At 72.3% G+C, this 212,211-nt stretch carries 200 protein-coding genes, 1 tRNA gene and 1 riboswitch (1 of these 202 cut by a window edge); of the genes, 71 read left to right on the forward strand and 130 right to left on the reverse strand.

What is annotated here, in order from left to right:
* The 3 genes in view from ACFQQI_RS20815 to ACFQQI_RS20825 are tightly spaced (at most 5 nt apart) and all read right to left on the reverse strand, a layout consistent with a single transcriptional unit that may run on beyond the window.
* Positions 1-272, reverse strand: partial view of a TetR family transcriptional regulator gene (locus tag ACFQQI_RS20815; protein WP_378568143.1) — the 5' portion only. 325 nt of this gene lie to the left of the window's left edge; the window shows 272 of its 597 coding nt (coding positions 1-272); it begins with the start codon at positions 270-272; its stop codon lies beyond the left edge, outside the window.
* Entirely contained in the window at positions 269-1,054 is a 786-nt protein-coding gene (locus ACFQQI_RS20820) for a sugar phosphate isomerase/epimerase family protein (RefSeq protein ID WP_378568145.1), read from the reverse strand. The genes ACFQQI_RS20815 and ACFQQI_RS20820 overlap by 4 nt, the downstream gene beginning before the upstream one ends.
* A 5-nt stretch (positions 1,055-1,059) precedes the next feature.
* Complete coding sequence (locus ACFQQI_RS20825; RefSeq protein ID WP_378568147.1) at positions 1,060-1,992, reverse strand: Ppx/GppA family phosphatase; 933 nt, start codon at positions 1,990-1,992, stop codon at positions 1,060-1,062.
* A gap of 48 nt (positions 1,993-2,040) precedes the next feature.
* Here ACFQQI_RS20825 and ACFQQI_RS20830 point away from each other — a divergent pair, with 48 nt between their 5' ends.
* A complete protein-coding gene (locus ACFQQI_RS20830; protein ID WP_378568149.1) occupies positions 2,041-2,820 on the forward strand; it encodes a hypothetical protein in 780 nt (259 codons plus the stop codon).
* 17 nt (positions 2,821-2,837) lie between these two features.
* Here the strand turns inward: ACFQQI_RS20830 and ACFQQI_RS20835 are convergent, their stop codons facing one another.
* Positions 2,838-9,350, reverse strand: coding sequence for a hypothetical protein (locus tag ACFQQI_RS20835; RefSeq protein ID WP_378568151.1), 6,513 nt, complete (start codon positions 9,348-9,350; stop codon positions 2,838-2,840).
* Positions 9,351-9,546: 196 nt separating this feature from the next.
* Between ACFQQI_RS20835 and ACFQQI_RS20840 the strand changes: the two genes are divergently transcribed.
* Together ACFQQI_RS20840 and ACFQQI_RS20845 are read left to right on the forward strand one after the other, a co-directional pair.
* Positions 9,547-10,185, forward strand: coding sequence for a VOC family protein (locus ACFQQI_RS20840; RefSeq protein WP_378568153.1), 639 nt, complete (start codon positions 9,547-9,549; stop codon positions 10,183-10,185).
* Positions 10,186-10,289: 104 nt separating this feature from the next.
* Complete coding sequence (locus tag ACFQQI_RS20845; protein WP_378568155.1) at positions 10,290-10,877, forward strand: class I SAM-dependent methyltransferase; 588 nt, start codon at positions 10,290-10,292, stop codon at positions 10,875-10,877.
* Here the strand turns inward: ACFQQI_RS20845 and ACFQQI_RS20850 are convergent.
* A complete protein-coding gene (locus ACFQQI_RS20850; RefSeq protein ID WP_378568157.1) occupies positions 10,874-11,929 on the reverse strand; it encodes a LacI family DNA-binding transcriptional regulator in 1,056 nt (351 codons plus the stop codon). The genes ACFQQI_RS20845 and ACFQQI_RS20850 overlap by 4 nt on opposite strands.
* Positions 11,930-12,020: 91 nt before the next feature.
* Between ACFQQI_RS20850 and radA the strand changes: the two genes are divergently transcribed.
* Together radA and disA are read left to right on the forward strand one after the other, a co-directional pair.
* A complete protein-coding gene (gene radA / locus ACFQQI_RS20855; protein ID WP_378568159.1) occupies positions 12,021-13,433 on the forward strand; it encodes a DNA repair protein RadA in 1,413 nt (470 codons plus the stop codon).
* A 75-nt stretch (positions 13,434-13,508) separates the two neighbouring features.
* Positions 13,509-14,615 (forward strand): DNA integrity scanning diadenylate cyclase DisA, encoded by a 1,107-nt coding sequence (gene disA / locus ACFQQI_RS20860; RefSeq protein ID WP_378568161.1) that lies wholly within the window; start codon positions 13,509-13,511, stop codon positions 14,613-14,615.
* Positions 14,616-14,715: 100 nt separating this feature from the next.
* Here the strand turns inward: disA and ACFQQI_RS20865 are convergent, their stop codons facing one another.
* Positions 14,716-15,543, reverse strand: a complete 828-nt coding sequence (locus ACFQQI_RS20865; protein ID WP_378568163.1) for a hypothetical protein — start codon at positions 15,541-15,543, stop codon at positions 14,716-14,718.
* Positions 15,544-15,608: 65 nt separating this feature from the next.
* Here ACFQQI_RS20865 and ACFQQI_RS20870 point away from each other — a divergent pair, with 65 nt between their 5' ends.
* Positions 15,609-16,475, forward strand: coding sequence for an A/G-specific adenine glycosylase (locus ACFQQI_RS20870; RefSeq protein WP_378568165.1), 867 nt, complete (start codon positions 15,609-15,611; stop codon positions 16,473-16,475).
* Here the strand turns inward: ACFQQI_RS20870 and ACFQQI_RS20875 are convergent.
* From ACFQQI_RS20875 to ACFQQI_RS20945, 15 genes are all read right to left on the reverse strand, one after another.
* Complete coding sequence (locus ACFQQI_RS20875; RefSeq protein WP_378568167.1) at positions 16,472-19,051, reverse strand: ATP-dependent Clp protease ATP-binding subunit; 2,580 nt, start codon at positions 19,049-19,051, stop codon at positions 16,472-16,474. The two genes, ACFQQI_RS20870 and ACFQQI_RS20875, sit on opposite strands and share 4 nt — an antisense overlap.
* Positions 19,052-19,192: 141 nt before the next feature.
* The gene (locus ACFQQI_RS20880) at positions 19,193-21,196 is read right to left on the reverse strand and encodes a hypothetical protein (RefSeq protein ID WP_378568169.1); all 2,004 of its coding nucleotides are present in this window, start codon (positions 21,194-21,196) and stop codon (positions 19,193-19,195) included.
* On the reverse strand, positions 21,193-21,510 hold the full coding sequence (locus ACFQQI_RS20885) for an Lsr2 family protein (protein WP_378568171.1): 318 nt from the start codon (positions 21,508-21,510) through the stop codon (positions 21,193-21,195). The genes ACFQQI_RS20880 and ACFQQI_RS20885 overlap by 4 nt, the downstream gene beginning before the upstream one ends.
* A 106-nt stretch (positions 21,511-21,616) precedes the next feature.
* Entirely contained in the window at positions 21,617-23,194 is a 1,578-nt protein-coding gene (locus ACFQQI_RS20890) for a DUF2142 domain-containing protein (protein ID WP_378568173.1), read from the reverse strand.
* On the reverse strand, positions 23,191-24,762 hold the full coding sequence (locus ACFQQI_RS20895; RefSeq protein ID WP_378568175.1) for a glycosyltransferase: 1,572 nt from the start codon (positions 24,760-24,762) through the stop codon (positions 23,191-23,193). The genes ACFQQI_RS20890 and ACFQQI_RS20895 overlap by 4 nt, the downstream gene beginning before the upstream one ends.
* 4 nt (positions 24,763-24,766) lie before the next feature.
* A complete protein-coding gene (locus tag ACFQQI_RS20900; RefSeq protein WP_378568177.1) occupies positions 24,767-25,879 on the reverse strand; it encodes a methyltransferase domain-containing protein in 1,113 nt (370 codons plus the stop codon).
* Between the two features lie 81 nt (positions 25,880-25,960).
* Entirely contained in the window at positions 25,961-26,734 is a 774-nt protein-coding gene (locus ACFQQI_RS20905) for a type III pantothenate kinase (protein ID WP_378568179.1), read from the reverse strand.
* A 2-nt stretch (positions 26,735-26,736) separates the two neighbouring features.
* On the reverse strand, positions 26,737-27,612 hold the full coding sequence (gene nadC / locus ACFQQI_RS20910; protein WP_378568181.1) for a carboxylating nicotinate-nucleotide diphosphorylase: 876 nt from the start codon (positions 27,610-27,612) through the stop codon (positions 26,737-26,739).
* The gene (locus ACFQQI_RS20915; protein WP_378568183.1) at positions 27,609-29,273 is read right to left on the reverse strand and encodes an L-aspartate oxidase; all 1,665 of its coding nucleotides are present in this window, start codon (positions 29,271-29,273) and stop codon (positions 27,609-27,611) included. The genes nadC and ACFQQI_RS20915 overlap by 4 nt, the downstream gene beginning before the upstream one ends.
* A 9-nt stretch (positions 29,274-29,282) precedes the next feature.
* A complete protein-coding gene (gene panD / locus ACFQQI_RS20920) occupies positions 29,283-29,702 on the reverse strand; it encodes an aspartate 1-decarboxylase (protein ID WP_378568185.1) in 420 nt (139 codons plus the stop codon).
* On the reverse strand, positions 29,702-30,589 hold the full coding sequence (panC, locus tag ACFQQI_RS20925) for a pantoate--beta-alanine ligase (RefSeq protein ID WP_378568187.1): 888 nt from the start codon (positions 30,587-30,589) through the stop codon (positions 29,702-29,704). The genes panD and panC overlap by 1 nt, the downstream gene beginning before the upstream one ends.
* Entirely contained in the window at positions 30,586-31,527 is a 942-nt protein-coding gene (locus tag ACFQQI_RS20930; RefSeq protein ID WP_378568189.1) for a Rossmann-like and DUF2520 domain-containing protein, read from the reverse strand. The genes panC and ACFQQI_RS20930 overlap by 4 nt, the downstream gene beginning before the upstream one ends.
* Before the next feature lie 171 nt (positions 31,528-31,698).
* On the reverse strand, positions 31,699-33,408 hold the full coding sequence (locus ACFQQI_RS20935) for a methyltransferase domain-containing protein (protein ID WP_378568191.1): 1,710 nt from the start codon (positions 33,406-33,408) through the stop codon (positions 31,699-31,701).
* Positions 33,401-34,498, reverse strand: a complete 1,098-nt coding sequence (locus ACFQQI_RS20940) for a hypothetical protein (RefSeq protein ID WP_378568193.1) — start codon at positions 34,496-34,498, stop codon at positions 33,401-33,403. Before ACFQQI_RS20940 ends, ACFQQI_RS20935 begins: the two co-directional genes overlap by 8 nt.
* Positions 34,491-35,600, reverse strand: a complete 1,110-nt coding sequence (locus ACFQQI_RS20945) for a hypothetical protein (RefSeq protein WP_378568195.1) — start codon at positions 35,598-35,600, stop codon at positions 34,491-34,493. Before ACFQQI_RS20945 ends, ACFQQI_RS20940 begins: the two co-directional genes overlap by 8 nt.
* A 146-nt stretch (positions 35,601-35,746) precedes the next feature.
* Between ACFQQI_RS20945 and ACFQQI_RS20950 the strand changes: the two genes are divergently transcribed.
* Together ACFQQI_RS20950 and ACFQQI_RS20955 are read left to right on the forward strand one after the other, a co-directional pair.
* Positions 35,747-37,153, forward strand: a complete 1,407-nt coding sequence (locus ACFQQI_RS20950; protein ID WP_378568197.1) for an SDR family NAD(P)-dependent oxidoreductase — start codon at positions 35,747-35,749, stop codon at positions 37,151-37,153.
* Positions 37,150-38,070 carry a sulfotransferase domain-containing protein gene (locus tag ACFQQI_RS20955; protein ID WP_378568199.1) on the forward strand — a complete coding sequence of 307 codons (921 nt, stop codon included), beginning with the start codon at positions 37,150-37,152 and terminating at the stop codon, positions 38,068-38,070. The genes ACFQQI_RS20950 and ACFQQI_RS20955 overlap by 4 nt, the downstream gene beginning before the upstream one ends.
* 6 nt (positions 38,071-38,076) lie before the next feature.
* On the opposite strand, the gene ACFQQI_RS20960 is transcribed toward ACFQQI_RS20955, so the two are convergent.
* From ACFQQI_RS20960 to ACFQQI_RS20985, 6 genes are all read right to left on the reverse strand, one after another.
* Positions 38,077-39,129 (reverse strand): sulfotransferase family protein, encoded by a 1,053-nt coding sequence (locus ACFQQI_RS20960; protein WP_378568201.1) that lies wholly within the window; start codon positions 39,127-39,129, stop codon positions 38,077-38,079.
* On the reverse strand, positions 39,126-42,692 hold the full coding sequence (locus ACFQQI_RS20965) for a CDP-glycerol glycerophosphotransferase family protein (RefSeq protein ID WP_378568203.1): 3,567 nt from the start codon (positions 42,690-42,692) through the stop codon (positions 39,126-39,128). Before ACFQQI_RS20965 ends, ACFQQI_RS20960 begins: the two co-directional genes overlap by 4 nt.
* Before the next feature lie 221 nt (positions 42,693-42,913).
* Positions 42,914-45,742, reverse strand: a complete 2,829-nt coding sequence (locus tag ACFQQI_RS20970) for a CDP-glycerol glycerophosphotransferase family protein (RefSeq protein WP_378568205.1) — start codon at positions 45,740-45,742, stop codon at positions 42,914-42,916.
* A gap of 2 nt (positions 45,743-45,744) precedes the next feature.
* Positions 45,745-46,695, reverse strand: coding sequence for a glycine betaine ABC transporter substrate-binding protein (locus ACFQQI_RS20975; protein ID WP_378568207.1), 951 nt, complete (start codon positions 46,693-46,695; stop codon positions 45,745-45,747).
* Positions 46,696-46,776: 81 nt separating this feature from the next.
* A complete protein-coding gene (locus tag ACFQQI_RS20980) occupies positions 46,777-47,541 on the reverse strand; it encodes an ABC transporter permease (RefSeq protein WP_378568209.1) in 765 nt (254 codons plus the stop codon).
* A complete protein-coding gene (locus tag ACFQQI_RS20985; RefSeq protein WP_378568211.1) occupies positions 47,538-48,254 on the reverse strand; it encodes an ABC transporter permease in 717 nt (238 codons plus the stop codon). The genes ACFQQI_RS20980 and ACFQQI_RS20985 overlap by 4 nt, the downstream gene beginning before the upstream one ends.
* Before the next feature lie 4 nt (positions 48,255-48,258).
* Here ACFQQI_RS20985 and ACFQQI_RS20990 point away from each other — a divergent pair, with 4 nt between their 5' ends.
* Positions 48,259-49,263 (forward strand): ABC transporter ATP-binding protein, encoded by a 1,005-nt coding sequence (locus ACFQQI_RS20990; RefSeq protein ID WP_378568213.1) that lies wholly within the window; start codon positions 48,259-48,261, stop codon positions 49,261-49,263.
* Here ACFQQI_RS20990 and ACFQQI_RS20995 read toward each other — a convergent pair whose 3' ends face one another.
* The 12 genes from ACFQQI_RS20995 to dacB form a co-directional block, all read right to left on the reverse strand.
* On the reverse strand, positions 49,264-50,352 hold the full coding sequence (locus ACFQQI_RS20995; protein ID WP_378568215.1) for a GNAT family N-acetyltransferase: 1,089 nt from the start codon (positions 50,350-50,352) through the stop codon (positions 49,264-49,266).
* A 91-nt stretch (positions 50,353-50,443) separates the two neighbouring features.
* Complete coding sequence (locus tag ACFQQI_RS21000; RefSeq protein ID WP_378568217.1) at positions 50,444-51,058, reverse strand: hypothetical protein; 615 nt, start codon at positions 51,056-51,058, stop codon at positions 50,444-50,446.
* Positions 51,059-51,100: 42 nt separating this feature from the next.
* The gene (locus tag ACFQQI_RS21005) at positions 51,101-51,580 is read right to left on the reverse strand and encodes a DUF3180 domain-containing protein (protein ID WP_378568219.1); all 480 of its coding nucleotides are present in this window, start codon (positions 51,578-51,580) and stop codon (positions 51,101-51,103) included.
* Between the two features lie 7 nt (positions 51,581-51,587).
* Positions 51,588-52,157 carry a 2-amino-4-hydroxy-6-hydroxymethyldihydropteridine diphosphokinase gene (gene folK / locus ACFQQI_RS21010; protein WP_378568221.1) on the reverse strand — a complete coding sequence of 190 codons (570 nt, stop codon included), beginning with the start codon at positions 52,155-52,157 and terminating at the stop codon, positions 51,588-51,590.
* A complete protein-coding gene (folB, locus tag ACFQQI_RS21015) occupies positions 52,154-52,519 on the reverse strand; it encodes a dihydroneopterin aldolase (protein WP_378568223.1) in 366 nt (121 codons plus the stop codon). The genes folK and folB overlap by 4 nt, the downstream gene beginning before the upstream one ends.
* Positions 52,516-53,346, reverse strand: coding sequence for a dihydropteroate synthase (gene folP / locus ACFQQI_RS21020; protein WP_378568225.1), 831 nt, complete (start codon positions 53,344-53,346; stop codon positions 52,516-52,518). Before folP ends, folB begins: the two co-directional genes overlap by 4 nt.
* Before the next feature lie 10 nt (positions 53,347-53,356).
* A complete protein-coding gene (gene folE / locus ACFQQI_RS21025; protein WP_378568227.1) occupies positions 53,357-53,971 on the reverse strand; it encodes a GTP cyclohydrolase I FolE in 615 nt (204 codons plus the stop codon).
* Between the two features lie 7 nt (positions 53,972-53,978).
* Entirely contained in the window at positions 53,979-56,030 is a 2,052-nt protein-coding gene (gene ftsH, locus ACFQQI_RS21030) for an ATP-dependent zinc metalloprotease FtsH (protein ID WP_378568229.1), read from the reverse strand.
* 295 nt (positions 56,031-56,325) lie between these two features.
* On the reverse strand, positions 56,326-56,877 hold the full coding sequence (gene hpt, locus ACFQQI_RS21035) for a hypoxanthine phosphoribosyltransferase (protein ID WP_378568231.1): 552 nt from the start codon (positions 56,875-56,877) through the stop codon (positions 56,326-56,328).
* Positions 56,878-56,886: 9 nt separating this feature from the next.
* Positions 56,887-57,849, reverse strand: coding sequence for a tRNA lysidine(34) synthetase TilS (tilS, locus tag ACFQQI_RS21040; RefSeq protein WP_378568233.1), 963 nt, complete (start codon positions 57,847-57,849; stop codon positions 56,887-56,889).
* 13 nt (positions 57,850-57,862) lie between these two features.
* On the reverse strand, positions 57,863-58,900 hold the full coding sequence (locus tag ACFQQI_RS21045; RefSeq protein ID WP_378568235.1) for a zinc-dependent metalloprotease: 1,038 nt from the start codon (positions 58,898-58,900) through the stop codon (positions 57,863-57,865).
* A 46-nt stretch (positions 58,901-58,946) separates the two neighbouring features.
* On the reverse strand, positions 58,947-60,362 hold the full coding sequence (gene dacB / locus ACFQQI_RS21050) for a D-alanyl-D-alanine carboxypeptidase/D-alanyl-D-alanine-endopeptidase (protein ID WP_378568237.1): 1,416 nt from the start codon (positions 60,360-60,362) through the stop codon (positions 58,947-58,949).
* Between the two features lie 86 nt (positions 60,363-60,448).
* On the opposite strand from dacB, the gene ACFQQI_RS21055 reads away from it, so the two are divergent.
* Positions 60,449-60,967 (forward strand): inorganic diphosphatase, encoded by a 519-nt coding sequence (locus tag ACFQQI_RS21055; protein WP_378568239.1) that lies wholly within the window; start codon positions 60,449-60,451, stop codon positions 60,965-60,967.
* 8 nt (positions 60,968-60,975) lie between these two features.
* On the opposite strand, the gene ACFQQI_RS21060 is transcribed toward ACFQQI_RS21055, so the two are convergent.
* The 7 genes from ACFQQI_RS21060 to ACFQQI_RS21090 form a co-directional block, all read right to left on the reverse strand.
* Positions 60,976-62,931, reverse strand: coding sequence for an acyl-CoA dehydrogenase (locus ACFQQI_RS21060; RefSeq protein ID WP_378568241.1), 1,956 nt, complete (start codon positions 62,929-62,931; stop codon positions 60,976-60,978).
* 35 nt (positions 62,932-62,966) lie between these two features.
* Entirely contained in the window at positions 62,967-64,001 is a 1,035-nt protein-coding gene (locus ACFQQI_RS21065; protein ID WP_378568243.1) for a phosphatase PAP2 family protein, read from the reverse strand.
* Positions 64,002-64,047: 46 nt separating this feature from the next.
* Positions 64,048-65,055, reverse strand: coding sequence for an ABC transporter ATP-binding protein (locus ACFQQI_RS21070; protein ID WP_378568245.1), 1,008 nt, complete (start codon positions 65,053-65,055; stop codon positions 64,048-64,050).
* Complete coding sequence (locus tag ACFQQI_RS21075) at positions 65,055-66,689, reverse strand: ABC transporter permease (protein WP_378568247.1); 1,635 nt, start codon at positions 66,687-66,689, stop codon at positions 65,055-65,057. The genes ACFQQI_RS21070 and ACFQQI_RS21075 overlap by 1 nt, the downstream gene beginning before the upstream one ends.
* 10 nt (positions 66,690-66,699) lie before the next feature.
* Positions 66,700-67,743, reverse strand: coding sequence for a thiamine ABC transporter substrate binding subunit (locus ACFQQI_RS21080; protein WP_378568249.1), 1,044 nt, complete (start codon positions 67,741-67,743; stop codon positions 66,700-66,702).
* Between the two features lie 5 nt (positions 67,744-67,748).
* A riboswitch (TPP riboswitch) is annotated at positions 67,749-67,857 on the reverse strand.
* 15 nt (positions 67,858-67,872) lie between these two features.
* A complete protein-coding gene (locus ACFQQI_RS21085) occupies positions 67,873-68,757 on the reverse strand; it encodes an RNA polymerase sigma-70 factor (protein ID WP_378568251.1) in 885 nt (294 codons plus the stop codon).
* Entirely contained in the window at positions 68,754-69,251 is a 498-nt protein-coding gene (locus tag ACFQQI_RS21090) for a carboxymuconolactone decarboxylase family protein (RefSeq protein ID WP_378568253.1), read from the reverse strand. Before ACFQQI_RS21090 ends, ACFQQI_RS21085 begins: the two co-directional genes overlap by 4 nt.
* 173 nt (positions 69,252-69,424) lie before the next feature.
* Here ACFQQI_RS21090 and ACFQQI_RS21095 point away from each other — a divergent pair, with 173 nt between their 5' ends.
* Positions 69,425-70,339, forward strand: a complete 915-nt coding sequence (locus ACFQQI_RS21095) for an alpha/beta hydrolase (protein ID WP_378568254.1) — start codon at positions 69,425-69,427, stop codon at positions 70,337-70,339.
* Positions 70,336-70,767, forward strand: a complete 432-nt coding sequence (locus ACFQQI_RS21100; RefSeq protein ID WP_378568256.1) for a GNAT family N-acetyltransferase — start codon at positions 70,336-70,338, stop codon at positions 70,765-70,767. The genes ACFQQI_RS21095 and ACFQQI_RS21100 overlap by 4 nt, the downstream gene beginning before the upstream one ends.
* A 3-nt stretch (positions 70,768-70,770) precedes the next feature.
* On the opposite strand, the gene ACFQQI_RS21105 is transcribed toward ACFQQI_RS21100, so the two are convergent.
* From ACFQQI_RS21105 to ACFQQI_RS21140, 8 genes are all read right to left on the reverse strand, one after another.
* Positions 70,771-71,262, reverse strand: a complete 492-nt coding sequence (locus ACFQQI_RS21105) for an RDD family protein (RefSeq protein ID WP_378568258.1) — start codon at positions 71,260-71,262, stop codon at positions 70,771-70,773.
* Complete coding sequence (locus tag ACFQQI_RS21110; RefSeq protein WP_378568260.1) at positions 71,259-71,981, reverse strand: hypothetical protein; 723 nt, start codon at positions 71,979-71,981, stop codon at positions 71,259-71,261. Before ACFQQI_RS21110 ends, ACFQQI_RS21105 begins: the two co-directional genes overlap by 4 nt.
* Before the next feature lie 82 nt (positions 71,982-72,063).
* Positions 72,064-73,131 (reverse strand): MBL fold metallo-hydrolase, encoded by a 1,068-nt coding sequence (locus tag ACFQQI_RS21115; protein ID WP_378568262.1) that lies wholly within the window; start codon positions 73,129-73,131, stop codon positions 72,064-72,066.
* 9 nt (positions 73,132-73,140) lie between these two features.
* Positions 73,141-73,944, reverse strand: a complete 804-nt coding sequence (locus ACFQQI_RS21120; RefSeq protein WP_378568264.1) for an SDR family oxidoreductase — start codon at positions 73,942-73,944, stop codon at positions 73,141-73,143.
* A complete protein-coding gene (locus tag ACFQQI_RS21125) occupies positions 73,941-75,032 on the reverse strand; it encodes a diacylglycerol kinase (protein WP_378568266.1) in 1,092 nt (363 codons plus the stop codon). The genes ACFQQI_RS21120 and ACFQQI_RS21125 overlap by 4 nt, the downstream gene beginning before the upstream one ends.
* 114 nt (positions 75,033-75,146) lie before the next feature.
* Positions 75,147-76,334, reverse strand: a complete 1,188-nt coding sequence (locus tag ACFQQI_RS21130; RefSeq protein ID WP_378568268.1) for an NADH:flavin oxidoreductase — start codon at positions 76,332-76,334, stop codon at positions 75,147-75,149.
* A 22-nt stretch (positions 76,335-76,356) separates the two neighbouring features.
* Positions 76,357-76,755, reverse strand: coding sequence for a hypothetical protein (locus tag ACFQQI_RS21135; RefSeq protein ID WP_378568270.1), 399 nt, complete (start codon positions 76,753-76,755; stop codon positions 76,357-76,359).
* Positions 76,752-77,108 carry a hypothetical protein gene (locus tag ACFQQI_RS21140; protein ID WP_378568272.1) on the reverse strand — a complete coding sequence of 119 codons (357 nt, stop codon included), beginning with the start codon at positions 77,106-77,108 and terminating at the stop codon, positions 76,752-76,754. The genes ACFQQI_RS21135 and ACFQQI_RS21140 overlap by 4 nt, the downstream gene beginning before the upstream one ends.
* On the opposite strand from ACFQQI_RS21140, the gene ACFQQI_RS21145 reads away from it, so the two are divergent.
* Both ACFQQI_RS21145 and ACFQQI_RS21150 read left to right on the forward strand, forming a co-directional pair.
* On the forward strand, positions 77,107-77,898 hold the full coding sequence (locus ACFQQI_RS21145) for a putative protein N(5)-glutamine methyltransferase (protein WP_378568274.1): 792 nt from the start codon (positions 77,107-77,109) through the stop codon (positions 77,896-77,898). The two genes, ACFQQI_RS21140 and ACFQQI_RS21145, sit on opposite strands and share 2 nt — an antisense overlap.
* On the forward strand, positions 77,895-78,662 hold the full coding sequence (locus ACFQQI_RS21150; RefSeq protein WP_378568276.1) for an MBL fold metallo-hydrolase: 768 nt from the start codon (positions 77,895-77,897) through the stop codon (positions 78,660-78,662). Before ACFQQI_RS21145 ends, ACFQQI_RS21150 begins: the two co-directional genes overlap by 4 nt.
* Here ACFQQI_RS21150 and ACFQQI_RS21155 read toward each other — a convergent pair.
* Complete coding sequence (locus tag ACFQQI_RS21155) at positions 78,655-79,677, reverse strand: hypothetical protein (protein ID WP_378568278.1); 1,023 nt, start codon at positions 79,675-79,677, stop codon at positions 78,655-78,657. The two genes, ACFQQI_RS21150 and ACFQQI_RS21155, sit on opposite strands and share 8 nt — an antisense overlap.
* A 130-nt stretch (positions 79,678-79,807) precedes the next feature.
* Between ACFQQI_RS21155 and ACFQQI_RS21160 the strand changes: the two genes are divergently transcribed.
* The gene (locus ACFQQI_RS21160) at positions 79,808-80,308 is read left to right on the forward strand and encodes a thioesterase family protein (protein ID WP_378568280.1); all 501 of its coding nucleotides are present in this window, start codon (positions 79,808-79,810) and stop codon (positions 80,306-80,308) included.
* Between the two features lie 19 nt (positions 80,309-80,327).
* Positions 80,328-80,738: a DUF6314 family protein gene (locus ACFQQI_RS21165; protein WP_378568282.1), complete on the forward strand. Its 411-nt coding sequence runs from the start codon at positions 80,328-80,330 to the stop codon at positions 80,736-80,738.
* A 15-nt stretch (positions 80,739-80,753) separates the two neighbouring features.
* Here the strand turns inward: ACFQQI_RS21165 and ACFQQI_RS21170 are convergent, their stop codons facing one another.
* From ACFQQI_RS21170 to ACFQQI_RS21180, 3 genes are all read right to left on the reverse strand, one after another.
* Entirely contained in the window at positions 80,754-81,236 is a 483-nt protein-coding gene (locus tag ACFQQI_RS21170; protein WP_378568284.1) for a response regulator transcription factor, read from the reverse strand.
* A 127-nt stretch (positions 81,237-81,363) separates the two neighbouring features.
* Positions 81,364-81,543: a hypothetical protein gene (locus ACFQQI_RS21175; protein ID WP_378568286.1), complete on the reverse strand. Its 180-nt coding sequence runs from the start codon at positions 81,541-81,543 to the stop codon at positions 81,364-81,366.
* Between the two features lie 122 nt (positions 81,544-81,665).
* On the reverse strand, positions 81,666-82,748 hold the full coding sequence (locus tag ACFQQI_RS21180; protein WP_378568288.1) for a hypothetical protein: 1,083 nt from the start codon (positions 82,746-82,748) through the stop codon (positions 81,666-81,668).
* A gap of 51 nt (positions 82,749-82,799) precedes the next feature.
* Here ACFQQI_RS21180 and ACFQQI_RS21185 point away from each other — a divergent pair, with 51 nt between their 5' ends.
* From ACFQQI_RS21185 to ACFQQI_RS21205, 5 genes are read left to right on the forward strand one after another with little or no spacing between them, the layout of a single operon-like run.
* Positions 82,800-83,645 (forward strand): TIGR03619 family F420-dependent LLM class oxidoreductase, encoded by an 846-nt coding sequence (locus tag ACFQQI_RS21185; protein WP_378568290.1) that lies wholly within the window; start codon positions 82,800-82,802, stop codon positions 83,643-83,645.
* Positions 83,642-84,268, forward strand: coding sequence for a TetR/AcrR family transcriptional regulator (locus ACFQQI_RS21190; protein WP_378568292.1), 627 nt, complete (start codon positions 83,642-83,644; stop codon positions 84,266-84,268). Before ACFQQI_RS21185 ends, ACFQQI_RS21190 begins: the two co-directional genes overlap by 4 nt.
* Complete coding sequence (locus ACFQQI_RS21195) at positions 84,265-86,217, forward strand: FAD-dependent oxidoreductase (RefSeq protein WP_378568294.1); 1,953 nt, start codon at positions 84,265-84,267, stop codon at positions 86,215-86,217. The genes ACFQQI_RS21190 and ACFQQI_RS21195 overlap by 4 nt, the downstream gene beginning before the upstream one ends.
* Entirely contained in the window at positions 86,214-86,849 is a 636-nt protein-coding gene (locus tag ACFQQI_RS21200; RefSeq protein WP_378568296.1) for a PaaI family thioesterase, read from the forward strand. The genes ACFQQI_RS21195 and ACFQQI_RS21200 overlap by 4 nt, the downstream gene beginning before the upstream one ends.
* A 41-nt stretch (positions 86,850-86,890) precedes the next feature.
* Positions 86,891-87,385, forward strand: coding sequence for a nuclear transport factor 2 family protein (locus tag ACFQQI_RS21205; protein ID WP_378568298.1), 495 nt, complete (start codon positions 86,891-86,893; stop codon positions 87,383-87,385).
* Between the two features lie 10 nt (positions 87,386-87,395).
* Here ACFQQI_RS21205 and ACFQQI_RS21210 read toward each other — a convergent pair whose 3' ends face one another.
* Positions 87,396-88,820, reverse strand: coding sequence for an MFS transporter (locus ACFQQI_RS21210; RefSeq protein ID WP_378568300.1), 1,425 nt, complete (start codon positions 88,818-88,820; stop codon positions 87,396-87,398).
* 122 nt (positions 88,821-88,942) lie between these two features.
* Here ACFQQI_RS21210 and ACFQQI_RS21215 point away from each other — a divergent pair, with 122 nt between their 5' ends.
* Both ACFQQI_RS21215 and ACFQQI_RS21220 read left to right on the forward strand, forming a co-directional pair.
* Positions 88,943-89,407 carry a MarR family winged helix-turn-helix transcriptional regulator gene (locus ACFQQI_RS21215; protein ID WP_378568302.1) on the forward strand — a complete coding sequence of 155 codons (465 nt, stop codon included), beginning with the start codon at positions 88,943-88,945 and terminating at the stop codon, positions 89,405-89,407.
* Positions 89,408-89,465: 58 nt separating this feature from the next.
* Positions 89,466-89,933, forward strand: a complete 468-nt coding sequence (locus ACFQQI_RS21220) for a PTS sugar transporter subunit IIA (protein WP_378568304.1) — start codon at positions 89,466-89,468, stop codon at positions 89,931-89,933.
* A 26-nt stretch (positions 89,934-89,959) separates the two neighbouring features.
* Here the strand turns inward: ACFQQI_RS21220 and ACFQQI_RS21225 are convergent, their stop codons facing one another.
* On the reverse strand, positions 89,960-90,442 hold the full coding sequence (locus tag ACFQQI_RS21225) for a DUF4334 domain-containing protein (RefSeq protein ID WP_378568306.1): 483 nt from the start codon (positions 90,440-90,442) through the stop codon (positions 89,960-89,962).
* 25 nt (positions 90,443-90,467) lie between these two features.
* A complete protein-coding gene (locus tag ACFQQI_RS21230) occupies positions 90,468-91,658 on the reverse strand; it encodes an acyl-CoA dehydrogenase family protein (protein WP_378568308.1) in 1,191 nt (396 codons plus the stop codon).
* A gap of 57 nt (positions 91,659-91,715) precedes the next feature.
* Here ACFQQI_RS21230 and ACFQQI_RS21235 point away from each other — a divergent pair, with 57 nt between their 5' ends.
* From ACFQQI_RS21235 to ACFQQI_RS21245, 3 genes are all read left to right on the forward strand, one after another.
* Positions 91,716-92,573 (forward strand): oxygenase MpaB family protein, encoded by an 858-nt coding sequence (locus tag ACFQQI_RS21235; protein ID WP_378568310.1) that lies wholly within the window; start codon positions 91,716-91,718, stop codon positions 92,571-92,573.
* Between the two features lie 97 nt (positions 92,574-92,670).
* Positions 92,671-93,180 (forward strand): hypothetical protein, encoded by a 510-nt coding sequence (locus ACFQQI_RS21240; RefSeq protein WP_378568312.1) that lies wholly within the window; start codon positions 92,671-92,673, stop codon positions 93,178-93,180.
* Between the two features lie 21 nt (positions 93,181-93,201).
* Positions 93,202-94,152 carry an endonuclease/exonuclease/phosphatase family protein gene (locus ACFQQI_RS21245; protein WP_378568314.1) on the forward strand — a complete coding sequence of 317 codons (951 nt, stop codon included), beginning with the start codon at positions 93,202-93,204 and terminating at the stop codon, positions 94,150-94,152.
* A 15-nt stretch (positions 94,153-94,167) separates the two neighbouring features.
* Here ACFQQI_RS21245 and ACFQQI_RS21250 read toward each other — a convergent pair whose 3' ends face one another.
* Positions 94,168-95,028, reverse strand: a complete 861-nt coding sequence (locus ACFQQI_RS21250) for a class I SAM-dependent methyltransferase (RefSeq protein ID WP_378568316.1) — start codon at positions 95,026-95,028, stop codon at positions 94,168-94,170.
* A gap of 135 nt (positions 95,029-95,163) precedes the next feature.
* Here ACFQQI_RS21250 and ACFQQI_RS21255 point away from each other — a divergent pair, with 135 nt between their 5' ends.
* Complete coding sequence (locus tag ACFQQI_RS21255; RefSeq protein WP_378568318.1) at positions 95,164-95,859, forward strand: winged helix-turn-helix transcriptional regulator; 696 nt, start codon at positions 95,164-95,166, stop codon at positions 95,857-95,859.
* Here ACFQQI_RS21255 and ACFQQI_RS21260 read toward each other — a convergent pair.
* The gene (locus ACFQQI_RS21260) at positions 95,850-96,434 is read right to left on the reverse strand and encodes a CGNR zinc finger domain-containing protein (RefSeq protein WP_378568320.1); all 585 of its coding nucleotides are present in this window, start codon (positions 96,432-96,434) and stop codon (positions 95,850-95,852) included. The two genes, ACFQQI_RS21255 and ACFQQI_RS21260, sit on opposite strands and share 10 nt — an antisense overlap.
* Positions 96,435-96,459: 25 nt before the next feature.
* On the opposite strand from ACFQQI_RS21260, the gene ACFQQI_RS21265 reads away from it, so the two are divergent.
* Both ACFQQI_RS21265 and ACFQQI_RS21270 read left to right on the forward strand, forming a co-directional pair.
* Positions 96,460-97,668: an MFS transporter gene (locus ACFQQI_RS21265; protein WP_378568322.1), complete on the forward strand. Its 1,209-nt coding sequence runs from the start codon at positions 96,460-96,462 to the stop codon at positions 97,666-97,668.
* The gene (locus tag ACFQQI_RS21270) at positions 97,665-98,324 is read left to right on the forward strand and encodes a Type 1 glutamine amidotransferase-like domain-containing protein (RefSeq protein WP_378568324.1); all 660 of its coding nucleotides are present in this window, start codon (positions 97,665-97,667) and stop codon (positions 98,322-98,324) included. The genes ACFQQI_RS21265 and ACFQQI_RS21270 overlap by 4 nt, the downstream gene beginning before the upstream one ends.
* Here ACFQQI_RS21270 and ACFQQI_RS21275 read toward each other — a convergent pair.
* The 10 genes from ACFQQI_RS21275 to ACFQQI_RS21320 are packed head-to-tail and all read right to left on the reverse strand — an operon-like array spanning position 98,321 to position 108,741.
* On the reverse strand, positions 98,321-99,922 hold the full coding sequence (locus ACFQQI_RS21275; protein ID WP_378568326.1) for a succinic semialdehyde dehydrogenase: 1,602 nt from the start codon (positions 99,920-99,922) through the stop codon (positions 98,321-98,323). The two genes, ACFQQI_RS21270 and ACFQQI_RS21275, sit on opposite strands and share 4 nt — an antisense overlap.
* A gap of 8 nt (positions 99,923-99,930) precedes the next feature.
* The gene (locus ACFQQI_RS21280; protein ID WP_378568328.1) at positions 99,931-100,800 is read right to left on the reverse strand and encodes an oxygenase MpaB family protein; all 870 of its coding nucleotides are present in this window, start codon (positions 100,798-100,800) and stop codon (positions 99,931-99,933) included.
* Positions 100,801-100,810: 10 nt separating this feature from the next.
* The gene (locus ACFQQI_RS21285; protein WP_378568330.1) at positions 100,811-101,899 is read right to left on the reverse strand and encodes an MlaD family protein; all 1,089 of its coding nucleotides are present in this window, start codon (positions 101,897-101,899) and stop codon (positions 100,811-100,813) included.
* Positions 101,899-102,966, reverse strand: a complete 1,068-nt coding sequence (locus tag ACFQQI_RS21290) for an MCE family protein (RefSeq protein ID WP_378568332.1) — start codon at positions 102,964-102,966, stop codon at positions 101,899-101,901. Before ACFQQI_RS21290 ends, ACFQQI_RS21285 begins: the two co-directional genes overlap by 1 nt.
* Positions 102,963-104,036, reverse strand: a complete 1,074-nt coding sequence (locus ACFQQI_RS21295) for an MCE family protein (protein WP_378568334.1) — start codon at positions 104,034-104,036, stop codon at positions 102,963-102,965. Before ACFQQI_RS21295 ends, ACFQQI_RS21290 begins: the two co-directional genes overlap by 4 nt.
* Complete coding sequence (locus tag ACFQQI_RS21300; protein WP_378568336.1) at positions 104,033-104,986, reverse strand: MCE family protein; 954 nt, start codon at positions 104,984-104,986, stop codon at positions 104,033-104,035. Before ACFQQI_RS21300 ends, ACFQQI_RS21295 begins: the two co-directional genes overlap by 4 nt.
* Positions 104,983-106,002, reverse strand: a complete 1,020-nt coding sequence (locus ACFQQI_RS21305) for an MCE family protein (RefSeq protein WP_378568338.1) — start codon at positions 106,000-106,002, stop codon at positions 104,983-104,985. Before ACFQQI_RS21305 ends, ACFQQI_RS21300 begins: the two co-directional genes overlap by 4 nt.
* Positions 105,999-107,039, reverse strand: coding sequence for an MCE family protein (locus ACFQQI_RS21310; RefSeq protein ID WP_378568340.1), 1,041 nt, complete (start codon positions 107,037-107,039; stop codon positions 105,999-106,001). Before ACFQQI_RS21310 ends, ACFQQI_RS21305 begins: the two co-directional genes overlap by 4 nt.
* A gap of 5 nt (positions 107,040-107,044) precedes the next feature.
* The gene (locus tag ACFQQI_RS21315; RefSeq protein ID WP_378568341.1) at positions 107,045-107,887 is read right to left on the reverse strand and encodes an MlaE family ABC transporter permease; all 843 of its coding nucleotides are present in this window, start codon (positions 107,885-107,887) and stop codon (positions 107,045-107,047) included.
* Entirely contained in the window at positions 107,884-108,741 is an 858-nt protein-coding gene (locus ACFQQI_RS21320) for an MlaE family ABC transporter permease (protein ID WP_378568342.1), read from the reverse strand. Before ACFQQI_RS21320 ends, ACFQQI_RS21315 begins: the two co-directional genes overlap by 4 nt.
* A 133-nt stretch (positions 108,742-108,874) precedes the next feature.
* Here ACFQQI_RS21320 and ACFQQI_RS21325 point away from each other — a divergent pair, with 133 nt between their 5' ends.
* Positions 108,875-109,591, forward strand: a complete 717-nt coding sequence (locus ACFQQI_RS21325; protein WP_378568343.1) for a MerR family transcriptional regulator — start codon at positions 108,875-108,877, stop codon at positions 109,589-109,591.
* Positions 109,592-109,598: 7 nt separating this feature from the next.
* On the opposite strand, the gene ACFQQI_RS21330 is transcribed toward ACFQQI_RS21325, so the two are convergent.
* The gene (locus ACFQQI_RS21330; RefSeq protein WP_378568344.1) at positions 109,599-109,793 is read right to left on the reverse strand and encodes a hypothetical protein; all 195 of its coding nucleotides are present in this window, start codon (positions 109,791-109,793) and stop codon (positions 109,599-109,601) included.
* A 347-nt stretch (positions 109,794-110,140) separates the two neighbouring features.
* Between ACFQQI_RS21330 and ACFQQI_RS21335 the strand changes: the two genes are divergently transcribed.
* On the forward strand, positions 110,141-111,340 hold the full coding sequence (locus tag ACFQQI_RS21335) for a hypothetical protein (RefSeq protein WP_378568345.1): 1,200 nt from the start codon (positions 110,141-110,143) through the stop codon (positions 111,338-111,340).
* A 105-nt stretch (positions 111,341-111,445) separates the two neighbouring features.
* A complete protein-coding gene (locus ACFQQI_RS21340; RefSeq protein WP_378568346.1) occupies positions 111,446-112,831 on the forward strand; it encodes a DUF4082 domain-containing protein in 1,386 nt (461 codons plus the stop codon).
* 137 nt (positions 112,832-112,968) lie between these two features.
* Here ACFQQI_RS21340 and ACFQQI_RS21345 read toward each other — a convergent pair whose 3' ends face one another.
* Both ACFQQI_RS21345 and ACFQQI_RS21350 read right to left on the reverse strand, forming a co-directional pair.
* The gene (locus tag ACFQQI_RS21345; RefSeq protein WP_378568347.1) at positions 112,969-113,397 is read right to left on the reverse strand and encodes a VOC family protein; all 429 of its coding nucleotides are present in this window, start codon (positions 113,395-113,397) and stop codon (positions 112,969-112,971) included.
* A gap of 74 nt (positions 113,398-113,471) precedes the next feature.
* Entirely contained in the window at positions 113,472-113,807 is a 336-nt protein-coding gene (locus ACFQQI_RS21350) for a WhiB family transcriptional regulator (RefSeq protein ID WP_378568348.1), read from the reverse strand.
* Positions 113,808-113,918: 111 nt separating this feature from the next.
* Here ACFQQI_RS21350 and ACFQQI_RS21355 point away from each other — a divergent pair, with 111 nt between their 5' ends.
* Positions 113,919-114,500, forward strand: coding sequence for a TetR/AcrR family transcriptional regulator (locus ACFQQI_RS21355; protein WP_378568349.1), 582 nt, complete (start codon positions 113,919-113,921; stop codon positions 114,498-114,500).
* 12 nt (positions 114,501-114,512) lie between these two features.
* Here ACFQQI_RS21355 and ACFQQI_RS21360 read toward each other — a convergent pair whose 3' ends face one another.
* Entirely contained in the window at positions 114,513-115,292 is a 780-nt protein-coding gene (locus tag ACFQQI_RS21360; RefSeq protein WP_378568351.1) for a helix-turn-helix domain-containing protein, read from the reverse strand.
* Positions 115,293-115,403: 111 nt separating this feature from the next.
* On the opposite strand from ACFQQI_RS21360, the gene ACFQQI_RS21365 reads away from it, so the two are divergent.
* Positions 115,404-115,823, forward strand: coding sequence for a nuclear transport factor 2 family protein (locus ACFQQI_RS21365; RefSeq protein WP_378568353.1), 420 nt, complete (start codon positions 115,404-115,406; stop codon positions 115,821-115,823).
* A 1,093-nt stretch (positions 115,824-116,916) separates the two neighbouring features.
* The gene (locus ACFQQI_RS21370) at positions 116,917-117,594 is read left to right on the forward strand and encodes an arginase family protein (protein WP_378568355.1); all 678 of its coding nucleotides are present in this window, start codon (positions 116,917-116,919) and stop codon (positions 117,592-117,594) included.
* On the opposite strand, the gene ACFQQI_RS21375 is transcribed toward ACFQQI_RS21370, so the two are convergent.
* Positions 117,536-118,150, reverse strand: coding sequence for an NYN domain-containing protein (locus ACFQQI_RS21375; RefSeq protein WP_378568357.1), 615 nt, complete (start codon positions 118,148-118,150; stop codon positions 117,536-117,538). The genes ACFQQI_RS21370 and ACFQQI_RS21375 overlap by 59 nt on opposite strands.
* Before the next feature lie 161 nt (positions 118,151-118,311).
* Complete coding sequence (locus ACFQQI_RS21380; RefSeq protein WP_378568359.1) at positions 118,312-119,118, reverse strand: oxaloacetate decarboxylase; 807 nt, start codon at positions 119,116-119,118, stop codon at positions 118,312-118,314.
* A 173-nt stretch (positions 119,119-119,291) separates the two neighbouring features.
* Between ACFQQI_RS21380 and ACFQQI_RS21385 the strand changes: the two genes are divergently transcribed.
* The 3 genes from ACFQQI_RS21385 to ACFQQI_RS21395 all read left to right on the forward strand — a co-directional run bounded on the left by ACFQQI_RS21385 (position 119,292) and on the right by ACFQQI_RS21395 (position 121,854).
* On the forward strand, positions 119,292-119,672 hold the full coding sequence (locus tag ACFQQI_RS21385) for a RidA family protein (protein WP_378568361.1): 381 nt from the start codon (positions 119,292-119,294) through the stop codon (positions 119,670-119,672).
* Between the two features lie 159 nt (positions 119,673-119,831).
* Positions 119,832-120,680, forward strand: coding sequence for an NYN domain-containing protein (locus tag ACFQQI_RS21390; RefSeq protein WP_378568363.1), 849 nt, complete (start codon positions 119,832-119,834; stop codon positions 120,678-120,680).
* A gap of 175 nt (positions 120,681-120,855) precedes the next feature.
* On the forward strand, positions 120,856-121,854 hold the full coding sequence (locus ACFQQI_RS21395; protein ID WP_378568365.1) for a hypothetical protein: 999 nt from the start codon (positions 120,856-120,858) through the stop codon (positions 121,852-121,854).
* 49 nt (positions 121,855-121,903) lie between these two features.
* Here ACFQQI_RS21395 and ACFQQI_RS21400 read toward each other — a convergent pair whose 3' ends face one another.
* Entirely contained in the window at positions 121,904-122,989 is a 1,086-nt protein-coding gene (locus ACFQQI_RS21400) for an ATP-binding protein (RefSeq protein WP_378568367.1), read from the reverse strand.
* Between the two features lie 325 nt (positions 122,990-123,314).
* On the opposite strand from ACFQQI_RS21400, the gene ACFQQI_RS21405 reads away from it, so the two are divergent.
* Positions 123,315-124,301, forward strand: coding sequence for an AraC family transcriptional regulator (locus ACFQQI_RS21405; RefSeq protein WP_378568369.1), 987 nt, complete (start codon positions 123,315-123,317; stop codon positions 124,299-124,301).
* Positions 124,302-124,517: 216 nt separating this feature from the next.
* Here ACFQQI_RS21405 and ACFQQI_RS21410 read toward each other — a convergent pair whose 3' ends face one another.
* Positions 124,518-124,961, reverse strand: a complete 444-nt coding sequence (locus ACFQQI_RS21410; protein WP_378568371.1) for a MarR family winged helix-turn-helix transcriptional regulator — start codon at positions 124,959-124,961, stop codon at positions 124,518-124,520.
* A gap of 90 nt (positions 124,962-125,051) precedes the next feature.
* On the opposite strand from ACFQQI_RS21410, the gene ACFQQI_RS21415 reads away from it, so the two are divergent.
* Both ACFQQI_RS21415 and ACFQQI_RS21420 read left to right on the forward strand, forming a co-directional pair.
* The gene (locus ACFQQI_RS21415) at positions 125,052-125,711 is read left to right on the forward strand and encodes an FMN-dependent NADH-azoreductase (protein WP_378568373.1); all 660 of its coding nucleotides are present in this window, start codon (positions 125,052-125,054) and stop codon (positions 125,709-125,711) included.
* 834 nt (positions 125,712-126,545) lie between these two features.
* A complete protein-coding gene (locus ACFQQI_RS21420; RefSeq protein ID WP_378568375.1) occupies positions 126,546-127,025 on the forward strand; it encodes a GNAT family N-acetyltransferase in 480 nt (159 codons plus the stop codon).
* A 278-nt stretch (positions 127,026-127,303) separates the two neighbouring features.
* Here the strand turns inward: ACFQQI_RS21420 and ACFQQI_RS21425 are convergent, their stop codons facing one another.
* The 5 genes from ACFQQI_RS21425 to ACFQQI_RS21445 all read right to left on the reverse strand — a co-directional run bounded on the left by ACFQQI_RS21425 (position 127,304) and on the right by ACFQQI_RS21445 (position 133,112).
* Positions 127,304-128,428, reverse strand: a complete 1,125-nt coding sequence (locus ACFQQI_RS21425; RefSeq protein ID WP_378568377.1) for a squalene cyclase — start codon at positions 128,426-128,428, stop codon at positions 127,304-127,306.
* Between the two features lie 252 nt (positions 128,429-128,680).
* Positions 128,681-129,004 carry a glyoxalase superfamily protein gene (locus tag ACFQQI_RS21430; protein ID WP_378568379.1) on the reverse strand — a complete coding sequence of 108 codons (324 nt, stop codon included), beginning with the start codon at positions 129,002-129,004 and terminating at the stop codon, positions 128,681-128,683.
* 137 nt (positions 129,005-129,141) lie between these two features.
* Positions 129,142-130,335 carry an ArsO family NAD(P)H-dependent flavin-containing monooxygenase gene (locus ACFQQI_RS21435; protein WP_378568381.1) on the reverse strand — a complete coding sequence of 398 codons (1,194 nt, stop codon included), beginning with the start codon at positions 130,333-130,335 and terminating at the stop codon, positions 129,142-129,144.
* Positions 130,332-131,642: an MFS transporter gene (locus tag ACFQQI_RS21440; protein WP_378569049.1), complete on the reverse strand. Its 1,311-nt coding sequence runs from the start codon at positions 131,640-131,642 to the stop codon at positions 130,332-130,334. The genes ACFQQI_RS21435 and ACFQQI_RS21440 overlap by 4 nt, the downstream gene beginning before the upstream one ends.
* Positions 131,643-131,654: 12 nt before the next feature.
* Positions 131,655-133,112, reverse strand: coding sequence for an NAD(P)-binding domain-containing protein (locus tag ACFQQI_RS21445; RefSeq protein ID WP_378568383.1), 1,458 nt, complete (start codon positions 133,110-133,112; stop codon positions 131,655-131,657).
* Between the two features lie 136 nt (positions 133,113-133,248).
* On the opposite strand from ACFQQI_RS21445, the gene ACFQQI_RS21450 reads away from it, so the two are divergent.
* Positions 133,249-134,178 (forward strand): metalloregulator ArsR/SmtB family transcription factor, encoded by a 930-nt coding sequence (locus ACFQQI_RS21450; protein ID WP_378568385.1) that lies wholly within the window; start codon positions 133,249-133,251, stop codon positions 134,176-134,178.
* 96 nt (positions 134,179-134,274) lie between these two features.
* Positions 134,275-135,387, forward strand: a complete 1,113-nt coding sequence (locus ACFQQI_RS21455; protein ID WP_378568387.1) for a DMT family transporter — start codon at positions 134,275-134,277, stop codon at positions 135,385-135,387.
* Here the strand turns inward: ACFQQI_RS21455 and ACFQQI_RS21460 are convergent.
* Positions 135,359-135,886, reverse strand: coding sequence for a DinB family protein (locus tag ACFQQI_RS21460; protein WP_378568389.1), 528 nt, complete (start codon positions 135,884-135,886; stop codon positions 135,359-135,361). The genes ACFQQI_RS21455 and ACFQQI_RS21460 overlap by 29 nt on opposite strands.
* A 96-nt stretch (positions 135,887-135,982) precedes the next feature.
* On the opposite strand from ACFQQI_RS21460, the gene ACFQQI_RS21465 reads away from it, so the two are divergent.
* From ACFQQI_RS21465 to ACFQQI_RS21475, 3 genes are all read left to right on the forward strand, one after another.
* Positions 135,983-136,732 carry a helix-turn-helix domain-containing protein gene (locus tag ACFQQI_RS21465; RefSeq protein ID WP_378568391.1) on the forward strand — a complete coding sequence of 250 codons (750 nt, stop codon included), beginning with the start codon at positions 135,983-135,985 and terminating at the stop codon, positions 136,730-136,732.
* A 115-nt stretch (positions 136,733-136,847) separates the two neighbouring features.
* Entirely contained in the window at positions 136,848-137,657 is an 810-nt protein-coding gene (locus tag ACFQQI_RS21470) for an aquaporin (RefSeq protein WP_378568393.1), read from the forward strand.
* On the forward strand, positions 137,654-138,127 hold the full coding sequence (locus ACFQQI_RS21475; RefSeq protein ID WP_378568395.1) for a low molecular weight phosphatase family protein: 474 nt from the start codon (positions 137,654-137,656) through the stop codon (positions 138,125-138,127). Before ACFQQI_RS21470 ends, ACFQQI_RS21475 begins: the two co-directional genes overlap by 4 nt.
* A 249-nt stretch (positions 138,128-138,376) precedes the next feature.
* On the opposite strand, the gene ACFQQI_RS21480 is transcribed toward ACFQQI_RS21475, so the two are convergent.
* A tRNA-Thr gene (locus ACFQQI_RS21480) sits at positions 138,377-138,452 on the reverse strand.
* A 160-nt stretch (positions 138,453-138,612) separates the two neighbouring features.
* Positions 138,613-138,795: a hypothetical protein gene (locus ACFQQI_RS21485; RefSeq protein ID WP_378568397.1), complete on the reverse strand. Its 183-nt coding sequence runs from the start codon at positions 138,793-138,795 to the stop codon at positions 138,613-138,615.
* Between the two features lie 132 nt (positions 138,796-138,927).
* On the opposite strand from ACFQQI_RS21485, the gene ACFQQI_RS21490 reads away from it, so the two are divergent.
* Together ACFQQI_RS21490 and ACFQQI_RS21495 are read left to right on the forward strand one after the other, a co-directional pair.
* Complete coding sequence (locus ACFQQI_RS21490) at positions 138,928-139,845, forward strand: LysR family transcriptional regulator (RefSeq protein ID WP_378568399.1); 918 nt, start codon at positions 138,928-138,930, stop codon at positions 139,843-139,845.
* Positions 139,846-139,930: 85 nt separating this feature from the next.
* On the forward strand, positions 139,931-141,280 hold the full coding sequence (locus ACFQQI_RS21495; RefSeq protein WP_378568401.1) for a flavin monoamine oxidase family protein: 1,350 nt from the start codon (positions 139,931-139,933) through the stop codon (positions 141,278-141,280).
* A 5-nt stretch (positions 141,281-141,285) separates the two neighbouring features.
* Here ACFQQI_RS21495 and ACFQQI_RS21500 read toward each other — a convergent pair whose 3' ends face one another.
* From ACFQQI_RS21500 to ACFQQI_RS21525, 6 genes are read right to left on the reverse strand one after another with little or no spacing between them, the layout of a single operon-like run.
* Positions 141,286-143,616 (reverse strand): arylsulfatase, encoded by a 2,331-nt coding sequence (locus ACFQQI_RS21500; protein ID WP_378568403.1) that lies wholly within the window; start codon positions 143,614-143,616, stop codon positions 141,286-141,288.
* A gap of 8 nt (positions 143,617-143,624) precedes the next feature.
* Complete coding sequence (locus tag ACFQQI_RS21505; RefSeq protein ID WP_378568405.1) at positions 143,625-145,271, reverse strand: ABC transporter ATP-binding protein; 1,647 nt, start codon at positions 145,269-145,271, stop codon at positions 143,625-143,627.
* Positions 145,272-145,284: 13 nt separating this feature from the next.
* Positions 145,285-146,175 (reverse strand): ABC transporter permease, encoded by an 891-nt coding sequence (locus ACFQQI_RS21510; RefSeq protein WP_378568407.1) that lies wholly within the window; start codon positions 146,173-146,175, stop codon positions 145,285-145,287.
* Positions 146,172-147,131 carry an ABC transporter permease gene (locus ACFQQI_RS21515; RefSeq protein WP_378568409.1) on the reverse strand — a complete coding sequence of 320 codons (960 nt, stop codon included), beginning with the start codon at positions 147,129-147,131 and terminating at the stop codon, positions 146,172-146,174. Before ACFQQI_RS21515 ends, ACFQQI_RS21510 begins: the two co-directional genes overlap by 4 nt.
* 13 nt (positions 147,132-147,144) lie before the next feature.
* Positions 147,145-148,707: an ABC transporter substrate-binding protein gene (locus ACFQQI_RS21520; RefSeq protein ID WP_378568411.1), complete on the reverse strand. Its 1,563-nt coding sequence runs from the start codon at positions 148,705-148,707 to the stop codon at positions 147,145-147,147.
* A complete protein-coding gene (locus tag ACFQQI_RS21525) occupies positions 148,700-149,875 on the reverse strand; it encodes an ROK family protein (RefSeq protein ID WP_378568413.1) in 1,176 nt (391 codons plus the stop codon). The genes ACFQQI_RS21520 and ACFQQI_RS21525 overlap by 8 nt, the downstream gene beginning before the upstream one ends.
* Positions 149,876-150,078: 203 nt before the next feature.
* Here ACFQQI_RS21525 and ACFQQI_RS21530 point away from each other — a divergent pair, with 203 nt between their 5' ends.
* Complete coding sequence (locus tag ACFQQI_RS21530; protein ID WP_378568415.1) at positions 150,079-151,032, forward strand: TauD/TfdA dioxygenase family protein; 954 nt, start codon at positions 150,079-150,081, stop codon at positions 151,030-151,032.
* Between the two features lie 58 nt (positions 151,033-151,090).
* Here ACFQQI_RS21530 and ACFQQI_RS21535 read toward each other — a convergent pair whose 3' ends face one another.
* The 4 genes from ACFQQI_RS21535 to topA form a co-directional block, all read right to left on the reverse strand.
* Positions 151,091-152,644, reverse strand: a complete 1,554-nt coding sequence (locus ACFQQI_RS21535; protein ID WP_378568417.1) for an alpha/beta hydrolase — start codon at positions 152,642-152,644, stop codon at positions 151,091-151,093.
* Positions 152,641-153,834: a DNA polymerase III subunit delta' gene (locus ACFQQI_RS21540; protein WP_378568419.1), complete on the reverse strand. Its 1,194-nt coding sequence runs from the start codon at positions 153,832-153,834 to the stop codon at positions 152,641-152,643. The genes ACFQQI_RS21535 and ACFQQI_RS21540 overlap by 4 nt, the downstream gene beginning before the upstream one ends.
* Positions 153,831-154,484 (reverse strand): dTMP kinase, encoded by a 654-nt coding sequence (gene tmk / locus ACFQQI_RS21545; RefSeq protein WP_378568421.1) that lies wholly within the window; start codon positions 154,482-154,484, stop codon positions 153,831-153,833. Before tmk ends, ACFQQI_RS21540 begins: the two co-directional genes overlap by 4 nt.
* 132 nt (positions 154,485-154,616) lie before the next feature.
* Positions 154,617-157,325: a type I DNA topoisomerase gene (topA, locus tag ACFQQI_RS21550; RefSeq protein ID WP_378568423.1), complete on the reverse strand. Its 2,709-nt coding sequence runs from the start codon at positions 157,323-157,325 to the stop codon at positions 154,617-154,619.
* 196 nt (positions 157,326-157,521) lie between these two features.
* On the opposite strand from topA, the gene ACFQQI_RS21555 reads away from it, so the two are divergent.
* The gene (locus ACFQQI_RS21555; RefSeq protein ID WP_378568425.1) at positions 157,522-158,028 is read left to right on the forward strand and encodes a SigE family RNA polymerase sigma factor; all 507 of its coding nucleotides are present in this window, start codon (positions 157,522-157,524) and stop codon (positions 158,026-158,028) included.
* 5 nt (positions 158,029-158,033) lie between these two features.
* Positions 158,034-158,738: a hypothetical protein gene (locus ACFQQI_RS21560; protein ID WP_378568427.1), complete on the forward strand. Its 705-nt coding sequence runs from the start codon at positions 158,034-158,036 to the stop codon at positions 158,736-158,738.
* Between the two features lie 4 nt (positions 158,739-158,742).
* Here the strand turns inward: ACFQQI_RS21560 and ACFQQI_RS21565 are convergent, their stop codons facing one another.
* The 4 genes from ACFQQI_RS21565 to ACFQQI_RS21580 form a co-directional block, all read right to left on the reverse strand.
* Complete coding sequence (locus tag ACFQQI_RS21565; RefSeq protein ID WP_378568429.1) at positions 158,743-160,203, reverse strand: methyltransferase; 1,461 nt, start codon at positions 160,201-160,203, stop codon at positions 158,743-158,745.
* Positions 160,204-160,223: 20 nt separating this feature from the next.
* Positions 160,224-160,595 carry a hypothetical protein gene (locus ACFQQI_RS21570; RefSeq protein WP_378568431.1) on the reverse strand — a complete coding sequence of 124 codons (372 nt, stop codon included), beginning with the start codon at positions 160,593-160,595 and terminating at the stop codon, positions 160,224-160,226.
* 132 nt (positions 160,596-160,727) lie between these two features.
* A complete protein-coding gene (locus ACFQQI_RS21575) occupies positions 160,728-163,112 on the reverse strand; it encodes a sodium-translocating pyrophosphatase (protein WP_378568433.1) in 2,385 nt (794 codons plus the stop codon).
* 210 nt (positions 163,113-163,322) lie between these two features.
* On the reverse strand, positions 163,323-163,661 hold the full coding sequence (locus tag ACFQQI_RS21580; protein WP_378568435.1) for an STAS domain-containing protein: 339 nt from the start codon (positions 163,659-163,661) through the stop codon (positions 163,323-163,325).
* Between the two features lie 220 nt (positions 163,662-163,881).
* On the opposite strand from ACFQQI_RS21580, the gene ACFQQI_RS21585 reads away from it, so the two are divergent.
* Complete coding sequence (locus tag ACFQQI_RS21585) at positions 163,882-166,209, forward strand: DEAD/DEAH box helicase (RefSeq protein WP_378568437.1); 2,328 nt, start codon at positions 163,882-163,884, stop codon at positions 166,207-166,209.
* 11 nt (positions 166,210-166,220) lie between these two features.
* Complete coding sequence (locus ACFQQI_RS21590; RefSeq protein ID WP_378568439.1) at positions 166,221-166,517, forward strand: hypothetical protein; 297 nt, start codon at positions 166,221-166,223, stop codon at positions 166,515-166,517.
* A 12-nt stretch (positions 166,518-166,529) separates the two neighbouring features.
* Here the strand turns inward: ACFQQI_RS21590 and ACFQQI_RS21595 are convergent, their stop codons facing one another.
* From ACFQQI_RS21595 to ssd, 7 genes are all read right to left on the reverse strand, one after another.
* Positions 166,530-166,871, reverse strand: coding sequence for an Rv3654c family TadE-like protein (locus ACFQQI_RS21595; protein WP_378568441.1), 342 nt, complete (start codon positions 166,869-166,871; stop codon positions 166,530-166,532).
* The gene (locus tag ACFQQI_RS21600) at positions 166,868-167,257 is read right to left on the reverse strand and encodes a TadE family type IV pilus minor pilin (protein WP_378568443.1); all 390 of its coding nucleotides are present in this window, start codon (positions 167,255-167,257) and stop codon (positions 166,868-166,870) included. Before ACFQQI_RS21600 ends, ACFQQI_RS21595 begins: the two co-directional genes overlap by 4 nt.
* Positions 167,254-167,457 (reverse strand): DUF4244 domain-containing protein, encoded by a 204-nt coding sequence (locus ACFQQI_RS21605; protein WP_378568445.1) that lies wholly within the window; start codon positions 167,455-167,457, stop codon positions 167,254-167,256. Before ACFQQI_RS21605 ends, ACFQQI_RS21600 begins: the two co-directional genes overlap by 4 nt.
* A gap of 166 nt (positions 167,458-167,623) precedes the next feature.
* Positions 167,624-168,346, reverse strand: a complete 723-nt coding sequence (locus ACFQQI_RS21610) for a type II secretion system F family protein (RefSeq protein WP_378568447.1) — start codon at positions 168,344-168,346, stop codon at positions 167,624-167,626.
* Positions 168,343-169,113, reverse strand: a complete 771-nt coding sequence (locus tag ACFQQI_RS21615) for a type II secretion system F family protein (RefSeq protein WP_378568449.1) — start codon at positions 169,111-169,113, stop codon at positions 168,343-168,345. The genes ACFQQI_RS21610 and ACFQQI_RS21615 overlap by 4 nt, the downstream gene beginning before the upstream one ends.
* A complete protein-coding gene (locus ACFQQI_RS21620; RefSeq protein ID WP_378568451.1) occupies positions 169,110-170,276 on the reverse strand; it encodes a TadA family conjugal transfer-associated ATPase in 1,167 nt (388 codons plus the stop codon). The genes ACFQQI_RS21615 and ACFQQI_RS21620 overlap by 4 nt, the downstream gene beginning before the upstream one ends.
* Positions 170,273-171,322, reverse strand: a complete 1,050-nt coding sequence (ssd, locus tag ACFQQI_RS21625; protein WP_378568453.1) for a septum site-determining protein Ssd — start codon at positions 171,320-171,322, stop codon at positions 170,273-170,275. The genes ACFQQI_RS21620 and ssd overlap by 4 nt, the downstream gene beginning before the upstream one ends.
* A 120-nt stretch (positions 171,323-171,442) precedes the next feature.
* On the opposite strand from ssd, the gene ACFQQI_RS21630 reads away from it, so the two are divergent.
* Positions 171,443-172,237, forward strand: a complete 795-nt coding sequence (locus ACFQQI_RS21630; protein ID WP_378568455.1) for an HAD family hydrolase — start codon at positions 171,443-171,445, stop codon at positions 172,235-172,237.
* A 389-nt stretch (positions 172,238-172,626) separates the two neighbouring features.
* Here the strand turns inward: ACFQQI_RS21630 and ACFQQI_RS21635 are convergent, their stop codons facing one another.
* Positions 172,627-173,352, reverse strand: a complete 726-nt coding sequence (locus ACFQQI_RS21635) for an oxidoreductase (RefSeq protein ID WP_378568457.1) — start codon at positions 173,350-173,352, stop codon at positions 172,627-172,629.
* A 35-nt stretch (positions 173,353-173,387) separates the two neighbouring features.
* On the opposite strand from ACFQQI_RS21635, the gene ACFQQI_RS21640 reads away from it, so the two are divergent.
* The 6 genes from ACFQQI_RS21640 to ACFQQI_RS21665 are packed head-to-tail and all read left to right on the forward strand — an operon-like array spanning position 173,388 to position 178,668.
* Positions 173,388-174,224: a class I SAM-dependent methyltransferase gene (locus tag ACFQQI_RS21640; protein WP_378568459.1), complete on the forward strand. Its 837-nt coding sequence runs from the start codon at positions 173,388-173,390 to the stop codon at positions 174,222-174,224.
* Positions 174,225-174,228: 4 nt separating this feature from the next.
* Complete coding sequence (locus ACFQQI_RS21645; protein ID WP_378568461.1) at positions 174,229-175,347, forward strand: sensor histidine kinase; 1,119 nt, start codon at positions 174,229-174,231, stop codon at positions 175,345-175,347.
* The gene (locus ACFQQI_RS21650) at positions 175,344-176,117 is read left to right on the forward strand and encodes a LytR/AlgR family response regulator transcription factor (RefSeq protein ID WP_378568463.1); all 774 of its coding nucleotides are present in this window, start codon (positions 175,344-175,346) and stop codon (positions 176,115-176,117) included. Before ACFQQI_RS21645 ends, ACFQQI_RS21650 begins: the two co-directional genes overlap by 4 nt.
* Positions 176,114-176,491, forward strand: a complete 378-nt coding sequence (locus ACFQQI_RS21655) for a hypothetical protein (protein WP_378568465.1) — start codon at positions 176,114-176,116, stop codon at positions 176,489-176,491. The genes ACFQQI_RS21650 and ACFQQI_RS21655 overlap by 4 nt, the downstream gene beginning before the upstream one ends.
* Positions 176,488-177,990 (forward strand): cation acetate symporter, encoded by a 1,503-nt coding sequence (locus tag ACFQQI_RS21660; RefSeq protein ID WP_378568467.1) that lies wholly within the window; start codon positions 176,488-176,490, stop codon positions 177,988-177,990. Before ACFQQI_RS21655 ends, ACFQQI_RS21660 begins: the two co-directional genes overlap by 4 nt.
* Before the next feature lie 27 nt (positions 177,991-178,017).
* Positions 178,018-178,668, forward strand: a complete 651-nt coding sequence (locus ACFQQI_RS21665; RefSeq protein ID WP_378568469.1) for a histidine phosphatase family protein — start codon at positions 178,018-178,020, stop codon at positions 178,666-178,668.
* Between the two features lie 148 nt (positions 178,669-178,816).
* Here ACFQQI_RS21665 and ACFQQI_RS21670 read toward each other — a convergent pair whose 3' ends face one another.
* The 7 genes from ACFQQI_RS21670 to ACFQQI_RS21700 form a co-directional block, all read right to left on the reverse strand.
* Positions 178,817-179,947 (reverse strand): uroporphyrinogen-III synthase, encoded by a 1,131-nt coding sequence (locus ACFQQI_RS21670; RefSeq protein ID WP_378568471.1) that lies wholly within the window; start codon positions 179,945-179,947, stop codon positions 178,817-178,819.
* Between the two features lie 3 nt (positions 179,948-179,950).
* The gene (gene nirD, locus ACFQQI_RS21675) at positions 179,951-180,274 is read right to left on the reverse strand and encodes a nitrite reductase small subunit NirD (protein WP_378568473.1); all 324 of its coding nucleotides are present in this window, start codon (positions 180,272-180,274) and stop codon (positions 179,951-179,953) included.
* A complete protein-coding gene (gene nirB, locus ACFQQI_RS21680) occupies positions 180,271-182,781 on the reverse strand; it encodes a nitrite reductase large subunit NirB (protein ID WP_378568475.1) in 2,511 nt (836 codons plus the stop codon). The genes nirD and nirB overlap by 4 nt, the downstream gene beginning before the upstream one ends.
* Positions 182,778-184,139, reverse strand: a complete 1,362-nt coding sequence (locus tag ACFQQI_RS21685) for an FAD-dependent oxidoreductase (RefSeq protein ID WP_378568477.1) — start codon at positions 184,137-184,139, stop codon at positions 182,778-182,780. Before ACFQQI_RS21685 ends, nirB begins: the two co-directional genes overlap by 4 nt.
* On the reverse strand, positions 184,136-186,166 hold the full coding sequence (locus tag ACFQQI_RS21690; protein ID WP_378568479.1) for a molybdopterin oxidoreductase family protein: 2,031 nt from the start codon (positions 186,164-186,166) through the stop codon (positions 184,136-184,138). The genes ACFQQI_RS21685 and ACFQQI_RS21690 overlap by 4 nt, the downstream gene beginning before the upstream one ends.
* 2 nt (positions 186,167-186,168) lie before the next feature.
* Entirely contained in the window at positions 186,169-187,620 is a 1,452-nt protein-coding gene (locus tag ACFQQI_RS21695) for an MFS transporter (RefSeq protein WP_378568481.1), read from the reverse strand.
* A gap of 111 nt (positions 187,621-187,731) precedes the next feature.
* The gene (locus tag ACFQQI_RS21700) at positions 187,732-188,967 is read right to left on the reverse strand and encodes an MFS transporter (protein WP_378568483.1); all 1,236 of its coding nucleotides are present in this window, start codon (positions 188,965-188,967) and stop codon (positions 187,732-187,734) included.
* Positions 188,968-189,177: 210 nt separating this feature from the next.
* Between ACFQQI_RS21700 and ACFQQI_RS21705 the strand changes: the two genes are divergently transcribed.
* From ACFQQI_RS21705 to ACFQQI_RS21725, 5 genes are all read left to right on the forward strand, one after another.
* A complete protein-coding gene (locus ACFQQI_RS21705) occupies positions 189,178-189,540 on the forward strand; it encodes a DUF485 domain-containing protein (protein WP_378568485.1) in 363 nt (120 codons plus the stop codon).
* Positions 189,537-191,144 carry a cation acetate symporter gene (locus ACFQQI_RS21710; RefSeq protein ID WP_378568487.1) on the forward strand — a complete coding sequence of 536 codons (1,608 nt, stop codon included), beginning with the start codon at positions 189,537-189,539 and terminating at the stop codon, positions 191,142-191,144. The genes ACFQQI_RS21705 and ACFQQI_RS21710 overlap by 4 nt, the downstream gene beginning before the upstream one ends.
* Positions 191,145-191,225: 81 nt before the next feature.
* Complete coding sequence (gene acs, locus ACFQQI_RS21715; protein ID WP_378568489.1) at positions 191,226-193,214, forward strand: acetate--CoA ligase; 1,989 nt, start codon at positions 191,226-191,228, stop codon at positions 193,212-193,214.
* Between the two features lie 74 nt (positions 193,215-193,288).
* A complete protein-coding gene (gene nhaA / locus ACFQQI_RS21720) occupies positions 193,289-194,620 on the forward strand; it encodes a Na+/H+ antiporter NhaA (RefSeq protein ID WP_378568491.1) in 1,332 nt (443 codons plus the stop codon).
* A gap of 13 nt (positions 194,621-194,633) precedes the next feature.
* Positions 194,634-195,053 carry a phage holin family protein gene (locus ACFQQI_RS21725; RefSeq protein WP_378568493.1) on the forward strand — a complete coding sequence of 140 codons (420 nt, stop codon included), beginning with the start codon at positions 194,634-194,636 and terminating at the stop codon, positions 195,051-195,053.
* A 104-nt stretch (positions 195,054-195,157) separates the two neighbouring features.
* Here the strand turns inward: ACFQQI_RS21725 and ACFQQI_RS21730 are convergent, their stop codons facing one another.
* The 4 genes from ACFQQI_RS21730 to nth are packed head-to-tail and all read right to left on the reverse strand — an operon-like array spanning position 195,158 to position 198,376.
* Positions 195,158-196,333: a MarP family serine protease gene (locus ACFQQI_RS21730; RefSeq protein WP_378568495.1), complete on the reverse strand. Its 1,176-nt coding sequence runs from the start codon at positions 196,331-196,333 to the stop codon at positions 195,158-195,160.
* Complete coding sequence (locus ACFQQI_RS21735; protein ID WP_378568497.1) at positions 196,330-197,055, reverse strand: NUDIX hydrolase; 726 nt, start codon at positions 197,053-197,055, stop codon at positions 196,330-196,332. Before ACFQQI_RS21735 ends, ACFQQI_RS21730 begins: the two co-directional genes overlap by 4 nt.
* Entirely contained in the window at positions 197,052-197,651 is a 600-nt protein-coding gene (locus ACFQQI_RS21740; protein WP_378568499.1) for a TlpA family protein disulfide reductase, read from the reverse strand. Before ACFQQI_RS21740 ends, ACFQQI_RS21735 begins: the two co-directional genes overlap by 4 nt.
* The gene (gene nth / locus ACFQQI_RS21745; protein ID WP_378568501.1) at positions 197,648-198,376 is read right to left on the reverse strand and encodes an endonuclease III; all 729 of its coding nucleotides are present in this window, start codon (positions 198,374-198,376) and stop codon (positions 197,648-197,650) included. Before nth ends, ACFQQI_RS21740 begins: the two co-directional genes overlap by 4 nt.
* 145 nt (positions 198,377-198,521) lie before the next feature.
* On the opposite strand from nth, the gene ACFQQI_RS21750 reads away from it, so the two are divergent.
* Positions 198,522-199,199, forward strand: a complete 678-nt coding sequence (locus ACFQQI_RS21750; protein WP_275744072.1) for a Crp/Fnr family transcriptional regulator — start codon at positions 198,522-198,524, stop codon at positions 199,197-199,199.
* A gap of 43 nt (positions 199,200-199,242) precedes the next feature.
* Here ACFQQI_RS21750 and ACFQQI_RS21755 read toward each other — a convergent pair whose 3' ends face one another.
* The 5 genes from ACFQQI_RS21755 to ACFQQI_RS21775 form a co-directional block, all read right to left on the reverse strand.
* Positions 199,243-200,136 carry a DUF559 domain-containing protein gene (locus ACFQQI_RS21755; RefSeq protein ID WP_378568503.1) on the reverse strand — a complete coding sequence of 298 codons (894 nt, stop codon included), beginning with the start codon at positions 200,134-200,136 and terminating at the stop codon, positions 199,243-199,245.
* A gap of 117 nt (positions 200,137-200,253) precedes the next feature.
* A complete protein-coding gene (locus ACFQQI_RS21760) occupies positions 200,254-201,063 on the reverse strand; it encodes an MBL fold metallo-hydrolase (RefSeq protein ID WP_378568505.1) in 810 nt (269 codons plus the stop codon).
* Positions 201,060-201,929: an NUDIX hydrolase gene (locus tag ACFQQI_RS21765; protein WP_378568507.1), complete on the reverse strand. Its 870-nt coding sequence runs from the start codon at positions 201,927-201,929 to the stop codon at positions 201,060-201,062. Before ACFQQI_RS21765 ends, ACFQQI_RS21760 begins: the two co-directional genes overlap by 4 nt.
* A complete protein-coding gene (locus ACFQQI_RS21770) occupies positions 201,926-202,402 on the reverse strand; it encodes a RidA family protein (protein ID WP_378568509.1) in 477 nt (158 codons plus the stop codon). The genes ACFQQI_RS21765 and ACFQQI_RS21770 overlap by 4 nt, the downstream gene beginning before the upstream one ends.
* Before the next feature lie 7 nt (positions 202,403-202,409).
* Entirely contained in the window at positions 202,410-202,568 is a 159-nt protein-coding gene (locus ACFQQI_RS21775; protein WP_180935256.1) for a DUF4177 domain-containing protein, read from the reverse strand.
* Positions 202,569-202,649: 81 nt separating this feature from the next.
* Here ACFQQI_RS21775 and ACFQQI_RS21780 point away from each other — a divergent pair, with 81 nt between their 5' ends.
* From ACFQQI_RS21780 to ACFQQI_RS21795, 4 genes are all read left to right on the forward strand, one after another.
* Positions 202,650-203,816, forward strand: a complete 1,167-nt coding sequence (locus ACFQQI_RS21780) for a sensor histidine kinase (RefSeq protein WP_378568511.1) — start codon at positions 202,650-202,652, stop codon at positions 203,814-203,816.
* Entirely contained in the window at positions 203,813-204,475 is a 663-nt protein-coding gene (locus ACFQQI_RS21785) for a response regulator (RefSeq protein ID WP_378568513.1), read from the forward strand. Before ACFQQI_RS21780 ends, ACFQQI_RS21785 begins: the two co-directional genes overlap by 4 nt.
* Positions 204,476-204,540: 65 nt before the next feature.
* Positions 204,541-205,260, forward strand: a complete 720-nt coding sequence (locus ACFQQI_RS21790) for an ABC transporter ATP-binding protein (RefSeq protein ID WP_378568515.1) — start codon at positions 204,541-204,543, stop codon at positions 205,258-205,260.
* Positions 205,257-207,653, forward strand: coding sequence for an ABC transporter permease (locus ACFQQI_RS21795; protein ID WP_378568517.1), 2,397 nt, complete (start codon positions 205,257-205,259; stop codon positions 207,651-207,653). The genes ACFQQI_RS21790 and ACFQQI_RS21795 overlap by 4 nt, the downstream gene beginning before the upstream one ends.
* A gap of 23 nt (positions 207,654-207,676) precedes the next feature.
* On the opposite strand, the gene ACFQQI_RS21800 is transcribed toward ACFQQI_RS21795, so the two are convergent.
* Entirely contained in the window at positions 207,677-208,969 is a 1,293-nt protein-coding gene (locus ACFQQI_RS21800; RefSeq protein WP_378568520.1) for an Nramp family divalent metal transporter, read from the reverse strand.
* Between the two features lie 50 nt (positions 208,970-209,019).
* Entirely contained in the window at positions 209,020-209,871 is an 852-nt protein-coding gene (locus ACFQQI_RS21805) for a sigma-70 family RNA polymerase sigma factor (protein ID WP_378568522.1), read from the reverse strand.
* A gap of 210 nt (positions 209,872-210,081) precedes the next feature.
* Between ACFQQI_RS21805 and ACFQQI_RS21810 the strand changes: the two genes are divergently transcribed.
* Positions 210,082-211,437, forward strand: a complete 1,356-nt coding sequence (locus ACFQQI_RS21810) for an MFS transporter (protein WP_378568524.1) — start codon at positions 210,082-210,084, stop codon at positions 211,435-211,437.
* Between the two features lie 91 nt (positions 211,438-211,528).
* On the opposite strand, the gene ACFQQI_RS21815 is transcribed toward ACFQQI_RS21810, so the two are convergent.
* Positions 211,529-212,161 carry a 3-oxoacid CoA-transferase subunit B gene (locus ACFQQI_RS21815; RefSeq protein WP_378568526.1) on the reverse strand — a complete coding sequence of 211 codons (633 nt, stop codon included), beginning with the start codon at positions 212,159-212,161 and terminating at the stop codon, positions 211,529-211,531.
* Between the last annotated feature and the right edge of the window lie 50 nt (positions 212,162-212,211).

Raw genomic sequence — 212,211 nt, forward strand, 5'->3', positions numbered from 1 at the left:
TCGGCCGCGCCCTTGAGGCCACCGGCCACCGCCGGCAGGATCACGCTGGTCGGGTCGATGGGGAGCTCGAGGGCGGCGACGAAGAGGTCGTGCTTGGTGCCGAAGTAGTGGTGCACGAGGGCCGCGTCGACGCCGGCGTCGGCAGCGACGGCGCGGACCGACGTACGTCCGTAGCCGTGCTCCGCGAAGCGCGCCCGGGCGGCCGCGAGGATCGCCGCCCGGGTGTCGGGTGCGCCCGGCCGGCGACCGCGGCGCGGGGCGGCGGACGTCACGTCGCCTCGACCGCCAGGTGCTGGCGGGCGAACTCCAGCGACTCGCGCAGGTCGCGCTCGCGCTCGGCCCGGTCGGCGCACTTGCGGGTGTTGATCTCCAGCACGACCTCGCCGCGGAACCCGGTCGTCGCGAGGTGCCGCAGGAACACGTCGGCGCCCGTCGTCCCGCGACCGGGGACGAGGTGCTCGTCCTTGGCCGAGCGCGTGCCGTCGGTCAGGTGGATGTGCCGCAGCCGGTCGCCGAGACGCGTCGCCATCGCGACCACGTCGGCGTGCGCGATCGAGGCGTGCGACAGGTCGATCGTGGTGTTGGCGTACGACTCGTCGGAGGGGTCCCAGCCGGGCAGGTACATCTCCATCGAGCGGCCCGACGTGCGCCACGGGTACATGTTCTCGACCGCGAAGGCCAGGCCCGTGGAGGCCTCGAGCGCGGCGATGCCGTCGACGAAGTCGCGGGCGTAGGTCTTCTGCCACCGGAACGGCGGGTGCACGACGACCACCTCGGCGCCGACCGCGTGCGCCATCTCCGCCGAGCGCTCGAGCTTGCCCCACGGCTCGGTGCCCCAGACCCGCTGGGTGAAGAGCAGGCAGGGGGCGTGCACGGCCGAGATCGGCATGTCGTGGTGCTCCGAGAGCTGCCGGATCGCCGCCGTCTGCTGGCTCAGCGCGTCGATGCCGACCATGACCTCGACCGCCTCGTAGCCGAGGGACGCGGCGTACGAGAACGCGTGGGCGGACGACTCGGGGTAGACCGAGACCGTCGAGAGCCCGATGCGCGGCATGGCGCTCACCCCTGGCCGATCTGGTCGAGCCGCTCGAGGATCACTCCCTCGCGCAGCGCCCACGGGCAGATCTCGAGCGCCCCGAGCTCGAGGATGTCCATCACGGCCTCGGCGACGAGCGCCCCGGGCAGGATCTGGTGGGCGCGTCCGGCCGACACGCCCGGCAGCTCGGCGAGCTCGTCGTGCCGCATCGCGGCCAGCTTGGGGATCCACTCCACGACGGCGTCCAACGGCAGCGACCGCGGCACCATCGGCCCCTCGGCCGACGGCGCGGCACCGCAGACGCGGGCCAGCGAGCGGAACGTCTTCGACGTCGCGGCGGCGTGGTCGGGCACGCCGTGCCGCAGGAGCCGACCGGCGTCGCGGGCGATCTCGGTCCGGATCAGCTTGCGCATCGCGCGCAGCGCATCCTCGTCGACGGGCGCGGCCGGGAAGTGCTGGCGCGCGAGCCGGGCGGCACCGAGCGGCAGCGACCACGCCACCTCGGGCTCCTCGTCCGCGCCGCCCGCGACCTCCAGCGACCCGCCGCCGATGTCGAACACCCAGAGCCGCCCCGCCGACCAGCCGAGCCACCGGCGTACGGCGAGGAACGTCAGTCGCGCCTCGTCGTCGCCCGACAGCACCGGGATCGGCAGGCCCGTGCGGTCGGCGATCTCGGCCAGCGCGGCGTCGGAGTTCACCGCGTCCCGCACCGCGGACGTCGCGAACGCGAGCATGTCCTCGCAGCCCTTGTCCTCCGCGACCCGCTGCGCCTGCACCGTGAACGCCGCGAGGGCGTCGATCCCCTGCTGGGACACGGCACCACTGCCGTCGAGGTGCTCGGCGAGCCGCAGCGGCTCCTTGTAGGAGTACGCCGGTAGCGGGGCCGCGCCACGGTGGGCGTCGACCACGAGGAGGTGGCCCGTGTTGGACCCGATGTCGAGGACGCCCAGGCGCATGGATCCCACGCTACTAGGAGACGTCAGGTCGCCACGTAGGGTTGGGGTGTGCCCGAAGTCGACCTGGTCTTCCCCCGCGCCTACGTGGAGTTCGTGAACCCGGCCGACGAGTCGGAGGTGATGCGCTGCGACCTCACCTGGCTGACGTCGAGCTACATGTGCATCTTCGGCCAGGGCTGTCCCGGCATCTACGCCGACGCGCCCGACGTCGGCTGCTGCACGCTCGGCGCGCACTTCGCCGACAAGGCCGACGAGAAGCGCGTCGCGGCGTACGTCGAGATGCTCGACGAGAATCTCTGGCAGCAGAAGCCGCGCGACCGACCGGTCAAGAAGAAGGACTGGATCGAGCTCGACGAGGACGGCGAGCGCAAGACCCGCACCACCGAGGTCGACGGCCAGCAGGCGTGCGTCTTCCACAATCGCAAGGACTTCGCTCCGCCGACGGGAGGGGGCGGCGCCGGCTGCGCGCTGCACGCCCTCGCCTACGTGCTCGGGAAGAACCCGGTCGAGACCAAGCCCGACGTGTGCTGGCAGCTGCCGATCCGGCGGACGTTCCGCACCGTCGAGCGCCAGGACGGCACGACGTACACCGAGGTCTCGATCGGCGAGTACGACCGCCGCGGCTGGGGTCCCGGCGGCCACGACCTCGACTGGTACTGCTCCGGCAACACCGAGGCCCACGTCGCGCCCGAGCCCGTCTACGTCACCCACGAGGCCGAGCTGACCGAGCTGATGGGCAAGCCGGCGTACGACGAGCTGGTGCGGCACTGCGACGCGCACGTGCGGTCGCGCTCGGCGCTCGCGCTGCACCCTGCCGACCCGCGCTGACGCGCTGCCGACCCGCGCTAGGAGCGTCGTCGGCGGCCGACGACCACGAGGCCGAGGCCCAGGACCACGGCCCCGAGCCCGGCGAGCAGGAGCGCCAGCGCCGGCCCGCCCGTGCCGGGCAGTGGACCGTCACCGGGGAGGTTGCCCCCGGACGGCCCGCCCGAGTCGTCATCGGGCCCGTCGCCCGGCTCGTCACTCGGTCCGCCGCCGGGGTCCGGGCCGTCGTCCGCGCTGCGCACCGGAACGGCGTCGCGCGAGGTGTCGTTCGCGGGGTTCGTGTCGGGCTCGGCACTGCTGACGGTGGCCCGCAGCCGGACCTGGCTGCCCGCCGGAGCGGTGACGGTCCCGCTGACCCGCAGCGTCACCCGCTGCCCCGGGGCCAGGGTGCCGACCTCGCAGACCAGCACCCGCGCGGCCCTCGCCTGGCGAGCGGCGACGACCTCGCACCCGGGCGCGGAGACGTTGCGCAGGCCGTCCGGGACGGGCATCCGGACGACGACGTCCGTGGCCGTCCCCGGCCCGTGGTTGCGGACGACCGCGGTGAAGCGCGCGGTGCCGCCCGGACGGACGCGCTGCTGCTGCGCCTGCACCCGGACGCCCACGTCGGTGTCGACCGATCCCGGCTGACCGGGCTCCTCCGGACCCGCCACGACCGGATCGCAGGCCCTCGCCTCGTTGTCGCTGTAGGCGTCGTCCTCCGGGTCGTCGACGGCGATGGGGTCCAGCGAGCCGGAGCCGACCAGTGCGCCGTTGCAGAGCTGGCTGCCGGCAGCCCCGGCGGCGACGTCGAACGTCACGAGGGCGGAGGCCGTCTCCCCGACCCTGAGGCTGCCCATCGGGCACTTGACGATCGTCTCGGTGTCGTGGACCTCGGGCGCGGGGCACGACTCGCCGGCCCCGTTGGTCGCGGAGACGAACCTCATGCCGTCGGGGACGGTGTCGGAGATGACGGTGTTGTTGGCGACGGAGGGCCCGTTGTTGTGGATCGTCAACCGCCAGGTGGCCTGCTGTCCGGCCACCATCGGGTGGGGGCGCACCAGGGTCTTGCGGATGCTGGTGTCGGAGACGCGCTGCACGAAGACCGTCTCCGTCGTCCGGTTGTTCTCGAGGGCGACCTCCGGGGTGCTGGACCGGATCGTCGAGGTGCCGGAGTAGGCGCCCGACGGGGTGTCTCCGGGGACGTGCATGACGACGACGTTCGTAGCTGCGCCGCCGGGCTCCCACGCCGCGCCCGGTGTCTGCGGCTCGCAGTGCAGGGTGTACGCGATGTCGCGCCAGGGTTCGGTCTCCGGATCCTCGGGCGGGTCCGGGCTCCAGGTGCAGTCGTTGAACGGCACCCTGACGCCGTCCGGCACCGGTACGAACCCGCGCGGGAACACCGTGTCGCCGCTGGTGCCGACGGCCGTCGAGGGCCCGTTGTTGACCGCGAAGCCGGTGAAGGTGATCTGCTCCCCGGCCGCCGGGGTGCTCGTGCTCACCGCCGCCGAGATCCCCAGGTCGGTGAGGCGCGCCACCGCGACCTCGGCGGCGACCGTGTTGTTGCCCAGGTCGCCGTCGTTGGCCAGCAGGCCGACCGTGGCCGTGTTGGTCGCGGTGGTCGCACCCATCGTGGCGTCGGTGGTCGCGACGACGTGGACCGATCGCGACTCGCCGGCCGGCACCGCGCCGACCCGGCAGGCGATCCGCTGGCCCGGGCCGTCTGGGACCTGCGGCGCTGCCTGGGTCTCGTCCACGGGCGTGGTCTGCGGAGGCGGACAGTCGCTCCCGTCGGGGTCGTCGAGGGTGAACCCGACCGGCAGCCGGTCGGTGATCACCGCGTGCTCCACCCCGGACGGTCCGGCGTTGACGACGGTCAGCGTGTACCCGATCGAACCCCCCGCGTTGACGGTGCCGGACTCGGGGGTCTTCACGATCTGCAGGTCCGCGATCTCGACGACGTCGACGGCGACGGTGTCGCTGACCTCGGACGCGCCGTCCAGCAGGGGCGTGCCGGTGGTGGCGACGGCGGTGTTCGCGACCTGCTCGGCGAAGCGGTCACCCCCGTTGAGGTTGTTCGCGTCGGGGTGGAGCACGCCGTGGACCGTGACGACGGCCGGCTGCGCCGGCGTGCTGCCTGCGAAGCCCGCGACCGTCCCGAGCGGACACGTGACGACGTACCGACCCGTCGTCGGGTCGGCCGGCTGCGCGATGTCGCACGCGCCTCCCGGGGCGGTCGCCTGCTGGGCGATGAACCCGAGCGGCAGCTCGTCGGTGACCACCACGTCCTCGGCGTCGGCGAGCCCCGTGTTGCCGGCGACGACCTCGCCCGGCGCCTGGTCGGGCACCCGGACCGCGACCTGGTAGGTGAACGGACCGCCGGCGACGAACGACGGGTGCGGGTCCGCCGGCTCGTCGGGGTTCGGCGTGGTGTCGAGCGCCGACTTGGTCACGGTGAGGTCGGTGACCGCCGGGCCGACGGTGAACGACGTCTGGGCGCGGTTGTTGAGCAGGACCGGCGGGGTGTTGTGGCCGGGGACGTCCTGGTCGAACTCCTGGGTGCTGGTGGAGACCTGGACGTAGCCGGGGTAGGCACCCGGATCGGCGTACCCGGTCACGACGAACTCGAACGTGTACGCCTGGCTCTCGCCGAACCCCAGGTCTCCGATCGGGCACACCAGCTCGAGGTTGACGACGTCGCAGCCGTCGGGCAGGTTCCCGAGCGTCGCGGGGCTGACCCAGGCGTCGAGGACGTCGAGCCCGATCCGCAGCTGGGTGTCCCGGGCCGTCGACGGGCCGTTGTTGCCGACGTCGAACGACATCGTCCAGCTCGACCCCGGCCCGGTGTGGTCGGGGTCGAAGGGCTGGATCGCGAGTCCCCCGACGAACGGGTCGGCCAGGGTGAGCACGGCGGTGGACGCCTGCGCGGTGTTGTTGGAGAGGTTGTTGTCGGGGTTGGCCACGGGAGCGCCGGTGTCGACGCTGGCGTTGTTGACCAGGGTCGTGCCGGCCGGGACGTCGTCGCCGATGGCCACCGGGACGGTGAGCGTCACCGTGGCGCCGGCGTCGAGGTTCTCCCCGAGCTGGCAGGTCAGCGTCTGTCCCTCGAGGTCGCAGGCCACCGGGACGCCCTGGTCCCCGATGGCCGCCGTCACGGCTCCGACGCCGCCCCGGAGTCCCACTCCGTCGGGCAGGGTGTCGACGACGACGGGCGCGACCGCGTCGAGGTCGTCGGCCTCGCCGGGCGGGGTGTTGTTCGTGACCGTGAGCGTGTAGCTCGGGTTGAGCGGACTGCCCGGCGGGAAGCTTCCCGCGTACGCCGTCGCCGGCGCGTCCTTGGTGATCGAGAGGTCGGTCGTCGGTGTCCCCTGGAGCGTCCAGGTCGCCTCGTTGTCGGTGGCGTCGGTGTCGCCCGCGGCCGCGATCTCGACCGTCTCGACGATCTCGGTGATGGTCGGGTCGTCGGACAGCGGCTCGTCGGTCGACATCGTCACGGTGATGGTGACCTGCTCCCCCGGCGCGAGCTCGGGGATCTGGCACGTGACGAGCCCCTGGTCCTGGTCGGGAGCGGGCTGCGGGGTGCCGGCCTGCGTCGTGTCGCAGGTGGCCGGGGCGCCGGACGTCGTCACGCCGTCGAGGTCTAGCACGAGCGGCACGAGGTCGCGGACCGCGACGTCCCGTGCGGTCGAGGGACCGTTGTTGACCACGGCGATGACGTAGGGAATGGTCGACGGCTCGCCCGGGATCGTCGAGCGGTTGGCGGTCTTGCTCACGGCGACGTCGTAGGACGAGGTGACCGCGGTCGTCGCGGTCGCGCTGTTGTTGCCCGGCGCGGGGTCGGTGGTGCTCGTCGTCGCCGTGGCCGTGTTGCTCAGCGAGCCCGTCGCGCCGGCGCCGACCGTGCCGACGACGGTCACGCTCACGGAGCCGCCCGCCACGCCGGGCCCGTTGGACAACAGCGTCCCGATGCCGGTGCAGGTCACGACCTGCCCCGCGATGGTGCAGGTCCCGCGCGATGGCTGCGCGCTGACCGGCGTCACGCCGGCGGGTAGCGGGTCGGTGATCACGAGGTCGTCGGCGTCGGAGGGGCCGAAGTTGGTCGCGGTGACCGTGTAGCTGACCTGCGTGCCCGCGACCACGGAGTCGGGACCGGTCTTCGTCACCCGCACGTCGGCCTGCGGGGCCGTGGTGGTCACGGTGGCCGAGTCGGCGTTGTTGCCGGGAGTCGGGTCGGGCGTGTCGGAGGCGACCCGTGCGGCGTTGACCACGTCGGTCCCGGCCGGGAGGTTCGTGGCCAGGACTCCGGTGATGGTCACGGTCGCGGTCGCGCCGGCGGGGAGGGTGGCCAGGGCACAGCGCACGCTGCGGCCGACCGGGTCGGTGCACGACCCGCCCGTGCCGCCGGTGATCGTGGCGTCGGTGATGTTCGCGAGCCCGGCGACGTCGAACGCGTCGTCGATGCGGACGTTGACCGCGTCGGAGGCGGTGCCGTTGCTGACCGTCAGGGTCCAGGTGACCTGCTCGCCGGCGACACCGGTCTGCGTCACGGGCGTCTTGGTGAGGGACAGGTCCGCCTGCCGGTTGAGCGCGATCGAGGCACCGGAGATGTTGTCGGCGGGGTCGGGGTCGAAGGCCGTCGTGACCACGGTCGCGACGTTCGTCAGCGTCGTGGCCGTCGAGCTCGGGCTCGTCGTGCCGGTGAGCGTGATCGTCGCGGTCCCGTTGTCGGGGAGGTTCCCCAGGTCGCAGGTCACCGTGCCGCCGCCCACGGCGCAGGAGCCCTGGGAGGTCGCGGCGGAGACGCCGTTCCAGCCCCCCGGGACGGGGTCGGTGACGACGACGCCCGTCGCGGCGTTCGGGCCGTCGTTGGCCACCTCCAGCGTCGCCGTGACGGTCGACCCCACAGCGGCCGGGCTGGGCGTCATCGTCTTCACGACGGACACGTCGGCCTGCTGGACGACGTCCACGCTCGCCGGGTTGGTGGTGTACGTCGCCGACGTGTCGGTCGTCTCGGTGCGGTAGTCGAGGTTCGCGAGGTTGGTGACGGTCGTGCCGCCGGCGGCGTCGTCGAGGGTCACCTGGAACGTGTAGCTCTGCCGCGAGGTGCCGTTGTCGGCGCAGCCTGTCCCCGAGCAGGCCATCCGGCCGCCGGTCGCGCCGGTCGCGCCGGACCCGAGCCTGACGCGGACCGTGCGGCCGTCGATCTCGCCACGGTCGCCGTCGCCGGCGTCGCTCAACGGAGTCGTGGCGCCGGTCAGCGGGTTGACGAGGGCGAGCGAGCCGGGCACGTAGGTGGTGTTCGGCGGCAGCACGTCGGTCGACACGACGCCGACCGCCGGGTCCTGGCCCGTGTTGGCGTAGTTGAGCGTGTACTGCAGCGTGTCCCCGGGCCGCGACGGACTGTTGCCGTCGACGTTGACGACGCTCTTCGAGGAGGCCGTGAAGTCGGGGGCGTAGAGGTTGATCGCGAGGCCGACGACGCCGGGGTAGTAGACGTCGCCGTTGCTGGAGAAGGTGAACCTCGCGCTGGTGGCGCTGTTGGGGATCGCGCCGGACGCGCCGAGGTTCTTGATGTCGAAGCCGAGCATGTTGCGGTCGGCGGGGGTGCGCGTCGTGACCGACGTGCCGTTGAGCGCGTTGACGCTGTCGAAGAAGTTGGAGCCCGGCGAGGTCGCCGTCGCGAGCTGGGTGTTGTTGAGCCGCGTGAAGTCGCCGGTCTGCGACAGGTCGCCCTCGTAGGCGAGCATGGTGAGCTGCGCGTCGACCGTGCCGGCGGCCGGCGCCAGGAACCCGGAGATGTTGACGGTCTGCGGCTGGCCGGAGCTCACGACGTCGAAGCCGTCGAAGACGCTCAGGTTGCGCAGCGGCAGGCCGGGCGCCGAGTAGGCGATGGTCAGCGCCCAGCCGGCGTACCGGTCCTGCCCGGTCGCGGCCGCGACGTTGGCTCCCCAGTAGGCGCCGTTGCCGGCGGCCTGCACCAGCGAGGTCACGTCGGCGAAGCGCTGGTAGGCGTTGTAGCTGGAGTTGTTGGGCCCGAACTGGTCGTGCGCGGCGGTGCTGGCCACGATCGTCTGGTAGCTGCCTCCCGGGACCTGGAGCAGCATCTGGTCGATGTCGGCCGCGGAGGCTCCCGAGCCGCCGGAGCCGGCCTCGAGCCGTGCGCCCCAGTAGAGGCCGGCCCAGAGCACGGTGGAGCCGGCCGGGAGGTCGAGCTGCGAGGAGGAGGAGTTGAACGTCGACGCGCTGCTGTCCGCGTCGAGCCGTCGCATGTGGTAGCTGTTGTTGTCGATCACGGCGCCGTTGCGGGCGTCCGAGCAGTGGATCCGGTCGGCAGTCGCTTCACCCGGGCAGGTCAACAGGTTGTTGCCGATCGACAGCAGCGCGCCGTTCGCGTTCGCCTGGAACTTCGGGGTGAAGGCCACCGTGTTGGCGGCGTGCGCGATCTCCTGCGGGACGGCGGTGAGGAAGGCGCCGAGGGCGACGAGCGTCGCGACGTACGAGACCAGCCGGCGCACCTTCCGCCGGGCGTCCGGTTCCGCCCTCTCATCACCCATGTGCCCTCGCTCCGAGTCTGGCGATGCGGGTGCCGGTGCCGTCCCCGGGGACGATCCGGGATCGCCAGCGTAACCCCAGTCTCGCCCGTTGGGCAGGGCAGCAAACCGGTCGGCCGGGCCGCCGCGGGACCTCTCGACGTCAAGAAACCCGGACCCCGGTGTGCCGGCTTGTCAAGGGGGAACACACAATCACTGCATGCGCCTGGACCATCTCTCTTTCGCCGCAGGACCGGATGGCCTGGCCAGCACTGCCCGTCGACTCGGGGGACTGCTCGGCCAGGAGTTCGTCGACGGCGGCGTGCACCCCCGCTTCGGCACCCGCAACATGATCCTGCCGCTCGCAGGTGACACCTACCTCGAGATCGTCGAGGCCCTGGACCACCCGGCGTCCGACAAGGCGCCGTTCGGCCAGGCCGTCAAGGCCCGGTCCGCCCTCGGCGGCGGCTGGCTCGGCTGGGTCGTCGCGGTCAAGGACATCTCGATCGTGGAGAAGCGGCTGGGCCGCGAGTCCGCCCACGGCAACCGGCACCGGCCCGACGGCTCCGAGCTGCTGTGGAAGCAGATCGGCGTCAACGGCCTGATCGCCGACCCGCAGCTGCCGTTCTTCATCGAGTGGGAGAGCCCCCGCGAGATGCACCCGAGCACGGGCGCCGACGTCGCGTTCTCCCTGCACTGCCTGGAGATCGCGGGCGACCCGCTGCGCGTCAGTGAGTGGCTCGGCGAGTCGGTCGAGGCGCCGCTGGAGGACGTCAAGGTCGAGTGGGTCGCCCCCAACGGCACCCCGGGCATCCTGGCCGCGCAGGTGCAGACGCCCAACGGGCTCGTCCGGCTCTGACCATCTCCCCCGGGGCTCGCCCGAGCCCCAACATCTGGCACCACACGGCGACGTACGAGACCGAGAACCGCGCGGTCGACCCGGACGGCGCCATCGAGGCCGCGATGCGGTCGGTCGCGACGTGGGACGGGCGCACGGTCCTCGACGTCGGCTGCGGCACCGGGTTCCACCTGCCCCGGTTCGCCGCGACCGCGTCCGCGGTCGTCGGCGTGGAGCCGCACGGCGACCTCGTGTCGCTCGCCCGCCGACGCACCCGCCGGCTCCCGAACGTCGGGGTTCACCAGGGCAGCGCGCAGGAGCTGCCGCTGCCGGATGCGTCCGTCGACGTCGTGCACGCGCGGTGGGCCTACTTCTTCGGGCCCGGCTGCGAGCCCGGCCTCGCCGAGCTCGACCGGGTCGTGCGCCGCGGCGGCACGGCCTACGTCGTCGACAACGACCCGACCCGATCGACCTTCGGCTCGTGGTTCCGCCGCGGCTACCCCGAGGTCGACCCGGTCGCCGTCGAGCGCTTCTGGTCGACGCGCGGCTGGACCCGTATCCCCGTCGACACCCGGTGGTCCTTCGGATCGCGCGCCGACCTCGAGAGCGTCGTGCGCATCGAGTTCACCGCGCCGGTCGCCGAGGCGGTCCTCGCCGAGCACGCCGGCACCGAGGTCGACTACGCCGTCAACGTGTGGTGGAAGGGCTTCTAGGAGGACCCGCGTACGGCGAGCGTCGGGGTGAGCATCACGCCGGGCCCGACGGCCGGCGGGTGGGCGAGCAGGCCCGCGAGCGCCGAGACGACGTGGACGGCGACGTCCTCGAGCGGCTGCCGCACGGACGTCAGCCCGGGCGACACGACCTGGGCGACCTGGGAGTCGTCGAATCCGATGACGGCGACGTGCTCGCCGGCGCGCAGCCCGCGTTCGGCCAGCGTGTGCAGCACGCCCATCGCCAGGGTGTCGCTGGCGCAGACGAAGGCCGACGGCCGGGCGCTGTCGAGCAGGTGGGCGCTCGCCTCGCGTCCGGAGGCCACGGTGTCCTCGACCCGCGACGCGAGGCCGGTCGTGGGGAGCCCCCGGTCGTGCATGGCCCGCGTCCACCCCGACCGGCGGTCCTCGCCGATGCGGGAGTCCTTGCGCCAGCCGATCCACGCGATGCGCTCGTGCCCCTTGTCGAGCAGGTGGGTCGTGGCCCGCTCGGTGCCGGCGGCGCCGTCGACGTCCACCCAGGGGTGCCGGGCCTGCGGGTTCTCCCACGGACGCCCGAACGCGACGAACGGCGCGCGGCGCTCCTCGAGCCAGGCGGCCTGCGGGTTGCCGAGGTAGGTGTCGGTGACGACGAACGCGTCGACGGCGGTCGAGCGGAGCAGGTCGTCGTACCCCTCCACCGGGTCGATGCCGTCACCGGCGAAGAGCAGTACGTGGTAGCCGGCCTCGCGCGAGGTCTCGACGAGCGAGTGCACGAAGCGGTCCATGGTCGCGTTCGCGGTGCCCTCCTGGGCCGGACCGATCCGCATCCCGATCAGCTGGGAGGAGCGGGTGCGCAGGTTGCGGGCGGCCCGGTTGGGCGAGTAGCCGAGCTCGGCGATCGCCCCCTGCACCCGCTGCAGGGTGTCGGGGCGCAGCAGGTCGGGGTTGTTGATCGCGTTGGAGACGGTCTGGCGCGAGACCCCGGCGCGCTCGGCGACGTCGGCCAGGGTCGGTGGGGTCACGGGCATCGCCAGGCCGCGGTAGGGCCGGCGAACGGCGGGCTGGTCGGACACCCCCACCTCCTCAGCGCACGCAGGGTCGCCCTTGATCGATCCAATGACATCACATGAGCCGCTGTCGGCGCCGCCGCCTACCGTGTGCGCCATGCCGAAGACCGCCAGACCCGCCTACCGCTGCTCCGAGTGCGGGTGGGAGACCGCGAAGTGGGTGGGACGCTGCGGCGAGTGCCAGGCCTGGGGATCGGTGGCCGAGGCCGCCGTCGTCCGCACCGGCCGCACCACCGCGAGCCCGGTGACCACGCCGGCGGTCCCGATCGGCCAGGTGTCGGTGGAGGAGTCGGCGTTCCGCACCAGCGGGGTGCCCGAGCTCGACCGCGTGCTCGGCGGCGGCCTGGTCCCGGGCGCCGCGATCCTGCTCGCCGGCGAGCCCGGCGTCGGCAAGAGCACGCTGCTGCTCGAGGTCGCCGCCCAGACGGCGCGCTACCAGCGCCGCACGCTCTACGTCACCGGCGAGGAGTCCGCCGCGCAGGTCCGGCTGCGAGCCGACCGCACCGGCGGCGTCCACGACGAGCTGTTCCTCGCGGCCGAGACCGACCTCGGCGCCGTGCTCACCCACATCGAGCAGGTCCGTCCCACGCTGCTGGTCGTCGACTCGGTCCAGACGATCGGCGCCGCCGGGGTCGAGGGGGTGCCGGGTGGCGTCACCCAGGTCAAGGAGGTCGCGGCCGCGCTGATCCGGGTCGCCAAGACCCGCAACATCACGACGGTGCTCGTCGGCCACGTCACCAAGGACGGCTCGATCGCGGGGCCGCGCGTGCTCGAGCACCTCGTCGACGTGGTGCTGCACTTCGAGGGCGACCGCAACTCCCGGTTCCGCATGGTGCGCGCGATGAAGAACCGCTTCGGGCCGGTCGACGAGGTCGGCTGCTTCGACCTCGGGGCCGACGGCATCAGCGCGGTCACCGACCCGACCGGGCTGTTCGTCGAGAACCACCACACCCAGGTGCCCGGCACCTGCGTGGCGGTCTCGATGGAGGGCCGCCGGCCGATGCTCGCGGAGGTCCAGGCACTGGTGACCCACAGCGCCGCGGAGCGACCACGACGTACGACGTCCGGGCTCGACTCGTCCCGCGTCGCGATGGTGATGGCGGTGCTCCACCAGCACTGCGGCATCCGGCTGCAGACGATGGACGTGTTCGCGTCGACGGTCGGGGGCGCCCGGGTCGTCGAGCCGGCGAGCGACCTCGCGTCCGCCGTCGCACTCGCATCGGCGTTCCGGGGCGTGCCCGCCCCGCGGGGGCTGGTCGCCATGGGCGAGATCGGCCTGGCCGGCGAGCTGCGCCGGGTCCGCGACCTGCCGCAGCGGCTCGGGGAGGCCGCCCGGCTCGGCTTCCAGCTCGCGGTCGTGCCGGCCGAGCCGGGGCGCGGGGGGCCGCGGTCACCGGAGTCGTGGACCGTCGACGGCATGCGGGTCATCGACGTGCCCGACGTCCGCTCCGCGCTGCGCCTCGTCGACCTGGTGTCCGACGCCGGCCCGAGCCGGCCGCACTCTCTGTGAGCGATCTGTGACCTTGCGGACGGCTCCCTCCCCCTAGACTGACCGCGCGGCCGTTCGGAAGAGGGCCGCAGCCTCATGCCAACGGGGAAGGACGTCGAGGTGGTCACCGATCGCTCTGACGAGCAGCTGCGCCTGCGCGCCACGCTGGCGACGATCGCGCCCGGCACCTCGCTGCGCGACGGGCTCGAGCGCATCCTGCGCGGCCGCACCGGCGCCCTCATCGTGCTCGGCCACGACAAGGTCGTCGACTCGATCTCGACCGGCGGCTTCACGCTCGACGTGCCGTTCACGGCCACCGGGATGCGCGAGCTGGCGAAGATGGACGGCGCGATCATCGTCGACAAGGACGTCACCCGGATCCTGCGCGCGGCCGTGCACCTGATGCCCGACCACACGATCCCGTCGGAGGAGACCGGCACCCGCCACCGCACCGCCGACCGCGTGGCGCGCCAGACCGGCTTCCCGGTCATCTCGGTCTCCCAGTCGATGCAGATCATCGCTGCGTACGTCGGCGCGACCCGCCACGTGCTCGAGGACTCCGGCCAGATCCTCTCCCGGGCCAACCAGGCCCTCGCGACGCTCGAGCGTTACAAGCTGCGACTCGACGAGGTGTCGAGCACCCTGTCGGCGCTGGAGATCGAGGACCTCGTGACCGTCCGCGACGTCGCGGTCGTCGCGCAGCGGCTCGAGATGGTCACCCGCATCGCGCGCGAGATCGAGGACTACGTGCTCGAGCTCGGCACCGACGGCCGCCTGCTGTCCCTCCAGCTCGAGGAGCTGGTCACGGGGGTCGACACCGAGCGCGAGCTGGTGATCCGCGACTACCTGCCCGTCGGCCGCCGGTCGCGCACCCCGGAGTCGGTGCTCGCCCGGCTCGAGTCGCTGTCGTCGACCGAGCTGGTCGACCCGGCCGCCGCCGCTCGCGCGCTCGGCCTCGGCACCGGCGAGCACCTCGACGGTGCCGTCGCCCCGCGTGGCTACCGGCTGCTCGCCAAGGTGCCCCGCCTGCCGAGCACCGTCGTCGACCGGCTGGTCGACCACTTCGGCACCCTGCAGAAGCTGCTCTCCGCCGGCATCGACGACCTGCAGGCCGTCGACGGCGTCGGCGAGCTGCGGGCCCGCAGCGTCCGCGAGGGCCTCTCCCGGCTCGCCGAGTCGACGATCCTCGAGCGCTACGTGTAGCGGAGCTACTCGTAGCGCTGATGGTGGTCGAGCAAGCGGCGCGACTGAGCTTGCGAAGTAGGGACCCGCGTGTCGAGACCCGGCGAGCCTGGAAGCAGGCTCAATCCGGCTCCACCGCGCCGGACGGCGACTCGCTCGTCGGCTCGTCGTCCTGGGGGTCGTTCTTCGGCGACGCCGTCACGGTGACCGTCGCCGCGGTCGGGGCCTTCAGCTCGAACTGCACGTCCGACGGCTCGCCGCTCAGCGCCGCGGCGGTGACGTGGTACCAGCCCGGGTAGGCCCACGCGGTCCCGATGATGCAGGTGTCGCCGGAGCGCTTCGCGCCCCGCCAGACGATGCCGACCCGGGTGGTGACGGCCTTGCGCACCACGACGTCGCGACGCGGGATCGCCCGCGGGCACTCGCGACTGCTCCAGATCGCGTCGTTGCCCGACGTGATGTTCACGGCCAGTGCATCGGGAGTGACCCGCCAGGTGCACGCCTCGGCGGAGATCGTGCGCAGCTGCAGCACGATCATCACGTCGCGGCCGCCGATCGCGTTGCCGACCTTCGGCGTGACCGCGATGTCGGAGCCGACGCACTCCCCGGAGGGGTCGGCGAGGACCGGCGCCTCGCTGGTCGGCTTGCCCTTCCCGGGCTTGCCCTTGCCGGTGCCCTTCCCGGTGCTCGTGGTGCCCGTGGTGCCCGTGGTGCCCGTGGTGCCCGTGGTGCTCGGCGTCACCGGGGTGCCGCTGTCGACCACGGTCGGCGCGGACGACGTCGGCGAGCCCGCCGAGAGCTCCGCGGAGTCGTCGCCGCCCTTGCCGTCGCTGCCGCCGCCGAGCAGCCGCGCGATCGCCACGACCAGCAGCACGGCGGTGCCCAGCACCATGGCTCGGCGCACCCAGTAGACCCGGGCCGGCAGCGGACCACGGGTGAAGGGAGGCATGGCGCAAACGCTAGTCAGCGGCCCGGCCGCCGTCGCGGTGCCACACCGGCGACAATGGTCAAGAGATGAGCGCACTCAACGAGCCGGTCCTGAGCTGGTACGACGCCCACGCCCGCGACCTCCCGTGGCGCGGCGCCGCGGCCTCGCCATGGTCGGTGATGGTGTCCGAGTTCATGCTCCAGCAGACGCCCGTCAGCCGGGTGCTGCCGGTGCACGCGGAGTGGCTACGTCGCTGGCCCACACCGGCCGACCTCGCCGCCGAGACGTCCGGCGAGGCGGTCCGCGCCTGGGGCCGCCTCGGCTACCCCCGCCGGGCGCTGCGCCTGCACGCCGCCGCCACCGCGATCGTGGAGCAGCACGGCGGCAAGGTGCCTGCGTCGTACGACGACCTGAAGGCGCTGCCCGGCGTCGGCGACTACACCGCCGCGGCGATCGCCAGCTTCGCGTACGGCCGGCGGCACGTGGTGCTCGACACCAACGTCCGGCGGGTGTTCGCCCGGGTCGTCCAGGGCGTGGAGTTCCCGTCGCCGTCGGTGACGAGGGCCGAGCGGGAGGTCGCGTTGGAGGTGCTGCCCGACGACGACGCCACCGCCGCGACCTGGTCGGTGGCCGTGATGGAGCTCGGCGCACTGGTCTGCACCGCCGCCAACCCGCGCTGCCGCGACTGCCCGGTCGCCGACCTGTGCGCCTGGCGGGCCGCCGGACACCCGGCGTACGACGGGCCGCCCCGCAAGGTCCAGACCTGGGCCGGCACCGACCGCCAGTGCCGCGGGCGGCTGCTCGCGGTGCTGCGCGACAGCGACGGCCCCGTGCACCGCTCCCGGCTCGACGCGGCCTGGTCGGAGGAGGGCCAGCGGATCCGCTGCCTCGCCTCGCTCATCGAGGACGGCCTGGTCGCCCAGGCCGCCCCCGACGCGTACGCGCTGCCCTAGTCGGCCGAGCGGGGCACGTCCGAGCCGCTGTCGGAGTCGTCCGGGCCCTCGGTGGGCGAGTCGGACGAGCTGACCTCGGCGGTCTCGAACGGGGGCAGGTCGGGCAGCTCGCCGACCTTCTGGCCCGCGAACGTGAAGGACGCGGACGGACCCTCGCCCTCGACGTCGACCAGCACGATCTGACCGGGTCCGACCTCGCCGTACAGCATCTTCTCGGCGAGGACGTCCTCGATCTCGCGCTGGACGGTACGACGCAGCGGGCGGGCGCCCAGGACCGGGTCGAAGCCCCGCTCGGCGAGCAGGTTCTTCGCGGCCTGGGTGAGCTCGATCCGCATGTCGCGGTCCTTCAGGCGGACCTCCACGGCACCGATCATGTTGTCGACCATCGAGACGATCTGCTCCTGCGACAGCGGCGGGAACACGATGATCTCGTCGACGCGGTTGAGGAACTCGGGGCGGAAGTGCTGCTTGAGCTCGTCCTGCACCTTGTTCTTCATCCGGTCGTAGTCGCCGGGGCCACCAGCACCGCCGGCGAAGCCGAGGTTGACGCCCTTGGCGATGTCCTTGGTGCCGAGGTTGGTGGTCATGATGATGACGGTGTTCTTGAAGTCGACCACCCGGCCCTGCGAGTCGGTCAGGCGACCCTCCTCGAGGATCTGCAGCAGGCTGTTGAAGATGTCCGGGTGCGCCTTCTCGACCTCGTCGAAGAGCACGACCGAGAACGGCTTGCGACGCACCTTCTCGGTGAGCTGGCCGCCCTCCTCGTAGCCGACGTAGCCCGGAGGCGAGCCGAAGAGCCGCGAGACGGTGTGCTTCTCGCCGAACTCCGACATGTCGAGCTGGATCAGCGCGTCCTCGTCGCCGAAGAGGAACTCCGCGAGCGTCTTGGACAGCCAGGTCTTACCGACACCGGACGGGCCGGCGAAGATGAACGAGCCGCCGGGGCGCTTCGGGTCCTTCAGGCCGGCGCGGGTACGACGGATCGCGCGCGACAGCGCCTTGACCGCCTCGTCCTGGCCGATGACGCGCTTGTGGAGCTCGTCCTCCATCTTGAGCAGCCGGGTCGACTCCTCCTCGGAGAGCTTCACGATCGGGATCCCGGTCGCCACGGCGAGCACCTCGGCGATCAGCTCCTCGTCGACCTCCGCGACCTCGTCCATGTCGCCCGCGCGCCACTGCTTCTCGCGCTCGGACTTCTTCAGGATCAGCTGCTTCTCCTCGTCGCGCAGGCGCGCCGCGGCCTCGAAGTCCTGGCCGTCGATGGCGGCCTCCTTGCGCTGGCGGACGTCGCTGATCTTGTCGTCGTACTCGCGCAGGTCCGCGGGCGCCGTCATCCGGCGGATCCGCAGCCGCGAGCCGGCCTCGTCGATCAGGTCGATCGCCTTGTCGGGCAGGAAGCGGTCGGAGATGTAGCGGTCGGCGAGCGTCGCCGCCGAGACCAGCGCCTCGTCGGTGATCGTCACGCGGTGGTGCGCCTCGTAGCGGTCGCGCAGGCCCTTGAGCATCTCGATCGTGTGGGCGATCGACGGCTCGGCGACCTGGATCGGCTGGAAGCGGCGCTCCAGCGCGGCGTCCTTCTCGAGGTACTTGCGGTACTCGTCGAGGGTGGTGGCGCCGATGGTCTGCAGCTCGCCGCGGGCCAGCATCGGCTTCAGGATGCTCGCCGCGTCGATCGCGCCCTCGGCCGCGCCGGCGCCGACGAGGGTGTGGATCTCGTCGATGAACAGCACGATGTCGCCGCGGGTGCGGATCTCCTTGAGCACCTTCTTCAGGCGCTCCTCGAAGTCACCGCGGTAGCGGCTGCCCGCGACCAGCGCACCGAGGTCGAGGGTGTAGATCTGCTTGTCCTTGAGCGTCTCGGGCACGTTGCCCTTGACGATGTCCTGGGCGAGCCCCTCGACGATGGTCGTCTTGCCGACGCCGGGCTCTCCGATGAGGACCGGGTTGTTCTTGGTACGGCGGGACAGGATCTGCATGACCCGCTCGATCTCCTGCTCGCGACCGATGACCGGGTCGAGCTTGCCCTCGCGGGCGTCCTGGGTGAGGTTGCGGCCGAACTGGTCGAGCACCAGCGAGGACGACGGGGCGTCGCTCTGCGAGCCACCGGTGGTGGCGCCGGCGCCCGCGGCCTCCTTGCCCTGGAAGCCCGAGAGCAGCTGGATGACCTGCTGGCGGACCCGGTTGAGGTCGGCGCCCAGCTTCTGCAGCACCTGGGCGGCGACGCCCTCCCCCTCGCGGATCAGGCCGAGCAGGATGTGCTCGGTGCCGATGTAGGAGTGGCCGAGCTGCAGCGCCTCGCGCAGGGACAGCTCGAGCACCTTCTTGGCACGCGGCGTGAACGGGATGTGGCCGCTCGGCGCCTGCTGGCCCTGACCGATGATCTCCTCGACCTGCGCGCGGACGGCCTCGAGCGAGATGTCCAGGCTCTCGAGCGCCTTCGCTGCGACGCCCTCGCCCTCGTGGATCAGGCCGAGCAGGATGTGCTCGGTGCCGATGTAGTTGTGGGAGAGCATGCGGGCCTCTTCCTGGGCCAGCACGACCACCCGGCGGGCTCGGTCAGTGAACCGCTCGAACATGCGCATCTCTCCTGAAGCTTCTGCGGGGCCCGCCCACCTTGGTGGAGGGCAGGTACCTGTATCAAACCCCGCTGCAAGACTACGCGTTCCCCCGTAGCCGCCAATTCAGTCCGCTGTCAGCGAACAGGGGCCGCCGCGCGGTCACTTGACGACGTCGACGTCGAGCCGGAGGCCCGGGCACGCCTTCTCGAGGGCACGACGCAGGTCCGGATTCCGGGTCAGGACGCGTACGCCGCCGCCCCACGCACGCGACGTCGCGCAGACGCTCTTCGGGTCCTCGGCGACCAGGGAGTACAGGTGGGTGTACGCCTCCGACCTGATCGGGTCCATGCCGGCGTTCTCGCCGCCGGTCGCCGTCGGTGAGTGCAGCTGCAGCAGCCAGTAGTTGGCAAGGCCGTCTCGGTACGGATCGCCGAAGTACTGCGAGAACAACGTCCGGTCGGCCCACCGATCGCCGACCAGCATGGCCCTCACCACGTCGTCCTGGTCGCTCATCCCGTCCGAACCGGCGATCGACAGCACCGGCAGAACGGTGTCGAGGGACCAGTCGGGGGCGGGGTCGAGCGCCGGATGCGCCAGTGACGGTGGACGCAGGTCGGCCGGGGACACGCGGCTGAGCATCAGCGCGGCGAGCACGATCGCGGCGGCCCCCGCCGCACCCGTCCGCAGGCGCCGCCCCGCGCTGCCGCCACCCGCGTCGCGACCGTCGCCACGCGCATCGAGGTCGGCGACCAGTCCGATCGCGATGACGGCCGCGGCCACGCACCACAGCCAGGCGTACTTGGCCGGGTAGTAGCCCCAGTTCGCGAGTCCTGCCGAAAGGCGCTGGTGAACCAGGTAGGCCGCACCACCGAACCCTGCGACGAGCAGGACAGCCACCCCGACGGGCATCCAGCCGCGGCCGGTCGCCGCCACCACGATCAGGGCAGCCAGCGCCAGGCCCGACGCCGCGGCGATGGCGTCGTACATGCTGAACCCGAAGAAGGCGCCGTCGCCGCCCAGTGCCTCCGCGCCGACCAGTCGCAGGCTCGGAAGGAACCGGAAGACGACGTACGCGAGCAGCAGGACGTGGGGAACGAGCCACAGTGCCAACGCTCGACCGCGAAGCGCCAGCAGCTGCCGCCGGGAGCGAGCGGCGATGGCCACCCACATCGCAGCAGGCGCGGCGACCAGTGGCCCCCACGTCGCCAGCAGGGTCAGGCCGGCGAGGGCGACGAGGGCAGATCCGAGAACCGGGCGCTTCGCCGACTCGATCCACGCGATCCACAGGCACAGGAGCAGCAACACGGTGGGAAGCGCGTTCCAGAAGCCGTACCTCACGGCGAATCCGAACGCGGCCCACGTCCAGGGGATCAGCGCCGCCGCGAGGCCGACTGCTGCCCGCAGCACGACGTTGCGCTCCCGGACGGTCCTCAGCACCGTGATCGCGGCGATCACGGAGATGGCAGCGGTCACGAACATCAGGCCGTCGGAGGATCGTGCGAGGTCGTGCCGGAGCATGGCAGCCGGGCCCAGGTCAGCGCGGCCCGGCGCCATGAACCAGGCGATGATCCCGGCCGTCGTGGGGACCGGGTTGTCGTGCAACCCCGGATCGACCCCGTCGTCGGCGAGGATGAACCGAGCGAGGATGAGGTTGAACGGCGCGTCGTTCTGCATCAACCACGAGAGCTTGGGCAGGCCGGACCTGCCGCGTGCGATCTCCAGGATCGCCCACATCGCGGCTGACGGCAGCGTCGAGACCGCGGCGTCGACCCACTGTCCGGCCGACGGCGGCCGGAGGTCACGGCGTCGCCACCACAGGTCCGCCAGGCTCACCGCGCCGACGACGTACAGCACGACCGATGCCGTGACGCGAAAGGGCAGGCCGAGGAGCGGACCCCACCACGTGAGCACGAGGAGGGCGGCGAACGCTCCCATGACGACCAGGGCGGCTGCGGCCGCCCAGCCCAGCCGCGCTGCGAGGCCGGCCGTGCTCGCAGCAGCCACGGTGGCGAGCAGCAGGAACGGACTGGATCCCGTCAGATCCAGGACCACCGCGGCCGCCAGCAGCAGGGTCAGCGCGGCCAGGCCGATCGTCGTCGCGTGGTCAGCGACTCGCAGCCGGGAGCGCTCCGAGCGCGTCCCGGCTGCGTCCGACGTCCTCAATGCGCGGCTTCGAAGGCTGCCCGTACCTCCGCCGAGACTCGGCCTCGGTCGGGCACGTCGAAGCCATGCTCGCGCGCCCAGTCGCGAATCTCCTTGGCGCTGGGGCCGCTGTCGGAGGACTTGCGCGCGCGACGGGCGCCGGAGACCTTGCGACCGTGCCCGACGAATGGCGCCAGTGCATCACGAAGACGTGTCGCGTTCGCCTCGTTGAGGTCGATTTCGTAGGTGGTGCCGTCAATACCGAAGGTCACGGTCTCGACCGCCTCGCCTCCGTCGATATCGTCCTCGAGAATGATCTGGACTTTCTGCGCCATCTACTTCTCCTCGTATCGCACGAATCCCGTTGCCCAAATCAGAGGTTACGCGCATTCGATGCCTGCGCAGTATCCATTCGCTCGAATGTGGAATCCGGCGGGTCGTCTACTTCCCTGAAGCACGTTGGACACCGAACGCGGTGCGCCTCCCGAGCATCCACCACACGAGCCCTGCGAAGGCCACGGAGCCGATCAGCCAGACCCCGTTGGGGGAAAGCAGCCCGCCGACGGGCCACCACCACTCCGTGTCCTTGTTGAGATTGAAGCCCGGAACATCGGTGCCGGTGGTGTAGCGCCGTATCTGGGTAAACAGTGCGAAGCTCTGCGCGATCGACAATGCAACCACGAGTGCCCATCGCTGCCAGGGACCGTGGTGGAGCCAACGTTTGCGACCCAGAAGGCTGAATCCGGTGAATACGATCAAGAGTGGCAGCACGTATCGAGGCTGGAACTGCGTGCCGATCGTCGCACCACTGACGGCGAGCAAATAGAGGGGATATACGGCCATGGCGAGGAGAAGTACTCCCATGGCGGCACCGCGGGCCCGCGAGATCCCACGCCATTGGCCGAACATCACGGCGACCCAGGCGAAGAGGGCGCCGAACCCGACGACCGCGGGGAACCGGGTGTCGAGCCAGCCGATCGTGCCCTGGTCGCCGTAGCCGAGCGCCCCGAACCACACCGTCGGCAGCCCCAAGGCGTTGTGGCGCGTGAGGTCCCACCAGGAGCCGCCGGCCGAGGTCGCGAGTCCTCCCGAGACCGCCGACGACTGGTCGCCGGCGAGGAAGCCCCACGCGGAGATCAACGCGGCCAGTCCGGCTCCCAGGAGCACGACCCCACTGGCTCGGATGCGCTCCCAGCGTTGGCCGGGATCACCGATGAACCACGGGAGCCGCGCCAGGAGCACCACGCCGATCGCCAGCACGGTGAACAGGGCCTGGTCACTCCGCGCGGACGCCCCGAGGACAGCGCCCACCAGACCCAGCGCGACAAGTCCCAGACGCCGTCGACCTTCGACCTGGAGCGCGGCGTGGAACGAGACCCACACCGTCGCCGCGCTGATCAGCGCCCAGCTGCTCGGGTTGCTGGACGCGTAGATCGACAGGCCCAACGGCACCGCCGTGAGCAGGACCGTCATCGCCGGAATGATGCGCAACCGCCGGGGGAGCAGATAGGTCAGCGACGCCAGCATGACCAGGAGCAGCACGGAGTTGGCCAGGCGCATCCTCAGCACCGACGACGCGACGCTGTCCCCGACGAAGACGTGCATCACCCGGTGGAAGCCGGGCGGGTAGAGACCGTTCCAGTTGCCGAAGTCCGTGCCCACGTTCGGGCCCGTGGTCTTCCCGAACGGTGCCTGGCACTGCCCGGAGACGTCCGCCTTGAAGGCGAAGCAAGGCGCCCCGGCAACCTCGTCGGGCACGACGCGTGCTTCGTCGTTGCCCTCGATGGGCAGGCACCGCACATCGTCCGTGCCCGCCGCGCACCAGATCGACGGCAGGTGGAAGTTGTCGTCGGGGGACGACCCGGCCGGCGATGCCAACGACCAGGCCACGAGCGCGGCCAGCGCTGCCAGCCACGGCAGCACCAGGCCTGCCGAGCGGCGCACGCGAGCCGATCGCGGGTTCCCGACCGGTCGACCGTCGTCGGCCTTCGCGACGGTCTCGAGAGCGCGGACGCTCATCTCGGCTGCGGGGTGAAGTCGGGGACGAACTCGTCGGTCCGCGGCATCCACCATCGGCTCCGCAGGATCTCCTTCTCCCAGTCCTGCACCTTGTTGTCCCGGGTCTGCGACTCGAAGTGGAACGCCTCCGCCGTCGCGATCCACAGGACCCGAAGCCCGAGGTGTCGAACCTTGAGCGAGAAGTCGACGTCGTTGAAGTTGACCGGGAGGGCCTCGGTCATGCCGCCGACGCGGTCGTAGGTCTCCCGCCTCAGCGCGACACAGGCGCCCGTGACGCCGCTGACCTCACGGTTGATCCGGTGCAGGCCGTACGCACCAGGATCGTCCTCCAACGCTCCGTAGGAGAGGTGATGCGGCCACTGGCCGTGGAACCCCAGCCCGGCGTGCTGGATGGTGCTGTCCGCGAACAGCAGGCGGGCACCCGTGAGCCCCACTCCCGACTCCACCAGCGGCGCGACCAGGTCGGGGATGAATCCCTCGGACCGCACCTCGATGTCGTCGTTGAGCAGCAGCACGTAGGTGCCCTGGGAGGCGAGCACGCCCACGTTGCACTTCTCGCTGAAGTTGAACGGCCGGTCGTAGGGGACCAGCCGCAGTCGCTCCCCGAGCAGGCGCTGCAGCTCCTCGACGACGTTGTCCGGCGTGTCGAGGTCGTAGACGACGACGAACTCGAGGTTGTCGTGCCCACCACGCTCCAGCACGGACCGGACCGCCTCGAGGACGAGCAGCCGCGGCTCGCCCCAGATCTGCTTGGCCGTCCCTCTCGTCGGGATCACGACGCTCACCAGGGTCTCCGGGTCGAGGGAGCGGCGCAGCCGGACGAAGGTGGTCGTCGGATCGATCTCGGCGGTGGCGTCGATGCCGAGCCGATCGAGCTGCTCCTGCACCGCGCGGCGCCGCGCGTCGTCGGCGTACGACTTCGCGTGGAGATCGGCCGCGGTCGAGCCCGCGCTGGCGCGCCAGTGGTAGAGGACCTGCGGTACGTGCTCAACGTGTCGCGCACGCTCGGTCACCCGGAGGACGAGGTCGTGGTCCTGGGAGCCGTCGAAGCCATCGCGGAACCCGCCGACCTCACGGACCAGTGCGGTGCGGAGGACCGAGAGGTGGCTGGTGTACATCTGGGCGCGGAGCCGCTCCGGCGACCAGGGCGGCTTGCGGAACTCGTCGTAGTGACGACCGTCCTCGCCGACCTTGTCCTCGTCGGAGTACAGGTAGTCGGCGTTGGGGTGGCGCGAGATCACCGCGTGGTTGCGCTCGAGGGCGTCGGGCGTCAGCAGGTCGTCGTGGTCCAGCAGCACGACGAACTCACCGCGCGCCGCGTCGATGCCGTCGTTGGACGACGCGACGATGCCGCCGTTGGCCTCGCGCTCGACCAGGCGGATCCGCTCATCGCGCTCCGCTGCCCGGCGGAGCACCTCCGTGACCCCCTCCTGGTCGGAGTGGTCATCGACCAGGATGAGCTCCCAGTCGGCGAAGGTCTGCCCGACGACCGAGTCGATCGTGGCACTCAGGGCGCCGGGTTCTGGTCGGTAGACCGGTGTGACGACGGAGAAGTACGGGTTGGACACAGCCTCAGCTCCCACGTCGGAAGACGCGCGCGGGGCTCGTGAGCGCCCGCCCGACTCGCCAGGACCGCGACCGGGTCAGCGCTCGTGACTCTTCCTGCAGTCGCTTCGCCTCCTCCCGGAGACGACGCGCCTGTCGCGCGGACCTGGCCTTCTCCTTCTTGAGCCGCTGGACCGACGCCCTGAGCCGCTGCACCCGGCGATTGGCCTCGCGAGCACGCATGCTCGCACTTGCCGCCGTCGCCTCGAGACCGATGATGTGGTCGCGCTGCGTCATGACCGCGTGCCGCAGCTCGGCGTTCTCGGCCTCACGCAGCGTGATGACGTTCTCCCGGTGCTGCATGGTCTGCAGGGCGCCGATGTACCGGTGGGTGTAGTCGTCGGTGAGGCGAACCTCGTCCGGAGGGACGGGGAGCTCGAGGTCCGGCAGCGCGAGGCTGTCGCCGGCCTCCGCGACCCGGGCCGAGGCCACGAACTGGTAGACCAGCGCGTCAGGCTGCTCGCGGACCCACTCGACGACCGCCGGTGGGAGATCCGTCCCGTCCACCCCGACCTCGGTCCGGAGCGGATCCGCGGTCGTGCCCCACAGCACCTCGACGGTCATCCCGACCGATCGGAACAGCTCGCCTACCGCCTGACGGTCGAAGAACCGTACGTGGGTGCTGTCGAGCAGCCCGGTGTCCGTGTAGCGCCAGCGTCCCTCCAACAGAGCCAGGCGCACCGATCCGTGCGTCACGTTCGGGATCGACACGATGACCCGTCCGCCCTCGGCGAGCAGCGAGAGCGAGTCGCGCAGCACGCCCTCGGGGTCGTTCACGTGCTCGAGGACGTCACCGAAGACGACGACGTCGAACGACTCCTTGTCGTAGTGATCGGTCAGCAGGCTGTTCTCGAGGTCGGCGATGACCAGCGACTCGACCGTGTCGCGGGCCGGTTCGGCGAGCTCCTGGTCGTTGTCGAGGCCCCACACCTGGTTGCCGCGGGCGACCAGGGTCCGGGCGAGGTAGCCGGTGGCGCAGCCGACGTCGAGAACCCGCTTCTTCGAGCCGACCAGCTCCACGATCTGCGTATGACTGGTGTTCCGGTTCGTGAGGTCGATTTCCGCGTCGTACCTGGCCACGTCTCTCCATCCGTTCGTGTCGAGGCTCTGAACGATGATGGCCCCCGCCCGATCGCGCGCACTCTACCCGAGGCCGGCCGGTCACCTGTTGCGGGTGAAGACCAGCTCCAGCCCCCGCAACGTCAGCCACGGGTCGTGGTCGGTGAAGCACCGGCACTCGTCGACGACGAGCGGGGCGAGGTAGCCGGTCGCGATCACCGTGACGTCGTCGACGGCGACGCCGAGCTCCTCGATCATCCGGCCGACGATGCCCTCGACCTGGCTGGCGACGCCGAAGACCATGCCCGACTGGAGGGCCTCGACGGTGTTGCGGGCGACCACCGAGCGCGGCCGGGCGAGCTCGACCGTGCGCAGCTGCGCACCGCGGCGGCCGAGGGCCTCGAGGGAGATCTCGATGCCGGGGGCGATCGCGCCGCCGACGTACTGCCCCTGCCCGTTGACGACCTCGAACGTCGTGGCCGTGCCGCCGAAGTCGACCACGATCGCGGGGCCGCCGTACTCCTGCGCGGCGGCGAGGGCGTTCATGATCCGGTCGCTGCCGACCTCGCGCGGGTTGTCCATCAGCACGGGGATCCCGGTGCGCACGCCGGGCTCGACGACGACCGTGGGGACCGTGGCGAAGTGGCGCGCCATCATGTCCCGCCACTCGTGCAGCACAGCCGGCACGGTCGCGCACACCGCGATGCCGTCGACCGCGTCGAGCGCGTCACCCAGCAGGCCGCGCAGCAGCACGGCCCACTCGTCGGAGGTGTGCCGCGCGTCGGTCGCGACCCGCCAGTCGGCACGGACCTGCCCGTCGCTGACCAGTCCCAGCACCGTGTGGCTGTTGCCGATGTCGGCCGCGAGCAGGGGCACGGCTAGCCCTCGCTCAGGTCGAGGCCGAGGTCGAAGACCTGGACGGAGTGGGTGAGCGCCCCGACCGAGATGAAGTCGACGCCGGTCTCGGCGACCTCGCGGGCGCGGTCGATCGTCAGCCCGCCCGAGGCCTCGAGCGTCGCCCGGCCCGCGGTGATGGTCACGGCCTCGGCCATCGTCGCGGTGTCCATGTTGTCGAGCAGGATCTCGGTGCAGCCGGCCTCGAGCAGCGCGCGCAGCTGGTCGAGGTCGGTGACCTCGACCTCGACCCGGAGCTCGGGGTACGCCGCGCGCACCGCGTCGTACGCCGGCACGACGCCGCCGGCCGCGACCACGTGGTTGTCCTTGACCATCGCCCGGTCGCTGAGGCTGAGCCGGTGGTTGACGCCGCCGCCGCACCGCACGGCGTACTTCTGCAGGGCTCGGAAGGTCGGCAGCGTCTTGCGGGTGTCGAGCACCTTGGCGCGGGTGCCGGCCAGCGCGTCGACCCAGTGGGAGGTCGCGGTCGCGACGCCCGAGAGGTGGCTGGCGTAGTTGAGCGCGGTGCGCTCGGCGGTGAGCAGCCCCCGAGTCGGCCCGGACACGCGCATGACGACGTCGCCCGGCTTGACGTGCGTGCCGTCGGGCAGGCGGTCGGTGACCGACACGGTGCCGCCCATGACCTCGTGGAAGACCAGGGCGGCGATGCCCAGCCCCGCGATCACGCCGGCCTCGCGGGCCGCGAAGACGCCGGTCCCGGTGGCCTCGGCCGAGATCGTCGCGGTCGACGTGACGTCGCCCGCCGGGAGGTCCTCGGCGAGGGCGGCGCGGACCTGGGCGAGCACGGCGTCGGGGTCGAGCCCCGCCGCGCGCAGCTCGTCGTCGTACGGCGTGCTCATGCGGTGTCTCCGTCGGTGGCCGGGCTGGAGGCGAAGGCCAGCGTGCTCGCGCCGTCGCTCATCGCGACGTCGAAGTGGCCGGCGAAGTCGGCGTCGTCGCGGTCGGGGAAGTCCTCGCGCCAGTGGGAGCCCCGGGTCTCCTCCCGCAGCGCGGCCGCGTCGGCGAGGGCGAGGCTGATCGTGAGCAGGTTGGTGGTCTCCCAGGACTCCTGGTCGATCGCGTCGGCGGTGGCGCCGGCGATCTTGTCGAGGCGGCCGACCGCGTCGGCGAGCCCGTCGGCGCTGCGCAGCACCCCCGCCTGCGCGGTCATGACCTCCTGGAGGTCGCGGCGGACGTCGCCGGGGACCAGACCGGCGGTGCGGGCGTCGGGCGCCGGCGGGAGCTGGGGCCGCAGCTCACCGGGCAGCACGCTGGCGATGCGGCGGGAGAAGACCAGGCCCTCGAGCAGCGAGTTGGAGGCCAGCCGGTTGGCGCCGTGCACGCCGGAGCAGGCGACCTCGCCGGTCGCGTAGAGGCCCGGGACGTTGCTGCGGCCCCACAGGTCGGTGCGCACGCCGCCGGATGCGTAGTGGCAGGCGGGGGCGACGGGGATCAGCTCGGTGACCGGGTCGACGCCGTGGCGGCGACAGGTGGCGAGGATCGTCGGGAAGCGGCGCTCCCAGAAGTCAGCGCCGAGGTGGCGGGCGTCCAGCCACATGTGCGGCTGGCCGGTCTCGTTCATGCGGCGGGTGATCGCCTTGGCGACCACGTCGCGCGGGGCGAGGTCGGCGAGGTCGTGGACGCCCTGCATGAAGCGGTCACCGTCCCAGTCGACCAGGAACGCGCCCTCGCCGCGGACCGCCTCGGAGATCAGCGGCTGCTGGCCGAGGGAGTCGGGGCCGAGGTACATGACCGTGGGGTGGAACTGCACGAACTCCAGGTCGCGCAGCACCGCGCCGGCGCGCAGCGCGACGGCCATGCCGTCGCCGGTCGAGACCGCCGGGTTGGTGGTCTGCGAGAAGACCTGGCCCAGGCCGCCGCTCGCGAGCACGACGGCGCGGCAGAGGACCGCGCCCACCCCGTCGCGCTGCCCCTCTCCCATCACGTGCAGGGTGAGCCCGGCGATGCCGCCGTCGTCAGCGAGCAGCAGGTCGACGGCGAGAGCGTGCTGGATGACCTCGATCTCGGGGGCCTGCTCGATCGCGGCGATCAGGGCCCGCTGGATTTCGGCGCCGGTGGCATCGCCGCCCGCGTGCGCGATCCGGTCGCGGTGGTGGCCACCCTCGCGGGTGAGCGAGATCTCGCCGTCGGGGTCGTGGTCGAAGTTGGTGCCGAGCGCGATCAGCTCGTGCACGGCCTCCGGGCCCTCGGTCACCAGCACCTCGACCGCGGCGCGGTCGCACGCTCCGGCCCCGGCGACCAGCGTGTCGACGAGGTGCTCCTCGGGGGTGTCCTCCGGGCCGAGTGCGGCGGCGATCCCGCCCTGCGCCCACTGGGTCGACCCCGCGGCGAGCACGTCCTTGGTGACCACCAGGACCTTGCCGACCCGCCCGCGCAGCCGCAGCGCCGCGGTCAGGCCCGCGATGCCGGACCCGACGACGACGACGTCGGCGGTGGTGGTCCAGCCGGGTGCCGGGGCGAGCAGGCGTCCGGGCACGCGCCGGACGGTGGCGGGGGGCATTGGCGCAATCTATCGGTTGGCGAGCCCGTCGCCGCGGACCAGCCCGGACCCCTCGACGGCCTCGGCCGGGTCGAACCCGGTGGCCAGGATCTTGTTGTCGGCGTCGACGAAGACGACGTGGGGCTGGAACTCCTTCGCCTCGGCGGTCTCCATCTGGCCATAGCCGATGAGGATCACGAGGTCGCCGGGGTGCACGAGGCGGGCCGCGGCGCCGTTGATGCCGATGACGCCGGACCCGCGCTCGCCGGCGATCGTGTAGGTCTCCAGGCGCGCGCCGTTGGTGATGTCGACGATGTGCACGAGCTCGCCGGCCAGCAGGTCGGCGGCGTCGAGCAGGTCCTCGTCGACGGTGACCGAGCCGACGTAGTGCAGGTCGGCCTGCGTCACGGTGGCGCGGTGGATCTTGCTCTTCATCATGGTGCGGAGCATCAGGACTCCCCCTCGGGTGCGGCCGCGCGCCCGAGCACGAGCGGCATGTTGTCGATCAGTCGGGTGGTGCCGACGCGTGCCGCCACCAGGATCCGGGCCTCGGTCCCGGGAGGTACGTCGTGGGACAGGTCGCCCAGGTCGGGGTCGGTGACCACGAGGTAGTCGAGGTCCACGAGGTGCTCCCGCAGCTCGGTGCGCGCCTCGTCGACGGCGACCTCCACGCCGTACCCGGCGTTCTCGCGTGCCGCGCGCAGGGCGCGGTTGAGCGCGGTGGCCGCGACCCGCTGCTCGCCGTCGAGGTAGCGGTTGCGGCTGGAGAGCGCCAGCCCGTCGTCCTCGCGGACGGTCGGGGCGCCGACGACCTCGACGCCCATGTTGAGGTCGAGCACCATCCGGCGCACCAGCACCAGCTGCTGGTAGTCCTTCTGGCCGAAGACCGCCACGTCGGGCCGGACCAGGCCGAAGAGCTTGGCGACGACGGTGAGGACGCCGCGGAAGTGGCCGAGCCGGATCCGCCCCTCGAGGACCTTCGCCCCAGGGCCGGGCTCGATCGTGACCTGCGGGTCGCCGCCCGGGTAGACCTCCTCGACGCTCGGCGCGAAGACGACGTCCACGCCCTCGCGGGCGCAGATCTCCAGGTCCGCCTCGAGCGTGCGCGGGTAGCGGTCGAGGTCCTCCCCCGGGCCGAACTGGAGCGGGTTCACGAAGACCGACACGACCACCGGACCGGCGCCGACGCGCTCCCGCGCGGCGCGGATCAGGCTGGCGTGGCCCTCGTGCAGGGCGCCCATCGTCGGCACGAAGCCGACCGGCAGGCCGCCCGCGCGGGCGCCTGCGAGCAGGCCGGCGAGCTCCTCGCGGGTCGAGGAGAGGGCGGGAGCGGTCATCGGCGGGCCGGGGTGTGTGCGGTGCTCTGCTCGGCACCCTGCTCGGCACCCTGCTCGGCGCCGTCGAGCGCGCGGATGATCGCGGCGGCGCGGATCGGCAGCACCCGGCCGTCGGTGACGGCGCGGTCGAGCGTGGCCCGGGCCATGGCGACGTACGACGGCAGCGTGTGGGGTGCGTTGGCGCTGATGTCGGCGAGGTGCGCGCGCACGGTGTTGACGTCGCCACGGACGATCGGGCCGGTCAGCGCGGCGTCGCCCTGCTCGAGCGCGTTGTCGAGCGCGGCGGTCAGCAGCGGGCGGAGGGTGCCGGCCGGGTCGCTGGACCCCGCGGCGGCGAGCATCTCCATCGCCTGGGTCACCAGGGTGACGAGGTGGTTGGCGCCGTGGGCCAGGCCCGCGTGGTAGAGCGTCCGCATCTCCTCGGGCACCCACGTGGGGCGGCCGCCGAGGTCGGCGACGAGCGACTCGACGAGCTCACGCTCGTCGGGGCCCGCGGTGAGGCCGAAGACGCAGCCGGCCAAGCGCTCGAGGTCGAGGGCGGTGCCGGTGAAGGTCATCGCGGGGTGCATCGCGGCGACCCGAGCGCCGACGGCCGCCGCGGGAGCGAGCACGTCGAGGCCGTGCCGGCCGGAGGTGTGCACGACGTACTGTCCGGGCCGGATCGCGCCGGCGTCGCTGAGGGTGGTGACGACGTTGGCGAGCATGTCGTCGGGCACCGTGAGCAGCAGCAGGTCGCAGGCGCGCGCCACGGCCGTGGGCTTGCGCGTCGGGACGCCGGGCAGCAGCGCCGCGATGCGGGCGCGGGAGGCGTCGGACTCGCCGGCGGCGGCCACGACGTGGTGGCCCGCTGCGCCGAGGGCGGCGGCCAGGACGGCGCCGACGCGACCCGCGCCGACCACGCCCACCCGCAGCCCGGTCTCCCGGGTGTGGTGCGTCATGTCGAACCTTTCGTTCCAGTCCCTCCGACCACCCGCGGGACCGAGGTCCGTGCGGGCCGGTGTGGGTACCGGACGTTCGTTCTTGATCCTGGTGGATCCCGACGCTGTGAGGGTACGCCGCGGGCGACCCCGCACAAACGGGGGCGAGCCGTGGGGTGGGTCACACGAGGGTCAGGGTCTGCGGGCGATCACCCGGCAGAGCACGGGGTCCTCCTCGCCCCAGGGCGCGAGGCCGTCGGACTCGACCTCGTAGAGGACCTCCCAGCCGCGCTGGCGGAGGTCGACGAGGAACGCCTCGGCGTTCTGGTAGCGGCGGTAGTGCTTGGGGTGCGCCTTCTGGAGGTGGGCGTCCTTGTCGGTGCGGAACTCCGCGGCGAGCAGGTCGCCGGACCTCGCCTTGGCGCCCAGCACGTCCAGCAGCGTCTCCTGCACGTCCTCGGTGATCGCGTGCAGCACGAAGCGGGTGTAGTGGACGACCGGCCCGCTCTGCCCGTCTCCGGCGACCTTGTCGAGCACGGCGCCGAGTCCGGCGGCGTCGCCGAGGTCGACGACCTCGAAGGTCACCCGGTCACCGAACCCGGCTCCCGTGGCGCGGTCGCGCGCGTGGGCGACGCCGACGTCGGAGCGGTCCAGGCCGACGACCGTGCGGCCGACCGAGCCGAAGTAGAAGGAGTCGCGGCCGTCGCCGCAGCCGATGTCGACGATCGTGCCGGCCGTCTCGGGGCGGTCCTGCACGAACTGCGCGAACGACGACCCCTCGGTGTGGCCGTTGTGCGCGTAGTAGTCGGCCCAGTAGACCGTGGTGCGCTGGGCCGGGGTGAGCTGGCCGTCCACGTCCTCGCCGCGGCGCTCGATCTTCCAGTCGAAGCCGGTCTTGGGCTGGCGCCAGTCGTCGCCGTAGATCGCGGCGAGCAGCTCCTCGGAGCGCACCGGCACGAGCGGGCGCCCGCCGGGGAAGTCGATCTCCCGCATGCCCTCCCACTGCGCGTCGGTGACCGGCGCCGTCCCGGCGTACCCGAACGGGTGCCGCATCACCCCGTCGGCGTCGAGGTAGGTGTGGAAGATGTCGATGCGGTACTTCGACCGGTCCTCGTCGACGACGTGCAGGCACGAGCCCATCGCCTCGACCCGGTAGCCGCGGTCGATCAGGGTCCGCGCGATCGCCACGAGCTCCGCAGCCGCGGCGGGGCCGGACCGCTCCCGGGACACGTAGGCGACGTCGAAGTCGTTGTCGTGGCCGATGTAGTTGCCCTCGCGGATCGCGCCGAGCAGCGTGCCGAAGGTCAGGAACAGGTCGTTGCCGTGCTCCTCGCGCAGGATCGTGCGGACGTCGTCGTAGAGGCCCATGACGGCCTCCTGCCACTGGGTGTTGAGCTGCTTCGACAGCTGCACCATGCCGGTTCGTGCGAGCACCCAGCCGGCGCCGAGCCGCTCCTTGAGGAGGTCGGGGTCGTGCGCGCCGTCCCGCGGAGCCTTGACGAACATCCCGTGGCCGTGGATCGGGAGCGGCCGGCCGTCGACCTCGACGCGCAGCCGCGAGCCCCGAGCCGCGTAGCCCCAGAGGCTGTGGATCTTGAAGGAGAACGTGCGGATCTGCGCCCGGCTGTTGCGCCGGTCGCCGCGCGGCGACCGGATGGAGGGAGTGCGGTCGCGCTTCTTCTTCGCCGACGCCTGCGACATCGCACCGTCGGGGGTGGCGTACGTCGAGCTCACCTTGATGGGCCCGAGGAAGAGGTCCACGCGCGTCGGCGCCGCCTCGGGCCGCACCGACACCCAGCCGAGCACCTGCTCATGGGAGAACTCCTCGACCATCCCGACGACGGCGGGTGCCGGCACGGCCTGGGCGGTGGTCCGGCGTACACGCCGGAGCAGGTCACGCATCTGGGATCTCCTCGTTGCTCGGTCCCGGTCGGGCGCCCACCAGCTCGGGCAGCCGCTCGACGGTCGCCCGGACGAGCGCCTCGACCGCGACGGACACGGCCGCGTGCGGCAGGTCGGGCGGCGCGTCGGCGCGCCCGACGGGCAGCGGCTCGCGGGTCAGCAGGCCGTCGGGGTCTCCGACGACACGGACGGTCGCGTCGCGGGCGGCCTGTGCCTGCGACGCGTTGATCTCACGCACCCGGTCGGCCGCCCACTCGGGGAAGGGCGGGACGACGGGCGTGGCCCGCGGCAGGTCGGCATCGCGCAGGTGCCGCACCAGCCCGCCGGCGGTCCACGGGCGGCGCTTCTCCCGGTCGACGCGGGCCGCTGCGAACGCCTCGTGGGCGGATCGCACCAGCTCGACCTCGGCCCAGGACAGGCTGGGGTTCGACTGCGACGGGTCGGGGTCGAGCAGGCCCTCGGGGAGCCCCAGGAGCCGCTCGAACGTGCGGGGCAGCAGCTCGCGGTCGACGCCGTCGTTGACGATCAGCGTGACGCGCTCCGGGCCGACGACCCCGGTCCAGTCGGCGAGCAGGCGGCGTACGTCGTGGGCGGTCCAGACGTTGATCCACTCGCGGTGGCGCGGCTCGGCGTCGTCGGAGGCGAGGACGATCCGCAGCCACTCCTCCCACGGGATCGTGATGCCGGACTTCACCTTCTCCTGCCACTGCGAGGGCAGGTAGGAGTCGAACCGGCGGACCACGGCGACCACGTGCACGCGCTCACCGCCGAGGCCGTCGACGATCCGCTGACGCTGCTCCTCGGACGCCCGGCCGAAGTCCTCGCTCGAGATGCAGACCCGACGGTCGCCGGCCGCCTCGACCTCGGCGACGAGGCGCTTCCAGTGCTTGATCGGCGGCCGGGCGCGCTGGCCGAGGCCGATCGCCAGCCCCGCGAGCCGGGGGCGGCGCCCGGAGCCGGCGTAGTGGACGCCGTGGGCGGCGAGCTGCTCGCGCGTCTGGTGGAAGGCGACCTGGACAGCGGTGCTGCCGGTCTTGTGCGGGCCGATGTGGACCAGGCGGGTGCCGGGAGGCAGCAGCAGGTCAGGCATCCGCGCCCTCCTCGGCGCCCTTCCTCGGGGTCACGAGGTCGGGCAGCCGCTCCACGGTCGCCTGCACCAGCGCCTGCACGGCGACGGCCATCGCCGCCTGCGGCAGCGCGGGGGGTACGTCGACGGGCCCGACCGGCAGGGGCTCGCGGGTCTCCAGCGCGTCGGGGTCGCCGACCACCCGGACCGCCGACTCGCGGACCGCGCGGGCCCGGTCGGCACCGATCCGGCGCACCTGCTCGGCGGCCCACTCGGGGAAGGGCGGCGTCGTCGGCGTCGAGCGCGGCAGGTCGGCCCCCTGGAGGTGGCGCACCAGCCCGGCGGCCGTCCACGGGTCGCGGTCGCGCCGGTCGACGCCGAGCGCCTCGAACGCCAGGTGGGCGGACCGCACCAGCTCGACCTCGGCCCAGGACAGGCTGGGGTTCGACTGCGACGGGTCCGGGACCAGCAGGCCCTCGGGGAGGCCGAGGAGGCGCTCGAAGGTGCGCGGCAGCAGCGCCCGGTCGGCGCCGTCGTTGACGATCAGCGTGATGCGCTCGGGACCGACCACCTCGGTCCAGTTGCGGAGCAGGCGGTCGACGTCGTGGGCGCGCCAGACGTTCATCCGCTCGTAGTGGCGCTGCTCGGTGTCGCGATCGAGGACGATGCGCAGCCACTCCTCCCACGAGAGCGTGACGCCGGCCTTGACCCGCTCCTGCCACTGCGAGGGCAGGTAGGAGTCGAGGCGGCGCGCGACCGCGACGACGTGCACCCGGTCACCGCCGAGGTCGTCGACGATCCGCTGGCGCTGCTCCTTCGTGGCGCGGCCGAAGTCCTCGTTGGAGATGCAGACCCGCTGGTCGCCGGCCCCGTCGACCTCGGCCACCAGCTCGTCCCAGTGCCGCACGGGCGGGCGCTCCACGCCGTACTTCTTGCCGGCGAGGCCGATCGACCAGCCGGCGAGCCGCGGGCGGCGTCCGGAGCCGGCGTAGTGGACGCCGTGGGCGGCGAGCTGCTCGCGCGCGTCGTGGAAGGCCACCTGCACCGCGGTGCTGCCGGTCTTGTGCGGGCCGATGTGCACGAGACGGGTGCCCGCGGGCAGCAGCAGGTCGGCGTCGTCGCTCACGTGCCACACCTCCCGGGCGTCGTCCGACGGTGCCTCGGCGCCCCGTTCAGTCCGGGTGGAACTGTAACGGAGGCGGGCGCTCCGGCCCGCACGGGCGGCGCCGGGCGGCACCAGCCCGCTGAGGCCCGTCTGCGACACTATCCGGCATGGATTCGAGCTCTCAGCGCCGCGTCGCCGTCCTCCTCGCCGGGGGCGTCGGGGCACGGATCGGGCTCGAGATCCCGAAGCAGCTGCTCAAGGTCGCGGGCCGCACGATCCTCGAGCACTCGCTGATCGCGCTGCACGAGCACCCGCTGGTCGACGAGATCGTGATCATGATGGCCCCGGGGCACCTCGACGCCGTCCGCGCGATCGTCTCGAAGGGGGGCTACGACAAGGTCAGCCAGATCCTCGAGGGCGGCGAGACGCGCAACGACACCACGTGGCGCGCCCTGGAGGCGATCGGCGACGACGAGTGCCACGTCCTCTTCCACGACGCGGTGCGGCCGTTCGTGTCGGCCCGGATCATCGAGGAGTGCTTCGAGGCGCTGCACACCCACCCGGCCGTGGACGTCGCCATCCCGTCCGCCGACACGATCATCGAGGTCGGGCCCGCGAACACGATCCGGGAGATCCCGCCGCGCGCCGCGCTGCGGCGCGGCCAGACCCCGCAGGCGTTCCGCTCCGAGGTGATCCGGGCGGCGTACGTCGAGGCCGGCAAGGACCCGGACTTCGTCGCCACCGACGACTGCACGGTCGTGCTGCGCTACCTCCCCGACCAGCCGATCTGGGTGGTCGCCGGCGACGACCGCAACATGAAGGTCACCGAGCCGATCGACGTCTACCTCGCCGACAAGCTCTTCCAGCTCACCAGCAACGACCTCCCGGCGCCCGGCACCGAGGCCGACTACCGTGACGCGCTCGCCGGGAAGACGATGGTGGTCTTCGGCGGCAGCTACGGCATCGGCGCCGACATCGCCGAGCTCGCCGGCAAGCTGGGCGCCGACGTGTTCACGTTCAGCCGGTCCAGCACCGGCACGCACGTCGAGCGGCGCGCGGACATCGCCGAGGCCGCCAAGCAGGTGTTGGAGAAGACCGGCCGGGTCGACTTCGTCGTCAACACCGCCGGCGTGCTCCCCCGCGGCGAGCTGATCGACACCACCGAGGAGACCATCTACAACGCCACCGAGGTCAACTACCTCGCCCCGGTGTTCATCGCCCAGGTCTTCTTCCCGCTCCTGCGGGAGACGCAGGGCTCGCTGCTGCTCTTCACGTCGAGCTCCTACACCCGCGGCCGCAGCGGCTACAGCCTCTACTCGTCGGCGAAGGCCGCGACCGTGAACCTCACCCAGGCGCTCGCCGACGAGTGGGCCGGCGACGGCGTACGCGTCAACTGCGTCAACCCCGAGCGCACCGCGACCCCGATGCGGACGAAGGCGTTCGGCCAGGAGCCGCCCGGCTCGCTGCTCGACTCCCAGACCGTGGCCCAGACGTCGCTCGACGTGCTGCTCAGCCCCCAGACCGGACACATCTACGACGTCCGCAAGGACGACCCGCACGAGAAGGACCGATGAACGCCCCGCGACTCCACCCCAACGCCGTGCAGAACCGCCGCCTCCGGCGGCTGGCGGCCCTGGAGAAGGCGCCCCTCCGGGTGCCGGTCAACTTCTCGATCGTCGGCGTGCAGAAGGCCGCGACCAGCACGGTCTACATGATGCTGGCGGCCCACAAGAACATCGCGCGCGGACCCGAGAAGGAGATGCGCCTGTTCATGATGGAGCAGGTCGACTGGGCCGACCCGGACTACTCCGACTACGTGCGCCCGGCGCGCAGCGAGCAGCAGACGATGGCCGGCGACGCGACGCCGGAGTACCTCTTCTGGCCGCGCGGGCTCGAGCGGATGCAGCGCTACAACCCCGACCTGCCGCTGATCGCGACCTTCCGCGACCCGATCGAGCGGGCGCTCTCCCAGTGGTCGATGCAGCGCTCGCGGGACACGGACTTCCCCGACGTACCGGAGACCATCGAGCTGTGGGCCGACCCGCGGATCCCCGACGAGATCCCCGACGGCGTCAGCCCCTACGAGCTGCGCCGGCGCTCCCTCTACACGCGCGGCCTCTACGGCCAGCAGCTCGAGCGCGGCCTCGCGCACTTCCCGCGCGAGCAGTGGCTGCTGCTCGACCTCAAGGAGATCGCGACCGACCCCGAGGGGGTGCTCGACCGGGTCACCGACCACCTCTCGCTGCCGCGCTTCGAGAAGTACCCCGAGCGGCTGCACCGCAACCAGACGCCCACCAGCAACGAGGGCGCGGCGCCGAGCGTCGAGCACGTCCAGCGCCTCGTCGACGTCTACGCCCCTGACCTCGCCCGGTTCGCCGAGCTCTCCGGTCTCGACATCAGCGGCTGGTCGACGGTCAAGGTGATCGACGGGAAGATGTCCGTCGCCGAGCTCCGCGACAAGCTGGTCGGGAAGCTCGGCCTGCGGGGCTGACGGGCGTCAGCGCCGGCGCAGCTTGCCGCGCAGCCGGCCACCCACGACCCGGAGCAGGTCCTTGCTGCCGGTGTCGCCGACCCGGCGGTCGGCGACCGTGGCCGGGGCGGGCGGGGCCGACTTCCGGGCCTCGCGGGCCCCGGCGGCGCGGGCGTCGCGGCGTACCTCCTCGATCGCGTCGTGGCTGATCGCGGTGGCGTCGGCGAGCAGGCGGTCGTAGCGAGTGGAGAGGGTGTCGAGGTCGGCCGACACCGTCGCGTCGACGCCGTGGCTGTCGGCGAGCACGTCGAGGTCGTCCCAGATGCGCTGCGCGACGTCCTGCAGGTCGGCGGGCACCTCGAGGTCGTCCCAGGTGACGCGGTGCCGGCGCAGGTCGGGGTCGATGAAGTCGTCGACCGGGGTGGGCGCGTCGGTGGTCACGTCGACGTCGTACCGCAGCCCCAGGTCCTCCCCCAGCCCGGCGAGCACCGGCCGCCAGTCGGTGAGCAGGTCGGTGTACCGGACGAACGCGCGCGGCAGCCCCCGGGTCTCGCGCTCGTTGACGATCGAGTTGTTGATCCAGCGCGCGACGTTGAACGTCTCGTAGCGGCGGCGGGCGGCCTCGTCGTCCGGGTTGGCGTAGTACGTCGAGCGGCTGCCGACCACCTCCGCGGGATGCCGCAGCATCGAGATGCAGCGCAGGTCGAGCCCGACCTCCGCGGCGGCCGAGCGCCACAGCTCCTGGATCCACACCGTGCGCGGGTCCTTCACCACGACCTGGTCGCCCTGCTCGGCCTGCTCGGCGAGGAACGCCACGAGCCGCTTGCGGGTGTCGTCGGTGACCGCGTCCTGCACGCGCCCGAACGCCGTCGGGCGGCTGTCGAACTCGTGGATGCCCGCGGCGTCGGTGATCTCCTTGTGGAAGCGCACCGCCCACTTCGACTCGAAGAACCCCTTGGGGTTGGACTCGTTGGCGCCGAGGTAGGGCCCCGGGACGAACAGCCCGAGGTGGTGCAGCGTGCCCGACATCGTGCTCGTGCCGCTCCGGCCGGTCCCGGTGATGAGGATCAGCTGCTTCATCGGTTCTCCTTCTCGGGATCCGGCGGCGCGTCGCCCCGCGGGACCATGACGGCGTCGACGAAGCGGGCGCCCGCCCGACCGTCCTCGAGGTCGAGGTAGTCCGCGCGGAACTTCTCGTACGCCGACGCGTGCTCGCTGCCCAGCCGGTCGAGGTCGCGCAGGTGGTCGACGACGTCGTCGGTCGTCGACACCAGCGGCCCCGGAGCCGTCGGCTCGAAGTCGAAGAGCCAGCCGCGGGTGTCCTTGTAGCGCTGCAGGTCCGGCACCTGGAACACCATCGGCTTGCCGGTCACGCCGAAGTCGAACCGCAGCGACGAGTAGTCGACGACCGCGGCGTCCGCAGCCAGGTAGAGGTCGGAGATCTCGGGGTAGTCGGTGACGTCGATGCAGCCGCTCAGCGACGCGAGCCGGTGCTCCGTGCGGGCGTTGAACGCGTGGCCGCGGATCAGGATCACGTAGTCGGGGCCGAGCGCCGACGCGGCCCGCTCGAAGTCGAGGAAGTCCGGCCACCACGCGCTGTTGTCGTCGACCGACAGGTAGTCGCGGAACGTCGGTGCGTACAGCACCGCCTTCTGGTGCGGCTCGATGCCCAGTGCGGAGCGGGTCGCCTCGCGGATCGGCCCGGCGAGCGGCGACTGGAGCACGTCGTTGCGGGGGTAGCCGATCTCGAGGACGTTCCCGTCGTACGCGAAGTCGCGCCGCAGCAGCGGCGTCGCGTAGCGGGCCGGCGAGATCAGGTGGTCCCACTGCCGGGCGCGCTCGTCGTAGGAGTCGATGCGGGCCTGCGAGAACTGCACGTTGCGCCAGTGGGTGTGGCCCATCTGCTTGAACGGGTAGCCGTGGAACGTCTGCACCAGCACCTGGCCCTCGGGCTTCTGGTGCCACTCCGGCTGGTACATGTTGTCGACGTAGTAGCTCGCCGACTGCATGAGCTCGTACCACTCCGGGCTGTTCACGACGACCGGGATGCTGCCCTCGGGCACCACGACGGAGTGGTCGTGCACCGCCCAGTAGACCGGTAGGTCGGAGCCGCGGCGCTGGAGCTCGCGCTGGATCGAGAGGCCGTTGTCAGTGGCGAGCTCGCCGAAGTACGAGCGCAGCAGCAGGCCGCGCGTCAGGGTCGTACGCCGTGGCGCCGACCGCAGCCGGTTCTGGCGGTAGTTGCCGCGCCCGTCGCCGATCGGCCGCAGGATCGAGATCCGGACCATCGACTCCGGGCCGCGCACCACGCGGCCCTCGATCCGGCTGGTGTGCACCGGCGCCGGGAGCTGCTCGTTGAGCTTGCGCGACACCTGCATCGGCACCCGCACGACGTCGCCCTTGGCGACGGTCAGGTCCGCCGAGATGTCGTGGTCGCCCAGCGGCAGCGGCCACCTGCCGAAGCGGTAGACCTCGTGCCGCAGCTCCAGCTCGGCGGTGAACCGGCCGTCGGTGACCGGGAAGAACTCCCCGACGGCGAGGCTGCGCTTGCTGCGCGCCCGGATCCGCAGCCGGGTGGCCGGGCGGCCCACGACGCGGCCGACGATGCGGAGCACGCCGTCCTCGCCCACCTCGGCGCTGTCGACGCGGACGGCGGCGCCGAACTCGCGGACGATCAGCGCGAAGTCGCGGCGTACGTCGACCGCCAGGGCGACGCCGGCCGGGTAGGCGTAGGTGTCGTCGGTCGGGACGATGTCGGAGCGACCGCCCGAGGTCCGCTGGGCGAGCAACCGCCACTCGACGGCGTGGCCGGGCTTCGGGGTGGCGACCCGCGGGAGCGTGATCTGGAAGGACCCGTCGCCGCCGACCGGCGCGACCGCACGGTCGCCGCCGTCGTTGAGCACGATCGCCGCGACCCCGGCGGTGTCGACGACGGTGCCGCGCAGCGTCCGGTCCTCGAGGGCGACGTCGCGCACGACGGCGGCGGTCCGGTCGACGGAGAGCCGCAGCACCCGGTTGACCTGCCACTCCGTGAGCAGCCGGCCGCCGCCGCGCAGCAGCACCGCCGGCACCAGGCCGGCCGCGCCGCTGCGGAGCATCCGCTGCATCGGCCGGGTCACGCTCATGTCACCGACCTCGATGCGCAGGTGCACCGTCCACGACGAGCCCTGCCGCGCCGCGGCGGCGAGCCGGCCGATCGGGACCCGCACCCCGAAGAGCCCGGGGTTGTAGTCGCACCAGGCGTCCTCGGTCGGCGGCTCGAACGACGACTCGGGCGTCTCCGTCGACCAGCAGACGTGCTCCTCGCCGGTCTGGTCGTCGCGGAGCACGACGGCGACGCGCTGCTCGTGGGTCGCCAGGTCGACCTTGCCGAGGAAGGCGCGGCCGGTGATCCGGGCGACGACCTCGCCGTCGGGGTCGGTCTCCCAGTGGAAGTTCTCGACGTGGTGCCAGAGCTGGAGCTGGTCCGGGTGGATCACGAAGAGCTCGTCGGGGAGCGCGGGGTCGCCGAGCAGCGGCAGCTCGAGGAGCACGCCGTCCTCGCGCAGCCGGGACGGCCACGGCGGGAGGTTCTGGACCTTGCGGCGGACCAGCTCCTGGAGGTCCTCGCGGCGGTCCTGGATCGCGAGCTGGACCAGCAGGCGCCGGTTGGGGAGGGTCTGCTCCCACACCCAGTCCGGCGCGCCCTCGGCGAGCTCGCGGATGGCGGCGACCAGCTCCGCCCAGTAGTCGTCGTCGACGGTGCCGCCACTGGTCAGGTACCAGTGGAAGTGCACCTGGAAGAGCGTGAGTCGCCACTCGTCGTACAGCTCGGGCGTGAGCTCCTTCGTCAGCACCTCGCGGCTGACGTGCCAAGCGGCGATCCGGTCGCGCAGGTCCTTGATGCTCGCCGTCTGCTGGCTGATCGAGCTCAGGTCGTCACGGGCGCGGTAGCGGTAGACGTGGTCGGGGATGACGTCGATCGCCGCCGCCCGCGCGAAGAGCTGGGTGACGATCGGCTGGTCCTCGTAGGCGACGCCCTCGCGGAACCACAGGTCCTGGGCGTCCCAGAAGTTGCGACGGAAGAGCTTGTTCCACGTGTAGAGGTTGCGCAGCAGGGCCGGGTACTCCGCGATCGTCACCCGCTGGCGCAGGTCGTCGTGGACCTCGGGCACCCAGGTGGGCCACCAGTCCTTCGCGATGTTGAACCGGTCCACGGCCCCCACGACGATGTCCGAACCCGTGCGGACGGCGGTCTCGTGGAGCCGGCGCAGCGCCCACGGCGTGAGGCTGTCGTCGGAGTCGACGAACGTGAGGAACCGGCCGCGAGCCGCGCGTACGCCGGTGTTGCGGGCCGCGCCGAGGCCGCCGTTCTCGCGCGTGACGATGCGGAACCGCGGATCGCGCGCGGCGTACTGCTCGGCGATCGCCCGCGACCCGTCGGGCGATCCGTCGTCGACGAGCAGGACCTCGAAGTCGGTGAAGTCCTGGGCGACGATGCTGTCGAGGCACTCCGCGATGTAGCTCTCGACGTTGTAGAACGGCACGATCACGCTGATGTGCGGTGGCCGGATGCGGCGGCCGATGCCGGTGCGCGCGGCGCGGCGGGCGACCCGGCGGCCGAGGACGGCCGCCTGGTGACGACGAGCGGCAAGACGACTCATGCCCAGGCCTCGCACGCTACGCGGCGCCCGGCATCCACGCTGGCTTCGTTGCCGACGCTCGAAAGGCACCGAGCCTGCCGTCGCGCCGACGCCTTGCCAGCGCGGCGCCGAACGCCGCTCGCTTGCGCGATCCCCGGGCATGACTCGTCGCGTGACACGCCGACCAACCTAACGGCTGGGTGCGTGCGGTCCTGCATCCACCCACGGCCCTGGGAGGCGGATCACGCGTCCTCGATAAGGACCCGTTCCAGGGCGTCGACCACGCGGGCCGCCGCACGGCCGTCCTGCCAGGGGTTCCACCGGGCGTTGAAGTCCGCGATCGGGCCGGCCCAGCGGTCGGCCAGCGCCGGGTCGAGCAGCTGCTCCACGACGCCAGCCGTGTCGACCACGCGCGGACCGGGCGCGGACTCCTCGAAGGGGAAGAGGAAGCGCCGGCTGCCGCTCGCGTAGTCGTCGAGGTCCGGCACCAGGAAGACCATCGGCCGACCGGTGAGCGCGATGTCGAAGCGCATCGACGAGTAGTCGAGCACGCTGGCGTCGGCGGCCAGGATCAGGTCGTTGACCTCGGGGTACGCCGTGACGTCGACGACCCGGGCGCCGGGGGCATCGACCGGGGCCGGCGCGTGGAAGCGGTGGCCGCGCAGCAGCAGCACGAAGCCGTCGCCGAGGGCGGCGGCCGCCGCGGCGAGGTCGAGGTGCTCGGTCATCGCGGCGCCGCGCGGGCGGAAGGCGAGGTGCTCGCGCCAGGTCGGCGCGTAGAGCACGGCCGTCTGGTCGTCGCGGATGCCGAGCAGGCGTCGCGTGGCGGCCCGCCGGTCCCCCGCGTCGGGCGCGACCAGCGCGTCGTCGCGGGGGTAGCCGCGGTCGAGGGCCGGGCCGGCGTAGGAGTACTGCTCGCGGTAGTGGTGGGTCATCTCCGGCGTCGGCGTGAGGATCGTGCTCCACGTGTCGACCCCGCGGGAGCGCAGCTCCCGGATCCACGCGGGCGAGTACTCCTGCGCCTCCCACTGGCTCGCGCCCATCGCCTTGGACGGGTAGCCGTGGAACGTCTGGAGCAGGTGCTGCCCGGGCCGCCGCCGGAACCACGCCTCGGTGTCGGTGTTGAGCACGAGCGCCCGGGCGCGGGCGAGCACGGCGTACCACTCCCGGCTGCGCAGCAGCACCGGCTCCGCGCCCGGCGGCGCGGCCTGGCCGCCGTCGGCGACGCCCCAGACCAGGCGCAGGTCGGGCCGGCGCCGGTGGAGCTCCTCGAAGATCGCCAGCGGGCTGTCGGTGGCGGTGCGACCGGCGTAGCTCTCGAAGTAGACGAGCGCGGGGTCGAGGGGCCGGTCGTCGAGGCGGTACGCCGACTGCAGGCTCTCTTGCGCGTAGCGGCCGGCCTCGTCGTCGGCGAGCGGCGGGCCGAGCTCGAGCACCAGGCCGCCCCGAGGGCCGAGATGCGCCCGCACCCGGTGCCGCGCGGTGCGGCGCTCGATCGGCAGTCGGCCGCGGAGCTCGCCGGTCACGGCGACATTTCCGGCGCCGACCACCACCCGGTAGCTCCCGGGCGGCAGCGCCGTCGCCCGGCCGAACAGGTCGGTCTCGAGGCCGATCCGGAGCCGATCGCCGTCGCGGTGCTGCGGGACCGGGACCGGGACGACACCGCGGCGCAGCACCCGCAGGTCGTCGGTCGGGCCGCTGACCCTCAGCACCAGGTCGTCGCCCTCGACGTCGAGGCCGGTGACGGTGACCGGGCTGCGGGGCGGACCGCTGGGCGGCGGCACGTCGACCTCGGCGGTGCGCACCACCCCGCCCGCGCGCACGACGCCGCGCAGCCGGGCAGGTCCGGCGACGTCGACACGCACCGCGACCGCTCTCTGGAAGCGGCGGTCCCACCACCGGGTCGCCTCCTCGTGGTCGGTCAGGACGGTCGGGAGCTGCGGGCCGTCCCCCTCGCGTACCTCGACCGAGATGTCGGCCCCGTCGAGGTCGACCCCGGGTACGCCGATCCACAGGTCGGTCGTGACCGAGCCGGTGCGCGCCACGTGGACCTCCGCGGCGGTCTCGCCGTCGTCGAGCCGGCGCACGTCGTCGGAGAGGTCGCCGACCGGCCAGACCGCGAGCACGTCGGCGCCACGACGCTCGGTGCGCAGGTCGTCGCCGAGGCCGAGCAGGTCGGCGGCGACGACCTCGAGATCGGCGCGGCGGTCGGCGGCCGCCAGGGCCACGAGGGCCTTGGCGGCGACGCCGACGCCGCGGGTCCAGCCGGGTTCCGCGGTCGCGTGCGCGGCCAGCGCCCGCAGCTCGGACCACTGCGCCTCGTCGGCGCGCTCGGCATCCTGTAGCAGTCGTGGGAGCTCGAAGCCGGCGACGGTACGCCGCCACCGCTCGGCCAGCCGCGCGTCCTCGCCGAGCCGGCCCTCGACCCGCGCCCAGTGCTCGACCAGTGCCGCGAGCCCGGGCAGCGGGCTCGGGGTGGCGCCGTAGGCGCGGGCACCGTGGTCGGGGTACCACGTGACGGCCGGCTCGCCCCACCGCGCGGGCGGGCCGTGCTGGGCGAACAGGCCCGCCAGCGTCGGCGAGCACAGCCAGTCGTCGTGCTCCGACAGAGCTGCCCACGTCGCGCGCCGGATCGCGGTGCCGGCCAGTCTCGGCTCGAGCGCCTCGGACGCGCGCTGCAGGCGGTGCAGCCACGGGTCCGGGTCGCCGGCCTGCTCCAGCCGGCCGAGCCCGACCGCTGGCCCGCTGCGGCCGAGCCGCTCGGCCGCCAGTCGTACGGCGTCAGGCGCGAGGACGTCGCAGCCGCGCAGCAGCAGCACGAGGTCGGCCGTCGAGGACGCGACGGCGGTGTTCGCCGCCTGCTGCCACGAGCCCTCGACGGGTGCGAGCAGCACACCCGGCGCGGCGCCCTCCTGGGTCCTGACCGAGCTCAGTGCCTCGTCGAGACGCGGCCGGTCAGCGGGGTCGACGACCACGACGACGTCGACCGACGGCTGGACCGCGGACCTCAGCGCACGGCGTACCCGCCCCGGGAGCACGCGTCGCGCGGCCGCCCGGGTCCCCTCGCGCAACGTCAGAGCAGGCCCTCCTCGGTGAGGAAGTCCTCGGCGACGTCCTCGGCCTTCTCGCGGTCGATGGCCATCCGCCCGTTGAGCTCGGTGAGCTTCTCGGTGGTCAGCGCCGCCATCAGCGGGTTGAGCACGTCGGCGACGTCCGGGTGCGCGTCGAGGAACTCGGTGCTCACGGCCGGGACGAGGTTCTGCGCCGGCTGGATCTGCTTGTCGTCCTCGAGCACCACGAGACCCAGGGAGTCGAGGGTGCCGTCGGTGGTGCTGGTCTCGCCGAGCTGGGACTCGCCGTCGAGCACCGACTGGTAGGTCTGCTCGCTGGCGTAGCCGAGCGGCAGGACCTTGGTGATGTCGATGCCGTACTGGTCCGACAGCCCGCCCTCGCAGTCGAGGCGGCCCTTGCAGTCGGGCGCGGCGGCGAGCACGACGGACTGACCCTCGAGGTCGGAGAGCGTGGTGACGCCCTCGGCGTCGGAGTACTCCTGTGTCACGAAGAACGCGTTGGTGTCGGTCGCGGGCGAGATGTCCAGCAGCGAGATGCCGGCGTCGTCGAGCAGCGCCTGCCCCTGGTCGGCCAGCTCCGCGCCGTCGCCGGCGGTGAACGGCTCGGCGTCGGCGCCGTTGGCGCGGCCGTTGAGGAAGTTCACGATGCCGCCGACGTACTCCGGCACGACGTCGACGTCACCGGGGAAGGTCGGCATGTAGGCGTCGCGGGCGTCGACCAGGGTGACGTCGGGCTGGTAGCCCGCGTCCTCGAGCAGGAGCTCGTACATCGCCGCGACCAGCTGGGCCTCGGGGAAGTTCTGCCCGGCGATGTTGACCGGGCCCTGGTCCTCCGAGGCCGCCGGGGTGCTCTCGTCGTCGCTGGCCTCGTCGAGGTCGTCGTCGGCACAGGCCGTCGCCAGCAGCAAGGACCCGACGGCGAGGACCGCCGCCAGGGATCGTCGAACGTTCATGTGCTTCACCTTCTGTGTCCCGCGGGGGTTGCCGCGCGTGTCCGGATCGAGCTGGAGGTCTCCGAGAGACGACGGGTGTCGTCACCTGCCGACGGGGTCGGTCTCCTCGGCAACCATAGGGACTCCCGCCGACATTCCACGACGCCGTTTCGGAACCGTTGTACGCGGGACCGGGTCGAGCACCCGCTGGGCGATCGCGCCGATGGCCTCGAGCACCAGCGCGACCAGGGCGATCACGATCGCGCCGGCGATGCCCTTGCCGTAGTTCGTACGGCGGAACCCGTCGATGACGACCTCGCCCAGGCCGGGCCCTGCGACCAGCGCCGCGATGGTCGCGGTCGCCCACACCTGCACGAGCGCGAGCCGGACGCCGGACAGGACCAGCCCGGCGGCGAGAGGGAGCTCGACCCGCCAGAACTTCTGCGCGCCGGTCATGCCCATCCCGTCGGCCGCCTGGCGCACGGAGGGCGAGACCTCGCGCACGGCGATGTTGGCGTTGGTGATGATCGGCGGCAGCGCGAAGAGCGTCAGCGCGATGATCGTGGCGAGGCCGGCCCGGCCGTACGGCCCGAGCTCCCGCGTGCCCGGCCAGTCGGCGACCACCAGCAGGGCGAGCAGGGCGAAGGTCGGGACCGCGCGCCCGACGTTCGAGACGTTGATCGCCAGCAGCGAGCCCCGGCCGAGGTGGCCGAGCCACAGCGCGATCGGCAGGCCGATCACCATGGCGACGAGCAGCGCGGTGACGGTCAGCAGCAGCTGCTGGCCCATCAGCTGGAGCATGCCGCCCTCGCCGGTCCAGCTCGAGGCGGTCGTCAGGTAGTCCCAGGCGTCGGACAGGGTGTTCATGCTCGCGCCACCCCCCGGTGCGTCCAGGGCGTCAGCAGCCACTGCGAGCCGACGATCAGCAGGTCGAGGACGACGGCCAGCACGATGCACAGCACCGAGGCCGTCATCAGCTCGGCGCGGAAGTTGGTGAGCACGCCGTCGCTGATCATGTTGCCGAGGCCGCCGAAGGACACGATCGTGCCGATCGTCGTCAGCGCGACCGTCGACACCGTCGCCACCCGCAGGCCGCCCATCATCACCGGCAGCGCCAGCGGCAGCTCGACCTTGAGCAGGCGCCGGGTCGCGCCGTACCCCAGGCCGGTCGCGGACTCCTTCACCTCGGCCGGCACCGACCGCAGCCCCTCGAGCATGCTGCGCACCAGGACGGTGAGCGCGTAGATCGCGAGGCCGATCACGACCGTCGTCATCGTGAGCCCGGTGAACGGCACCAGCAGCGGCAGCAGCGCCAGCGAGGGGATCGTGTAGAGCGCCGTCGAGACGCCGAGGATCGTGGACTCGAGCCGCGGCAGCCGTCGGGCGAGCAGTGCCAGCGGGAAGGCCGCCAGCACGCCGAGCACGACCGCGGCGATCGTGATCTGGAGGTGCTGGACCGTGGCGTCGACGATCTCGTGCCGGTAGTCCTGGAGGTAGTCACGACAGAACCACTCGTTGGTGAGCCGGCTGTAGCAGCTCGGCTCCTCCGCCGATGACAGCCGGGCCACGAGTAGGGTCACGCGCATGGACGCTACCCCGCCGCCGGGCGCCCACCCCCTGATCCGGCTCTCGGGTGTCGGGAAGACGTACGACGACGGCACCGTCGCCGTGCGCGAGCTCGACCTCGAGGTGGCCCGCGGGGAGCTGGTCTGCCTGGTCGGCCCGTCGGGGTGCGGGAAGTCCACGACGCTGAAGATGATCAACAGGCTGATCGAGCCGAGCACCGGCCGCATCGAGATCGACGGCGAGGACGTCACCCGCAAGGATCCGGTGCAGCTCCGGCGCAGCATCGGCTACGTGATCCAGCAGGTCGGGCTGTTCCCGCACCAGCGGATCCTCGCCAACGTGATGACGGTCCCGCTCCTGTACGGCGAGTCGAAGTCGGTCGCCCGCTCACGCGCTCGCGAGCTGCTGGAGCTGGTCGGGCTCGACCCCGCGACGTACGCCGACCGCTACCCGCACCAGCTCTCCGGCGGCCAGCAGCAGCGCGTCGGGGTCGCCCGGGCGCTCGCCGCGAACCCGCCGGTGCTGCTGATGGACGAGCCGTTCGGCGCCGTCGACCCGGTGGTGCGCACCCGGCTGCAGGACGAGTTCCTCCGGCTGCAGGACGAGCTCGGCGTGACGGTCGTCTTCGTCACCCACGACATCGACGAAGCGGTGCGCCTGGGCGACCGGGTCGCGGTCTTCGCGGCCGGTGGCCGCCTCGCGCAGTTCGACACCCCGACCCGGCTGCTCGGGCGCCCCTCCGACGACTTCGTCGCGGAGTTCGTCGGCTCGACCTCGGGGCTGCGCCGGCTCGCTGTCACCCCGCTCGACCCCGCCCACGTGGAGTCGCTCGACGGGGTCCGCACCGGCGACCTCGGCGCCGCCGTCGGCCTCGACATCTCCCTCGGGGACGCCCTCGCCGTGCTCCTGCGCGACGACCGCGGCATGGTCGGCGTCCGGGACGGCGCCCGCTTCGTCGGCGTCCTCACGCCCAACGGCGTGCACCGGGCCCTCCGGGCCGCGCTGGCGGAGATGGACGCCTGATCAGGCCTCCTCGACCGGCACGTCCTGGTGCCACGACTCGGTGGCGTACTTCGTCGCCCAGCCCATGGACGTGTAGAGGCCGGCGGCACCGGTGGGAGAGTCGGCGTCGACCTCGAGGCCCACGCGGTTGCGGCCGCGCCGGGCGGCGTCGGAGATGATCGTCCGCAGCAGGCGCTTCGCCACGCCCCGGCCGCGCGCGGAGGCGAGCACGCCGAGGTAGGAGACGTAGGAGCCGTCGGGGGCGTCCGGGGCCTCCGAGACGGTGCCGATGAGGGCGCCGACCGGCTCGGGCTCCGGGCCGTCGACGAGCTCGGCGAGCCACCAGTGGTCCCAGCGGTGGCCGGGGTCCTCCCGCAGCCGGTGCAGGAACTCCTCGAAGGTCTCCTCGCTGGAGTTGAAGTGGTCGACGAACGCGCCCTCGAGCACCTCGTGCAGCTCGCGCAGGTCGTCCTCGTCGGGCATGCCGCCGCCGGCCCGCCTGACCAGGCGTACGACGACGCCCTCGTCCTCCCAGCGCTCCGGGTCGGGCACGAGGTCCGTCTCGTCGGCGGCGACCGGCCGGCTCATCTGCCACCAGGTGCGGACCCGCTCGAAGCCCGAGTCGGTCAGCCAGCGCGCCTGCCGCTCGTCGTCCTGGAAGGCGCCGGTGTCGATCTGCTGGACCTCGAGGCCCCGGGCGGCGCCGACCGAGCGCGCCTGCACCTGCGCCCACTCGACGAGCAGCTCGGAGCACCGGTCGGCGACGGCGTCGGGGAGGTCGCGCCCGACGACGTGGACGAAGAGCATCCGGCCGACCGACCGGTCGTGGACGCTGCCCCAGGCGCGGATGTCGCGGTCGGCGTCGCGCACGACGACGTTCTCGCGCATCTTCAGGCCGTGCTCGGAGACCTCGACGAGCACGTCGTCGACCCCCGCGCCCGCCCAGCCGCGGCCCTGTCGCTCGTGGGCCCGCAGCAGGTGCGTGAGCCGAGCGACGTCGAAGCGATCCGAGGCGTCGGGGACCCCGACGGTCCAGCCCGGTGGCAGTCCGGGCACGTCGCCCAGGGCCGTGTCGGGATCGCTTTCGAACCGGTTCTGGTCGGGGATCACGGTCGTCACCATGCCCCACGGGGGCCGAGATGACGCTGACCCGGCAGAAAGAATCTGCCGGGTCAGCGTGATGTCGGACTCAGGGAACGCGTCAGGCGTGGCGGCGCTGGCCGGTCTCGGCCTCGCGCCAGGCGACCGTGACGCTCTCGAGCTCGGCGCGGAGCACGTCGAGCTCCTGCTCCAGCTCGGCGACGCGTACGACGGCCTCGGCCGCGCGCTCCTCGGCCTCGGCGAGGCGGGAGCCGAGGCGCTCGGACTCCTCGCGGCCGTGGCGCTCGACGGCCTCGGCACGGCGCGCCTCGGCGTTGAGCTTGCGGGTGGCGTCCGCGGCCCGCTGCTGGGCGGCGGTGAGCGCGTCCTCCAGCTCGCGGACGGCCTGCTCCCGGCCGCGCAGACGCTCCTCCATCGAGCTGGCGAACGCGGCGTTCTCGGCGGTCCGCTCGTCGGTGAGGCGGCGGTAGGCCTGCGCCTGCTCGGCGCGGTCACGGGCTGCGTCGCGCCGGGTGGCGACCAGCTCCGAGTGGGTGATCCGGGTGGCGCCGGCTCCGAGGAGCACGCCGAGCGCGGCAGCGACCGTGACGAGGAGCCACGAGCCACTCGCGATGGCACCCACCACCACGACGGCGGCGAGCACGAGGAGGGCGACGGCGACGGTCAGCCGGGTACTGCGCTGCCTGCGCCGACTTGAGCGAGCGGCCTCGGGCATGGGCCGTTCCGGTCGAGCCTGGGGGGAAGCCATGTCACCACGTTAGGGCTCTTCGTCGTCGGAACGGACGCGACACGCGCGCTCGAGCAGCAGAGCTGTGACGACGATCGCAACACCGGCGATCCCGGCGACGATCGAGCGCACCACCCGCTGGTCGGCCAGCTCGGTGCCGACGCCGACCCAGCTCACGGCGTACCCGAGGTAGCCGCCGGCCACCAGCGCCCCGACGAGCGCGCACGCCCGCGCGAGCACGAACCGGTTGACGGCCTGGTGCGGCTCGAGCCGCTGGTGGTGGACGTGCACGGTCCGCCAGGTGAGGTACGCCGTGGCGCCGAGGATCGCCGCGACCAGGACGAGCGCGAGCGGCTGGGCCCAGGTCACGATCGGCGGCGTGCCGCCCGCCCGGACCACGAGCGTCCGCAGCAGCCAGCCACCGGCCAGCCCGACGACGCCCCACGCGGTGAGCGTGGCGGCCGAGGTCGGACGGAGTCGACCCGGGCGGTCGTCCGGGTCGTCGCTCACCGCAGGGTCACTGCAGCTCGAGGACCAGGTCGTCGCGCAGCTTGATGCCGCTCTGGTCGGCCCGCTCGAGCAGGTCCGCGACGGCGCCCAGGTCGGGGAACTCGGCACCGGGGTCGACGTCGAGCCACGGCCGCAGCACGAACGCGCGCTCGTGGGCGCGCGGGTGCGGGAGCCGCAGCGACTCGTCGTCGCTGCGCCGGTCGCCGACGACGATGAGGTCGACGTCGAGGGTGCGCGGGGCGTTGCGGACCTCGCTGCGCTCGCGGTCGAAGGCGTCCTCGATCGCGAGCGCGCGGTCCATCAGCCGCGTGGCGGCGAGGGTCGTGTCGATGAGCACGACGGCGTTGAGGTAGGTCTTCGCCTCCACCGGGGAGTCGACCGGCTCCGTCTCGTAGACCGGCGATACGCCGGTGATCCACACGTCGGGGGTGTCCGCGATGGCGTTGACGGCACCCTGGAGGCTCGCCATCCGCTCACCGAGGTTCGACCCGAGCGCCAGCACCGCCCGACGGATCGGACGCATCTCGCCGGTCAGCGTGTCAGCGTCGATGATGTGGGGGTTCGGCGTCTCAGTCACGGGCGGCCCTTCCGGGTGATCGTCAGCGCGACGTCCGAGAACGTCGCGTCGATGGGTGCGTCCGGCTTGTGAACCGTCACCCGCGCCCATTCAACACGGTCGTCCAAGAGGCAGACGTCCGCGATCCGCTGGGCGAGGGTCTCGATCAGGTCGACCGGATCCTTCTCCACGGCGGCTTTCACCGAGGCCACGAGACTTCCGTAGTCGACGGTGTGCCGCAAGTCGTCGCTCGCCGCCGCCGGGGCGGTGTCGAGGCCGAGCACGAGGTCGACGACGAACACCTGTCCCTCGCGCTTCTCGAACTCGAAGACCCCGTGGTGGCCGTAGCACTCGATGCCGAGCACGGCGAGCTCGTCGGTCATCGGTCCCCCTCTCCCGTCATGCGCTCGAGCACGCTCAGGGCGTCCTTCGAGGCTCGTACGTCGTGGACGCGCAGGCCCCACACGCCCTGCTGGGCCAGCAGCACCGTGAGCGCGGTGTTGGCGTGCTCCCGCTCGTCGACCGGGCGCGGGGTCCCGGTGGCGCCGAGGAGCCGGCCGAGGAAGGACTTGCGACTGGCGCCCACGAGCAGCGGGAAGCCGAGCTCGCGCAGCGTCCCGAGGTCTTGGAGCAGCGCCCAGTTGTGCTCGGGACGCTTCGCGAACCCCAGCCCGGGGTCGAGCACGATGCGGTAGGGCTCGATGCCCGCCGCCAGCATCGCCTCGACCCGCTGGGCGAGCTCGTCGCGGACGGCGGCGACCACACCACCCGGTCGGTCGTAGACCGCGAAGTCGCGCATGTGGTCGGCGTGCGCGCGCCAGTGCATCGCGACGTACGACGCACCGGTCGCGGCCACGACCTCGTGCATCCGGGGGTCGGCCAGCCCGCCGGAGACGTCGTTGACCACGGAGGCGCCGGCGGCGACGGCGGCCTCGGCCACCTCGGCGCGCATGGTGTCGACGGAGACGGTCGCCCCGTCGGCGGCGAGCGCCGTGATGACCGGGATGACCCGGCCGAGCTCCTCCTCGACGAGGGGGCGCGTGGCGCCGGGGCGGGTGGACTCGCCGCCGATGTCGAGGATGTCGGCGCCCTCGGCCACGAGCTGCCGACCGTGCGCGATGGCGGCGTCGGGCTCGAGCCAGCGACCGCCGTCGGAGAACGAGTCAGGGGTCACGTTGACCACGCCCATGAGGAGGGGGGTCGTCGGCATGCCCACGAGGTTAGCGGCGGTGGATCAGCGCCATCGCCTCGGCCCGGGTGGTCGCGTTGGAGAGCATCGTGCCGCGCACCGCCGAGGTGATCGTGCGGGCGCCGGCCTTCTTGACACCGCGCATCGTCATGCAGAGGTGCTCGGCCTCGATCACCACGATCACGCCGCGGGCCTCGAGGAGCTCCATGAGCGCGTCGGCGACCTGGGTCGTGAGCCGCTCCTGCACCTGCGGGCGCTTGGCGTAGAGGTCGACCAGCCGGGCCAGCTTGGACAGCCCGGTGATCTTGCCGCTCTCGGCCGGGATGTAGCCGACGTGCGCGACGCCGGTGAACGGCACCAGGTGGTGCTCGCACATCGACCACAGCTCGATGTCGCGCACCAGGACCATCTCGTCGTGGCCGATGTCGAACGTCGTGGTCAGCACGTCCTCCGGGGACATCCGCAGGCCGGCCGTGAGCTCGGCGTACGCCCGCGCCACCCGGGCCGGCGTCTCGCGCAGGCCCTCGCGGTCGGGGTCCTCGCCGATCGCGGTCAGCAGCTCGCGGACCGCGGCCTCGGCACGCGGCTGGTCGAAGGCCGGGATCTCGTCCGGACGGCGCGAATCGGCGCGGATGGAGTCCGTCATCGGCTGGTCAGGCTCCCGGTGCGGGAGGCTCGGGCCGCGGGCGGGCGCCACCCTCGACGGGGTCGCCGTGCACGTCGCCACCCGCGCCGGGCGGGGTCAGCACGGCGCCCGCCTCGGGCTCGTCGCCGGACTGGCCGTTGGCGGCCGCGCGGTCCTTGATCCACTGCGGGATCTCGACCGGCGGCACCGTCGACGGCACCCGCTGGTCGGAGCCGGTCCACGCGGGTCGCGCCGGGCGGCGGCGCAGCGGTTCGAAGATCCGGGCCACCTGCTCCTTGTCGAGCGTCTCCTTGTCGAAGAGCTCGAGCACGAGCGCGTCGAGCACGTCGCGGTTCTCGTCGAGGATCTCGAACGCCTCCTGGTGGGCGGTCGCGAGCAGCTTCTTGGTCTCCTCGTCGACGATCGCGGCGACGTCCTCGGAGTAGTTGCGCGAGTGGCCCAGGTCGCGGCCGAGGAACGGCTCGGAGTTGGACTCGCCCAGCTTGATCGCACCCAGGCGCTCGGTCATGCCGTACTGCGTCACCATCGCCCGGGCCACGTTGGTGGCCTTCTCGATGTCGTTGCCGGCACCGGTCGTCGGGTCGTGGAAGATCAGCTCCTCGGCCGCCCGGCCGCCCAGCATGTAGGCGAGCGAGTCGAGCATCTGGGAGCGGGTCTGGGAGTACTTGTCCTCGTCGGGCAGCACCATCGTGTAGCCGAGCGCGCGGCCGCGCGGCAGGATCGTGATCTTGTGGACCGGGTCGGTGCCCGGCAGCGCCGCCGCGACGAGGGCGTGGCCGCCCTCGTGGTAGGCGGTGATCAGCTTCTCCTTCTCGCTCATCAGGCGGGTCCGCCGCTGCGGGCCGGCGATCACGCGGTCGATCGCCTCGTCCAGCGTCTGCGAGGTGATCAGCTTCTGGTTGCCGCGCGCGGTCAGCAGCGCGGCCTCGTTGAGCACGTTCGCGAGGTCGGCGCCGCTGAAGCCCGGCGTACGCCGCGCGACGGCGCGCAGGTCGACGTCCTGGGAGAGCGGCTTGCCGCGGGCGTGCACCTTGAGGATCTGCTCGCGACCGGCGAGGTCGGGGGCGTCGACCTGGATCTGGCGGTCGAAGCGGCCCGGGCGCAGCAGCGCGGGGTCGAGCACGTCGGGCCGGTTGGTCGCGGCGATCAGGATGACGCCGCCGCGGACGTCGAAGCCGTCCATCTCGACGAGCAGCTGGTTGAGGGTCTGCTCCCGCTCGTCGTGGCCGCCGCCCATGCCGGCTCCGCGGTGGCGGCCGACGGCGTCGATCTCGTCGATGAAGACGATGGCCGGGGCGTTCTCCTTGGCCTGCTCGAACAGGTCGCGGACGCGCGAGGCGCCGACGCCGACGAACATCTCGACGAAGTCCGAGCCGGAGATCGAGTAGAACGGCACGCCGGCCTCGCCCGCGACCGCGCGGGCGAGCAGTGTCTTGCCGGTGCCGGGCGCGCCGTACAGCAGGACGCCCTTCGGGATCTTGGCGCCGACGGCCTGGAACTTGGCGGGCTCCTGGAGGAACTCCTTGATCTCGCCGAGCTCCTCGATGGCCTCGTCGCAGCCGGCGACGTCGGCGAACGTCGTCTTCGGCATGTCCTTGGAGATCAGCTTCGCGCGCGACTTGGCGAACTGCATGACGCCGCGGCCGCCGCCACCCTGGACCTGGTTCATCAGGAAGAGGAACAGCAGGATGATCAGCGCGAAGGGCAGCAGCGTCGCGAGGATCGAGCCGAGCAGGCTGGGCTTGGGGACCTCGACGTTGAACTTCTCGACGGCGCCCTCGTCGGTCTGCGTCTGGATCTCGCTCTTGAGCTCGGCTTGGGTGCCGTCCAGCCAGAACGAGGTGACCTTGTCGCCGTTGTCGAGCGTCGCCTTGATCTGCTGGTCACCGCCGTCGACGAAGGTGATCTCCTTGATCTCGCCGCTCGAGATGTAGGACTCCATCTTCGACGACTCGATCTCGTCGTACCCGCCGTTGGGGGCGAGGTACTGGAGGGCGAGCAGCACGCCCACCACGGCGAGGACGATCCACAGCCACGGACCCTTGAATATGCGCTTCACAGGCTTCTCTCGACACGACCTGGCCGTCCGGCGACCGTGCGGCCGCCTGGACGCTCAACTGAACTGACGACGTTACACACCATCGCCAATCAACATTGTCTCAGGAATCGTCGCGCGCGGTGCATCCGGACCGAGTCGCGACTCCGCCGGTGGTCGAGCCTGTCGAGACCCCGGAACTGTCGAGATCGCCGTCGGCGCGTCCGTCACCGGGTCTCGACACGCCGGTCGCGACCTCGCAAGCTCGGTCGCGCGGCTTGCTCGACCACCATCAGCGGGTCCGCTGACGCGTCCCCGCTCACGAGTAGACGTGCGGGGCGAGCGTGCCGATGTCGCGCAGGTTGCGGTAGCGCTCCTTGTAGTCGAGCCCGTAGCCGACCACGAACTCGTTCGGGATGTCCCAGCCCACGTACTTCACGTCGACGGGCATGGTCAGCGCCTCCGGCTTGCGGAGCAGCGTGCAGATCTCGACGCTCGCGGGGTTGCGGGAGGCGAGGTTGGACGTCAGCCACGACAGCGTCAGGCCGGTGTCGATGATCTCGTCGACGATGACCACGTGGCGGCCGGAGATGTCGGTGTCGAGGTCCTTGAGGATCCGCACCACGCCGCTGGACTTGGTCCCGGAGCCGTACGACGACACCGCCATCCAGTCCATCTCGAGGTGCCGGCCGAAGCTGCGGGCGAGGTCGGCCATGACCATCACCGCGCCGCGCAGGACGCCGACGATCAGCAGGTCCTTGCCCTCGTAGTCGGTCTCGATCTCGTCCGCGAGCTCGCGGAGCCGATCGTGGATCTGCTCCTCGGTGAAGAGAACGTTGACGAGGTCGTCCTGCACGTCGGATGCGTCCATGGCGAGAGACTAAACCGACTCCAGTCGGAGCACGCCGTCGACCCGGGTGCAGCGGACCCGGCCGGGCAGGTCGACCCACTTCTGGCCGCGCCAGTCGGTCAGCAGCGCGTCCATCGCGAGCACGTGCTCGTGGAAGAGCTCGGACGCCGGGGACCCCGCGGCCAGGGCCGCGAGCCTGAGAACCCGGCGCCGGATCGGGGTGGGCTGGCGCAGGAGCCCGTCGACGGGGAGCCCGCGCAGGTCCTCGTACGCCGCCTCGGCGACGTCGTCGAGCAGGTCCATGTCGGCGCGCAGCTGGTCGGCGGTGCGCGCGAGCGTCTCGGCGACGCCGGGCCCGAGGTGCTCCTCGAGCACCGGGAGGACCGTGTGCCGGACCCGGGAGCGGGCGTACGCCGGATCCCGGTTGTGCGGGTCGTCCCAGGTCGCGTGCCCCTCGACCAGGCAGGCGGTGACGGTGTCGTCCCGCCCGACGTCGAGCAGCGGGCGCACGAAGCGGTCGTAGCGGCGGCGCATGCCCGAGAGCGACCGGCCGCCGGAGCCGCGCGCGAGTCCGAGCAGCACCGTCTCGGCCTGGTCGTCCCGGGTGTGGCCGAGGAGCACGGCGGCGGCGTCGAAGCGGTCGCCGACCTGCTCCAGGACGGCGTACCTCGCCCGGCGTGCCGCCGCCTCGGGCCCGAGCCCGCCCCCCTCGACGCGCACCCGCGCGGTGACGGTCTCGTCGGCGCCCATCCGGGCCATCTGCTCGACGACGGCCGCGGCGTGCTCGGCCGACCCCTCCTGGAGGTCGTGGTCGACGGTGACACCGACGACGTGCCAGCCCGCCTTGCGGCCCTCGAAGACGGTGGCGGACAGGAGCGCGACGGAGTCGGGTCCGCCCGAGCACGCGACGACGACCGTGCGTCCAGGCTCGACGTCGACGAGCGAGCGGCGTACGGCGAGGCGGACGGCTGCGACCGCCGGGTGGAGCGTCATCGTCGGTCCCGGCTCAGAGCACTCGGGCGATCCAGGCGGAGGGCTCGCCGATCTCGGCCTTGGACGGGAGGTTCTCCGGGCGCTCGAAGATCGCGTTGAACTCGGCCATGCCGACCTTGTCGACGACCGTGTGCACGAACTTCGCACCGTCGCGGTACTGCGCCATCTTCGCGTCGAGGCCGAGCAGTCGGCGCAGGGTGCGGTCGAGCAGGCCGACGCCCTGGCGGCGCTTGTTGAAGCGCTTGCGGATGTCCTTGACGGTCGGGATCACCTGCGGGCCCACGCCGTCCATCACGACGTCGGCGTGGCCCTCGAGCAGCGACATCACCCCGGTGACGCGGTCGATGATCTCCTTCTGCTCCGGCGTGCTGACCGCCTCGAGCAGGTTGCCGCCCCGCGCGCCGCCCTTGAGCGACTCGACCATCCGCCGGACCCCGTCGTCGAGCAGGCCGGAGGGCTCGAGCGAGTCGGCGAGCGCGTGCATCTGCGCGAGCAGGTGGTCGCCGAGCCACGGCACGGCCGTGAACTGCACGCGGTGGGTCTCCTCGTGCAGGCACACCCAGAGCCGGAAGTCGTGCGGGTCGACGCCGAGCTCCTGCTCGACGTGCACGATGTTCGGCGCGACCAGCAGCAGCCGGCCCGCGGGCGGGTGGAAGGGGTCGAACTGGCCGAGCACCTTGCCGGCCAGGAAGCCGAGCAGGCCGCCGACCTCGGCGCCGGTGACCCGGGAGCCGACCGCGTGGGCCAGCCCGGACGTCTTCGACCGGCCGGCGAGCTTGTCGACGACCGGGGCGAGCACGGTCGCGAAGCCGTCGGCGTTCGCCTGCACCCAGCCGGGGCGGTCGACGACCACGACCGGCGCGGTGCCGTCGGCTGCGTCGAGCCCGGTGAACCCGCGGACCAGCCCGGTCGACCGGGCGGCGTCGGCCCGCAGCTCGGCGACGACCGCCGCCGCGTCCTCGCGGCTCACCACGGGTCCCTGGCCGGCGAGACGGGAGCCGATCGCGACGGCGAGGTCCCAGTCGACCATGCTCGGGCCGGGGTTGCTCATACGGGGACGTTACCCGTGCGCGGCAACGTACGCCGGGCGCAGCCGCTCAGCAGCGGCAGTCGGCCAGCGCGGAGGTGATCTGGTCGAGCGCCGCGCGCGCGTCGAGGGTGTCGACCGGGTCGATCCGGTCGGAGAGGAACGCGAACACCATCGGCGTGCCCCTGTGGTCGACGACCGTGCCGGCCAGCCCGCTCACCCCGGTCAGCGTGCCGGTCTTGGCCCGCACCGCGCCCCGGCCGGGCGCGTCGACGTCCTGGGTGAACCGCTCGGTCAGCGACCCCGTGAAGCCGGCCACCGGGAGCCCGGTGAGCACCGTCCGCAGCACGGGGTGCTCGGGTGCCGCGGCGACCGCGAGCACGCCGGTGAGCGTGTCTGGGTCGAGCCGGTTGTCGCGGGAGAGCCCGCTGCCGTCGTACACCTCGGCGCCGTCGGTGGGCACGCCCAGCGCGGCGACGGTGTCGAGCACGGCGCCCGCGCCGCCGGCGAACGTCGGGGGCGCCCCGGTCGCCAGGGCGGCGTGTCGGGCGAGCACCTCGGCGGCCTCGTTGTCGCTGGTCGAGATGGTGTGCTCGACGACCTGCCAGAGCGGCGGGCTGGTGACCCGGGCGAGCTCGTCGTCGGCCGGGTCGGCCTGCCGGGGCTCGGGGATCCCCACCACCTCGACGCCGGCCTTGGCGAGCGCCGTCGCGAAAGCCGTGGCCGCTGCCTGCGCGGGGTCCTCGACGCGGCCGAACCCGGACTCGGGGCGGCCCTCGTCGACCCACAGCGACTGGATCGGCGCGACCACCCCGTCGGGGATGTAGGAGTCCGGCCAGTGCGGGTTGACGTCGGGCCCGCTGAAGAGCGTCGCGTCGTACCCGACCCGCACCCGCGTGGTGCCACGCTCGAGCAGACGGGCGGCCGTGTCCCTGGCGAGCGTCACCACGTCGGCGACGTCGGGGTAGCCGTCCTTGCCGGGGCGCTTCGCGGCGAGCAGCGGATCGCCGCCGCCGACCAGCACGATCCGCTTCCGGCCCGGCGCGACGACGGTGGTTGCGAACGTGTGCTCCGGGCCCATGGTCTCGAGCGCGGCCGCGGCCGTGAGGAGCTTGAGGGTGGAGGCGGGCACGGCGTCGTCCGTGCCCTTCGAGTACAGCGGGGTCCCGTCGACGCCGGCCACCGTCGCGAGGACGTGCGGCCCGAGGTCCTCGTCGCGCAGCAGGCGGGCGACGGCCCGGCGCACCTTCGCGGGGTCGGCGACCCCGGTGGCGACGGCCGCGACCGGGCTCGGCTCGGCCAGGGCCGGCAGCGCGAGCCCACTGGGGGGCTCGACGCTCGCCGGCTCCTCGTCGGGGTCGGGCTGGCCGTCGACCAGGTACGCCGTACCCGCTCCGCCGAGCAGCCCGACGACCAGCAGGACCGGCAGCCAGAGGGCGACACGGGAGGCCGCGCGCGACGGGTGGTGTGCGTCACGTCTCCCCACCGTTGACCCCTTCCGACTGCGCGTTTGCCGTCATTGTGCGCGAGACTGACCTGGACCCGTGCGACGGGTCACCTGTTCGCAAGACGATGGTCCCGAGATCGGCGGAGGAAGACGTGCTCGAGTTCGACGTGCTGGTGGAGATCCCGAAGGGTCAGCGCAACAAGTACGAGGTCGACCACGAGTCCGGCCGCATCCGCCTGGACCGGACCCTCTTCACGTCGACGCAGTACCCCGCCGACTACGGCTACATCGAGAACACCCTCGGCCTCGACGGCGACCCGCTCGACGCGATGGTGCTGCTCCAGGAGCCCACCTTCCCGGGCTGCCTGATCCGCTGCCGCGCGATCGGCATGTTCCGGATGACCGACGAGGCCGGCGGCGACGACAAGGTCCTCTGCGTCCCCGCGACCGACCCGCGCCTCGAGCACCTGCGCGACATCTCGCACGTCTCGAAGTTCGACCGCCTCGAGATCCAGCACTTCTTCGAGGTCTACAAGGACCTCGAGCCCGGCAAGTCCGTCGAGGGCGCCGAGTGGGTCGGCCGCACCGAGGCCGAGACCGAGGTGCACGCCTCCTTCGAGCGGCTCAAGACCGAGGGTCACTGACCGGTCGGTCACCCGACCAGATCAGGTGACCTGAGCATCTCCGGCGGCACGCCCCAGGCGTCCACGAGCGGTACGGCGATCGGCCGGACCTGCTGGCAGAGCCGGTTCACCTGGCGGGTGATCGCCTTGGACCGCTGCGCCGACAGGCGGGCGTGCTCCATGAACCAGGCCCGGTCGGCCTCGATCGTCGACAGTGCGAACAGGTCGCAGAGGAGGCCCAGCGCGACCCGGTTGGGCGCGTCGTCGGGCAGTGACCGCATCCGGTCGACGAACGCCTCGAGCACGAGGCGCTCGACATGGGCGTTGGCCGCGCCGACCACGTGGTCCTGCACCTGCGAGAAGACCACGCCGGGGTTGAGGTCCTGGTCGATGCCCCGCTTCAGGCGGCGGGCGACGCCGGCCAGCATGTGCTCCTCGCGGTAGCGCAGCATCGCGAGCTGGTAGTCCGAGTCGAGCAGCCCGGCCTCCTGGTCGCCGTCGTCGCTGCTGCCGCCGGGGAGCAGGTCGCGCACCCGCTCGAGCAGGGTGTGCACCGAGGTCTTCTCGATGACGGTCTCGACCGCGAGGCCGGCGACGAAGCGGACCATCCCGAGCTGGTCCATGTCCTCGAACTCGCTGGCGTAGTCGGTCAGCAGGCCCTTCGCCACGAGCTGCAGCAGCACGTGGTTGTCACCCTCGAACGTCGTGAAGATGTCGCTGTCGGCCTTGAGGGCCGCGAACCGGTTCACGGCCAGGTAGCCCGCCCCGCCGCACGCCTCCCGGCACTCCTGGATGGTGCGGGTCGCGTGCCAGGTGCCGAGCGCCTTCGTGCCGGCCGCCCGCGCCTCGAGCTCGCGGCGGTAGTGCTCGTCGGTCTTGATGCCGGAGAACACCTCGTGCAGCTGCGTGCGTACGACGTCCTGCGCGAAGTGCAGCGCGTAGGTGCGGGCGATCAGCGGGAGGAGCCGCCGCTGGTGCAGGCCGTAGTCGAGCAGCAGCTCCTCTTCGGTCTCCGAGGTCGCCTCGAACTGCCGCCGGCGCACGGCGTACGTCGTCGCGATCGCGAGCGCGACCTTGCTGGCGTTGATGGCGGCGCCGCCGACGCTCACGCGGCCCTGGACGAGCGTGCCGAGCATCGTGAAGAAGCGCCGGTTCGGGTTGTCGATCGGGCTCTCGTAGACGCCCTCGGGGGTCACGTCGGCGAACTGGTTGAGCAGGGCCTCCCGCGGCACCCGCACGCCGTCGAACCAGATCCGGCCGTTGTCGACGCCGTTGAGGCCCATCTTGCGGCCGTCGTCCTCGATGCGGACGCCGGGCGCGACCTCGCCGTCGACGCGGATCGGCACGACGAACGCGTGCACCCCCTCCGACACCCGGTCGTCCTCAGGGCCGACCTCGAGCTGCGCGAAGACGACAGCGAGCTCGGCGTGCTTCGCCGCGTTGCCGATGTAGTCCTTGCGCGACTGGTCACCGTGGGTGGTGATCACGAACTCCTGCGTGTCCACGTCGTACGTCGCAACCGTGCCGAGCGCCTGCACGTTGGAGCCGTGGCCGGTCTCGGTCATCGCGAAGCAGCCCATCAGCCGGCCGGTCACGACGTCGCTGAGGTAGGCGTCGTGGTGCCGCTTGGTCCCCAGCTGGAGGATCGCGCCGCCGAAGAGCCCGAACTGCACGCCGACCTTCACCACCACCGACAGGTCACCGAAGGACAGTGTCTCGAACGCCGCGACCGATGCGCCGATGTCGCCGCCGCCGCCGTACTCCTCGGGGAAGCCCATGCCGGTCTGCCCGGTCGCGGCCATCTCGACGACGAGCTCGCGCACCCGTTCGCGGAAGGCGTCCATGTCGAGCTCGTCGGCCTCGTCGAGGACGGAGGCGTACTTGGCGAGGTTGGTGCGCACGAGGTCGCGCACCTCGGCGTACTCGCCGTCGAGGAGTCGCGTCAGCGCCGGGACGTCGACCTCGGGCGCGGCGTCGGTGGTCATGCCCGGAGGATTACCCACGCCGGGGCGCGGTCAAGCTAATGGTCGACGGGGACGTGCGAGGTCGTCGTGGTGGGGTGCGAGGCGAGGCCGTGCCGGTCGAACTTCTGCCCGCTGGCGATGCCGCCGACGTAGAAGGAGATGAAGGCGATCATCACGCCGGCGATGTCGTCGGCGATGTAGTGCCAGCCGAAGTAGAGCGTGGCGACGACGGTCAGGCCGAAGTTGACCCAGAAGATGATGCGGATGGCCCGCGAGCGGACCGTGAACTGCACCATCAGCGCCCACAGCAGCGAGATGGCCGTGTGCAGGCTGGCGAAGCCCGCGACGGTCTGCGCCTCGCCGTCGCCCCAGAGCACGCCCTGGCGCGCGTTGACCAGCGATTCCATCAGGTCGGTCGTGCCGGTGTGGGTGAGGTCGTACAGGTGGGGGTACTCGAGGCCGGGGCCGATCGTCGGCAGCGCGTAGTAGGAGACGGTGCCGAGCGTCCACGCGATGCCCTGGGCGGTGACGAACCACCAGCCGTAGGAGAGGTTGCGCGACCAGACCAGCCAGACCGTCACCATGATCGCGACCATGGGGATGAAGAGCAGGTAGAAGTTGGAGAGCACGTGCGCGACGACCGTCGTGCCGAGGAGGTCGTGGATGATCGGCCCGGGGTGGTGCCCGAAGAACAGGATCTCGTCGAGGGCCTGCAGCTCGCGGTCGTACATCCGGTCGCTGACCAGCGGGAGGAACGACTTGAGGTTCCGGTAGCAGACGTAGATCACGTAGAAGCAGACGATGCCGAGCACCACCAGCAGGAACCGCTCCCGGGACCAGTGCGCGTGCCAGCGCTCGCGGATCAGCTCCGGCATCCGGCGCGGCCGGCCCCGCGAGATCCAGATCGCGCGCGGCACGAGGTCGAGGAAGAGCGCGCCCAGGCAGAGGATCGGCAGGCGCAGCCAGGACGGTCCGAGGAAGCTGCCCTCGGGGTCGATCAGCGGTCGGCCGACCGACCATGCCGTGATGATCGCCCACAGACCCATGACGATGGCGTTGACCACGAGAAGGGTCCAGGCACGGCGATACACGCCCGCAAGTGTAGGGAGGTTTCGAGACGCCTCGTTCCTCGGCTCCTCAACCACCGTGTCTCTCGAGACCCCGAGGTATCGCGGCCAGTCGTGAGGCGTCCACCACGATCGACACGCGGTCGCCCGGCGCCGGGTGCGCGTCCAGGCGCGCGACGGCGTCGACCTCGCCGATGCCGTCGACATCGACCCGCAGCCGGATCTGCACCGGCGTCACGCGGGCGGCGGTGACCGTGCCGGCGAGCGGTCCCGAGTCCGCGACCACGAGCGCGGAGCGGCGTACGGCGACCGCGCGGCCGCCCAGGTCGAGCCCGGCCGCCCGCATCAGCACGTGGGCGGGATCACCCTCCAGCACGTGGGCATACCCGAGGAAGAGCGCCGTCTCGACGTCGACGGGCTGTCGCCAGACCGCGGTGATGTCGCCCTGCTGCACGATCCGGCCGGCGCGCATGACCGCGAGCCGGTCGGCGACGGCGAACGCCTCCTCCTGGTCGTGGGTGACCATCAGCGCGGTCGTGCCGGCCTCGCGCAGGATGTCGCGCAGGTCGGCCGCGAGCCGCTCGCGCAGGCCGGCGTCGAGCGCCGACAGCGGCTCGTCGAGCAGCAGCAGCCGTGGCTGCACCGCGAGCGAGCGGGCGAGCGCCACGCGCTGGCGCTCGCCGCCGGAGAGCGTCGCCGGCAGCCGGTCGCCGTAGCCGTCGAGCCCCACCAGCGCGAGCAGCTCGCGCACCCGGGCCGCCGCGTTCGGCGTACGCCGGAGGCGCAGCGCGTAGCCGACGTTGCGGGCGACCGTGAGGTGGCCGAAGAGCTGGCCGTCCTGGAACATCAACGCGAAGCCGCGCTTGTGCGTCGGCACGCCGGTCAGGTCGGCGTCGTCCCAGCAGACGCGGCCGGCGCCGACCGGCTCGAGGCCGGCGATCGCGCGCAGCAGCGTCGACTTGCCGGATCCGCTCGGTCCGAGCACGGCGAGCACGTGGCCCTCGTCGAGGGACAGCGAGGCGCCGACGACGGCCGGCACGCCGTCGTACGCCACGGAGACGTCGTCGAGGGTGAGCATCAGAGCGCTCCGACCGAGGGGACGCGCAGCCGCTCGACCGCGAGCATCACGACGGCGGTGGTCGCGGCGAGGACGACGGAGGCGGCGAGGGCCATGCCGTAGTTCATCGCACCCGGGTGCCCGATCAGGTGGAAGATCACGATCGGTACGGTCGGGTTCTCCTCACGGGCCAGGAACGACGTGGCCCCGAACTCCCCCAGCGACACCGCGAAGGCGAAGCCGGCCGCGGCCAGCAGCGGCTTCCAGAGCACCGGCAGGTCGACGCTGGCGAACGTGCGCATCGGCCCCGCGCCGAGCGAGGCCGCTGCCTGCCGCTGCCGGTCGTCGACGCCGCCGAGCGCCGGCGCCAGCGTGCGTACGACGAGCGGGAGGGCCACCAGCGCCTGGGCGATCGGCACCAGCAGCGGGGAGTCGCGGAAGTCGAGCGGGGGCTCGTCGAGCGTGATCAGGAAGCCGAAGCCGAGCGTCACCGCGGACACCCCGAGCGGGAGCATGAACAGGCCGTCCAGCAGGCCGCGGACCCGGCGCTCGGCGCGGCTGTGCGAGCGCCGCGTCACGACGACGGCGACCAGCAGGCCCAGCGTCAGCGACATCCAGGTGGCGTCGACCGCGGTGCGCAGCGACGTCACCAGCGCGTGGGTGACCGGCACCAGCAGCGCCTGGCGCGATCCCTCGGTGGTCAGCGCCCGGTAGTTGTCGATGCTCCAGGCGTCGCCGACCCGGAGGGAGCCGACGACGAGCGCCGCGACCGGCAGCCCGACGAGCACCACGACCAGCCCCGTCGACAGCAGGCTCGGCCAGTCGCCGCGCGAGGGGCGCGGCGGGCGGTCGGTCGAGCGGGCGAGCGTCGGGTCGGGCACGGCGCGCAGCCGGCTGGTGATGAGCAGCAGCGCGGTGATCGCCAGCAGCTGCACGATCGAGAGCGCAGCCGCCGCCTGAAGGTCGAGCAGGTTGGTGGTGAGCAGGTAGATCTCGGTCTCCACCGAGGAGTAGCGCAGGCCGCCGAGGGTGAGCACGACGCCGAAGGCAGTGGCGCAGAAGAGGAAGACCACGCTCGCCGCCGACACGATCGCCGGGCGCAGGGACGGCAGCGTGACGGTGCGGAAGACCTGCGCCGGGCTGGCCCCGAGCGCCGCGGCGGCCTGGGCGGGGCGCGGGTCGAGCGACTCCCAGGCCGCGCCCACGGCCCTGATCACGACGGCCACGTTGAAGAAGGCCAGGCCCGCGATGATCGCGACGGCGGAGCCGTCGAACCCCAGGAAGCCCAGCGGCCCGGCCTCGCCGATCAGCTCGCGGAACGCGACGCCGACGACCACCGTCGGCAGCACGAACGGCACCAGCAGCGCGGCCCGCAGGGCGCGGCGGCCTGGGAACACACGACGGTGCAGCAGGTGCGCCGCGGGTACGCCGAGCAGCACCGCGACCGTCGTACCGGCCAGCGCCGACCAGACCGTGAACCAGACGACCCGTACCGTGCGCGGCCGGGTCAGCACCTCCGCCACGGCGCCCGGGTCGAACGTGCCGTCGACGACGAACCCCTCGCCGATCATGCCGCTCACCGGCAGCACGAAGAACACGCCGAGGACGGCCAGCGGCACCGCCGCCAGGCCGACCAGCGTGGCGATGCGCCTCATGCCCGGGGTCTCATCGACTGGTGACGTCGCTCCAGTCGCGCAGCCACTCGTCGCGGTGCTCCGCGATGTCGGCCGGGTCGACCTCGAGGGGCTCGGTGGGCTGCTCCGCGAACGTCGCCCACTCCGCCGGCAGCTCGACGGACGCGTCGACCGGGAAGACGTACATGCTCGTCGGCAGCGCCGCCTGCACCTCCGGCGTCAGCAGGAAGTCGACGAGGGCCTCGGCGCCGTCGGTGTTCGCGGCCCCGTCGAGCACGCCGGCGTACTCGACCTGCCGGAAGCAGGTGTCGAGCAGCGCGCTGGTCGTCGACGAGCCGTCGTCGGCGATCGTGAACGCCGGCGAGGAGTCGTAGGACAGCACGATCGGGCGCTTGCCCTGGCCGCCTCCCTGCGTGAAGTCGACCTGGTAGGCGTCCGACCAGCCGTCGGTGAGCTTCGCGCCGTTGTCCATCAGGCGCTCCCAGTAGTCCGGCCACTCGTCGCCGTACTCCGCGATGGTCGCCAGCAGGAACGCCATGCCAGGCGAGCTGGTGGCGGCGCCGGAGGTGACGAAGAGGTCGCGGTACGCCGGGTCCGCGAGGTCGTCGAGCCCGGTCGGCGGCTCGAGGTCCTGGTCGGCGAACCAGGTGTCGTCGATGTTCACGCAGACGCTGGCATTGTCGACCGGCGTCAGGGCGTGGTCGTCGTCTCCCGGCAGGCGGTACTGGTCGGCGCCCTCGGGCAGCGTCGCGTCGTACGCCGCGAAGACGCCCTCCTCGAGCGCCCGCGAGGCGAAGGTGTTGTCGACGCCGAAGGCCACGTCGCCCAGCGGGTCCTCCTTGGTCAGCACCAGCTTGTTGGTGAGCGCCCCGGCGTCACCGGAGGCGCGGACGACGAGGTCGTAGCCGGACTCCTGCTCGAACTGCCTCTGGAGCTTCTTCGGCAGCACGAACGACTCGTGGGTCACGAGCACGACCCGGTCCGACTGCTGCTCCTCCGACTCGCTGCCGCTGTCGTTGCCGACGGTCGAGCAGGCCGACGCCGCGAGGACGGTGGCCAGGACGGGTGCGACCATGCGCATGTTTCTCAACTCCGACTCCCTTCGCCGGTGCTAACCGGATCAGGTTCATAGGGTCTGCGGCTGGTCCGCACTCTCAGCACGCTCGCGCGTGCTCCCCTGTCTTGTGGAGTCGAGCCTAGTCCCTCAGCGGGTCAGCGCGGTCACGGCGTCCAGGCGGGCGAGCTTCTCCGGGTTGCGTACGACGTAGAGGCCGGTCACGAGGCCGTCCTCGACGACCATGCTGGCGATCGTGTCGATCTCGCCGTCGATGACCACGCGCAGGGCGGGCGCGCCGTTGACGACCACGACGTCGGCCGCGGCGTCGAGGCCCTCGGAGACGGCGGCCAGGAAGCGCACCACCTTCTCCGCGCCGAGGATCGGGCGCAGGGCGGCCTTCTTGAGGCCGCCGCCGTCGGTGACCAGGACGACGTCGGGCGCGAGCACGTCCATCAGGCTCTGGATGTCACCGGTCGACGCGGCGCGCACGAACTGCTCGAGCACCCGGTCGCGCTCGACCTGCGACGCCTCGGCGCGCGGCCGTCGCTCGGCGACGTGGGCCCGGGCGCGGTGGGCGATCTGCCGCACGGCGGCCGGGGTCTTGTCGACCGAGGCCGCGATCTCGTCGTACTCGAAGCCGAAGACCTCGCGCAGCACGAACACCGCCCGCTCGGTCGGCCCGAGCGTCTCGAGCAGGGTGAGCATCGCCAGCGAGACCGAGTCGGCGAGCTCGACGTCCTCGGCGACGTCGGGCGTCGTCAGCAGCGGCTCGGGCAGCCACGGCCCGACGTACGACTCCCGCCGGCGGGCGTTGCTGCGCATCCGGTCGATGGCGAGCCGCGTCGTGACCCGCACCAGGTAGGCGCGCTCGTCGCGCACCTCGTCGAGGTCGACCTTGACCCAGCGCAGCCAGGCCTCCTGGAGCACGTCCTCGGCGTCGGCCGCGGAGCCGAGCATCTCGTAGGCGACCGTGAACAGCAGGTTGCGGTGCTCGACGAAGAGGTCGGTGGCGCGGCTCTTCCCGCCCATCATGCGTGCCTCACAGTCGACGACGGTACGGCGAGCGGCAGCTCGCACACATCCGAATATCCCTGGCTCTGCAGGCCGGCGGCGGAGTTGAACCGCGAGCGCATGTTCTCCACGGCGATCATCTGGGTGAGCTCGACGACGGCCGGGGTCCCGAGCTGGTCGACGAGGCTCGCCACCATCTCGTCGGTGACGGTCATCGGCGTGGTCGACATCGCGTCGGCGTACGCGAGCACCTCGCGCTCGAGCGGGGTGAACACGTCGGACTCCTGCCAGCGCGGCACCTCGCGGACCTTGGCCTCGTCCAGCCCGTCGTTGTGCGCGAGGAAGTAGCCGAAGTCCAGGCACCAGCTGCAGCCGATCGTGGCGGCACTGGCGAGCTGTGCGTAGGACTTCAGGGCCGGGTCGAGCTCGCGCCACTTCGCGACCTTGCCCTCGAACCCGAGCACCGCCTTGAGCACCGGCTTGTGGTGGAAGTAGGTGTGGACGCCGTCGGGCACCTGCCCGTAGGTGCGTCGGCGTACGCCGTCAGGAACTTCCCGTAGAGCCCGGTGATCGGTGCCTTCGGGATGCGGAACGTGCTGGGCATGTCTCCTCCTCGGATCGTGTCGGCCTCGTGTCGGCATGAAGACGCCGGCCGACCCGTCCGTGTGACAGCCCTACGCTGAACCCCATGCCGAGCCGTCGCCACCAGTTCCTCGCCTGGGCGATCCCGCGGATGCGGAAGTCGGGCGAGATCCTTTCTGCCGACGCCGAGAAGGCCCGGCTGGAGGCGTTGCACCGCACGCTCGAGCCCCGGCTGCCGACCCAGGCGGTGCGCGGCTTCGACAAGCGGTTCTCGGTCGTCACCGAGCAGGTGCAGGGCGAGCGCGGCGCGTTCGCGTCGTACGTCGTGACGCCGCGCCACAGCGACCCGGGCACCACGGTGGTCTACCTGCACGGTGGTGGGTACGTCGCCGGCATCGACCCCTTCCACCTGCGCTACCTCGCGCGGCTGGCGGAGGCACTCGACGCGCGGGTCGTGGTGCCGGACTACCCGGTGGCCCCCGAGCACACCTGGCGCGACTCCCATCACGCGCTCGCCGACCTCACCGCCCGGTGGGGGAAGGACTCCGACCGGCTGGTGCTCGCCGGCGACTCCGCGGGTGGCGGCTACGCGCTCGCCCTGGCGCTGACGCTGCGCGACCGCGGCGGGCCGCAGGCCGACCGGCTGCTGCTGATCGCGCCGTGGGTGGACCTGACGACCAGCACGCCCGAGACCCACCAGTTCTCGGCCCGCGACCCGTGGCTCTTCCTCAGCAAGCTCGAGACGTACGCCGGGTGGTGGGCGGGCTCGCCCGACGACCTCGGCCGGCCGGAGGTGTCACCCGCCCTCGGCGACCTGGCCGGGCTGCCGCCGGCGCTGATGTTCTGCGGCACCCGCGACACCCTCGCCCCCGGCTGCCGGCTGCTCGAGCGGCGTGCCGCCGAGGCCGGCTGGGACCTCGCGTACGTCGAGGTCGCCGACCTGGTGCACGTCTACCCGCTGCTGCCGTGGATCCCGGAGGCCCGGGACGCCTGGGCGCGGACGACGGAGTTCCTCCGATGATCACGATCACCGCCGGCCCGTTCACGGCCCTGGACGCGCCCACGGCGTACGCCGTCTGGAAGCTCCGCCAGGACGTCTTCGTCGTCGAGCAGGACTGCCCCTACCCCGACCTGGACGGCCGCGACGACGAGCCGGGCACGCGGCACGTGCTGCTCCGCGACGACGACAGGGTGCTGGGCTACGCCCGGGTGCTCGACGACGGCGACACCTGGCGGATCGGGCGCGTCGCGCTGGCCGGGCCGGCGCGCGGTCGCGGCCTGGCCGACCCGCTCATGCAGACCGCGCTGCAGGTCGCGAAGGGGCGCGACGTCGTGCTCGACGCCCAGTCGCCGCTGGCGGGGTGGTACGCGACGTTCGGCTTCACCCAGGACGGCCCGGAGTTCGTCGAGGACGGGATCCCGCACATCCCGATGCGCAAGCCGGCCTGACGCTCATCCCTCACGCAGCGGCGTGTGCGGCATCCAGTCGTACACGACCGACGTGCGCAGCAGGATGTCCTGCACGCTGTGGGACCGCGGGTTGATGACGCACCAGACGAGCCCGACCGGGAAGAGGACGTAGAACACCGCGCGGGCCAGCGCGACGAGGACCCCGATCCGCCGACCACGCCACCCGACGACCCGCAGCCCCATCACCTGGCACCCGACGGTGCGCGCCACCCACGCCCAGGCGACCCAGAGGTAGAGCACGGACAGCACGAAGCCCGACGTCAGGGACAGCAGCGGGATCGGCTCCCGGAAGTGGAAGGTGCGCGGGTCGAGGAAGAACAGCACCCCGTTGACGCCCAGGTAGGCCGCGCCGAGCGCCGCCGCGACGACGAGGCCGTCGATGACGGCGGCGACCAGGCGGCTGACCAGGCCCGCGGGCTGCCCCTGGAACGGCCGGGCCTCGCGGGGCAGGTGGCTGAGGTCGGGCTCGGTCACGGAGCCTCCGCAGGGCGGCTCGGTCGACGACGGCTGCGGCGCACCCGGACCCGGTCCACGGCCCGCCCGATCGCCTCGTCGGCGGAGATGCCTTGCATGCGGACGCCGCGCACGGTCTCGGAGGCCATCGACCCCGTGGACTCCCGGATGATCTCGGGCAGGTCGACCTCGGCGATCACGCCCTCGGCGAGGCCCACCAGGTCCACCCGGTCGATGACGGCGTCGACGTCGACGCGCGCCACGATCGCGTCCAGGTCGACCGTCGCGACGATCCCGTCGAGGTCGACCCGCTCCCGGACGATGCGGTCGAGGTCGATGCGGGCCACGATCGCGTCCAGGTCGATCCGGGACGCGACCGCGTCGATGTCCACCCTGCCGACGGCGCCGTCGAGGTCGACGGACGCGACCAGCTGGTCGAGATCGACGTACCGCCGCACCAGGTCGGTCAGGTCCATCCGGGCGAGCAGCTCGCGGGCGAGCACGGGGACGAGCTCGTCGAGGAGCCTGACCACCTCGCGGCGCAAGGCTCGACGATGCACCTCGCCGCGGCGTGCGGCCGCGACCAGCGGGGGCCGCAGCACCAGCGTCACCACGGGGGTCACGACGGGTCGGGCGACCGGCGCGGTCACGGCCACGACCCGCCGGCCGGCCCCGGTCGCGAGACCGGCGGCCACCGCTGCCGCGCCGAGGGTCGCGTCGAGCGCCATGACCACACGCATCGGGTCCTCCTGACGACGATCCGTCAGCCCAGAGTGGACCCACGGACCGTCACCGGCCTCACCCGGTACGGACGAGAAGGGGTCAGGCGGGGGACACGGCCGCGAACACCACGCCGTCGGCGGTGTCGTCGCAGGTGGCCTGCCCGCGGGCGACGAGCAGCTCGAGGTGGGCCTTGGTCTCCATCGAGGCCATGCCCTGCGCGAAGGAGTCGAGCTCGTCGTACGGGTGGTCATGGCGGGTCCACGGCAGCTCGAGGGCGACCTCGTGCCCCGTGCGCGGGCCGGCGGCGAGCGCAACGAGGCTCTGGTCGAGCCGCTCCTCGTGGTGGGCGAGCAGCTCGTCGACGCGGGCGTGCGACGACGGGGCGACCGGTCCGTGCGCGGGCAGCACCGTGAGGTCGGGCAGCGAGCGCACCTTGGTCAGCGACGCCATGAAGTCGCCGAGCGGGTCAGCGACCGGCGGCACCGTGAACCCGATCGACGGGGTGATCGTCGGCAGCACGTGGTCGCCCGCGAACAGCAGGCCGGCGGCCTGCTCGGCGTACACGTAGTGACCGGGGGTGTGGCCGGGCGTGTGCACCGCGTCGAGGGTGCGCGCGCCGACGGCGATCTGCTGGTCGCCGGAGAGCCAGGTGTCGGGGTACTGCCACCACGCCGGGTCCGGCAGCTCGCGCGGGCCCTGCGCCCACTCGTCGGCGATCTCGTGAGCGCCGGCGGTGCGGAGCACGGCGAGGAACGGGCTCTGCTCGAACTCCGCGGCGTTGTTGAGCAGGTCCAGCCCGGGCTTCTCGTCGAGGCCGAGCGCCACGTCGGCGCCGTACTCGTGGCCGAGCACGGTCGCGAGCGTGTAGTGGTCGCGGTGGATGTGGGTGACGAGGAACCGCGTGATGTCGCCGAACCCGTAGCCGATGTCGCCCAGGCACCGCTCGAGCAGGTCGCGCGCCACCTCGATCGACCAGCCGCCGTCGATCAGCGTCAGGCCCTCGTCGGTCTCGATCGCGTAGACGTTGACGGCCTTGAGGCCGTCCATCGGCAGCGGCAGCGGGATCCGGTGGATGCCCTCCGCGACCCGCCAGGCGCCCTCCTTCGACCAGTGCTCGCCGGAGTCCGGCGAGACGGCGTGCGCGGTGGACGTCGTGGAGGTGGTCACGTTCGGACCTTACGGTGCGACGTCCGGGAAGCCGAGGTCGAGGGTCGGCTGCTGGATGCCGCCGTCGATCTCGATGAGCTTCCCGGTGACGTACTGCCCCGCCCGCGACGCGAGGTAGAGCACCCCGGCCGCGATGTCCTCCGGCTCGCCGACCCGACCGAGCGGCGTCTTGGTCTCGAGCTGGCTCATGAGCTCCGGCTGGCCCGCGACGTACTCCAGCGCGCTGGTCATGATCGAGCCGACGTAGATGCCGTTGACCCGGATCCTCGGCGCGAGGTCCTGGGCGGCCATCTTCGTCCAGTGCGCCAGTGCGGCCTTCGCCGTGCCGTAGGCGACGAAGCCGCGGTCCGCCGTACGGCCCATCATCGAGCTGATCGTGACGACGCTCTTCTGCTTGTCCTCGTCCTTCAGCATCAGGGGTACGGCGGCCCGGGTCAGCGCGTGTGCGGTCGCCACGTTGAAGCTGAACGCCTCGTTGAGGAACCGGGGGCTCGTCTGGAGGAACTCCTTGGGGAAGGTGCCTCCGACGTTGTTGACGACCGTGTCGAGCCGGCCGAGCTCGTCGTACGCCGCCTGCGCGAGGCCGGCGACGGCGTCGAGGTCGCTGAGGTCGGCGGCCACGACGACGCAGCGCCGCCCGGTCGCGCGGACCCGCTCCGCCACCGCCTCGAGCTGCTCGGCGGTGCGGGCGGAGATGAGCACGTCGGCGCCGGCCTCGGCGAGCGCGACGGCGGTGGCGGCGCCGAGGCCGCGGCCGGCGCCGGTGACGATCGCGACCTGGCCGTCGACGGAGAAGCGGTCGAGGATGCTCACTGCGACACCAGCCCCTTGCCGGTCACGAGCGGGAGGTCGAGCGCGGTGACGAGCCCGCCGTCCGCGGCGACGACCGCGGGCACGCAGTTCACGAGCCGCTGGGCGGTGACGATCATCCCGGAGACGTTGTGGTCGCCGTGCTCGCCGTGGTGGGTGAAGTCGCACTGCATGTGCGGCTCGCCCTCGATCACGACGCGGTAGCAGCCGCCACCGTCCGGCGGGGTCGGCCACTCCGGGACCTGGTCCGGTGCGGTCCGGGTGATGTGCTCGAGCACGACGCGCGGAACGCCGTCGACCGTGCCGATGACCTGGAAGCGGACCGCCCCCATCGTCCCGGCCTTGACGACGCCGGACACGCTCTCGGCGTCGACCTCGGCGGGCCGGCGGTCGACCTCCTCGACGAGCGGCTCGTCCAGGGTGATGCCGAGGCCGGCGGCGATCTGCCGGACGACGCTCCCCCACGCCATGGAGAGGATGCCCGGGGCCCAGAGGAAGCCCGGCTCGTCCATCGGCCTGCCGAATCCGAAGAGGTCGTTCATGACGACCGGCTGGTAGTAGGTCGAGTAGTCGCAGATCTCCATCACGCGCACCTCGTCGATGCGCTGGGAGAGGCTGGTCAGCACCAGCGGCAGGACGTCGTTGGCGAACCCCGGATCGATGCCGTTCACGTGCAGGCTCGCGCCGGTGGTGCGCCCCGCGTAGGCGATCCGCTCCATCAGCTCCGGCGGCAGGATCCGCTCGGGCCACTGCAGCAGCACCGGTCCGCTCGAGACCACGTTGACCCCGGCCTCGAGGAACCCGATCAGGTCGTGGATCGACTCGAAGACCCGGTCGTCGGTCATCGCGGTGTGCACGATGCAGTCGGGCTCCAAGGCCAGCAGCGCGTCCGTGTCGGTGGTCGCGAGGACGCCGAGCTCACGGCCGAGCTCCGCCAGCTCGCCGGCGTCCCTGCCGTCCTTGGCAGGGCTGGACACCCAGACGCCCACCAGCTCGAGGTCCGGGTGGGCGTCGATGCCCTTGATCGCGTGGCGGCCCACGGTGCCCGTGGACCAGACGACGACGCGGTACGGCGTACGTGGCTCTCCCATACCGGGCAATCTAGAACACGTTCTAGTGCGCTGGGAAGGGCGCCGGAGCTGTAACGGGGTGTTGTGGCACCTGAAGGCCGGTCACACCGGGTCAGCAGAGGTCACAACACCCCGTTACAGCTGGCCGGCCGGCTCGACGTCGATCACCGGGCAGCGCGTGCCGGAGTAGATCGTGGGCATGCAGCGGTTGCAGTGGATGCAGATGCCCTCGGTGGCGCGGCCGGCGGCCAGCCGGTCGACCAGGTCGGGCTCGCGGAGCAGCGCGCGGCCCATGGCGACGAAGTCGAAGCCGTCCGACATCGCCTGCTCCATGGTGTCGAGGCGGTTGATGCCTCCGAGCTGCATGAGCGGCATCGACAGGGCCGCGCGGAACTGCAGCTGCTTCTCGCGGAAGTAGGCCTCCTCGAACGGGTAGCGCTTGAGGAAGCCCTTGCCCAGCGGCGTCCTCATCCCGAACCGCACCAGGGGCGGCATGGTCGCCGCGAACTCCGACACCGGCGCCTCGCCGCGGAAGAGGTACATCGGGTTCATCAGCGACGAGCCGCCGCTCAGCTGCAGGGCATCCAGGCACCCGTCGGCCTCCAGCATCGCGGCGTACTCCAGTGACTCCGCGGTCGTCACGCCACCCTTGAAGCCGTCGGAGACTGAGATCTTGGCGGTGACCGCGCAGGAGTCGCCGACCTCGTCGCGTACGGCGCGGGCGACCTGGCGGCCCAGGCGCGCCCGGTTGTCGAGGGAGCCGCCCCACCCGTCCTTGCGGCGGTTGAGCCCGGGGGCGAGGAACGACGAGATGAGGTAGCTGTGCGCCATGTGCAGCTCGAGGACGTCGAAGCCGGCGTCGACCAGCGTGCGCGCGGCGGCGACGTAGTCGCGCGTGATGCGGGTCAGGTCGGCCTCACTGGCGGAACGCACCATCTGCATCGACAGCGGGCTGGGCATCCGGCTGGCCGCGAGGGCGTGCACGCCGTTCGATCGGCCGTTGGCGACCGGGCCCGCGTGGCCGACCTGGCCGGCGATCGCCGCGCCTGTCTCGTGGATCGCGTCGACCAACCGGGCCAGGCCGTCGCGGGCCTCGGGGCCGACCACGATCACCTCGCGGTGGGTGCGGCCCTCGGGCGCGACGGCCAGGTAGGCGACGGTCGTGAGCCCGACCCCGCCCCGCGCAGGCGCCAGGTGGTAGTCGATCAGCGCGTCGGTCACCTGGCCGTCCGGGGTCCGTCCCTCGAAGGTCGCGGCCTTCACCGTCCGGTTGCGGAGCCGGACCGGACCGAGCCGGGCAGGGGCGAAGACATCGGGCGTCACGCCCGCAAATCTAGAACACGTTTCAGGTCGCGGAAAGGGCGCGCTGCCGCCGCAGCCAGAGCAGGCCGGCGACCGGGAGGACCGCCGGGACGAACCCGTAGCCGATGCCGAAGTCGGACCACACCGACGCGTCGGGGAACCACTCGGGGCGGACCAGGCTGAGCGTCCCGACCGTGAGCACGCCCGCCAGCTCGACCCACAGCATCACGCTCGCGAAGCCGGTGTGCCCGACCGATGCGCGGCGGATCGCCACCCAGCCCAGCGCGTAGGTGACGGCGGCGCCGAGCGAGAGCCAGTAGGCGACCGGCGCCTCGTCGTACCGCGTGACCAGCTGCACCAGCGACCGGGCGCCCGCGGCGAGCGCGAAGAGGGCGTAACAGGCCAGCAGCACCTGGTGCGGGCCCGACCGGGCGGAGCTCATGCGGTCATTTCCAGGCGTACGGCGATCACGCCGACGGCCACCGCTGCGACCGCGATCACCGCGGACGACCAGGTCGCGCGGTCGCCCTCGACCGACTTCATCGCGATCGGCATCACGCACACCGACGCGAGCAGGTAGCCGACGTACGTCGAGACCGAGTCGGGCCCGTCGCCGCGGAACGCCGTGAGCCCGGCGAGCGCGCGGACCACCAGCAGCAGCTCGAGCATCCACGCCATCTGGTCCAGCCAGGAGGGGCGCTCGCGGCCCCGCAGCGCGACGACCAGGGCGAGGACGAACACGAGGGCGGCGTACCCGACGACGATCCAGGTGACCTGGGTCGAGACGCTCGGCATGGGAGCATCATCGACCATGGCCCTGCGCTCGCCGGACACGGCCCTCGTCGACGCACTGCGCGCTGCCGGCTGCGTCTTCGCGGAGGACGAGGCCCGCGTGCTGCGCGACGCGGCCTCCGACGAGGGCGAGCTCGAGCGGATGCTCGCCGAGCGGGTCGCGGGCGCGCCGCTGGAGATAGTCGTCGGCCACGCGGACTTCTGCGGGCTGCGGATGGCCGTGGCGCCAGGGGTGTTCGTGCCGCGGCGACGCTCGGAGGTGCTGGTGCGGGTCGCCGCCGTGGGACTGGGCCCGGGCGACGTCGCGGTCGACCTGTGCTGCGGCACCGGGGCGCTCGGCGCCGCACTGCTCGACGCCGTGGGCGGTCTGGAGGTGCACGCCGCCGACGTCGACCCGGCCGCGGTCGCCTGCGCCCGGCGCAACCTGCCCCCCGATCAGGTCCACGAAGGCGACCTGTACGCCGCGCTGCCGGCGGACCTTCGCGGTCGGGTGCGCGTGGTCGTCGCGAATGCGCCGTACGTGCCGACCGACGAGATCGCCCTGATGCCGCCCGAGGCGCGCGACCACGAGCACCGGGTGGCGCTCGACGGCGGCGCCGACGGTCTCGACGTGCAGCGCGGCGTGATCGCCGGGGCGCCGGCCTGGCTGGCCCCGGGCGGCCGGGTGCTGGTGGAGACAAGCCGCGGCCAGGCCGGCCGTACCGTCGCGCTCATGGAGGCTGCCGGGCTCACCGCCGACGTCGTCCGTGACGACGAGGTCGACGGGACCGTCGCGATCGGACGCGCACCGTGAGCGGGCTCGCCGCCACCTGGTGGGGACACGCGTCGGCGACCGTCGAGATCGGCGGCGCCCGGGTCGCGACGGACCCGTTGCTGTCCGACCGGCTGCTCCACCTCCGTCGCCACGCGCGGAGCCCCGACGCGGCGGCGTACGACGCGGACGTCGTGCTGCTCTCGCACCTCCACCTCGACCACCTGCACGTGCCGTCGCTGCGACGGTTCCCCGACGACACCGTGGTGTTGGTCGGGCGCGGCGGTGAGCGCCTGCTGCGGTCGCTCGGCGGCGACCGCGTGCGGCCGGTCGTGCCCGGGGACGTCGTCGAGGTCGCCGGCCTGACGGTGGAGGTGCTGCCCGCTACCCACGACGACCGCCGCGGGCCGCACACCCGGATCACCGCGCCGCCCCTCGGGTTCCGGGTCTCGGCCGGGGACCGGTCGTTCTGGTTCCCTGGAGACACCGAGCTCCGCGACGACATGCGCGGAATCGGCCGGGTCGACCTCGCGCTCGTGCCGATCGGCGGCTGGGGACCCACGCTGGAGGACGGCCACATGGACCCCCACGCCGCGGCCGCGGCCGTCGCGCGGGTCGGCGCGGACGTCGCCGTCCCGGTCCACTGGGGGACGTTCTGGCCCTGGGGGCTGCGCCGGGTCGCCCGCGCCAACCACCGCCGCCTGTTCGTCACGCCGGGCGCGCGCTTCGTCGGGGCACTGCACGATGCGTCCCCGACGACACGGGCCGAGCTGGCAAGCCCGGGCGAGCGGGTGACGGTCAGGTGAGCCGCAGCCGCGCCACGATCGGCCGGTGGTCGCTGTTGAAGTCCGGCAGCACCCAGTGCCGCAGCAGCTCCATCCGCCCCGCCTTCCGGGCGGCCCGGTCGACCCACACGTAGTCGATGCGCCGCTCCCGCTCCGGATAGGTCGGCGGGGTCCCCGCCCCGAGCACGCGGTACGACGAGATCGCGACCCGGCCGAGCATCCGGGTGGGGCCGCCGGCAGGCAACCGGCGGGCGTCGGCGCGGGCGTCGAAGTTGAAGTCGCCGGTGCCGACCACCCAGCGGTTGTCGGTGCGACGCCAGGCCTGGGCGATGCGCGCGAGGTGCCGGCGCCCATGCCGGGCGTTCAGGGTCGCGGCCCAGCGACCCGGGGTCGCGTCGTCCTCGATCATCATCGGCAGGTGGGCGTCGAGCACGGTGAGGCGCCGGCCGCTGGCGCGGTGCTCGAGCGTGACCACGGCGATCCGCCGGCCCGCGAACGGGTAGCGGCCCTGGTCGACGTCGACGCCGGGCACGCCGTACACCAGCTTCGACCGGACCAGCCGGAACTTCTCCGCCCGCCACGACACCGCGAGCTCCGAGATCTCGCCGCGCCGCTCGAAGGTCGCGGTGCGCCAGCCGGGCAGCGCCCGGAGCACCGGTCCGAAGTGCTGCGCCTCCTGCCAGCCGACGACGTCGACGGCCGGGTCGGTGGTCAGCCGGCGCGCGTCGGCGCCCGCCTGCTGCGGGGAGAGCAGGCGGAGCATGTTCATGCTCGCCACGCCGATGTCGAGGGCGGGCTCCAGCGGCGCGACGTCCGCGCGTACGACCTGGGGCTCGATCGAGCGCGGCGTGGCCGCCACGCTCACCGTGCTCACCGTGCTCACCGTGGGGCGGGCGCTCGCGGCCGGGCGCGGGGAGGGCTGCTCCTCGGCGACCGCCGGCGCGACCAGCACGCCCAGGACCGTGGCCAGCAGCAGGAGCGGCGGCGGCCCCGCCCACCTGGCGTGCCGTCGCGCACGAGGAATCCGTCCGACCACGCGGCTTCCCCTCCGGCTCGGTCGTTCGACGACAATCACGCTAGCCCCACGAACACCACCCATCACGGAGGCCACGCCGGTCCGCAGGGCCGCTGTCACCGACCGGAGCAGCGATGGGTACCGTCCCGGTGTGACCACCGGACATCCGACGTACGACGAGCTCGCGGCCCTCCCCGCCTACTCCGCGCAGGCGGTGCCGGCGGCGTTCGAGGACATCAACGGCCACCTCAACATCCGGCACTACGTCGGCATCTCGAGCGAGGGCCTCGACGAGTCGCTGGCCGACGTGGGCATCCCGCAGAACTGGCCGAGCATCGCCGGGCAGGGCGTGTTCAGCGCCGAGCACCACATGACCTACCTGTCCGAGCTCCGCACCGGCGACCGGATCTCCGTGCGGGTCCGCATGGCCGGCCGCTCGGCCCGCGCCGCGCACGCGGTCGTCTACCTGCTCGACGACACCCACCAGCGGGTCAGCTACGTGATGGAGGAGATCTTCCTCCACATCGACATGGAGAGCCGCCGCACCGCGGAGTGGCCCGACGACGTCGCGGCCGCGCTCGACAAGCGCATCGCGGAGCAGTCCGACCTCCCCTGGCAGCCGGCGCTCTCGGGCTCGATGGCCCTGCGCTGACCCGACACAACCCGCCCGGATGGACCCGACCGGCCTCCTCGGCACCTGGTCGCTGACCCGCGTGGTCCACGACCACCGCGCCGGCGAGCGCCGCGACGTCAGCGGCACCGCCACCCTCGTGGCCGAGTCCGCGCAGCGGATCCGGTGGTCGGAGGAGGGCACGATGACGTGGCCGGGCCACGAGGTCCCGGTCGAGCGGACGCTGTACGTCGACCTCGGCCCCGACGGCTGGCTCGTGCGCTTCTCCGACGGCCGACCGTTCCACCCGTGGGCGGTCGGGGCGTGGGTCGACCACCCGTGCGCGCCCGACCACTACCGCGGGCTGGTCGAGGTGACCGGCGAACCGGTGGAGACCTGGACGGTGACCTGGGACGCCTCGGGGCCCGAGAAGGACTACCGGATGGTCACGGTGCACACCCGGCAGCACTGAGCGACCGGGCGGCGATCACCTGGGCGGCAGGACGCCGTTGCGCAGCCCCCAGGCGACGGCCTGGGCGCGACTGCTGACGCCGATCTTGCGGTAGGCCGAGCGGATGTAGGTCTTCACCGAGTTGATGCTGATGTAGACCCGGTCGGCGATCTGCTGGTTGCTGAGCCCCTCCGCGATCAGCGCGAGCACCTGCACCTCGCGCTCGCTCAGCGTCGCGGTGACGGAATCCGGGCCGCCGTTCCCGGCCGCGGCCTCCACCATGATCAGGATCTGGTCGACGCCGTCGCGCAGCGGCACCCAGGCGACCGCGCCCGTGCGCTCCAGCAGCACCTCGATCGCCTCGGCTCCCGGCCGATCGGCGTCGTACAGCAGGACGTCGGCCTGCCCGTCGTCGACGACCACGACTCGGCTCGCTCGCGCCGCGAGCATCGTCCGGAGACCCTCCTCGACGGTCTGGTCGGGGCTGGCCACCGCCAGCCTGAGAGGTCGTCCCGGCATGTTCGAATCCTTGCGACCCGGGCACGTCCGGGGCCAACCGGACTCACCACCCGAAGGGGTGAAAGTGCGACAGCCCCTCCCGGTGTCGGGAGGGGCTGTCAGCGGTCGTTCGGGGCGGTACGCCGGCTCACGCGGCGCGACCCAGCTCGCGCTGCGGGCCCGCGACGGTGACGACGACGTCGGCCGGGGTGCCGCGGAGCTCACGGACGGCGACGACGAGGGCGGCGACCGCGGCGGCGGCCACGAGACCCGCGAAGACGAGGAAGGTGTAGCCGAGGGCCACGATGGTGCTGTCGATCTCGAACATGTCGTTCTCCTGGGGTGGCGGGCCCGGGTGCGGTGGGCCCTGATCGGTGGATGTCGGTGTTCCGACAGCACCCACCGTGCTCCCGCCCTCTTGAGGTCGACTGGAACCTGACTGGGAACGTGCTACCGGTCGATCGTGAACCGGCCCGCGAAGGCCCGTAGCGGGAGGTCGGCGCTCGTGACGATGCCGGGGTCCGCCTCGACCACCGCACCGATCGCGTTCAGCGCCGGCATCCCGGTCACCGTCATGCCGATCGCCGCGAACGCCTCGACCGAGGAGAAGTCGGTGCCCGGCTTCGGGAGGATCAGGTGCTTGCTGTGGATGACCGGGTCGCCCTGGATCCTCGTGATGTAGCAGCCCTGGATGTCCCACCGCGGCTCGGTCTTCGGGGTCATCTGCCACTCGAGGTGCAGCTCGACGCGCGGGACGCCGTCGACCTTGCCGACGTACCGGAAGGCGCTGCCGCCGACCGACCCCTTCGGCAGCCGGAACCAGCCGAGATCGACGTCCTCGGTGCAGGCGCCCAGCTCGTACTCGAAGTCGACGCTGTCGAGCTCGATGCCCAGGCAGTCCGCCATCAGGTGCACGCCGTCGCCGAAGACCCGCGTGCCCATCTCCAGCAGCCGCGGCACCTCGGGGTCGTCGACCGGCATGCCGTAGCCGCAGTTGCGCCAGGTGTCGACCGAGTGGTGGCAGGAGACGTCGACGGACTCGATGCAGGTGACGTTCTCGATGTCGGTGACGTCGGCGGAGTGGACGATCGTGAGGATCTGCGCGAGTCCCGGGTTCATGCCAGTGCCGTAGAACGTCGAGCCGCCGCGCTCGCACGCCGCCGCGATCACGTCGGACTCGGTGCGGCCCGAGGGGTGCGGGTGGTTGGCGTCGCGGTGGTGGCCGGTGACGAAGTCGGCGGTCGTGACGATGTCGATCCCGGCCTCGAGCACGCGCTCGTAGAGGTCGACGTCGGGCCACACTCCGTGGAACGTCAGCACGTCGGGCCGCGCGGCGAGGATCTCCTCGACCGTCCCGGTGGCGACCACCCCGATCGGCCCGATGCCCGCGATCTCGCCGGCGTCGCGGCCGACCTTCTCCGGCGTGTAGCAGTGCAGGCCCACCAGCTCGAGGTCCGGCTGGCGCTGCAGCCGCCTCACCATCTCGATGCCGACGTTGCCGGTGGCCACCTGGAACACCCGGATCCTGTCCATGAACGCTCCTGAGACTTTCGTAGAGGGCTCGATGAAACTAGCATCCCCCGCATGCGCTTCGCAGTGGTCACGGCGTTCCTCCCGGTCGAGGAGATCGCGCCGATCGCCGTGGCGGCGGACGAGCTCGGCTACCACGGCCTGACGATCGCCGACCACGTCGTCGACCTCGAGACGCTCGCGACGCCGTACCCCTACGAGGAGAGCGGCCGCCGCCGCTGGGACCACGACTGCGCCTGGCCGGACCCGTGGGTGCTCGTCGGGTCGCTCGCGCCGGTCACGACGCGCCTGCGCTTCTTCACCTCGATCTACGTCGCCGCGCTGCGCAGCCCGTTCCAGGTCGCGAAGTCGGTCGGCACGGCCGCGTTGCTCGCCGGCGGCCGGGTGGCGCTCGGCGTCGGCGTCGGCTGGTGCCGCGAGGAGTTCGAGCTGCTCGGCCAGGACTTCGGCAACCGCGGCGCCCGCACCGACGAGGCCCTCGAGCTGATCCAGGACCTGTGGCAGCCCGGCTGGACGTCGTACGACGGCGCGCGGATGGTCATGAAGCCGGAGCCGGGCCGGGTGCCGATCCTGGTCGGCGGGCTGTCGGACGTCGCGCTGCGCCGGGCCGCGCGCCACGACGGCTGGGTCGGCGACGTGTGCACGACCGACGAGGCCATCGCGACCGCGCGGCGACTCGAGGACCTGCGCGACGAGGCCGGCGCCGACGGGCCGTTCGAGGTGATCCCGGCCCTGAGCGACGCGCTGCTGCCCGACGACTTCATACGCGCCCGGGACGGCGGCGTCACCGAGGTGATGACCGCGCCGTGGATGTACTACTTCGGCCGGCGCGCGGCGCTGGAGCAGAAGCTCGAGGGACTCCAGCGCTTCCGCGACGACGTCCTGGTGCACGTGTCATGACCGCCGGAGCCGACCAGCACCGTCGCAACCGGCGCGGCGACGCGACCCGCGCGCGGATGCTGGCCGCCGCCCTCGAGTGCCTGGCGACCGGCGACCCCGACGCGGTGTCGGCCAACCACGTGGCCAAGCGCGCGGGGGCGACCTGGGGCGCGGTGAAGTACCAGTTCGGCGATGTCGACGGGCTGTGGGCCGCCGTGCTCGACCACCTCGAGGAGCGCCGCGGCGGGCCGCTCTCCTTCCCCGGCTCGGCCGATCAGGGCGTCGAGGAGCGCGTCGACCAGATCGTCACGACGCTGTGGCGCGGCCTCGACCTGCCCGACGCCCGGGCGGTCGACACTCTGCGGATGGCGCTCCCGCGCGAGCGCGGCGAGCTGGAGCAGAAGCTGCCCCGCACCGCCGCCGCCCTCGCCTCGTGGCAGGCGAGCTGGGTCGAGACCTGTCAGGGGGCGTTCGCCGACCTCGGGCTCGACCCCGACCGGGTGCGCGAGGTCGCGGCGCTCATCCCCGGTGCGATGCGCGGCCTGAAGTCCGAGGCGCACCTCTCGACGTACTCCGACCTCGACCTCGCTCGCCGCGGCCTGACGGCTGCGATCGCCGCGTATCTCGGAGGTGCCCGCCCATGAACGGCACTATCCACCCGCACCTGCTCTCCCCCGGCCGGATCGGCACGATGGAGCTGCGCAACCGCATCGTGATGTCGCCGATGGAGACGATGTACGGCACGCCCGAGGGACTGCCGTCCGACCGCACCATCGCCTACTTCGCGGCCCGCGCCGCCGGCGGCGTCGGCCTGGTCACCGTGGGCGCGACCGGCGTCGACCCGCAACACCCGGAGACGCCCGGCGGCCTGCACCTCGGCACCGACGAGGCGGTGCCCGCGCACCACCGGCTCGTCGAGGCGGTGCACGAGCACGGCGCCCGCATCCAGCCGCAGATCGTGCACGCCGGGCCCGACGGCCTCGGCCCGGAGATGTACGGCGTGGACTCGCTCGGCCCGTCGGTGATCCCGTCGTACCTCACCGGCCGCCCGTCGCTCGAGGCCACGAAGGAGCAGATCTCGGGGGTCATCGACCTGATCCGCGCCGCGGTGGTGCGGGCGCGGGAGGCGGGGTACGACGGCGTCGAGCTGCACGCCGCCCACGGCTACATGTTCCTCGGGTCCTTCCTGGCGCCGCAGCGCAACCGGCGGGGCGACCGCTACCGCGGCACGTCGGTGGAGGGCCGCGTCAGGGTGGTCCTCGAGGCGCTCGCGGCGATCCGGTCGGAGGTCGGCCCGGACTTCCCGGTCACGCTGCGGATCTCCGGCTACGAGCGGGTTGCCGGCGGGCGGCCGTCGTACGAGACCGCCCTGGTCGCGCCGCTGCTCGCCGAGGCCGGCGTCGACGCGTTCCACGTCAGCGGCGGGGTGATCGACCGGCTGGTCACGCAGATGGTCAACGGTGCGGCGTACGGCGACGGGCTCAACGTCGCCGCGGCCCAGGCGGTGCGCGAGGTGGTGGACGTGCCGGTCATCGCCGTCGGGCGGCTGCACGACCCCGACCTCGCCGAGCAGGTGCTCGCGGACGGCCGCGCCGACTTCGTCGCGATGGGGCGCCCGCTGCTCGCCGACCCCGACCTTCCGCGCAAGCTCGCCACCGGCGCGCGGGTACGGCGGTGCATCTCGTGCGAGAACTGCATCGACTCCCTCGAGGAGCGGCTCGCGACCGACTGCGCGATCAACCCGCTGACCGGGCGGGAGCTCGAGCTGCTGCCGGTCCCGCTCGTCGGGACGCGGCGCCACGTCGTCGTGGTCGGGGGCGGCCCGGGCGGCCTGGAGTCGGCCCGGCGGGCCGCCGCGCAGGGTCATCGGGTGACGCTGCTGGAGACGACGGACCGGCTCGGCGGGCGGTTCCGGGCCGCCGCCCTGGTGCATCCGGACAACGCGCTCTTCCTCGACTGGCTGCTGGCCGAGGTCGCCGCCGCCGACGTCGACGTGCGGCTGGACGCGATCGGGAAGCCCGAGACGGTCGCGGCGCTCGAGCCGGACGCGGTCGTCGTCGCCAACGGCGCGATGCGGTTCATGCCCGAGGACGGCATGGACCGACCGCACGTCACGACCGCGGGCGAGGTGCTCATGGGCCGGCACGTCGGCCGTCGGGTCTGCATCGTCGGCGGCTCGCTGCCCGGCGTCGCCGTCGCCGGACACCTCGCCGCGGCCGGACACCTGGTGTCGCTGCTCGAGGCGGGACCCGCCCTCGCGCCGGAGGTCGGGCTCAAGCGCCGCACCGAGGAGCTCGACGCCCTCGACCGGCTCGGGGTCGCCGTCCACGTCGGGGCCGCGGTCGATCGGTACACCGACGACGGCCTGGTCTTCACGCCCCAGGGCGGCCGGCCCCGGGAGCTGCGCGCCGACACGATCGCTGTGACCGGCTGGTTCGAGCCGAACCTGCGCCTGCGCGACGCGATCGCCACCGCGCTGCCCGGCGTCGACCTGTACGCCGTCGGCGACTGCCGCGGCTACGGCCTGGTGCGCCAGGCGACGGAGGATGCCGCACGCGCGACCTTCGCCATCGGAGAGAGGAGCCGGGCGTGAGCATCGGCGGGTTCATCCACGACGACATCCCGACCGCCGAGGTCGACCGGCTCGAGGCGGCGTACGGTCCGCTGGCGGCGGCGGTCCGCGAGCTCGTGGACGCGACGATCCGCACGACGGTGCCGGAGGACGAGGTGCGCGCGGCACAGGCGGAGGTCGAGGCGCTGGTCACCCGGCTGCGCGCGCGGCAGCTGCCCGGACCCGCGGGCGTGCGCTTCAACTCCGAGGCGCGGTCGTGGAGCTGGGGCAACGCGGTGATCGGCCTGCGCAACGCGATCGCCCCGCCGCTGCAGATCGTGCACCCCGGACCCGGCCGGGCGTACGCCGCGGTCACGGTCGGCGCGGCGTACGAAGGTCCGCCGGGCCTCGTGCACGGCGGCGTCGCCGCGATGCTGCTCGACCACATCATGGGCGAGACGGCGAGCTCCGGCTTCAGCCGGGTGACCTTCACCGGCACCCTGACGATGACCTACCGCCGCGGCACGCCGCTCGGCGACCTGCGCCTCGAGTCGCACATCGACCGCGAGGAGGGCCGCAAGGTCTGGGTGGTCGCGTCGATCTCCGACAGCGAGGGGGTCACGGTCGAGGCCGAGGGCGTCTTCATCGTGCCGGCGTGGGCGGCCGGCTCATAGAACCTGTTCCACTTTTGGCCGCGGCGCCCTACAGTCCCGCCATGGCCCAGTACTCCCGCGCGGAGCTCGAGTCCGCGTTCCAGGACTACCAGGACGAGGTCGACCGGATCGCCGGCAGCGGCGACTGGTCCCGCTTCGCCGACCTGTTCACCGAGGACGCGACCTACAAGGAGCACGCGTACGGCGACTTCACCGGGCGGGAGGAGATCCGCAGCTGGATCACCCGGACGATGGCGGACTTCCCGGGCAGCGAGATGCCGCACTTCCCGATCGCCTGGCACGTCGTCGACGAGGAGCGCGGCCGCATCGTCTGCGAGGTCTACAACGCCCTGCACGACCCCGGCGACGGCGCGGACCACGGCGCCAGCAACCTCACGATCCTGACCTACGGCGGCGACGGGCTCTGGTCCTGCGAGGAGGACGTCTACAACCCGGCGACGTTCCTGCGGGCGACCAAGCGGTGGTGCCGGGTCGCCCGCGACCACGGGCGGATGACACCCCAGGCCGAGGCCTGGCTGGGGATGTTCGGCGGCTGAGCGCCTCGGGTCAGGCGCGCTCGGGCTTCGGGATCGTCAGCGCGACGAGGGCGCCGGCCACGGCGGCCGCAGTGGCGACGAGGAAGCACACCTTGAAGGCGTCCTCCGACGGCACCGACGTGCCGCTGATCGTCAGGCCGGTGAGCACGGCCGCCATCACGGCCGAGGCGACGGTGGTGCCGACCGAGCGCATCAGCGCGTTGATGCCGACGGCGGAGGCGGCCTCGTGCATGGGTACGGCGTCCATGATCAGGGTGGGCATCGCGGCGTACCCGATGCCGACGCCCGCCGAGCAGACCAGCGACGCGACGAGCACCTGCCACGGCGCGCTCATCAGGAAGAACGACATCAGGTAGCCCGCGCCGAGCACCAGCGCGCCGGCGGCGAGGGCGTACTTCGCGCCGAAGGTGCGCATGATCCAGCTCGAGACCGGCGCCAGGGCCAGCATCATCAGGCCGCCGGGGGCCATCCAGAGGCCGGCCGCCAGGATCGACTGCTCGAGCCCGTAGCCCGTCGACGCCGGCATCTGCAGCAGCTGCGGGAAGACGATCGCCTGCGTCATCATGCCGAACCCGACGGCGAGGCCGGCGATGTTGGTGAGCAGCACCGGGCGGCGGGCGGTGACGCGCAGGTCGCACAGCGGGTCGCGGCGGCGCAGCTCGTAGCGACCCCAGACGAGCAGCACGACCACGCCGACGGCGATGCACGCGACGGTGCGGCCGGAGCCCCAGCCCCAGTCGTTGCCCTTCGTGACGCCGACCAGCGTCGCGACGAGACCGACCGCGAGACCCACGGCGCCACCGAAGTCGAACCTGCCGTCGTGGGCGTCGTGGACGTGCGGCACCAGGAACCAGCTGCCGAGGCCGACGACGACCGCGAGGCCGGTCGCGACCCAGAAGAGCGCGTGCCAGTCGCCGCTCTCGGCGATCCAGGCGGACAGCGGGAGGCCGATGGCGCCGCCGACACCGAGCGTCGCGCTCATCGCGGCGACCGCCGTGGTCGCCATGGCCGGCGGCACGATCTCGCGCATCAGGCTGATGCCGACCGGGACGAAGCCCATCGCCAGGCCCTGCAGGGTCCGGCCGGCGAGCACCGGGACGAGGCTGGAGGAGAGGGCGCACGCCAGCGAGCCGGCGAGAAGAAGGACGGAGCTGCCGACCAGCACCCGCTGCTTGCCGAAGAGGTCGGCGAGGCGGCCGGCGATCGGCATCGCCACGGCGGCGCCGAGCAGCGTCGCCGTCACCACCCACGAGGCGTTCGACGGCGTGGTGCCGAGGAAGCGGGGCAGCTCGGGCTGGATCGGGATGACCAGCGTCTGCATCAGCGAGACGCTCATGCCGCTGAAGCACAGGAAGATCACCGTCAGCATCGCTGTACGACGTCCCTGGTCGACCAGCGGCTCGACCTCGTCCGCGGTCCTGATCGTGTCGGTCACTCTTCCTCCGTCTCTGGCGGCCCGTGATGAAGGGCCGACGTGCATCATACATATGTACGATGCACACGCAGGGTAGGCTCCGTCACACCCATCGCCGGGGCACCGCGAAGCGAGGAGAGGACATGGCCGGGAAGGTCGGCTCGAAGAGGTCGCAGGCGTCGCTGCTCCACGACCTCGCCGACGAGCTGCTGCGCTTCAGCAAGCGGCGGCACGCCAACGTCGAGGGCACCGAGCTCGACACCTCCGCGTTCAAGCTGCTGTGGGTCCTCTCCGATGAGCGGCCGCGCACCCTGCGCGAGCTCGCCGAGGAGCTCGACCTCGAGCTCTCCACGATCAACCGCCAGGTCAACGCCGCCGTCCGTGCCGGTTTCCTCGAGCGGTTCTCGGTGCCGGACGGCCCCAGCAAGCCCGTGCGCCCGACCGCCGAGGGGCGCCGGCTCTACGAGCACGACTCCGCGGTGCACGCCGACCTGCTCCGGTCGGTGCTCGCCGAGATGGGCGCCGACCCCGCCCGCGAGCTGATCCACGGCCTGCGCGCCTTCAACGACGCCTACGAGCGGCGTACGCCGCGGCGCCGTCGCGACTGATCTCACGCACCCGCCCGGTTGCCGTCGCCCCCGCGCCGCGCCGTAGGCTCGGGGGGCCATGAACTCGACGCCCCCTCCCGTCAGCACTCCGGAGCTCGCCAGCCTCGACCGCGACCTCGGGTCCGACGGCGCCTCGGTCATCCGCTCCCTCGCCGCGCTCCTGCACGACGAGGGCCGCGTCAGCGACGTCGACGTGTTCGTCGACGCGGTGATGGCGCGGGAGGCCCTGGGCTCGACCGTGCTGCCGGGCGGCATCGCGATGCCCCACGCGCGCAGCCACGCCGCGACCTCGCCGTCGATCGCGATCGCGCGGCTGCCCGAGCCCGTGTCGTTCTCGGCGGGCACCGATCCGGTGCGCCTCGTGCTGCTGATCGCGGCGCCCGGCGACGACTCGCAGGGCTACCTCGCACTGCTGCAGAAGATCGCGACCGCGGCCGTGAAGCAGGTCTTCGTCTCCGACCTCGCCGAGGCCCGGACGCCGGAGCAGCTGGCCGACCTCGTCCGCTCGGCGGTCGCGAAGCGCTGAGCCTCCTCCGGGGGCCTCGCCGGGGATCAGCCCTCGCGCTCGAGCACGAAGTAGTAGTGGCGCCCCTCGTGGCGCACGCCCTTGCCGTTCATCACGCCCAGCAGGGTGTCGTCGTCGACGGCCTTGAAGTGATCGATCACCGGCTGCCCGTCGTACACCATCGATGCCGTCACCTCGCCACGGAACTCGATGTCCCACAGCGACGCGAGGCCGCGGCCGAGGTCGGCGTTGGAGAACAGCTCGCCGTCCTCCCCACGGCAGATGAGCGGGTGCGCCTCACGCACCGAGTCGAAGCGCTTGCCGTGCCACCCCGAGGACGCGAGCATCGCGTGCACCGGGTGGTCGGTCTCGAAGTCCGAGCCGCGCCAGGCCCCGAGGACGTCGGCCGCGCGCACGGGCGCGCAGTCGGCCCACAGCGCGTCGAGGTCGGCGGCCGACACCTCGCTCGCGGCCTGGAACGCGGCGAGCCGCTCCCGCAGCCCGCTGGTCGTGCCTGTCCCTGCGGTCATCGTTGCCTCCTGGCTCGTCGGTAGGTCAGTAGCTGCGCGGCAGGCCGAGCATCTGCGTGCCGATGTGGGCGAGGATCAGCTCCTCGGCGACCGGGATGTTCTTGCCGATGCGACTGTCCCGGAAGAGCCGCTCGATCGGGTACTCCTTCGAGTAGGCCATCCCGCCGAAGGTCTGGAACGCGCGGTCCGATGCCTCCCAGGCGACCTGCGCCGCGGTGAGCTTGGCGATGTTGGTCTCGTTGCCGCAGGGCCGGCCGCGATCGAAGAGCCAAGCCGCCTTGTAGGTCATCAGCCGCGCCAGCTCGACCTTCGCCTTGAGCTGGGCGAGCGGGAACTGGATGCCCTGGTTGGCGCCGATCGGGCGGCCGAAGACCTCGCGCTCGGTCGCGTACCCCGCGGCCAGGCCGAGCGCGACCTCCGCGCTCCCGACGCCACCGGCCGCGGCGAGGATGCGCTCGGGGTTGAGGACGTCCCAGAGCACCGGGAAGCCCCGGTCGACCTCGCCGACGACGTACGAGAGCGGCGTGCGGACGTCGTCGAGGAAGACCTGGCTCGAGGTGACGATGTTGCCGCCCAGCTTGGGGATCGGCGCATAGCTGAGGGTGCCGTCGGCGAGCGCCTGCGGCACGTCGACGAGGGCGATGGTGAAGCCGGCGGTGCGGGAGCCCAGTCGCTCCTTGGCCTCCGCGGCGGGCGTGGTGCGTGCGACCACCAGCATCCAGCGGGCGTTCTCGACGCCGGAGATCCAGGTCTTCTGGCCGCGGATCACGAGCTCGTCGCCGTCGATGCGGGCGGGGGTGGCGATCTCGACGGCGTTGGAGCCGGCGTCGGGCTCGGTCAGCGCCATGCAGAACTGGGTGTCGCCGGTCGCGACCCCCGGCAGGATCTGCCGCTGCTGCTCGGCGGTGCCGTGCCGCGCCAGCGTCATCGCGCCGAAGCCCGGCGTCAGGATGTAGAGGAACGTGCCGGCGGTGCCGCCGGACGCCGCGAGGGTCTCGCACGCGATCGCGAGCTCGAGCATGCCCGCGCCGCCCCCGCCGTGCTCCTCGGGCACGCACAGCCCGATCCAGCCGCCGTCGGCGAGGTCGCGCCACGCCTCGGCCGGGAAGCGGTGCTCCTCCTCGCAGCGGGACCAGTAGGCGTGGTCGTACTTCGCCGCGACCGCGGCGACACCGTCGCGGACGGCCAGCGCCGCCTCCGGGAGGTCGAAGTCCATGCCGCGACCCTAGAACCCTTGTTGGCAGATTGCCAACAAGGGTTCTAGGGTGGAGCCATGACGGCCACGATCGACCGCCGACGGCAGGAGCGCGACGTACCCGTGCCGGCGGGCTTCGAGCCCAGGCGCCACCTCTCCGGCCTCGGCGCCCAGCTCGCGGGTCCCGCCAACGTGATCCTCCAGCTGAGCTGGCCGGGAGTCGGGTACGGCGTGATGAACAGCCGGGTGCACGACGGCTCCGCGATGCTCCACCCGTGGAAGCGGGCACGCACGACGTTCACCTACCTCGCGGTGTCGATGCTCGGCACCGACACCGAGCGGGCGACGTACCGCCGCGCGGTGAACGGGCAGCACGCCCAGGTCGTCTCGCGGCCCGAGGAGCCCGTGCAGTACCGCGCGATGGACCCGCGGCTGCAGACCTGGGTCGCGGCCTGCCTCTACTACGGCACCCGCGACATCATCGAGAAGATGCACGGCCCCATGCCCGAAGCCGAGGCCGACGCCCTCTACGCCCACTGCGCGCGGTTCGGAACCACGCTGCAGATGCCGGCCGACGCGTGGCCCGCGACGCGGGCCGAGTTCGACGCCTACTGGGAGGAGTCGCTCGCCGAGGTCCGGATCGACCCGGCCGTCCGCGACTTCCTGCTCCGGCTGACCCTGCTGCAGAACTTCCCGAAGCCGCTGCAGCGGCTGGGCCCGTGGAACCTCTTCGTCACCACCGGCTTCCTGCCGCCGGCGTTCCGCGAGGCGATGGGGCTGCCCTGGAACGACGCCCAGCAGGCCCGCTTCGACAGGCTGATGCGCCGCGCCGGCCGCGTCGAGCGCGCCCTGCCCACGTCCTTGAAGATCTTCCCGTTCAACGCACTCCTCGCCGACCTGCGGTTGCGCATCCGGTACGACCGTCCGCTCGTCTGAGTAGCCCGGTCAGGGGGTATCCGCGCGGCACCTGTTCGCGGATGCTGGACGTGGCGCGACCACTCACGGCCGCGACAACCAGCCCGGGAGGTCCGTCGTGAAGGTCCCACTCCGACCCGCTGCCTGGGTCGCAGGCAGCATCCTGACGCTGATGGTCGGCGCCGCCGCCCCGGCGTCGGCCGAGACCGTCGTCCGCGACGACCCCACCGGCGACGCGCCAGAACGCATCGACGTCACCCGCGCCCGGTACACGCACACGGACGACCAGATCCGGGTCGTCGCCCGCGTGCCGGAGCTCGGCGACGCCGGCACCGCGGCCCTCAGCATCAGCCGGTTCGGGATCTTCGAGGCCGGGTACGTCGTCCAGATCAGGAAGCGCCCCGACGAGCAGCCCCGCGCCCGGCTCCTCTTCTTCAACCACTTCGACTTCGAACCGCGTCGGTGCGCCGACGTCTCGGGCACCTGGGGTCAGCGACGGGTGACGCTGGTGGTCGACCGGTCCTGCCTGACCGGCCACGCACGTCGGCACGTGTTCGCCCAGTTCGGCATCCAGCACGGGCAGCAGGTCGACCGAGCGTCGGCGGTCCGGCGGCTGGCGAGGTCCTGACGGCGACGAAGGGAGTCCGACATGCGAGTCGCCACCTGGAACCTGGAGAACCTCTTCGCGCCCGGGGTCACCGACGCCGCACCGACCACTCTGGACGCCTACCAGGCGAAGCTCGCATCGCTCGCGGAGACCATCGCGGGCATCGACCCGGACGTCGTCGCCGTCCAGGAGGTCGGGCCGCCACCGGTCCTCGACGACCTCGCCGCCGCCGTCAGCGCGCTCATCGGCGGGACCTGGCACCACGAGGTCGCCGCACCGGACGACCGCGGGATCAGGTGCGGCCTCCTCTCCCGCCACGTCCTGGGCGACGTCGACCAGGTCACCGACTTCCCCGCCGGCCTCGGCCCGGTCAAGGTCAACGACTCCGGGCGGACCCTCACGACGCTCGGCCGGCCCGGGCTGCACGCCACCATCGAGGACGACGGCCGCACGGTCCACGTGATCTCGGTGCACCTGAAGTCGAAGCTGCTGACGTTCACTGGCGGCCGGTTCTCCACGAAGGACGAGGACGAGCGCGCCCGGTACGCCGTGTACGCGGTGCACCGGCGGGCTGCGGAGGCGGCCGGCGTCCGCGCGTACGCGACGGAGCTCCTCGACCAGGGCGGCGGCCAGGTGCCCGCCGTCGTGGTCGCCGGGGACCTCAACGACGACGTCCTGGCCGCCACGACCCAGATCCTGCTGGGACCGCCCGGGTCCGAGATCGGCACCGGTGGGTTCGAGCCGCCCGACCAGGGCGACGCGCAGCGCCTGTGGAACCTCGCCCCGCTCATCCCGGTCGACGACCGGTACTCCCGTGTCTACCGAGGCCGCAAGGAGCTCATCGACCACATCCTGGTGTCGCACCCGCTCTCGCGCGCCGTGACGGCCGTTGCCGCCGGGCCGGCGCCGAGCCCGTCCATCACCGACAACCCGAACACGCGACGCGACGAGCCCGGGTCCGACCACCGCCCGGTGTACGCCGACTTCGCCTGAGGACCTCGCCCGACGTCAGGGGCGGGTGCCGGAGACGACGAGCATCTCGCAGGGGCCGACGAAGCCGTCCGCGGTCTCGAACTCGCTCAGCGCCTCCTCGATCTCCGCCCAGGCGGCCTTCCGCTCGTCGGAACCGACCGAGGACAGCATCTGGTGGAGCGCCCCGAAGGACTCCTGCTCGAACCGGACGCACTCCGCCGCACTGGACATCCGGACCGGCGACGGCATCGCGGTGACGGTCACGTCGACCAGGCCGGCCGCGGCGTACGCCTCCTTGGCGACGCCGGGGGCCCCGAGGCTGAACGGCCCGGGCTGCCCCGGCGCCGGCGCCGGCAGGCCGGCCACCCGGCGGATGATGCCGACCGGCACCGAGAAGAACCCGTTGCGGTCGGCGGTCGAGTACACGACCGACGACAGGCGTCCGCCGGGGCGCAGGGTCCGGCAGATCTCCGTCAAGGCCCGGTGCTGGTCCGGGAAGTAGATCAGGCCGACCCGAGAGATGGCGGCGTCGAAGCCGGCGTCCGGCACGCCCGAGAGGTCCTCGCCGTCGGCCTCCAGGGTCGCGACGTTCCCGAGTCCCGCGCGAGCGGCCTCCGCCGCGGCGTACTCCAGGATCGCCGGCGAGATGTCGGTGGCGAGGACGTGCCCTCCGGGCCCGACCCGTCTCGCCGCGGCGAGGGTCTGCCCGCCCGCGCCGGCCGCGACGTCCAGGACCCGGCCACCGGGCCCGATCCGCGCGTCGTCGAGCATCCGCTCGGTGGCGGACCCGAGCCAGTCCTCGATGGCGGACCCCCACCGGTGCCACGCGGACGCGGCGGACTCCCACTGCGCGCGGGTGGTGGTCTTGAAGGCGATCGGGTCGAAGGTCGTGGTCATGGCGTGCTCCTGGGTGTCGGACGTTGGCTGGCCACCCGAGCGTCGTCCGCGGCCGGCAGATCCGGACAGAACGAGAACTGGACCTGCCCGGGACAACTTCTGGACTGCGGCGCGGTCGGAGTCGACACTGACGAGATGAAGGACTACGTCCAGTACTGCCCGGTGGCACTGGCCAGCTCGGTGCTGGCGGAGCGGTGGACGCCGCTGATCGTGCGGGAGCTGGTGCTGGGCGGCCGGAGGTTCAACGAGATCGACCGGGGCCTGCCCGGCATCTCACGCTCGCTGCTGAAGCAGCGCCTCGACCACCTCGAGCGCAAGGGCGTCGTCACCCGGGTCGAGCTGCCTCGCGGCGGCGGCCACGAGTACCGGCTCACGCCCGCCGGTCGCGACCTCGAGCGCGTGATCATGGCGGTGGGCGAATGGGCGGTGCGCTGGATGTTCAGCGAGCCCGAGCCGCGCGAGGTCGACCCGGTGACGCTGACCTGGTGGATGTCGCGGCGGGTGGTCGTCGACGCACTGCCGGACCAGCGCACCGTCATCCAGTTCGAGTACGGCGGCGACGCCCCGATGCGGATCTGGCTCGTCATCGAGAAGCCCGAGACCTCGGTCTGCACGGACCCGCCCGGGTTCGACGTCGACCTCGTCGTGGGCACCGACCCCGTCGACCTGATGCGGGTGTTCTCCGGGATCACGACCTACCACGACGCGGTCGTCGGCGGGACGCTCACGGTCGCCGGCCCGCCACGCCTGGCCCGCGAGCTCCCGCACTGGTTCGCCTGGAGCCCGTTCGCTCCCGCCGTCCGGGAACGGCTGGGCACCGGTCAGCCCTGATCCTGCCTCGCCCGGGCACGGTGGGCCGCGGCCTTCACCCGGCTCTGGCAGCGAGGCGAGCAGAACCGCCGGCCCCCGTTGCGCGAGGAGTCGACGTAGACCCGGTCACAGGGCGAGGCCGAGCACACGCCGATCCGTCCGGCCAGCCCGGAGCCGATCGCCATCGCCAACCCGACGGCGACGCCCGCCCCCCAGCCGACCACCAGGCCGGCGTCACTGCCGTGGAAGTGCAGGGTCCACCCGCCCTCGGCGGCGGGATCCAGACGGGGCCGGGTGCCGAACTCGTCGAGCATCTCGTTGACCACGGCGACCGCCGAGGCGGTGTCGGACCGGTCGGTCGCCTCGAAGACGGACCGCAGCCGCGTCGCCATCACCACGAACTCGTCGCCCTCGCGTCGCGAGACCGCGGGTCGGTAGTCGTCACGGCGCAGCACGGCCCCCACCGCCGCAGCCGGGTCCTCCGGCACCGCGTGCGGATGCCCGCCGTCGTACCCCGGCGTGAGCGCGTTCACCAGCCCGCACGTCACGTCGGTCAGGACCCGGACGTGACTGTCGAAGTGGAGTTGACCAGTCACGGCCACTGGATCTAGGTTGCCATCCATGACTGCCATGGTGCCATTGACCAGTCACGCGCGGTGGCCCCGTGCCGTGGTGGCGCTCGTCGCGGCGCGGGCGGTCAACCAGATCGGCGCGTTCGCGCTGTCGTTCCTCACGATCGCCCTCGTCGAGGTCCACGGCGCCGCCCTCACCACCGCCGGCTGGGTGGTCGCTCTCTTCGGGCTGGCGACCATCCCGTCCCGGCTGCTCGGTGGCTGGCTCACCGCCCGGATCGGCCACCGGCCGACGATCGTGACAGGCCTCGTCGGTTGCGCGCTGGCGCTGGTCGTCATCGCGACCTCACCCGGCCTCGGTGGCGCTGCCGTGGGGGCACTGTTGCTCGGCCTGGCGTTCGAGATCTACGAGCCACCGTCCCAGGCGCTGCTGGCCGATCTCGTGCCACCCGAGCGCCGACCCGAGGCGTTCGGCCTGCTCGGCGCCGCCCTCGCGGCAGCGGCGGTCGCCGCCGGAGCTCTCGCCGCGCTCCTCGGGGGCGTCGACCTCCGCCTGCTCTTCGTCGCCGACGCCGTCAGCTGCGTCGCGGCCGCGATCCTGGTGCTGGTTCTCGTCGAGGAGCCCCACGCGGCGGCGCCCGCGCCCGGCCCGAGATCGGTGTCCGGCCATCGTCCGTGGCGCGATCGGCGGCTCCTCTTGATGCTGGCAGCCGGGACCGGGAACGCGCTCGTCTGGACCTTCGCCACCACGACGCTCCCGGTCACCGTCGTCGCGCGCGGGCACGAGCCCGCGTTCACCGGCTGGCTGCTGGCCCTCTCGGCTCTCGTCACGATCGCCGGCCAGCGGCTGCTGCGCACCGCGGCGTTCGCACCGTTCCGGATGATCGCGCTCGGACTGGTCGCCGTCGCCGTCGGCTTCGCCGCTCTGGCGTACGCCGGCGGCGTGGTCGCGCTCGCCGCCGGAGCGGCGCTCGTCGCGCTCGGCCAGGTCTTCCTGCTCGGGCCGCCCTTCGCGATCGTGGCCGGGCTGGCCGAGCGGAGCTCGCGCGCGGCGTACCTGGCCGCCTTCGGCATCTCGTGGGGCATCGCCCAGACGGCGGGACCGGTGATCTCGACCCATCTGCTCGAGGTCAGCCTCCCCGGAGCCTGGCTGGCCGGCGCCGCGCTCTGCGCCGTGCTGGCGGCCATTCAGCCCCTGGTCGCGCGTGCGGTGGCTACCGATGATTCGGGCGGTGTGGTCCGGTCCGTACGCCCGTGAAGCTCCTGCTGACGTCCGGAGGGGTCACGAACCCCAGCATCCGCGAGGCCCTGGTCGGCCTGCTCGGCAAGCCGATCGCCGAGTCCCGCGCCCTCTGCATCCCGACCGCGTCGTACGGCCACCCGATGTGCACGCCCGAGTCGACCTGGCGGTTCGTCGCCGGCCAGTCGCCGGCCCCGACGTCCGACCTCGGCTGGAGGTCGGTGGGCGTCCTCGAGCTCACCGCGCTCGCCAGCATCGGGACGGAGCGGTGGGTCCCGTGGGTGCGGGAGGCCGACGTCCTGCTGGTCGACGGCGGCGACGCGACGTACCTCTGCCACTGGATGCGCGAGTCCGGGCTGGCCGACCTGCTGCCGTCGCTGGACGACCAGGTCTGGGTGGGCGTCAGCGCCGGGAGCATGGTGATGACGCCCCGGATCGGGGACGACTTCGTCGAGTGGGCGTCGGCTCCGGACGACCGCACGCTCGGCGTCGTGGACTTCTCGATCTTCCCGCACCTCGACGTCTTCCCGGCCAACACCATGGCCGCCGCCGAGCGGTGGGCGGCCGGCATCGGCGTCCCGGCGTACGTCATGGACGACCAGACCGCGGTCGTCGTGACCGACGGTCGGGTCGAGGTCGTCTCCGAGGGCAGCTGGAAGCTGCTGCCTGCCTAGCGGACGCGCAGCCTCCGCAGCAGCCGCAGCTGCTTGTTGCCGAGCTCGACGAACCTCTCCAGCGGCATGCTCGGCGGCGGGCCGAGGGGCAGCACCCGCTGGGTCGCGACGGTCTGGGACTCGGTGTACTTGCGGATGCCCTCGGCGCCGTGGCGACGGCCGAGGCCGGAGTCGCCCATGCCGCCCATGCCCGCCTCGATGGAGCCGGCGGCGGCCGCGGCGCCGTCGTTGATGTTCACCGAGCCGGCGCGGATCCGCTGCGCCATCCGGGCGGCGGTGCCGGTGTCGCGGCTCCAGATGCTGGCCGAGAGGCCGTAGCTGCCCTCGTTGGCGCGCGCGATCGCCTCGGCATCGGAGGCGACGCGGTAGAGCGAGATCACGGGCCCGAAGGTCTCCTCGAGGCACACGGGCATGTCGGGGGTCACTCCGGTGAGCACGGTGGGCTCGTGCACGAGCGGGCCGAGGTCGGGCCGGTGGCGTCCGCCCACCAGCACCGTGGCTCCGGCCGCGACCGCCTCGTCGACGTGACGGCGTACGACGTCGAGCTGGTCCTGGCTCGCGAGCGACCCGACGTCGACCGAGTAGTCGAAGGCCTGGCCGAGGCGCAGCGCCGCGACGCCGGCGACCAGCGCCGAGGCGAAGGCGTCGTGGACGTCGTCGTGCACGAGCACCCGCTCGACGTGGATGCACATCTGGCCGGAGTTGGCGAACGCCGCCGCGATGCAGCCGGCGGCGGCCTTCTCGACGTCGGCGTCGGCGCGGACGACGAGCGGGTTCTTGCCGCCGAGCTCGAGGCTGGCGGCGATCAGCCGCTCCCCCGCGCGGGTTCCGACGCGACGCCCGGTCGCGGTCGACCCGGTGAAGCAGATGTGGTCGACGTGGTCGACCAGGGCGTTGCCGACACGCGAGCCCGGGCCGACCACGACGTGCCACAGGTCGGCCGGCAGCCCCGCCTCCGCCATCCGCTCGCGCGCCCACAGCAGGGTGAGCGCGGTCTGGCTGTCGGCCTTGCTCACCACGCCGTTGCCGGCGAGCAGCGCCGGGAGCACGTCGCCGACCGCGAGGTAGAGCGGGTAGTTCCACGGCGAGATCACGCCGACGACGCCCTTCGGCACCCGCACCTCGCGAACCTTCGTCAGTCCCGGCATCGCGCCGCGCACCTTGTTGTCGGAGAGGTACGACGCGCCGTGCCGCGCGTAGTGCCGCGCGATGTTGGCGACCTGGAGGATCTCCTGCCAGGCGCTGAACCGGTTCTTGCCCATCTCCCACTGGATCAGGTCGAGCACCTCGTCCTGGTGCTCGACGAGCAGGTCGTGGAAGCGCAGCACGACCTCCGCGCGAGCGGCGTACGGCAGCACGGCCCAGGCCCGCTGGGCGATCCGCGCCGACGCGACGGCGGCGGCGACGTCGTCCTCGGTGCTCGCGGGGACCGGGACGATCGGCCGGCCGTCGTACGGCGCGATCGCGACCACCGGCTCGGCGCCGCCGTCGGGGTCGCGGAAGACGTGGCGCAGCAGCCGGTCGAGGACGGCGTCGTCGACCCAGGACGGTCGGACGGACGGGACGACGGGGGTCGGGCGTTCGGCGGTGGCGGTCATCGGGGTCCTCAGGGGTAGGCGACGGGTTCGGGCAGGAGCAGGGGGTCGCGCGTCGAGCGGCGGATCGCGGCGCGGGCCATCAGCGACTGGCGCAGGGAGTCCGGCAGGCGGTTGTTGGCGCGGTGCAGCCGCAGCAGCCGGCCGACCCGCCGCTCGCTGCGCGCCGTCGGCACCGGCAGGCCCCACCGCTCGCGCAGCCCGGAGTCGACGGTGAGGGCCAGCAGCTCGCGCTGGCGGCGGAGAACGGGTGCCGCCGCCATCGCGATCAAGCGCTCCGGGATCGGCAGCCACCGGGGCGCGGCCGGCGGGCAGTGCAGGAGGTCCTGGACGACCCGGTTGTTCTCGAGGCGGGGCAGCATCTCGTCCCACATCCGCCAGAACTCCGCGCGGCTGTCGGGCATCGACGACGGCCGGCATCCGATGAGCAGGCCCATCCGCCGCCACTCCCGGAAGAGCTGCTCGTCCTGCTCGTCGGTCAGGCCCGGGCCCATCTCGGTGAGCAGCAGCCGCCACGTCTCGTACATCGTGGCGTGCACCCACGTGTACGCGTCGGGGTTGAGCGCGTGGTAGCGGCGGCCGCGGTCGTCGACGCCCTTGATCGCGGTGTGCATCCGGACCAGCCGCTGGCCCTCCTCGACGGTACGGCGGCCGCCGTACACCTGCCGCAGCGCCGAGACCGTCGTGCGCCAGAGCCGCCCGTAGGGGTCGGTCTTGTAGACCGAGTGCTCGCCGACGCCCGCGCCGACCATCGGGTGCGCGACCTGGAAGACCAGCGCCCGGACGGCCAGCAGGAAGACGCGCTGGTCCCCGGCGGCGTACCAGATCACGGATCCGGGGCCGAGGGGCCGCGGCTCGGTCGGGTCGATGCGGGTGGACATGGGGCCTCCTTCAGGGGCGGGGCACGTTCTGGGAGCCGCGCTGCTGGACCCCCGGGTCGTCGCTGGTGCAGTGGCGGTCGGTCGCGGGGTCGCGGTGCGAGGTGTCGACGGGATCGCGCTGGTCCTGGGTGTAGATGCAGTTGTCCAGCAGCTTCGGCACGAGCACGACGCGACCGCTGCCGTCGCGGGTGCTGCCGGCCATGCCCTCGAGCTGGGCGGGGATCCAGTCCAGCCAGACGTCGAGGCCGTGCAGGTGGTCCGCCGACATCGTGCTCAGTGGCTCGCTCGTGCTGAGGAGCGACGCGAGCGCCGGACCGAGGTCGTCGAGCATCGCGCTCAACCGCGGCGTGAGCTCGCCGCCCTGGCGCAGCAGCCTGCGGATCTCCGGGGTCGCGTCGCCGAGGGCGCGGGTCACCAGCACGAGGTCACGGGCCGAGCTGCGCAGCGCCGGCGCCTCGTCGCGCACGGTGCGCAGCGGCACCTCTCCCCGCGTCAGCAGCGTGTCGATGTCGGGCTGGAGGTCGCGCAGCAGGCCGACCGTGCGCTCGAGCTCACGGGACGTGGCCCGCAGGTCGACGGACCCGTCGCCGAAGACGGCGTCGGTCTCCCGCGCGATCGTGCGCAGGTCGTCGAGGTCGATGTCGTCGACGAGGCGCTGGGTGCGCCCGACGATCTCGTGCACCGCCAGCGGCGTGGTCGTCTCGCTCGCCGGCACGTGGTCGCCGTCGGCCAGCCACGGGCCGCCGTCGACCCGGGGCCGGATGTCGAGGTACTGCTCGCCGACGGCCGACAGGTTGCGCACCTCGAAGTCGCTGTCGCGCGGCACCCGCACGCCCTCGTCGATCTCGAGCGTCGCGGCCACGCCCTCGTCGGTGAGGTGGACGTCGGACACCGCGCCGATGCGCTGGCCCCGGTAGTTGACGGTCGACCGCTCGTGCAGCCCCGCGGCCTGCCGCAGGTCGACGGTCACCCGCCAGGTGTCGCTGAACGCATGGCCGCCGACGATCGTGTCGGCGACGTACGCCGTGCCGCCGACGACGATCACGAGCAGCAGCACCTCGGCGAGGCGCACCCGTCGTCGGGTTCGCGCGAAGTCCATCAGCGCTCCCGTCCACGCGGGCGGAGCGGGTCGGTGACCGGGCCGAGCAGCGACTCGAGCAGCGCCGCCAGGCCGGCGTCGAGCGGTGGGTCGTCGCCGGGCTGGGGCAGCAGCGACTGGGGATCGAGCTCGAAGCGCAGGTCGAAGTTGGAGTAGTCGCCCGGCGTCGCGGCCCGGGTCTTCTCGCCGAACCTCACGATCCCGCGCAGGATCGGCAGCACCAGGTGGCGGGTGCGGCGCAGGCTCGTCAGCACCGGGTCGAGCCGGTCGAGGGTCGTGAGCAGGTCGGCGCGGGTCCGGCCGACGGCGTCCTTCGCGGTCCGCGAGAACCTGTCGACCTCGTCGAGCAGCCGCACCAGCGGCTCTCGTTGGCGTGCCGCGGCCCGGATGGCCGGGCGGAGGTCCTCGACTGCCTTCATCAGCGCGGGCGTGTCGGCCGCGAGCCGGGCGCTGAACCGGTCCATCTCGCCGAGCGCCCGGTCGAAGAGCGCGGTGCGCGCCACCAGGTCGCGCGAGGCGTCGGCGAGGTCGGCCAGCAGGCCGCGCACCTCGTCGGCGTTGCCGTCGAGCGCGGTGTTGAGCTCGTCGATGATCGTGCCCACGTCGCCGAAGCTGCCGCCGGTCACGAGCACCGACAGCGCGGCGAGCAGGTCGGTCACCTCCGGCGCGTGCGTCGTGTCGGTGAGCCGGTCGCCGGCGTCGAGGCGACGGCCGTCGCCGTTGGCGAGGTCGACGTACGACGTGCCCATCGGCGAGGTCAGCCGGATCTCCGCGGTCGCCCCGCGCCGCAGCCCCGCGCTCTCGAGCACCTCGAGCTCGACGTGCGCGCGGTAGTCGTCGGCGGTGATGTCGCCGACCTGCCCGACGACGACGCCGTCGAGCTTCACCGGCGCCTGCGGGGGCAGGTTGAGCGCGTCGTCGAAGACGGCGTCGATCGAGACGGTCCTGCCGTCGACCAGGGACGGGTAGGGCAGGTCCTCCAGCGCCGGGCCGCCGCAGCCGGTGAGCGCGACGCCGAGCGCCGCCGTCACGACGGCTGCGCACCAGCGCTTGCTCCGCGCGCTCACGGGATGTCCCCGGGCAGGAAGCCGAACAGCTCGGCGAGGACCGGGTCCAGCGCGCCCGTCTCGTCGGTCCTGAAGAGCGCGTCGCACAGCGGGATCGGGAAGTTGTTGCACTGCTCCGCGCGGAAGACCGAGCTGAACGGGCCGCTCTTCAGCGAGAACTGCACGCGCAGCCGCCCGCGCCTGGTGTCGTAGGCCTGCGCGATGTTCTGCGCGAGCGTCGGCATCACGTCGAACGCCTCGGTGAGCTCGGCCTGGCGCTTGCGCACGGTCTCGGCCAGCTCGAGGGAGGCCCGGACGTCGTCGGAGATCGCGGCGCGGTGGCGGGCGGTGAAGCGGTTGACGAGCACGCCCAGCCGGCCGAGCGAGTCGATGGTCTCGACGAGGTCGCCGCGCTGGCGGGCGAGCACGTCGGTGGAGCCGGCGACGCTGCGGGCGAACCGGCGGATCGTCGTGTCGCGGTCGGCGAGCGCGTCGACCAGGTCCGCGAGCCCGGCGGTCACCTGCTTGATCGCCTCGGACTTGCCGTTGACGGTGCGCAGGGCGCGCTCCCCCACCACCAGCGCCCGGCGGGCGCGCTCGCCGTTGCCGCGCAGCGCGTCGGCGCCGACCGTGACCAGGTCGCCGACGTCGCCGCGGCCGGGCCGGTCGAGCGCGCGCACCAGGTCGGACACCGAGCGCCCGACCTCGTCGATGGTCGCCGGGCTGCGGGTGCGCTCGGTCGGGATGACGGCGCCGTCGGGGAGCCGGGCGCCGCCGGCGTACGCCGGGCCGACCTCGATGTGCCGGTCGGTCACGAGCGACGACTGGAGGATCTCCGCCCCGGCGTCCTCGGGCAGCGGGTGCTCACCGCGGATCTCCATCTGCACCCGCATCGTGGTGCCGCGCGGCTCGATGGCGACGATCGTGCCGATCGGCACACCGAGGTACTCGACGTCGTTGCCGACGTAGATGCCGGTGGTGTCCTCGAAGTCCGCGGAGATCCGCTTGGTCTGCTCGCCGTCGCGCAGGACGAGGACGAGGCCGGCCACCACGACGGCCAGGGCCAGGAGCACCGCGAAGCGCCGGGTCATGAGCACTTCTCCGGGGTGAGGACGCAGTAGAACTCGTCGGGCAGCACGAAGTACGGCGAGTTGACGCCCAGCCACGGACCGTCGCCGGTCGCGTTCGTGAAGTAGCGCATGGCGGGGCCGCCGAGCCGGAGCACCTCGTCGAGGTCCTGCTTGTGCTTCGCCAGCGTCGTGAGCAGGGTGCGCGCGTCGTGGATGGCCGGCGCGATCGCCGACCGGTTGTCCTCCATCAGCGCGGTCAGGTCGGTGACCAGCGCCCGCCCGTCGCGCAGCAGCGTCGCGATCGCCTCCCGCCGCTGCCGGATCATCGTCATCACCTGATCGGCGTCGGCGAGCAGTGCGTCGAGCTCGTCCTGCTGGTCGAGCACGGTGTCCGTGACAGAACGCGTCGACCCGAGCAGCCGGTCGAGCTGCTCGTCGCGGCGCTGCACCATCTCCGAGACGCGCGTCATGCCCTCGAGCGACGACCGCACGCCGCCCGACGTACCGGCCAGGCTGCTCCCGAGCGTCTCGATCGCCGCGCTGACGGTGTCGAGGTCGAGCTGGTCGACCTTCGGGGAGGCGTCGAGCCAGAACCGCTCGATCGTGTAGGTGTCGACGGCGTGCTCGGCGCTGATCGTGTCGCCAGTGCTGAGCTCCGCCCCGTCGCCGGGCTCGAGCGCGAGGAAGCGGCGGCCGAGCAGCGACGCGAGCTTCACCTGGGTCGCGGTGTCGTCGGTCAGTCGGGCCGGCTGGTCGAGCCGGAAGTCGACGCGAACCGTGCTCTGCTCCGCGACGACGTCGGTCACCTCGCCCACGTCGATCCCCGCCACGCGCACCGCGTCGCCGGTGCGCAGACCACCCGCGTGGGTCAGGGTGGCGTGGTACGTCGGGTCCGCGGTCAGCACGCGCACCAGCACGACGACGAGCGCCAGCGCCACCACGCCGAGGACCGCCTGCAGCATCCGGGTCATCGGCACCGCTCCGTGTGCTTGTCGGGCAGCGGCAGCTCGATCGCGGGGGTGCCGGGCGCGCCCATCCGCAGCTGGCAGACGTAGACGTTGAGGAAGCTGCCGTAGCCGAGGGTCCGGGCGTAGATGGCCAGCTGCACCGGGATGCCACCGATGCCCTCGGCGATCTCGTCGGCCCGCCCGGACAGGAAGTCGGTGAGCCGTCGGAGGTGCTCGATGTCGCGGGTCAGGTCGGGTGCCGTGTCGCCCACGACGTCCGAGGTGATGGTGGTGAGCTCCTGGAGGTGGTCGATGCCGGCCGCGATCGTGCGCCGGTCCCGCGCCAGGCCGTTGGTGAGGTCGCCGAGGTCGGTGACCAGCCCCTTCAGCTCCTTCCGGTGGGCGTCCGCGGTCTGCATCACCGCGGTGACGTTGTCGATCACCGCGCCGATGATCTCGTCGCGGTCGGCGACGGTGCCGAGCAGGCGCCCGGTCTGCCGGAGCAGGTCGCGAACGGTCGGGCCCTGGCCCTGCAGCACCTGGACGATGTTGCCCGCGAGCTCGTTGACGTCGCCGGGCCGGATCGCCCGGAAGAGCGGGCGGAAGGCGTTGAAGAGTGCGGTCAGGTCGAGCGCCGGGCGGGTGCGGTCGACGGGGATCGTCGCCCCGCGCTCGAGCGCCGCACCGCCCGGCCGGCCGCGCTCCAGCGCGACGTACCGCTGCCCCATGAGGTTGAGGTACTCGATCCGCGCGATCGTGTGGTCGGTGAGCGCCTGACCGTCGGCGACGTCGAGGCTGACCCGGGCCAGGTCGCCGTCGAGGCCGACCGCGGCCACCCGGCCGACGCGGACCCCGGCGACGCGTACGTCGTCGCCCGCCTTGAGTCCGGTGGCGTCGGTGAACACGGCGCCGACCCGCGTCGTCGGCGTCGACGAGCGCTTCGCGAGCGTCTGCGCGACGATGCTGGTCATCAGCCCGGCGACCAGCGCGAAGGCGATGATCCCGGCGACCGCGACGGGGTGGCGGCGCACGACCCTCATCGCGCACCCCCCGGGCAGCCGGGCCCGCTGAGCGGGCCGTAGCGCGGGCAGTCGTCGGGTCCGTAGGCGTCGGGGAAGTCGAGGCCCAGCGCGGCGTTCATCTGGATCTCGTTGCCCTCGACGGCGTTGGCCCCGTTCTCGACGACCGGGAGCACCTTGGACATCAGCAGCTCGAAGCTGTCCTGCCGGTCCGAGAACTTCACGAGCGTCGCAGCGACGCCGCGCAGCGTGCCGACGACCGTGGGCAGGTTGCGGTCGAGCCACTCGCGTCCGGTGACGAGCACGTCGTTGCCGTCGCGGATCAGCCGGACGATCGCCTGCTCGTGGCTGACGACCGTGCGCGCGAGCGGCACCGTGCTGCGCACCGCCGCGACCAGGTCGGGCTCCAGGTCGCCGAGCACGCCGAGGTCGGTGGCGAGCAGGTCCAGGTCGCGCTCCAGCGTCGGCAGCTGGCGCTGCCACTCGTCGACGAGCGCCGCGCCGTCGGCGAAGAAGCGGGACAGGTCGTCGCCACGTCCGTCGAGCGCCGCGGCGACCGCCGACACCGCGGCGTCCAGCCGGCCCGGGTCGACCGCGACCAGCAGCCGCTGCGTGGACTCGAGCGTGTCCATCAGCCGCAGCGTCTTCGCCGAGGTGTCAGCCGGGATCACGTCGAGGTCGCCGACCGTGGCCGAGGCCGCCGCGCCGACCGGCGCGACCAGGTCGACGTACTCGTTGCCGAAGAGCGTGCCGGGCAGCAGCCTCGCCCGCACGCCGGCCGGGATGTCGTCGACGTACTCGTGCGTGATCACGACGGCGGCGGTCGGGTGCTCACCCGGCGTCACGGCGAGGACACGTCCGACCCGCAGGCCCCGGAACTTCACGTCGGAGCCGATTCCGAGCGAGTCGCCGACGGTCACCAACTGCACCTCGGCCCGATGGTCGGAGGTCACGACGCCGAGGTAGTGGGCGGCGATCACGCCGGACCCGCCGACGAACGCCAGTGTCACGCCTGTCCCGAGGAGGAACATGCGCAGGCGGTCGGTCCCGAGACGCACGGCCATCATCCGGAGATCTGCACCTGGGCGTCGGGGCCCCACAGCACGAGCGTCAGCACGATGTCGAGGACCGTGAGCGCGATGATGCTGGAGCGGATCGCGCGCCCGGTCGCCCGGCCGACGCCCTCGGGCCCGCCGCTGGCGGTGAGGCCGTGGTAGCAGTGGATGAGGGTGACGACGCTCGTCAGCACCAGGACCTTCACGCCCGACCAGACGATGTCGATCGGCGCGACGAACGTGCGGAAGTAGTGGTCGTAGGTGCCGGCCGACTGCCCGAAGAAGGTCGTCACCATGAAGTCGGTCGCGAGGTAGGTGCCGACCAGCCCGACGAGGTAGAGCGGCAGGATCACGATCCACGATGCGACCAGCCGGGTGCTGACCAGGTACGGGATCGGGCGGATCGCCATCGCCTCCAGCGCATCGACCTCCTCGCTGACCTTCATCGCGCCGAGCCGCGAGGTGAAGCCGCAGCCGATGCGGGCCGCGAAGCCGAGCGCTGCGACCATCGCCGCGAGCTCGCGGGTGATCACGAAGCCGCTGACGAAGCCGGTCAGCGGCGCCAGGCCGATGACGTCGAGGCCGTTGTAGCCCTCCAGCCCGATCTCGGTGCCGGTCAGGGTCGAGAGCATCAGCACCACGCCGACCACGCCGCCGCCGACCACGAAGATCCCTGAGCCGAGCGTCACCTCGGCCAGCACCCGACCGACCTCGGCGCGGTAGTGGGTGAGGGCCAGCCGGATGCCGAGCAGGGCTCGCCAGGCGAGCACGATCTGCTCGCCCACGCGGACCAGCGGGCCGACGACGACCTCGTCGGCGGCGCGGATGACCGGGTTCGCGACCGTGCTCATCCGATCGGACCTCCGGCCATCGTCGACCAGACCTGGGAGATCGCGAAGTTGGCCGCGAAGAGCAGCACGAAGTTGATCACCACGGCGCTGGTGACCGCGTCCCCGACGCCGGCCGGGCCCCGCGCGGCCGTCATGCCCTTGTACGACGCGACCACGGCGCAGACGACCGCGAAGACCAACGCCTTGCCGAGGCTCAGCCACAGGTCGGAGAGCTGCGCCAGCGTCGAGACCGAGGCCAGGTAGCTCGCCGGCGGCAGCCCCTGGGTCGCCAGGCTGACCAGCAGCGTGGTGATGATGGTGAAGAACATGACGACGCCGTTGAGCAGGATCGCGACGGTGACCGTCGCGGCGACCCGCGGCACCACCAGCCGCTCGATCGTCGAGATGCCCATGACCTCGAGGGCGTCGAGCTCCTCGCGGATCCGGCGCGAGCCGAGGTCGGCGCAGATCGCGGACCCGGCGACGCCGGAGAGCATCAGCGCCGTGATCAGCGGCGAGGCCTGGCGCACCACCGCCAGGGTGTTGCCGGCGCCGGTGAAGGCGACGGCGCCCACCTCCTGGGCGAGCACGCCGACCTGGAGCGACAGGATGATGCCGAACGGCACCGAGACCGCGAGGGCCGGCAGGCTGCAGACGCGCACGGCGTACCAGGTCTGCAGGACGTACTCCTCGACCGGGAAGCGGCGGTGCACGACCGTGCGCCCGGCACCGACCGCCACCCGCTGGGCGAAGCGGGCCAGCTCCCGCGTCTCGCGGACGGGGGCGACGTCGCGCAGCGACCGTCGCGGGTGCGCCGCGCGGTGGGCGCGGATGCCGTCGCGCAGCGTGCCCCCCACCACGGGCTGCATCGTCATCGGCACTCCCCAAGACTGTGACGCGATCACTGTTACAGCATTACTGTCACATTGCGTTCGACCCCGTCAAGAGGCAGAACGAGCGGGAGCGTCCACCGTTATGCGGTTCGACATCAGATGTACTGTCACAGTCATGACCGCCGAACCACGGGTGGACGAGCTGCTCACGATCGACGAGCTCGCGTCGGCAGCGGGGCTCACCGTGCGCACCACGCGCTACTACGCGACCCTCGGCCTGATGCCCCCGCCCATCCGGCGCGGGCGGATCGCCTACTACGACGAGGTGCACCGCGCCAGCCTCAACCTGGTGCGCGCCCTCCAGGCCCACGGGTTCACGCTCCAGGCCATCGAGCGGTTCGTGGCCAGCCTGCCGGCGGACGCCACCGTCGAGGACCTCGCGCTGCAGCGGGCGATGCTGACGTCGTGGAGTCCGGGCCAGCCGCGCACGGTCTCCGAGCGTCAGCTGGAGCGGATGGCGGGGCGACGGCTCACCGCTCGGGACCTGACCCTGCTGGAGACGATGGGCTCACTCGTGCGCGACGGCGACGACCTCGTCGCCCAGCCCAGCCTCCAGGTCGGCATCGAGCTGCTCGACCTCGACATCCCCGACGAGGGCCTGAGCGCGGCCGGCGACGCGATCGCCCGCCACATGGAGTCCCTGGTCGCCGAGCTCTCGGGGATCCTGCGCACGCAGGTGCTCGCGCCGTACCACCAGGGAGCCCACACGCCGGAGGAGGCCCAACGGCTGGAGCAGACCGTGGCGCGACTGCGCCAGCTCACCCTCGAGGCCGTCGTCACCGGGTTCCAGCGCGCCGCAAACGAGTTCATCACCCAGTCGCTGGCGCGCTGACGCCCGATCAGACGACGGCGACCGGCCCGGACACTCCGGCGCTGGCGAACTCGGCGACCACGGCCAGCGCCTGCTGCGCGGTGTCGACCCAGATCCGCTGCGCGCCGTGGGCGAGCAGGGTCTCCTCCGTCTTGGTGAGGAGTTCGTCGAGCATCCGCTCCGGCAGCAGGGGTGAGACTGTCAGGACCTGGACTGTGTGCACCCTGGCGCACCCTCCCGGGGAAGCTCGGAGATGGGGTCGCGACCGGCCGGCCGCGAGACGGCATCCCCGAGACTAGGGGCGCATCGTCAGGATTGGTGAAACCTCAACCAACAAGCCTGCCGACGGGCCCACCTGTATAGACCGCCCGACCTGCACAGACGACTCTTTTCGTCCCTTAAACATGGCGATCCGGGCGGATAACGTCGCTTAAATCGTGGTTCATCCTCGTTGGGCGCCGGGCAGGTAGGGGGGCACGACAGAACGATCGTGCCGTTGGACCCGCATGCGAGCCCGGCCGCGATCACCCCCCGAAATCTGTCTTTTCGCCGTCTCGGAAGTACTCACCCATGCGCAAGAAGCTCGCCGTGCTCGCCCTCGTGCCCGCGGCAACCACCCTGACCCTCGGCATCGGCGCCGCCGCCATCACCACCGGCGACCGCGACCTGCCGTCCTGCACCTCCAAGCCCGCCATGAAGGACGTGCCGCCCGGCGGCAAGTACAGCCTCGTCTGCGTCCTGAACGACCCGGATCGCTCCACGGTGACGTTCGGACCGTTCACGAAGCCTTCGAAGCCCAAGCACACGAGGAAGCCGTCGCCGACCCCGTCGCCCACACCCACCCCGGCGCCCGTCCCCACGGCGACTCCCACTCCGACCCCGACGCCTACCCCGACGCCTACCCCGACGCCCACTCCGACCCCGACACCTACGCCGACGCCGACGCCCACGCCGACGCCCACTCCGACCCCGACGCCTACGCCCACGCCGACCCCGACCCCGACGCCGACCCCGACGCCCACGCCGGCACCGGCGCCGCCCAGCGGCTGCGTGCAGCCCACCTCCGCGAACACCGGCGCCAGCGGCAACCTGGCCACCTACAGCGGCCCGACGACGCTGACCACGCCCGGGCAGGTCCTCGAGAACGTCCGCGTCAACGGCTCACTGCAGATCGCGGCCGACAACGTGACCATCCGCAACGTGGCGGCCACCGGCGGCATCTTCGTCAACCGCGCCAAGAACGCCACCATCAGCCGCTTCACCGGCACCAGCGTCGCCACCTCCTCCGGCCCCGGCATGACCGTGGAGTACAGCAACCTCGGCGGCGTGACCGGCGGCGACAGCCTGACGGTCACCAGCGACAACGGCACCTACATCACCGGCGCCACCATCCGCGGCAACTGGATCCACGACCCCAAGCCGAGCGGCGACCAGCACTACGACGGCATCCAGGTCCGTGGGGCCTCCAACGTCGTCATCGACTGCAACAACTTCGAGCTCGGCACCTACCAGACCCAGTACAACGCGGCCGTCTACTTCGAGCAGGCCAACGGCGGCTACTCGAACGTGTCGGTGACCGACAACTGGCTCACCGGTGGCGCGTTCTCGGTGATGTTCGGCACCGCCAACGATTCCAGGACGGTGCTCTCCGGCAACAGGTTCGGCGGCGACATCCACTGGAACACCTGCTACGCGGAGCAGTCCAACTCGACCCCACCCACGCAGGTCGACAACACCCGCGACGGACGCGCCTTCACGCCCTGCGCGTAGGCACAGGTGGCGCCGCGCCTTGGATGCGCGGCGCCCCTGCCGATGTGTCCCCAGGAAGCGGCTTCGGGGGAGCCGCAACGCAGTCCCACCCTCAGGAGCAAGGAAATGAGCAAGTTCACTCGGGTCCACCGCGCTGCGCTCGCAGCAGTCGTCGCCGCGTCGCTGTGGGCGGCCGGCGGGTCGACCGGAGCAGCGGGCCGGACCACCTCGGACTCCGAGCCCGACCAGTCGGGCGGCCGGGCCGCCTACGGCCTGTGGTCCGGCTCGGCACGCCCTGCCGACCCGGTCGCCAGCGACCGTCGCCGGGTCCGTGTCGGAGTCGAGTTCTCGAGCCGGCGCGCGGGCAAGATCCGGGCCGTCCGCTTCTACCGCGGCACCTCCGACCGGCACGCGTACGGCGTCCAGCTGTCGACCGCGCGGGGGAAGGTCCTGGCCCGGGGTACGGCGCGCGCACGGTCCGGGCCGGGCTGGCGCGTCGCGCGGCTGTCGCACCCGGTGCGGGTCAAGCCCGGCCGGCACTACGTCGCGTCGTACCTCGCCCCGCGCGGTCGCTACGCGACGACACGTGACGTCCTGAGCCCGAGCGACCCCGTGCGCCACCGGGCGCTGACCGCCTGGCGCGGGACCCTCGGCGGGCAGGCCGGCGCCCGCATGCGTCACACCAGCACGCACTACTGGGTCGACGTGCGCTTCCTGCCGCGCCGGCACCGTGGCGGCAACAAGCCGGCTCCGACGCCCGCGCCGGCCCCGACGCCGGTCGCGCCCGGTGTCTGCGTGCAGCCCACCGCCGCGAACACCGGCGCCAGCGGCAACCTGGCCACCTACACGGGTCCGACGACGCTGACCACGCCCGGGCAGATCATCGAGAACGTCCGCGTCAACGGCAGCCTGCAGGTGCTGGCCGACAACGTGACCATCCGCAACGTGGCGGCCACCGGCGGCGTCTTCGTCGACCGCGCGTGGAACACCACCATCAGCCACTTCACCGGAACCGCCATCGCCAGCTCCTCCGGCCCCGGCATGACCGTCGAGTACAGCAACCTCGGCGGCGCCACCGGAGGCGACAGCCTCACCGTCACCAGCGACAACGGCACCTACATCACCGGAGCCACCATCCGTGGCAACTGGATCCACGACCCGAAGCCGACCGGCGACCAGCACTACGACGGCATCCAGGTCCGCGGCGCGTCCAACGTCGTCATCGACTGCAACAACTTCGACCTCGGCGCCTACCAGACCCAGTACAACGCGGCCGTCTACTTCGAGCAGGCCAACGGCGGCTACTCCGCCGCCAGGGTCACCAACAACTGGCTGACCGGCGGCGCGTTCTCGGTGATGTTCGGCGCCGCCAACGACGGCAGCACGGTCCTGAGCGGCAACAAGTTCGGCGGCGACATCCACTGGGACACCTGCTACGCCCAGCAGTCGAACTCCACCCCGCCCACCCAGCTCGACAACACGCGCGACGGACGCCTCTTCACCCCCTGCTGAGCACCGCCGCCTGCCGTCCCGACCGGGACCCAGAACGCACCCCCCGACCGGTTCCGGTCGGGGGGTGTCTCACGCATGGAACCACGGGAAGCGTGCTACCTCCGCAGATCATGAGGCCATCACCGAAGGTGGCATGGTCACAGCGCGGACGTGGTGCCTCCCGCCTCCTCGGCGGCCCAGCGGTCCAGCTCTTCCTGGGTGAACGCCCGCAGGACGCAGAACTCGTTGCCGTCGGGGTCCGCCATGACCACGAAGGTCTGGTCGGGGCGCTGACCGACGTCGACCCGGGTGGCGCCGAGCGCCTCGAGGCGCGCGACCTCCGCGGCCTGGTCCTTCGGCCGCAGGTCGGGGTGCCAGCGGTTCTTGACCGTCTTGCCCTCCGGCACCTTCAGGAACAGCAGGTCGGGCGCGACGCCGTCCTGCGGGCTGCCAGCCGGTGGCTCGAGGACGACCTCGTCTGCGGTGTCATGGGTCCGTCGCCAGCCCAGAGCCTCCTGCCAGAAGGCGGCGGCGCGCTGCGGGTCGGTCGAGTCGAGGTTGAAGCACTGGATCTGGAGGTCCGTCATGGCCGGCAGCGTGTCACCCGGGCGATCCGTCGCGCCATCCGGATTGGATCGACCTCGGGACCGCCGGGGCCAGGTCAGGCCGCAACGGCATCCTTGCGGGGTCGACCGCGAGGCTTCTTCCTCGGCACGACTGCGCCGTGCAGGAACAGGTGCCCACCCCACACCCCCCACGGTTCACGGCGCTCGAGTGCGCCGTTCAAGCACCGGGCCCGGACGGGGCACGGTTGGCAGAGCGCCTTCGCGGCCTCCACCTCGTCCGGGGTGTCGCCGAACCACAGCTCTGGATCGTTCACACGACACGGAAGCCGATCCTCGACCCCGTCGGCCTGACCGTGCAGCCGCGCCAGGCTCGCAGGCGTCCGCACTGCTCCATCACCGGACTTCTCGACCGTCCTCAACCAGTTCTCCATCTGACATTCGTAGTACGAGGCACCGACAGTCACCTCCTGGTCACGAGACGCTCCGGTCCGTCTCAAAAGTATGACACAAGACGAGACGGCTCGGTTCGTTAGAGTGGTTCCATGTCACGCCCGAATCCCCAGCGACGGAATGCCGCGTCGCATCGCGCGATCCTCGAGGCCGCCTGGGCCGAAGTCCTGGAGAAGGGATACGAGGGGCTGACGATCGAGGGCATCGCGGCGCGGGCCGGCGTGGGAAAGCAGACGCTCTACCGCTGGTGGCCCTCGAAGGCCGCCGTCCTGTTGGAGGCGGTCAACGCGCGCACCCAACAGACCTCGACGTTTCCTGACACCGGAGACGTCGTCGCTGATCTCGGCGGTCAGCTCGCGGGCGTGGCCACGTTCCTCGCCGACGAGGGCGGCACGGTCCACCGTGCCCTCCTGGCGGGCGCCCAGTCGGACCCGAGTCTCGCCTCCGAGCTCCGCCGCCAGATCATCGAACCCCGCACTCACGCTTGCGTGGAGCGGTTGGTCGAAGCACAGGCCGCCGGACAGATCCGCGCCGACGTGGACCCTCTCGACATCGTCGAGCTGGTCTACGCCCCCCTCTACTATCGAATGATCCTCGGCACCCGGCCCTTGAGCGCGATCGACGCCCGGCAGCAGTTGCAGCGAATCCTCGACGGGCTCGCCGTCACGTCCTGAGAAGAGCCGTCGTCAGGAGGAGAACCGCTCGGCGGTGGCGGCGTCCGCAGGAACGAAGGTCTCGAGGTGGAGGCCGTCGACCGTGAGGTCGTTGGCCATCTCCAGCCGCGCGGAGACGCTGAAGAGTCGGAGCACGTGATCGCCCTGGTCGACCTCCATCGTGAGGACCGGCCCCGTGCTGGCCGCCCCGGGCCGGACGGCGCCGAGCCACGACTCGGCCTCGATCAGCAGGGCGCCGAGCCGCGGATCCCGTGTCTCCTCCGCGCGATGACGGAGCTGGCCGACCAGATGGCCGCCCCACTCGGCGAGATTGCGGATGCGAGGAGCGAGACCGCCCGGATGCAGGGTGACCCTGATGGCGTTGACGGGCGGCTCCAGGAGCTCGGGTGCACACCCGGCCAGCAGGGCGGCCACCGCCGCGTTGCTGTCGACGACGTCCCAATGGTCGTCGAGCAGCAACGCAGGCCAGGGCAGGTGGGCATCGAGAAGCCGACGCAGCCCGTCCAGCACAGGGGCGAGGTCGCGGCTGTCCAGGTCCCGCTCGTCGTGGGGCGGCGCGAAGCCGGCCGCGAGGAAGAGCTGGTTCTTGACGCGCAACGGGACGTCGAGGTGGTCGGCGAGCGTGGCGACCATGCGGCGCGTCGGTGCGGACCGGCCGTTCTCCACGAAGCTGAGGTGACGGGTGCTGACCGACGCCCGACTCGAGAGCTCCAGCTGACTCATCCGGCGCCGACCGCGCCACTCCCTGAGAAGGTCCCCGACCGTGTGGTCGCGCGTCGTCGTTGCAGGCATGGGCACGCACCCTAGTAGCGGTTCTCCGCTCGATCATGACCTCGGAGGTAATGGTCGCGACGCGCGCGCTCCGTCAGGCTCCACTCGAACGCATCCAGAGGAGAGTGACCCATGACGACCAACGCCCACACCACCGCGACGGGAACCACGACCGACACCGAGACGAGCACCAGCGAGGCCAAGGACGTCGTCCGGGCCTACCTGGCGACGTGGAACGCGACCGGGGAGCCGGAGCAACGGCGACTGCTGGCGCAGCACTGGTCCCCGGAGGTGACCTACGTGGATCCCCTGGCGGCCGTGCGAGGTCACGACGACCTCCGCGCACTCCTGAGCGGCGTGCACGTGCAGTTCCCGGGGTTCGTGTTCTCGCTCGTCGGGAACATCGACGCCCACAACCGCCAGCTCAGGTTCCAGTGGGGACTGGGGCCCGCCGGGGACGAGCCCGCCGTCATCGGCTTCGACGTCCTCGTCCTCGACGAGGACGGCCGCATCCTCGACGTCCGTGGCTTCCTGGACCGGGTTCCCGGCTGACGACACGAACGCGAAAAGGCCCCTGGCCCGCGTCTCCGCGGACCAGGGGCCATTCGGTTGGAGCCGCCTGTCGGAATCGAACCGACGACCTCTTCACTACGAGCGGCGCTCCCTGCCTCGTTTGTCGCGTTGGTGAGCGTGACCCACGCTTGGAGACGTTGCCCGGTGAGCGTCGATCTCGATCTGGGGGGCCGCCGGGGGCCGCACTGTCGTGATGATCCAGTGCAGACCCGCGTCGTATCAGACTCGTGAACCGGTCAGGACGCAATGCAGGGGCCGCCGGCTCCGCGGCATCCCACACGGCAACCCGACGAGATGCCACCCCACCGTCAGCACTACCAGGGGAACCTCGGCACGCTCAGCGGCTGTCATGTGGACACCGACGGCACGCTCGACCAGGACCGATTCCGTTCGAGGACTGCCAGCGTGTTCTTGCAGGTCAGCATCACAGTGTCCTGCCACATTCTCGCCACACCCCAGCACGCGTAGCGCTGTAGCCCTCTTCGCCCAGAAGGACGCGGCGGCTGATCTTAGTAGACCTGCGGACCATTCGACCCGGACGCTGCCGGGCTCGAGCGTGCAGCGGCGCACCGAGGCGCCGATCGGTCCGCAGTTGTACGAGCTCCGCGATCAGGCCGCGGAGCGTCGTGACTCCTGCGCGCCTCGTCCCCGTGTTCCCCACGTCGGCGCGGAGGTCCGTTCGAGACTGCCGACGGGCAGCAGCAACCAGTGCCGACCGGCACAGACCACCTTCGCGATCTCCACGGGCCCGTCGGTGCTCTCGACGACATCGCGCCAGTGCACCTCTGCCAACGCACCGCATTCCGGACACCAGGTCATGTCCATCTCGCACCCCCCGAGGTCTCGTTCACAGGAAGAGCAGGGCACCTCGCTTCAGATACGGAGTCCCCGGTGAGCGAGGATCTCGTCATGGAGAGCATCGAGCTGATCGGGGTGCCCTTCGACGGCTACGGCAGGCCCGGTCATCAGGCAGCGGCGGCCGGGCGCTTGAGAGCGGCGGGCCTGACCACGGCGCTGGGGGAGCTGGAGGTCACCGACCGCGGCGACCTCCAGCTGCCCCCGCCCGACGGAGGTGACTGCACCACCCTGCTGGGCACGATCCCTGCCTTGCGACGCAGAGAGCCGGTGGGGCTGCTCTTCGTCGACGGCCACGAGGACACCATGCCCCTGGACGTCTCTGAGGACGGCGAGGCGGCCAACGCCGAGATCGGGCCTGCTTCTCGGACTCACCGGTCGTCTCCTGCGAGGTCCGCTCGCAGGGCGTCGCGGCCTTCTCCCGAGATCCGAGCTCGCCGTCCTGGGTCCCCGAGACCAGGCGTGGCGGCATCGGCACAACGTCGGTTCCCTGCGCGACCACGGCGTGTGGTTCCAGGACTGCTCACAGACCTCCGCACATCCCGAGGAGAACGCCCACGAGGCGGTGCGGCACCTACGCGCGGCCACGGAACACTGGTGGCTGCACGTGGACCTCGACGTACTCGATCCCGAGGAGTTCCCCGCACAGGGTGTACCCGGCGATCCCGGCACGCCCGGCGGCCTCAGCTGGGAGACGCTGACGAACGTGCTCCGCACCGCCGTCGAACAGGACGGTTGCGCCGGATGGAGCATTGCCATCTACGACCCGGAACTCGATCCGTCAGGAGCAGACGCCACGCGCATCGTCCGGTTGGTCACGGACGTGGCGTCGGTCATCAGGGTGCTGCTCTCCGCCGCATGCTGGAGCCCCGGTGCGGCCCGTCCGCCGAGCTAGAGGACTGCGTTGGATCGAACTCGTCGATCGGGATGATGCGAACACGGGGCAGTTGCTCGTTGAACGCGCGCACGTCGTATTCGAGATCAAAGGTCGCCAGCCCCTGCTCGACGAGCTCGATGAAGGCTTGATTGCGGAATTCGACGAAGCCGACGACGCCGACCCGGCGACCGTCCAGCAGACTACCGACCTGGTCGACGAAGTCGCCGTCGTTGCTGACGAGCAGCACATCCGCGTCGCGATTGCCGATCTCGTCAAGCGTCCGCTGGATGGCGATATCGACCACCTTCTCGCCGACGCTGCCCGACAACGCGACGGGTCGGTATCCGATCGCCAGCAGCGCTTGAACGAACGCCATCGGAAGCTCGTTGTTCGCGGCGAGGAAGAACAGCCCGGTCGCCGGCTGAGCCCAACGCTCCCGAGCGAACTGCAGCAGGCGCTCCCATCGCGGGCGCTCTTCGGGGCGGGGCCGCCGTCCCAGGATCGACGTCCCCAGGGTGGCGTCGATGTTCTCGCCGTCCACGAGGACGTAGGTGATACGCGACGCCGCGTCCATGGGACGAGAGTACGGGGACCGCGGCCCGAAACATGCCAGTCAGCGAAGGAGACGGCCATTGGCACCCGCGGGTCGCCGACTTTCGCCCTGAGCCAGTGGCGGTCAGTGGTAGGTCACTCCGCCGCGCTCCGGTCAGTTCAGCCGGGCGCCTTCGCGACCACCTAGTCTGCGAGCAACGCCTCGACGTCAGGCAGCTGCGCGAACCGCGAGAACGTCCCGGCGTCCGCGATCTCCTGAGCGGCGTTCAGGAATCCGGCCCAGGCAGTGCGTGCAAGGGTTCCGCCGACGCTGACCCGCCGCACCCCGAGGCGCACCGCCTCCGCGACGGTGATGAAGGGAGCATTGATCAAGAGGTTCACCGGCTTCGGCGACACCGCAGCCACGATCGCGGACACATGCTCGAGCCGGTCGATCCGGGGCGCGTACAGGCAGTCCGCACCGGCCTCGGCGTACGCGCGGAGCCGGCGTATCGTCTCGTCGATGTCTGGACGGCCACAGACGAAGCCCTCGGAGCGGCCGGTGAGGACGACCCTCGTGCCGCTCTCATCGATCGCTTGCCGGGCGGCCCCAACTCGTTCAACGGCCAGCTCGAAGTCGTAGAGCGGATGCTCCGGGTCGCCCGAGGAGTCTTCGATCGAGAGCCCCGCGATCCCGGTGTCGACCGCCATCGTCACGTTCGCCGCGACCTGGGCAGGGTCTACCGCGTACCCGTCCTTGAAGTCCGCGTTCACCGGAACCGCCACAGCGCCGGCGACCTGACGGAGGTGCTCGAGCGCCTGATCTCGGGTGACCTGGTCGTCCCCGAGGCCGAGTGTCCACGCCGAGCCGGCGCTGGTCGTGGCCAGCGCCTCGAACCCCATCTGTTCCAGCGCGCGAGCGCTGCCGACGTCCCACGGGTTCGCCATCACGAAACACCCTGAGGCATGCAGCCGACGGAACTCAGCGATCCGATCGTCGTTGCCAGCCATCCCCAACCTCGCCATCGGGCCGGAACCTTCACTGTAGTCCGACCCGAGGTCCACTCATACGAAATCGACCCCGCGTCACTCCGCCGCCGGCCGGGCGCGCACGAGCACCACAGTCCGGGCGAGCGCCTTCCGCGCGGCGTCGGACGATGGGACGATCAGCCAGGAGGTCCGAGATGCCGCGCCAGATCATCACGACACCAGACGCACCGAGCTCCCCGCTCTTCAGCCAGGCGGTCAAAGCCGGCTCCCAGGTGTTCATCTCGGGAACTACCGGTATCGACCCGAGTACAGGTCGCATGGCCGGGGACAGCATCCAGGCTCAGACCCGCCAAGCGCTCACCAACTGCGAGGCCATTCTCCGGGAGGCCGGTGGCACGCTCGATGACGTCGTCGAGGTAGGCGTGCTGCTCACCGACCCGGACGACTTCGCTGGCATGAACGAGGAATACGCGCCCTGGTTCCCGTCCGATCCACCGGCCCGCTACGCGGCCAAGCTGGGAGCCAATGTTCCAGGACTACTCATCTCGATTCGCATGACGGCATACGTTGCCTGACCCGGCGAGTCGATTGCTGACGGTCGCCTTGGTGATGGGCTTCAACACTGCGGCATTCCGCCGCGTTCACCGCGACGGAGTTCCCAGGTTCGTGACGAGGGTTGGCAGTTCGGACCATGGCTTGCGCGAGGATGGTTGCCTGCGACTTAGGAGCCACGGATGCCGGATGACAACCTTCGCCTTGCCGTACTGATCGACGCCGACAACACCTCGGCCAGGTTGGTGAAGGAGATGTTCGAGGAGCTGGCGGGATACGGGACGATCACCGTCAAGCGAGCCTATGGCGATTGGAGCAGCGATGGTCTCAAGGGCTGGCGCAACGTGCTCCTCGGCAACGCGATCTCGCCGCAACAGCAGTTCGCCTACACCACCGGCAAGAACGCCACTGACTCTGCGTTGATCATTGACGCGATGGACCTTTTGTACTCCGGGAACGTCGAAGGTTTCGCTATCGTCTCGAGCGACAGCGACTTCACCCCGTTGGCAATGCGCCTGCGCGAGTCTGGCAAGCGGGTCATCGGCGTCGGGCAGCGCAAGACGCCAAAGGCGTTCGTAGAAGCATGCGAACGTTTCGTCTTCCTCGAGGTGCTCACCGACAGCTCGACTGCGGTCGAGCCGCCTGAGGAGAGCTCGAGCGAGCATGCGGAGGAGAACTCCCCCCGGCCGATCCAGAGTGTCCTGACGAAAGCGCTAAACAAGGTCACCACCGACGACGACTACTGGACATCGCTTAGCGCTCTTGGGAACCACTTGAATCGCACGGACCCATCGTTCGATGCCCGCAACTACGGATTCAGCAAGCTCAGTGACTTGGTCAAGGGCCAGCCATTCGTCGAGACCAAGATCGTGACCGGCCCCTCCGGCCGGGGAAGTCTGTGGGTTCGCATGAAGGGTCGGCGCCCGGTTGACGGACCCTCGACACGCAAGCCCGCGAAGACAGTGACCAAGAAGGCACCCACGAAGAAGACCGCGTCGAAGGCCGCGAGCGCGGCCAAGAGTGCCGACTGAGGCCGTTGGCTCATCGCGCATTCCCATGCCACTTTGACGCGGACATGCGTCACTCCGCCGCGTGCCGGACGCGCCGATCTGCCCACGCGAAACTCTGGGCGCCGGGACTGTGTGGGGCGAGTTGTCCCCGTGGCGCGCGATGTTCGTCTGTGAGGGGCGTGGGTACCTCGGCGGGATGAAGCCGCTACGAGTCGGCCTCGTCGCTGACCCAGCCAAGCCCACTGAGATCGCGTGCCGGTTCGGTGATCTCCAGCCGCCGGACGGCGAGGATCGGCGCGATTGGGACATCGAGGTGGTGAGCGAGCCGTTCACCGTGGCTTGTGAGGACGTGGAGACCGCGCTGTCGCGGTTGTCGGATCGAGCCCAGGAACATGACTGGGACGTGGTCGTCGGGCTCACCGAGCTGCCTCTGCGCGATGGCGACGGTCGTTACCTGCTGATCGAGACGGACCCGCAGCACGAGACGGCGGTGCTGTCCCTGCCTGCGCTCGGCGGCCTTCGCATGCACAGACGCAGTCGCCGCGCCTTGCGCGAAGTCGTCAGCGGTATGGCCGGCCCCGCCTCGGAGAGCGATCGCCGCGTACCGCTGCCGCGTCGTGGTGGCCGCTGGCGGCTGCTCGTGGGCATGGTGCTCGCCAATCGGCCGTGGCTGCTCGTGCCCGGGCTCAAGACGGCACTGGTCGCGGCACTCACGACCGGCGCCATCGCCACGATCAACTCCACCGTGTGGCTGCTGGCAGGGTCGCTGTCGTGGTGGCGCCTGGTCGTCGCATCGGTCGCGTCCATCGCGCTCGTGGTCGGTTGGCTCGTGATCGACGGTGAGCTCTGGGACCGGCCGGACGGCGACACACCTCAAGCCCGGGAGCGGTCTCGTCTGTACAACACCTCGACGCTTCTGACCCTCACCGCCGGGGTGGTCATCTGCTATGTCGCGCTCTATGTCCTGAACCTGGCGTGGGCGCTGTTCGTCCTCGACCCCGCCGTGATGGGCGGCTACCTCGGAATGTCGCTGGGCTACGGCGACCTGGTCGTGCTGGCCTGGTTCGTCGCATCGGCGGCCACAGTCGGCGGCGCGTTGGGCAGCGGGCTGGAGTCGGACGAAGCGATCCGCGCGGCTGCGTACTCCAAGCGCGAGGAGGACCGCCGAACACGGCTCGCTCGCGAACAGAGTTGAGACCGCGGTCGCATCTGCGATCGTGCGAGGGCATCGCGCGGCCCGACTGTCACCGGATCGGGAGCCGCAGCGAGGCGCACAGCCCCTGGGGGCGGTTCGCAGAGAGCTCGAGCGCTCCGCCATGCGCCAGAGCGATCGTGTGCGCGATCGCCAGCCCGAGCCCTCGGCCGGTGACGTCCTGACGCGGGTGATTGCCCCGCTCGAATGGTTCGACGAGGCGGTGTCGTTCGTCATCGTCGATGCCTGGGCCGTTGTCCGAGACGGTCAGGTCGACGGTCGCGTCGTCTCCGAGGCGCGTGTGGAGCCAGACAACTGAGCCAGCCGGGGCATAGCACGCGGCATTCTTCAGCAGCTCGGACACTGCGCGGCGGACCTCGGCGAAGTCCATCACGGCCGGCAGCGTGCTGGGCTGGTCGACGTGCAGCTCGACCCGGTTCTCGTCGAGCAGCGGCATGAACGCGTGCGCCACGTGCTGCACCACATCTGTGAGGTCGCCGTAGGTCTTGGTGAGCTGTGTGTGGCGGTCGAGGTCGAGGAGTGCCGAGACCGTCTCGAGGAGGCTTCCGAGGGCTCCGGCGGCGCGGAGCACGGCATCCACGGCTCGCTGCGCCTCCGGCGTGATGCCCGCGCGCTGGTCGTCGAGCAGCTCTGCGTAGCCGAGCAAGCTGGTCACCGGTGTGCGCAGGTGATGGTTGACGGTCTCCAGGAGCCGCTCGCGGAGTTCGGACTGACGCTCGTGCGCCGCCCGCTCGTCGGTGACGTCCTGGACGAGCACGATGGCCCCGTTGAGGCTCCCGTCAGGGCCGATGAGCGGCGAGGCGTTGCAGCGCAGGTAGAGAAGGCGTCCGGCCGGTGTGCGCGACACGATCAGCGCGTCACGGACGACCTCTCCCCGCCGGGCCCGCACCAGCGGTACGTCCTCGGTCGGCAAGGCGGTGGAGCCGTCATGAGTGAACAGCCGGAAGCGGTCGCTGATCTCGTCCTCGGGTACCGGCTCGAAGGGCAGTTCGAACAGCTCTTGCATGCCCGGGCTGAGCAGCGCGATCTGTCCGGCCGAGTCGCTCGCGGCAACCAGCAGTCCGGTCTGCGCCAGCAGAGTCGACGACGTCAACTGCTCAAGCTCCGAGATCGTCATCTGCCTTTCCGAGAAACTGGCAACCGGCCTCGCATTGTCGCAGGAGGCGCCTTGCGACCTGTCGGGGGCCAGACGCAAGGCGCCACGGATCAATGCTGATACGGCAGGACACGGGACCCGGCCCGATCGTCGGACGTCTGCGCGATTCGGGCACGAGACAGCGCTGATCGGCTACGTGAGCCCCAGTCCGGAGGGTCCTCAGCGTGATCTCGTAGCCTGACCTTGAATGTCCGGGCCAGGCACTCCGATGTAAGCGGCGAGCGCAACGATCGGCAGCGGCGCGACGCGATCCACGTTCGATGCCGGCACAGGAGACCGCAGGGAGATGGAAGAAAGCCGACTGAGCATCACGCCCTGCGTGCGGCACACGACCGACGACCGCGACGAGGCCGAGCAGGTCATCACCGGCCTCTACCTTCCGAACCAGCTCGACCTCACGGATGACTCGGCACCGCTGGGCATGGAGGTGACCGGCATGCGCTTGGGAGCGCTCACCGTCGCCCGCCTGACCTACGGGCGTCCGGTGCGTCTCCGCACGGCCGACGCTGAGAACTTCCACGTGAATGTCCCACTGCACGGCCGGGCGGCATCGCGCAGCGGGTCCGGCGAACCGGTGACCACATCGCCCGGCGAAGGCTTGGTCTTCTCTCCCGGTATGCCGGCCGAGATCTCGTGGTCGAAGGATTGTGAGCAACTGTGCCTCATGATCTCGCGGGCCCGTCTGGAGGGCGAGCTCCAGAGAATGCTCGGCAGGTCCCTCATTGGCCGACTTGTCTTCGACTTCGGCGCCGATCTGCGCAGCGGTGTGACTCAGCGCCTGCGGACCGTGCTGGATCTGCTCGTGGGTGAGCTCGATCAGCCGACCGACGTCAGCCGGGAGCCGCTGGTGGCCAGACACGTCGAGGGTCTTGTGCTCGACGGCCTCCTGCTCTGTCAACCGCACAACCACGCGGACGCGGCAACTCGAGCTGGGCCGGCGGGCCCCCGCACGACCGTCAGGCGTGCGGTCGAGCTGATCGAGGACAGCCCGTCCGAGCCGTGGACGACGGTGCGGCTCGCCGCAGAGGTGCACCTCAGCCCACGGGCGCTTCAGGACGGGTTCCGCCGCGATCTCGCCACCACACCGATGGCCTACCTGCGGGAGGTTCGGCTGCGCCGGGCGCGCGAGGCGTTACGGGCCGCCGACCCCGACACCACCACGGTGCGCGCCGTCGGCGCCAGCGTCGGCCTGTGGCACCAGAGCCGCTTTGCCGTCGCCTATCGAAGAGCATTCGGCGAATCGCCCTCGGAGACGCTCAACCGCACCCGCTGACCGCGGACTCTCGAGTCCCCAGCCATCCTCCAGATACCAAGCACCTGCAGATCCGGAAGTCTCCCGGCTTCAGTATCTCGCCCCGACCCGGGCAAGCCACGACCCCGCGTTACGGAGTGCGTCCATCGGCCGCGATGCGGACGCGCGGATCTGTCGATGAGCGGGCAGCTCGTCCTCCGGACGGCGCGCATCGGTAGTCCCCGAGGGGCTCCGCACTCACGCTCGATGTGCGCCGACGTCGAGCACCTTGCGCAGCGCACCCGCCAGGATCTCGGCCTCGCGCGCTGTCAGGTGGTCGGCGAACTCGCGGCGCACCGCGGCGACGTACGTCGGTGCCGCCTTGCGCAACGCCGCCCGACCTGCCGGGGTCAGGGTCGCGAACGCCGACCGCCCGTCGTCCGGGTTCGACTCCCGCGTCACCAGCCCGGCGCGGGTCAGCTCGTCGACGACCCGACTGACCCGCGTGCGGCTGACGGCGGCGACCGCGCCGAGCTGGCCCATCGTGAGTCGTCGGTCCGGCGCGCTGTTGAGCTCGACGAGCACGTCGTACCACGTCAACGGCAGACCATGTGCGTCCTGGAGCTCACGATCCAGGCGCGGCACCAGGGTGGCGTGGACCTTGAGCAGGGCACCCCATGTCTCAGAGAGGTCGGTCGGCATGGGTCGAGCGTACCAATATCTTGTGCGTGCGCACACACTCTGGTAGAACTATGTGCGTACGCACACACTTCTCACGAACAGGATCCAACCATGACCACCCTCCTGCACATCTCCGCCTCCCCCCGCGGTCAGCGCTCCGAGTCCCTCGCGATCGCGGAAACGTTCCTCGCCGAGCTGCGGGCGACCCACCCCGATGTCACGGTCGAACAATGGGATCTCTGGGATGGAACCCTGCCCGAGTTCGGCCCGCCGGCCGCGGCCGCCAAGATGGCGATCTTCGGCGGCGCTGACCCCGAGGGCGAGGAGGCCACCGCGTGGCGCGCTGCGCGCGACACGTTCGAGCGCTTCGACTCCGCCGACTACTACCTGTTCAGCGTGCCGATGTGGAACGCGTCGGTGCCCTACATCCTCAAGCAGCTCATCGACGTCATCAGCCAGCCCGGCATGATCTTCGGCTTCGACCCCGCCGAGGGCTACACCGGCCTGCTGCAGGACAAGCGGGCCGCCGTCATCTACACCGGAGCCGTCTACGGCCCCGGCCGCGGCCCGGGATTCGGCAACGACTTCCAGCAACCGTACTTCGAGGACTGGCTGCAGTGGGCCGGCATCGACGACATCCGCAGCATCCCGTTCCGTCCCAACCTCGCCACCGTCGACCCCGAGCCCGGACGTCGCGCCGCACACGCCCGGGCCACCGCGGTCGCCCGAGGGTTCCTGTCCGCCGCCGCCCCGGCCTCGCTGGCCGGGTGACTTGAGCCGAGCAAGGGCGCAGGGCGCGGCTGCGCGTGCGAGCATCGTCCAGTGACTCGGGCTGGTGCCGGCATCGCGTTGTCGCGCTCGTACTTCGCGGACCTGATCGCTCCGCTGCTGCAGCAGTCCGTGCCTGACGTGCGGTATGCGGCCGCGCGCGTGGGGGCCGGGTCGGAGGTCTTGGGCCTGGACGATGCGACATCGCGCGACCACGACTGGGGTCTGCGGCTCCAACTGTTCGTGTCGGCGCTCGACACGTACCTGCCCGACGAGTTCCGTGGCTACCCCGTCCGACCTGGTACCCCGACGACATCTGGCGGTACGTCGTTGCGTGTGACTGACAGCGCCTGGACCAGGAGCTGCCCCTCGTGGGACGTGCGAGTGGACGCGGCGACGAGCTCGGGTCGCGTGTCATCGCTGCGCGACTCGTCGACATCGCCGCCACCTGGCGTTCATGCTCTCCCGGACCTGGCCGCCGTACGCCAAATGGCGAGGATCGACCGTCAGACACCTGAGCGGGTGCTCGGGCATCGCAATAGACCTCGGCCGGGCCCTGGCCGCCCGCTATTGGGAGGACCGTCAATGAGCGCTCGGCGATGCCCTCACCGGCCTGGCCCGGATGCAGGGGCAGTGCGGGCTGCCCGCTCCGCAAGCAGCGGTCGAGCCCTTCTGGGATCGCCCGCACCACTCAGGCAACTTCCAGTGGTGCCGTGGCGGTGCTGACTTCCTCCCTCGCGGAGCACGCTTTTCGGAATGCCGGGGCCCACTGGTCAGGAGTCAGACGAGTCGGAATCTGGTGGCAGTAGAGGCAGTTCGCTGACAACCTCGGGTGCCATGAATGTCGAGGTCCGCGCCATCACCGCTGATGACTGGCCTCTCTTCCGCGACGTCAGCTTGCGGGCGCTGGCCGACTCTCCCGACGCCTTCCGCAGGACGCTCGCCGAGGCCCAGGCGCTCACGGAGGACTTCTGGCGGCGGCAGGCCGAGGGGTCAGCACCGATCCTGATGGTGCTGGAAGATGGCCGCGGAGTCGCGATGGGTGGCGTCTTCACTGCCCCGGACAGCGGCGTCGCCTACGTCTGGGGCATGTGGACGGCGCCCGAGGCACGCGGCCGTGGGTACGCCGCCGGGCTCCTCACCGATCTGGTGAGCTGGTGCCGCGACCGCGATCTCGGCGTACGTCTGCATGTGACCGAGGGCAACCGGGCCGCGCGCCGGCTCTATGTCGCCCACGGCTTCAAGTCGACCGGCGTGCGGGAGCCGCTTCGGGAAGGATCGGCGCTGCAGGTCGAGGAGCTGCGGCTCTTGGAGTGACCTACGTTTTTCGATGTGCGACACTCCCGACGAGGCATCGCTCAGCATGCACACCACGCGCCCGGACATGCCGCGAGGAGTGCGTCTATCCCCCGCCTGTTGGCTGCTGACGGAACGACCGGATCAGCCGAGCGCGCGTCGCATGCCCGCGTTAGCCGGGGGCCGCACAGATCTCTCGGGATCTTCGGTCGTGCGGCGTGCGCGGTGGCACGTCGCGTTCCCGCTGATGGTGAGGAGCGGCCCAGCTGCCACTGTCCTGATGATGTCACCAGCTGCCGTCAAGACGCGTGACGCGCGTTGCCGGAGGGGGTGGACGCGTCGTACCAGCGCAGCACCCGCAGCGCCCTCAAGGTGTTCCAGCGGCTGGGCGTGCCGTCGGGTTCCTCGAACCGGAAGTGGACCGCGCTGGGGTGGGTGTTCTCGAGCAACCAACGGCCGTCGGGTTGGCGCTTGGCGCGGACGCGTTCGATCGCTTCGGCCAGCCGTGGATCCGGAGTGCCTCCACGCCGGGCGAAGTACTCCGTGGCCTTGAGCACGTCGTAGTGCCAGCGTGGGGGGTAGGAGAACAAGGTCCATTCGGGGTTGACCACCTCGCCCGTGCGTAACGACCGGAAGAGGTTGCGTCGGAGCAGGTACTCCTCTCCGTCTCGGCGAGCCCGGCGGACCTCCTCAGATCCGCCGGTACGGCGCTCCCACCTCAGCAGAGCGTCGATCACATCCAGGGTGCTTGCGAAGGACGACGGCGCCGGGCGCGTTTCGGCCCAGCAGTTCCAGCCGCCATCCGGCATCTGGTCGGCCACGAGGCGCTGCACCACCCGGTCCACGTCGACGCCCAGGTAGGCGCCGATCAGGATCGTGCCGGCGTTGATGCAGCAGTCCACCTCGCCGGCGAAGAACGGCAGCCCTTCGTACTCCCAGCGGCAGTTGTGGGCCACCAGGCGTGCGGTCTCCTGCATCACCGGACTGTCCGGTGGAGCGCCCAGGTGGCACAGGTCGAGAAGGACCGGGTACGTCGCGGTCCACGGCTGGCCCGGCTCGGCACCGGACCCGTCGGTCGGTGCCTCGGCCGGTTCCGCGTCCGGCGACGGCCATGGCGGTGGTGGCTCACCGGCCGCCAGAGCCCGCGCAGTGTCCGCTGCGAACGCCGCGGTATCCGGGAAGCAGGCCCCGTTCGCCCAGAGGCCAGTAGGAGCCCGCAGCGCCAGCAGTCGAGCGCCCCAGCCCTCGTGCGCCACTCGCGCTCGCTCGGTCGCCACCTCGGTCTCCGAAGCGTTGACGAGGTCTCGGAGCACCTGCCAGCGGATCGCCGGATCCCCCTGCAGCAGCCACTGCACAACCGGATCGTCCTCGGCCATCGGCGGCGTTCGTGGCTGGTAGGGGCCTTGATTCTCCGTCGGCTCCATCCATGAACCGTAGTCCGAAGAACCGCACACATCTGCCGCTGCGCGTGCCTTGGGGATGCGTCCTTCTCGCCGCGCCAGTCCGCCTTTCAGCGGCCGATCGGATGCCTGCCGACGTCCCAGCCCCATACAGCGACGGAACCAAGTCGCGCTGAGCTCGACCACCCGGGCCCTGCCGCGAACCTCCGTTCCCAGGTGCGACCTACCGCCGCCCACAGGGTGTGATCCACGCGCTCCCATGCTGTTGGAGCGGCTTCAGCGCGTGCCAGCTCGCACGCGGTTGCCATCCGGGTCGGTGATCTCGCAGTCCCGGGCCCACGGCATCTCGTCGACCGTGGCACCGAACTCCACCGCGATCGCGTCCACGTCCTCGACCCACAGGTAGACCAGACCGGGTCCAGAGGCATCCCCGCGGTGCTCCGACAGATAGACGTGACACTCGTCGCGCTGAATCCCGACGAAACGCGGTAGGCCGGGCTCGAACTGGTGTCGGAACTCCTCGGTAAAGCCCAGCCTTCTCCACCACAGGAGCGATCGGTCGACGTCCAAAACGGCCAGGATCGGCACCGCAGTCGTCATGCTCAGAACGCTATCGGCCTACCGTTGCGTCTGCGCGGGCCCACCGCGATCGCGCGTCGAAGAGGTGTGTCTCACCGCCGCCTGTCCGCGTCATCTAGAACCGTTCTGACGTGCCGAATTCCTTGGAGCCCCGGGGACTACGACGCCGCGCCCCGCACGTCGAGACCGGCTAGGTCTGCCGCGATCGCTGTCGCCGCGTCCCGAGCGGGACGGTTGACGCCGACGAGGGTCGCTGATGCGGGTCCGCACCAGTCGCCATAGCCGACGAACAGGACGTGCGGGTCGTCGACCGAGACCACGGGTGCTTGGTACACCCCGCGGTCGTCTGCAGCGTTCAGGAGCTGAAGCGGTGGAGCGGTCTGCGGTCGGCCGCGGCGAGTCGAGAGTCGCAAGGGTGCCAGGTGGCGTAGGGCGGGCCGGAAGCCGGTGCACCAGATGACAGCGTCGTATGGATGCTGCTCCCCGTCGGCCCATTGCGCTCCGTAGGGGACGAGCCGGTCGAACATCGGCTCGGCGCGCAGTCCGTAGTGGTCGCGGGCGTGGCGGACGGAGGGAACGGCGACGATGTCGCCGAGGGTGGCGACGCCGTCGTTGGCGATGCCGGCGGCCCGGTCTTGTACGGCGCGGGTCGCGGTCTCGAACAGGACGCGGCCATCGACGTCATCCGGGAGCATCCGGGGCGGGTGCTTGGCGACCCAGGTGACGGTGTCGGCGACGGGGAGGATGTCGGCGGCGATCTGTGCCCCGGAGTTGCCGCCGCCGACGACGAGGACCCGGCGGCCTGCGAAGTCGGCGGCGCCGCGGTAGTCGGCGGTGTGGAGCTGCCGTCCGGTGAAGTCGGCCATGCCTGGGACGTGTGGCCAGAAGCGGCGGCGCCAGGTGCCGGTCGCGTTGATGACCCGCCTCGCCAACCAGGTGCGTCCGTCGTCGGCTTCGACGATGAGGCGGTCGTCGTCGGTTGTGCGACGAACGGCGGTGACGGTGACCGGTCGCTCGACCGGCAGTTGGTAGCGGTCTTCGTAGGCGGCGAGGTACTTCACGACGTGCGCGCCGTCTGGGTTGTCATCACCATGCCAGGACGGCATCGGCCACCCGGACAGTGAGCTGTAGCCGGCCGGGGAGAACAGGTGGAGGGTGTCCCACATGTCCTGCCAGGCTCCGCCGGGTTGTGGGTGGTCGTCGAGGATCAGGAACGACAGGTCCGAGCGGCTGCCGGTGGTGCGTCTGGCCTGTCGGCGCAGGTGGTAGCCGACAGCGAGACCGGCCTGCCCGCCGCCGATGATGCAGACATCGACCTCGGTAGGCACGGCATCAAACGGGCCGGCGTTCATCGGGTCACGGTGTCGGACGCCGCCGGCGCGGTGGTGTTGGAGCTGCGTGCGGGGACGACGGCGAGGGACGTGGCGGCGACGACGGCGAACACGACGAGCGCAGCGGCGTGGCTGCCAAGCCCGGCGGCGAGCGCCGTGGCGAACCAGGGGGCGAACGCCGCCGAAGCCATGAGCGGCAGCGTCAGAGTCGCGTTGAGGCGGGCGTAGTTCGCGGTGCCCCACCGGTCAGTGACTGCGGTCGCTTGCAGGAGAGTGAAGATGCCGCGGACCATGCCAGCGAGGAACGACAGCACGACGAGCGGGGCGTACGGGCCCGGGGTGATGGCGAGTGCGAGCGTGGTGATGGCGACGCCTGCGAACACGAGCCGGGTCCGGGTCGTGGTGCTGGTGGCGGCGTCGAGGCGGCGGTAGCCGAGGCGTCCGCAGACCTGGCCGATGCCGCCGATGCCGAGGGCGGTGGCCGCGGCCGCGGTGCTGAACCCACGGGCGGTCAGCAGCGGCACGAAGACGATGATGACCGACCACATGCAGACCCCGGCCAGCGTGAACGCGGCGACCGTCCGGGTGAACCCAGGGATGCGCCACGGGGAGCCACTCGCGCCCGCTCGGCCTTCCGCTCCGTCTTGGTCGTCCGCTCCCCCTGCCCCCTCCGGCTCTTCGACGGTCGTCGGCCAGGGCGCCCGGAGTCCCCACGCGTGCAGGACGACGGTGACAACCAGCAGCGTCGCCAGAGCGGTGTAGGTGTCGCGCCATCCGAGGTGATCGTCGAGGATCGCGGTGAGCGGCGCGAACACTGTGCTGGCGAGGCCGGCGACCAGAGTGAGCGCGGTGAGCGCCTGGAGGCGGCGTGGGCCACCCCAGATTGTCAGCGCCGCGAAGGCCGGCGGGTAGAGGGTCGCGGCCATGGCGGCGCCAGCGATGCACCACGCGGCGAGGAACCACCACCACGACCCTGCCTGGGCGAGCAGCAGGACAGCGGCGACGGCGACGACCGACCCGAGGGTCATCACTCCGCGAGGTCCGTGGTGATGGATGCGTCGCCCGACGAGGATGCCGATGCCACCGGCAACGAGCTGGGCGACGGTGAACGCAGCGACCACGGCGGTTGGCGGCCAGCCGGTGTCTTCGCTGATGGATGGCGCGAGCACCGGGAAGGCGTAGTAGAGGACGCCCCAGGAGACGATCTCGGTTGCGCAGAGGATGACGGTGACGCGACGCAGGGCGGCGCGCGGAAGCCCGCGGTCGAGGGTGACCGCGAGCTCCGCGCTACCAGTCGCCGTACCGGTGGTGGCGTCGTTGGGGTCCATCAAGCCGGCACGCTAGCCGCAGCTGGGTCCGCAGCCGCCGGAAACACTCCTCGACTCGACCTCCACCGCCGCCGGGGCGCCGATGGTGATGAGCTCGGACTCCGCGGCGGTACCGCAGCAGCCGCCTCCGGTGGGCTCGCCGTCGAACAGGCCGGACCCGCCGCACACGCCGGTCTCGGGGAGGACCAGCTCGACCCGGGAGGCGGCCTCGTGGTCGCCGTCGACCTCGGCGACGATGCTGCGGACCTGCTCGAACCCGGTCAGGGCCAGGAACGACGGGGCGCGGCCGTAGGACTTCATGCCGGCCAGGTACAGGCGCGCCTCGGGCTGGCGGAGCCGGTCGGCGCCGTGCGGGGTCACGTTTCCGCAGGAGTGCCAGGCCGGGTGGATCTCGCCGGCGAGCTCGGAGGGTGCGTCGAGCTCGGCGTCCAGGTCGAGCTGGACCTGTCGGAGCCAGGTGTGGTCGGGGGCGAACCCGGTGACCACGATGACCTCGTCGATGCCGTCGACCACCTTCCCGATTCCGCCGACGGCGTCCGGGAACGAGGTCAGGCTGAGCCGGCCCGGCTTGCCCTCCTCGTCGGGGGTGATGTCGCTGGTGCGGAACGAGGTCACCACGGTGACCGGTCCCTTGGCGACGGCGTCCTTCGCGCGGGAGCCGAGGGCACCGCGCTCGGCGAGCTGGTCGTTGTCGCCGCCACCGAAAGCGTCGTCGGTGCCGGGTCGGCGCACCAGCCAGGTTACGTGCGTGCCGGGGTGGCTCTCGGCGAGCTGCCCGAGGCCGACCAGGACGTTCTGGGCGGAGGCGCCGGCGCCTGCGACCGCGACGCGCTTCCCGGCGTACCGGGCGGCGACAGTCGGATCGGTGAAGTCGGGGATTCCGTAGGTGATGCGGTCCGCGTGCTCGGCCTCGCCGATGGCCGGGTAGCCGTCGCCGCCGAGCGGGTTCGGCCCGGTCCAGGTGCCCGAGGCGTCGATGACCGCGGACGCGGTGAGACGGGTGCGGGTGCCATCAACGTGCTCGACATGGACGGTGAACGGCAGCCCTTCGCGGTCGGCGGCGACCAGACGGTCGCGGCCGAACCGGGCCACGCCGACCACGCGGCTGCCGTACCGGACCGAGACCTCGTCGGTCTCGTCCAGCGCAGTCGCGAGCGGGGCGAGGTACCGCTCCACCCAGTCGCCGCCGGTCGGGTAGGTCTGCGGGTCCGGTGAGACCCAGCCGGTCGGGGCGAGCAGCTTCTCCGCGGCCGGGTCCACGAGCTCGCTCCATGCGGAGAACAGCCGCACGTGCGCCCACTCGCTCACGGATGCCCCGGCGGACGGACCGGCCTCGAGCACCACGGTCGGCAGGCCGCGGGACTGGGCGTACGCGGCCGCGGCGAGTCCGATGGGGCCGGCGCCCACGATGACCAGCGGAAGGTCGCGGGTCGGGACCGGAACTGTGGTGGCGGTTGGGGCGGTGGTCATCGGTGTCTCCTCGTCGTGGCCTGGCCTGAGTCATTCATCGACGATGGTCGATGGAAGTTCGTGGCACGGACTGTATCGACCAACTTCGATATATGCAACCATCGATCTGCGTCGATGAACCGGGTATGGTCGGAGGGTGACCGTCAAGACGACCGAACTGCCGTTGGTGACCGCAGAGGACGGCGCCGCATGCGTCGATACGTCATGTGCGCCTGCCGCGACCTCGGTGCCCGCCCACCTGGACCAGACCGCGGCCGACACCTACGCGGAGTGGTTCGCGACCCTCTCGGACGCCACCCGGGTGCGGTTGCTGCACGCGGTCTCGACTGCGCCGGCCGGCCACATGCGGGTCGGGGATCTGGCCACCGAGCTCGGCATCAGTCAGTCCACGGCCTCCCACCACGTGCGCAAGCTCGCCGACGTCGGGTTCGTCGCGGTCGACAAGGTCGGCACCTCATCGGTCGTATCCGTGAACCCGGCCTGTTGCACCGGCCTGCCGCACGCCGCCGACGTGGTCATGGGCACCTTGGTCGCGGCACCGTGTTGCCCCGAGGACCTTCCGGCCGATGTCACCACCAGAGCGATGACGGATGCGGACCTCCCGGTGGTGCGCGACATCTACGCCGAGGGCATCGCGACCCGCAATGCCACCTTCGAGACCGAGGTCCCCGGCCTGGCCGACCTGGCGACCAAGTGGCTCCCGGGCCACCGGTGGGTCGCTGAGCGCGATGGAGCGGTCGTCGGCTGGACGGCGGTCAACCCGGTCTCGGCGCGCGAGTGCTACGCCGGCGTCGGCGAGACCAGCGTCTACGTCACCAAGAGCGCCCGCGGCGCGGGCGTCGGGAAGGCGCTGCTGTTCCGCCAGGTCAACGAGGCGGACGCCGGCGGGCTGTGGACCCTGCAGACCTCGATCTTCCCCGAGAACCGCGCCTCCATCGCGCTGCACCACTCCGCTGGCTACCAGACGCTGGCGGTCCGCTCCCGCATCGCTCGGCTCGACGGCATCTGGCGCGACACCGTGCTGCTCGAACGCCGCCGCGCGGAGGACTCCCCCGGGGAAGCCTGAGGAGAACCGCATGGCAGGGCAGGTGTGCTCACGCCGACCGGCAAAGCCGTGCCGGGTGCCTGCCTACGACTGCTGTGACGGCGACGACGTCGCGAATTGAGGTTCCTGGTGCCCCGTGGGGCGCCGGCACTCAGTCCTGCCCGTCTCAGCGTCATCACAGTCATCGGAGTCATCGTCATGTCCGAACCGACCTCGCCACGCCCTGCCCCTGTCTCGTCCCCCTCCCCGAGCTCGGCCCCGTCCCCGAGCCCGGCGTCCGTCCCGACGCTCGGGGTTTCCCATCGTCCGTACACCGCGGTCGCCGCGCTGATCGCAGCCGCCGCCTGTTGGGGGTTCGGCACCGTCACCTCCAAGCAGGTCGTCGACGACGTCACCCCCCTGACCCTGCTGCCCGCCCAACTGGCTGTCAGCTGCGCCCTGTTGGTCGCGGTCGCGCTCGTCCGACGCGAGCCGTTCGCATGGACCCCGTCGATGCGACGCCTGGCGGCGCTCGGCGCGCTCAATCCCGGGGCGGCGTACGCGCTCGGCCTGGTCGGCCTGACCAGCATCACTGCGAGCATGTACGTGTTGCTGTGGGCGACCGAGCCCGTGGTCATCCTGCTGCTCGCCGCGCTCGTGCTGCGCGAACACATCTCGCCGGGACTTGCCGTCCTGGTCGCGGTTGCGGTCCTCGGCGTGCTGGTCGTCGTCTACCGGCCCGGAGCGGCCGGCGACACGGTCGGCATCGTCCTGACGTTGGTCTCGGTCGGGTTCTGTGCCGCGTACTCGGTGCTGACCCGCCGGATGCTGCTCGACGACTCGGCGCTGGCCGTGGTCCTGGCCCAGCAGGCCGTAGCGCTCGCGTTCGCGGCAGTCCTGGCCACCATCGTCACCCTGGCCGGCGGGACCGGCTGGGACCTGAGCGGGCCGAACACCTCTGCGTGGCTGGGCGCCGCGGTGTCCGGGATCTTGTACTACGGGCTCGGCTTCTGGTTTTTCGTCACCGCACTGCGCCGAGTGCCCGCCTCGTACGCGGGAGCGTTCCTGCCACTCATCCCGGTGTTCGGGCTGGCGGCCGGCTACCTGACCGGCGAACGGCTGGATGCCCGGCAGTGGGTGGGAGCCGTCGTCATCGTGACCGCCGTCCTGGCGGTTGCCTTGCTGCCACGGCGGATGGGGACGGCCCGCGCCGATGCCACGCCTACGAGTGGTGAGCGTTGCCGAGGGTGAGCTGGCGCCGGTGGTGCTGGTAGTGCTGTGTGGCGTAATGCAGCACGTCCTGGATGGTCATGAAGTCGCGGAAGTAGGGGTCCCAGCCAACCGGGAAGTGCATGCCGCGGGCCAACTGGTTCTCACTGGACCTCTCGAGGGTGCGAACAAGGTCATCGCTGACATGGTCCATCACGCGTTCCATGCCGGCGTGGCCGAGGATGCGAGCGCCGCCGAGCGAGCCGAGGTAGTTGACGACGTGGAACGGCCGGGAGGCGGCGTTCAGTCCGGCGGCGAACAGTCGCGAGTAGGCGTCGGGGAGCCTCGCGAATCCGCGAACCACCCACAGCAGGGTGCGCACGAGGAGGTAGCCGAACAGCATGTGGAACAGCAGCTGGTCGTTGGTCCACCTCGTGCCGTCGGTCCGGCCCCGTAGCTCCGCTGTGGTGGCTCCGTCGACCAGGCGGCGGAAGTCTGCCCGGGCGGCGCGGATCTCGTCCGCTATCGAGGCGGGGGTCATGTGTTGCTCCCGGGGGTGCGGTGGGCATGGCCAATCTAGTCTCGGTTGCGAACGCAACTTTGGTCAGCGACTATTGACTCAACGTTGACTGAGTGAATGGAGATGCCGATGGATGTGGAGTCGCGGGTCCGGGTTCTGGTCGCGCTGGCCGACCCGATGCGGTTGCGCATCGTCGACTGCCTCCACGAGGGCGACGCGTCGCCATCGGAGCTAGGCGAGAGGCTCGGCATCAGCTCGAACCTCCTGGCTCACCACCTCGCGGTCCTCGAGGGGAGCGGGCTGGTCAGCCGACACCGCTCGCACGCCGACCGCAGGCGCACCTACCTGCGTCTCCACGGCGAGGCCCTGGCCGAACTCATCCCGACCGATGGCACCGGCGCCGGCGGTGACGTTGACCGGGTCGTGTTCGTCTGCACCGCGAACTCCGCCCGATCCCAGCTCGCGAACGCCCTGTGGCGACAGGCGAGCGCCATCCCCTCCACCTCCGCAGGCACGCACCCTGCTGCCGCCATCGCGCCCGGCGCGGTCGCCGTGGCACGGCGTCGAGGTCTGCGCCTGGTCCAGGACCACCCGCAGGGTTTGGCCGACCTGCTGCGTGATGGCGACTTCGTCGTCACCGTGTGCGACGGCGCACACGAGGAGCTCGGGTCCATCACCCGCGACGCGAGCATCGCGAGGCTCACCGGCATCGTCCACTGGTCCGTTCCCGATCCGGTCGAGGCCGGCACCGATGCCGCCTTCGACGACGCCTACGACGACCTCGCCAGCCGCGTCGCCCATCTCGCACCGCGCCTGGCCGCCGGCCCCGACGGCGACCACCACGCCGACACGTCGGCCGCCTCCTGAGCGGCCGCTCCACCTCATCTCACGCGCTTCGCCCGGAGGGCACGATGACCACCGAACAGCACCACGACCCTGTCGCCACCCACACCAACACGACCGCCGTGACCGGAGGCAACGCGTGAGCGCACCCTTGACCGCGCCCCTGATCCGGAGACTGGTCGCCGAGCTCCTCGGCACCGGGCTCCTCGTCACCGTCGTCGTCGGCTCCGGCATCGCAGCCCAACAGCTCTCACCCGATGACATCGGCCTCCAGTTGCTGGAGAACTCGACCGCGACGTTCCTCGGCCTGACTGTCCTGATCCTGCTGTTCGGCCCGGTCTCCGGGGCGCACTTCAACCCGGTCGTCTCGGCGGCGGACTGGTTCCTGGGCCGTCGTGCCGGAACCGGCCTGTCGGGCGCCGAGGTCGGCGCGTACTCGGTCGTCCAGGTCGTCGGCGCGATCGCGGGCGCCGTGCTCGCCAACGTCATGTTCGACATCGACCTGACCGAGCTGTCGACGAAGGACCGCACCGGCGGGAACCTGGTGGTCGCCGAGATCGTCGCCACCGCCGGGCTGGTGGCGCTCGTCTTCGCCCTGGCACGCACCGGCCGCGGAGCACTCGCTGCACCCGCGGTCGGCGCCTACATCGGGGCCGCGTACTGGTTCACCTCGAGCACGTCCTTCGCCAACCCTGCAGTGACCGTGGGCCGGATGTTCTCCGACACCTTCGCCGGCATCGACCCCTCGTCGGTGCCCGCGTTCATCGGGGCACAGATCGTGGGAGGGGCCGCTGGCGTCGTTGTCGTTCGCTACCTCTACCCGGACGCGGCCGGCGCGGCCGATGACGTCGTCGTGCCCCACGCCTCCGGCGCCCGCAGCGTCGACCACGGGACGCAGACCCCAGCCGAGGCCCCCACCCAGAACGGCAGCCACAGGAGCCACCGATGAGCCAGTCCACCGCAACCAGCGCGGAGAAGGGCGCCGAGCACATTCCGACCGTGGTCTTCGCGTGCCGCGCCAACGGAGGCCGGTCGGTCGCGTCCCGGCTGCTGACCGAGCACTACGCCCAAGGCCGCATCATCGCGCTCTCCGCCGGCACCGAGCCCGGCGAGCACATCCACCCCGAGGTCGCCCAGGTGCTCGAGACCCTCGGCCTGGACACCTCGCGGGAACAGCCGAAGATGCTGACTGCGGAGACGATCGCGGCCAGCGATCTCACGATCACCATGGGCTGCGGCGAGAACTGCCCCTACGTCCCGGGCGCGTCCTACCGCGACTGGCCGCTCGACGATCCGAAGGGCCAGGACGACGCGACCGTGCGCCGCATCGTTGCCGACATCGACGCGAAGGTCCGCGCATTGGTTGCGGAGCTCGTACCGGGCGCCGAGTTGCCAGCGTCGATCGTCCGGCCCACCTGAGTCCTGCCCACCGGACCTCTCATCACACGATCCTCTGACCCCAGGACTCCGCCAACCCGCCTACTTCTCATATGACTGGCAACCTGTGCCTGCACTTCCTCGGCACACGTGCCCATCGAGCGTGCCTGGAGGTGTTGAATCGGCCGCGGGGGCCGCCGGGGGCCATCTCGGGACTCGATCGGCGAATGACAAGAAGGAACCCCGCCCTGTCCGCGCAGTGTCTGCGCTGGTCAGGACGGGGATCTCACGTGGAGCCGCCTGTCGGAATCGAACCGACGACCTATTCATTACGAGTGAATCGCTCTACCGACTGAGCTAAGGCGGCGCGCTGCCTGGCTGGGCAACCCGAGGAAGTATAGGGAGCCGGAGCCTCGCTCGCGAAAACGGGACGGAATGCGAACTGCCCGGATCGATCGGATCCGGGCAGTCGACGTACCCACCCCTGCGGCGAACGCGACAACGCCGCCCGGGTGGGTGGTCCGTGGTCAGGCCGCGAGGGTGACCTTCGAGGTCGGGACGGCCTTGTTGCCGGTCACCATCGTCTGGCCGGCGCCGCACCAGCAGGTGAACGACACGACGATGCCGTGGTCGGTGTTGGCCATGCCCGTGACCTGGCTCGGGAAGATGAGCTGGCGCTTCTGGCACGCGGTGCACTGGTGGTCGAACATGGGATGACCTCCCTCTCACTGTCCTCGTCGCCCGGTTGGCGAACCTGTCCACCACCATGATCGGCCACACCCAGCCATAGGGGTAGCCTTTCTTTCCTTCGGAAACCCAAGGTTGAGCCTAGACTTGGCTCCATGCTGTCGCTGCACCAGCTCACCTGCTTCCTCGCGACCTACGAGCACGGCTCGCTGACCGCCGCCGCCGAGGAGCTCGGCTACGCGCAGCCGTCGGTGTCGGAGCAGATCCGCTCCCTGGAGAAGTCGCTCGGCGTCCAGCTCTTCCGGCGGGTCGGGCGCGGCGTCGTACCCACGACGGTCGCCGACACCCTGCGCCCGCACGCCGAGCGGGTGCTGGCGACGGTCGAGGAGGCTCAGCAGTCGGTGCAGCGGGTGAAGAGCTTCGAGACCGGGACGATCCGGTTCGGGATGTTCGGCACCGCGCGCCTGTACGCCGGGGCGGGGCTGGTCGCCGACGTGCTCTCCCGCTACCCCGGGGTGCGGGTCGAGCTGATCGGCCAGAACTCCACCGACGTCCAGGACGACCTGCGCCGCGGCCGCATCGAGGCCGCGATGATCGCGGTGCCCCAGGTCGACAGCGAGGGGTTCGAGGTCACGCCGGTCGCGCGTGACGAGCTCGTCTACATCAGCAACGACCCGGCGCACCTGGAGAACCCGGTCACCGCACACCGGCTGTCGCTCGCCTCGCTGGTGATGCCCGAGACGACGTGGCGCGCCGTCGACTCGACGCGGCGGGTGCTGCGGGGGATGCTCCACGAGACCGGCCGCAACCCGCAGACCCGGATCGAGGTCGAGGACGTCGAGACCGCGGTGGAGCTGGTCGGCATGGGCTACGCCGACTCGGTGATCCCCAAGGGTGCGGCGGTGCAGCTGCTGCCGCGGCTCGCTCCGGGCGCGGGCTGGGTGTCGTTGCGCCCGCGGCAGTACGACATGTTCGCGGTCGTGCACCGGGCCGGCGCGACCCTCTCTCCGGCCGCGCAGCTGATGATCGAGCTCGCCACCAAGCGGATCCAGGCCATCGCAGAGCCGCTCTGAGCCGTGAGCCCTACGATCTGAAGGGTGTGCGACGCGATCGTGATGCGGGGGGTCGGGTTCGGGCGCGCAGCGAGGGGCCCTCACGATGCAGGCTGACGTCGTGGTCGTCGGCGCCGGGCTGTCCGGCCTGACGGCCGCGCGCGCCGTGCAGGCGGCCGGGCGCTCGGTCGTCGTCGTGGAGGCGCGCGACCGCGTCGGTGGTCGCACCGAGGCCGGCCGGCTCTCCGACGGCCAGTGGATCGAGCTCGGCGGCCAGTGGCTGGGACCGACCCAGGACCGGATGTACGAGCTCGTGGCGGAGCTCGGCCTGGAGACGATCCCGACGTACAACGACGGCGACATCGTGTTCGGGCTCGGCGGTCGCTACGGGCGACTGCCGGGCCGCAAGGGGGCGGTGCCGCGGCTGAACCCGTTCGCGGTCGCCGACCTGGCGCAGGGGACGCTGCGGTTCGCCCGGCTGGCGAAGCGGGTCGACCTCGACCGCCCGTGGGCGACGCCGGGCGCGGCCGGCCTCGACGGCCAGACGTTCCAGACCTGGGTACGGCGCAACCTGCGGACGCCGCAGGGGCGCGCCTACTTCGAGCTCTTCGGCGAGGCGGTGCTCGCCGCCGGCCTCGCCGACGTCTCGCTGCTGCACGCGCTCTTCTACACGCACTCCGGCACCGACATGGACACGCTGATGGCCGTCGACCGGGGCGCCCAGCAGGACCGGGTCGCCGGTGGCTCGTGGATGGTCAGCGCGCGGCTCGCCGCGGACCTCGACGTCCGCCTCTCCTCGCCGGTCCGGCAGGTCGCCCAGACGTCATCAGGCGTGCGCGTCACGACCCGGGACGGCACGACGTACGACGCGAGCCGGGCGATCGTCACGCTGCCGCCGACGCTGGCCGGCCGACTGGAGTACGACCCGGTGCTCCCGTCGTGGCGTGACCAGCTCACCCAGAAGCTCCCGGCCGGCAGCGTCATCAAGGTCTACGCCGTCTACCCGACGCCGTTCTGGCGCGAGCAGGGGCTCAGCGGCCAGGCGGGCTCCGACGAGGGGCCGGTCAAGGTCACCTTCGACAACTCGCCGCCCGGCTACGACCGCGGCATCCTGATGGGCTTCATCGAGGCCGGCGACGGCCGCCGCTGGGCGCGGCGCACTCCCGAGGAGCGGCGGGCAGCCGTCGTCGCGTGCTTCGTCCGCTACTTCGGCCCGCAGGCCGCGGAGCCGCTGGAGTACGTCGAGCGCGACTGGATGGCGGAGGAGTTCAGCCGCGGCTGCTACGGCGCCCACTTCGCGCCCGGCGTCTGGACGTCGTACGGCGCGGCGCTGCGGGCCCCGGTCGGCCGACTGCACTGGGCGGGCACCGAGTGCGCGACGGTCTGGAACGGCTACATGGAGGGCGCGGTCCGCTCCGGCGAGGCCACCGCCGCCGAGGTGCTCGCCCTCCTGTAGCCGCCTCAGTGGGTGACCAGGGTGGCCTGGAGCAGCTGCTCGTCGGACGGCCTGAGCGCGTCGTCGCCGGCCTCGATGACCACCTCGCGCAGCGCCCCGGTGAACGGGAAGCCGCGGCCGGGCCCGTAGTCGGGGGTGACCGGGGTGCCCCGGTCGAGGCCGACGTCGAGGGTCTGGTCCATCGAGTAGAAGAACGGCAGCGTCCGCTCGACGCGGCCGTCGCCGACCTTCTCCCCGTCCACCAGGAGGCGCACGTCGCCGCCGCGGCCGAGCCCGCCGCCGTCGTACGTGAACAGCACCTCGACGAGGTGGTCGCCGGCGAGCAGCGGGGTGGTCGCGCGCACGTGGGTGACGGTGACCGCGCCGAAGCTGTAGGCGTAGGTCAGCAGCCCGTCCTTCACGTAGAGCGACCAACCGCCGAACCGGCCGCCCTGCGCGACGAGCACACCTTCTGTGCCGGTTCCAGAAGCGAAGGATGCCCGGATCGCGAACGACGTGTTCTTGAGGCTGGGTACGGCGTCCTCGCGCAGCCGGCCGGAGCCGGGCCGGAGCCGGATCGTGCGTGGCGGGGCCGGGCGGCCGGTGAGCTCGGCATTGAAGCGCCGCGCGAGCTGGTCGTCCATCGGCAGCACGTGGTTGCGCCTCGCCTCGCCCAGGAACAGCTCCTGCAGCTCGGCGAGGAGCTCCGGGTGGTCGCCGGCGAGGTCGCGGGCCTGGGTCCAGTCGGACCGGGTGTCGTAGAGCTCCCAGCGGTCCTCGGAGAGGTGCGGCGTCTCGCGCTGTGCGGTCGCCCACGGCGTCTTGTGCTGCGCGACCGCGGTCCAGCCCTCGTGGTAGATCCCGCGGTTGCCGAACATCTCGAAGTACTGCGTGGTGTGCCGCTCCGGTGCCCCTGCGTCGTTGAAGGAGTACCGGAACGACACACCGTCCAGGGGTTGCTGCTCGACGCCGTCGACGACCTCGGGCAGCGGCACGCCCGCGACCTCGAGCAGCGTCGGCAGCACGTCGACGACGTGGTGCCACTGGTGGCGCACCTCGCCGGGCGCGTCGATGCCGGCCGGCCAGTGCACGACGAGCCCGTTGCGGGTGCCGCCGTAGTGGGAGGCGACCTGCTTGGTCCACTGGTACGGCGTGTCCATCGCGACCGCCCATCCGGTCGGGTAGTGGGCGTAGCTCTCTGGCCCGCCCAGCGTGTCGAGCTGGGTGAGGATCCGGGCCGTGTCGTCCTCGATCCCGTTGAGGCGGAGGGTCTCGTTGAGCGTGCCCTCGATGCCACCCTCGGCCGACGCGCCGTTGTCGCCCAGGATGTAGAGCACGACGGTGTTGTCGAGCTCGCCGGACTCGCGCAAGGCGTCGACCAGTCGCCCGACCTGGGCGTCGGTGTGCTCGGCGAACGCGGCGTACAGCTCCATCAGCCGCTCGGCGGCGATCTTCGCCTCGGCGGTGAGGTCGTCCCAGTGCGGCACCCCGGGTGTCCACGGCGCGAGCTCGGCCTCGGGCGGCACGATGCCGAGCTCCTGCTGCCGGGCGAGAGTGATCTCGCGCTGCCGGTCCCAGCCGTGTGCGAACTCGCCGCGGTACTTCTCCGCCCAGCCCTCCGGCACCTGGAACGGCGCGTGCGTCGCACCGAAGGCCAGGTAGCAGAACCACGGCTTGTCGGGCGCGTGGGTGCGCACGTCGCGCACCCAGTCGCGGGCGCGGTCGACGAGGTCCTCGGACAGGTGGTAGCCCTCGGCGGCCGTGCGCGGCGGGTCGACGAACGTGGTGCCCTCGACCAGCGTCGGCTCGAACTGGCTGGCCTCGCCGCCGAGGAACCCGTAGAAGCGGTCGAAGCCCTCGTGCGTCGGCCAGCGGTCGAACGGGCCGGCGGCGGTCTGCTCCCAGGTCGGCGTCTGGTGCCACTTGCCGAACGCGCCGGTGGCGTAGCCGTTGCCCGACAGCGCCTGGGCGAGCGTGCCCGCACTGAGGGGCCGCGTCGCGTCGTACCCGGGGAGCCCGGTGGAGATCTCGACGACCGTGCCCATGCCGACGGCGTGGTGGTTGCGGCCGGTCATCAGCGCCGCCCGCGTGGGCGAGCACATCGCCGTGGTGTGGAAGCGGCTGTAGCGCAGCCCGCCGCCGGCGAGCTCCTCGGCGACGGGCATCCGGCACGGCCCGCCGAACGCCGACGACGCCCCGAACCCCATGTCGTCGAGCAGGATCACCAGCACGTTCGGGGCGCCGTCGGGCGCGGTGGGCAGCGGCCTGGGTGGCAGCGGGTCGGCCTGGTCGCGCACGTCGACGGCGGCGTCGTACGCCGGTCGGGTGCCGTGGAAGGGCAGGCGGGTGCGGTCCATGGGTGCTCCTAGGCGATGTGCCGACGCAGGGCGGGGCCCGTGGCGTCGCGGACGGTGGGGTCGGGGACGGGCACGGCGTCGAGGAGCCGGCGGGTGTAGTCGTGGGCGGGCTCGCCGAAGACGCGCGCGGCCGGGCCGGACTCGACGACCTTGCCCGCGCGCAGCACCGCCACCTGGTCGGCGACCGTGTTCACGACCGCGAGGTCGTGGCTGATGAAGACGCACGCGAAGCCCAGCCGCTGCTGGAGGTCGGCGAACAGCTCGAGCACCTCGGCCTGCACCGACACGTCGAGCGCGCTGGTCGGCTCGTCGGCGATGAGGAGCTGCGGGTCGAGCGTGAGGGCGCGGGCGAGCGCCACCCGCTGCCGCTGGCCGCCGGACAGCTCGCGCGGCCGCCGCTTCGCGAACGACGCGGGCAGGCGTACGGCGTCGAGCAGCTCGGCCACCCGCTCGTCGCGCGCCTGCCGGCTGCCGACGCCGTGCACGTCGAGGGGCTCGCGGATCGCCTCGCCGACGGTGAAGCGCGGGTCGAGCGAGGCCTCCGGGTCCTGGTGCACGAACGCCAGCCGGCGGCGCAGGTCGGCCCGGGTCCGGCCGCGGGTCCGGGCGAGGTCGACGCCCGCGACGCGGACCCGGCCCCCGGCGAGGGGAACCAGGCCCGCAGCGAGCCGGCCGAGCGTGGTCTTGCCGGAGCCGGACTCCCCCACCAGTCCGAGCACCTCCCCACGCTCGAGCCGGAGCGTGACGCCGTCGACGGCCGGCAGCACCCGGCCGCGCATCCGCGACCCGAAGTGGACGTGCACGTCGTCGTACTCCAGGGCGGGCTCACCCGACGGTGCCGGTGCCTCGGGAACGACGTGGACCCGCTCGTCGGAGGCCGGCAGCCGCGGCACGGCGGCCAGCAGCTGCCGGGTGTAGGCGTGCTGCGGGTCGGCGAAGAGGTCGCGGGTCGGCGCCGCCTCGACGACCTCCCCCTGCCGCAGCACGACGACGCGGTCGGCCAGGTGCGCGACCACGCCCATGTTGTGGGTGATGATCACGATGCTGGTGCCGGTGCGGTCGCGGATCCGCCGCAGCAGCGCCAGGATCTCGGCCTGCACGGTGACGTCGAGCGCGGTCGTGGGCTCGTCGGCGAGCAGCAGCTCCGGCTCGTTGGCCAGCGCGAGGGCGAGCACGACGCGCTGCTTCTGGCCGCCGGAGAGCTGGTGGGGGTAGAAGTCGAGCCGCTCCTCGGGATCGGGGATCTCGACCTCCCGCAGCAGCTCGGCCGCACGCTCGCGGGCCTGCCGGCCGCGCACGCCGCCGTGGGCACGCAGGGCCTCGGCGAGCTGCCACCCGATGGTGCGCACCGGGTTGAGGGCGGTCTGCGGCTCCTGGAACACCATCGCGATCCGCCGGCCGCGGATCCGGTCGAGGTCCGGCTCGGGCAGGCCGAGCACGTCCTCGCCCCGGAGCCGGATCGAGCCGGTGGCGCGGGCGCCGTCGGGGAGCAGCCCGATGATCGCCCGGGCGGTCATCGACTTGCCCGACCCGGACTCGCCGACGAGGGCGACGACCTCCCCCTCGTCGACGGTCACGCTCACCGACCGGACGGCCGGGCGGGGGTGGGAGAACGAGATGGCGAGGTCGTCGACCTCGAGCAGGGGTGTGGACACGGTTGTCTCCTGACTACGCACGACGCGCCTCCGCAAGGGCCTGGGACACGAGCAGCAGGCCGAGGACCAGCGCCACCACGAGGGCGAGCGGGCCGACGGCGAAGAACGGCGCGTCGTACATGTTGCGGACGCCGTCGCGGATGAGGGAGCCGAGCGACGGAGCCGGCGGGCGCACGCCGAGGCCGAGGAAGCTCATCGCGCCCTCGATGAACACGGCGACCGACATGGACACGGCGATCTGGACGAGCAGGGGCTCGAGCGAGTTCGGCAGCACGTGGCGGCGCAGCTGCCACCACGACCCGGCACCGACGACGTGGGCGGCCTCGACGTACGGCATCTCGCGGATGGACCGCACTGACGTGCGGGTCAGGCGGCCGAACACCGGCAGCTCCACGGCGATGATGACGAAGAAGACCGTGCCGAGCCCGGGACCGAGGAACGCCGTGACCGCGATCGCGAGGATGAGGGTCGGGAACGCGAGCACCAGGTCGAAGACCCGCTGCGCGATCACGTCGGTGAAGGTCCACCAGCTGGAGACCAGCCCGACCAGGACGCCGATGGCCGCGCCGATCGGGACCGCCAGGAAGACCACGAGCAGGTCGGTCCGGATCCCGTAGAGGGTGCGGGACAGGATGTCGCGGTTGACCTCGTCGGTGCCGAGCCAGTGCGCGCCTGACGGCCCCACCAGGTTGGCTCCGGGGATCTGCTCGGTCGGGCTGTGCGGCGCGAGCAGCGGCGCCAGCAGGCCGAGCGCGACGACCACGCCGATCATCAGCACGCCGACCAGGCCCTTGCCGCGCCGGAGCGCGGACCAGATGCTCGGCCGGGGCCGCTGGTCGAACTCGTCGTCGAGCTGGGTCGCGGCGCTCTCCGGCACCGCGACGTCGATGAGGGACTCGCTCATGCCGTTGCTCCGATCCGGATGCGCGGGTCGAGCCACGCGTGGACGACGTCGGTCAGCAGCTGCACCGCGACGAAGACGGCGACCGAGAGCAGCAGCAGCACCTGCACCAGCGGGTAGTCGCGGCCCGAGATCGCCTCCTCGATCAGGCTGCCGAGGCCGGGCCAGGTGAAGATCGCCTCCACCAGCACCGCCCCGCCGAGCAGCGTGCCGAACTGGATGCCGAGCACGGTGACCGTCGACGGCAGCGCGTTGCGCAGCGCCTGGGTCAGCACGATCCGGCGCCGGGAGATCCCGAGCGCGCGGGCGGTGGTGACGTAGGGCTGCCGCAGCTCGGTGCGCAGCGCCTCGGTGAGGAAGCGCGTGAGCGCCGCGCCGGCGCCGAGGGCCAGGCAGACGGCCGGCATCAGCAGGTACTGCGCGGCGATGTCGGGCCGCGCGATGAAGCCGTCGGGCGGGGTGCCGCCGGCGGGGAGCACCGGGAACACCACCGCGAGCAGCAGGATCAGCACCAACCCCGTGACGAACGTCGGCAGGGCGATGGCGAGCGTGTTGCCGAAGGACAGCGCGGCGTTGACCCACCGGTTGTCGACCACGACGGCGAGCACGCTGGCGACCAACGCGACGGCCGCGGCGAGTACGAGCGCGGTGACGGTGAGCACGACGGTGTTGACCGCACCGTCGGCGACCAGGTCCTTGACCTGGCCGCCGATCCGGTAGGACGTGCCGAAGTCGAGCCGGGCGAGCTGGCCCAGCCAGGTGAGGTACTGGGCCACGAGCGGCTGGTCGAGGCCGAGGTCGGCCCGGATCGCGGCCCGTGCCTCGGGGGTCGCGTCCGGTCCGGCCAGGCTGGAGACCGGGTCGCCGGGGACCAGCCGCACCATAGCGAAGATCGCGAACGACGCGACCGCCAGGACGACCAGGGCCGACGGCAGCCGGCGGAGCAGGTAGTGGGTCATGGGTCGGGTCCGCTCAGTTGGAGAGGTAGGCCTGGCGCAGGTCGAGCTCGTTGCGCTTGGACCGACCGAGGTCGTGGACGTTCGTGGTCGTCGCGATCTGCGGCTGGAGCACCGCGATCTCGATCAGGAACAGGTTGTCCAGCAGGTCCTTGCTCAGCGCCCGGTAGGCCTCGACCGCTCCCCCGTCCGTGCCGCTGACCCGCTTCCAGGCCGCCTCGGCGTGCTTCTTGTAGTCCGCGGACTCGAAGTGCGAGGCGTTCTTGTCGGCGTTGAAGGGGTAGGCGCTGACGGTCAGCGTCGACGGCGTGTACTGCGCGTAGTTGTGCTGCAGCACCCAGAGCCCGCCGAACGCGCCGTCGATCAGCTGCTTGATGAAGTCGCCGTACTCCTGCGGCCGGAGCTCGGTCTTGATGCCGACCTCCTCGAGGTTGGCCTGCACGATCTGCGCGACGGACTCGTAGTTGCCGCTGGCCGGGTAGGACAGCGGGATGGTCGGCACCGACTTGAGCTGGGAGACGAGGGTCTTGGCCTTCTCGATGTCACGCGTGTAGGTCTGGTTCGCCTCCGCGTCGTACGCCGGGGAGTACGGCGCCCACGGCAGGTTGCCCGGCGTCCCGACGCCGCGGAACACCTCGTCGACGATCCGCTCGCGGTCGAGGGCGTAGGCGATCGCCTGCCGGATCTTGAGGTCCTGCAGGGCGGGGTTGGTCAGGTCGGCCCCGACGTACACCTCGTTCTCCGCACCCTCGTAGGCGGTGACCTCGAACTTGTCGTCCTCGCCGAGCGTCTCCAGGTCGCGGTTCGTCGCGCCGTTGATCAGGTCGAGCTGGCCCGAGCGCAGCTGGGAGACCTGCGCCTGCGGGTCGGTGACGATGTCGATGTCGACGCCCTCGAGGTGCGGCTTGCCGCCCCAGTAGTCATCGTTGCGGGAGAGCTCGATCTTCGAGCTCGGCGTCCAGGAGTCGAAGACGAACGGGCCGGTGCCGACGAACGCCTTGCCCTCCTTGAGCTCGTCGATGCTCTCGCTGTCGATGATCGGCAGCATGTCGAGCAGGTCGAAGATGTTGCTCAGCGGGTGCGCGAAGGTCAGCGTGATCGAGTGCGGGTCGCTGGTGTCGAAGCCGGTGACCGCGGCGGCCGTGCGCTGCAGCTGCACCGCCCACACGGGGTCGGCCCACGTCCTGATGCTGAACTCGACGTCCTCGGAGGTGAACTCCCGGCCGCTGTGGAACGTCACGTCGTCACGAAGGTCCAGCGTGAGCGAGAGCCCGTCGTCGGCCAGCTTCCACGAGGTGGCCAGCCGCGGCTCGGGCTCCAGGCTGTCGAGCGGGTAGTCGACGAGGCTGTCGTAGACCGCGCCGATGAGGGTGTTGGTGCTGTCGGCGGAGTTGGTGAAGATCGTCGCCGGCACGATGTCGGCGATCGCCCCGACGCGCAGCGTGCCGCCGTCGCTCGGCCCCGAGTCGTCACCGCCGCCGTTGGCCTCGCCGACCGCCGACGAGCACGCGGCCAGCATGGCGACGACGACCAGGCCGACGAGGGTGAGGAGGATCCGGGGGTGTGGTGTTCTACGCACAGGGGCGTCCTTTCGCGGGTTGGTGCTTCTCGGGTACGGCGGCCAGCGGGTCGTCGTAGACGGGGCCGAGCGCGACGGTCCCGGCAGCCACGGCCTGGATGCCGGCGCCGAAGCGGGTGAAGGTCGGGGTCAGCTCAGGCAGCCGGGTGGTCTCCGCGAACGACGCGACCACCTCGTCGAGCAGCGGCGGGAACCCGGTGAACGCCTGGCCGACGAGGATCAGCCGGTCCGGGTTCACCATGTCGCGGACGGTCGCCGCGACCCGGCCGAGCAGGCGGGCACGGCGGCGCAGCAGCGCCTGGGCCTGCTCGGCGCGGTGGTCGGCACCGGTGGCGGCGAGGTAGACCTCCTCGACGACGGGTCGGTCGACGAGGCCGGCGGCGTACGCCTCCTGGGCGAGCACCTGGTCTCCGGCGCTGGCGGAGAGGCAGCCGCTGTGGCCGCAGAGGCACGGCACGTCGGTGCCGGCCGGGAAGTGGGTGAGGCTCGCGACCCGCGAGACCTCGGTGGTGAGGCCACGGTCGACGGCCATGACGAAGCCGGCCGAGTTGCGCGCGTAGAGGTACGTCGTGATGCCGCCGGTGCCGTGCCGGCGGTGGATGAACTCGGCCGCGGCGACCGCCGCGATGTGGTCGGCGGTCGTGACGTCGAGCCCCAGCACCTCCTGGAGCTCGGCGCCGGTGCGGACCGGGTCGAGCTCGAGGTCGCGCCACGGCGCGACCAGTCCGGCAGCGAGCGGCACCCGGCCGGGCTGGGCGCCGAGCAGGCCCGCCGCGAGCCGGCCGACGGCCTCGAGGTCCATCGGCTCGCCGAGCCGACGCGGCCGGGACTCGCTCGCGACCACCCGGCCGGCGAGGTCGCACAGGGCGACCGTCGTCTCGAGCACGCCCTGGTGGACGCCGACGACGACGTACGTCGTGGGGTCGATCTCGACCGGGGTCCCCGGTCGGCCGACGGCGCCCGAGGGGGTGAGGTCGCGCCGCTCGCGGACCAGGCCCGCGGCGCCGAGCGAGGTGACCGCGCGGGCGATCGTCGCCGGGCTGAGGTCGGTGGCCCGGGCGAGCTGGTCGCGGGCGAGCGGTCCGGCGCCGCGCAGCTCCTCCAGCACCCGGGTCGCCGCCGAGGCGAGCCTGCCCCGCGAGACGACGACCATCGGCGATCGCTGCACCCCGCACCCTCCCTGTCCCGTCCGAGTCACCGTTCAAAGTCGAGTGACTTGATTGACTATAGGGATTAATAGCGGACTCGACGGCCCGTCTCAAACACCGACGCGGGGTTTCGGTCGCGGTGAGAGAAAACCTTGGCCCGGACGGCCGGGCTCCGGACAGTGGCGGCAGACAGTTTCAGGAGAGCGTGAGTGAAAGGACTCCCATGACCATCAGCCTCGACCGCGAGAAGACCGCCGGATCCGCGAGCGGCGTCACCGTCACCAGGCTGGGCGGCCGGATCGGTGCCCGCATCGACGGCGTGCGCCTCGGCGCCGACCTGGGCGAAGAGACCGTGGCCGCGATCCGGTCCGCGCTCCTCGAGCACAAGGTGATCTTCTTCCGCGGGCAGAACCACCTCGACGACGAGGGCCAGATCGCCTTCGCCGAGCAGCTCGGCCAGCTGACGACGGCCCACCCCACCGTCAACACCGGCAGCGCCCGGGTGCTCGCGCTGGCCGCCAACAAGGGCATGGCCGCGAACAGCTGGCACACCGACGTCACGTTCGTCGACCGGGTCCCGGCGATCAGCGTGCTACGCGGCGTGGCGATCCCGGCGTACGGCGGCACGACCAACTGGGCGAACACCGCCGCTGCGTACGACGGCCTGCCGGCCGCGCTCAAGGCCCTCGTCGACAAGCTGTGGGCCGTGCACACCAACGACTACGACTACGCGGCGACCTCGGAGAAGGTCGAGAAGGAGCTTGACAAGGAGGCCGTCTTCCGCCGCGAGGAGTTCACCCGCATCCACTTCCAGACCGAGCACCCGGTGGTGCGCGTCCACCCCGAGACCGGGGAGCGGACGCTCGTGCTCGGCCACTTCGTGAAGAGCTTCGTCGGCCTCAACACCGCCGAGTCGCACGCGCTCTTCCAGCTGCTCCAGGCCCGGGTCACCAAGCTCGAGAACACCATCCGGTGGACCTGGACCGAGGGCGACGTGGCGGTGTGGGACAACCGCGCCACGCAGCACTACGCCGTCGCGGACTTCGACGAGCAGTACCGCGAGGTCCGCCGGATCACCGTCGCCGGCGACGTGCCGGTCAGCATCGACGGCCAGCACAGCCGCGTCGTCCAGGGCGACGCCTCGGCGTACTCCAACCTGGACGAGCTGATCTCGTAGTCGGCCCCCACGATCCGAGGCCCCGGGGAATGCACCCTCCCCGGGGCCTCGTCGTGTCTCAGCAGGACAGCCCGTCGTCGGGCACGGTGCCGTCGAGCAGGTAGTCGTCGACGGCGTCGTCGACGCAGTCGTTGCCCGCGTTGTAGCCGGTGTGGCCGTCGCCGTCACGGCTGACCAGGACGCCGGAGTCGAGCTGGTCGGCGAGGCTGACCGCCCACTGGTACGGCGTGGCCGGGTCGCGCGTCGTGCCGATGACGACGATCGGGGCGGCTCCGGCCGCCCGGACGTCGCGCGGCGGCTCGCTCGACTCGACCCGCATGCCGCCGCAGTTCATCAGCCCCCAGGCGAAGACGGAGCCGAACGTCGGCGACGCCTCCTCGAAGTCGGGCATGGCGGCGGGCACCTCGGCCTTCCGGATCGACCAGGGGTCGTCGAGGCAGCCGATCGCGTAGATCGCCTCGGCGCGGTTGTCGACGTAGCCGACCTGGCCGCGCGAGACGTAGATGTCGGAGAGCCGCAGCAGCAGCGAGCCGTCGCCGCCGAGGGCGGACTCCAGCGCCTCGCTGAGGATGCCCCAGAAGTCGCGGCTGTAGAGCGGCAGCACGACGCCGTAGAAGGCGTTGCCGACCTCGAGCTCCCGGCCGGCGTCGGTCGGCAGCGGCGTGGCGTCGATCCGGTCGAGCAGGTCACGGATCCGGGTCGTCCCGGCGTCGACGGTGTCGCCGAGGAAGCAGTCGCCGGTGTCGACGCAGTCCTGCACGTACGCACGCAGCGCGGTCTCGAACCCGGCCGCCTGCTGGAGACTGAGGTCGCGCGGCTCGAGCGACAGGTCGACGGCGCCGTCGAGCACCAGGCGCCCGGCCCGGTCAGGGAAGAGGTCGGCGTACGTCGCACCGAGCTCGGTGCCGTAGGAGGCGCCGAAGTAGACCAGCTCGGACTCGCCGAGGGCGGCGCGCAGCACGTCGATGTCGCGGGCCGCCTCGACCGTGGTGACGTGGGCGGCGAGGTCGCCGGACTTCTCGGCGCACCCGCGGCCGAACCGGTCGACCCACTGCGCGTAGGTGCGGCGCTCGGCGGCCGTGTCCGGGTCGGGATCCTGCGAGACGTAGGAGTCGAGGTCGTCGTCACTGAGGCAGTCGACGGGCGCGCTCGAGCCCACGCCCCGGGGGTCGAAGCCGACGACGTCGTAGGCGTCGAGGACCGGCTGCCGGAAGACGCCGGACGCGCTCGCGGCGTAGTCGGTGCCGGGCACACCGGGGCCGCCCGGGTTGACGACGATCGAGCCGAGGCGGCGGCCGGGGTCGGCGGCGGGCACCTTGAGCAGTGCGAGATCGATCGTCTCGCCGTCGGGGTCGCGGTAGTCGAGCGGCACCTGGAGCGTCGCGCAGAGGGCGTCGTCGCGGCAGAGCTCCCAGCTCAGCTGCTGGCCGTAGAACCGCTCCAGCCCGGGCTCGGGCGGCTCGGTGGCGCCGGGCCCGGGCGTCGTCGTGGGTGCGGACTTCGGGTCGGCCGGAGCGCCGTCGCCGCCGAGCAGCGCCAGCGCCGAGACGCCCGCGGATCCGAGCGCGAGGGCCAGCACCACGATGAGCACCACGGCCCGGCGGCGGATCACCGCTCGCGGACCTCGGGGGCGACCAGCGCGAGCATCATCGACTCGAGGGCGAGCGTCGGCTGGACGTTGAACTCGAGCATCTGCTCTCGGGCCTCGAAGATCGCGGTGATCCGGCGCAGCTGCGCCTCGGGGGTGCCGGTGCGCGCGAGCAGCTCGACGTCGCCGCGGATCTCCTCGTTGACGAGCGAGCCGGGCGCGCCCGAGGACACCGCGATCGCGTCGCGGTAGACCGAGACCAGGTCCATGAGGCCGCGGTCGACGACGTCGAGGACCCGGCGCTTCGCGCGGGACTTCTGGTCCTTCTCGAGATCCCGGAGGGCCGGGGCGTACTCGCGCGGACGGCGGCCGCGCTCGACGACGCCGTACGCCGTGTCGAGGTCGGCCTTCTCGCGCGCGTCGAGCTCGGAGGTGATCGCTTCGGCCTCCTCCTTGGTGACCTCGGCGAGCCGGGCGGCCCTGGTCATGCACGCGCCCAGCGACGTGAGCGACACCGGGATCGCCACGACTTCGCGGCGCCGGTCACGGGTCGCCTCGTCGCGGGCCAGCGCCCGGGCCCGGCCGATGTGGCCCTGGCTGGCGCGGGCGGCGTACGACGCGAGCGCCTCGCTCACTCCGTCGGTGCGCCTGAGGAACGCGGCGACGTCGTCGGTGGTCGGCGTGGTCAGCGTCACGAGGCGGCAGCGGGAGCGGATCGTCGGCAGGACGTCCTCGACGGTCGGCGTGCAGAGCATCCAGACCGTGCGCTCGGCCGGCTCCTCGATCGCCTTGAGCAGTGCGTTGATGCCCTGCTCGGTGACCCGGTCGGCGTCCTCGACGATGACGATCTGCCAGCCCCGGCCGACCGGGGAGAGCGCGGAGCGGCGGACCAGGTCGCGCACGTCCTTGACGCCGATCGAGAGGCCCTGGGTGCTCACGATGGCCACGTCGGCGTGGCTGCCGGCCAGCACGGTGTGACAGGCGTGGCAGGTGCCGCAGCCGCGCTGCTCCTCGGTGCACTGGAGCGCGGCCGCGAACGCGACCGCCGCGTTGGAGCGGCCCGACCCGGGCGGCCCCGTGAAGAGGAACGCGTGGCTCATGCCGTGCCCGTCGGCTGCCGCCCGCAGGGCCTCGACGGCGCGGTGCTGGCCGACCAGCGAGTCCCAGACGGTGCCTGAGGAGGGCGCCCCGCGCCCGTCTCGAAGGGCCGTCATCGGCGTACCGCCTGCTGCAGCAGCGGGGTGACGGCGGCGCGGACCTGCTCGGCGATCTCGTCGACGTCGGCGCGGGCGTCGAGCACGAGGTAGTGGTCGGGGTCGGCCTTCGCCATCCGCAGGTAGCCCTCGCGCACGCGCTGGTGGAACTCCAGCGACTCGCCCTCGATGCGGTCGCGCTCCGCGAACCGGCCGAGGCCGTGCTCGGGCTCGAGGTCGAGCACGACGGTCAGGTGCGGGCGCAGGTCGTGGGTGGCCCACCGCGCGACGTCCTCGACCTCGTCGAGGGCGAGCGCGCGGCCGGCGCCCTGGTAGGCCAGCATCGAGTCGACGTACCGGTCCGTGATCACGACGTCGCCGCGGTCGAGCGCGGGCTGCACGACCTCGTCGACGTGCTCGGCCTTGTCGGCGGCGTAGAGCAGCGCCTCGGTGCGGTCGGAGATCTCCCCGGTCTCGGGGCTGAGCACGATCTCGCGCAGCTTGCGGCCCACCTCGGTGTCGCCCGGCTCGAACGTCAGCAGGGCGGCGTAGCCCTGCTCCCGCAGCCAGGCGGCCAACCGCCGCGACTGCGTCGACTTCCCCGAGCCCTCGCCGCCCTCGAAGCACACGAACACGCCGGTCTCGGCGTACGTCCCGGGTCGCTGGTCCACGGCGTACACCCTAGGCGCGCGCGCCGACGACCGCGGCGAGTGGTTTCGAGACCGGCGCCAGGGCGCCTTCCTCGACCACCGGACCCGGTGGTCGAGGACGGACGAAGTCCTGTCTCGAAACCACCTCAGTGGTCAGGACTTCTTGGTCGTCTTCTTCGCCGCGGACTTCTTCGTCGTGGACTTCTTGGCGGTCTTCTTCGCGGTCTTCTTGGCCGTCTTCTTGGCGGCCTTCTTCGCCGGGCCCTTCGCGCGCCGCTCGGCCAGCAGCTCGGCCGCCCGCTCGATGGTGATCGACTCGACCGAGTCCTCCTTGCGGAGGGTGGCGTTGTACTCGCCGTCGGTGACGTACTCACCGAAGCGGCCGGCCTTCACCACGACCGGCTGCTTGGAGACCGGGTCAGGGCCGAGCTCCTTGAGCGGGGCGGCCGCGGCGGCCCGGCCGCGCTGCTTGGGCTGGGCGTAGATGCGCAGCGCCTCGTCGAGGCCGATCGTGAGGAGCTGGTCCTCCGAGGCGAGCGAGCGGGAGTCGGTGCCCTTCTTCAGGTACGGGCCGTAGCGGCCGTTCTGGGCCGTGATCTCGTCGCCGGACTCGGGGTCGGTGCCGACGACGCGCGGCAGCGACAGCAGCTTGAGCGCGTCGTCGAGCGTGATCGTGTCGAGCGACATCGACTTGAAGAGCGACCCGGTGCGCGGCTTGGCCGCCCCCTTCTTTCCACGCTGCGGTGCGTCCTCGGGGAGCACCTCGGTCACGTAGGGGCCGAAGCGGCCGTTCTTGGCCACGACCTCCAGGCCGGACTCGGGGTGCTTGCCGAGCTGGATCTCCTCGCCGGCCGGGTTGGCCAGCAGCTCCTTCGCCTTGTCGAGCGTGAGCTCGTCGGGCGGCAGGTCGTCGGGCACGTTCGCGCGGCGGGCGTGCGGCGTGCCGTCGTCGTCCGGGCCCTCCAGGTAGGGGCCGTAGCGGCCGACGCGCAGCTGGATGCCCGAGTCGGCCCCGGCGACGGGGAACGTCGCCAGCTCGCGCGCGTCGATCTCGCCCAGTCCGTCGACCAGCGGCTTGAGGCCGGTGACGCTGTCGGAGCCGAAGTAGAACTCCGCGAGCTCGCTCTCGCGGTCCTTGCGGCCGCCGGCGATCTCGTCGAGCACGTCCTCCATGCCGGCCGTGAACTCGTAGGACACCTGCCGCGGGAAGTGCTCCTCCAGCAGCCGGATCACCGAGAACGCCAGCCAGGCCGGCACCAGCGCGGTGCCCTTCTTGTAGACGTAGCCGCGGTTGAGGATCGTGCCGATGATCGACGCGTACGTCGACGGCCGGCCGATCTCCCGGTCCTCGAGCTCCTTGATCAGGGTGGCCTCGGTGTAGCGGGCCGGCGGCTTGGTCTCGTGCCCGTTGGCGGAGAGCGAGGCGGCGGTGACGGGGTCGCCCTCGTGGAGGTCGGGCAGCGGCACCTGGTCGTCGTCGCTGCGCTTGCCGCCCTCGGTGCCCTCGACGTACGCCTTGAGGAAGCCGTGGAAGGTGATCACGCGGCCGGACGCCGAGAACACCACGTCGCGCCCGTCGGAGGCCACGCCGCCGATGCGCACCGAGACCGACTGGCCGACTGCGTCCTTCATCTGCGACGCGACCGTGCGCATCCAGATCAGCTCGTAGAGCCGGAACTGGTCGCCGGTCAGCCCGGTCTGCGCAGGGGTGCGGAAGGAGTCGCCGGCGGGGCGGATCGCCTCGTGCGCCTCCTGGGCGTTCTTGACCTTGCTCGTGTAGGTCCGGGGGGCGTCGGGCAGGTACTCCGCGCCGTACAGCTCGCGCACCTGCGACCGCGCCGCGTCGACCGCCCCGCCGGAGAGCGTGGTCGAGTCGGTACGCATGTAGGTGATGAAGCCGTTCTCGTACAGCCGCTGCGCGACCGACATCGTCACCGAGGCGCTCATGCCGAGCTTGCGGCTGGCCTCCTGCTGCAGCGTCGTCGTGCGGAACGGCGCGTACGGCGAGCGGCGGTAGGGCTTGGCCTCGACCGAGCGGACGTCGTACGTCGTGTCGCTCAGCGCCGCGACCAGCGCCTCGGCGCCGGGCCGGTCGAGGTGGACGCGCTCGTCCTTCCGCGACTTGAGCAGGCCGTCGGGGCCGAAGTCGGAGCCACCGGCGACCCGGCCGCCGTCGATGGAGTGGAGCTTCGCCGGGAACATCCGGGGCTCCTTGGAGGCGCCCGCGTCGAAGGTGCCCTCGAGGTCCCAGTAGGACGCGACCCGGAACGCCATCCGCTCGCGCTCGCGGTCGACCACGAGCCGCGTGGCGACCGACTGCACGCGGCCGGCGGAGAGGCCGGACATGACCTTCTTCCAGAGCACCGGGCTGACCTCGTAGCCGTAGAGGCGGTCGAGGATGCGACGGGTCTCCTGGGCCTCGACGAGGTCCATGGCCAGCTCGCGCGGGTTCTCGGCGGCCGCGAGGATCGCGGGCTTGGTGATCTCGTGGAAGACCATCCGCTTGACCGGGATGCCCTTCGGCTTCAGCTCGTCGAGGAGGTGCCAGGCGATCGCCTCGCCCTCGCGGTCCTCGTCGGTGGCGAGGTAGAGCTCGTCGGCGTCCTTGAGCAGCGTCTTCAGCTTGGAGATGTGCGACTTCTTGTCGCGCGGCACGACGTAGTAGGGCTCGAAGCCGTTGTCGACGTCGACCGCGAGGCGGCCCCACGGCTTGTCCTTGATCTTCGCCGGGGTGTCCGCGGCGCTCTGGGGGAGGTCGCGGATGTGACCGATGGAGGACTCGACGACGTACCCCTGGCCGAGGTACCCGCCGATCGTGCGGGCCTTCGCCGGGGACTCGACGATCACCAACTTGTGGGCCACTGCGTCTTCTTCTCTCGCTGATTCGGCTCCCCGACGCGGTCGTCAGGGCCTTACGGCCGAACACGGTAGCGCGTACTCCGTGGTGCTCATTCCTTCGCGTCCACCGTAGATCTTCCGGCGACCCTCAACGTTTCGGCCCGCGCCGCCGTCAAGGGAGGGAAGGTGAGAGGCACCTCGAGACGGCTCGGAGGCCACGTTGGACCGGGAGTTGGACCAGGACTTCGGCGAGTTCGCCGCCACGCAGACCCGTCCCCTGCTGGGGTTCGCGCACGCGCTCACGGCCGACCCCCACGACGCGTGGGACCTGACCCAGGAGACCCTCGCCCGGATGGGCGAGCGCTGGGGCCGGGTGCGGTTCGACGAGCCGGCGGCGTACGCGCGCACGGTCATGGTGCGGCTCAACATCGACCGGATCCGGCGGCTGCGCCGCGAGCTCCCGCTCCCGGGTGGCTCCTGCGAGGAGGCGCCGGTCGAGGTCGTCGGCGAGGTCGACGGCTGGCTGATCGACGCCCTGGCCACCCTCTCACCGCGGCAGCGCACCGCGCTGGCGCTGCGGTACGTCGAGGACCTCGACGTGCGCGGCATCGCCGAGCGGATGGGCTGCTCGGAAGGCACCGTCAAGAGCCAGCTGTCCCGCGGGACCGAGCGGCTCCGGCAGCACGCGCGCAGGCAGGGCCTGCTCGCGGCGACAGGAGAGGGATGAGCACGATGACCGAAGAGCAGATCAAGGACGGCTTCGACCGCCTGGAGTCGGCCCTGGGCGCGCCCCGGGACGCGCGGGCGCGGGTCGCCCACCGGATCGCGGTGCGCCGTCGCCGGCGGCGGGCCGTCGTCGCCGGTGGCGCCGCCCTCGGGGTGGCGCTCGTCGGGGGCATCGTGGCGTCGGCGCTGAGCGGTGACGACGGCTCGGACCAGACGGTCGCCGTCGACCCGCCCTCCGGCCCGCTGAGCACGCTCGTGATGACCCGGCCCGACGGCTCGACGTACGCCTTCCCCGACGTGACGGTGAGCTGTGAGCCCCCGGTGGGCACCGAGGGCGACACCCAGGGCACGGACGCGCGGATCTGGATGACCAGCCCGATGCCGGCCGACGTCGCCAGCGACGACGCGGAGCTGGAGCGGCCGTTCGTCTACTTCGAGGGCCGCCTCGACAAGCTCACGGAGGACCGCACCTTCCGGCTGCCGGTCTGGGGACCGGGCGACTCCTCGACGTACCCGCTCGTGCTCTTCATGGCCGACCCCAGCGACGGGGAGCGCGCCAACGAGGTCGCCAGCAGCGCGGGCGGGTCGGGGACGGTGCGCGTGCTGCGCGCCTCCTGCGACCCGGTGCCGGTGCTGGAGCTCGACGTCGACGCGACGCTCGACAGCGAGGTGGAGCAGGAGTCGCTCAAGGTGGCCGGCGCCCTGCGCTGAGCACCTAGGGCACGAGGAAGCCCTCGGCGACGAGCTCGCGCACCACCGGCAGGTAGCGCTCGCGGGTGTCCGCGGCGTCCAGGTCGAGCAGCTGCGCGAGCGCGTCGAGGATCTGCCCGACCGAGAGCTCGCCGTCGCACGCGCCGACCAGCGCCGCCTCGACGGTGTCCGCGCGGCGGGCGCGGCGCAGGCCGCGCTGCTGGCGCACGACGACGGTCTCCGGGTCCTCGGCCCCCGGCGCACCGAAGGTCTCCTGCTGCACATCGGGCCGGACGACGAGCCGCGCGTCGAGGTCGACGGTGCGGTCGCCCGCGGTCACCCACGCGTGCAGCGCCGGGGCGATGGGCTGCTCGACGTCGTACGGCCACTCCAGGAGCTCGCGGGCCGGCTGCGCGGCACATGATCGGCGCAGCGTGATCCAGCCGAAGCCGACGGCCTCGATCCGCTGCTCCTCGAACCACGACAGCCAGGTGTCATAGCGGGCGGCGTAGTCGGGCGCGCCGTGCTGACCGGCGTCCTTGAGCCAGAGCTCGACGTACGACGCGGGGTCGACGACCTCGCGCTGCACGACGTAGAGGTCGCACTCGGGGTCGGCCCACCCGGCGAGCCGTTCGTCCCAGCCGGCGCCGGCCGGGATCACCCAGTTCGCGAGCACCTGGCACCAGCCGCCGTCGGTGAGGTGGCCGGGGGCGGTGCGGACGATGTGCTCGACGACGCGGTCACCGGGCAGGCCGGAGTCGCGGTAGACGAGGCGCTCGCCCGTGGCCGGGGAGATGACGAACGGCGGGTTGGTGGCGATGAGGTCGAACCGCTCCCCCCGCACCGGCTCGAAGAAGGACCCGCTGCGCACGTCGACCGGCGTGCGGAGGTCGTTGAGCGCCACGTTGAAGCGGGCCAGCCGCAGCGCCCGCTCGTTGACGTCGGTCGCGACGACCGCGCTGCTGTGGCCGGCGAGGTGCAGCGCCTGCACGCCGCAGCCGGTGCCGAGGTCCAGCGACCGTCCGACCGGCTCGCGGATCGTGAGCTGGGCGAGCGACGTCGACGCGGAGCTGATGCCGAGGACGTGGTCGGGCCCGACGCGGTGGGGGCCGCCGTCGAGCCCCGGCGTCAGGTCGCTGGCGACCCACAGGTCTGCACCGTCCGCGGCGTACGGCCGGACGTCGAGGCGCGCGGCGACCTCGCTCACCGACCGCTCGAGGAACCCCTCCGCGGCGAGCCGGTCGACGAGGCCCGGCAGGGCAGCCTCGGCGGCGCCGAGGTCGACGACGTGCTGCAGCAGGAAGAGCCGCACCAGCGTCTCGAGCGGACCGCCTCCCGACGTACGCCGGAGCGCGGGCGTGGTCTCGTTGCGCGCGAGCGCGTCGTGGGCGGCCGTCCCCAGCACCTCCGCGACCCGGTCGTAGGTGAAGTCCGCGGCCACGAGGCATTCCCGGAGCCGACTCGGCAGTGCAGACGCGTCGTTCACCCCGCGAGCCTAGGGCGTGGCTACGGGCAGAAGGCGTGCAGCACTCCGGGCATGCCGTCGAGCCAGATGCCGAACCCCACGTCGGCCGGGTGCAGCGCGGGACGCTGGCCGTCACGGCTGACGAGCGCGTGGCGGGGCGGCGCGCCGCCCGGCGCGGGGCCGGTCCAGCAATGGTGTCGCGCGAGCAGCTGCTCCACGAGCGACGCACCGGCCGAGGCGGAGGCGGCCCGGCTGGTCGGCGGCTCGACCCGCACCTCGTCCTTCGGGGCAGGCTGCACCTGCAGCGCCAGCACGCCGAGGACGAGGGCCTGGGCGGCCGGCGGCGCCAGCCGCACGGCCCGGGGCACCCGACGCCGCCGTAACGCCTTGCGCGCACCCGTTGCCATGCTCACCAGTTCGACCGTGCAGGCAGGGGCGTGAGGCATCCGGCCCATGAGCAAGGTCACGCCGGTCCCGCGGCGCTCCCCGAAATGGCGCCGACCCGCCAGATGCCTCTGACGGGTCGGCGCGCAGGTGGTGCAGGGTCAGCGCTCGCTGGGCGCCTCGAACTGCTGGGTCGGAGCCGGGTCCGACGGCGGCGGGGTGGCCGGCGGCGGAGGCGGCGGGGGCGGCGGCGTGGCCGCCGTACCGGACTCGTCGGCGTCGATCGTCACCGGGCGCCGCTTGGAGATGTAGACCGCAGCCACGATGCCGAAGAACGCGACCAGCGCGATCACGATCCGCAGCGGCGTGTTGGCGTCCTCGCCGACCGACATCTTCACGATGGCGGCGACGATCAGCAGCGAGACCAGGTTCATCACCTTGATCAGCGGGTTGATCGCCGGGCCGGCGGTGTCCTTGAACGGGTCGCCGACCGTGTCGCCGATGATCGTCGCGTCGTGCGAGTCGGAGCCCTTGCCGCCGTGGTGGCCGTCCTCGACGAGCTTCTTGGCGTTGTCCCACGCACCACCGGAGTTGGCGAGGAACACCGCCATCAGCGTGCCGGTCGCGATCGCACCCGCCAGGAACCCGGCGAGTGGACCGACGCCGAGGCCGAAGCCGACGGCGATCGGCGCCAGTACGGCGAGCAGGCCTGGTGTGGCGAGCTCACGGAGCGAGTCGCGGGTGACGATGTCGACGACCCGGCCGTACTCGGGACGGCCCGTGCCCTCCATGATCCCGGGGATCTCCCGGAACTGCCGGCGCACCTCGAAGACCACGGCGCCCGCGGCCCGGCCGACGGCGTTGATCGCCAGTCCGGAGAAGAGGAAGACGACCGCCGCGCCGAGCAGCGCGCCGACCAGGATGTTCGGGTTCGAGATGTCGAACGAGAACGCGAGCTGGGTGAGATCGCCCGGCTCCTCGGTGATCTCGACCTCGTCGAGCGCGTCGGTGAGGCCGTTGACGTAGGAGCCGAAGAGCGCGCTCGCCGCCAGCACCGCCGTGGCGATCGCGATGCCCTTGGTGATCGCCTTCGTGGTGTTGCCGACCGCGTCGAGCTCGGTGAGGATCTGCGCGCCCTCGTCGTGGACGTCGCCGGACATCTCCGCGATGCCCTGGGCGTTGTCGGAGACCGGGCCGAACGTGTCCATGGCGACGATGACGCCGACGGTCGTCAGCAGGCCGCAGCCGGCCAGGGCCACCGCGAACAACGCGATGCCGACCGAGCCGCCGCCGATCAGGAACGCCCCGAAGACGGCCGCGCCGATCACCAGCGTCGTGTAGACAGCGGACTCGAAGCCGACCGCCAGGCCGGACAGGATGACTGTCGCGGCACCGGTCAGCGACGTCTTCCCGACGTCCTTGACCGGGCGGTAGTCGGTGCCGGTGAAGTAGCCGGTCAGGCTCAGGATGACGGCGGCCAGCACGATGCCGATCAGCACGGCGACGGCGGCGATGACCCGCGGGTCGCCGTCGGACTGGACGGTGGCGTTGGTCAGCTCCGAGAAGTCACCCGGCAGGTAGACGAAGGCCAGGATGGCGCTCGCGACCGCCCCGATGGCGGCCGAGATGTAGAACGCCCGGTTGATCGTCACGAGACCGCTCTCGCCGGGCCGAGGCCGGCAGAGGTAGACGCCCGCGACGGCGGTCAGCGCGCCGATCGCCGGGATCAGCAGCGGGAAGACGAGGCCCTTGTCGCCGAACGCCTGGGAACCCAGGATCAGCGCGGCGACGAGCGTCACGGCGTACGACTCGAAGAGGTCGGCCGCCATGCCGGCGCAGTCGCCGACGTTGTCGCCCACGTTGTCGGCGATCGTCGCAGCGTTGCGCGGGTCGTCCTCGGGGATGCCCTGCTCGACCTTGCCGACGAGGTCGGCGCCGACATCGGCGGCCTTGGTGAAGATGCCGCCGCCGACACGCATGAACATCGCGAGCAGGGCGGCGCCGAAGCCGAAGCCCTCCAGCACGTGCGGCGCCTGCTCCTGGAAGATGATGACGACGATGCTGGCGCCCAGCAGGCCGAGACCGACGGTGAGCATGCCGACCGTCGCGCCGGTGCGGAAGCCGATGTTCATGGCCGGGTCGCGCCCGGCCGCGGTCGCCGCGGCCGCCACCCGGAGGTTCGCTCGCACCGCGAGCGACATGCCGAAGTACCCGACCGCGGCCGAGAACCCGGCACCGACCAGGAAGAACACCGATCGGAAGATCCGCACGGTGGTGTCGTCGGCGGGCAGCGCGAGCAACAGGAAGAACGCGACGCCGGCGAAGATCGCCAGCGTGCGGAACTGGCGCTGCAGGTAGGCGTTGGCGCCTTCCTGGACGGCGTGGGCGATGTTCTTCATGTTGTCGGTGCCCTCGCCGGCGGCAAGTACCTCCTGGCGGAACATCGCCGCCATCGCGAGCGCGCCAAGCGCGATCAGTGCGACGACGATGACCAGGACGAGGTTGCCACCGGAGACTTCGACGACAGCGGGACTGATCCCCGTCATGCGGTTCCTCCTGGTGCGATTGCTGGGAGTGATGCAGATCTCACACGGACGCGCCGGAGTCTACGCATGCCCGAGCGCACCCGACCCCCGATGTGTGACCCGGAACACACGGCGAGTCTCACCAGACGGGTCTCTCCCGGAAATGCGAACCGCCCCGTCGTCCTGGTGGACGCGGGGCGGGTGCGGTGCGAAGCGGGCGGTGCGGGCCGGTCAGCTGCCGGCGAGCGCGGCCTCCGCGGAGTCGTGGATGACGAAGACCTTGGCCAGCCCGGTGATCCGGAAGATCTTGAGCAGGCGGTCCTGGTTGCAGACGAGCTCGAGCGAGCCGTCGTGGGCGCGGACCTTCTTGAGGCCGCCCACCAGCACTCCGAGACCGGTGGAGTCGAGGAACTCGACCTCTTCCATGTCGACGACGATGTCGTAGCTGCCGGCAGCGACGAGCTCGGTGATCTTGTCGCGGAGCTTCGGAGCCGTGTAGACGTCGATCTCGCCGCCGACGGCAACGATGGTCTTCCCACCGGCATCGCGCGTCGTCAGAGTCAGATCCACCCTAGTCTCCCGGTGCAGTTCGATCGGTCGGCCGGTCGTCGAAGGACTCCCCACATCGTCCGGCCTGGTCAATGAAACCACGCTCCAGCCGTCCCGCGCACAAGTTGGGCCACAGTCGGGTGGGCGCTGCCCGGCAGAGTACGCGCTCCGGCGGTCGCCGCGAGGCGGATCTCAGGGGGACCCGGGAGCCCGTGTCGGCGCCCTCGGCGACAATGGATCGGTGACCACGGCCCCGCATTCCCGCCCGGTCGACGTCGCCGATCTGGTGGACCGGCTGGCGTCCGTTCCGGGCCGCGACGAGCGTCTGCGGCACCTCGAGGTGCTGCCGCCGCGGGCCGCCACCCACGCCGACTGGCCGACCTGGGCCAGTCCCGACGTGGTGGCCGCATTCCGCGCCCGCGGCGTGGAGCAGCCTTGGCGGCACCAGGCCGTCGCGGCCGAGGCCGCGCGCGAGGGTCAGCACGTGGTGATGTCCACCGGCACCGCCTCGGGCAAGAGCCTCGGCTACCAGCTGCCCGCGCTGAGCGCGATCCGGGAGAGCCGGGGTGCGCGCGGCCAGCGCGGGGCCACCGTCCTCTACCTGGCGCCGACGAAGGCGCTCGCCCAGGACCAGCTGGCCGGCGTGACGGCGCTCGGCCTCGATGTGCGCGCCACCACCCACGACGGCGACAGCAGCCGGGAGCAGCGCGACTGGGCCCGCGACCACGGCGAGTACGTCCTCACCAACCCCGACATGCTCCACCGGTCGCTGCTGCCCGGCCACCAGCGGTGGTCGTCGTTCCTCGGGTCGCTGCGCTACGTGGTCGTCGACGAGTGCCACCACTACCGCGGGGTCTTCGGAGCCCACGTCTCGCACGTGCTGCGGCGGCTGCGGCGCCTGTGCGCCTTGTACGGCGCCTCCCCGACGTTCGTGCTCGCGTCGGCGACCGTGGCCGAGCCCGAGGTGGCCGCCGCGCGGCTGACCGGGCTCGACGTGCTCGCCGTGACCGGCGACGACTCGCCCCGCGGCCGGGTCGCCCTGGCGCTCTGGGAGCCGCCGTTCACCTCCTTCACCGGCGAGAACGGCGCGCCCGTGCGCCGCGCGGCGTCCTCGGAGGCCGCCGACCTGATGGCCGACCTGGTCGCCTCCGACGCCCGCACGCTCGCGTTCATCCGCTCCCGCCGGGGCGCCGAGCAGGTCGCGATGACCGCCGCTGAGCTGCTCGCGGAGGTCGACCCGTCACTGCCCGGGCGCGTGGCGGCGTACCGCGGCGGCTACCTCCCCGAGGAGCGGCGCGCCCTCGAGGAGTCGCTCCGCCGCGGGGAGCTGCTCGGGCTCGCGGCGACGAACGCCCTCGAGCTGGGCATCGACATCAGCGGGCTCGACGCGGTGCTGATGGCGGGCTTCCCCGGCACCCGTGCGGCGCTGTGGCAGCAGGTCGGGCGCGCCGGCCGCGGCGCGCGCGACGCGCTCGGGATGCTGATCGCCCGCGACGACCCGCTCGACACCTACCTCGTCACCCATCCCGAGGCGCTTCTGGGCCGGCCGGTGGAGGCCACCGTGTTCGACCCGGCCAACCCCTACGTACTCGGCCCGCACCTGTGCGCCGCCGCCCAGGAGGTCCCGCTGACCGAGGCCGACCTGCCGCTCTTCGGTCCGTCCGCCCGCGAGGTCGTCGACGCGCTGACCGAGGGCGGTCTGCTCCGCCGCCGCCCGCACGGCTGGTTCTGGACCGACCGGCGCCGCGCCAGCGACCTCGCCGACATCCGCTCCGCGGGCGGCTCGCCCGTCTCGCTCGTCGAGGGCGAGACCGGCCGGGTGGTCGGCACCGTCGACGCGTCGAGCGCGCACGCGACGGCCCATGCGGGCGCGGTCTACGTGCACCGGGGCGAGACCTGGCTGGTGCGCTCCCTCGACCTCGAGGAGCACGTGGCCGTCATCGACCGCGCCGAGACCGACTACTCGACCACGGCTCGCGAGCTGACCGACATCTCGATCGTCGAGGAGCGCGCGCACGCCCGCTGGGGCGACTGCCGGCTGTCCTTCGGCGTCGTCGACGTGACCCACCAGGTGGTGGCCTACCTGAAGCGCCGCCAGCCCGGCGGCGACGTGCTCGGCGAGGAGCCGCTCGACCTGCCCGAGCGCTCGCTCCGCACCGCCGCGGTCTGGTGGACGGTGCCGGAGCACGCCCTGGCCGAGGCCGGGCTGACGTCCCGCGACCTCCCGGGCGCCGCCCACGCCGCCGAGCACTGCTCGATCGGCCTGCTGCCGCTGTTCGCGACCTGTGACCGGTGGGACATCGGTGGCGTCTCCACCGCGGTCCACCCGGACACCGGGCAGCTCACCGTCTTCGTCTACGACGGCCACCCGGGCGGTGCCGGCTTCGCCGAGCGGGGGTTCCACGCGGCCCACGACTGGCTCACGGCCACCCGCGACACCATCGTCTCCTGCGGGTGCGACGACGGCTGCCCGTCGTGCATCCAGTCCCCGAAGTGCGGCAACCAGAACAACCCCCTCGACAAGGCCGGCGCCGCCGCGCTCCTCGACCTGCTGCTCAGTGAGGGCTAACCTCACCTGCCATGTTCGCGGGTCTGCTGCTGGTGGTCGTCGGTGCCGTCGTCGTGGTGGCGGGGGTGTTCACCGCCACCGGGACGGACGTCGAGCTCCTCGGCTTCGACATCAGCGCGGTCGGGCTGTTCGTGGTCGGTGTCGGCGGCGGACTGGCCATCGCGTGGGGCCTCGGCCTCACCAAGTGGGGAGCCAAGCGCAGCCTGCGGCATCGGCGCGAGTCCCGCCAGCTCAACGAGCTCAACGAGAAGCTCGACAAGGCGGAGGCCGAGCGCCGGGACGAGAACGACGGCGAACGGCTGACCTGACCCTCACCCGGCTCACGCCGGTCCGGCCCGGGCCTCGGCACCGAGGTCGGCGGTCTGGCCGAGCCACCGCGGCCCGGCGACCTCGACCCTGAGCCGGACCTCGCGACCGGTGACCTCGCACGCGAGGAGCCGGGCGCCGTTGGCGGCGGCGATCCGGCCACCCTCGACGCAGCCGCCGGCGCCGCGGGCCAGGGCGCGCGCTGCGGCCAGGGCGGCGAGGTCGGCCGCCCCCTGCGCCTGCCGGTGGGCGTGGATCATCGCGGCCACGACCCCGAGCGCACCGGCGAGGAGCACGAGGACGCCGAGGCAGGCCACGGCGAACGGCGCCGCCGAACCGCGGTCGCCGCGCCTCATGGGCCCGCCTCCCCGGCGGTCTCCTCGGCCACCGCGACGGCCTCGGCCGAGACCTCGGCGTGCGGCAGGTCGAAGAGGCCGCCCGGTCCCCGGACCCGGCCGACGACGGTGACCACGACCTCGTCGCCGGCCGTGTCGACGCCGACGCGGCTGCCGGGTGGTGCGACCCGCTGCCCACGCGCCACCGCCGCGCCGGGATCGTCTCCGCGGGCGACCGCGCGCGCCGTCTCGCGGGCCGCGTCCACGGCACGCACCTGGGCGGCGCCGACGGCGAGCAGCCAGACCAGCCCGATGGTGGCGGCGATCAGCAGCGGCAGCACCATGGCCAGCTCCGCCGTGGCGGCGCCGCGCTGGTCGGCGCGGGCAGCGGGTCGCGGGTGGTTCATCCGATGCCCAGCAGCCCGAGGACGTGGTCGAACAGGGTCTTGAGCAGCTGGTCGCCGAAGCCGCCCGTGAGCAGCTTGTAGAGCAGGCCGGCGAGCCCGGCGCCGGCCGCGGTGCCGACGGCGTACTCGGCGGTGGTGATCCCGCGCTCGTCGCGCCGGGCGAGGGTGCGACGGCGCGAGCGGTGGAGGTGAAGGGACATGCGGATCTCCTTGTGCTGAAGGGCCCTGAGGGCCTCCCGGGTGGCCCGATGCGACCCGGCGAGGCACGACCATGCGCCATGGCGGGGACGGTCCGCAGGCGTCGACCGGGTCGCTGTGGACGGGCCTGCTGCAGCCGGTCCGGTGGACGATTCGTGGCCCGCCGGTTCACAGCTCGAGGCCGGTCATCAGGGCGACGACGAGCGGGACGATCCCGATCAGCACGAACGCGGGCAGCAGGCAGAGCCCGAGTGGCACCGCGGCCCGGACCCCCACGGCGCGGGCGCGCTCCTCGACGTCGGCGCGGGCGGACTGGGCGAGCTCCTCGGCGAGCCGTTCGACGGCCGCGACCACCGGGGTGCCCGTGTCGTGCGCGCGGGCGAGGGTGCGGCCCAGCGGCGCGAGCGCGGGCTCGGCAGCGAGCGACGACCAGACCTCGACCGGGTCGAGGCCGAGCGAGAGCCGGGCGGCGATCCCGGCCAGCCGGTCGGCGGCCGGCCCGGGCAGCGCGGAGCAGACCTGGGCGATCCCGTCGGCCGGCGAGGACCCGGATCGCAGCGCAGCGGCGAGCAGCGCCACCACGTGGGGCAGGTCGCGTGCGACTGCTCGGCGCCGCGCACGCTCCGACGCCGGCTCGGCCCGCCCGATCACGACCCAGACGACGAGGCCCGCCACGATCCCCGCCGGGATGCCGACGGGCCCGGAGACGAAGACCAGCGCCCCCGCACCGGCGCAGCCCGACCAGAGCAAGCGGTGCCGGTGCAGCCAGCCGAGGCCCGACGGCGCCGGCGCCGGGTCGGCCACAGCGGGCAGGACGGGCCGGTGGCGCACGACCAGGGCCGCCGCGGTCGCGGCCGCCAGGATCGCCAGGATCGCCAGCCAGCCGCTCATGGAGCGTCCGCGTCGCGGGCGATCGCCTCGATCCACCACAGGCCGGCGAGCCCGAAGGCCAGGCCGGCGGCGAGGCAGGCGAGCCCGGCCGGCGTGCGGAGCAGGAAGCCCCACGGGTCGCCGCCGGCACCCGACCCCATGACGAGCGCGACGACCGGAAGCCCGGCGACCAGGCGCGCGGTCGCCCGCGCGGAGGCGAGCTCGCCCGCCACCACCCGCCGGGTGCCGGCGTCGGCACGGAGCGAGGCGGCGACCCGGTCGACCGTCGACGCGAGCCCCTCGCCCGTGCGGTGGGCGACGTGCCACGCGGCGGCGACGACCCGCAGGTCGCCGGCACCCTCGACCTCCGTCGCGACCGCACGCATCGCGGCCGGCACGTCGGCGCCGACGCGGAACGCCGCCGCCACCGGCGACAGCGGTTGCCACACCCGCGCGGCGCGCTCGAGGCAGTCACCGGGCGGCAGTCCCCCGGCGAGCTCGCTCGCCATCGCCTCGCAGGTCTCGAGGACGCGCGACGCGGTGACCGCCGCGGCCCGGCGGGCCCGCTGGCGACGGACCAGGGCGACCGCGCCGGCCGCGGCCAGGCTGCCGATCACGATCAGCGCGCCGAGGTCGGGAGCCAGGAGCACCGCGAGCACGACGGCCGCGACCCCGGCCGGGAGCAGCACGCGCGGCGCCGGTCGGGCCGGGCCGGCCAGCCGCGGCGGGGGTCGCACGAGCAGCGCGGCGGCCACCGCGGCACACCCGGCGGCGAGCGCCGCGATCACGACGCGTCCCGCAGCCGACCGGCGAGGGCGGCGGCCGCCGGGCCGGGGACGGGGCGCCCGTCGAGGCCGACATCGAGGGCGGTGGTCATGGCGACCAGGCCGTCGGGCGACCGGGTGGGCACGCCGACCTGCCGCAGCCTCCGGGCCCCGTCGCGGTCGCGCGCGAGGTGGAGCACCACGTCGACGGCCGAGGCGAGCTGGCTGTGCGCGGCGTCGCGGCCGAGCCCGCCGGCCAGGGCGAGCGCCTCGACGCGGGCGGGCACGTCGAGCGCTGAGTTCGCGTGCAGGGTGCCGCAGCCGCCCTCGTGGCCGGTGTTCAGCGCGGCGAGCAGGTCGACGACCTCGCCGCCCCGGACCTCGCCCACGACCAGCCGGTCGGGTCGCATCCGCAGCGCCTGCCGCACCAGCGTGCGGACGTCGACGGCGCCGGCCCCCTCGATGTTGGGCGGGCGTCCCTCCAGCGCGACGACGTGGGGATGGTCGGGGCGCAGCTCGCTCGCGTCCTCGACCACGACCACCCGCTCCATCGGCGGCACCCGGGCCAGCAGCGCGGCGAGCAGCGTGGTCTTGCCGGAGCCGGTGCCGCCGCTGACCAGGAACGCCAGCCGCGAGGCGACCATCCTGTCGAGCAGCTCGGCGGTCTCCGGGTCGACCGTCCCGCGCTGGGTGAGCTCCTCGAGCGTGAATGCCTGTCGCCGCGGCACCCGCAGCGAGATCACCGTGCCCGGCCGCGCCAGGGGCGCGAGCACCGCGTGGAAGCGGGTGCCGTCGGGCAGCCGGAGGTCGACGTACGGCGTCGCGTCGTCGAGGCGGCGGCCGCCCAGCGCGGCGAGACGTTGCGCCAGGCGTCGTACGGCGTCGTCGTCGGGGAAGCGGACCGAGGTCGGCTCGAGGCCGGCGCCCCGGTCGAGGAAGACCTGCCCGGGGCCGTTGACGAGGACGTCGGTGACGTGGGGCGTCCGCAGGAGGGGTTCGAGCGGCCCGGCGCCGACCACGTCGCGCCGCAGCGTCTCGTACACGGCGAGCACCGCGGCGTCGCCGACCGGGCGACCGCTCTCGCGCAGCGCCTCGGCGACCCGGTGAGGCGTGAGCTCGCCCGGGGAGCGGGCCAGCCGGTCGCGGACCGCCTCGAGGTCGACCGGGTCGAGATCGGTGCCGTTCATGCGGCTGCGGTGTGGAGCAGGGACACCTGGTCGAGGACCTCGCCGGCCGCCCTGCCGAGCGCGCCGCGGTGGGACCGCACCGGGCCGAGCCCGAGGTCGATGGCCTCCGCGAGGCCGCGCTGGTCGCCCATCGTCGCCAGCACCGGGATCCGCGTGGCCCGCGCGATCGCCTGCGGATCCACCCCGGAGCCGCGCACCACCAGGCGGACCCGCCCGGGATCGGGGTGTCGGGCGCAGATGCGCACCGCCGACGCCACCCCCGCGACCGTCGGCACCACGACGACCAGCAGCCGGTCGCACCGCGCCGCCACCTCGTCGACGAGGGGGTCGCTCGTGCGCGGCAGGTCGACGACCACGTAGTCGTGGCCGCGCTGCGCCGCCGACAGCACCTCCCGTACGGCGAACGCCTGCAGCGTGCCGGGCGGTCCCGCGCGCCAGGTGATGGCGGCCAGGTGCTCCCGCCGCGGCAGCGCCTCGCGCAGCGACCGGGCGCTGAGCCGCCCGGTGGCGTGGCACAGGCCGTCCCACCGCACGCCGTCGCGCTCCTCGAGGCCGAGCACGCGGTCGACGCCCGGCCCGAGCGGGTCCGCGTCGACGACCACCGCCCGCCCGCGCCGGGCGGCGAGCTGGCCGAGCGCGCACGCGAACGTCGTGGCGCCCGCACCGCCGCTGCCCCCGGTCACGCCGATCACCACGCCGACCGTGCGGTGCGGGTCGCCCAGGTCGGTGAGCGCCTCCACCAGCCACGCCTCCGACGACGGCAGCTCCGCCACGCTCTCGGCCCCGAGCGCGACCGCGACCCGGAACAGGTCGTCGGGCACCGGACCCCACGCCACGACGTGCGCGCACGCCCGCCGCGCGGGGAGCAGCGCCGCCAGCTCCGGCGCGACGTCGGCGCCCACCAGCACGAGTGGAGCCACCGGCCAGAGCCGGAGCGCGGCACCCAGGTCGGGCGCGACGTCGGGCTCGATGCCGGCGGCCGCCGCGAGGCGCAGGAGCTGGTCGAGGAGGGAGCGGTCGCGGGTGACGACGAGGGGAGCGTTCATGCCGGCGATGCTCCCCGGAGCGCGACGTTCCCGCCGGGCGTCCGGATCCCCTTGTGGACAAGGGCGTTGGACTCGGCATTGTGGACAAAAGCTGGCCCGAAGCCCTCTACGATTGGGGGCATGGCGCCGACCGCGGCCTTCTTCGACCTCGACAAGACGATCATCGCGAAGTCGAGCACGCTCGCGTTCAGCAAGCCGTTCCAGGCCGGCGGCCTGATCTCCCGCCGGGCGGTGCTGCGCTCGGCGTACGCCCAGTTCGTCTACCTCGTCGGCGGCGCAGACCACGACCAGATGGAGAAGATGCGGCAGTTCATGTCGCAGCTCTGCACCGGCTGGGACGTCGCCACCGTGCGCGAGATCGTCGCCGACACCCTGCACAACGTCGTCGAGCCGCTCGTGTACGACGAGGCGGTGTCGCTCATCGAGGAGCACCAACTGGCCGGCCGGGACGTCGTCATCGTCTCGGCGTCCGGCGCGGAGGTCGTCGAGCCGATCGCCGCGATGCTCGGCGCCGACCGCGTGATCGCGACCCGGATGCAGATCGTCGACGGCCGCTACAGCGGCGAGATCGAGTACTACGCGTACGCCGAGGAGAAGGCGCGCGCGATCCGCGAGCTCGCCGACGAGATCGGCTACGACCTCGAGAGCTCCTACGCCTACAGCGACTCCGTCACCGACGTCCCGATGCTCGAGGCGGTCGGGCACTCCTACGCGGTCAACCCGGACAAGGAGCTGCGCCGCGCCGCGGCCACCCACGAGTGGCCGGTGCTGGTCTTCACCAAGCCCGTCGCCCTGCGCTCACGGGTGCCGCTTCCTCCCCCCAAGCCGACCCTCGCAGCCCTCGCAGTGGGCGGTGTCGTCGCCGTCGGCGGGGTGATCTGGGCCAACGCGCGCAAGCGCCGGCTGGGAGCCTGAGCGTTCACACAACCCCTGCCAAGTCAAGGGACCTCAGGGCTTGAAGAGCCCCCCTCACGGGCGTACAAACGAAGGCAAGAACTACAGAAGCGCACGTGAGCCGGGTACCCACGCGGCGATCTACCCTTCCTACAGGGCGCAGGCCTGAGCCGGGACACTCCCGGGGCCGCAAGAGATGTTGCACGCCTGGTAGCCATCGGTTTCACGTGTCAGCGGCGGCACCCGGCCCAACCACTCGAGATCCGGGTGCCGTTCGCATGTCCGGAGTGAGCAGTGTCCCGCGACGAAGGAGCGGGACACGTGGCGAGCGAAGGTCGAGGAGCGCCCACGGCTGAGCCTGCGAAGCCGTGACGGCGCGTCTCGAGACCCGGTGATCCGAAAGTCGGCCCCTACCGCGCACCCCGCCGCAGCGGACTCGCCTCCGCGCCGGCGGCGTACGCCTCGGCCGCGTAGAGCAGCCACGAGTGCACGCCGGCGGACCCGCCGTCGGCGTACCCGCGCAGGTTCGACTCGTACGCCGGGCGCAGGGCGAGGTGCCCCGCCTCGGGCACGACCAGGGACTTCTCGTCGACGCCCCGCGCGACCAGCACCAGCCGCTCGGCGGCCCGCGCGACGATGCCGTTGTGCGACGGGAACGGCGCCGCGGTGACCAGCTCAGCGTGCACGACGGCCGCCACCAGCAGCGCCGGCGCCGACGTGGTCGCCGACAGCAGGGCCGCGACCCCGCGCAGCCGCTCGGCGGCGTCACCGCCGCGCGGACGGCCCCGGCTGTCGGCGGGCAGCCCGGCGGCCGCGAGCGCGTGGATCCGCGCCAGCGCCTGCAGCGGCGACCGGCCGAGCACCGGCGCCAGGCCGAGCAGCTCCGTCGAGACCCGCACGGCGTCGGCCGACACCTCGTCACCACCGCCGGCCCGCACGTCGGCGAGGGTCGACGCCGACCCCTCCAACACGGCGCTCGCGTGCGCACCGCGCAGCAGGCTCTCGGCCGTCGTCTCCGGAGAGGTGCGCCGCAGGCCGCGGTCGCGCAGCATCACGTCGATGCCGTCGCGGGCGGCGGCGTACGCCGAGGGCACTCCCTCCAGGGAGACCAGGTGCGCCAGCGGGTCATCAGTCACGTCGGGAAGGCTATCCAGCGGGTACGGTGAGCCCGATGACCGACCAGCCCGACCGCGCCCTGTCCTTCGGCTCCGTGGCCGACGCCTACGACCGCGGCCGGCCGACCTACCCCGGCGAGGCCGCCGCCTGGCTGGCCGGCCCGGAGCCGGTCGTGGTCCTGGAGGTCGGTGCCGGCACCGGCAAGCTCACCGAGGCGCTGCTCGCGCTCGGCCACGAGGTGCACGCGACCGATCCCGACGACGCGATGCTGTCCCGGCTGCGCAAGCGACTGCCCGACGTGCCCACGTCCGTCGCCTCGGCCGAGGAGCTGCCCGCCGCGGACGCGTCGTACGACGTGGTCGTGGCCGGGCAGGCGTTCCACTGGTTCGACCCCGAGCGGGCGCTGCCCGAGATCGCGCGGGTCCTCAAGCCAGGTGGGCGGCTCGCGCTGGTCTGGAACGAGCGCGACGAGCGGATCCCGTGGGTCAAGAGGCTCGGCGCGATCATCGGCTCGGCCGAGCGCGGCACCGACCCCACCGAGACGATCGCGGACTCGGGACACTTCGGCGAGGTCGAGCGGGAGTCCTTCAAGCACTGGCAGGTGATCGACCGCGACTCCGTGCAGGACCTGGTCATCTCGCGGTCGAACGTCGCCGTCCTCGACGACGACGCGCGGCGCGCGAAGCTGGCCGAGGTGCTGGCGTTCTACGACGACTACGGCCGCGGCATGGACGGCATGCAGCTGCCGTACGTCACGTCCTGCTTCCGCGCCACGGTCGCCGACCGCCCCACGAGCGCGACCGCCGAGACGACGGCCGCCGAGGGGGCGCCGACCACGACGGGCGGCGATCCCGCCGGCACCGACGACGTCCTGCTCATCGACTTCCGCTAGACCGATGCCTCGACCGTGGCGCCGGCGGCACCTGGGCACCGAGGCCGACCGGGCCACGTTTCGCACGCTGCACAGCGCCTCGCTGGCTGCGCCCGCGTTGCGCGCGGGGCTGACCGCGGAGAGCGCCGAGCGCAGCATCCGGCACCTGCACGACCTGCTCGGCAGCCCGGCGCTCGCGATCACCGACACCGCCCGGTCCCTCGCGTGGCACGGGACCGGGCGCCAGCACCACGAGGAGCAGTGCGCGCGGCTCGCGGCGCAGACCGTCGAGGCCGGCCGCACCCGCGTGTTCGACCGGGACGACCTGCCCTGCGACGTGCCGGGCTGCGACGTGCGCGGCGCCATCGGCAGCCCCCTGGTGGTCGAGGAGCGCGTGGTCGGCACCCTCCAGGTCTTCGCGACGGCGCCAACGGCCGGCTTGGCCCGCGCGACCGACGAGGTCGCGGCGTGGGTGGCCTCGCAGCTCGAGCTCGCGGAGCTCGACGCGTCCCGCAACCGCCTCATGGAGGCCGAGGTCCGGGCGATGCGGGCCCAGATCAGCCCGCACTTCATCTACAACTCGCTCGGCGCGATCGCCAGCTTCGTGCGCACCGACCCCGACCGCGCCCGGCACCTGCTGCTCGAGTTCGCGGACTTCACCCGCTACTCCTTCCGCCGGCACGGCGAGTACACGACGCTCGCCGAGGAGCTCCGCTCGGTCGAGCGCTACCTGCTGCTCGAGCAGGCGCGCTTCGGCGACCGGCTCCGGGTGACGCTGCGGATCGCGCCGGAGGTGCTGCCGGTCGCCGTACCTTTCCTGTGCATCCAGCCGTTGGTCGAGAACGCCGTACGCCATGGGCTGGAGTCGGCGGAGGGAGGCGGGTCGATCCGGATCGTCGCCCGCGACCAGGACCAGGAGTGCGTGATCGAGGTGGAGGACGACGGCGTCGGCGAGGACCCGGACGTCGTACGCCGGGCGCTGGCCGGTGACGCCGGGCTGGACTCGGTCGGCCTCGGGAACGTCGACGGCCGGCTGCGGTCGACGTTCGGCGACGACTACGGCCTGGTGGTGGAAACTGCGCCCGGAGCGGGTACCAAGGTCGTCGTGAGAGTGCCCAAGTTCGCCCCCGGGGTGCACGCATGAAGCCGCTGACGGTTCTGGTGATCGACGACGAGCGGCCCGCGCTCGACGAGATCACCTACCTGTTCGACGCCGACGAGCGGATCGGCGACGTGCTGACCAGTGACTCCGCGACCGACGGGCTGCGGATCCTCCACGAGGGAGCGGTCGACGCGGTCTTCCTCGACATCCAGATGCCGGGCCTCACCGGCCTCGAGCTCGCGCAGGTGCTCGGCCGGTTCCGCGCACCGCCGCCGGTCGTCTTCGTCACCGCCCACGAGCAGCACGCGGTCGAGGCGTTCGACCTGCGCGCCGTCGACTACGTGCTGAAGCCGGTGCGCCAGGAGCGGCTGGCCGAGGCGGTACGCCGCGTCGTCGACGTGCTCGACGGCGTCTCCGAGGCGGCCCCGGCCCGCGACGACGCGAAGGTGGCGGTCGAGCGCGGCGGCGTCACCCGGTTCCTCAGCCGTGCGGACATCACCCACGTCGAGGCGCAGGGCGACTACGCGCGGCTGCACACCGCGACCGAGTCCCACCTGGTGCGCAGCCCGCTGACGACGCTCGAGGAGGAGTGGGCCACCGCCGGCTTCGTGCGCATCCACCGGTCGCTGCTGGTCTCGCTCAACCACGTGACCGAGGTGCGCATGGACGGCGGCCGCTGTGCCGTCGTGGTCGGGCCGCGCGCGGTCGAGCTCATCGTCAGCCGACGGCACACCCGCGAGCTGCGCGAGCTGCTGCTGCAGAACCGCACGGTCCAGAGCCGCGCGGCGCAGCCGCCGCGCACCGGGCCGTGACCGACGCCGGCGGACCGTCGACCCGGGTCCGCGTCACCGGTCCCCCGCGCCGCCGGCCACCGGCCGCACGGACGTCCGACATCGACGCCGGCACCCAGCTAGGCGGTGTCTACATGCGCTCGCTCCTGCGCGAGCAGCTGCGGCTCGCGATCGGCGTGCTCGTGGCGATGGGGCTCACGATCGGGCTGCTGCCGCTCGCGTTCTACCTGGTGCCCGGCCTCTCCGACGTACGCCTGCTCGGGATGCCGCTCGGCTGGCTGCTGCTCGGGATCGTCGTCTACCCGGTGCTCGTCCTGCTCGGCTGGGGCTACGTCCGCCGTGCGGAGGCCAACGAGCACGACTTCGCCGAGCTCGTCTCCGAGGTCGAGAGATGAACGCCGCCCCCGGCATCGTCGCGATCACGCTGGTCACGGTCGCGACGCTGGCGATCGGCACCTGGGGGCTGCGCTTCTCCCGCACGACGAGCGACTTCTTCGTCGCGTCGCGCACCGTCCATCCGCGGCTCAACGCGAGCGCGATCGGCGGCGAGTACCTCTCGGCCGCCTCCTTCCTCGGCGTCGCCGGCCTGGTGCTGCTCAACGGCGCCGACATGCTCTGGTACCCGGTCGGCTGGACCGCCGGCTATCTCGTGCTGCTCGTGCTCGTGGCCGCCCCGCTGCGGCGGTCGGGCGCCTACACGCTGCCGGACTTCGCCGAGGCGCGGCTGGGCTCGCGCGGCGTACGCGCCGTCTGCTCGGTGCTGGTGGTCGCGATCGGATGGCTCTACCTGATCCCGCAGTTCAAGGGCGCCGGGCTGACCCTGCAGTCGGCGGTCGGCGCCCCCACCTGGGTCGGCCCCGTGATCGTCAGCGTGGTCGTGCTCGCGAACGTCACGACCGGCGGGATGCGCAGCATCACGTTCGTCCAGGCCTTCCAGTACTGGCTCAAGCTCACCGCCCTGCTCATCCCCGCGGCGGTGCTGCTCGTGGTGTGGGCGGGCGACGGCGCCGCGCGGGCGGACGGGGGCGGCGACTGGTCGGTGCCGCTCGCGCCGGGCGGTGCCGAGGGCCTCTACGTCACCTACTCGCTGATCGTCGCGACGTTCCTCGGCACGATGGGCCTGCCGCACGTGGTCGTGCGGTTCTACACGAACCCGGACGGCCGCGCCGCCCGTCGTACGACGCTGGTCGTGCTCGTGCTGCTCGGCCTCTTCTACCTGCTGCCGCCGGTGTACGGCGCGCTCGGGCGGGTCTACGCGCCGGAGCTGGCCGCCTCGGGGGCTGCCGACGCGCTGGTGCTGGAGCTGCCCCGGATCATGGTCGACGGGGCGCTCGGCGAGGTGCTGACCGGGATGGTGACCGCGGGCGCGTTCGCGGCGTTCCTGTCGACGTCGTCGGGGCTCTCGATCGCGGTCGCGGGCGTGCTCTCGCAGGACGTCACCTCGCGCTGGCGGGGGCGCCGGCTGGGTGGCGTCACGGCGTTCCGGCTGGGCGCGGTCGGGGCCGTGACCGTGCCGTGCATCATCGCGCTGCTCGCGCCGAACCTCGGTGTCGCCCGGGCCGTCGGCCTCGCGTTCGCGATGGCGGCCGCGACGTTCTGCCCGCTGCTGCTGCTCGGCATCTGGTGGCGCGGGCTGACGTCGGTGGGTGCGATCGCCGGGCTGGTGGCCGGCGGCCTGGGGTCGGCGCTGGCGATCGCCTGGACGGTGCGGGTCTCGACGCCGTCGGGCTGGGTCGACGCGCTGATGGGCCAGCCGGCGGCGTGGACGGTGCCGCTCGCCCTCGTGACCATGGTGGTCGTCTCGCGGGTGACCCAGGCCCGAGTGCCTGCCGACGCCGGACGGTTCCTGGTGCGGCTGCACACGCCGGAGACGCTGGAGCTGGACCGCGGCTGACTTGGCCTTCCTCGTAGCCTTGACGACGTGCGCCTGATCCTGATCCGCCACGGCGAGACGCCGTCCAACGTGGCAGGTGCGCTCGACACCGCCCGGCCCGGGGCGCCGCTGACGCCGCTCGGCGAGCGCCAGGCGGCGGCGATCCCGGCGGTGCTCACGACCTCGCCGATCGTGGCCGTGCACGCGTCCCCGCTGGTGCGCACCCAGCTCACGGCCGCGCCCCTCGCCTCCGCGCGCGGCGTCGACGTACTCGTCAGCGAGGGCCTCGAGGAGATCGGCGCAGGGTCGCTCGAGATGCACACGTCGGCCGAGTCGATCGACACGTACGCCGACACCGTCACCGCCTGGATCGCCGGCGAGCTCGGCGCCCGGATGCCCGGCGGCGAGGACGGCCACACGTTCTTCGACCGCTACTCCTCGGCCGTGTCGGCCCTCACCGGCGGCCACGACGACGACGCCACGGTGGTCGCGTTCAGCCACGGCGCCGCCATCCGCACCTTCGCCGCCGCCCACGGCGGCCCGCACGAGGAGCGCCTGCTCAACACCGGCGCGGTCGTGCTCGAGGGGTCCTCGACCCTCGGCTGGACCGTCACCGGCTGGTCGCGCGACCCGCTCGGCGGGCCGCACCTGGTCGACCCCGACGCCGTCGACCCGACCGGCGACCCCGACCCGGTCTGAGCCGGCCGTCGGGGCGAGGCTCCAGCTGTAACGGGGTGTTGTGGCGTCTGCCGGCCCGGTGTGACGGGTCAGCAGATGCCACAACACCCCGTTACATCCACGGGCGCGGCCACACTGGGCACAACCGCCCCACCAGTCACACCTGGGTCTACTCGACCGCCAGCCGATAGCCCCGCTTGACGACCGTCTGCACGGCGCGGGTGCCGAGGGCGGCGCGGAGGCGGGCGACCGCCATCTCGACGGCGTGCTCGGAGCCGGCGGTGCCGGAGGGGAGCATCGCCAGCAGCGCGGGGCGGGAGATGACCGTGCCGGGGTTCGCGACGAGTGCGTTGAGCACGGCCGCCGGGGCCGGCGAGAGCCGTACGGCGACGCCGTCCAGCAGCACGTCGTCGCCGTGCAGCAGCAGCTGGTGACCGCCGACCAGCGTCAGCGCCAGGCCGGAGCGGCGCGACGGCAGCTCGACCTCGAGCTGCTTGACCATCGCGGCGAGCCGGGAGCGGTCCGGGTAGATCGTCGGCACGCCCCACAGCTCGAAGGCCGCCGCGGTCACCGGCCCGACGCACGACGCGACGACGTCGGCCTGGAAGGCGCCGACCAGCTCCTCGCGCCGGCCGGTCGACCCCGCGGCCTCCATCAGCGAGGCGACGGCGGGGGCGGAGGTGAAGGTCACGGCGTCCAATGCCCGTCCGCAGACCAGGTCAACCAGCTTGAACATCGGCTCCGGGTCGCCGGCCGGCTCGACGCGGTAGACCGTCACGGTCGTCACGTCCGCGCCCTGCCGGCGCAGCGCGTGGGCGACCATCGACAGCGACTGGCCGTGCTCCTGCACGACGATGCGCTGCCCGTCGAGCGACCGGCCGCGCAGGTGCTCGAGCACGTCCTCGAAGCACTCCGACTCCGGCGCCCAGAGCTCCCGCAGCCCGCGGCGCCGAAGAGCCCCCACGCTCTTCGGTCCGCGGGCGAGGATCTCGGCCGACCCGAGCGCCTCCAGCAGGCGAGGCAGCAGCCCCCACCGCTCGGCCGCGTCGAACCACGACCTCATCCCGATGCCGGTCGTCGCGAGGAAGAGGTCGACCGGCTGCGCCAGCACCTCCTCGGTCGACGCCCGCAGCAGGTCGTCGTCGATCCGGTTCGGGTCCAGCGACAGCGCCGGTGCCCACTCGACCGTGGCGCCGCGCCGCTCCAGCAGCGCGACCTGCTCCTCCACCTTCCGCGCGGCGGTGACTCCGATGCGGAAGCCGCTCAACGGAAGGCCCCCGTCGCTAGGTGCTGCGGTCATCTGCTACTCCAAGGCTGGACCGACCAGGACGATGCCGTCGTCGACCCGGACGTCGTACGTCGGGACCCGGACCGCCGCATCGTCGAGGCACTGCCCGGTGCGCAGGTCGAACGCCTGCTTGTGCATCGGCGACGCGACGAACGGGATCTCGCCGCGTGTCCCGACGATTCCCCGCGCCAGCACCGACGCCTTGGAACAAGGGTCGTAGTTGGACATCGCGTAGACGTTTCCGTCGTGTGTCCGGAAGATTGCGACCGCCACGCCGTCGACGAGCGCCGCGACGCCGCCCTCGACCTCGATCTGGTCGACGCGGCACACCGGGATCACGGCGCACCCACCGGGATCGACGCCCCCAGCGAGACCGGCCCGGAGGTGTCCTCCGGCGCGATCTGGCCGCGCTCGTCGCGGAAGCTGATGTGCGGATCGGGTACGTCGGGAGCGTTCACGAAGGAGACGAACCGGGCCAGCTTCTCGGGATCCTCGATGGTCGCCTGCCACTCGTCGAAGTAGCCGTCGACGTGCTGCGCCATCGCGGCCTCCAGCTCCGAGCCCAGCCCGAGCGCGTCGTCGACCACGACCTCGCGCACCCGGTCGAGCCCGCCGTCGAGGGAGTCGATCCACGGGGCGGTGCGCTGGAGCCGGTCGGCGGTGCGGATGTAGTACATGAGGAACCGGTCGAGGTAGCGGACGAGCGTCTCGGTGTCGAGGTCGCCGGCCAGCAGCCGGGCGTGCGCCGGCGTGGCGCCGCCGTTCCCGCCGACGTACAGGTTCCAGCCCTTCTCGGTCGCGATCACGCCGAAGTCCTTGCCGCGCGCCTCCGCGCACTCGCGGGCACAGCCGCTGACGCCGCCCTTGAGCTTGTGCGGCGAGCGGAGCCCGCGATAGCGGAGCTCGAGGTCGATCGCGAGGCCGACCGAGTCCTGCACGCCGTACCGGCACCACGTCGAGCCCACGCACGACTTCACCGTGCGCAGCGCCTTGCCGTAGGCGTGGCCGGACTCGAACCCGGCGTCGACCAGCCGCCGCCAGATCGCGGGCAGCTGCTCCACCCGGGCGCCGAAGAGGTCGATCCGCTGGCCCCCGGTGATCTTCGTGTAGAGCCCGAAGTCGCGGGCGACCTCGCCGATCACGATCAGCCCCTCGGGGGTGACCTCGCCGCCGGGGATCCGGGGTACGACGGAGTAGGTGCCGTTGCGCTGGATGTTGGCGAGGTAGGCGTCGTTGGTGTCCTGGAGCGTGCGGGTCCCGCCCTCGAGCACGTGCCCGTTGAGCTGCGAGGCGAGGATCGACGCGATCGCGGGCTTGCAGATGTCGCAGCCGCGCCCGGTGCCGTGGCCCTCCACGATCTGGTCGAAGCTGCGGTAGCCGTGCACGGCCACGACGTCGAAGAGCTCCTGCCGGGTCAGCGGGAAGTGCTCGCAGATGCTGCGGTCGACCTCCTGGCCCTGGCTGGCGTAGTACTCCTCGATGATCTTCTTCGTCTGCGCCTTGCAGGACCCGCACGTCGAGCCGGCGCGCGTGGTCGTGCCCTCGGCGGCGGCGGCGATGATGTCGGCCTTGGTGACGTCGTTGCACGAGCAGACCTGCGCCTCCGCGGGCAGCGTGAGCGCCCCTCCGCCGCCGGCCCCGGCCGGCAGGATCAGGTCCTCCGGGTTGTCGGGGAGCGGCAGCCCGGAGGCGGCCATCGGGCGGAGGACGCCGTACGCCGAGGCGTCGCCCACGAGCACGCCGCCGAGGAGCCGCTTGCCGTCCTCGGAGATCACCAACTTCTTGTAGACGCCGGTCACGTCGTCGGCGTACGTCAGCTCCAGCGCGCCCTCGGTGGTGCCGTGGGCGTCGCCGAAGGAGGCGACGTCGACCCCGAGCAGCTTGAGCTTCGTGGACATGTCGGCGCCGTCGAACGTGCCCTCGCCGCCGAGGAGCCGGTCGACGACGACCTCGGCCATCGAGTAGCCGGGGGCGACCAGGCCGTACATCACGCCGCCCGGGGCGGCGCACTCGCCGATCGCGTAGATGTGCTCGTCGCTGGTGCGGCAGTGCTCCTCGACCAGGACGCCGCCGCGCTCGGCGAGGTCCAGGTCGGCCGTCCGGGCGAGCGCGTCCTGCGGCCGGATGCCGGCGGAGAAGACGACCAGGTCGACGTCGAGCGGCTTGCGGTCCTTGAGGGCCATCCCGGTGACCCTGCCGGTGCCGAGGATCGCCTCGGTCATGGCTCCGGTGTGGACGGTGAGCCCGAGCTGCTCGATGTGGCGGCTGAGCGTGCGGCCGCCGGCCGCGTCGACCTGGACGGCCATCAGCCGCGGCGCGAGCTCGACGACGTGGGTCTCGAGCCCCAGCTGGCTCAGCGCGTTGGCGGCCTCGAGGCCGAGCAGGCCGCCGCCGACCACGGCGCCGGTCCTGGCCCGCTTCGCCGCCTTGCGGATCGCCTCGAGGTCCTCGATGGTCCGGTAGACGAAGACGTTGTCGAGGTCCCTGCCCGGCACCGGCGGCACGAACGGGTAGGCGCCGGTCGCGAGCACGAGCTCGTCGTAGTGCAGGTCCTCGCCGGTGTTGAGCGTGATGATCCGCTGCCGCGGGGAGACCGCCACGACCTCGGACCCGGTGCGGAGGGTGACCCGCGGGTCGTCGTACCCGCCCTTCGGCAGCAGGCTCAGCGCCTTGGCGCCGACCTCGAAGAACGAGGTCAGCGCGACCCGGTCGTACGCCGGCCGCGCCTCTGCCCCGAGCACGGTGATGTCGTGGGTCTCGGTCAGGCCGCGCTCGATGGCGGCCTGCACGAAGCGGTGGCCGACCATGCCGTGGCCGACGACGACGATCTTGCGGCGGGTGTTCATCGTGGGGTTCCTTCCAGGGTGCGGGCGGCAAGCAGGGAGCGGACCGAGTCGGCGCAGCCGCCGCAGCCGGTGGTGGCGCGGGTGGACGTGCGGACGTCCTCGAGCGAGGAGCACGCGCGGATCGCGCCGGCGGGGACGCCCGCGCAGGCGCACACCTCGACGTCGTCGGCGAGCGCGGGGGGTGCGGACGTCGCGCGCTCGGGCATCAGCAGGTCGCCGGCCTCGCGCGCTCCCAGGACGGTCGCGCGGTCGTAGTGCTGGGTGATCAGCCCGATCCGGGCCAGGTCGCCGACCAGGGTGGCCGCGACGATGACGCCGTCGCGGAGCACGAGCTTGCGGTGGCTGCCGGTGACGGGGTTGGACATCTCGACGACGTGGCCCTCGGTGTGCTCGGGGTCGCCGAGCACGGCGACCTCGAGGTCGGTCGCGCGCAGCCGGGCGACCGTTCGCGCGCCGTCGTAGCGCACGTCGTCGCCGGCGAGGATGCGCGCCAGCAGGCCGGCCTGCTCCCACGCCGGCGGCACGAACCCGGTGACCTGGGTGCCGTGCTGGGCGCAGTCGCCGATCGCGTGGATCTGGGAGTCGCTGGTGCGCAGGTGGTGATCGACCATCACGCCCCGCCGTACGTCGAGGCCGGCGCGGCGCGCCAGGGCGGTCGACGGGCGGCCGCCAGCAGTGAGGACGACGAGGTCGGTCTCGAGCGCGCACCCGTTGTCGAGGACCAGCCCGGTGTCGATGAGCCGGGTGGCGCGGGCGCCGGTGTAGACGGCGGTGCCGAGCTTCTTCAGGTCGCGGGCCAGGATCGCGCCGGCCTTCGCGTCGACCTGGCCGCGGAGCAGGTGGTCGCCGCCCTCGACGACCTCGGTCGCCACGCCGCGGATGCTCAGCGCGCGGGCGACCTGGAGGCCGAGCAGCCCGCCGCCGACGACCACCGCACGCCGGGCCGTCGGCACCGCGGCGTCGAGCCGCCGGCAGTCGGCCAGGGTCCGGAATGCGTGCACGCGCTCGTCGAGCTGCCCGTCGACCCGCACCAGCCCGCGGATCGGGGGAAGCGTCGGGATGCTGCCGGTGGCGAGCACGAGCCGGTCGTACGGAAGCCGGCTGCGGTCGGCGAGCTCGACCTCGCGCTCCGCACGGTGGATCTCGACGACCCGGCTGCCCAGGCGCAGGTCGGCGCCGTCCGGCACCCGCATCGCCAGCGACTCCGGGTCGTGGGTGCCCTCGAGCACCGCCGACAGCAGGATCCGGTTGTACGGCGCGTGCGCCTCGTCGCCCAGCAGCACCACGTCATGACCCGCGAGCCCGTCCGCGAGGCGGGTCGCGGCCATGCCGGCGCCGACGATCACCACGCGGCTCATGCGGTCACCGCGCAGGCGCAGGCCTTGAACTCGGGCATCCGGCTCGACGGGTCGAGCGCGTCGTTGGTGAGCTTGTTGGCACCGACCCAGTGGAACGGCACGAAGACCGTGTCCGGCCGGATCGTGTCGACGACCCGCGCGGGCGCCTTCAGCTCGCCCCGGCGGGTCGTGACGACGACCGGTCCCCCGTCGTACGCGCCGATCCGACGGGCCAGCATCGGGTGGAGCTCGACGTACGGCCCGTCGTCGGGGAGCTCGCCGATGCGCCGGGTCTGCGCGCCGGACTGGTACTGCGCGAGCACCCGCCCGGTCGTGAGGTGGAGCGGGTACGCCGCGTCGACCGGCTCGGCCGGGCCGCGGTGCTCGACGGCGACGAAGCGGGCGCGCCCGTCGCTGTGCGCGAAGGAGTCGGCGAACATCCGCGGGGAGCCCCAGAAGACGCCGTGCTCCTCGCGGATCCGTTCGTAGGTGATCGCGGAGTAGTCGGCGCGGCCGCCGGCCGACGCCCGGCCGAGCTCGGCGAAGACCTCCTCGGGGTCGGTGGCGAAGTCGTGCCCCAGCCGCGCGGCCAGGCCGGCCATGACGTCGAGGTCCGACCGCACGCCGGCGGGCGGGGTCGTCGCCTGCTGCCGCAGGATGACGCGGCCCTCGAGGTTCGTCATCGTGCCGGTCTCCTCGGCCCACTGCGTGACCGGCAGCACCACGTCGGCGAGCGCCGCGGTCTCGCTCATCACGATGTCGGCGACGACGAGCAGGTCGAGGTCGGCGAGGCGGGAGGCGACGTGGGTCGCGTTCGGCGCCGAGACGACGACGTTCGAGCCGAAGACCAGCAGCGCCTTCGGGCCGCCGTCGGTGCCGAGCGCGTCGAGCAGCTCGTACGCCGAGCGGCCCGGTCCCGGCAGCGACGACGGGTCGACGCCCCACACGCGCGCCACGTGCTCGCGGGCCACGGGGTCGTCGATCATCCGGTAGCCGGGCAGCTGGTCCGCCTTCTGCCCGTGCTCCCGGCCGCCCTGGCCGTTGCCCTGGCCGGTCAGGCAGCCGTAGCCGGCGTGCGGCTTCCCCGGCATCCCCAGCGCGAGCGCAACGTCGATCCAGGCGAGCACGGTGTCGGTGCCCTGCGCATGCTGCTCCGCACCGCGGGCGGTGAGCACCATGACCTTCGGCGCGTCGGCGAGCCGGCGGGCGAGCGCACGCAGCTCCCCGGCCGGCACCCCGGTCACCCGCTCGACCCGCTCCGGCCACCACGCCGAGACCGCGCGCCGGACCTCGTCCCAGCCGACGGTGCGCGTCGCGACGTACTCCTCGTCGACGGCACCCGCAGCGTCGAGCAGGTGGAGCAGACCCAAGGCCAGAGCGAGGTCGGTGCCGGGCACCGGCTGGAGGAAGGTGTCGGCGCGGTCGGCGGTCGGCGTCCGCCGCGGGTCGATCACCACGACGTGCCCACCGTTCTCGCGCAGCCGGTCGAGGTGGCGCGCGGCGGGCGGCATCGTCTCCGCGAGGTTCGATCCCACCAGCACCAGCACGTCGGTCTGCTCGACGTCGGCGAGCGGGAACGGCAGCCCGCGGTCGACGCCGAACGCCCGGTTGGACGCCGACGCGGCCGACGACATGCACCACCGGCCGTTGTAGTCGACCTGCGACGTCCCGAGCGCGACGCGAGCGAGCTTGCCGAGCTGGTAGGCCTTCTCGTTGGTCAGCCCACCGCCGCCGAAGACCGCCACCGCGTCCGCGCCGTACGCCGACCGCAGCGAGCCCAGCCGGTCCCCGATGAGGTCGAGGGCCTCCTCCCAGTCCGCCGCCCGCAGCCCGCCGGTCGCGCGGTCGCGCACCAGCGGCGTCGTCAACCGCTCGCGGTGGCCGCGCAGCCCGGTCGCCGTCCAGCCCTTGCGGCACAGGGCTCCCTCGTTGACGGGGAACTCGGGCCAGGGCTGCACCTCCAGCCGGCGCTGACCGACGAGGGTCATGCCGCACTGGAGCGAGCAGTAGGGACAGTGGGTCCGGGTCTGGGTCTGGGTCTGGGTCAAGGTCAGACTCCGGCCGTCGCGAGCGCCGTCGCCTTGGCCGGGCGGCGCAGGTAGACGCCCCAGGTGACCAGCCCGCACACGACGTAGAAGCTCGTGAACACCACGAACGCGCCCTTGGTGGCGGCCAGCGGGTCGTCGACCCACGGCGAGCTGAAGGCGAGCGGGATCAGGAAGCCGCCGAGCGCGCCGACGGCGCCGATGATCCCGAGCGCGGCCGACGACTGCTTCGTCGCCGCGGACAGGGCGGCCGTGCGCTCCGGCGTCCCGGCCTCGGTCGTGGTCTCCGCCTCGCGACGCCAGATCGCCGGGATCATCTTGTACGTCGAGCCGTTGCCGATGCCCGTCGCGGCGAAGATCAGCAGGAAGCACCCGAGGAACCACGGGAAGAGCGCCTGGTTGTCGCTCGCGATCGCCGGGTCGGCGGCCGGGTTCGGCGCCAGCCGGGTCAGCGTGCCGAGCATGGCGAGCGTGAACACGACCAGGCCGATGAACGCCGCGAGGGTGACCCGGGCGCCGCCGTACCGGTCCGCGAGCCAGCCGCCCAGCGGCCGGGTCACGGACCCGATCCCGGCGCCCAGGAAGGCGAAGTAGGCGAAGTAGATGCCGGTGCCGAGCGGCGCCGGCTCCGGCACCCAGAAGTTGATCTTGATCAGCAGCGGCATCGCGGCGGAGTAGCCGATGAACGAGCCGAACGTGCCGATGTAGAGGAACGCCATGATCCACGTGTGCGGCCGGCGGACGACGGCGAGCTGCTCGCGCGGCTTCGACGTAGCCGAGGTGAGGTTGTCCATCCAGAGGTACGCCGCGACGGCGGCGCAGACGGCGAGCCCGGCGTACACGAACCCGGCCGTCTGCAGGTGGATCCCGCCCTCGCTCGCCGAGACGATGCCGAAGATGCCGGCTCCGCCGACGATCACCGGCAGCAGCAGCTGGATGATCGCGACGCCCGCGTTGCCGCCGGCGGCGTTGAGGCCGAGCGCGGCGCCCTTCTTCGCGGCCGGGTAGAAGAAGTTGATGTTCGCCATCGAGCTGGCGAAGTTGCCGCCGCCGAAGCCCGCCGTCGCGGCGATCAGGCAGAACACCCAGTACGGCGTGCCCGGGTCTCGCACGGCGATCGCGAAGAGCAGCGTCGGCACCAGCAGCAGCGCGGCGCTGATGATCGTCCAGTTGCGGCCGCCGAACCGCGGCACCGCGAACGTGTAGGGCAGCCGCAGCAGCGACCCGACCAGGTTGGGCAGGGCGACGAGCAGGAACAGCTGCTGCGGGGTGAAGTCGAAGCCCATCTGCAGCAGGAACGCCGCGCTGACGCTCCAGATCAGCCACACCGAGAAGCCGAGGTGCTCGGCGAAGATCGACCAGATCAGGTTGCGTCGGGCGACCTGCCGGCCCCCGTTCTCCCAGAACTCGGGGTCCTCGGGCCGCCAGTCGTCGATCCAGTGTCCGGTGCGCGTCATGGGTACCACGCTCGGCGGGCGAGGTTTCGCGCGCCGCAGGTCGCCGTACCGGCGACGTCAACTTGTCCTCACGACCTCACAGGTCGCCCGACCCTGGGGCCGGTCGAGGGGTCAGATGCCGAGAGGCGCGTCGCTCGCCTGCTGCGCCTCGGCCTGCATCGGCGCGTCCGCCGGGGCGGGGACCGGGCGGCCGCGGCGGCTGATCAGCAGGCCGGGGAGGGCGATGACCAGCCCGGCGACGCCGGCCAGGGCGAACCCCCAGGCCCAGCCGCCGTGGTCGAGCCCGAGCCCGATGATCGGCGCGCCGATCGCGCTGCCGAGGGTCAGGGCCGAGCCGTGCCAGCCCATCGCCTCGCCGCGCACGCTCGCTGGCACGACCCGGGAGAGGTCGTCGACGGTCGCGGTGATGGTCGGCGCACAGAAGAGTCCGGAGATGGTCAGCAGCACGGAGAACCAGAGGAGGTTGCCGTCCGGGGCGAAGGCGACCAGCGTGGTCGACCCGGCGAGGCCGACGAGCAGCACGGCGGCCGGCGGGTGGCGGCGCAGCGCGCCGTACACGATGCCGCCGACCGCGGAGCCGGCTCCCCACAGGGCGAGCACCCAGCCGATCGAGGCGGGTGCGTCCCACTCGCGCAGCGCGGCCACGGTCGAGAGGTCCTCGCCGGTGAGGATGATCGTCGACGTCGCGGCGATCACGAGGATCATCACCACCGACGGCGTCAGCCAGGAGCGACGCGAGACCTTGCCGGCGGAGAGGTCGGTGGGGTGGCTCGAGAGCGGCGGGTTGGCGACCCAGAGGATGACGCCGCCGACGACGACGGCGAGCTGGCAGATCAGCAGGGCGACCGGCGTCGGCAGGTAGGTCGCCGCAAGGACCCCGAGCACCGGCCCGACGAGGAACGTGAGCTCGGTGGCCACCGAGTCGACCGACAGCACGGTCGTGCGCTGGTAGTCCGGCGTGTGCCCGATCAGCACCTGCCGGACGATCGAGAAGCTCGGGATGACGAAGAGGCTGCCGATGCCGGCGAGGACGACCAGCGGCCAGTAGCCGACCCACGGCGCGATGGACCACACGACGGTGCCGATCACGATCGAGGGCAGCACGGTCGCCCGGAGCCCGACCCGGTCGAGGCGGCGCCCGCGCCACGGGCTGCTCACCGACAGGCAGAGCGCGACCACCGTCGAGACGAAGCCGGCCGCGGCGTACGAGTGGTCGAGGTGGTCGACGACGTGCAGCGTGATCACGACGTTGGCGGCCCACAGCGGGACCCGGATGAACATGCCGAGCACCAGGATCCGGCGTACGGCCGGGTTCCTGAGCACGTCGGCGTACGTCGCAAATCCCACGGCGGGATTCTGGCGGGCCGACGGAGCCGTGAGCCAATCGTTATCGACGCCTGCGGACGGTGTCCGCCGGTAAAACCGCTCGTCGTGGGCGACCCGCCGCTCGTCGTCCGGTCGGCGCCGCTCGGCGCGGATCCCGCTCGCACCGGTGGTCGGAGGTGCTCCGGATGGGCATCGTGACCGCGATCACATTCTCCCGAGAAGGGCCACACCGTGACCGAGCCCGCCTTGTCCCACGACCACGCTCGTCGACATGATCCGGTGTACGACGACCTGCATGCCCTGCCCGAGTTCACCCGGCTGCGCTCGCTGTTCCGCGGCTTCGTCTTCCCGGCGACCATCGCCTTCCTGGCCTGGTACCTGCTCTACGTGGTGATGAGCAACTGGGCCACCGACTTCATGGCCACCGAGGTGATCGGCAACGTCAACGTCGCTCTCGTCTTCGGCCTGCTTCAGTTCGTGACGACCTTCGGCATCGCCTGGCTCTATGCGCGCTACATGGATCGCAACGTCGACCCCATCGCGCGTGACCTCGAGAAGCGCTACAACGACACGGTCGGAGGTGCTGGCCGATGAGCTCGGACACCCTCACCGCCCTCCTCTTCCTCATCGTCGTCGCCATCACCATCGGCATCACCTTCTGGGCGAGCCGGCAGACCAAGGGCGCGGCCGACTACTACGCCGGCGGCCGGTCGTTCAGCGGGTTCCAGAACGGCATGGCGATCTCCGGCGACTACATGTCGGCGGCGTCGTTCCTCGGCATCTCCGGCGCGATCGCGCTCTACGGCTACGACGGCTTCCTCTACTCGATCGGGTTCCTGGTCGCCTGGCTCGTCGCGCTGCTGCTCGTCGCCGAGCTGCTGCGCAACTCCGGCCGCTACACGATGGCCGACCAGCTCGCGTACCGGATGAGGCAGCGCCCGGTGCGCACCGCGGCCGCCACCTCGACGGTCGTCGTCTCGATCTTCTACCTGCTCGCCCAGATGGTCGGTGCCGGAGCGCTGGTCGCGCTGCTGCTCGGCGCGACCTCGGACACCGCCAAGAACCTGACGATCGTGGTCGTCGGCCTGCTGATGATCTTCTACGTGACGGTCGGCGGCATGAAGGGCACGACGTGGGTCCAGATCGTCAAGGCCGTGCTGCTGATGGGCGGCACGATCCTGATCACGGTCCTGGTGCTGGCCGAGTTCAACTTCAACCTCTCCGAGCTGCTCGGGTCGGCGGCCGCCAACACCGGCAAGGGCGACGCGTTCCTCCAGCCCGGCCTGCGGTACGGCATCGACACGACGTCGAAGATCGACTTCCTCAGCCTCGGCCTGGCCCTCGTGCTCGGCACGGCCGGCCTGCCGCACATCCTGATCCGCTTCTACACGGTGCCGACGGCCCGGCATGCGCGACAGTCGGTGCTGTGGGCGATCGGCCTGATCGGCGCGTTCTACCTGATGACCCTGGCGCTGGGCTTCGGCGCCGCAGCCCTGCTGGACACCGGCCCGGAGAGCAAGGTCGCCACGTCTGCCGGCAACCTGGCCTCGCCGTTGCTGGCCGAGGAGGTCGGCGGTGGCGCCGGATCGACGGGTGGCTCGATCCTGCTCGCGCTGATCGGAGCGGTGGCCTTCGCGACCATCCTCGCCGTGGTCGCGGGACTGACGCTGACCTCGGCGTCATCGGTGGCGCACGACCTGTACGCGACAGTGTTCCGGCGCGGTCAGGCCAGCGAACGCGACGAGGTCCGGGTCGCCAAGATCGCCGCGTTCGTGATCGGCGGTGTGGCGATCGCGCTGTCGATCCCGGCGCAGTCGCTGAACATCGCGTTCCTGGTGGCGCTGGCCTTCGCGGTCGCGGCGTCGGCGAACCTGCCGTCCCTGATCTACAACCTGTTCTGGCGTCGCTTCAACACGCGCGGCGCCACCTGGGCGATCTACGGCGGTCTCATCATCTGCGTCGGCCTGGTGTTCTTCTCGCCGGTCGTCTCCGGTTCTCCGACCGCGATGTTCCCCGACCACGACTGGCACTGGTTCCCGCTGAGCAACCCCGGCATCATCTCGATCCCCGCCGGCTTCCTGCTCGGCTGGCTCGGCACCATCACCTCGCGCGAGCCCGAGACGGCGGAGCGCTACACCGAGCTCGAGGTCCGCGCACTCACCGGTGCCGGATCCGAGCAGGCCGTCACGCACCACTGACGGCGCCGACCCCCATCCCGGTGGTACCCGCCACGCCCTAGTGTGGCGGGTACCACCACGCCGTACGTCGCAGGAGTGAACGTGAGCGAAGAGACCCTCTCCAACCTCCTCAAGGAGGATCGGCGGTTCGAGCCGCCCGCCGAGATCGCCGAGCACGCGAACCTCGGGGCCGAGGCCTACGAGCGCGCGCGCCAGGACCGGGACGGGTTCTGGGCCGAGCAGGCCGAGCGCCTGGACTGGGCTCAGAGGTGGGACCGCGTCCTCGACTGGGACGACCCGCCCTTCGCGAAGTGGTACGTCGGAGGCAAGCTCAACGCGGCGTACAACTGCGTCGACCGGCACGTCGAGGCCGGCCGCGGCGACAAGGTCGCGCTGCACTGGGTGGGCGAGCCGCTCGACGACACGCGCGACATCACCTACGCGCAGCTGCAGGACGAGGTCAGCCGGGCCGCCAACGCGCTCACCGACCTCGGCGTCACCGCCGGCGACCGGGTGGCGATCTACCTGCCGATGATCCCCGAGGCCGTGGTCGCGATGCTCGCCTGCGCGCGCATCGGCGCGCCCCACACCGTCGTCTTCGGCGGCTTCTCCGCCGACGCGCTGGCCTCGCGCCTGGTCGACTGCCAGGCGAAGGTCGTGGTCACCTCCGACGGCGGCTACCGGCGCGGCAGCGCCTCGGCCCTCAAGCCCGCCGTCGACGAGGCCCGGACGAAGTCGGCGAGCCAGGGCCACACGGTCGAGAAGGTGCTCGTCGTACGCCGCACCGGGCAGGACCTGGGCGAGGGAGGCTGGGACGACTCGGTCGACGTGTGGTGGCACGACGCCGTCGGCTCAGCCTCGCCCGAGCACACCCCGGAGGCGTTCGACGCCGAGCACCCGCTCTACGTGATGTACACGTCGGGCACCACCGGCAAGCCGAAGGGCATCCTGCACACGACGGGCGGCTACCTCGTCGGCTCGTCGTACACGCACTGGGCGGTCTTCGACCTCAAGCCGGAGACCGACGTCTACTGGTGCTCGGCCGACATCGGCTGGGTGACCGGGCACTCCTACATGGTCTATGGGCCGCTCGCGAACGGCGCGACGCAGGTGATGTACGAAGGCGTGCCCGACAGCCCCGAGCGCGGCCGCTGGTGGAAGATCATCCAGGACTACAAGGTCACGATCTTCTACACCGCGCCCACCGCGATCCGGTCGTTCATGAAGCAGGGCCGCGAGGTGCCCGACACCTACGACATGTCGTCGCTGCGGATCCTCGGCTCGGTGGGCGAGCCGATCAACCCGGAGGCCTACGTCTGGTACCGCCACGTCATCGGCGGCGACCGCACCCCGGTCGTCGACACGTGGTGGCAGACCGAGACCGGCGCGATCATGATCAGCCCGCTCCCCGGCGTCACGCACGGAAAGCCCGGCTCGGCGATGACCCCGATCCCCGGCGTCTCGGCCGAGGTCGTCAACGAGGCCGGCGAGGCGGTGCCCAACGGGTCGGGCGGCTACCTCGTGCTCACCGAGCCGTGGCCGTCGATGCTGCGCACGATCTGGGGCGACGACGAGCGGTTCAAGGACACCTACTGGTCGCGGTTCGCCAAGGAGGGCTTCTACTTCGCCGGCGACGGCGCGAAGAAGGACGAGGACGGCGACATCTGGGTGCTCGGCCGGGTCGACGACGTCATGAACGTCTCCGGCCACCGGCTGTCCACCACCGAGATCGAGTCCGCCCTGGTCTCGCACCCGAAGGTGGCCGAGGCCGCGGTCGTCGGCGCGAAGGACGAGGACACCGGCCAGGCCGTGTGCGCGTTCGTGATCCTGCGTGAGGACGCGGGCGACGGCGGCGACGGCATCCTCGCCGAGCTGCGCCAGCACGTCCGCAAGGAGATCGGCCCGATCGCCACCCCGCGGCAGATCATGATCGTCCCCGAGCTGCCCAAGACCCGCTCGGGCAAGATCATGCGACGCCTGCTCCGCGACGTCGCCGAGCACCGCGAGGTCGGCGACGTCACCACGCTCGCCGACTCCTCGGTCATGGACCTGATCACGGAGGGAATCGACTCGGGCAAGGCGGAGGACTGAACCGTATGTAGGGTGGGTCGTGGTGCGCCGGGAAGTCTGGTCGGCAGTCGATCCGACCGACCCCGAGGAGCACCGTGACCCACCCCGACGGCCCCGCGGATGACCGGGCACCTCGGCGTACGACGCGGCTCTTCGCCCGCGGCTCGTGGCTGGAGACGTCGCGGGCGGCCGACATCCTGCGGGCCGAGACCACGGGCGGGCTGCTGCTGATCGTCGCCGCCGTGGTGGCGCTGGTCTGGGCGAACAGCCCGTGGTACGAGGCGTACTTCACGATGCGCGACAAGGTCGTCGGCCCCGACTACCTGCACCTCGACCTCACCATCGGCGGGTGGGCGGCCGACGGGCTGCTCGCGATCTTCTTCTTCGTGGCCGGCCTGGAGCTCAAGCGGGAGTTCGTCGCCGGTGACCTCCGCGACCCCAGCCGGGCGGCGCTGCCGGTGCTGGCCGCGGTGGGCGGCATGGTGGTGCCGGGCCTGATCTTCGTGCTGTGGAACCTCGAGGGCGGCGGGCTGGTCGGGTGGGCGATTCCGACGGCGACCGACATCGCGTTCGCGGTGGCGATCCTCGCGGTGATCAGCACCCACCTGCCCGCCGGGCTGCGGACCTTCCTGCTGACGCTGGCGGTGGTCGACGACCTGCTCGCCATCACGATCATCGCGCTCTTCTACACCGACGACCTCGACCTCCCCCTCCTGCTGCTCGCTCTGCTGCCGCTGGCGGCGTTCGGGGCGCTGGTCCAGCGCCGCATCCGGTGGTGGTGGCTGCTGCTGCCGCTGGCGGTGGCCACGTGGGCGCTGGTGCACGCGTCCGGCGTGCACGCGACGGTCGCCGGTGTCCTGCTGGCGTTCACGGTGCCGGTGGCGCGGTCCGACGGGTCCGACGGGCGGGGGCTGGCCGAGCACCTCGAGCACCTGGTCCGGCCGATCTCCGCCGGCGTCGCCGTACCCGTCTTCGCGTTCTTCGCCGCCGGCGTCCACCTCGGCGGCGTCGACGGTCTCGCCGACGCCCTGAGCGGGCGGATCGCGCTCGGCATCATCTGCGGCCTGGTCGTCGGCAAGGCCGTCGGCATCGCGGGCTCGACCTGGCTGCTGGCCCGGTTCACCCGCGCCGACCTCGACGACGAGCTGAGCTGGGTCGACGTGATCGGGATGTCGATGCTCGCCGGCATCGGGTTCACCGTGTCGCTGCTGATCGGCGAGCTCGCGTTCGGGACCGGGACGGTCGAGGACGACCACGCCAAGGTGGGCGTGCTCGTCGGGTCCCTCGTCGCGACGCTGCTGGCGACCGTCGTGCTGCGCAGCCGCAACCGCGTCTACCGGCGCCTGCGCGAGATCGAGGAGCGTGACGACGATCGGGACGGGGTACCCGACGTCTACCAGCGAGACGATGACCCCCAGGGGCTTTAGTAGGGTGACGCGCATGGCGAGCAACGACGTCCAGGCACCAGCGACGGGTCAGGACGATCCCACCATCGGCCGGTTGGTGCACGACGCCACCAAGGACATCTCCAGCCTGATCCAGAAGGAGATCCAGCTCGCGAAGTCCGAGCTGAAGGTGAGCGTCCGCGCCGGCGGCACCGGCATCGGGCTCTTCCTCGGGGCGGCCTTCCTGGTGGTCCTCGCGATCATCATGCTGTCGGTCTCGATCGCCTACTTCATCAACTGGAACGGCGAAGGGCTCTCGCTGCACTGGGCGTTCCTGATCGTCTTCGGCTTCTACCTGCTCGTGGCCGCGCTGCTGGTGTACATCGGCGTGCGGCAGGTGAAGAAGGTCCGCGCCCCCGAGCGCGCGATCGAGCAGGGCAAGGAGATCCCCAAGGCCCTGAAGGGCCAGGCCTAGCGGGGACGCGCCAGCGGACCCGCTGATGGTGGTCGAGCAAGCCGCGCGACCGAGGAACGAGGTCGCGACCGGCGTGTCGAGACCCGGTGAGCCGAGAGTCGGCGTCAGCCAGCACAGCCGCCGGTGTCGACCCCGTCGGACGCCGACAGACCGGCCGAGGCCGCCTCGGAGACCTGGTCGGCGGTGAGCGCGTAGCCGGTGTCGTGGTCGTTGACCGACGCCGCGAACACCACGCCGACGACGTCGCCACGCGAGGACACGATCGGGCCGCCCGAGTTGCCCGGCCGGATCAGGCCGCGCAGCGAGTAGACGTCACGGATGACCGTGCCGCCGCCGTAGATGTCGGGCGAGCGCAGCCGCTGCTGCGACCGGATGCGTCCGGGCTGTACGTCGTACGGGCCGTCCTCGGGGTAGCCGAGCACGGCGACCCCGTCACCGGCGCCGGCGCTGCGGTCGAAGTCGAGCACGTCGGTGCTGCCGCTGTCGTAGGCCAGCACGGCGACGTCGACGTCGGGGTCGTAGTGGACGACCGTCGCGGGCAGGGTCGTGTCACCGACCACGACCTCGGGGTCGTCGACGCCGGCGACGACGTGGGCATTGGTCATCACCCGGTTCTGGGCGTAGAGGAAGCCCGACCCCTCGACGCCGCGACCACACTCGTTGGTGCCGCGGATCTTGATGACGCTGTCGGCGGCGCGCTCGACGTCGGGGTCGGTGAGCAGGCGCCGCGGCCCCGGCCCGACCTCGACGATCCGCTCGGGCGCGAACGGCTCGAGGTAGCGGGGGAAGAACGTCGTACCGACCACGTTGTTGAAGGCCTGGAGCGCGCCGTCGGCGGTGTCGGGCAGCACGTCGTCGACGCTGGAGAGCACCGAGGAGTCGCGCACCATCGGGGTGATGCCGCCGATCCGCGAGCCGGAGATCGCGACGCCGAGCGCCCACGCCACCAGCAGGACCGCGACCGCGCTGAGCAGGGCGCCGCCGACGGCGTCGACCGCGCGGGCGGGCTGCCAGGTGATGCGCTCCCGGATGCGGGCGCCGGCGAACTGGAAGAGCGCCTGCCCGAGCGACGCCGCCAGGATCACGATGAAGAGCGCGCCCAGCGAGACCAGCATCGACGGGTCGGCGTCGCCCAGCGCGGTCGGCGCGAGCCAGACGCCGAAGAGGCCGCCGAGCAGCAGCCCGGTGGTCGCGAACGCGCCGGTGATGAAGCCCTGCCAGTAGCCGGAGAGGGCGTAGGCCAGGACGAGCACGACCAGCAGCCAGTCGAGCAGGTTCACCGGGCACCCCCGCGGCGCTGGTCGTCGTCGATGTCGAGCAGGTCCGCACCGCGTCCGCGGCGCTCGCGCCCGGTGAACATGTAATCGGGAAGATCCTGGACGCGGGACTCGTCCCACGGGACGGACCAGTCCAGGTAGTCGAGCAGCCGGGCGATGATGCCGCCGGTGAAACCCCACAGGATGACGTCGTGGTCGGGACCGATGAGGAAGCCGGGGCTCTGGTAGCCGTTGCCGGGCATCCGCACGGTGACCCGGTGGGTGGGGTCGACCAGCTCGGCGAGCGGCACGTGGTGGATCGCGTGCACCTCGGCGCGGCTCATGACGGCGACCTCGGTCGGCTGGGCCCACCAGCCGAGGACGGGCGTGACGGCGAAGTTGCTCGGGGGCAGCCAGAGCTCCGGCAGCCGGCCGAACACCGCGACCGTGCTCGGGTCGACCCCGACCTCCTCCTCCGCCTCACGGAGCGCAGCCTCGACGACGTCCTCGCCGCTGTCGAGCGACCCGCCGGGGAACGACACCTGGCCGGGGTGCGAGCGCATGTCGTGGGCGCGCTCGGTGAGCAGCAGCTCGCCACCCTGCGGACCCTCGCCGAACAGCATCAGCACGGCGCCGCGCCGGGCGCCGCCACCCGGCGGCGGGGCGAACCGGGTCAGGTCCTCCGCCTGGATCTCCCGCGCCGCCCGCTCGACCGGCTGCAGCCAGTCGGGCAGCCGAACGCTCACAGGGTGACCTCGAGGTGCTCCTCGACCAGGTCGACCAGCTCGTCGTAGGTGGCGACCCCGCCGTACTCCTGGTGGACCAGCTCGCCGTCGGCGTCGAAGATCGCGAGGTAGGGGTAGCCGCGGATGTTCGGGAAGGGGGCGACGCCGTTGAGGTCGCCGTTGGGGTCGGCCAGCAGGGGGTAGGTCACGCCGGTCTTCTGCGCGAACTCCAGGGCGGCCAGCGGCTGCACGTCGGTCGAGTCGATGCCGACGACGGCGATCTCGTCGCCGAACCTCTCGTGGAACTCCTGGAGCGCCGGCATCTCGCGGCGGCACGGCTCGCAGAACGACTGCCACAGGTTGACGATCATCGGGCCCTCGAGCGTCGCGAGGTCGACGTCGGGTCCGCCGCCCAGGCAGGGCAGGGTGACCGCAGGCAGCCCGCCGTCCTCGGCGGCGCCGGGCGCGCAGTCCTCGATGCCCGCCGCCTGCTTGACCTCCCGCAGCTGCGGGGTGTCGACGTCGACCTGGGCGCGACCGGGGCCGGGCACGTCGTCGGAGCATCCGGACAGCGCGAGCAGCGCCGCGACCACCACGGTCGCGAGGAGTCGCTTCATGCTCTGCCCTCGGTCTTGACGAGCTTGGCCGCGGCGACCGGGTCGGTCGGGCCCTCGCCGTACGCCGGGCACCACTTCGCGACCGGGCAGGCGCCGCACGCGGGGTTGCGCGCGTGGCAGCGGCGGCGCCCGTGCCAGATCAGGTGGTGGCTGAGCATCGTCCAGTCCTTCTTCGGGAAGAGCGCGCCGACCGCGTGCTCGACCTTGACCGGGTCGGTCTCATCGGTCCAGCCGAAGCGGCGGACCAGCCGCCCGAAGTGGGTGTCGACGGTGATGCCGGGGATGTCGAAGGCGTTGCCGAGCACGACGTTGGCGGTCTTGCGGCCGACGCCGGGGAGCTTCACCAGGTCGTCGAGCCGCGGCGGCACCTGGCCGTCGTGGTGCTCGACGAGCGCGGCGCTCAGCTTGAGGAGCGACTCGGTCTTGGCCCGGAAGAAGCCGAGCGGGCCGACGATGCCCTCCAGGGTGGCCCGGTCGGCGGCGGCCATCGCCTTCGCGTCGGGGTAGGCCGCGAACAGCGTCGGCCGCACGGCGTTGACGCGCTTGTCGGTGGTCTGCGCTGACAGCACGGTCACGACGAGCAGCTGGAAGGGGTCGTCGAAGTCGAGCTCGCAGCGGGCGTCCGGGTAGGTCTCGGCGAGCATGCGGTCGATCTTGCGGGCGCGCCGGACCAGGCCGGTGCGGGTCTCCCCGCTGCTGATCACGGACTCGGGCGCGTCGGACACGCGGCCCAGCGTACGGCGCGGCGCCGACACCGCCGATTCGCCCCGGGGCCGACTTGCGGGACCCGCTGCTGTCTGTGAGGTTTCCCACTGGCTAGGATCGTGCGCGGAACCCGTGCGCTCACGGGAGACTCTCGAGGAGGATTTCGTGGACAACGACGTGCTGCGTCAAGCACCGCTCTTCAGCGCGCTCGACGACGAGGCGGCGACCGCGCTGCGGGCGTCGATGGCCGAGACGCGGCTGCGCCGCGGTGACGTCCTGTTCCACGAGGGCGACTCCGGCGACAAGCTCTACATCGTCCTCGACGGCAAGGTGAAGCTCGGCCGGACGTCCTCCGACGGTCGCGAGAACCTGCTGGCGATCCTCGGCCCCGGCCAGATGTTCGGCGAGCTCTCGCTCTTCGACCCCGGCCCGCGCTCGGCGACCGTCACCGCGGTGACCGACGCGACGTTCGCCTCGCTCTCCCACGAGGACCTGCTGCGCTGGCTCGAGGGCCGCCCGGTCGTCGCCCGCGGGCTGCTCGCCCAGCTCGCCGGCCGGCTGCGCAAGGCCAACGACGTCGTCGCCGACCTGGTGTTCTCCGACGTACCCGGCCGCGTCGCCAAGGCCCTGCTCGACCTCGCCGACCGCTTCGGCCGCACCGCCGACGACGGCGTGCACGTCCACCACGACCTCACCCAGGAGGAGCTCGCCCAGCTGGTCGGCGCCTCCCGCGAGACCGTCAACAAGGCCCTCGCCGACTTCGCCTCGCGCGGCTGGCTCCGCCTCGAGCCCCGCTCCGTCGTGATCATGGACGTCGAACGGCTCGCTCGCCGCGCCCGCTGACGGTTGAGTCGAGACTTCTCGACACTCGAATCGAGAGTTTCGGTCACCAGCGGCGGTTGGAGTACGCCGGCTGGAGCGCCGCCCGGAGGTCACGAAGCCATCGATTGCGTCTGGCATCGGTGAAGTCACCCTTGCGAACGACGATGACGGTCCAGCCGTGGCGCCGCAGCCAGTCCCGACGTTCCTCGTCCTCGGCCTCCCGGCCCGCGTGCGCCTCCTCGCCGTCGTACTCGACGACGACGCGCGCCCGTCCGTAGGCGAAGTCCAGCCGGTACGTCGGCACGCCATCGATCTCGATCCATGCTTGCGGCTCGGGCAGCGGCAGCCCGGAGTCGGCGATGTCCAGGTAGACCCACGCCTCCCGTTGAGACTCCATGCGTGGGTCGACCAGACCGGCCAGGCCACGCAGCTGGATGACTCCTCGGCGCCGGCGGTAGCGACCGAGCTCACGCTCCAGCTCGTGTGCGGTGAAGTCGTGGAGCCGCGCGAGCATGACCATCGCGGCGAAGGCCTCCCGCCGCTTGAGGCAGCACCCGAGGTCGAGTGCCGTGCGCAGCGGTGTCGTCACGCAGACACCGTGCAGCGTCATCACGTCCGGCGGGCGCAGGTCGCGAGTCCGACCGTCGACCCCGGACACCTTGGTCGGAGCGTGCCAGCGGAGCGCGCACGTCTCGATCGGCGGCGCGCTGTCGTGCTCGGCGTAGACATGCGCATCGACACCGTGCAGCCACGCCGCCGTGCGATCGGTGACGACGTGGTGCGGCTTCAGGACGAGGGCGACGGCTCGTGCCCGAAGCTCGATCGAGTCGGGCACCTGATTCGAGACGTACACGCCACGGACGACGGGCCGGACGTCACCGCTCCGCAGGCCGCGTCGCAGCGTTGACGCCGGCAGGTCGCCGTACGCGAACGGAACGTCGGGCCAGGTCCACCCCATGGAAGGACGCTCCCCAGCCGACGCCCGTCACGCACCCGTGGATCGCGAAGCTGTGGATGACCGAAAGTCTCGATTCGAGTGTCGAGAAGTCTCGACTCAACCGTCAGAGGTCTCGATTCAACGGTGGGCGAGGTAGGCGAGCTGGGCGCGGACGGAGAGCTCGGCGGCGTCCCAGAGGGATTCGTCGACGGCGGCGTAGACGACCTCGACGACCTGGCGGGGGAGGGAGTCGTCCTCGGCGAGCTCGGGCGAGATCGGGACCGACAGCTCCGCGAGGGCGCGCTCGACCTGGGCGAGCCGCTCGCGGCGGTGGGCGAGGTAGAAGTCGAGTACGCCGAGGGCGTCGTCGAGGACCGGGCCGTGCGCCGGCCAGAGGGTGCGTACGTCGCCCGACGCGGCGAGCGCGCGCATCCGCTCGATCGACGAGAAGTACGGCCCGAGCTGCCCGTCGGGGTGGGCGACGACCGTCGTGCCGCGGCCGAGCACCATGTCGCCGGTGAGCAGGGCGCCGTCGTCGGGCAGCAGCAGCGAGATCGAGTCGGCGGTGTGGCCGGGCGTCGTGAGCACCCGCAGCGCCAGGCCGTCCACGGAGATCGCCTCGCCGTCGACCAGCGGGTCGGCGTCCACGCACAGCGCCGGATCGAGCGCGCGTACGGCGCAGCCCTTGCGCCGCGCGAACTCCGCCGCCACCTCGGCGTGGTCGAAGTGGTGGTGGGTCAGCAGCACCAGGCGTACGTCGCCGAGCTCGGCGGTCAGCCGCTCGAGGTGCCCGTCCTCGATCGGGCCGGGGTCGACGACGACGGCGCCGGAGGAGCCCGGCTCCTTCAGCACCCAGGTGTTGGTGCCGTCGAGGGTCATGATCCCGGGGTTGGGCGCCAGCAGGCAGCGCCCGCGGGACCCGAAGGACCCACCCGACCACGGGGTCATGCGCGTCGGCGAGCGGCGACGAGCGGCCGCAGCCGGTCGGGCATCGACAGTGTCCAGCCCTCCTCGAGGGGTTCCACCGACGGGCAGAACATCTCGACGGAGCGGCCGGCGGCCACCGCCAGCACCTCCTCGGGAGTGCCGTGCTCTCCGACCTCCATCGACGTGAGGTACGTCGGCGGCATCAGCGCCAGCTCACCCGCGTCGGCCTGCACCGCCGCCGCCCGGGCGGGGATCCAGGCCACCGACGACGACTCGGTCGAGACGTCCCGCGTCACCTGGCCCTCCGGGAGGGCCGCCACGAAGAACCAGGTGCGGTAGCGCTTGGGCTCGAAGATCGGCGTCAGCCACGCGTCCCACACGCCCAGCAGGTCGGTGCGCAGCACCAGCCCGCGGCGGGTGAGGAAGTCGGTCATCGACACCTCGCGCGACTCCAGGGCGACCCGGTCGGCCTCCCAGTCGTCTCCGGTCGTGTCGGCGACGACGTTCGACTCCGACGTACCGGCCAGCAGCACGCCCGACTCCTCGAACGTCTCGCGCACCGCGGCACACACCAGCGCCCGAGCGGTCTCCTCGTCGCATCCCAGCCGCTCGGCCCAGGCCGCCGGCGACGGGCCGGCCCACGCGACGGACGCGTCGAAGTCGCGCGGGTCCACGCCGCCGCCCGGGTAGACGCACATCCCGCCGGCGAAGTCCATCGAGACCTGGCGGCGCAGGTAGTAGACCTCCGGGCCGTCGGCGGCCGGACGCATCAGGATCACCGTCGCCGCGTTGCGCGGCTCGGCCGGCTCCTGCCGCCCGTCCTCGAACTCGCGCGCGACGTCGACGAGCTTGTCCGGCAGCGGCACCGGCGGGAGCGGGATCCTCACTCGGCCGACCCGGGAGCCACCCGCACGACGACCTCGACCTCGACTGGCGCGTCGAGCGGCAGCACGGGTACGCCGACGGCCGACCGGGCGTGGACACCCGCGTCGCCGAAGACCTTGCCGAGCAGCTCGGACGCACCGTTGGCGACCTGCGGCTGGCCGGTGAAGTCGGGCGTGGACGCGACGAACGCGACGACCTTCACGACCTGCACGACGTTGTCGAGGTCGCCGACCTTCGACTTCACAGCGGCGATCGCGTTGAGCGCGCACTGCTCGGCGCACACCTTCGCGTCCTCGGGCGAGACCTCGCCACCGACCTTGCCGGCGAGCAGCAGCTCGCCGTTCTTCATGGGCAGCTGGCCGGACGTGTAGACCAGGTCGCCCGAGACGACCGCGGGCACGTAGACCGCGACCGGCGTGGGCACCTCGGGCACCGTCAGCCCGAGCTCGGCGAGACGATCCTCGGCAGCACTCATCGGAACCTCAGCCCTCGAGCGGCCGCTTGAAGTAGCCGACCAGGTTCTCGGGGTTCATGCCGGGCGCGATCTGCACGAGCTCCCAGCCGTCGGCCCCGAAGTTGTCCAGGATCTGCTTCGCCGCATGCGTCAGGATCGGTGCGGTCAGGTACTCCCACTTCGTCATGGCTGGCACCCTACTCGGGGGGTACGCCGCGTCCACCCGTGGTCGGACGCACCGGCGCCCGGCCGCAACTAGGGTCGCTGCGTGACCACCCTGCCCGTCCACCGCCAGCCCTGGCGGCTCGGCCCACGCGGCCGGTGGTGGTTCGACCTCGGGCTGGTCGCCGCCCTGGCGCTGCCGGCGCTCGGCACCCCGGTGACCGACGCCGGCTGGGTCGGGCTGGTGCTCGCGCTCGGCCAGATCCTCCCGCTCTACTGGCGCCGCCACCATCCCGACGCCTGCTTCGCGGCGGTCGCGGTGGCCAGCGCCGCGCAGCCGCTCCTCGTCGACATCCCGATGTGGAGCCAGGCCGCGTTCCCGGTCGCGGTCTACTCGGTGGCCCGCTACTCCACGACCCTCCGCGGCCTGCTCGCCCTCGCCGTCGGCCTGTGCGGCGCCGTGGTCGCGTCGGTCGTGTGGGTGCGCGGCTTCGACGGTGACCTGACGGCCGGGAGCGTGACGTCGTACGCCGTCACGATCGCCACGATCGTCGTCACGGCCTGGGCGCTGGGCGCGCTCGCCCGCACGCGCCGGGCGTACGTCGACGCGCTCGTCGAGCGCGGCGAGCAGATCCGGCGCGAAGCGGCGCAGCAGGTGGCGCTCGCCGCGTCGGACGAGCGGGCCCGGATCGCCCGCGAGATGCACGACGTGGTCGCGCACGGGCTGTCGATGATCGTCGTGCAGGCCGACGGCGCCCGCTACGCCGCGCGCCAGGACCCGGCCGCCGCCACCGACGCGCTCGCGACGATCTCGGCGACCGGGCGGGAGGCGCTCGGCGAGATGCGCCGGATGCTCGGCCTGCTCCGCGCCGAGGACGGCACCGAGCTCCGGCCCCAGCCCGGACTCGCGGACCTGGACGCGCTGGTCGCCGCGGCCCGCGCGGCCGGCCTGCGCGTCGACGCCACGCTCCCCGACGCACCGCCACCGGTGCCCGACGGCGTCGCGCTCACGACGTACCGCATCCTCCAGGAGGCGCTCACCAACGTGCGCAAGCACGCCGGCCCCGATGTCACCGTGCGGGTCCTGGTCGAGGTGGCGGACGACGTACGCCTCCTCGTCGAGGACGACGGTCGCGGCGCCGCCGCCGCACCGGACGGGCACGGGCTCGGCCTCATCGGGATGCGGGAGCGCGTCACGGTCCACGGCGGCAGCGTCGAGGCGGGACCCCGGGCGGGCGGCGGCTTCAGCGTGAGTGCGAGGCTGCCGCTGTGACGATCAGGGTCTTCCTCGTCGACGACCAGCAGCTGGTGCGCGGCGGCTTCCGGATGCTCGTGGACAGCCAGCCCGACATGGAGGTCGTGGGCGAGGCCGGCGACGGCGGCGAGGCGGTGCAGCGGCTCGCGGTGACCGGGGCGGACGTCGTGCTGATGGATGTCCGGATGCCGCGCATGGACGGCGTCGCCGCCACCCGCGAGCTCACCGCGCGTGGCGAGCTGCCGCGGGTGGTGGTGCTGACGACGTTCGACCTCGACGAGTACGCCTTCTCCGCGATCAAGGCAGGCGCCGCGGCGTTCCTGCTCAAGGACGCCCCACCCGAGGACCTGCTCACCGCGATCCGCACGGTCCACGCGGGCGACTCGGTCGTCGCGCCGAGCACGACGCGGCGCCTGCTCGACCGGTTCGCGGCGGTGCTGCCCGACGACACTGCCGCGCCTGCCGAGGAGCGGCTCGCCGGGCTGACCGACCGCGAGCGCGAGGTGCTCGTGCTCGTCGGGCGCGGCCGCACCAACACCGAGATCGCCGCCGAGCTCGTGGTCGCCGAGGCGACCGTGAAGACCCACGTCGGCAGGCTCCTCGCCAAGACCGGCTCGCGCGACAGGGTGCAGCTCGTCGTGCTGGCGTACGAGACCGGTCTCGTGCGTACGACCTGAGTCGTACGCCGGCTCCGCCCCGTGGGCTGACGATCACGACGTCGGGAGACGGGATCGTCGTCGCCATGACGACCACCCAGACCTCCGTCCGCGTCGCGGCCAGTGCCCGCGGCCTCACCCGCGTCTACGGCCGCGGCGACTCCGACGACACCGCCGTGCACGCGCTCCGTGGTGTCGACCTCGACCTGCCCGCCGGGCGCTTCACGGCGATCATGGGGCCGTCGGGCTCCGGCAAGTCGACGCTGATGCACTGCCTCGCCGGTCTCGACACCCCGTCGGGCGGCACCGTCGAGGTGGCGGGCCGGGCCCTGCACGAGATGGACGACACCGCCCTGACGGTGTTCCGGCGCGAGCACATCGGCTTCGTCTTCCAGTCCTTCAACCTGCTGCCGATGCTGACCGCCGGCCAGAACGTGCTGCTCCCGCTCGAGCTCGCCGGTCGCCGCGTCGACGCCGAGGTGCGCGACCGCTACGACCTGGTCGTCGACGTGCTCGGCATCCGCGACCGGCTCGGCCACCGGCCGGCCGAGCTCTCCGGAGGCCAGCAGCAGCGGGTGGCGATCGCCCGCGCGCTGGTCAGCCAGCCCGACATCGTGTTCGCCGACGAGCCGACCGGCAACCTCGACAGCGAGGCGTCGGCCGAGGTGCTCGGCTTCCTGCGCCGTTCGGTGCGCGAGCTCGGCCAGACCGTCGTGATGGTCACCCACGAGCTCGACGCCGCGGCGTACGCCGACGACGTCGTCGTGATCGCGGACGGTCGCGTCGCCGAGGTCCGCCGCGCATGAGGACCGTGCTGCGCGCGTCGCTGCGCACCCACACCCGCCGCTACGTCTCGGCGGCCGTCGCGGTGGTCATCGGCGTCTCCTTCATCGTCGTCACCAGCATGCTCTCCGAGGCCACGCGAGCCGGGCTGGTCGCCGGGGTCGGGGTCCCCTACCGCGGCGCCGACGTCGTCGTGTCCGACATCGACGCCGCGGACGCCGCGCGGATCGTCGATCGCGCCGAGGCCGACGGCGACTCCGCCTCGGTGCTGGGCTGGACACCGCAACGGGTCCGGATCGGCGACGACCTCCTCCTGGGGGAGCGCACCGACGTCGGCGGGATCTCGACGGACCCGGACCTGCGCTGGCAGGTGCTGCGCGACGGCCGGTTCCCGGACGGCCCCGGCGAGGTCGTGGCCGACGCCAACGCGGTCAAGGGCGAGGACGTCGCGATCGGCGACACCGTCGAGGTCGGTGACGTCACCGCCACGCTCGTCGGCCTCGTCGACACGCCGTCGGCGAGCGTCGGCGCCCAGCTCTACCTGACGTGGCCGGACCTGCGGGGGCTCGACGAGCGGCTCTGGGTGGACTCGGTGACGTACGCCGGGCCCGGCTCGGCCTCGCTCGCGGATGAGCTGCCGGAGGGCGCGAGCGTGCTCCCGCGTGACGAGTTCGTCGAGAAGCGGCAGGCGGAGCTGACGAACGAGGTCAACGTGATCGCGATCGTGCTGCTGATCTTCGCCGCGATCGCCCTCTTCGTCTCGGTGCTCGTCATCGCCAACACCTTCTCGATCCTCTTCGCCCAGCGCGCCCGCGACTTCGCGCTGCTGCGCTGCGTCGGAGCCACCCGCCGTCAGGTGCTGCGGTCGATCCGGGTCGAGGCGCTCGCGCTCGGGCTCGTGTCCGCGGTCCTCGGCCTGGCGGTCGGCACCGGCCTGGGCTACGCGCTCGTGGCGGTCGCGAAGTCGGCGCTCCCGCCGGGCAGCATGGCGTTCGCGCCACCGTCGCCGGGCTGGTACGCCGGCGCCCTCGCGACCGGCGTGCTCGTCACGGTGGTGGCCGCCTGGCTGCCCACCCGGCGCGTGGTGCGGATCAACCCGCTCGCCGCCCTCCGCCCCGACGACTCGACCAGCGTGCGCACGGGCGCCGGCCGGCTGCGCGTGCTGCTCGGCCTGGCCGCGGTCGCCATCGGCGTCGTCCTGCTGGCGCTCTCGATCAGTGCTGCCAGCGCCGCCCTGATGGTGGCGGGCGGGGTGGCCTCCTTCAGCGGTGTGCTGCTGCTCGGCCCGGTCCTCGTGCCGGCGCTCATCCGCGCGGTCGGCGGGGTGGCCGGCAGGCTGGTCGGCACACCCGCACGGCTCGCGGCCGAGAACGCCGTGCGCAACCCGCGGCGTACCGCTGCCACGACCGCGTCGCTGCTCGTCGGCGTCACGCTCACCACGGCGGTGCTGGTCGGCCTCGCCAGCTCGCGCAGCGCGGTCGACGAGGACATGGACAAGGACCACCCGGTCGACGTCACGGTCACCGCCGCCGACGGGCCGCTGCCGGCCGACCTGGTCGACGGGGTCCGCGCGGCGCCGGACGTCGAGACGGCCGTCATGCTCGAGGGCGCGGCGGGCACCGTCTCAGGCGCCGGCCGGCTGCCCGTCGTCGCGGGCGCCGGGCTGGCGACAGTGCTCCGGGGCACGCCGACGCTGCCGGGACCCGGCGAGATCTGGCTGCCCGAGGACCGGATGGACGACGCCGCCGACCGGGTGACAGTGCGGGTCGGCGACGCCAGCGAGGTGCTGCGCGTGCGTGCCGGCGTCGACATCGGCGAGGTGGCGCTCGTGGCCCCCGAGACGCTGGCGGCCCTCACCGGCGAGGCGGAGCCGTGGGCGGTCTGGGTGCGGGCGGCCGACGGTGCCGACGCCGAGGACCTCGGCGGCGACCTCGACGCGCTCGCCCGGCCCGCCGGCGCCGAGATCGTCAACGGCCTGGAGGAGAGGTCATGGGTGACGCTCCAGCTCGACATCCTCACCGGCACGGTGGTCGCGCTGCTCGGCATCGCCGTGGCGATCGCCCTGATCGGCATCGGGAACACCCTCGGCCTGTCGGTGCTCGAGCGCAGCCGCGAGAACGCCCTGCTCCGCGCGCTCGGCCTCACCCGCCGCCAGCTGCGCGCGACCCTGGCGACCGAGGCCGTGCTGCTCACGGTGGTGGCGACCGCCCTCGGGACCGCGATCGGCGTCACCTTCGCCTGGGTCGCCGTCGAGGCGCTGGTGCGGAAGGCGGTCGACGACGCCCCGATGGTGCTGCCGTGGGGCCAGCTGGCGCTCGTCGTACTCGTCGCCGGTGTGGCCGGGCTGCTCTCCGCCCTCCTGCCGGCCCGGCGGGCGGCGCGGGTCGCTCCGGCGGCCGGCCTCGGCCTGGACTGACCCACTGGGACAGTCCCGAGCCCTCACCACCACCCGACGTACGGCGCAAGCACGCCCTTGATCTCGTTGACTGCGAGGGCCAGGAAGAGGACTGCGCAGAGCAGCATCAGGCCGTTGGAGACCCAGCCGTTGCGCCACTCCCGGGGCACGTCGGAGTGCGGGAGGGCGCCCTCGCGGCGCTTGTTGAGCAGCACGAGGAGCGTGATCGCGAGGAACGGCATGAAGAGCGCGCCGAGGGTCCCGTAGGCCAGGATCAGGCCGACCGGCTCGTCCAGCATCAGGAGCAGCATCGGCGGGAAGGTCAGCCAGAGCATGTAGGCGCGGAAGTAGCGGCCACCGGTCCGGGTGTCGGGGTGCCCCGACGGCAGGTCGCGCAGGTTGCCGACGTAGTCCGCGAACATCAGGCTGACGCCGCTCCACACGCCGATCAGCGACGAGAACGACGACGCGAAGAACCCGATCAGGAAGACCTTGCCGAAGACCTCGCCGTACCTGTCGTCGAGGACGTCGGAGAGCTGCACGAGCGCCTGGTCGCCGGTCTCGGCCGCGATGCCGGCGGAGTAGTAGAGCTCGGCGCCGACGATCAGCATCGACACCACGAACACGCCCGTGATGGTGTAGGCGACGCCGTTGTCGAGCCGCATCACCCGCATGTACGCCGGGCTGTCCCACCCCTTCTCGCGCAGCCAGTAGCCGTACGCCGCCAGCGTGATCGTGCCGCCCACGCCACCCGCGATCGCGAGCACGTTGATCACCGAGTCGTCCGGGAAGATCGGCCGCAGCCCGAGCACGATGTCGCCGAGGTTCGGGGTCGCGAGGGCGGCGGCGCCCACGACCGCGACGAACATGACGCCCACGAGGGCCGCCATCACCTTCTCGAACGTCGCGTAGGTGCCGAACCAGACCATCAGCAGCCCGAGCACGCCGAGCACGACGGCCGTCCACCGCAGCGAGAGGTCCGGGAAGAGCGCCACGAGCGGCAGCGCGGACGACGACATGGCGGTGGCGCCGTACACCAGTCCCCAGACGACGATGTACGGCGCGAAGTACCAGGTCGTCCAGCGGCCCAGGCTGCGCCAGCCCTCGAAGATCGTCCGGCCGGTGGCCAGCGAGTAGCGGCCGGCGCCCTCGACCAGCACGACCTTGATGATCGCGCCGAGGACCGCGACCCACAACAGCGTGTAGCCGAACTTCGCGCCGGCGACGAGCGTCGCCACCAGGTCGGCGGCACCGACACCGGTGGCCGCGACCACGAGGCCGGGTCCGACCACCCTCCACTTGGCGGGACGCTCCTGCTGCTGGATCTCGGTGCTCATGAGGAGAGCCCCTACCCAGCGGGGCGCGGGGTAGTCCCCGCGCGGCGACGTCAGGCGGTCTGCACCATCTCCACGCGCAGGCGGGCCGCGTAGCGGGCCTGCACGGACTCGGCGTACGCCGCCTTGCGCCGCGCGGCGACGCCGGTCGGGTTGACGGGCTCCTCGACCAGGTGCGGCTCGAGGGCGGAGGCGAGCGCGCCGCGAAGCAGCACGAGCGCCTCGGCGCGCAGCTGGGAGACCCGCGACTCGGTGACGCCGAGCTCGGCGCCGATCTCGGCCATCGGGCGCTCCTCGAGGAAGTAGCCGCGGACGACGACCTGGAGGCGCTCGGGGAGCTCGGCGATGGCGTCGACGAGGTAGGCGAGCTGCTCGCCGCGCTCCAGGACGCCCTCAGGGCCCATCGAGGAGGTGGGCAGCTCGTCCGCGAGGTCGCGGTCGGTGCCGTGGATCGAGAGGACGGTGGCCCGCGCGACGTCGGCGTCGGCGCGCACGACCTCGGAGAGGGAGATCCCGAGCGAGTCGGCGACCGCGCGGTCGTCGGGGAACTGGCCCATCGCGGCGGCGAGGCGCTGGCGGGCCGCCTCGATGTCGCGGCCCTTCCGGCGCACCGAGCGGGAGGCCCAGTCGACCGAGCGGAGCTCGTCGAGCAGCGCCCCGCGGATGCGCTGGGCGGCGTACGCCGCGAACGGCACGCCCAGGTCGGGGTCGAAGGCCTGGGAGGCCGCCACCAGGGCGACCAGGCCGGCCGACCGCAGGTCGTCGCGGTCGACGGACGCTGGGATGCGTCCGGAGACCTCGCGCACCAGGTGCGCAACCAGGGGGATGTGGTCCACTGCCAGCTGCTCGGCGGTGGTCGGAGCGGAGTCGGAGTTCGGGCTCGTCACGCGGTCGGAACGGTTCACGAGGAGAATCGTGACGTGGTCTTGCGACATTTCTGAACTTACTCGTCCGTAATGGTCGGAACGGGCCATACGAACCAGTCCGGGGACCATGCGAACCACCCGGCCTAGACCACTCGGGACCACCCGTCCAGACCATCGGACGGACCACGTCCGGTGTGAGCCTTGCGGAAGCGTTGACCTCGACCGCGCTTGAAGTCCTACGGTCCTGACGTGACCCTGACCCCGCCGCGAGCCGACCCCCGGCCGCGCCTGCTCTCGCCGACGTACGCCGCCACCACGATCGGCATGTTCGCGCTGTGCGCCTTCGTCGCGTTCGAGGCGACGGCCGTGACGACGGTGATGCCGACCGTCGCCGACGAGCTCGACGGGGTCGGCCTCTACGCGCTCTCCTTCGCCGCGCCGCTCGCCAGCGGCGTGGTCGGCATGGTCGCGGCCGGCGGGTGGAGCGACCGGCGCGGCCCGGTGCAACCGCTCGCCGTCGCCCTGGTGCTGTTCGCGCTCGGCCTCGTGGTCTGCGGCACCGCGCCGTCGATGGAGGTCCTCGTCGCGGGCCGCGTGCTCCAGGGCCTCGGCGGAGGTGCGCTCACCGTCTGCCTGTACGTCGTGGTCGGGCTGGTGTTCCCCGCCCTCCTCCAGCCCGCGGTGTTCGCGAGCTTCGCGGCGGCGTGGGTGCTGCCGTCGCTGTTCGGCCCGGCGCTGGCGGCGTTCGTCGCCGACGCGGTGGGCTGGCGCTGGGTCTTCCTCGGGGTCGTCGCGCTGGTGGCCCTCTCCGCGGTGCTGATCGGCCCGGCGCTCCGCACGCTCGGGACCCCCGAGGAGGGTCAGCCGGCTCCCCGGTCCCGGCTGGCGTGGGCGGTCGCCGTCGCCGTGGCCGTCCTCGCGCTGGAGCTGCTCGGCTCGCGGCGGGGCGCCACCGCGCTGCTCGCCGTCGCGGCGCTCGCCATCGTCGTGGTCGCGCTGCGGCGGATGCTGCCCGCCGGCTCGCTGGTCGCGCGGCGCGGGCTGCCGGCCGTCATCGGCACCCGCGGCCTGCTGACCGCGTCGTTCCTCTGCGCCGAGGCCTACATCGTCTTCGTGCTGCAGGAGCGCTGGGGGCTCACCGCCGCCACCGCGGGGCTCGCGCTCACCGGTGTCGGTGTCGTGTGGGCGGCGTCCAGCCAGGTGCAGTCCCGGCTCGGCGACCGGGTCTCCGACGTGGCCGCGATGTGCTGGGGCAGCGGGCTCCTCTTCGCGGGCACGGCCGCGCTCACGCTCGGCGTGACAGCCCACGGGCCGTGGCCGCTGACGATGGCGGCGTACGTCGTCGCCGGCGCCGGCATGGGCTTCGCCTTCCCGCGCACGGGCGTCGCGATGCTCGCCGCGTCGACCGACGCCGACCGGGGCTTCAACTCGTCCGCGCTGTCGATCGCCGACTCTCTCGGCGGCGCGCTCGCCCTCTCAATCTCCGGGATCGTGTTCGGTGCGGCGACCCGGGTGGACGTCGACCGGTTCGTGTCGGTCTTCGTGCTCGCGACCGCCCTCGGTGCGCTGGCGGTGGTCACCGCCGCCCGCACGGCCACCCGCTGAGGTCGGCGACTGGCTGTAACGGGGCGTTGTGGCGTCTGTCGCCCCTGTATGACGGGAGAGAAGATGCCACAACACCCCGTTACAAGGGACGTCAGCCGGCGACCAGCTCCGGCTCCGTCTTCTCGCGCACCTCGTCCTCGGTGACGCCGGGGGCCAGCTCGACCAGCTTCAGGCCGTCAGGGGTGACGTCGAGGACGCACAGGTCGGTGATGATCCGCTGCACCACGCCGCGGCCGGTGTAGGGCAGGGAGCACTCGTTGACGATCTTGTACGAGCCGTCCTTGGCGAGGTGCTCCATGAGCACGATGACCTTCTTGGCGCCGTGGACCAGGTCCATCGCGCCGCCCATGCCCTTGACCATCTTGCCGGGGATCATCCAGTTCGCGATGTCGCCGGTCGCCGAGACCTGCATCGCGCCGAGGATCGCGGCGTCGATCTTGCCGCCGCGGATCATCCCGAACGAGGTGGCCGAGTCGAAGAACGACGCACCCCGGCGCAGCGTGACGGTCTCCTTGCCGGCGTTGATCAGGTCCGGGTCCTCCTCCCCGTCGAGGGGGTAGGCGCCGACCCCGAGGATCCCGTTCTCCGACTGCAGCACCAGCTCCACGTCGTCGGCGACGTAGTTGGGCACCAGCGTCGGCAGCCCGATCCCGAGGTTCACATACGACCCGTCGGAGAGCTCCGCGGCCGCGCGGGCGGCCATCTCCTCACGGCTCCAGCTCATCGGACGGTCCTCTTCTCGATCCGCTTGTCGGCGGCCTGCTCGGGCGTCAG

The sequence above is a fragment of the Nocardioides sp. GCM10030259 genome (assembly GCF_042666375.1).
Taxonomy (GTDB): domain Bacteria; phylum Actinomycetota; class Actinomycetes; order Propionibacteriales; family Nocardioidaceae; genus Nocardioides.

Bases quoted from the DNA above. Each gene is read 5' to 3' on its own strand.
- ACFQQI_RS21135 (WP_378568270.1), bottom strand. From the start codon at position 76,755: ATGAGCTCCGCCCGGTCGGGCCCGCACCAGGTGCTGCTGGCCTGTTAC.
- ACFQQI_RS21360 (WP_378568351.1), bottom strand. From the start codon at position 115,292: ATGCCTGCAACGACGACGCGCGACCACACGGTCGGGGACCTTCTCAGG.
- ACFQQI_RS21405 (WP_378568369.1), top strand. From the start codon at position 123,315: ATGGAAGAAAGCCGACTGAGCATCACGCCCTGCGTGCGGCACACGACC.
- ACFQQI_RS21500 (WP_378568403.1), bottom strand. From the start codon at position 143,616: ATGGACCGCACCCGCCTGCCCTTCCACGGCACCCGACCGGCGTACGAC.
- ACFQQI_RS21775 (WP_180935256.1), bottom strand. From the start codon at position 202,568: ATGACGAAGTGGGAGTACCTGACCGCACCGATCCTGACGCATGCGGCG.
- ACFQQI_RS21170 (WP_378568284.1), bottom strand. From the start codon at position 81,236: ATGCCGGGACGACCTCTCAGGCTGGCGGTGGCCAGCCCCGACCAGACC.
- ACFQQI_RS20940 (WP_378568193.1), bottom strand. From the start codon at position 34,498: ATGCCTGACCTGCTGCTGCCTCCCGGCACCCGCCTGGTCCACATCGGC.
- ACFQQI_RS20885 (WP_378568171.1), bottom strand. From the start codon at position 21,510: ATGGCGCAGAAAGTCCAGATCATTCTCGAGGACGATATCGACGGAGGC.
- ACFQQI_RS21000 (WP_378568217.1), bottom strand. From the start codon at position 51,058: ATGCCCGAGGCCGCTCGCTCAAGTCGGCGCAGGCAGCGCAGTACCCGG.
- ACFQQI_RS21085 (WP_378568251.1), bottom strand. From the start codon at position 68,757: ATGATGGGCGGGAAGAGCCGCGCCACCGACCTCTTCGTCGAGCACCGC.
- ACFQQI_RS21225 (WP_378568306.1), bottom strand. From the start codon at position 90,442: ATGACCGCAGGGACAGGCACGACCAGCGGGCTGCGGGAGCGGCTCGCC.
- ACFQQI_RS20955 (WP_378568199.1), top strand. From the start codon at position 37,150: ATGAACGCCCCGCGACTCCACCCCAACGCCGTGCAGAACCGCCGCCTC.
- ACFQQI_RS20825 (WP_378568147.1), bottom strand. From the start codon at position 1,992: ATGCGCCTGGGCGTCCTCGACATCGGGTCCAACACGGGCCACCTCCTC.
- nadC (WP_378568181.1), bottom strand. From the start codon at position 27,612: ATGAGCACGCCGTACGACGACGAGCTGCGCGCGGCGGGGCTCGACCCC.
- ACFQQI_RS21235 (WP_378568310.1), top strand. From the start codon at position 91,716: ATGACGGCCACGATCGACCGCCGACGGCAGGAGCGCGACGTACCCGTG.
- ACFQQI_RS21755 (WP_378568503.1), bottom strand. From the start codon at position 200,136: ATGGGGTGGACCTGGCCCGACGTTCCGTTCGCGTACGGCGACCTGCCG.
- ACFQQI_RS21285 (WP_378568330.1), bottom strand. From the start codon at position 101,899: ATGGACTTCGCGCGAACCCGACGACGGGTGCGCCTCGCCGAGGTGCTG.
- hpt (WP_378568231.1), bottom strand. From the start codon at position 56,877: ATGGACGCATCCGACGTGCAGGACGACCTCGTCAACGTTCTCTTCACC.
- ACFQQI_RS21790 (WP_378568515.1), top strand. From the start codon at position 204,541: ATGACGACCACCCAGACCTCCGTCCGCGTCGCGGCCAGTGCCCGCGGC.
- ACFQQI_RS21110 (WP_378568260.1), bottom strand. From the start codon at position 71,981: ATGCGTGTGGTCATGGCGCTCGACGCGACCCTCGGCGCGGCAGCGGTG.
- ACFQQI_RS20990 (WP_378568213.1), top strand. From the start codon at position 48,259: ATGGACGCTACCCCGCCGCCGGGCGCCCACCCCCTGATCCGGCTCTCG.
- ACFQQI_RS21145 (WP_378568274.1), top strand. From the start codon at position 77,107: ATGGGAGCATCATCGACCATGGCCCTGCGCTCGCCGGACACGGCCCTC.
- ACFQQI_RS21645 (WP_378568461.1), top strand. From the start codon at position 174,229: ATGCCTCGACCGTGGCGCCGGCGGCACCTGGGCACCGAGGCCGACCGG.
- ACFQQI_RS21045 (WP_378568235.1), bottom strand. From the start codon at position 58,900: ATGAGCAACCCCGGCCCGAGCATGGTCGACTGGGACCTCGCCGTCGCG.
- ACFQQI_RS21205 (WP_378568298.1), top strand. From the start codon at position 86,891: ATGGCCCAGTACTCCCGCGCGGAGCTCGAGTCCGCGTTCCAGGACTAC.
- ACFQQI_RS21410 (WP_378568371.1), bottom strand. From the start codon at position 124,961: ATGCCGACCGACCTCTCTGAGACATGGGGTGCCCTGCTCAAGGTCCAC.
- ACFQQI_RS21630 (WP_378568455.1), top strand. From the start codon at position 171,443: ATGGCGCCGACCGCGGCCTTCTTCGACCTCGACAAGACGATCATCGCG.
- ACFQQI_RS21295 (WP_378568334.1), bottom strand. From the start codon at position 104,036: ATGACCCGGCGCTTCGCGGTGCTCCTGGCCCTGGCCGTCGTGGTGGCC.
- ACFQQI_RS21280 (WP_378568328.1), bottom strand. From the start codon at position 100,800: ATGTCCACCCGCATCGACCCGACCGAGCCGCGGCCCCTCGGCCCCGGA.
- ACFQQI_RS21740 (WP_378568499.1), bottom strand. From the start codon at position 197,651: ATGAAGCGACTCCTCGCGACCGTGGTGGTCGCGGCGCTGCTCGCGCTG.
- ACFQQI_RS21095 (WP_378568254.1), top strand. From the start codon at position 69,425: ATGCCGAGCCGTCGCCACCAGTTCCTCGCCTGGGCGATCCCGCGGATG.
- ACFQQI_RS21250 (WP_378568316.1), bottom strand. From the start codon at position 95,028: ATGACCACGACCTTCGACCCGATCGCCTTCAAGACCACCACCCGCGCG.
- ACFQQI_RS20915 (WP_378568183.1), bottom strand. From the start codon at position 29,273: ATGCCCCCCGCCACCGTCCGGCGCGTGCCCGGACGCCTGCTCGCCCCG.
- ACFQQI_RS21340 (WP_378568346.1), top strand. From the start codon at position 111,446: ATGAGCAAGTTCACTCGGGTCCACCGCGCTGCGCTCGCAGCAGTCGTC.
- radA (WP_378568159.1), top strand. From the start codon at position 12,021: ATGCCGAAGACCGCCAGACCCGCCTACCGCTGCTCCGAGTGCGGGTGG.
- ACFQQI_RS21185 (WP_378568290.1), top strand. From the start codon at position 82,800: ATGCGCTTCGCAGTGGTCACGGCGTTCCTCCCGGTCGAGGAGATCGCG.
- folB (WP_378568223.1), bottom strand. From the start codon at position 52,519: ATGACCGACGAGCTCGCCGTGCTCGGCATCGAGTGCTACGGCCACCAC.
- ACFQQI_RS21530 (WP_378568415.1), top strand. From the start codon at position 150,079: ATGACCATCAGCCTCGACCGCGAGAAGACCGCCGGATCCGCGAGCGGC.
- ACFQQI_RS21485 (WP_378568397.1), bottom strand. From the start codon at position 138,795: ATGTTCGACCACCAGTGCACCGCGTGCCAGAAGCGCCAGCTCATCTTC.
- ACFQQI_RS21575 (WP_378568433.1), bottom strand. From the start codon at position 163,112: ATGACGGGGATCAGTCCCGCTGTCGTCGAAGTCTCCGGTGGCAACCTC.
- ACFQQI_RS21815 (WP_378568526.1), bottom strand. From the start codon at position 212,161: ATGAGCTGGAGCCGTGAGGAGATGGCCGCCCGCGCGGCCGCGGAGCTC.
- ACFQQI_RS20960 (WP_378568201.1), bottom strand. From the start codon at position 39,129: ATGAAGCAGCTGATCCTCATCACCGGGACCGGCCGGAGCGGCACGAGC.
- ACFQQI_RS21760 (WP_378568505.1), bottom strand. From the start codon at position 201,063: ATGACCCCGTGGTCGGGTGGGTCCTTCGGGTCCCGCGGGCGCTGCCTG.
- ACFQQI_RS21590 (WP_378568439.1), top strand. From the start codon at position 166,221: ATGTTCGCGGGTCTGCTGCTGGTGGTCGTCGGTGCCGTCGTCGTGGTG.
- ACFQQI_RS21435 (WP_378568381.1), bottom strand. From the start codon at position 130,335: ATGAACGCCGGCCCGTTTGATGCCGTGCCTACCGAGGTCGATGTCTGC.
- ACFQQI_RS21440 (WP_378569049.1), bottom strand. From the start codon at position 131,642: ATGGACCCCAACGACGCCACCACCGGTACGGCGACTGGTAGCGCGGAG.
- ACFQQI_RS21365 (WP_378568353.1), top strand. From the start codon at position 115,404: ATGACGACCAACGCCCACACCACCGCGACGGGAACCACGACCGACACC.
- ACFQQI_RS21180 (WP_378568288.1), bottom strand. From the start codon at position 82,748: ATGGACAGGATCCGGGTGTTCCAGGTGGCCACCGGCAACGTCGGCATC.
- ACFQQI_RS21350 (WP_378568348.1), bottom strand. From the start codon at position 113,807: ATGGAGAACTGGTTGAGGACGGTCGAGAAGTCCGGTGATGGAGCAGTG.
- ACFQQI_RS21175 (WP_378568286.1), bottom strand. From the start codon at position 81,543: ATGTTCGAGATCGACAGCACCATCGTGGCCCTCGGCTACACCTTCCTC.
- ACFQQI_RS21600 (WP_378568443.1), bottom strand. From the start codon at position 167,257: ATGAACCACCCGCGACCCGCTGCCCGCGCCGACCAGCGCGGCGCCGCC.
- ACFQQI_RS20980 (WP_378568209.1), bottom strand. From the start codon at position 47,541: ATGAACACCCTGTCCGACGCCTGGGACTACCTGACGACCGCCTCGAGC.
- ACFQQI_RS21315 (WP_378568341.1), bottom strand. From the start codon at position 107,887: ATGAGCACGGTCGCGAACCCGGTCATCCGCGCCGCCGACGAGGTCGTC.
- ACFQQI_RS21140 (WP_378568272.1), bottom strand. From the start codon at position 77,108: ATGCCGAGCGTCTCGACCCAGGTCACCTGGATCGTCGTCGGGTACGCC.
- ACFQQI_RS21070 (WP_378568245.1), bottom strand. From the start codon at position 65,055: ATGCTCACCCTCGACGACGTCTCCGTGGCGTACGACGGCGTGCCGGCC.
- ACFQQI_RS21230 (WP_378568308.1), bottom strand. From the start codon at position 91,658: ATGGACTTCGACCTCCCGGAGGCGGCGCTGGCCGTCCGCGACGGTGTC.
- ACFQQI_RS21795 (WP_378568517.1), top strand. From the start codon at position 205,257: ATGAGGACCGTGCTGCGCGCGTCGCTGCGCACCCACACCCGCCGCTAC.
- ACFQQI_RS21620 (WP_378568451.1), bottom strand. From the start codon at position 170,276: ATGAACGGCACCGATCTCGACCCGGTCGACCTCGAGGCGGTCCGCGAC.
- ACFQQI_RS21495 (WP_378568401.1), top strand. From the start codon at position 139,931: ATGCAGGCTGACGTCGTGGTCGTCGGCGCCGGGCTGTCCGGCCTGACG.
- ACFQQI_RS21075 (WP_378568247.1), bottom strand. From the start codon at position 66,689: ATGAGGCGCATCGCCACGCTGGTCGGCCTGGCGGCGGTGCCGCTGGCC.
- ACFQQI_RS21695 (WP_378568481.1), bottom strand. From the start codon at position 187,620: ATGACGCGCACCGGACACTGGATCGACGACTGGCGGCCCGAGGACCCC.
- ACFQQI_RS21770 (WP_378568509.1), bottom strand. From the start codon at position 202,402: ATGAGTGCTGCCGAGGATCGTCTCGCCGAGCTCGGGCTGACGGTGCCC.
- ACFQQI_RS20840 (WP_378568153.1), top strand. From the start codon at position 9,547: ATGCGCCTGGACCATCTCTCTTTCGCCGCAGGACCGGATGGCCTGGCC.
- ACFQQI_RS20875 (WP_378568167.1), bottom strand. From the start codon at position 19,051: ATGTTCGAGCGGTTCACTGACCGAGCCCGCCGGGTGGTCGTGCTGGCC.
- ACFQQI_RS21660 (WP_378568467.1), top strand. From the start codon at position 176,488: ATGAACGCCGCCCCCGGCATCGTCGCGATCACGCTGGTCACGGTCGCG.
- folE (WP_378568227.1), bottom strand. From the start codon at position 53,971: ATGACGGACTCCATCCGCGCCGATTCGCGCCGTCCGGACGAGATCCCG.
- ACFQQI_RS21710 (WP_378568487.1), top strand. From the start codon at position 189,537: ATGAGCTCGGACACCCTCACCGCCCTCCTCTTCCTCATCGTCGTCGCC.
- ACFQQI_RS21400 (WP_378568367.1), bottom strand. From the start codon at position 122,989: ATGACGATCTCGGAGCTTGAGCAGTTGACGTCGTCGACTCTGCTGGCG.
- nirB (WP_378568475.1), bottom strand. From the start codon at position 182,781: ATGAACACCCGCCGCAAGATCGTCGTCGTCGGCCACGGCATGGTCGGC.
- ACFQQI_RS20870 (WP_378568165.1), top strand. From the start codon at position 15,609: ATGAGCGCACTCAACGAGCCGGTCCTGAGCTGGTACGACGCCCACGCC.
- ACFQQI_RS21165 (WP_378568282.1), top strand. From the start codon at position 80,328: ATGGACCCGACCGGCCTCCTCGGCACCTGGTCGCTGACCCGCGTGGTC.
- ACFQQI_RS21080 (WP_378568249.1), bottom strand. From the start codon at position 67,743: ATGGTCGCACCCGTCCTGGCCACCGTCCTCGCGGCGTCGGCCTGCTCG.
- panD (WP_378568185.1), bottom strand. From the start codon at position 29,702: ATGCTCCGCACCATGATGAAGAGCAAGATCCACCGCGCCACCGTGACG.
- ACFQQI_RS21595 (WP_378568441.1), bottom strand. From the start codon at position 166,871: ATGAGGCGCGGCGACCGCGGTTCGGCGGCGCCGTTCGCCGTGGCCTGC.
- ACFQQI_RS21375 (WP_378568357.1), bottom strand. From the start codon at position 118,150: ATGGACGCGGCGTCGCGTATCACCTACGTCCTCGTGGACGGCGAGAAC.
- ACFQQI_RS21610 (WP_378568447.1), bottom strand. From the start codon at position 168,346: ATGAGCGGCTGGCTGGCGATCCTGGCGATCCTGGCGGCCGCGACCGCG.
- ACFQQI_RS21510 (WP_378568407.1), bottom strand. From the start codon at position 146,175: ATGAGCGAGTCCCTCATCGACGTCGCGGTGCCGGAGAGCGCCGCGACC.
- ACFQQI_RS20930 (WP_378568189.1), bottom strand. From the start codon at position 31,527: ATGACGCACCACACCCGGGAGACCGGGCTGCGGGTGGGCGTGGTCGGC.
- ACFQQI_RS21385 (WP_378568361.1), top strand. From the start codon at position 119,292: ATGCCGCGCCAGATCATCACGACACCAGACGCACCGAGCTCCCCGCTC.
- ACFQQI_RS21255 (WP_378568318.1), top strand. From the start codon at position 95,164: ATGAAGGACTACGTCCAGTACTGCCCGGTGGCACTGGCCAGCTCGGTG.
- ACFQQI_RS20835 (WP_378568151.1), bottom strand. From the start codon at position 9,350: ATGGGTGATGAGAGGGCGGAACCGGACGCCCGGCGGAAGGTGCGCCGG.
- ACFQQI_RS21515 (WP_378568409.1), bottom strand. From the start codon at position 147,131: ATGACCCACTACCTGCTCCGCCGGCTGCCGTCGGCCCTGGTCGTCCTG.
- ACFQQI_RS21670 (WP_378568471.1), bottom strand. From the start codon at position 179,947: ATGACCGCAGCACCTAGCGACGGGGGCCTTCCGTTGAGCGGCTTCCGC.
- ACFQQI_RS20890 (WP_378568173.1), bottom strand. From the start codon at position 23,194: ATGAGCGTCCGCGCTCTCGAGACCGTCGCGAAGGCCGACGACGGTCGA.
- ACFQQI_RS21220 (WP_378568304.1), top strand. From the start codon at position 89,466: ATGAACTCGACGCCCCCTCCCGTCAGCACTCCGGAGCTCGCCAGCCTC.
- ACFQQI_RS21195 (WP_378568294.1), top strand. From the start codon at position 84,265: ATGAACGGCACTATCCACCCGCACCTGCTCTCCCCCGGCCGGATCGGC.
- ACFQQI_RS21300 (WP_378568336.1), bottom strand. From the start codon at position 104,986: ATGACCCGGATGCTGCAGGCGGTCCTCGGCGTGGTGGCGCTGGCGCTC.
- ACFQQI_RS21395 (WP_378568365.1), top strand. From the start codon at position 120,856: ATGAAGCCGCTACGAGTCGGCCTCGTCGCTGACCCAGCCAAGCCCACT.
- ACFQQI_RS21415 (WP_378568373.1), top strand. From the start codon at position 125,052: ATGACCACCCTCCTGCACATCTCCGCCTCCCCCCGCGGTCAGCGCTCC.
- ACFQQI_RS20975 (WP_378568207.1), bottom strand. From the start codon at position 46,695: ATGAACGTTCGACGATCCCTGGCGGCGGTCCTCGCCGTCGGGTCCTTG.
- panC (WP_378568187.1), bottom strand. From the start codon at position 30,589: ATGACCGCTCCCGCCCTCTCCTCGACCCGCGAGGAGCTCGCCGGCCTG.
- ACFQQI_RS20965 (WP_378568203.1), bottom strand. From the start codon at position 42,692: ATGAGTCGTCTTGCCGCTCGTCGTCACCAGGCGGCCGTCCTCGGCCGC.
- ACFQQI_RS21125 (WP_378568266.1), bottom strand. From the start codon at position 75,032: ATGGGAGAGCCACGTACGCCGTACCGCGTCGTCGTCTGGTCCACGGGC.
- ACFQQI_RS21725 (WP_378568493.1), top strand. From the start codon at position 194,634: ATGGCGAGCAACGACGTCCAGGCACCAGCGACGGGTCAGGACGATCCC.
- ACFQQI_RS21380 (WP_378568359.1), bottom strand. From the start codon at position 119,118: ATGGCTGGCAACGACGATCGGATCGCTGAGTTCCGTCGGCTGCATGCC.
- ACFQQI_RS21245 (WP_378568314.1), top strand. From the start codon at position 93,202: ATGCGAGTCGCCACCTGGAACCTGGAGAACCTCTTCGCGCCCGGGGTC.
- ACFQQI_RS21685 (WP_378568477.1), bottom strand. From the start codon at position 184,139: ATGAGCCGCGTGGTGATCGTCGGCGCCGGCATGGCCGCGACCCGCCTC.
- ACFQQI_RS21275 (WP_378568326.1), bottom strand. From the start codon at position 99,922: ATGACCGCCACCGCCGAACGCCCGACCCCCGTCGTCCCGTCCGTCCGA.
- ACFQQI_RS20820 (WP_378568145.1), bottom strand. From the start codon at position 1,054: ATGCCGCGCATCGGGCTCTCGACGGTCTCGGTCTACCCCGAGTCGTCC.
- ACFQQI_RS21190 (WP_378568292.1), top strand. From the start codon at position 83,642: ATGACCGCCGGAGCCGACCAGCACCGTCGCAACCGGCGCGGCGACGCG.
- ACFQQI_RS20845 (WP_378568155.1), top strand. From the start codon at position 10,290: ATGCGGTCGGTCGCGACGTGGGACGGGCGCACGGTCCTCGACGTCGGC.
- ACFQQI_RS21465 (WP_378568391.1), top strand. From the start codon at position 135,983: ATGGAGATGCCGATGGATGTGGAGTCGCGGGTCCGGGTTCTGGTCGCG.
- ACFQQI_RS21265 (WP_378568322.1), top strand. From the start codon at position 96,460: ATGACTGCCATGGTGCCATTGACCAGTCACGCGCGGTGGCCCCGTGCC.
- ACFQQI_RS21560 (WP_378568427.1), top strand. From the start codon at position 158,034: ATGACCGAAGAGCAGATCAAGGACGGCTTCGACCGCCTGGAGTCGGCC.
- ACFQQI_RS21490 (WP_378568399.1), top strand. From the start codon at position 138,928: ATGCTGTCGCTGCACCAGCTCACCTGCTTCCTCGCGACCTACGAGCAC.
- ACFQQI_RS21425 (WP_378568377.1), bottom strand. From the start codon at position 128,428: ATGGAGCCGACGGAGAATCAAGGCCCCTACCAGCCACGAACGCCGCCG.
- ACFQQI_RS20865 (WP_378568163.1), bottom strand. From the start codon at position 15,543: ATGCCTCCCTTCACCCGTGGTCCGCTGCCGGCCCGGGTCTACTGGGTG.
- ACFQQI_RS21390 (WP_378568363.1), top strand. From the start codon at position 119,832: ATGCCGGATGACAACCTTCGCCTTGCCGTACTGATCGACGCCGACAAC.
- ACFQQI_RS21650 (WP_378568463.1), top strand. From the start codon at position 175,344: ATGAAGCCGCTGACGGTTCTGGTGATCGACGACGAGCGGCCCGCGCTC.
- ACFQQI_RS21460 (WP_378568389.1), bottom strand. From the start codon at position 135,886: ATGACCCCCGCCTCGATAGCGGACGAGATCCGCGCCGCCCGGGCAGAC.
- ACFQQI_RS21325 (WP_378568343.1), top strand. From the start codon at position 108,875: ATGACCGCCGAACCACGGGTGGACGAGCTGCTCACGATCGACGAGCTC.
- ACFQQI_RS21335 (WP_378568345.1), top strand. From the start codon at position 110,141: ATGCGCAAGAAGCTCGCCGTGCTCGCCCTCGTGCCCGCGGCAACCACC.
- ACFQQI_RS21445 (WP_378568383.1), bottom strand. From the start codon at position 133,112: ATGACCACCGCCCCAACCGCCACCACAGTTCCGGTCCCGACCCGCGAC.
- ACFQQI_RS21430 (WP_378568379.1), bottom strand. From the start codon at position 129,004: ATGACGACTGCGGTGCCGATCCTGGCCGTTTTGGACGTCGACCGATCG.
- ACFQQI_RS21320 (WP_378568342.1), bottom strand. From the start codon at position 108,741: ATGACGATGCAGCCCGTGGTGGGGGGCACGCTGCGCGACGGCATCCGC.
- folP (WP_378568225.1), bottom strand. From the start codon at position 53,346: ATGCCGACGACCCCCCTCCTCATGGGCGTGGTCAACGTGACCCCTGAC.
- ACFQQI_RS21800 (WP_378568520.1), bottom strand. From the start codon at position 208,969: ATGAGCACCGAGATCCAGCAGCAGGAGCGTCCCGCCAAGTGGAGGGTG.
- ACFQQI_RS21100 (WP_378568256.1), top strand. From the start codon at position 70,336: ATGATCACGATCACCGCCGGCCCGTTCACGGCCCTGGACGCGCCCACG.
- ACFQQI_RS21540 (WP_378568419.1), bottom strand. From the start codon at position 153,834: ATGACGGCCCTTCGAGACGGGCGCGGGGCGCCCTCCTCAGGCACCGTC.
- ACFQQI_RS21060 (WP_378568241.1), bottom strand. From the start codon at position 62,931: ATGACCACCGACGCCGCGCCCGAGGTCGACGTCCCGGCGCTGACGCGA.
- ACFQQI_RS20950 (WP_378568197.1), top strand. From the start codon at position 35,747: ATGGATTCGAGCTCTCAGCGCCGCGTCGCCGTCCTCCTCGCCGGGGGC.
- ACFQQI_RS21420 (WP_378568375.1), top strand. From the start codon at position 126,546: ATGAATGTCGAGGTCCGCGCCATCACCGCTGATGACTGGCCTCTCTTC.
- tilS (WP_378568233.1), bottom strand. From the start codon at position 57,849: ATGACGCTCCACCCGGCGGTCGCAGCCGTCCGCCTCGCCGTACGCCGC.
- ACFQQI_RS21345 (WP_378568347.1), bottom strand. From the start codon at position 113,397: ATGACGGACCTCCAGATCCAGTGCTTCAACCTCGACTCGACCGACCCG.
- ACFQQI_RS21215 (WP_378568302.1), top strand. From the start codon at position 88,943: ATGGCCGGGAAGGTCGGCTCGAAGAGGTCGCAGGCGTCGCTGCTCCAC.
- ACFQQI_RS20935 (WP_378568191.1), bottom strand. From the start codon at position 33,408: ATGCGTGACCTGCTCCGGCGTGTACGCCGGACCACCGCCCAGGCCGTG.
- ACFQQI_RS21055 (WP_378568239.1), top strand. From the start codon at position 60,449: ATGGTCCCGAGATCGGCGGAGGAAGACGTGCTCGAGTTCGACGTGCTG.
- ACFQQI_RS21305 (WP_378568338.1), bottom strand. From the start codon at position 106,002: ATGAGGGTCGTGCGCCGCCACCCCGTCGCGGTCGCCGGGATCATCGCC.
- ACFQQI_RS21640 (WP_378568459.1), top strand. From the start codon at position 173,388: ATGACCGACCAGCCCGACCGCGCCCTGTCCTTCGGCTCCGTGGCCGAC.
- disA (WP_378568161.1), top strand. From the start codon at position 13,509: ATGCCAACGGGGAAGGACGTCGAGGTGGTCACCGATCGCTCTGACGAG.
- ACFQQI_RS21605 (WP_378568445.1), bottom strand. From the start codon at position 167,457: ATGTCCCTTCACCTCCACCGCTCGCGCCGTCGCACCCTCGCCCGGCGC.
- ACFQQI_RS21475 (WP_378568395.1), top strand. From the start codon at position 137,654: ATGAGCCAGTCCACCGCAACCAGCGCGGAGAAGGGCGCCGAGCACATT.
- ssd (WP_378568453.1), bottom strand. From the start codon at position 171,322: ATGAACGCTCCCCTCGTCGTCACCCGCGACCGCTCCCTCCTCGACCAG.
- ACFQQI_RS21355 (WP_378568349.1), top strand. From the start codon at position 113,919: ATGTCACGCCCGAATCCCCAGCGACGGAATGCCGCGTCGCATCGCGCG.